Raw genomic sequence first — 227,273 nt, 5'->3', positions numbered from 1 at the left:
GTCCGCGAGCGTTTGTTGGTCACCGTCATCGGTGTCGTCCTTAAAGAATGAGGCGTGCCGCCGCGGCACCGACGGAGCCAGGCAGGCTGAGGACAATGCCCGACATCATGATCTGGGTCCACGACGTGTCGTCCAGGCGTCCGAACGTCCACAACACATAAAGGCTGATGGCGAAGGCCACCACATAGCCGGGCAGAGTGAAGCGGAGAAGGGCATGCCAGCTCGGCGTGTGCTCGTGCAGCTGATGGGTGCCGCGGAACGAGACGGCGTAGACGAAGCCGTACATCACGGCGATCGATGCGGCCACCGCTGCCAGCCCGTGCCAGGCGGTCATCTTGTAGGAGATCAGGATGATCTCTTCCGTCGGCGCGACGTTGAGGCTGAGAAACAACGCGCCGATGCCCATCAGAAACAGTTCACCGGCATAACCGGTGCTGATCTCCTCGGCGGCATCCTCGTCGGCGTCGTCGTCGTCCTTCTCGGACTGGCCGAACTGGCTGCGGCCGAGTAGTGCGCCGATGCTCGCCGGCACCGACTGCATGGCGATCATCCCGGCCCACTCGCGCGGCGGCATGTCGGCCGTCAGGACGCCCAGCAGCATCAGCACCAGGGCACTGGTCAGGATCGCCAGGGCATAGGCGGTGATCGCATCGCGCACCGCTTCGCGCCAGGTGAATGTGGGCTCGAAACCGATGCGGTGGGCAAGCGCGATCAGCAGCGGAATGTTGACGAGCATCAGCAGAAGCAGCCGGCCCCGCTCCATGTAGAAGCCGAGGAACCAGAGCTCCATCGTCATCAGCATCGGCAGGCCGAAGATCAAAGCCCCGCCGGAGCCCCGCAAAAGCCCGACAAGGAAACGCCGTTGCTCGTCCTGCGCCTCGGCGGCCTTGGCGTCAGCCGTCATGATGTACGCACGGCGCGGGCTCCACCGCGTAGTGCCGATTGCCTCGCGTCACCAGATAGACCTCCCTCTCCGGATGCGCCTCGATCTCGAAGCCCGAGGAGCGCAACATTGCTTCCATCGCCGACGTGTTCGGAATGAACCAGTTCGTCGGGTCGGAGGCATAGCGCTCTTCGACGAAGAAGAGTTTAGGATAATCGGGCTGATCGAAAAGAGCCCATTCGGAAAAATCGTGATTTTCCTGCAGGTGCGGGATCCGCTCGTCGCCCCGCTGCAGGCACTGGAACAGCATCTGCTCGCCGACCGCATGTTCCCAGAGAAGATCGAGCGCGAGAAGCGGATGGCGCAGGTGGTAGAGCACGCCCATGAAGATGACGAGGTCGAAGCGCTCCTGGAGCTGCGGCACGTCGTAGACCGACATCTGCCGGAACTCGATGTCGTAGCCCGCCTGTTCCGCGGCAAACCGTGCCTGTGCCAGATACCGTGCATCGGTATCCAGCCCCACCACGCGCCCGGCATTGCGGCGCTTCATCTCGATCGAGTAGAAGCCTCCATTGCAGCCGACGTCGAGAACGCTGCGCCCCTCGAGATCCTCCGGCAGCACATGCTGAAAACCCTTCCACTTGAAGCCGGGGTAGTCGCCGAGGAAATGGTCCGGCGCCGTCTGGACGCCGCCGATCTCCATGTTGTGAAACCATGGACCCAGTTCTGCGATCCGCCGGCGCAGTTCGGCCGGCGGAGTTCTTGCGGCATCCATTATCAGACCCCCAGGCTCAAATCGGAGGTGAGCGGTTTACGCGTCTTGGCCGGGGTAAACCGCACGCCCTGTCGGTTGCTCGGCATGACCGAAATAAAGTGGTCGATTGTCTGCCGGAGACCTTCAGCCAGCGGCACCTTCGGTTCCCAGCCGAGAAGCTCCTTGGCCCGGTCGATATCGGGCCGCCGACGCTGCGGATCGTCCATCGGCAGCGGATGGTGAACGATGCGCGACTGAGTGGGAACCATCGCCAGTACCATGTCGGCCAGTTCGTTGATGGTGAATTCGCCGGGATTGCCGATGTTGACGGGCTGGCCCGGATTGGGATCGACCTCCATCAGCTTGATGAGACCGGCAACCAGATCGCTGACGAAGCAGAAGGAGCGAGTCTGCTCGCCCGTGCCGTAGATCGTCAGCGGTTCGCCCTTCAGCGCCTGGACGATCAGGTTGGAGACGATGCGGCCGTCGTCGGGTGCCATCCGCGGGCCGTAGGTGTTGAAGATCCGCACCACGCGGGCGTCCACCCGTCCGGAACGCAGCATGTCGAAGCACAGTGCTTCGGCGGCTCGCTTGCCCTCGTCGTAGCAGGCGCGCGGGCCCGTGCAGTTGACGTTGCCGCGATAGTCCTCGCGCTGCGGATGCTCCTCCGGGTCGCCATAGACTTCGCTGGTCGAAGCCTGCAGGAAGGACGCGCCATGGCTTTCGGCAATCGCCAGAAGGTTGCCGGTACCGACAACGCAGGTCATCATCGTGTGTACCGGATCGGCCTGATACTGCGGCGGAGAAGCGGCGCAGGCAAGATTGTAGATCTCGTCCACATGCTCATCGATCGAGGTCAGGGCGCAGATGTCCTTCTCGATCATCCGGAAGCTGGGATGATTTTCCAGCGGACGGATGTTGTCCTCCGACCCCGTGAGGTAGGAATCGACGCAAATCACCCGATGGCCTCTCGCCAAGAGTGCATCGCAGAGATGCGAGCCGACAAAGCCGGCCCCTCCGGCAACCAGGACGGTTTTCGTCATTCCGCGAGTGGTACGTTGCAGCATTCCCATTTCCTCTCTGTTCATGCCGAAATCTTGTGGCGCGGCGCAGCGCCCATGTCCTGCCGGCGAAGCGGCAGGTCGCGAAGGTCGCGGATCAGTTCGGCCGCACGGGCACGGCCGGTGTGACCTTCCAGAACCCGCAGGCGTGCAGCCTCGGCCAGCGCCTGGCGCTCCTCGTCGCTCGTCTGTTCGAGCGCAGCGACGACCTCCTCCGTCGTCCTGGCGATGACGATCGCCGCGCCGTCCGGCAACAGGTCCGTGAGGCCTTCCCAGGCGTCGCTGATGATCGGCGATGCGCAGGCGCCCGCCTCGAACAGCCGCACGCTCGGCGACCAGCCGGCGGCGATCATGTCGGCGCGGGTAACGTTCAGCGTAAAGCGCTGGCGGCTGTAGAAGGAGGCGTGCTCGGACGGCGGCAGGTGGTCGATGCGATCGACATTGTCTGGCCAGTCGATGTCCGCGGGATATTGCGGGCCGGCGACGACGAACCGGCGACCCTTCAAGCGTCTTGCCGGCTCGATCAGCATTTTCTCCAGCACCGGCTGCCGGTCGGGGCTGTAGGTGCCGAGATAGCCGAGGTCCCACTCGATGGGTTCGCCGGTCGGCTGATAGCGGTCGGCATCGACCGAGCAGTAGAGCGGCAGCGCTTTCGGCACGCCGTAGTGGCTCTCCAGATGGCGCAGGATCGGCCCGCCGGTGAACGAGAAATAGGCGTCAAGCTCCGGGATCTGCCGGCGGGCGATGTATTCCTCGTCGCCCCGCTGCAGCTTGGCCAAAGTGACAGGCGTATCGATGTCGTAGAAGCACAGGCGCTGCGGACCGAGCGCGATCAGCGCATCGATCAGCGTCACACCGGCCGGCACGTAGGATCCGACGATGACGGCGTCCGCAAGCCGGATGCGCTCGCCATAGGTCGACAGCATGTCATCAATGTCGGAATAGTAGGCGAACTCGCAGAAGTCGGGATCGGGAAGATCGCGGTGGCTGGCATACCAAGGTACGTCGCGTTCGAGGAACAGCACCCGGTGCCCCTCGCCCGCCGCGTGGAGGCCGCGCAGCAGGGAGCGGAAGGTCGTCGAGTGGCCGTTGCCCCAGGACGACGACAGCGACAGGCCGAGGATGACGATATCGAGCGGCTTCGTCATTCGGCGGCCTCCCGGCGTTCGGCGAACCGCTTGAAGATGCGGTCGGCATCTTCGGCACGATGGGCGTAGGTATGGGCCGAGAGTACGCGATCAAGCGCGCGTCGGCCGATGGCTTCGGCGCGTTCACGGGTGAGGCCTGCCATGATCTCGACCACCTCCTGGCCGTCGCGCGCAACAAGGATCTCCTCGTCGGGCTTGAGGAAAAGCTCGATGCCTTCCCAGTAGTCGGTGATCAGGCAGGCGCCGGCACCGGCCGCCTCGAAGACCCGTGTGGCGGGCGAGAATCCGTTTTGCGCCATGCTTTCGCGCGAGATGTTGAGGACCGCCTTCGGCGTCACGTTGAAGGCGTTGTGGTCGCGGGTCGGCACATGGCCGATGGCGCGGATATTGCCGGCCATGGGCTTGCCCTCCCAGCCGGAACCGCCCAGCAGGAAGCGCTGGCCCGGCACCTGGGCCGCCGGCTCCAGGAAGAAATGCTCGACGCGGGCCTCGCGGTCGGGCAGCCGGTTGCCGAGGAAGCCGAGATCGGCGGCAAAACCCGGGTTCGCCGGGACCGGATGATGGGTTTCCGGATCGAGGGCATTGTAGATCGGCGCACAATCGCGGGCGCCGAGCGAGCGGTAGGCGGCCACCACCGGATCACCGCCTCCATAGGTCAGAACCGTGTCCAGCTGGCCGAGCGCCTGGCGTAGTGGATGGTCGGGATGGGCGCGCAGTTCGGCAAGCGTCGCTGGCGCATCGACGTCCCAGAAGATCTTCATCGCTTCCGGCCGCGCGTGGCGCAGCACTTCGGCGAGCAGCAGGTCGTCCTCGAAGCCGACGCCACTTGCCTTCACTACGATATCGGCCTGCGCCGCCTCCACGGCCACCCGCTTCAGGGCTTCGACGGTGCCGTCATAGACCACCACGCGTGCCCATTCCGGCGGATCGATGTCGCGGTTCTTCTGCCGGTCGTAGACATCCGGTTCATAGAAGGTGATGTCGTAGCCCTTGGCGGCAAGCGCCCGCAAGAGGCCGCGATAGTAGGTGGCGGCACCGTTCCAATAGGCGGAAACAAGGCTCGAGCCATAGAAAGCGATCTTCATTCTGCTGCCTCCGGAAGGGCGAGTGCATCTTTGACGGATTTGGTGCCGTCACGGCTGAGGATGCCGAGGAGCTCGTCGACGCGGTGCCGGCAGGTGTGGCGCATGGTGACGGTCTCGAGGCCGGCACTGACGAGTTCCTGGGCCTGCGCCGGATCGTTGAGGAGATCGCGCATCGCCTTCTTCATCTCGGTACCGTTACGAACCATGACAAAGTCGCGGTCCGGGCGGAACAGATGCTCGCAGTCGTCCCAGGGTGCGGAAATGAGCGGGATGCCGCAGGCGAGCGCCTCGAAGACGCGGATCGTCGGGATGCCCGGCAGGTTCTCCACATACGGGCGGCGGGGAATGTGCACTGTCAGCTTGTGCCGGGCGAAGGCCTTTGGCGCCTCGGCATTGGCGATCCAGCCGCCATAGGCGATCCCGGCCTTCTTCAACGACGTCAGCGCGTGCTCGGGGTAGCGGACGCCCCGCACCGTGGCGGACAGCTTGAGTTCCTCGACCGGCCGAACCAGGAATTCGGCGATCTCGGCAGACCGCTCGTCGTCGCCCCAGTTGCCGATCCAGATGAGATCGCGCTGTTTTTCGACGTGGATCATCGGTCGGAACAGCGTGTCGTCGGCGGCCTCGTGCCAGGTGTGGACTTGCTTGCCCCAGCCGCTGTCGAGATAGCGCTGCCGCAGCGTCTCGCCAAAGGCCAGCACGATGTCGTAGTCCTGCAGCTGAAGGCCGGCGATATCGCCTTCGGCCGACACTGCGCGGTGATGGGTGTCGTGAAACACCAACGTGAAGCTGCCGCCGTCGCGACGCTCCTTGCCGATCCGCTCCACGAGCGCCGGATCCGTCCATTCGTGCACAATGACTACATCGGCCGCATTGACGGCGGCCTCATGGTCGAAGTCGCTATTATAAATGCTGGTCTCAAGATCGGGGAACGTCTCATGGAAGGCATTGACGGCGGCCTCCCCGCCTTCGGCGATCAGGTTCTCGCGACTCCAGGCGCCCTCCGGCTCAAGGGCCGTGGCGGAATGGCCGCGCCGGATCAGGTCACGCATGACGCCGCGCAGGAAATGCGCGTTGCCATGGTTCCAGTCAGAAATAAGCGAATGGGTATAGAACAGGAACTTCATGATTACTCCGCAGCGGCGGGGACAAGAGACGGCGAAAGCAGGCTCGCGTAGATCCGGCTGGTCTGTTCGGCCTGCACCTCGGGGGTGAAACGACGGGAGATTCCGCGGGCGCGGCGAGAAAGATTGGCCCGCAGGACCGGCCGCTCTGCCAGGCGATTGATGGCATCGGCGAAGGCTTGTGGATCGCTTGCTTCGGCAAACAGGGCGGCGCCGTCCCACAGTTCGCGGTAGGTCGGAATGTCGGCAAGAATCAGTGCTGCGCCGAGCCTTGCAGCCTCCAGAGGCGCGAGACCGAAAGGCTCGTAGACGGACGGCGAAACGAAGATCGCCGCACGCCGCATCAGGTCCATCGTCGCCGCGTGCCCGAGTTCGCCCCGGTGATCGACATTGGCGAGCGTGACGCTCTGACCATTCGGCCCGGTGGTCGGTCCCGCCATCACCACGGGCCAGTTCGTCGAGGCCGCCGCCTGGTCGAGGACAAGGCCGTTCTTGCCGTCGTCCCACCAGCGACCGGCGGCCAGTGCGAACGGTTCGCGGTTCGGTGATGAGGCGAGAACGGCAACCCGGCTCGCGTTGTGGACGACCGTCAGATGCGGCATCGGCCCGTAGCAGGCCTCCAGCATGTCGGCATGCGCCCGGCTGGGGGCGATGACCCGATCTGCGCGCCGAAGGCCCTGCGCGTTGAGATGTTTCTGCCAGGCCCAATCGTCCGGCACATCCTGCCGGCGGACGCCGGCAAACCAGGTGACGACACAGGAATGCGAAACCGCGACCACCGGCACATCCACCCGGAGGTTCGCCGCCTGTGTCGGCAGATTGAGATGAACGAGGTCCACGCCGTGGCGCGAGACGAGATCGCTCAAAAGGTCCGGGATGCCGGCCAGATCCTGCGGGTCCGACACCATCCAGTCGAGCGGCGCGTCCAGCCAGACGAGATCGCCGATTGCTTCGGCCTCGCAGCGCTTGTCGGCACTCGGCTGTGGCCCGAAACCGGCAAACACAACCTCCGAGCCCTGCGCAGAAAGTCCGGCGGCAAGGTCCATCGCGTAACGCCAGACGCCGCCGACGGCGTCCAGGGTCATGAGGATCTTGCGTGGCTGGCCCTGCTGCATCATGCGGTCACCCTCACACGCTCGTCGGCGATCCGGCTGCCGCCGAAACGGTGTTCCTGCAGCCAGTCGGCAAGCTGCCGGAGACCGGTTTTCCACCGGGTCGACGCCTGCCAGCCAAGCTCGTTTTCCAGCCGCCGCGTATCGGCAACGAAGAAGAACTGGTCGCCGGCGCGCCAATCGCCGAACGCGGTCTGCAACGGCTCGCCAACCAGCTTTTCGATCTCGCGCAGCACCAGCAGGATGCTGACCGAGTTCTGCGGTCCGCCGCCGAGGTTGAAGACGCGGCCCTTGACCGTATCGATGGCGCCATGAACCGCCCGGTAGGCGGCGATCGCATCGTTGACATAGAGGATGTCACGCACCTGCTTGCCGTTGCCGTAGATCGAGACCGGTTCGCCCGACAGCGCCTTGATGAGGAAATGCGCCACCCAGCCCTGGTCCTCGGTGCCGAACTGGCGTGGCCCGTAGATGCAGCTCATCCGCAGGACGGCGGTCGGGATGCCGAAGGATTTGGCGTAATCGAGCATGTACTGGTCGGCGACGCCCTTCGAGCATCCGTAGGGCGTGCAGAAGTCGAGCGGGCGGCGTTCGTCGATGCCGAAATCCCGGATGGCGCGGTCGGCCGGCACGTAGCGGTCGTCCATCTCGACCATCTCGATGTCTTCGAGTGCCCCATAGACCTTGTTGGTGCTGGCGAAGATCACCGGTGCCTTCTTGCCTGCCTTGCGGACGGCTTCCAGCACGTTGACGGTTCCGCGCGCATTGGCTTCGAAGTCGTCGATCGGCGAGACCAGGCTGGTGGTCACGGCCGTCTGCGCCGCCAGGTGAAAGACTGCCTTGGCATCCTGGAAGGCGGCCTCGATGCCGCGCAGGTCGCGCACGTCGGCCAGCACCGGATGCACCCGGCCGCCATGTCTTTCGGTCAGCCAGGCGAGGTTCTGGTCGACGCCCGGGCGGCCGAGATTATCGAGAACGATGACGTCCTCCCCTTCTGCCAGGAAGCTGTCGGCAAGATTGCTGCCGATGAAGCCGCTGCCGCCGGTGATGATCACGGGCGCGGCGCCGGTGGCCAGATGCGGCGTTGCAAGCCGCGTCACGTCCATCAGCCGATCGATGCCGCCTTCGCTCAGCAGCCGGGCCAGCAGTTTCGGCTGGTTCTCGTGGGTAACCGCACCGAGATGGTAGTGGCGCGGGTCGAACCACAGGCCTTCCTGCACCGCGACATCCGGCGGCACATCCGCGTAGGAGTACCAGTACATGCGGTCGGCGGGCACCTGCAGCGCCCGCGTGAACCGGCGCGCCTGCTCCATCTCGTCGTTGCGCCAGGTTGAGTAGCCAGTCTCAGTGATCCAGATCTCGGCCTGCGGATTGTGACGGTCGAGGATCGAGCGCATCTCGCCGAGATGCATGTCCCAGCCGCCCCAGCTGCCCTCCTCGCTATCCCAGGTCCCGGGGAACCCGTGGAAGCCCACGGCGTCGACGACGTTCAGCACACCGCGCTCGCCCATCAGGTTCAGCCACATCGGATCGAAGGGGCACGGGCCACCGAGAACCGGCTTCCAGCCGCGCTCCCGGGCCCAGTGGGCGGCACCGCCAACCATCTCGCAGAACAGCTGGAAATCGGCGTCTTCGCGCCAGTCCCAGTCGAGCAGGTTGTTCGGCTCGTTCCACAGCTCGATGTGGCGGAAATGCTTGCCGTAGCGGGTCAGCACGTGGTCGACGAAATCGGCGTAATCCTTCAGCACCTTCGGCGCGCCGTTCGAGCGCCCGGTGCGGGACATCGACGGCGGCGTGTAGTGGATGCAGGGCATCAGGTCGATCTGGCTGCCGACCTTCGGGATCATCCAGTCGAACCATTCCTGGCCACCCGGCGCAAGGTATTCAGCCCATGACAAATGGGTGCGCAGATAGCTGGCGCCGCTGCCGATGATGCCGGGAAGCAGGTTTTCCGTTCGTTCGTATTCGCCCGGGCGGAACCACTCGGCAAAGCCGAAATGCCGCCCGCTTGCGGGGGATCCGGCTGCCGTCATGATACCAGGCCCCGCTGCTCGAGCTGGCGCTTCATCTCGGCACCGCGATCGATGGCACCCGCCTCGCGCACCCATTCGGCCAGCTCGCCCAGCGAGTTTTCGAGGCGATGGGTGGGCTCGAAGCCCAGCAATTCGCGCGCCTTGGAGATGTCCGAGAAGCAGTTGCGGATATCGCCGGAACGGGCCTTGTGCATGATGTCGGGACCAAGTTCGGGCGCGCCCATGGCTTCCGCCAGCATCGACGCCACCTCGGCCACCGAATAGGACTGGCCGCTGCCGACATTGATGACGTGGCCGCTGGCATGCGGCTTTTCGAGCGCCAGCCGGAAGGCCCGGGCGACGTCACGCACATGGACGAAATCGCGGCGCTGCTTGCCGTCCTCGAAGATCATCGGCGGCTGGCCGTTGGCGATCCGCGCGGCGAAGTTGGCGAGGACGCCGGTGTAGGGGTTGGAAAGCGCCTGGCCCGGGCCGAACACGTTGAAGAGCCGCAGCGCCACGGCATCGACGCCGTAGGCTTCGCCGTAGATCAGCACGGCGCGCTCCTGGAAGTACTTGGTCAGCGCATAGATGGAGGCCAGGTCGACGGGCTTTTCCTCATCAGTCGGCGCCGGGGTCAGCATCTCTCCGGCCGGACCCTGCGGCTCCCACTCGCCGGCCTTGATGCGGGCGCTGCGGCGGCGCACCTGGCCGAAGCGGCGGCCATCGTCGCTCACATACAATCCCTCGCCGTAGACGCTCATCGAGGAGGCGACGACGATCCGCTTGATCGGCAGGCCGATCATCGATTCCAGCAGCACGGCGGTGCCCAGGTCGTTGCCGCCGACGTAGCGGGCGATCTCGTACATCGACTGGCCGACGCCGACTTCGGCCGCCAGATGCAGGACAGAGTCGACTCCGTCGAGCGCCTGCTTTACCTTGGCCATGTCACAGACATCGCCTTGGATGAACTCGACGCCATCCGGAACGCTGACGCCCGTATCGCCGTGCACCTGGTCGATCAGGGCATCCAAGATACGCACCTGATAGCCGTTCGCGAGGAGTTCTTCCGTGACATAGCGGCCGATGAAGCCGCAACCGCCTGTGATAAGGACCTTCTTGGACACCGGGTTTCACCTGTTTTTCTTGGAGGTTGAAGATGATCAATCAGCGGACGAACAAGCGAACAATCCGAAATGTTCCCGGCGGAAATTTTCCTTGCCTGCGAAGGCGCTAGCGGATCCGCCTCGGCAATGTCATCTTGAATGACATCATCAATGTCATCCTTCAGGAACTTCATCTGCTTCCGCCTGTTAACGCTCCCGTGAACCTGCGCGGCGGCGCAGGCGGACGAACAGAAGGGATCGGGATGGACACTCTTTCGCAAACGACGGCCGCAATGAGCGCTGCGGTCATCACCGGCGCCGGAGAGATGGAGGTGCGCCAGGTGGCGCTGCCGGAGCCGAAGCAAGGCGAGGTGCGCATACGGCTGGAAGGTTGCGGCGTCTGCGCCTCGAACCTGACGCCCTGGTCGGGGCCAGACTGGATGGAGTTTCCGACCGAGCCGGGCGGCCTTGGCCACGAAGGCTGGGGCGAGATCGACGCCATCGGCGAAGGCGTGACGGACCTTGCGGTCGGCGATCGGGTGGCCGCCCTCACCTATCACGCCTATGCCACCCACGACATCGCCACGGCCGACAGCGTCGTAAAGCTGCCTCCCGAAATGGCCGGAAAGCCATTCCCCGGCGAGCCGCTCGGCTGCGCCATGAACATCTTCCGCCGTGCCGAGATCAAGGCCGGCCAGACGGTCGCCATCATCGGCATCGGCTTCCTCGGCGCGCTCCTGACGCAGCTGGCAACCAGGGCCGGCGCCCGCGTCATCGCCATTTCCCGCCGGTCGTTTTCGCTCGACGTGGCGCGCCGCATGGGGGCCGCCGAGACGATCGAAATGCGCGATCATTGGGAGATCATCGAGAAGGTCCGGCACCTCACCGACGGCCAGTTCTGCGAACGCGTCATCGAGGCGGTGGGCAAGCAATGGCCGCTGGATCTCGCCGGCGAACTGACCCGCGAACGCGGCCGCCTGATTATTGCCGGCTATCACCAGGACGGCCCGCGACAGGTCAACATGCAGATGTGGAACTGGCGCGGCCTCGACGTGATCAACGCCCATGAGCGGGACCCGAAGGTCTATATCGACGGCATCCGCGAGGCCGTGGAGGCGGTCGCCAGCGGGCGGCTCGACCCCTCGCCGCTCTATACCCACACCTATCCGCTTTCCGGGCTTGACGAGGCGCTGAACGCGACCCGAGACCGGCCGGAAGGCTTCCTGAAAGCCATGGTGATGTTGCGATGAACCAGATGATCAAGCAGGACGACCTCTCCTCCATCACCCGGCCCGTGCGGCTGGGTTTTCTCGGCATCGGCTGGATCGGCAGGCATCGCATGCAGGCGGTGCTGGACACGGGCCTGGCGCAGGCGGCCGTCATCTCCGATCCGTCGCCCGAGATGCTGGAGGCGGGCCTGCAGGTAGCGCCCGGAGCGAAGACGGTATCGTCGCTGGAGGACATGCTCGCCGAGGATATCGACGGCGTGGTGATCGCAACCCCCAGCGCCCAGCATGCCGAGCAGTCGATCCGGGTCCTGGAAAGCGGCAAGGCGGTGTTCTGCCAGAAGCCGCTCGGCCGGACCGCTGCCGAAGTGCAGGCCGTGGTCGATGCGGCCCGCGCCGCCGACAGGCTGCTGGGCGTCGATCTTTCCTACAGGTTCACCGAGGGCATGCAGCAGATCCGCACGCTGATCCAGAGCGGCCAGCTGGGCACGGTCTTCGCTGCCGATCTGGTCTTCCACAACGCCTATGGGCCGGACAAGCCGTGGTTCTACGACAAGGCGCTGTCAGGTGGCGGATGCGTCATCGACCTTGGCGTTCATCTGGTGGACGCGGCGCTCTGGGCGCTCGGCTTTCCGGCGGTCACAGGCATCGAAAGCCGGCTGATGAGCGGCGGCACGCCGATTTCCGGCGACAGCGACAAGATCGAGGACTATGCGATCGCAACGCTCGATCTGGAGAGCGGCGCAAGCGTCCGGCTCGCCTGTTCCTGGCGGTTGCCGGCTGGCCAGGACGCCGTGATCGGCGCCGACTTCTTCGGCACCTCCGGCGGCGCCAAGTTCCAGAACGTCGGCGGCTCCTTCTACGATTTCCAGGCGGAGCACCTGCGCGGCACGTCCCGGGAGGTGCTGTCGGTGCCACCGGAACAATGGGGCGGCCGTGCCGCGGCCGACTGGGCAAGGCGGCTGGCCGGTGGCGCCCGCTTTGACACTGAGTGCGACCGGATGGTCGACGTCGCCGACGTGCTGGACCGGATCTACGGGCGACACCGGGACTGAGACGCGAGCAAGCCGCGCCTCGGCCGTCAGGGGGACAGATGTCATCCTGCGACACCGCCTGGAACCGGACCGATCGGCGACGGTTCGGGTGATGCAACGAGATCGCTTCGCCCATGCAGACACCCTCTTCGTCACCAGATTCGCCAACCTATCGCCGCTCTGAAAAGGGCGGCGATGCCATGAGCCGCACGCTGGAGCGCAACATCGACGCGCTGGTCGATCGGACAAGGCGCGATACTGTCGAGGTTGGGCTGCAGGAGCGGCTGGCCGACGGGATCACGAGGTTTGCCGGCAGCATGCTGTTCGTCTATCTGCACCTCGCCGTGTTCGGCGGGTGGATCCTGATCAACACCGGCATCCTGCCCCTGATCCGGCCGTTCGACCCCTCGCTTGTGGTTCTGGCGATGGCGGCATCCGTCGAGGCGATCTTCCTGTCGACCTTCGTGCTCATCAGCCAGAACCGCATGTCGGCGGCCGACGACAAGCGCGCAGACCTCAACCTGCAAATCTCCCTGCTGCACGAGCACGAAACCACGCGGCTGATCGCGCTGGTTTCGGAGCTGGCCCGGCAGCTCAATGTTCAGACCGAGATCGATACCGAAATCGACGAGCTGAAGCGGGACGTTAGGCCGGAAAAGGTGATGGACAAGATCGAGCGCGAGAAGAAGAGCAAGCTCTAACAACCGTCCGTTCCCGGCCTGATGTTCGCGGCTGTTGAACCAAACGAGCCGATCCGCGTTATGGGTCCTCATTCGATGGACTTAAGGGGTTTTCCGTGGATATCATTCGCATTCTGTTCGCCATCATCCTGCCGCCGGTCGGCGTTTTCCTGCAGGTCGGCCTTGGCCTGCACTTCTGGCTGAACATTCTCCTGACGATCTGCGGATACGTTCCGGGCATCATCCACGCGCTCTGGGTGATCCTGAAGAAGTAACGGCCGCATTTCGACCGCTGAAAGGCTCGTGCCGGGCTTGGCCCGGCGCGCATCCTCGTCTAGTCAGCTGCAGACAAGCCCGCCCGGGCGAGAAGCAGCTGAAAGTGCACAATGTTCTCCTCCCTGCCGATATCCGATCTGATCCTGCTCGTCGTCGCACTTGCCGGTGCCGGGGCCGTGACGGGCGTACTTGCCGGCCTCTTCGGCGTCGGCGGCGGAACGGTCATCGTGCCGGTCCTCTACGAGCTTTTCCGTATCCTTGAGGTGCCCGAGGACCTGCGGATGCCGCTCTGCGTCGGCACCTCCCTCGCCATCATTATCCCGACATCGTTTCGCTCTTTCATGGCGCATCGCAAGCGGGGCGCGGTAGATACCGGCGTGCTGAAGCTGTGGGCTCTCCCGATCATCATCGGCGTGCTCTGCGGCAGCGTCATTGCCCGCTACGCACCGCCCGAAGTTTTCAAGATCGTCTTCATCCTGGTCGCCGGTTTCTCCGCCATCCGGCTGATCTTCTCGCGCGAAAGCTGGCGGCTGGGCACAGAACTGCCGGGCAAGCCGGCGCTCAGGATCTACGGCGTCGTGATCGGCGTCCTGTCGAGCCTGATGGGGATCGGCGGCGGACAGTTGTCGACCCTCATGCTGACCTTCTACGGGCGACCGATCCACCAGGCCGTGGCGACATCCGCCGGTGTCGGTCTGCTCGTGTCGATCCCCGGGGCGCTCGGCTACATCTATGCCGGCTGGGGACGTGCTGCGGAAAACCCGGATATCGTCGCCCTGCAATTCCCGCTGGCGGTCGGCTTCGTGTCGCTGATCGGTGCGGCGCTTTTCATCCCGACAAGCGTTCTGTGCGCCTCGTTCGGTGCCAATCTCGCGCACCGGCTGTCACGCCGCAAGCTGGAGCTTGCGCTCGGCCTGTTCCTGCTGCTGATCTGCCTGCGGTTCCTGGTCTCACTCTAGCTGCCGCTGGCCAAGCGGCCGCAGATCAACCCAAGTTGATTTTCCTCGACGATCTGCGCGCTACATAGCTCTTGTCACTGCAGGAGGAAGACGCGTGCGCCTGATCCAGATACTCCCCCTCGTCGCCCTTGCGGCGCTGGTCATGCCGGTCCATGCCCAGGATCGCGGACCGCAGGCTGCCGAGGAAAGGCCCGTTCCGGAGGCCGGCCCGGAGGGTATTCTCGGCTTGTTGCCGGCCAATGCGGTCAGCGAGCACGTGCTGCAGAGTGGGGAAGGCCCCCTCCCCTATACGGCAACCGCCGGAACGCTGGAACTGCGCGGCCAGGACGGCAAAGTCACCGCAAAAATCTTCTACACTGCATACAGGGCAAAGGATCGCGCCGCAGACCGGCCGATCACCTTCGCCTTCAACGGCGGTCCGGGTGCCGCCTCCGCCTATCTTCACCTCGGTCTCGTCGGGCCAAAGATCCTGCCGTTCGAGGGTGCCAACAGCGATGGCTCGCAGCCAGCGCTGAAGGACAATCCGCAGAGCTGGCTTGCCTTCACCGATCTGGTGCTGATCGATCCGGTCGGCACGGGCTGGAGCCGCGGCGTCAACGAGGAGGCCGCTGGACGCTTCTATGGCGTTCAGCAGGATGCCGAAAGCATGGCAAAGACCATCGCCCTCTACGTCCAGGAGAACGGCTTGATCGCCGCGCCGAAATACCTGCTCGGCGAGAGCTATGGCGGCTTCCGGGCGGCGAAAGTGGCCGTGGCGCTGAAGAACAGCCAGAACATGATCGCCTCCGGCATCATCATGGTGTCGCCGCTGCTCGAAGGCCGGTTCATCTTCGGCGCAGACGACGATCCACTATCCGCTGCCCTGCAACTGCCCTCGCTTGCGGCTGCGCATCTGGAGCGGCAGGGTCGTTTTGCGCCGCAGGCGATGGCCGATATCGAACGCTATGCCATATCCGAGTATCTGCCGAAGCTTGCGCTCCCACCAGCGCCCGGCAGCGAGGCAGACGCCTTCTTCGGCCGCATAGCCGACCTGACCGGCCTGTCACAGGAACGCGTCGCCCGCACCCGCGGCTTCGTCGGAGGCGCCTACGCCAAGGAAGCGGGCGGGCCTGGCAACATCCTCAGCCCCTACGATGCCGGACACGCGCTTCCCGACGCCTATCCGGAGGCGGCCTATGGCCAGAACGACGATCCGGTGCTCGAAGGTTTTACCCGCGCATACGGATCTGCCTTCGCGTCCTATGCAAGCAGCGAGTTGGGTTTCCGGACGCAGATGACCTATTCGCTGCTCAACGAAGACGTCAACCGGCGGTGGGAGTGGAACGGTGGCCGCGGAGCCGGAACACGGGCAACCGCCAGCGTTTCCAATGACTTGCGGGATCTTCTCTCGGTCATCCCGTCGTTCCGGCTGATGGTGGCGCACGGCTACAGCGACATCCTGACGCCCTACGGCATGAGCCGCTACGTGCTTGACCACCTTCCACCGGCGCTCTCGAAGGACCGGACCACGCTGAAGGTCTATCGCGGCGGCCACATGTTCTACACGCGCGACGCGGAGCGGGCGGCGATGTATGGCGACGCCAAGGCTTTCTACCAATCGTCGCCGCGCGATTGACGGGCGGCAGGGCAAAGTCCCTGCCCTGTCAACTTCTCCATCAGACCCGCTCGAGAACGATCGAGATCCCCTGCCCGACGCCGATGCACATGGTTGACAGCGCGTAGCGGCCACCCGTTTCCTGCAGTTCCAGGGCGGCCGTGCCGGTGATGCGTGCACCCGACATGCCGAGCGGATGACCCAGCGCGATGGCGCCGCCGTTGCGGTTGACACGCTGGTCGTCGTCGTCAATTCCGAGATCACGCAGCGTCGCGAGGCCCTGGCTGGCAAACGCTTCATTCAGCTCGATCACGTCCATCTGCTGTTGCGTGAGGCCGAGCCGGGCCAGCAGCTTCTTCGACGCCGGAGCCGGACCGATCCCCATGATGCGCGGCGCGACCCCGGCGGTGGCACCACCGAGAACCCGGGCGATCGGGGTGATGCCATACTTTCTGGCGGCCGCTTCCGAGGCGATGATCAGAGCCGCCGCGCCATCATTGACGCCAGAGGCATTGCCGGCGGTGACGGTGCCGCCATCTTTCTTGAACGGCGTGCCAAGCCTTGCCAGCGCCTCCAGCGTCGTGGCGCGCGGGTGCTCATCCTTCTCGACCAGCAGCGGGTCGCCCTTGCGCTGCGGGATCGTCACCGGCGTGATTTCCCTGGCCAGCCGTCCGTTTTCCTGTGCAGCCGCCGCCTTGTTCTGGCTGCGCATGGCAAACGCGTCCTGGTCGGCGCGACTGACCGAGAATTCCTCTGCGACGTTCTCGCCGGTCTCCGGCATCGAATCGATCCCGTACTGCTTTTTCATCAGCGGATTGACGAAACGCCATCCGATCGTCGTGTCGTAGATCTCGGCGTTGCGCGAAAACGCGGTATCGGCTTTCGGCATGACGAAGGGAGCGCGGCTCATGCTCTCGACACCACCGGCAATCATCAGCTCCGCCTCGCCGGCCTTGATGGTGCGGGCCGCAGCCAGCACGGCATCCATGCCCGAGCCGCAGAGCCGGTTGATGGTGGTACCGGTGACGGCGACCGGCAGCCCAGCGAGCAGCAGCGACATGCGCGCCACGTTGCGGTTATCCTCGCCAGCCTGGTTGGCGCAGCCGTAGATCACGTCATCGACGGCTTCCCAATCGACGCCGACGTTGCGTTTCATCAACGCGGCGAGCGGGATGGCTCCGAGATCGTCGGTGCGGACCGAGGAGAGTGAGCCACCGAACCGGCCGATCGGGGTGCGGATGTAGTCGCAGATATAGGCATCAGTCATTGTTACTTCCTCAGAGTGCCGGGACGACGAGGTCGGCGACGCGCCCTTCGATATGCAGCGGCGCACCCGTCATAGCCTGAAGCTCATCCACCGTCAGCGCCGCTGGCTTTTCCCGCAGCACGAATCGCCCTTCCTTGATATCGACGACGGCGTGGCTCGTATAGACGCGGGTCACGCAGCCGACGCCAGTCAGCGGGAAGTTGCAGGCATCCACGAGCTTCGGCTTGCCGTCTTTGGTGACGTGCTCCGTGATGACGAACACCTGTTTTGCGCCGTGCACCAGATCCATGGCGCCGCCGACAGCCGGCACACCCTTGGCGCCGACACGCCAGTTGGCGAGATCGCCGTTCTGCGCCACCTGGTAGGCGCCAAGGATAGCGACATCCAGATGGCCTCCCCGTACCATCGCGAAACTGTCTGCGTGGTGGAAAAAGGCGGCGCCCGGCTTCAGCGTCACGGCCTTCTTGCCTGCATTGATCAGGTCCCAGTCCTCTTCGCCCTCCGGCGGCGCCTCGCCGAAATTGAGGATGCCGTTCTCAGTGTGAAAGATCGCCGCGCGCCCGGGCGGCTGGAAGCGCGCGACAAGCTCCGGAAAGCCGATGCCGAGATTGACGTAGGCGCCATCGGCGACGTCCTGTGCGGCGCGCCAGGCAATTTGGGCATTGGAAAGCCTGTTATCGTCGCGCGCGTTCGGCGGGCTCTGTTGTGCGGTCATGGGTAAACGGCTCCTGCGCGTACCAGTTCTTCCTCCTGCTGCGGCGCCGGCACCTCCACCAGCCTGTCGACAAAGATCCCGGGCGTCACCACATGTTCCGGATCAATCGCGCCCGCCTGTACAATCTCGGAGACCTGCACAATGGTCGTCGCCGCCGCCATGCACATCAGCGGGTTGAAGTTGCGCGCCGCCTTGTTGTAAATGAGATTGCCCTGCGGGTCGCCGTGCAGGGCTTTCACCAGCGCGAAATCTGCCTTCAGCCAGCGTTCCTGGACATAATGCCGGCCCTCGAATTCGGCTACTGGCTTGCCAGTCGCGAGCTCGGTGCCGTATCCGGTCGGCGTGTAGAATGCCGGAATACCGGCGCCACCTGCCCGGATACGCTCCGCGAGCGTCCCTTGCGGCACAAGCTCGAGCTCGATGTTTCCCGCCAGATACTGTTCGGTGAAGGCACGCGGGTCGGAGGAGCGCGGGAACGAGCAGATCATCTTGGCGATCGTGCCGGCATCAATCATTGCGGCGATGCCGATGCGGCCGTTGCCGGCGTTGTTGTTGATGACCGTCAGGCCTTTCAGACGCCTGTCGATCAATGCGTGAATGAGTTCGATGGGCGCTCCAGAGCCGCCAAATCCACCGATCATGACGGTGGCGCCATCGCGGATGCCTTCGACCGCTTCGGAGAGGGTGCCTACCGTCTTGTTCATGATGCCGCCCCTCCCGCTGGTCTGTGGGCAGTAAACTCGGCGAGTTGCCAGCCGTCAACTCCTCAGGATCGGCTCTCCAGCATCAGCGTGAGGGAGAGGGATGCGTTGACAGATGTCAACGCAGCAGTGGGCTCAGCATCCAATGGCATTGACTCCGGTTGACAGCTGTCAACGCCGCTAGGAATCAGCTGTGCTCTTGCCCGCGTATCGAGCCGGGACGATCCCCCTCGGAAGCGGCATGCGACGAACGCAGTTGAAAGATCCGCCAAAACATCCCAGCATCCCACTTCACCCCGCCGACAGTCTGGATCCCGATTCGATGTCTGAACCTACCATTGCCGCCGCCGCCAAAGCTCTTGTCCGCGGCGATGTCACCTCCCGTGAAATGGCGTCCGACGCTATGGAACGCAGCGCCGACCCGGCGGGCGAGGGGAGCCGCGCCTTCGTCCGGCGCAACGACACCCGCGCAATCGCGATGGCCGAGGCCTCCGATCTCCTTCGTAGCACCGGCCGCCGACGCTCCGTCCTGGAAGGCCTGCCGATCTCAGTCAAGGATCTGTTCGACATCGCAGGCGAAACGACTTCCGCCGGCAGCACAGCGCTCGCCAGACAGCCTGCGGCCAACGCCGATGCTCCTGTCGTCAGGCGACTGCTCGCGGCCGGTGCGGTTATCGTTGGCACCACCAACATGAGCGAGTTCGCCTTTTCAGGGATCGGCCTCAACCCGCATCATGGGACGCCGCGCAATCCATTCGATCGCGATACCGGGCGCGTCCCCGGCGGCTCGTCGTCCGGGGCTGCCGTCTCTGTTTCGGATGGAATGGCAGTCGCCGCCATCGGCACAGATACCGGCGGCTCGATCCGCATTCCTGCAGCACTGTGCGGACTGACCGGCTTCAAGCCGACCGCCCGTCGCGTCTCGGCCGAAGGCGTGGTGCCGCTGTCGACCTCGCTCGATTCGATCGGACCCATTGCTCGCAGCGTCGCCTGCTGTGCCGCCATCGATGCCATCATCGCCGATGACGCGCCGCTCCCGCCATTCGAGCAACCGCTCGCCGGCCTGCGCCTGGCGGTCCCGCAAACCGTTGTGCTTGCCGACATGGATCGCGCCGTGTCGGCGGCGTTCGATCGGGCGCTCAGCCTGCTTTCGTCGGCCGGTGCGGCGATCACTGACATCGAGTTGCCCGAGCTCTCCGAGGTGGCGACGATCTATGCACGGGGCGGGCTCGTTGCGGCCGAAGCGTACCACTGGCATCGACAGCTGATCGCCCACGTTGGTGAGCAGTATGACCCGCGCGTGCGCGTGCGCATCCTCCGAGGGAGGGAGGTGACGGCTGCCGACTACATCGAGACGCTTGCGGTGAGGCGCCTGTGGCAGGCGCGGGTGGAGGCCAAGATTGCCGGCTACGACGCCCTGATCATGCCGACGGTGCCAATCATCGCCCCGACGATTGCCGCACTGGAGGGGGATGACGACGCGTTCTTTGCCGCAAACGGCCTGGTGCTGCGCAACCCGACGATGATCAACTTCCTCGACGGCTGCGCCCTATCGGTTCCTTGCCACGCGCCGGGGGAACCACCCGCCGGACTGATGATCGCCGGCGCGCAGATGCAGGACCGTAAGATCCTCTCCGTCGGCCTGGCCATAGAGGCAGCATTGGCGTCGATCACTGCCGCTGGCTGAACGTCATGCAGGCGAGGGACGATCAGGGAAGGGCAGGGGACTGCTCCTCGCTTCACCGCCACCTAGCTTCAAGAGGGGAGGGACCCGCCGATTTGGACACCGGCGGATCGTCATGTCTTTACCGAAGATGACAGATGCCAATGCCGGCATGGCAGCATCGTGCTCAACACTCCGAGACAAAATCTGGTGAAACTTCCATCCTGGTGAACCCACACAGGATCCGGCTGTGGCATGGTACAACAGCTTCGGCAGCCTGGACTGTCGACCTCACCCGGTAACATTATCGGACGTGTTTAGCCGCCGACGACATGTGCGCTTGCAATCTATCTGTCGCGCCAAACCGCACGCGCCGGTCTTCACAGTTCCGCGAGGACGATCTCGCTGAACACCCGGTCGCGGCCGCCGGTCTTCGCCAGATACAGCATCTGATCTGCGGCGTTCAGCTGGTTGTCGAGGGTCTCGTTGCGGTAGAGGCTGGCAAGGCCGATCGACGCGGTCACCTGGAGCGGCCGCCCGTTGGCGGCGAAAGCCTGCCCACGCAGGTCCTCCAGCAGGCAGTTGCACAGTTCCTGCGCGTCCTCCATGCTCATCCCGGGCAGGAAAAGCGCGAACTCCTCGCCCCCCAGGCGAGCGGCGACCAGCTTGTACTGCTGGGCGGCGCGCAGCAGCATCTCGGCCACCTGGCGCAGCACGCTGTCTCCGGTCTCGTGGCCGAAATTGTCGTTGATGCGTTTGAAGTGGTCGATGTCGAGAATGGCGATCGCGCCGGCAATTTCCGAAACGCTGAAGATCCGCAGATGCTTCTCCGCCCGCTCAAAGAAGGCCCGACGGTTATAGAGGGATGTGAGCGGGTCACGCTCGGCCAGATGGCGCAGCCGCTTCAGCTGCACCAGCGTCTCGACATTGTTATTGACGCGGCACTGCAGTTCTTCCGGGACGAAGGGGCGGTAGAGGAAGTCGCTGGCGCCCGCCTTGAGGAACTGCGCCGACAGGCCGCGATCCGTCGAGGCCGACACGCCGATGATCCGGATACGGTCCGAGCCGTGCAGCGCACGGATCCGCTTGGTCAGTTCGTAGCCGTCCATGTCGGGCATGTAGTAGTCGGTGATGACGAGCTCGATCGACGGCTCGTCGATCAGGCACTGTAGGGCCTGCTGGCCGGTGACCGCCTCGTAGATGCGAAAGTTCTGCCGCTGCAGGAAGCCGACCAGATCCGTGCGCGCGGCATTGGCGTCGTCGACGACAAGCACCGAGATCATCTGGTTGGCGATGACCTTGGCGACCGCAGCGATGGCCGCGTCGAGCGTCGCGTGATTGTCCTTGATGATGTAGTCGACCAGCCGGTACTTGGCGTAATTGCTCTGCAGGTCATTGATGACGCTGCCGGAAAACAGGATCGTCGGCACGTCGCGATCCGTCAGCAGTTCAAGGATCTCGCCGTCTGCGGCATCCGGCAGGTTGTGGCCGGTGAGCGCAAGCGTGAACTGACCATTGTCGAGTGCCCGCTCAGCTTCGGCGAAGCTGGTGCACAGGTGAACCGTCGCATTGGTTTCCGCTTCGATACGTCGCTTGAGAAGCAGCGACAGCGCCACCGAGTCTTCGATCAGCAGAACATCGGCAGAGGGCGCGATGGCCGCGTTTGAAGCTTCGGCAATGCGGAATTTGTTCACCCAAGGCTCCTGAAAGGCCAGTTTCCGCGGCCTCTGAGGTCGCCGCGCCCGTTGCCGAGACAGATATCAGGAGAGCGTAAATAAACTCATGACTTACGCCGAAACTTTTGAATCAGCGGCAAGCAGCAGGCAGTAAATCAGGGTTCTCCCGGGACGTGTGGCCGCCGGAAAAGCTCGCTCCTCCTTGACGCGAATATGCAACCGGCAGGATCAACCGAAGAGGCGTTCAGGCTTCCGCAAGTTCGACTTGAATTAGCGCATCCAAATATTCGCCTGGAGCAACCGAGGCGATAACATCCTCGGCCAGCGCTTCACCGGGTGAACCAAGTACGCCGGCACGATGCGAGACCGGCTCCAGACAGAGGTAGGTCGGCATCCGGTGCACGGCGAGATGCGGCAGGGTCGGACATGCGCCAATCGTTACCACCGCTCCGCCGTCCAGCGTCAGGCTCGCGGATGACCAGTCGCGCAGATGGATCGTATATCCGGCATGATCGGGCAGGGGCCCTGGCTGTCGGCGCTCGGCTGGCTCCCCGGTCGGCAGGTTCAACGGATCGAGCGGATAGGACAACGCGGCATCGGTCGTCGCCGTCTGTCGCAGTCCGGAAGCGAAATAGGGATGCCAGCCGAGCCCGCCCGGCATGGGAAGCGCACCGATATTGACGAGACGCAGCCCAATGGTCAGCGAGCCCTCACGGACATGAAACTCCTGCTCCGCCCGGAAGTCGAACGGCCAGTCGGCATCCGCGCTGTAGTCGAGCCGCATCGACAGCCGGTCGCGGGCGTGGTCAATCACCTGCCACGGTCGCCGATGGGCAGGGCCGTGCATGACGTCGGGGGAAAGCGCCGGGTGCGGCGCAAGCTGCAATACTCGCCCCTCGTGATGCACCAGCCCGCCGCGGATCCGGTTGTGAAACGGAAACAGCGGATAGGCGCCGGCTTTCGGCCAATCGTAAGGATCGAAAGACCCATCAGCCATCGGCACCAGGATCTCGCCGAAGTCGCGGTGGACGAGCCGGCTCATCCGCCCGCCGGCATCGGGACGGAACGAAGCGCTCATCGCTCCCGCACCTATCGTGATGTCAGGCAAACGCATAGGACCCGTCGGGCCGCTTGGGAACCCGGCGCTGCCAGTGAATGTAGCCATCCTCGGACATCGCCTTCTCGTCCATCTCGACGCCCCAGCCCGGGCGATCCGGCCGAAGTTCCAGGTAGCCGTCCTTCGGCAGGTAGGGATCGGCGACGTAGCGCGCCTCGTCCTCGCGGCTCTCCACCTGCGTGCCGCCATAGACATAGACCGGTCCCTTCGGCAGCCGGTATTCGAGGATCTTGAAGCTCTGAGTGGCGGCGGCGAAATGCACGTTGACGGCGGTCGCCAGCGGGCCCATCGGGTTGTGCGGCGCGATCGGCACGAAGAAGGCCTCGGCTATGGTGGCGATCTTGCGCATCTCGGTGATGCCGCCGACGACGCAGATGTCCGGCTGGATCAAATCGGCGCCCTTCACCTGCAAGAGGCGCAGGAATTCAAAGCGGCTGTAGAGGGATTCGCCGGTCGCCAGCGTGCAATTCAGTCCCTGCTTCAGGTCGCCCCAGGCTTCGATGTTTTCCGGCCTCAGCGGCTCCTCGAAGAACAGCGGATCGTAAGGTGCCAGCGCATTGCCCAGCTGGCGCGCTGCCGCCGGCTCGAAGATCTTCGCATGCGCGTCGAAAGCGATGTCGTAATCGGCGCGAATGGTTTCTCGCAGCGACCGGAAATATTCGGCCGATGCGCGCACGACTTCGCCCCAGCGATTGGCGTGCAGGTCGATCCGCCAGGGGCTGAGCTTGAAGGCGGTAAAGCCCCAGCCCTCGTTCAGCCGGTCGAACTCGTCGCGCGCCGCCGGCGCGTCCGGGGCGGTATAGACACCGGCATAGACCTTGATGCGGTCGCGCACGGCGCCGCCGAGCAGCTTGTAGACCGGCACGTTCAGCGCCTTGGCCGCCAGATCCCACAGGCAGTGGTCGATCGCCGAAATGGCCGAGAGACCCATCGCGCCAGGCGGGAAGCGGCTCTGCTGGATCAGCAGGTTGACGAGATATTCGACCCGCGTCGGATCCTGGCCGGAAATGAAGCCGTAGAGGTAGTCGAGCAGCGGCGGGAGCGCGAGGTCGGGCCCGTGATTGTAGCACTCGCCCCAGCCGGTCAGTCCGTCATCGGTGTCCAGTGCGACGATGACACGCGGACGGTCCTTGTCGCGCGTCACGAAGACGCGCATGCGATCGATCTTCATGGTCGAAATGTCCTCAGTGGCTCATCATGGTGGTGACGTGTGGGGAGGGGTGCACCGGCTCGACGTAGCGGAACCGGCGTGAACGGTCGCGGTCGCGCGGATCCGGCCGCGGGATCGCCGACAGCAGCGCCTGGGTATAGGGGTGGTCGGGCGCGTTGCAGACCTTTTCCGCATCGCCGACCTCGACCAGCTTGCCGCGATACATGACGCCGACACGGTCGCACATGTAGCGGATGACACCGATATCATGGCTGATGAAGATGTAGGCAAGCCCGAGCTCGTCCTGCAGCCGCATCAGCAGGTCGAGCACCTGAAAACGCACCGAGACGTCGAGCGCCGATGTCGCCTCGTCGGCGACAATGATCCGCGGCTTCAGCGTGATGGCCCGGGCGATGCCGATGCGCTGACGCTGGCCGCCGGAAAACGCATGCGGATAGCGTTCGCGGCCGCGCGGGTCGAGACCGACCTGCTCCATCAGGTGGCAGACGCGCTCGTCGAGCTGCTTGCCACGCGCGACGCCGTTCACCAGCAGCGGTTCGCCGATCACCTGGGCGACCGTCATGCGCGGGTTGAGAGAGCCGAACGGATCCTGGAAGACCATGCGCAGCTCGCGCCGCGCCGCCTTCAGCGCCGAGCCCTCCAGCCGTGCCAGGTCGACCACCGTGCCATCGGCTTTGCGATAAAGCATCTCGCCGCCGGTCAGATCGTAGAGCCGCATGATGGCGCGGCCCATGGTGGTCTTGCCGGACCCGCTTTCGCCGACAATGCCGAGCGTTTCGCCCGGCAGCAGCGAGATCGAGACATCATCGACGGCTTTGAGCGTGCCGAAATGCTGCGACAGGTTTCGCACCTCGAGGATTGGCTTTGCGGCAAGGTCCAGCGGCGGGCGGGCCAGCCGGATCTCGGCCTTCTGCTCCAGCTTCAGCACAGAGCCGATCAGCATCTTCGTATAGGGATCCTGCGGCGCATGAAAAATCTGCTCGACAGGGCCGTATTCCTTGGCAACGCCGTGATGCATGACCAGCACGTCGTCGGCGATCTGTGCCACCACGCCCATGTCGTGGGTGATGAACAGAACCGCCATGCCGAAGGATGTCTGCAGCCGCTTGATGAGGTCGAGGATTTCCGCCTGCGTCGTCACGTCGAGCGCCGTTGTCGGTTCGTCGGCGATCAAGAGCTGCGGCTTGCAGGCGAGCGCCATGGCGATCATCGCCCGCTGGCGCATGCCACCGGAATACTGGAAGGCATAGCGGTCGATCGCCTCTTCCGGCTTCGGGATCTCCACCTGCCGCAAGAGGCTGATGGCTTCCGCGCGCGCCTGCGCCTTCGTCATCTTCATGTGCAGCCGGAGCACTTCGGTGATCTGGTCGCCGACCGTGTGCACCGGCGACAGCGACGACATCGGCTCCTGGAAGATCATCGCGATGTCGCGCCCGCGGATGTCGCGGATCGCCTTGGAGCGAGGATGCAGCTTCGCGAGATCCACCGACTTGCCATCGGCGGTGCTGAGGACGATCGAGCCGGAGGCGATCTCGCCGGGGCTATCGACGATCTGCAGGATCGAGCGGGCTGTGACGGACTTGCCGGACCCGCTTTCACCGACGACGCAGAGCGTCTTGCCGGTCTCGATGGAGAAGGACAAATCGTTGACGGCGCGGAAGACGCCGGTGCGCAGCTGGAATTCCGTCACCAGGTTGCGGACATCGAGCAGCGGCTTGCGGGGTGTCATGGGAACGATTTCAGACATCATCCGCCCTCACTTGTTGTAGGGATCGGCCGCATCGCGCAGGCCGTCGCCGAGAAGGTTGAGCGCCATGACGGCGACGACGACGGCGGCACCCGGCATGAACAGCCAGGGAGCCGTCGCAATCGAGCGGATGTTCTGAGCCTCGCGCAGCAGCACGCCCCAGGAGATGGTCGGCGGCTGTAGTCCAAGCCCGAGGAAGGACAGTGAGGTTTCGGCCAGGATCATCGCCGGCACGGCAAGCGTCACCGAAGCGATGATGTGGCTGGAAAAGCTCGGCAGCATGTGGCGGAAGATGATGCGCCCTTCCGACACCCCGTCTAGCCGGGCGGCGGCGACGAATTCTTCGGTGCGCAGCGACAGGAAGCGGCCGCGCACGACGCGGGCAAGCTGCGCCCAGCCGGTCAGCGACAGGATGATGGTGATCATCATGTACTGGAGTGCGGCCGGCCAGCCCTGCGGAAGGGCGGCGGCCATCGCCAGCCAGATCGGGATCGTCGGCAGCGACAGGACGAAATCGATGACCCGCTGCATGATGAAATCGATGCGCCCGCCGTAATAGCCGGAGATGCCGCCGAGGATGACGCCGAGCAGCAGGGAGATGAATACGCCGACGAGGCCGATCGACAGCGAAATCTGCGCGCCCTGGACGACGCGGCTGTAGACGTCGCGGCCAAGGCGATCGGCGCCAAACAGGAAGAGCGGCTTGGTCGGATCCGTCGAGGCGATCAGGTGGATATTGGTGTCGAACAGGCCGAGCACCGAATACTGGTAGCCGCGGCCGAACAGCTGGATCGGGATCGGCTTCGACGTATCCTCGGCGAAGATCGCAGCAAGCGTTTCCGGATCGCGGGTCAGCTTCATCGCATAGTAGTGGAGGCCCAGCGAAAATCCGTTGGACGTGTCGAAGAGATGCACCCGCTGCGGCGGGTAGAAGGTCGCCCGGGCGTTCTGCAGCACCGGATCGTTGATGGCGAAGAAGCCCGGAACCAGCGCCACGACATACATGGCGATGGTCACGAAGAGGGCGATCATCGCCAGCCGGTGGCGCTTGAATGCCCACCAGATCAGCTGCCACTGCGAGGCGACGGCGGCACGGTCCGGCTGCACGTTGACGGCGGCTATATAGACCATGATGCCCTCCTATTCGAGCCGGATGCGCGGATCGACCAGCGCCAGCAGAATGTCGCTGATCAGGGATCCGACGAGGGTGAGGGCGCAGATCAGAAGCACGAATGCGCCGGCCAGGTACATGTCCTGCGCCATCAGCGACTGGAGAAGCAGGGGCGCTGCAGTCGGCAGGTTGAGGACGATGGCGACCACCACCGAGCCGGAGATCAGGTTGGGCAGCAGCCAGGCAATGGTCGAGATGAACGGGTTGAGGGCGATCCGCATCGGGTATTTCGTCAGAAGCTTGAACTCTGACAGACCTTTGGCACGCGCCGTGGTGACGTAAGGCTTCGGCAGTTCGTCCAGCATGTTGGCGCGCATGACGCGGATGAGGCTGGCGGTCGACGAGACGGCAAGGATGATCACCGGCAGCCAGATGTGGGCCATCAGGTCCACCATCTTGCCGATGCTCCAGGAGGCTGTCTCATATTCCGGCGAGAACAGCCCGCCGACGTCCTGGCCGAATTCGACGGCGGCAATGTACATCAGCACCAGCGCCAGCAGGAACGAGGGAACCGAGAGGCCGAAGAAACTGAAGGCGGTGAAGGCGTAGTCGCCGATCGAGTATTTACGGACTGCCGAAAACACGCCGATCGGCAAGGCGATCGCCCAGGTGGCGAGCAGGCTGGCGATGGCGAGCACCAGCGTCAGCGCCATGCGCTCCCAGATGAGCCCGGAGACCGGTTGCTGCCATTCAAAGGAAATTCCGAAATCGCCGCGGGTGATAATGCCCCAGATCCACTTCACGTACTGGACGGCGAGCGGATCGCCGAGCCCGAACCGCTCGCGCAGCTGTGCGGCCGTGTTCTGGTCGATGATCTCGTTGGAGGCGGCCAGTGTTGCGATGTAGGTGGTGACGTAATCGCCCGGCGGCAGCTGGATCAGCACGAAGGCGAGAAAGCTGACGGCGAAGAGGGACGGGATCATCCACAGCAGGCGTTTGATCAGGAATTTCAGCATGAGAAGGCACTCTGAGACAAGGGCCGGGATGGAGCGCCGTCGCAGAGCGCCTGCGAGAGTGGATCCCATTTCCGGCATTGACGAGGCGCCGCGGTGTGTGGCGGCGCCGGCTCTTCAGGGCGGCTTCTGCCCGGACAGTGTGTCCGGGCAGTTTGTGCCGAGTCAGCTTGTAAAGGTGAACTGCTGCGGCAGGGCAGGGCCGGGGTTCGGCCAGGACCAGCTGTCCGGTTCCTTCTCCGGCACGTTGCGGAGATTGTTGCGGATGATGCCGAAACCGCCGACGGCCAAGCAAACGCCGATGGTCTCGAATTCTTCCGCGGTGATGTCGAACAGCTGCTTCATGAAGGCGCCACGCTTTTCTAGGTCGGCCGTCGAGCGCGCCTCGTCGAACAACTTGAAGCGCTGCTTCTGGCTTTCCGGCGGTTCTTCACCCTTGGCGCCGTTGGATGTGTACCAGAGCGTCCACGGAATGGCGTAGCGCGAGCCCTGCGGATGAAAAGCAAAGAAATCGCGCGGATCGAGCATCGGATCGAGGCCGCCCGGACCGGGCCAGACGGCCGCGTCATGGGCGTTATCATCGCCGCGCGTATAATAGAGGGCGCGCTCGATGGTGTTGACCTTGATGTCGACGCCGATCGCCGCCCAGTGCGACTTCACCAGTTCCAGCGTATCGACAAGATCCGGATAGAGCGTCGGAATGACGTCGATGGAGAAGAACACCGGCTGCCCGTCCGGCCGCAGGCGAATGCCGTTCGAGCCCTTCTTGTCGAGGCCGATCTTGTCGAGCATGCTGTTTGCCTGCTCGGGATTGAACTCGGTGAACTGCCGGCCAAGCTTCTCGTTGTACCAGGGATGGGTCGGTCGGGGACCGGCCTGGTACGGCTCGCTCTGGCCGAAATAGACGATGTCGATGATTTCCTGTCGGTTCATGCCGAGCGAAAGAGCCTGGCGGAACGACTTGTCGGCGAACATCTTGCGGATCGCCGGGTCCTTGTGGGTGATGTTGAGGTAGATCTGGCACTGCTGGGCGGCAGAGGGAACCAGCGACAGCAGCCGGTAGTCGCCCTTCTTCATGTTCTGCGACAGCGTCGGCTTGTTGGCGAGAACGCTGATATGGCGCTCCTGGATGTCGATCTTGCCGGAAATGACATTGAGCATCAGCGATTCGACATCCTGGCTGATACCGAAGTTCAACTCGTCGATGTAGGGCAGCTGGTTGCCTTCGGTGTCCACCTGCCAGAAGAACGGGTTGCGCTCCATCACCACGCGGGTCGCGCCGCCGGAATAGGGTTCCTTGACCACCCACGGGTCGAGCACCGGCTTTTCGGCGTTCGACCAGCGCGAGGGGATTTCGATGTCGCCACACTTGGCCCGGAAGAGTTCCGTCCAGCTTGATACGCCGGCCGCCTTCACCTCGGCGTCGAGACCGGCATTGTATTTCGGCAGGAACTTCATGCAGTAGTGCTTGGCAAACAGCGTCGGGTGCTGGCCGAGCGGCGTCGCCAGGTTTTCCAGATAGAGCGCATTGGCCGCGGCGAAGGTGAACTTCACCGTGCTGTCATCGATTTTCTCGACGACCACCGGCTTGCCGGCGACGGCCAACTGGGCGGGCGTTGCGCTGTACAGTTCGGTATTCTTGACGACGTCTTCGATGGCGAAGACCACGTCGTCTGCGGTGAACGGATGACCATCGGACCAGCGGATGCCTGGGATCAGGTGAAAAGTGAACTGCGTTGCGTCGTCGGAGACCTCCCAGCGTTCGGCAAGATTGGGCAGCACCTCGGTGAAATCCATGTTCCAGCGCACGAGGCCCTGGTTGCCGACCAGCCGCAGGATGCCGTTGTGGTCGGACGAACCGCGCAGACCCCGCCGCAGCGTCCCGCCATAGGTGCCAACCTTTTCAAGCGGCGTCACCACCATCGGCTTCGGCGGCAGACGCTCGGCGAGCGGCGGAAGCTTCCCGTCCTTGACCAGCGCCGCCAGCTGCGGCGCCTCCTTGCCGCCGGCCGCTCTCGCCCCATGCGGCGCAAGCGACATTGCCGCTGCAGCCCCCATGCCGGCGAGAACCGTACGACGGCTTACACCCGATTGCTTGTTCCCATCCTGCATCAGACATCTCCTCCCAAAGATCGATGGCACCGGCCGGGCTTTCGCCCGCTGCTCTCCCAAGCAGATGCCGCAACCGGCCCCTCCAAAGGCCAGCTGAGGAACCATAGGATGCTTTTCAGATCATGACAAGTATTGACAGATTTTTACAGCAACACTAATTCTGAGCGCAGCGGCGCCTGGGAGAGGACGGTCCCGACGGCAGGATCATTCGGGTCGCGCGCTATGGGAGGCCGTGATGAACAAGGGTCGACAATGAACAAGCCTGAGCTGATCGCGTCTCAGCGTAACGAGACACGCCTCAGCGACATTATCTACGAGAAGATCGTCGGGATGATTGCCGACGGCCGCTTTGCCGTCAACGAGCGGCTGCCGTCGGAAATCCATCTTGCCAGCATGCTCGGCGCCTCGCGCCCGGTCGTGCGTGAGGCGCTGGAGCGGTTGCGCACCGACCAGCTGATCGTCTCGCGCAAGGGCTCCGGATCCTATGTCCGCCAGCGGCCCGATGTATCGGTGCTGAGCGACGTTCCTGTCGGGTCGCTTGCCGATGTCCAGCGGTTCTTCGAGTTCCGCGCCGGGCTGGAGGCGGAGGCGGCGCAACTGGCGGCGCGCAACTGGCAGCCGCAGGACCGGACGCGCATCGAGGCTATGTTCGAGGCGCTGGAACAGTGTCTGCAGCGCAACGACCTCGGGACCGACGAGGATCTGGCGCTGCATGATGCGGTGGCACTTGCTACCGGCAACCAGTTCCACACATTGGCGCGCGAATGGTTCAAGCCGCATATCGCCATCGGCATGGCGGTGACGCGCAGCCTCAGCCTGAAGCGCACCGCCGCCCATGTTCGCGCCGTGCAGGACGAGCATGCGGCGATCGTCTCGGCGATCTTCGCGCGCGACGAGGCAGGCGCCCATGCGGCAATGAAGGCACATGTGCTGAACGCCAGGGCACGGATGTTCCAGGGTATCTGAGCGTTGACAGAAGCTGACGGCAGAGGGTGCCTTGACCGCGCCGAACAAGCCGTCACAGGGAGGAGATCGCATGCCAGCGCCACGCATTGTTCATCCGAAGGCACGCCATGTCATCGATACGCCGCTCAAGGTCGGTGAATCGCCGACCTGGGACGATCGCACCGGCGATCTGTGGTTCGTCGATATCCTGGCGCCGGCAGCGTTTTGCCTGCATGCCGACGGCCGCTTGTCGCGCTTCGACATGCCGGCGCTCATCGGCTGCCTTGCCCTGTGCGAGAGCGGGCGGATCGCCGTTGCTCTGCAAACCGGCGTCCATCTTCTCGATCCGAAGACCGGCACGCTCGAATTCCTCTGCGATCCGGATGGCGGACGTCCGGACAGTCGCCTCAACGACGGCAAGGTCGGCCCCGATGGACATTTCTGGGTCGGCACACGCGACGAGGCCGTGCCGCAGACCGGCAATGCAAGGCTCTACCGGGTCGCACCGGATGGCTCGTTCAGCCAGATCCTCGACGGCCTCAAGACGTCGAACGGTCTCGCCTGGAGCTCCGACGGAAAGACGATGTTCCATTCCGACAGCAGCGGCCAGTTCCTCCAGTCCTTCCCCTTCGTGCCCGAGAGCGGCGCGCTCGGCCCGCCGCGCCGGCTAACCGATTTCACCAATCTCGAGGGACGCCCGGACGGCGGCGCCACCGACATGGACGGCTTCTACTGGAGCGCCGGCGTGCTGGACGGCAAGCTCAACCGCCTGTCGCCGGAGGGCGAGATCGTCGAGGTCTACCAGATGCCCGTGTCCGGCCCCACCATGCCCTGCTTCGGCGGCCCCGAACTGAAGACACTCTACCTCTCGACCCTGTCGCGCACCGTCGACGGCGTCGAGGAGCACGGCAGCATTCTCGCCTTCGATGTCGACGTGCCGGGCGTGCCCGTGACGCGCTTCGCCATCTGACGCTATCCGGCAGCAAAGGGATCAACACCATGACCATGCAGTTTATTCGCACTGCGCTGAAGGGCGTCTCGGGCGTTCCGGTGACCGCTTATGGCCGGGACGGCGAGGTCGATACCGCCATGACGTCAAAGGTGTATGCGAAGGTCGCCGATGCCGGGATCCACAACATCGTGGCGGCCGGCAACACCGGGGAGTTCTATGCACTGACCCCGGACGAGATCCTGAAGGTCTACGAGGCAGCCGTGTCGGGCGTCGATGGACGGTCGCCGGTGACTGCGGCGATCGGGCGGTCGCAGCGCGAGGCCGTGGCGATGGCGAAGCAGGCGCAGTCGATGGGGGCATCCGCTGTGATGTCGCATCAGCCGGTCGATCCGTTTGCCGCCCCGCAGGCGCAGATCGATTATTTCCGCAATCTGGCGGATGCGACGCCGCTGCCGCTCGTCGCCTATGCCCGGGCTGACGGCTTTTCGGTCGAAGACATGGTGCGGCTTGCCGATCATCCCAACATCGCCGGCATCAAGTTCGCGACCACCGACCTGATGCTGTTGTCGAGGGCTATCCAGGCGGCTGATCCGGACGGCGCGATCTTCGTCTGCGGGCTTGCCGAAAGCTGGGCGCCGGCATTTGCCGCGGCCGGCGCGCGAGGGTTCACCTCGGGTCTCGTCAACGTTGCGCCGCAGTTTTCGCGCGCAGTGCTCTCGGCGCTCGATGCCGGCGATTTCGACGCGGCCCGCGCCATCGTCGCACGCATCGAGCCGTTCGAACGGATGCGCACCAAGTTCCGCAACGGCGCCAACGTCACCGTCGTCAAGGAAGCTGTGACGATGTGCGGTCTCGACGTTGGGCCGGTGCGCGTTCCGGGCCTGCCGCGGCTGGACGAGGCGGACCGGATGGCGCTGAAGACGCTTCTCGGCGAGTGGCAGGTTCTTCCCGAAACCGGAGAGCGACCGCGCGCCGTTGCAAACGCGGTCTGAAACTATTCCGTTTTTCTGCTGCCGCTCCGCGGATCTGCGGGCTAGTGTCGCCCGCATCAGACGAGGTGACCGCAGCAGATGACAGACCAGCCAGCCCAACGCGCCAGCGCATGCGGCATTTCCATCGGCCGCTTCAAGACCGGTCCGTTGAACGCCATCACCGACGTTGCGGGCGTGAAAGTTGGTCATGTCACGTGCGTCGAAGGCGAGCGCATCCGCACCGGCGTCACCGCGGTCCTGCCGCATGGCGGCAACCTGTTCCAGGACAAGGTGCCGGCCGGACTATCGATCTTCAACGGCTTCGGCAAGTTCGCCGGTGCGACGCAGATCGAGGAACTTGGCGAGATCGAGACGCCGATCCTGCTCACCAACACGCTCGCCGTCGGCCGGGCCATCGAGGCCATCAACCGCTACACGCTGGACCAGCCCGGGAACGAGCGTGTCGTCTCACTGAACGCCGTGGTCGGCGAAACCAATGATTCCCGGCTGAACGACATCCGCCAGCCACGCCCGAGCATAGACGAGATGCGTCAGGCGATCGAGGTCGCAACATCCGGCCCGGTCGGCGAAGGTGCGGTCGGAGCCGGAACCGGGACCGTCGCATTCGGTCTGAAGGGCGGCATCGGCACGTCTTCCCGCATCGTGCCGGTTGCTGCGCACAGCTTCACGCTCGGCGTGCTTGTGCAGTCGAACTACGGCGGCCGGCTGACGGTTGCCGGACGACATGTCGAGGACTTGGCGGAGCACGACCGCGACGGCTCCATCGTCATCATCCTGGCAACCGACGCGCCGCTCTGCCCGCGCAATCTGAAGCGGCTTGCCAGCCGCGCATTCGGCGGGCTCGCCCGCACCGGTGCCGCCCTCAGCAACGGGTCCGGCGACTATGCGCTGGCCTTTTCGACGTCCGAAGAGGTTCGCCGCACGCAGGAGCGCCGCAAGGCCGTCATGACAATCCCGTCGCTATCGAACGACATCGTCTCGCCGCTGTTCGAGGCCGCCATCGAGGCGACAGAAGAGGCGATCCTCAACTCGCTGACGATGGCCGAAGACACCCGCGGCTTCAACGCCGCGACCGGCAAGTCGAGCCTGGTGAAGGCCCTGCGCCTATCGCCGGGCGCCCATAACTGATCCCACATCCAGGAGCATTCATGTCCAGCCCGACCCTCCGCACAGTCTACCTGAACGGCGCCTTTCTGCCGGAGAACGAGGCGCGTCTGTCGATCTTCGACCGCGGCTTCCTGTTCGGTGACGGCATCTACGAAGTCACCGCCGTGCTTGAAGGCAGGCTGATCGACAGTGCCCTTCACATGGCGCGGCTGGAGCGCAGCGTCGGCGAGATCGGCGGCTTCCTGCCCGTGTCGACGGACGAGATCGTCGCCATCGAAAAGCAGTTGATCGAACGCAACGGGCTGACCGAAGGAGTCGTCTACCTGCAATACACCCGCGGCGCCGAGGACCGGAATTTCCTGTTCTCCGAGGATCTCCAGCCGACGCTGCTGATGTTCACCCAGGCCAGAACTCTTGAGCATGTGGCGGCGGTCGAAAAAGGTCTGAAGGTCAAGATCGTCCCCGACCAGCGCTGGGAAAGGCGCGACATCAAGTCCGTCTGCCTTCTGCCCCAGGTGCTCGCCAAGCGTACGGCCAAGGCGGAAGGGTTCGACGAAGCGTGGATGGTCGAGGACGGCTTCATCACCGAGGGCGCCTCGTCGACAGCTTATATCGTCACGGGCGATGGCCGCATCGTCACGCGGGGACCGTCGAACGCGACGCTGCCAGGCTGCACCCGGCTTGCCGTCCTGCAACTGGCCAAGGAGGCAGGCATGATCCTCGAAGAGCGGCCGTTCTCGGTGGAAGAAGCCCGCACCGCTGTCGAGGCCTGCCTGACCAGCGCTTCCAACTTCGTGGTGCCGATCACCAATATCGACGGACAGCCGGTCGGCGATGGGAAGCCGGGGCCGATCGTCCGCCGGCTGCGGGCGCTGTACATGGACAACGCCCGCAAGACGGCGATCTGAACCGACCGGGTACCCGCCCGTCGCTGCGATCAGAACGCCTGGTAGGCCGAAATGATCGCCACCACCTGGTCGGCGTTCAATGCGTCGATCTGCGGCGAGGTGAAGGCCAGCAACTGATCGCTGCTCAGCGACAGGAGGTCGGAGGTCGACAGGCCGGTGAGCGCTGCGGTGTTGATCGCAGCGATGTCGGCCGCCGAGAAGGTCCCGAGTTCCTGCGTGCTGAGGGCCGCGATCTGAGCAGAACTCAGGGCTGCGACCTGCGCCGGCGTCAGCGCCTCGGCCTGGGCGGTGGACAGGGCGCCGATCTGCGCGGTCGTCAGCCCGACGATCGCTTTGGTGCTGATTGCGGCAATCTGCGCCGTCTCCAGTGTTGAGATCTTGGCGGTGCCGAGAGCCGCCAGTTGCAGCGCGTTGAACACCCCGACCTGGCTGGTGGTCATCGCAGAAAGCTGCGTCGAACTCATCGCCGTCAGCTGGAAGTAGCTCAGCTTGGTTACCTGGTCAGGCGTCAATGCCGCCACCTGCTCGCCTGAAAGCTGGCTGATCGTCGTGCTCGCCAGCCCTGCCACGGCGGCGGCGCTGATCGCGGCGATGTCGGCCGAAGTCAACGCTTCCAGCACCTGCGTGCCAAGTGCGGCAATCTGACTGGCAGACAGTGCGCCGATCTGACTGGTGGCAAGGCCATCGAACTGCGACTGGGAGAGCGCGCTGATCTGGTCCGAGGTCAATGCGGCAATGGATTTCGCCGACAGCGCTCCGACCTGCTCGGGCGACAGGCTGCCAAGCCCGGCTGGGCCAAGTCCCGCCGCCTGCACCGGATTGAACGCAGAGATCTGCGACGGACTCATGGCACCGATCTGCGCTGCGGAAAGCTGGCCGATCTGGCTGCCGGACAGTCCGCCGATCTGCGCTGCGGTCAGCGCTGCGATGCGCTCGGCGCTCAGAGTACCAAGTGCGTCGCTGGCCAGCCCCGAAATGGCGGCTGCGGAAAGTGCGGCGATATCGGCGGTCGAGAAGGTGGCGATGGCGTCACTCGACAGGGCTGAGACCTGGGCTGACGTCAGTGCCGCAAGCTGCCCGGTCGACAGGTTGTCGAACTGGAGCGTCGAGAGTGCCGAAAGCTGCGTCGAGGAGAGCGCCGCAACCGCCTTCACGCCAAGCGCGCCGATCTGGTCGCCGCTGAGGCCGGTAAGCTGGCTGGTCTCAAGGCCCGAGATCTGCGTTGCGCCAAGCGCCCGGATCTGCGCCGTCGACAGGCTGGCGATCTGCAACGAGGTCAGGCTGGCGATGTGGCTGGACTGCAGCCCGGCAAGCTGACCCGAGGTCAGCGCCGCGATCTGGTCCGTGCCGATGCCGGCAAGCGTACTTGTCGGCAGGCCCGCGATCGCATTCGCGCCGATGGCGGCCACGTCCTCGGCGGAAAACGCTGAAAGGTTCTGGTTGCTGAAGGCGGCAATCTGCGTCGAACTCAGCGCGGCGACCTGGGACGGCGTGAGCGCTTCCGCCTGTTCCAGAGTGAGCGCGGCGATGTGGGCGGTCGTCAGCCCGGCCGCAGCCTTTGAGGTCAGCAGCGCGATCTGGTCCGGCGACAGGCCCGCAAGGCTCGCCGTCGCAACGGCACCGACCTGCGCCGCCGACAGCGCACGCAGCTGGGCGGAGGTCAGCGACAGGAGCTGCGAGGGGTTCAGCGCGGCGATCTGCGATGACTTCATCGAAGCGACCTGCGCCGTGGTGAGGGCTGCGAACTGGTCCTGGCTGAGCGCCGCAATGCCATCGCTCGAAAGGCCGGCGATGGCGGCCGCCGTGATAGCCGCAATGTCGCCCGTCGAGAAGGTTGCCAGCGCATCGGTTGGAAGGGCGGCAATTTGGGTGGCGGTGAGACCCGCGACCTGCGAGGCGAGGAAGGCTTCCGCCTGGTCGGCATTGAACGCGGCAAGCTGCGTCGTCGTCAGGCCGGAGATGGCCCGGGTGTTGAGCGCGGCGATCTGGTCAACCGACAGGGCAGCAATTGCAGCCGTGCCGAGCGCCGCCAGCTGGGTTGCCGTCAGGGCCTTCACCTGAGCGGTCGTCAGCGCACCGATCTGCCCGACGCCAAGCGCGCCGATCTGGTCCGTCTTCAGCACCGCAAGTTGGCCCGCCGTCAGTGCCGAAAGCTGTTCGAGACCGAGCGCCGCAAGCGTCGTCGACGAAAGCCCGCCCAGCGCCCGGGTATTGATGGCCGCGATTTCCGCTGTCGTGAACGTCTCCAGCCCGTCCGAGGTCAGCGAGGCCATCTGCGCGGCGGTGAGCGTGGCGATCTGGGTGCTGGACAGTGCCTCGATCTGGTCGAGCGTCAGGATAGCCATCTGCATCGTGCTGAGGCCGGGAATGGCCTTGGCGGTGAATGCGGCGAACTGGTCCGCATTCAAGGCGGCGACGCTGTCGGTCGACAGGGCTGCAAGCTGCGACGACGCCAGCGCGCGGATCTGGCCGGTGCTGAAGGTTTCGATCTGCGACGGGGCAAGCGCTGCCATCTGGCTGGTCTTCAACGCGGCGATCTGCGCCGTCGTCAGTGCCGACACCTGCTCGAGCGTCAGCGCCGCCAGCGTCTCTGTCGGCAGGCCGGCGATCGCCTTGGCAGCGATGGCGGCAACATCTGCGGTCGAGAAGGTCTCAAGGGCAGCCGGGGTGAGCGCGGAAAGCTGCTTGGAGGTCAGTGCAGCCACCTGCGCGGCGGTCAGCGCCTCTGCCTGGTTTGTGGACAGCGAGGCAAGCTGCAGAGAGGTGAGGCCGAGTATGGCCTTGGCACTGAGGGCGGCCACCTGATCGGTCGAGAGCGCTGCGATCTGCTCGGTGGTGATCGCTGCCAGCTGCGCGGAGGCGAGGCCCTTCAGCTGCGCCGTCGTCAACGCGCCGATCTGGCTGCTGCCGAACGAGCCGAGCTGGCTGCTGCTGAGCGCACCGATCTGGGCGGAGGTGAGAGCTGCAAGCTGGCCGCTCGACAGCAGCGCGATGGTGAGGTTCGCCAGCCCACCGATCGCCCGTGCGGAAATAGCGGCGATATCGGCGGTCGAGAAGGTGGCGATGCCGTCGGCGGAAAACAGCGCCAGCTGTTTCGGCGACAGGGCTGCCACCTGCCACGCCGTCAGCGCTTCGGCCTGCTGCGTCGACAGGGCAGCGATCTGGCCTGAGGTCAGCGAGGGAACCGCCTTGGCATTGATCGCGGCAATCTGGCTCGTCGACAGGCCGGCGAGATTGTCGCTGCTCAGCGCCGCAAGCTGCAGGCCGGTCAGCGTGCGGATCTGCGACGGGTTCAGCACCTCCACCTGGTCCGACGTCAGAGACTTGACCTGCTGGGCGCTCATCGATGCCACCTGCAGGGTCGTCAGGGCAGCGATCTGGTCGGTCTCCAGGCCGGAGATCAGCGTCGAAGAAAGGGCACTGATCGCCTTGGCGCTGATTGCCGCGATATCGGCGGTCGAGAAGGTGGCGAGATCCGCGGCGTCCAAGGCTGCGATCTGCTTGGCGCTCAGCCTCGAGATCTGTGCGGGCGTCAGCGCCTCGGCCTGATCGCTGCTGAGGGCGCCGATCTGTGCCGTGGAAAAGGCCGCAACCTGCGCGGCACCAAAGCTGGCGATCCGGTCGGTACCGAGCGCCGCCAGCTGGTCGAGCGACAGGCCCGGGAGCGACTTCACCGCGATCGAAGCGATCTGCGCGGTGTTGAGCGCGGCGATGTCCTCGCTCTCCAGCGCAGCGATCTGCTTCGACGAAAGAGCGTTCACCTGGGCCGCCGACAGCTGCGAGACGTCGCTCGAGGTCCAGGAGGCGATGGAGGCGGTCGACAGCGCCTTGATCTGGTAGATGCTGAGATTGGGAACGATGGAGGTCATTGGCAGCGGCCCTCGGAGCAAATGGATTGGCGGCACTACGCGAGCGCCGGCAGCCGACTGCCAGAGTGATCCGCCTGCTTCGGATCGAAAAACTCTGTCGCTCGTCCGATGTCGCCCGGCCGCCGAGTGCCGGTTTCCCTGGCTGCTGCATGCGGATGAGATCCGTTACACCGCATGGCTTGCCCGAGCCTGTGGTGGCTGGCGGGCGCCTTGGCCGCTGGATCAGGCGACCTGCAGTAGCTCCCAGATCCGCCTGACGATCGCCCGGCCGTTGTCGCGTGACCGGTAGAGGCGGATCTCCACCGCGATGTCCCATTCGGGACCGCCCGCCCGCACCAGCACGCCCGCGGCAAGCTCGTCCTTCACCAGGCTTTCCGGCACCCAGGCGAGACCGCAGCCGGCCATCGCCATCGCCTTCAGCCCGACAGACATGCTGCCGACATGCACGCAGGTGTTGGGCGGCAGGCGGTCCGCAAGCGCGCCGGCGATGAGCTGGCCGAAGAACGAGCTCTTCTGGTAGCTGGCATGCAGGAAGCTCGGCTCGATCGGGTGACGCGCCGCGCCCCGTTCATCCGGAGCACTGACCGGCACGATATTTTCACGACCGAGCGTCAGGTGCTCGAACTCCGGCCCGAGCAGCATCGGCACATGCGCGTGCTGGTAGGTGAGGAGGAAATCGGAATGGCCGTCGACCAGCGAGTTGAGGTTCTCCTCCATGCTGCCGGAATCCGGCCGCAGGTGCGAGACGAGCGGTCCGACAGCCGCTCCCAATGTCTGTATCCAGCCCGGAAAGAAGGTGATGGACAGCGTGTGCAGCGCCGTCAGCGTCACCCGCTGCACCTCGGCGCCGTCCTCCGGCCGGAGATTGCGGCGCGCCTGATAGAGTGATCGCAGCGTCTGCTCGGCGACCGGAACGAACCGCTCGCCGGCCTCCGTCAGCCGCGACGGATAAGTGGCGCGATCGATCAGGCTCGTGCCGACCCAGGCCTCCAGCTGGCGGATGCGGCGGCTGAATGCCGATTGCGTCACATGCCGTTCGTCGGCGGCCCTGGAGAAGTTCAAGGTCCCGGCCAGTGCCAGAAAGTCCTCCAGCCATTTGACTTCCACGATGCTCTCCGTTTCCAGGCCACAAGTTGGGCGGTGCCGGTCAGACCGGCATCAGTGCCGACGGGTATATTCCATCATCCGGGCCCGGCCGAGCACCAGTTCCAGCCGATCGTCCGCAAGCATGTGGATACAGACGCGCTTGGTCCATGGCCCGTCCTTCAAGGTGAACAGGAAACGGCCGTTTCCGAGCGCGGCAAGCGGCATGCCATGGCGCACCGGGCCGATCCCCATCGTCAGCACATCCGCCGCAATCTCCAACCGCGCACCTTCGGGAGAAATCCACTCGCCGGACAGGGTCTCCGGCACATCCACAGTCCGGACCGGCACGAAACGCCGTGCCGCGTGACCGACCTCGCCGACGATCTCATCGCCGTCCATCCGCAGCCGCAAGGGAGAGGAGGCGGAGCGGGAGGAGACCCAGCCGTCGCCGTCGTCATAAATCGTTTCGTCGGCATCGAGATAGGTGACCGTGCTGCCGGCGACCTTGATCCACCAGGGGCCCTCCTGCGTGACATAGAGCCCGTCGATCAGGGCCGTCGAAACGCGGGGCAACGGCAGGCCGCGCAGCGCCGCCATGGCCTGCAACGCGATCCCGTAGCCGTTGGTATCCTCGCGGTTCGAGACGACGACGAAGCCGGCGTTCGTGTCCGGATCGAGAAGGAAATAGGTCTTGTAGCCAGGGTGCGACCCGCCGTGGCCGATGAAGTCCTGGCCGTCGAGCACGGACCGGCGCAAGCCGAGGCCATAGCCGCTCGGCCGGCCGTCGGCGAGGAGGCGCGGTGAAGCCAGCCGCTGCAGGATGTCGCCGAACGGTCCTGTGTCGGCCATCAGCATGCGCAGCCAGGCGACGAGGCTTTCGCCGCTGCCGGTCATGCTGCCGGATGCCGACAGGTGCAGGCCGGCAGACGACAGCTGCCAGCGCTCATCGCCGCGCCAGTAGCCGGGGACAAGGCCGGCGACCGGATCGTGCCAGACATCCGGCGCGTCGAACTCGGCGCCCGCCCGGCGTCCGGCTGCCTGGATGAAAGACTTGAACGACATGCCCTTTCGCGCGAGCGCCGCCTCCACCAGCCGATAGCCGGTATTCGAATAGGAGATCTCCGTGCCTGCCTCGTAGTTGAGGCGTGTCTGGCGGAAGATGAAGTTCAGCAGCTCCGTCGAGCGGGTCTCGGTATAGACAGAAAGCCCCAGCAGGGTCACGCATTCGCGTGTATCGGGCAAGCCGCCGCTCATGTCGAGTGCCTGCCCGACGGACACCGCGGCAAGCGGCGCCTGCAGTTCCGGCAGATGATCGCCGAGCCTGTCGTCGAGCCCGATCAGTTCGGGCTGGGACAGCACCATGGCGCAGAAGGCGTGCTTGGTCACCGAGGCGTACCGCACGACACTCCGGGCGCTGAACGGCACCAGCGTCGCAAGGCTTTCCATTCCGCCACAGGCGGAAAACCGGATGCCGTCGAGATCGAAGCCTATGACCGCGCCGCCCGGCGCATCCGGCCCCCAGCCATCGGTGAAGGTTTTGGCCGCGGCAGCGGCGGCGTCCCAGTCCAGTGACATCGTCATTCCTCGCTCGAAGCATCGGCTCTCGGGCGAGCCACTGACGTCCACCGTCTACCAGCGCTCGCCGCCTGCGACCAATTCCATTTTGCACGAACGCCATGCGCAGTTTGCATTTGCCGGGCGGTGCGACCATACCTACCAGTGCATCCACCCTCAGACACAAGCTCCCCGGAATATCGCGATGTCATCCAGTCCTGCCACCATCCCCGTCTTCGACGGCCACAACGACGTCCTGCTGCGCATGCGCCGCGCCGGTCAGGCCGATCCGGTGCAGGGCTTCCTCGACGGCGAGGCAACGGGTCACATCGATCTGCCGCGGTCGCGTGCCGGTCACCTGGCCGGCGGCCTTTGCGCCATATTCGTCCCGCCGCCGAGCATGCGTCCGGATGCCAACGGCGATTTCCTCGCCCCGGCCCAGGCCGACGCCCTGAACGAGACAATGGCCATGACGCGCCTGCTGTTCGAGCTCGAAGCCCGCTCGCAGGGTGCCGTCACCGTCTGCCGCAGCGCTGCGGCCATCCGTGCGGCGATGAACGCGGGATCGTTTGCCGCCGTCTTCCACATCGAGGGTCTGGAGATGGTCGGTGCCGACCTCGACGCGCTCTACCTCCTGCACCAGGCGGGTCTGCGGACGTTGGGACCGGTCTGGAGCCGTCCGAACATCTTCGCCTACGGCGTTCCGTTCCGCTTCGGATCGACGCCGGATATCGGGCCGGGCCTGACGGAAGCGGGCAGGGCCCTCGTGCGGGCCTGCAACGACCTGAAGATCATGATCGATCTTTCGCACATGAACGAGCAGGGTTTCTGGGACATCGCCCGGCTGTCGCAGGCACCGCTCGTCGCCTCGCATTCGAACGTCCACTCCCTCTGCCCGCATAGCCGCAATCTCACAGATCGACAGCTCGATGCCATTCGCGACAGCGGCGGTCTCGTTGGCATCAATTTCGGCGTGCTGTTCCTCCGCGACGATGGGGCCCGCAACGGCGATACGCCGCTGTCGAAGATCGTCGACCATGTCGCCTACGTCGCAGATCGCATCGGTATCCAGCACGTGGCACTGGGATCCGATTTCGACGGCACGACAGTGCCCAAGGAACTCGGTGATGCCGCCGGCCTGCCACGGCTGATCGAGGCCCTGCGTCAGCGCGGCTTCGACGACGCGGCGCTGGCAGCCATCGGCCACGGTAACTGGCTCGACGTGCTGGAGCTCACCTGGGGCGACTGAGCCTAATCCACCTCTTCTCTGTTCAACAAGTCGCGCTTCTCGCAGGGCCGGCACGTAAGCGCTTGCGCACTTAACGTGCGTTGAAGCCACATCAGCGTGCCTGAGCGGCATCGCTCTAAAACAAGAGTCTGTTTGTCATGTTAAATATGTTGACAAAAGGAATCATGTTTTTTATTCGGTAGAAATAAGGCACCGGCGTCTCGGCGGCCTCACCCACCACATCAACGCTCTCTGTGCGCGGCAGCTTCGCCGTGTCCGTGCGCGTGCTCAACATGAAAGATCAGCGATGCTGCCCCGCCTTTCTCGTCTCCTGCTCGCTTGCACCAGCGTCGCGTCCCTGGGCCTCCCCATGACCGCCGTTGCGCAACAGGCGTCCCCGTCGGATGCGACGGTCCTGTCGCGCGTCACCATCAAGGGTGACCGGTCGAGCGTCCCGCAAGGCGGTGCCACAGACAGCCCGCTGACCAGTGAGGTAACCCGGGAGACGATCGAGGCCCGGCAGATCACCAGCGTCCAGGATCTCGGGCGTGTCGCCGAGCCAGGCGTCAACTTCAACCGCGCCAACGATTCGGTCAACATCCGCGGTCTCGAAGGCAGCCGCGTGCTGACCACCGTCGACGGCATACCCTTGCCGTTCCTCAGCGACCCGACCCGCCAGGCGACCGGCGGCGTCGATACCGTCAACTTCAGCGCCCTGTCGGCGGTGGACGTCATGAAGGGTGCCGATTCCAGCCGCGCCGGTGCCGGCGCGCTGGGTGGCGTTCTCGCCTACCGGACGCTGGAGCCCGAGGATCTGATCGGCGAGGGCAAGCAGTGGGGCGGCCTCGTCAAGACGATCTACGACAGCTCGGAGCGCAGCTGGCAGGGCGCGGCAGCGGTCGCCCGCAAGGTCGACGGCACCTCGGTTCTGTTCCAGGGCAGCTACAAGAAGGGCCATGAGCTTGAGACCAATGGCAGCATCGGCGGCTACAGCACGACCCGCACCGAAGCCAACCCGTCGGATTTCAACGAGCACAATCTGCTCTTCAAGCTGCGACAGGAGCTGGCTGGCGGTCACACCATCGGCGTCACGCTGGAGCGATACCGCAAGGATCGCGATATTGATAACCGCATCAACCAGGCGGTGACCGGCAACTATCGGCCGGGCAATTATCAGTCGCAGAAGGAGAGCGATCGCGACCGCGCTTCGCTCGACTACAAGTTCGAAAGCGAGAGCGATACGAGCTTCATCGACAACCTCTGGACCTCGCTCTACGTCCAGAAGATCGGCACTCTCGACGGTTATACAGGGTTCCGTTCGACGTCGATCGTCGGCCCGATCGGCCGCGACAACACCTCCGACGAGCGCGACATCGGCCTGATCGGCGCGGCGCAGAAGAACGTCTCCATCGGCGGCAACAACCACCTGCTGACCTTCGGCTGGGACCTCGCGACGATCACCAGCGATCAGTATTCGGCAGGCTACGACGCGTGCCCGCGCAAGCCGGCCAGCGGCATCTATACGGGCGCCGCAACGGCCTGCAACAACCTGCACACCAACCAGGCCGATACGCCGAAGGTCGATGGCAATCGCATCGGCCTCTATCTCGACGACGCGATCGAACTCGGCCAGTCCGGCTTCACGCTGACGCCCGGCCTGCGCTTCGACTGGGTTCGTTACGAGCCGCAGATGACCGATGGATTTGCCCGCAACGCATCGCGGCCGTCGCTTCCCGCCTCGTTCGAAGACACAGCCGTTTCGCCCAAGCTACGTCTGACCTACGATGCCGCACCGGATATCCAGCTCTTCGGCCAGTGGGCCATGGGCTTCCGCGCACCAACCGCCGGCGAACTCTACAGCCGCTTCGGTGCGAGCGGCACCTATCTGCGCCTCGGCAATCCGGATCTGGAATCAGAAACCAGCAACGGCTTCGAGATCGGCGCCAACCTCGGCGACGAAAGCTTCGGCGGCAGCATCAACCTGTTCTACAACCGCTATGAAAACTTCATCGACTCGCGCAGCCTGACGGCCGGCGAGGCCGCTGCCATGGGCTACAACCTCAACGACTACCGCCAGGGCGGCGTTCAGCAGTTCCGCAACATCTCCAAGGCCGAGATCTACGGTGTCGAGGTCTCCGGCCACCGCGCCTTCGACAACGGCCTGCGCGTCGGCCTCGGACTTTCCGCGCTGAGCGGCAAGGATCTCGACAACGATACCTTCCTGCGCTCCGTCGCGCCGGCCAAGGCCGTCGTCAGCTTCGGCTACGATACGGAAATCTGGGGCGTCGGCGTCGACCTCATCGGCGTCTCGGCGTCGCGCCACGACGACGGCAAGGCCGGCACCTACTTCCGCACGCCGGGCTATGGTCTCGTCGACCTGACCGCATGGTGGGAGCCGGAGCAGGTCAAGGGCCTGCGCATCAATGCCGGCATCTACAATGTCTTCGACAAGACCTATTACGATTACAGCTCGGTGCGCTCGAACGCTGCGACCCAGGCCCGCGAGTTCTATTCGGAGCCGGGCCGCTCGTTCAAGGTGTCGCTGACCCAGCGGTTCTGAAGAAAACGATCCCACCGAAAAAGGGCATCCCTCGCAAGAGGGGTGCCCTTTTTGCATGCGTCGATGGGTCTGATCGTCCGGCCGCTACGGGCAGCGAAATTCCTCTCCGCCGGCAGGCATGGACCAGCCGCCGTCAGGCTCGGGAACCGAAGCCGTCACTATGATGGATCAGGATGAGATCAGCCGATGTGGCGGTCGCGCGATTGCGGCAGCACGAACGGCATATGGCCGACGGGCGTGCGGCCGACTGCGCCGGAGATCTTGTAAACCTGCATGACCATCGCGTCGTTCAGGCTTTCCGCGCAGCTCCCCTGCGCCACGACGCGGCCCTTTTCCAGCACCACGATCCGGTCGGCGAACTCGGCGACCAGGTTCAGGTCATGCAGGATCGCCAGCACGATGCCGCCTTGGCGCGCAAAGGTCTTGGCGATCTCCAGAACGGCAATCTGATGGCTGAGGTCGAGGCTGGAGGTCGGCTCGTCGAGCAGCAGGCCCATCGGCATGCCGTTCTTCACCGGCTGCGGAACCTGCGCCAACGCCCGGGCGAACTGCACGCGCTGCTGTTCGCCGCCGGACAGTGTCGGGAAGGGCCGGCGTTCAAAGCCCGTCAGCCCGACGCGGGCCAGCGCCATTCGTGCGGAGGTACTCGGATCGGCAGCACCCTGGGCGACCGCCCCCATGCGCACGACCTCCAGCACGGTGAACGGGAAGGCTAACTCGCTTGCCTGGGGCAGAACCGCGCGCTTGGCGGACAGCGCCCTGGCGTCCTGCAGCCTGACGTCGACGTCATGATAGGTGACCGATCCCCTGGAGGGCGAAAGCTCGCCAGACAGGACCTTCATCAGCGTCGACTTACCCGCACCGTTCGGACCGATGACCGCCGTCATGGCACCCGGCTGCAGGGTCACCGAGACGTCATCGAGCAATCGCTGGCCACGGCGTTCGACCGTGACGGAATGAGCTTTGAACATCATGCATCTCCTGAGCGCATGCCATTGCGTCCGACGATCAGCAGCAGGAAGACCGGCGCGCCGAACAGCGCCGTGACGATGCCGAGCGGCAGTTCCGCCGGAGCGACGATAGTGCGGGCGACGCTGTCGGCCAGCAGCAGCAGAACCGCGCCGCCGATGGCGGAAGCCGGCAGAAGAAAGCGGTGCGACGGCCCGATGATCAGCCGCAGCAGATGCGGCACGACGATGCCGACGAAGCCGATCGAACCGGCAACGGCGACCGTCGCGCCGCAAGCGGCGGCAACCGCCAGGATGACGAGGCGCTTCAGGCGCTGCACCGGGACGCCCATGTGGAAGGCCGCCGCGTCGCCCAGCACCAGCGCGTCAAGGCCGCGGGCGACGACCGGGATGACGGCCGATACCAGCACCACGAACGGCAGGATGGAGAGGACGCGGGAAAAGGTCGCGCCGCTCAGCGAGCCGAGGCTCCAGAAGGTGATGTCGCGCAGCTGACGATCGTCGGCGACGAAGATCAGCAGACCCATGATCGCGGCGCTGATCGCGCCGACCGCGATGCCGGAGAGGATCAGCGTGCTGGTCTGGGTCTGGCCGGAATGCGTGGCGATCCGGTAGAGCAGCAGCGTGTTGATGAGCCCCCCGGCGAACGCCATCACCGGCAGGAAATGGCTCCCGAGAAAAGCGGAGAGCGAGGCAAGCGGCCCCGATCCCAGCACGATGCCGATGACGGCGAACAGCGCTGCGCCCGAGGTGACGCCGACGACGCCGGGATCGGCGAGCGGATTGCGGAACAGCCCCTGCATCATGGCGCCGGAAACGGCAAGGCCGGCACCCACCAGCACTGCGAGTGCCGTGCGCGGCAGCCGCACCGCCTCCAGGACGACCCGTTCCTGCAGCGTCAATTCCGCCGAGCGACCGGTGACGTAGAGCCACAGATGGCTGAGATCGACGCCGGTCGGACCCTGCGCCAGCGATACGAAGCACGAGACACCGAGAAGCAGGAGCAGGCCCGTCAGGCAGAGTACGCCGAGGCGGGACCGGTCCCCATCCGGCTCGCTCGAACGGATTGCGGCGATCAGGCTGCGGCGCATCTCTAGTTGCTCTGCGGATAGAGCTGCGATGTCAGCATTCCGACGGCTTTCGGCGTGCGCGGGCCAAAGCCGGTCAGCAGCAGGCCGTCCATCTGCAGCAGGGCGCGATTGTCGGCGGCGGGCGTCGACAGGAAGGCCGGCAGGCTGAAGACCTGGTCGGGCGTCAGGTGGTGGTTGCCCGACTGCATGACCAGCACGTAATCCGGCCTTGCGGCGATCACCGCCTCGTCGGTCAGCGGCTTGTAGCCGGTGATCTGGTCGGCGGCGTTGATGCCGCCGGCCATCTCGATCATCGCTGCGGCCTCAGTTCCCTTGCCGCCGGCCATGATCCGGCCATTGGCGACAGAGAGGATGAACAGCACCCGCTTGCGCGGCTGCGGGATTTTTGCAGTCTCGGCGAGCGCAGCGTCGAGCTCGGCCTTGGTTTTCTGCGCCAGCACCTCCGCCTTGTCACCAAGACCGACGGCTGCGCCCACGTCGCGGATCTTGTCGGGGATCGTCTCGCTCAAGGGCAGCGCCTTGATGGTTGCGGTGGCAATGCCGCTGGCGCGCAGGACGGTCAGCGCATCCGGCGGCCCAGCACCGTCCTGCAGCAGGATCAGGTCCGGGTTCTGGCCGATGATGCCCTCCGGGGACAGCGCCCGCAGGTAGCCGATATCCGGCTTTTCCTTTGTCCCCTGCGGATAGGTGCTGGTTGAATCGACGGCGACGATCCGGTCCTGGGCACCAAGATCATAAAGGATCTCGGTGACGGCGCTGCCGATCGACACGATGCGGCGAGCGGCTGGGTTGGCGGGTTCGGCAGCCAGCGCAGAGCCGGCCGCCATCGCCGCGAGAACGCCGAATACCGGAAGGCCAAGCCTCCTGAAACGCCTGTGCTTGGCCATGACTGCTACCCCGTTCCCCTCGACGCCACGCCTTGATCCGGGGCGCGGCGCTAAAACCTGACTGTGATTATCAAGTCTTAGGACTTTCCTTCCGGGAGGGCAATATATATCATGAGCGGATCACACCAGTTTTGATGGGGGTCACAGAATGTACATTGCAATGAACCGCTTCCGGGTTGTGCCGGGCCACGAGGAACGCTTCGAGGAGATCTGGCGCAGCCGCGAACGGCACCTGTCGAGCATGCCGGGCTACCTGGAATTTCGCATGCTGAAGGGCGCCAAGCACGACGACCACACGCTCTACGCATCGCATACGATCTGGGAGAGCGTCGAGCATTTCACCGCCTGGACGAAGTCGGAGCAGTTCCGTGCCGCCCATGCCCGCGCCGGCGAAAATCGCGGCAGCGTGCAGTATCTCTCTGGCCCACACTTCGAAGGCTTCGAGGTCATCATCCACGAAGGCCGCGACGGGAAAGAGGAACAGGCTGCATGACGAAGTCTGTCAGTCCCAAGCTGCAGGCCAATGACGACAGGCGGCAGCGAGCACTCGCGGCGCTGGCGGAAAAGCCGGATGGCGTCGTTGAAGCGATCGCCACCAAGGCCGAGGTCACGCCTGCCGAGATCCTCGCTATACTACCTGCGGGAGCCGCGGTGTCCGTTGGCGCCGATGCCTTCGAGACGATCTGGACCGAGGTCTCCGGCTGGGGCGACGTGCTGTTCATCGTCCATACCGGCGATATCGTGCTGGAAGTGACCGGCAGCCTGCCTCAGGGCAGCGAAGGCCATGGCTGGTTCAACATCCACGGCGACAGCCCCATTGGCGGACATGTCCGCAAGGATCGCTGCGCCGGCATCACCTTCGTCGACCGGATGTTCCACGGCCGCCGGTCGTGCTCGATCTGGTTCATGAACGCCGATGGTGCCGCGATGTTCAAGATCTTCGTCCGGCGCGACGAGGCCCGCGAACTGCTGGCCGAGCAGCTCGGCAGCTTCGAGGCTCTGGCCCACCGCTACGCCGCGGTCTGACGCACACCTGATCGAAGGGCTGCCGGTGCGACGCGCCGGCCGCCTTTTTCTGTCCGGCTCCGCCTTCAGGAGGCAGCGGTCCCGGTTTCGTCACGCGTGCGCCAGTACCGGCGAGGGGCCACTCCATAGATGCGCTTGAACGCATGCCCGAAGGCGCTTTCCGACGAATATCCAACCCTGGCGGCAACCGCTGCGACCGTCGATCCATGGCGAAGATCGTTGCGCGCCAGCCGCATGCGCCAGCGCAGCAGATAATCCAGCGGTGCGGTGCCGACCAATGACTTGAACCGCCTGGAAAATGACGCTCGCGACATCGCCACGGATCCCGCCAGACCGTCGAGCGTCCACGGATAGGCGGCATCGCCATGCATGGACCGGATAGCCTTGCCGATCCGCGGATCGCCCAGCGCGCTGATCCAGCCAAAATCCTCGCCGCTGTCCTGATCGAGCGCCGCCCGCAGAACCTGGATGAGAAGCACGTCGGCCAACCTGTCGGTGAGCACGCCGGCGCCGATCCGCGTGCTCCTGATTTCAAGGTCAAGAATGTCGAGCGTCGCGCGCACGACGGCAGCCGATGCGTTGCCGGACGGGATCAGCAGAAAGCGGGGCAGTGATCCCAGCAGCAGTTCGGCGCCGGAGATCTCGAACCCGAAGGTACCAGCGATCAGCACCGTGTCATCGCCGCGATGATGCGCGACATCCGACAGCGCCCAATCGAACGCCGCGATCCCGTCTTCGGGCGCGATCTGGTCGTCATTCGCCAGCACGTAGCTCGGCGCGTTGGCCAGCAGGAAGCAGTCACCGGATGCGAGCTGCCGGCGATCGCCATCGCCGAAATCGATCCAGCAACTGCCACGCAAGACGGCGCCGAACTTGAATGCCGGCTTCGCCGGGAACCGGTAGGCCCACGGGCCGCTGGCCTCGAAACGTGTGCAGCGCGCACTGCGGATGTTGAGCAGCGAGAAGACTTCCGACAAGGGATCCATGACATCTATCCGATCGCGACGATTTCTGAGTGCTTACAGCATAGATCGGATCAACTAGCGATGCGAGACTCCTTGCGAACAACAGGAGAAGATCATGATTGGTATCGAAGGCAAGGTCATCGCCATCACCGGCGCGAGCAGCGGTATCGGCGAGGCGACAGCGCTGAAGCTGGCAGGGCAGGGCGCCATTCTGGTTCTCGGCGCTCGGCGTGAGGATCGGTTGGCAGCACTCGCGCAGGCGATCGCGTCGAAGGGCGCAACGGCATCCTACCGCGTCACCGATGTCAGGCGCCGCGAACATGTCGAGGCGCTTGTCACGCATGCGGTCGACACATACGGCAAGCTGGACGTTCTGGTAAGCAATGCCGGCATCGCGCCAATTTCGCCACTCGACGATCTGCGGGTCGAGGACTGGGAGGCGATGATCGACGTCAACGTCAAGAGCGTCCTTTACGGCATTGCCGCGGCTCTGCCGGTCTTCCGCCGCCAGGGTTTCGGTCACTTCGTCAACACGATCTCGACCGCCGGGCTGAAGATCGTGCCGACCATGGCCGTCTATGCGGGATCGAAGAACGCCGTGAGAACGATCACCGAAGGGCTTCGCCAGGAAGCCGGCGCGTCGCTGCGGGTGACCGGCATCTCGCCGGGCTTCGTCGATACGGACCTGGCATCCTCGATGACCGATCCCGCGATGCGCGCACAAGGGGAAGCCGGCATGAAGTCGATGGGAATGCCGGCGTCGGCCGTCGCCGATGCGATAGCGTTCGCCATCTCCCAGCCGCCGAATGTCGATGTCGGTGAGATCGTCCTGCGCCCGACGGCGCAGGGATAAAGAAGCTTGCGCAGCGCCCCGTCATGTCCTCGGTCTGCAGGTCGCCGACACACGACAAGGCCGCGATCCACTCATAGATCATGCGTAGATCCCTGGGACGGTCTTTCATGTGCCTGCGACGGAAGATCGTCTAGCGGGCCAACTGCGTGCCGTTCGGCGCTGCGCGAAGCCGGAACAGCCTCCAAAGCCGGAAACCAAGCCCATCCGATGGCATGGGACTGTGCAAAGCGTGTGGTTCTTCCCGCGCCTTTGCAGGTTCGGTCAAAGTCCTCACCCGATCCAGAAATGCCTTGGCGTCGAAGCGCTTCGTCCGGCGTCCGGTCGAGGTCCTGCCTGGATCCGGATGAAAGAAGATCTCCAGGTTGACGACCGGCAGCGGCTGGATGCCGCGCACGGTGTCGATGTCGGGACGGGTGGTGACGACGACACGATACTCCGTTTCGGCGAGAGCCTTCTGAAGCTCGGGCACGGTGCACGCGACGCAAGCAAGATAACCGGCCTCGTTCAGGCGCGTGGCAATCAGAGCTGCTGCGGCGTCTGGCAGGAAGACCAGAATGCGCTGTCCGGGATGGTGATCCATGGCAATATCCTTCACTGATCGGTGCCATGATACGCAGACGCCGCCGGCCCGTGTGTTTGGATAGGTTTAGTTTTGTTGCGGAAAAGACGGCTGATCGCCATGCATTCCGGGGATGGGACGTGCGGGCAGGCAGCGCCTGTGGGTGACTGCGGGCGCTCCTGCCGTCAGCCGTCGCGGCGGGATCAGGCCGTTGCCCGGCTCGCCCCGCTGTGCAGCGGAGACATCGTCAGCATGGAAGCGGCTTCCTCCGTCGGCAGATCGATGTGGACGATAAGGCCGTGCGGCACGGCGTTCAGCAGCCTGGTCTTGCCGCCGTGAGCCCGGACAATGTCGTCGACGATGGAAAGCCCCAGGCCGAAGCCGGTTCGATCGGCGGACGTTCGGGCATTGTCGGCCTTGAAGAACGGCTCGAGCACCCGCGTCCGCAGGTCGGCGGGCAGGCCGGGACCGTCATCCTGGACGCTGATGCGCACCGTGCTTCCCTCAACCACGGAGAGGGTCACCGTGATCCGCTGCGCGAACTTGGTGCTGTTTTCGACGAGATTGGTCACCGCACGGGCCAGCCAGCGAGGCTTGCAGCGATAGGCAAACCGCTCGGGGCCCAGGTATTCGACATTGTAGCCCATGTCGGTAAAGTCGGCGCAGACCGTTTCCAGCAGGCTCGGCAGGTCGGCGTTCAGCAGCTTTTCGGCGCCCATCTCCTTGCTGAGGTAGATCAGCGTGTCATCGATCATGTCGCTGAGAATGGCGATATCGGCGAGGAACGATGCCTTGAGGTCCGGCTGGTTGGATCGTTCGGCGCGCAATCTCAGGCGCGTCAGGGGTGTGCGAAGATCGTGGCTGATGGCCCGCAGCATACGGGTTCGATCCTCGATCATGCCCCGGACGCGGCTGCGCATGTCGTTGAGCGATTTCGCCAGCGTCTGGACCTCGGCCGCTCCGCTTTCTTCGAACGGACGGTCGGGTCCCTCGTCGGGCTTGAGGGTCTCGGCAGCCTCGGCGAATTTCAGAAGCGGGGCGGTGATCATCGATGCAGCGCAGAGCGACAGGAAAAGCACCGGCACGATCACCACGACAACCTTGATCATGAGGTTGATCTGCTTGTTGGTGATCCAGGTGTCGGGCGGAGCAGGCGCCGGCCGGAACGCCAGGGCGCGGCCGTCGCCGGTCGCCACCACCAGCACGTCATTCAGCTTTCCGCTCGATGTCTCGGCCCGAAAACTCGTGAGGATGGCTTCCGGCATGTTCTTTCTCACAAGCTGCCGCGGGTCCCGGCTCGCGACCTCCACCCCGGGATCGGGTGTCAGTTCGGCGGGCGAAACCTCTTCCACCTGAAGCCCGGTCTTCGAAACGATCGCAAGCAGCGCTGCCAGACGTTCGGGCGTATCGGCGGCACGCACCTGCTCGGTCACCATCTCTATCTTGACCGCCGTGCCGCGCGCATAGGACAGGCGCTCGGGTTCGTACAGCGTCATCGGCTCCGTCAGGATCGTCAGGATCGCCACGATCAAGACCGGCACCATTACCGATGCCGCAATCTGCCACCGGATCGATCCGGCTCTCATCCGCTTCAGCATCATCAACGGATCTCCACCCTTGGCGTGAACAGGTAGCCACCGAGCCGAACCGTCTTGATGAACGTCGGCTCGCGGATGTTGGGCTCGATCTTCTGGCGAACGCGGCTGACATGAACATCGATGCTGCGCTCGACCGGTCCCGCGAGACCAGCATGCGTCAGCCCCAGCAACTGCTCGCGCGTCATGACCCGACCGGGATTGCGGCAGAAGGCCAGCAGCACGTCGAACTCCGCCGTCGTCATCGACACATGCACGCCGTCCGGGCTGATCAGTTGACGCGGGACGGGATCGATCAACCATCCCGCAAATTCCATCGGGCCACGGGGTGCGCGCTGATCGGCGCTGTAGGAAGCCCGGCGCAGCAGCCCCTTGATCCGCGCCATCAATTCGCGGGGGTTGAACGGCTTGGTGATGTAGTCGTCGGCGCCGAGTTCGATCCCGACGATCCGGTCGACGTCGTCCTTCAAGGCGGTCAGCATGATGATCGGCGTGACGGAGACAGCCCTCAGGCGCCGGCAGATATTGAACCCGTCTTCCCCGGGCAGCATGGCGTCCAGGACGATCAGGTCGAATGACTGTTTCCGCATCACGGCGTCCATGTCGGCTGCTGATCCGACCGCGACGGCGCTGAAGTTGCTGTCGCGCAGCATCTCGACGACCATCGAGGCGATCTCCTGATCATCCTCGACCAGCAGGATGCGCGAACCGGTTTCCGGGGCGACGAGATGCAGATGAGCGCTCATGGTGTGCCTTATGGTCAGGGCGACTGACGAACATACTCACGAAACAGGCGGGCGAGGTCACGGGGATATTTGTTTTTAAATATTAAGCCGGAACCGATCCGCAGCACGCGAGCCGGGCTGGATCAACCACCGACCCGCACGACGACCGCTCATCAAGGACACTACCCCCCTCTCTTAGCATCAGCATCACGGAACCCGAAGCGGCCTCACACTGTGGGACTGCGGGTGAGAGACTGTGGGCTGAGAGACGGCGGGCGATCGACGCTCGTCATGCGGCGTAACGGTTGCGCAACATAACTTCATCAGCCGCCTTTCTTTTGTCCGGCTTTCGACATCGCGTCGTTGGAAAACCAACCTACATGAGGGTCTGCAACAGGAACAACACGATGACCGAGACCGACCTGACGATCACCGAGATCCTGAGAGACCCCATGATCCGGCTCATGATGCGTGCCGACGGCGTCTCGCTGGAGGCCATGGAGACCTTGCTGGCCGATGCTGCCCTTCGGCAGCGAAGGTCGCTGCTGGCCGGCGGCGAGCGGCAGGAGGTTGCGCGCAACATTGCCGGCAAGTCACAATCCAGGATGTGCCGGCAACAGGTGGACGCGCTCACGCAGGCCTGCCTGTAATGGCTTGCGATCGCGGGTTTGCCGCCTGATGCGGCGATAGCCGCTCAACGAGCCGAGGCGCAGCTCGATCGTCTCCGGCGGGGGCCGGCATTCCTTCCGGCCTCCACCATCCATTTGGACCACGGTTGAGCTCTTCTCAGGGCGAAGGTGAGGGTGCCGCCTTCGCCAGCGCCTTGGCGACGAAGATGGTCGATCCCTGGCCCTTGTCCCAGTCGTTGGTGAAGATCAGCAGTTCGTCGGTGCCGGGCCGGATGACCATGGCTGTCGAACGCAGGTTGTGCCCCTCGTCGCGGCCGGGCAGCAGATACTGGCCGATTGGAAAGCCGAGCGGGTTCATCACCATGATCCGGCCCTGGCCGTACATCGCCACATAGACGTTGCCGTCGGCATCGATGCGCAGCGAATCCGGGCCGCCGCCAACGAAATTGTACACCAGTGACGACCCGAACGGCGCGATGGTGGTGGCGTTGGCCAGCGAGATGCGGTGCAGCCGGCCACCGGCCAGTTCCGTCACCCAGAGCGTCTTGCCGTCCGGGCTAAGGCTCACGCCGTTGGCGATCCGCAGGTTGGGCACCACCAGCACCGGCTTGCCGCCACTCGGGCCGATGTAATAGACGCCGCCGCTCGGTGTGCTCGATCCGCCCTTGAAGTCGGTGAAGTAGAAGCCTCCGTCCTTGTCGAAGACCAGGTCGTCGGGCAGGAAGCCGTCGTTTCGCGAGACCACGGTCTGGACGTCCGTTCCGTCAGGCGCCATCGTCACGACCGAACCCCGCGACCCGAAGTCGCCGAGTTCGGCCATGTAGATGCGGCCGCTTGGATGGACGGCGAGACCGGCCGGGCGAAGTTCGGCATCCGGCACGAAGCTCGACAGCTGCTTGTCGGGCGTCAGGCGAAAGACCGTTCCGCCGAAAACCTCGCAGAACAGCAGGTCGCCCTTCGCATCGAAGGTCGGGCATTCGAGCTGCAGGCCCTTGTCGGAGACCTTGAGATATTCACGCGCCTCGACCGAGGGCAGATCGGCTTCCGCCATCGGCAATGGTACGACGCTTCGCAGTGCCCTGGGAATATCCAGGGCAGGAAGCGTGGTTTTGTCATCGGCTGCGTGGGCTGCGGCACCGATCAGGATCAGTGCCGCTCCCAGAGCCGACATGCGTAGCAGTCGGTTCATCGCTCTCTCCTCCCATAGTCTCTCTGCCGAGCGGCTGGATCAGCCGATCAGCTTCAGGATCGCCGGAACGCTGAGGATCGCGGCGTAGTAGCCCATGAACTGGACACCGGTGTTCATGCCGAGCACGCGGTAGAGCAGGCCGCCGACGAGGCCGACCGTGACGATCACCAGCAGTGCCAGCAATCCGCCCTCCCAGAGGCCGATGACCAGGATGAGGCCCACGAAGGTCGCGATGATCGCTTCATGGCTGATGTATTTGGCGACGAAGGCTGCGGCGCTGCGGGCGTGGTTCATCGCGAATGGGTAGGCAATGGCTGCGGCGATGACGACGGAGATCAGTCCCCAGATGAGGAATTCCGACACCGACATCATCGTGTGCAGGTTGTTGACGACGCCGGTGCCGGCATCGACCGTGAAGCGCGGCGGCGCGTTGAACAGCGGTGCTGCCGGGCCGGCCGCAACCGGGCTCAGCGGCAGCCCGAAGGCGATCAGCGGGATCAGCGCTTCGGCGATGTAGGTGGATTCTGTCACGCCGTTGCGCACCGCAAGCACCGAGGTCAGGCGATGGTAGGCGTGCTTGATGCGCGCGCCAACGATCTCGCCGGCGATGACGGTGACGGCGACCGGGCTGAACACAAAGGTGGCGCTGGTCACGGCGGCGGCTGTCGCAGTCGTCACCACCTGGCTCCGGTCGAGCACCCGGAACGGGTTGGGGAAGTAGCCGCCCCAGCCCTTCACGTCTGGCGCAAGCGTCGTCTGCCGCAATTCGCTGCGGTTCATGCGCTTGCTCTCAAGTGGCGAGACGGCGGAAAACAGTTCCGCCACCAGAGGCCCGACGGCGATGCCGAGGAAGTAGCTGACGCCGAGCTTGATGTTGTGCGTAGCGGTGAAACCCTGCAGTGCGACAATCAGCAGCGTGAACGGGATCAGCGCCAGGACGGACGCCCAGCGGCCGGCCGAGAAATAGGCGATGATGAGCGCCGCACCGATGAACAGCCACGGCGCGGAGGCGGTGATGTAGGTCCCGAACGGTGCCAGGATGACGGCGAACAGCACAGCCAGCGGCACGGCGATGAACGCCGATATGACGGAACCAGCGAGCATCTTGCGCAGTGCCACGTGCGGCGCACCGAGATTGCGAAGCGCCGTCGCCTGCTGCAGAAGCGGCAGTGCCAGGGTGTCGCCGGGAATGCCCAGCAGCGCAGTCGGCACCGCATGCGTCATGTGCTTGGAAACCGCCGCGCACATCCAGAAGGTGAAGACGGCGACCGGCGGCGCACCGAGAAGAACGACGAGAAGGGTGACCGGGGCAATCGTGGTGGTTTCGTCCGTTCCCGAGATCAGGCCGATCGCCGAGAACAGGATCGCCCCCAGGAGACCGAGGGAAAGCGCCATGACGATTTCGTAAAGCATGCCGTCCATGGTCACTCCCCCTGCCTGACAGCACTGCTGCGGTCCTGATATGTCTTGAACAGATCGTAAAGCCCGACCTCACGCATCTCCTGCACCACGACCGGCGGAAGATCCTCCACCCGGCCGATCGGCCCGCCCTCCTGTTCGAGCTGCTCCAGGACGTCGGCCTGCCAGGCGGTCCCGGTCTGCGCCTGTTCGACGACGACGCGCTTCGGCGCAAATATCCGCGAGCATACGGCGCCGCTGATTACCGAGCCGAGGATGCCGGCAAGCATTGCCAGCGCCTTGCCGACGGCCGGCGTGGCAGCCATCGGCGCAATGGCGGCAAGCGTCGCGTAGTAAACCGCGACGCTCAGTATGGCGCCGATGATCATGGCCTTGGCGAGCTGTGGCCGAGACACGACGTCTCCCCAGATCTCGGCAAGCTGACCATGCGCGCCGGCGGCGCGCACAACATTATCGTCTGTCATTGAAAAAACCCTCCCCAAAAAAATCGGCCGGTTGGCCGGTCAAGAAAATGGCCAGCAAGTGGCGCGGCGCCGGGCAAATCTCCTCCTTCGCCCAGCCGCCGGTTTCAGCTTTATCTTCGCAACTCGGCTAGGATTTCTTCCGCGCGCGTGGAGCGGACGTCGTGATCGGCCGCCAGCCGGCGGGCCACCGCGTCGATCTCCGTTCCCACGGCACCGGCACCGATCGCAATGTTGCGGGCGTGCAGCGCCATGTGGCCGCGCTGGATACCTTCCGTGGCAAGCGCCCGGAGCGCCGCCATGTTCTGCGCCAGGCCGACGGCCACCGTCACCTCGGCCAGTTCGATGGCGGAGCCGACATTGAGGATCTGCAGCGCGGCCTGGGCTGCCGGATGGGTCTTGGTCGCACCGCCCACCAGCCCGAGCGCCATCGGCATCTCGATGGTGCCGACGAGCGTTCCCTTGGCGCTGATTTCCCACGTTGTCAGCGAGGTGTAACGACCCGAACGGGCGGCATAGGCATGCGCACCGGCTTCGATCGCCCGCCAGTCGTTGCCGGTGGCGACCACCACCGGATCGACGCCGTTCATGATGCCCTTGTTGTGGGTCGCTGCCCGATAGGGATCGACGGCGGCGAAATCGTAGGCATCGACGATGCCTTCCATCATCCGGCGACCGGAGAATTCCTTGGTGACGAGAGCGTCCTCGGTCAGCTCGATCCGAGCGCGTGCCAGCCGCAGATCCGCGAGGTTCGACAGGATTCGGAGCCGCACTTCGCCGCCGGTGATCCGCTCGACGATCGGTGCAATGGCTTCCGCCATGGTATTGACGGTGTTGGCGCCCATGGCGTCGCGAACGTCGACAAGCAGATGCAGCACGACCATCGGTCCGCGCGATGTCGACGGGAAGACATGGACCTCGATGTCGCGGCAGCCGCCGCCGAACTTCACGAGCACCGGATCCTTGGCATTGGCGGATGCAACGATCTCGTCACGCGCGGCAAGGATCGCCAGTCGCGCACCGTTCGGATCCGTCAGGCCGATGATCTGCACCTGCGCGCGCATGATCGGTGCCGTCGACGACGTCTGGAAGCCGCCGCAGCCGCGGACGATCCGCGCCATGTAGGAGGCAGCGGCAACGACCGACGGTTCCTCGACCGCCATCGGCACGAGATAGTCCCGGCCGTTGACCATGAAATTCGTCGCCACGCCAAGCGGAAGCTGGAAAGTGCCGATGACGTTCTCGATCATCCCGTTGGCGCGCTCGACGGACAGCGCGTCCGGTGCGGACAGAACGGCGCGTGCCCCGTCATCCATCATCGTCGCAGCCGCGACCTGATCCAGTCGCTCCGCGGGCGACAGGTTGCGCATGTTCTCGATGCGAGACGTGGCGGTCTTCTTTGTCAATGGCTCACTCCCAAACCAACTCAACTGGACTTGCGTCAGGTGCGAACTGTCCTAGAATATGCACAGGAAGCAAGGGACAGTTGGCCGGTTTGTTCCAGGCACTGTCCCAGCCGGAAGGTGGGACGATCGATGAAGGTGGTCGACAGTATCGTCGCTCATCTGAGCGGGCAGATTGCTTCCGGCCTCTACAAGGCCGGCCAGAGGCTGCCCTCGGTTCGCGGCGGCGCCGAGCAGTTCGGCGTGTCGAAGAACACCATGGCGGACGCCTATGACCGGCTGGTGGCGCGCGGTCTGGCGGTCGCGCGGCAGGGATCGGGCTATTACGTATCGGAGAACCGCCCGGCGCCGGTGTTCCGCAACCGGCCCGACGTTACCGAGGCCACCAGCATCATGTCGCTGCTGCGCGAACAGCTCGACCAGAACTACCAGACCCGCCCGGGAGACGGACGCCCTCCGGCAAGCTGGACGGAGGACGCCGACATGCGCCGCATCCTGCGCACCAGCCGCAACGCGACTGCCGAAGTGGATTTCGGCTATGGCAGTTCCTGGGGGCTCGGCGCGCTGCGCGAATGGCTGCGGACTTCGCTTGCCGAGCGCTCGATCACCACCGAGGCGGACGGGGTGATGCTGACCAGCGGCGTCAACCACGGCCTCGACCTGATCATCCGACACTTCCTCGAGCCCGGCGACACGGTGTTCGTCGACAGTCCCGGATACTACCCGCTCTATGCCAAGCTGCGGCTGGCGAAGGCGAACGTCGTCGGCATCCGCCGCAACGAGGATGGTCCCGATCTTGACGATCTGCGCCAGAGGCTGGCGGTCCAGCGGCCGAAACTGTTCTTCACCCAGAGCCAGGCGCACAACCCGACCGGCGGCACGCTGTCGCCGGCTCACGCGTTTGCCCTGCTGCAGATGGCGGAGGTGCACGATTTCCGCCTCGTCGAGGACGACATTTTTGCCGACCTTCTGTCTCCCACCCTGCCGCGGTTGGCTGCCTTCGGTCAGCAGCAGCGCGTTCTTTATGTTGGATCGTTCTCCAAGACCCTGTCGGCCAGCCTGCGCTGTGGCTATATCGCCGGAGCGCCGGAAACCATCCGCAGTCTCGTCGACCTGAAGATGATCACCATGGTCGCCACGTCGCTGCATGTGGAGCGGGTCGTGCTCGAGATGATCGAGAGCGGTCAGTACCTCAAGAACCTCAGGCGCCTGCGTGGCTGGATCGAGAATGGCGCCAAGGCCACCGCGCAGGCTCTCTCGGATGTCGGCCTGGAGGTGAAGCTGCCCAAGGTGCAGGGCTTCTACATCTGGGTCCCGCTGCCACCCAGCATCGACGAGACCGCCTTCTGCCGCCGCGCCGCCGAGAGCAACATCTTCATTGCCCCGGCAAGCGTCTTCTATGCCGACCGCGAGGTTCCGGTGCCGCCGGCAATGCGGGTGAACGTCGCCTATGGCGCGGATCCGCGCTTCTGCGCCTTCCTGGCCAAGGAAATCAAGACAGCATGAATTGGAGTTCCCATGGATGATATTCGCCTTGTAGAGGTCGGCCCGCGTGACGGACTGCAGAACGAGGCCCGGCCGCTCACCGTCGCCGATCGCGTCGAGATGATCGAGGGGCTGATCGGCGCGGGTCTGCGCACCATCGAGGCCGGCAGCTTCGTTTCGCCGAAATGGGTGCCGCAGATGGCCGGATCGGGCGAGGTGCTCGCCCTGCTCGGCCGGCGGGAGGGCATCAACCTGCCGATGCTCGTGCCCAATCTCAAAGGCTTCGAGGCAGCACGCGACGCGGGCGCCGAAGAGATCGCAATCTTCGCGTCGGCCTCCGAGACCTTCTCGCAGAAGAACATCAACTGCTCGATCGACGAAAGCTTCGAGCGCTTCGTGCCGGTTCTTGAAGGTGCGCGCGCGGCCGGCATGCGCGTGCGCGGCTATGTATCGTGCGTCCTCGGCTGCCCTTATGAGGGAGAGGTAGCGCTATCGTCGGTGGTCGATGTGGCGCGCCGCCTTCATGACATTGGCTGCTACGAAATCTCGCTGGGCGATACGATCGGCACCGGCACGCCAAGGGCCGCCGCCGCCATGGTGAAGGCCGTTGCCGCAGAGATCCCGATGTCCGCAGTCGCACTTCACGAGCACAACACCTACGGCCAGGCGCTCGCCAACATCCTCGCCTGTCTCGATGCCGGCGTCAGGGTGTTCGATTCCTCCGTCGGCGGGCTGGGCGGCTGCCCCTATGCCAAGGGTGCTACCGGTAATGTCGCGACCGAAGAACTGGTGTACATGCTCGAAGGCATGGGGATCCGCACCGGCGTTGATCTGCCAAAGCTTGCGCAGGTGGCAATCGACACTGCGGCGAAGCTTGGCCGCGATCCCGTGTCGCCGATCTCGAAGATCCTCGCCGCGAGGGCGTAGAATGCCACCGGTAACCTCGCCATCTGTAGGGGTCGGGGGGCGATCCTGCGTATACTCGGTAACACCTGTACTCCCCGGATCGCCTCACACTGCGTCATCCTCGGGCCTGTCCCGAGGATCCGCGACCGCAGAGCCTGAGCGATCTGCGTTGTCCATGGGAGCAAGACCCGCTGCCCTGAAAGCAGCGAACCGGCGGTAGATCCTCGGGGACAAGCCCGAGGATGATGGCATCAGAGCAAAGCTTGTCGTCACGTTGGCCGGGTGCGGCGGGCTTAACCAGAGCATAACGGCGGAGCGCGAGGCATGCCGGCGTCAGAGTACGGCTTGTCCGGTTTCGCTGTCATCGACGTCAGAACTGCCAGCCGGCCGGGACCCAGGCATAGCCGCCGTCGGTCTTCAGCATCCGGCCGAGCCCCGGGAAGGGATAGTGGAAGCCGAGCACCGGCAGCTGATCGGCAGACGCCCGATCGAAGATCCGGCGGCGGGAGGCGAGCGCCGTCTCCTTGTCGCGATCGGGGCCGGGACGCCAGGGATTGTCGATGTTGACGACCGGGTGATAGGCAAGATCCGCCGTCAGCAGCAGCTGATCATTGCCGGAATGGACGAGGAAGGTCGCCATGCCCGGCGTATGCCCGGATGCGACGACCGTCGTCAGGCCCGGGACGATTTCGGCGCCGGCCTCGTAGAGCTCGATATCGCTCCGCACCGGTTCAAGGCTGCTCTTGATGGCGTCACCGAAGCGTAGGCGGAACTCTTGCGGCACCGGCATGTAGGAAAGATCCGGATCATTGCTGACGAAGAACTCCCAGTCTGCCCTTGGCACGAAGACGGTGGCGCGCGGGAAAGCCCTGCCGCCGTCGGCGGTCCTCAGGTTGCCCACATGGTCAGGATGGGTGTGCGAGATGACAACGGCATCGATGTCTTCCGGACCAAGACCGATCGCCGCCAGGTTCTCAAAGATCCGGCCGGCATTCGGACCCATGGTGCCACCTGCACCGGCTTCGATCAGGATCCGCCGGCCGCCGGTCTCGATCAGCAGGGTATTGAGGTTGAGCGTCATGTGGTCGGCGGGCAGGAAGGCCCGTCGCAGCACCTCCTGAAGCTCCGCTTCCGGCGCGTCGCTCGCATAGACCCTGGGCGGTCCGCCGATTACGCCATCGCTCAGCACAGTTGCGCTGATCTCGCCGACCTTGAAGCGGTAGTGGCCGGCATTGCCGCTGACCGCGGACCTGGCCTGCGCGGTCGCGACACCTCTGCTGCCAGTGGCCACGAGGGCCGATGCTCCGGCGACCGCCGACAGCATGATGGCCCGTCTGTTGAGTGTGAAGGCGTTCATCGAGCTTCCCTTTATGTCTGCGGCGTTGCCCGCCACGCCTCAGCGCGACAAGTTCCGAGCGTCCGGATCAATGGTTTCCGAAGGCCGCTGTTGATCAGAAAGCCAGCATGACACGGCAGATTTGCGCTGATAAGCTAGGCAATACAGCTCAGCTTGATTAGGCGTGCTTCGCAATGAACCAACTTCGCCTGGATAGTTTCGATGTCTTCGCCGCTATTGTGCGCTGTGGCGGCTTTCGCGCCGCGGCTTTGGAGCGCGGCGTCTCGTCATCGGCACTCAGCCAGACGATCAATGCGCTGGAAGAAGCGCTCGGCATTCGCCTCCTCAACCGGACAACCCGCAGCGTCTCGGTGACGGAGGCCGGTCAGCGCCTGCTCGATCGCCTTGGGCCGGCGCTGAGCGACATCCGGCTTGCGATCACCGAGGTCGATGACCTCAGGGACAGCCCGTCGGGCACGCTGCGGATCAACGCGCCGGCGCCTGCGGTCGATCACCTCCTGTGCCCGCTGCTGTTCGACTTCATGGAACTCTATCCCGCGGTGAATATCGAGATCGTCAGCGATGCCGCGGTCGTCGATATCGTCGAGCTCGGCTTCGATGCCGGCGTGCGGTTCGGAAAGCAGCTGGCGCAGGACATGATCGCCGTGCCGCTGGGTCTGCCGCTTCGCTATGCGATCGTGGCCGCGCCTAGTTATCTGGAGCGGTATGGACGACCGCTGACGCCGCACGACCTTGTCCGGCACGACTGCATACGGCGGCGTTTTCCAGGCGGCAGGCTGGTGTCCTGGAAGTTCCGAAACAGTGACGAGGAGATGGATGTCAGCCCCACCGGACGCCTGACCCTCAGCTCAGCCCATAACGAGCTGCAGGCGGCGCTGGCGGGACGAGGGATCGCGCATGTGTTCGAGGATTATGCACGACCCCATCTCGCCGATGGCCGGCTGGTCGAGATCCTCTCCGACTGGAGCGCGACGCTGCCGGCTTGGTTCTTGTACTACCCGAGCCGCCGGCTTCCGGGCGCCGCCATGCGGACGTTCCTCAACTATTTGCACGCCTACCGCTGGCCACATGCACCCACCTCCTCTTAAGGGGGACGCTCACGAGCGCGCCGGGCGATTGACGCTTGTCGCCCACGTTGCCGGACGGGCGAAAGGACGTCTACGCTCCCGATTGTCTACCATCAGCCGCCGCCTCACATTCCGTCATCCTCGGGGCCTGTCCCGAGGATCCGCGACCGCAGATCCTTGTACGTCGTCCGTCGAGCAAGATCCGCCGCGCTGAACACGGCCAACCGGCAGTAGATCCTCGGGACAAGCCCGAGGATGATGGCGTCAGAGCGGACTTTGTCCCGAAGGTCGCTTCAACGGTCGCCGGCGCCGGTTTAGGCCGCAGCAGCAGGCCCTGCGGCCGCCCGTCAGGCGGCCGTCAGTCCCGGATGTCTTTGAGTGCTCTGCCAGTCGATGCGCCGCTCCAGCGCTTCGCCGTCTCCATCGAACAGGTGGCAATCGGCAGCGCGGATGCCGGTACGCACCGGCTCGTCCACCTGGATCGGTGCCGAGCCGGGCAGGAGCGCGCAGTAGGGTTCGCCGGTCGGCAGCGCCGCATAGGCCACCGTATTGACGCCCAACCGTTCGATCACCGACGGCGTCACCTCGAGGTTGAGGTCGCCCGAAGACAGCATCGTGTGTTCCGGGCGGATACCGAGTGTCAGCGTCTGGCCGACGAGTTCGGCGCGCGGCGCAACGGGGATCGTCACCCGCTCGCCGCGATAGCCGACGGTCATGCCGTCAGCGGTCGCCGCCTCGCAGACAACCGGCAGGAAATTCATCTTCGGATTGCCGATGAAGCCGGCGACGAACAGGTTCTGCGGCTTGTGGTAAAGCTCCAGCGGCGCGCCGACCTGGGCGATCCGGCCACCATCAAGCACGACGATCCGGTCCGCCATCGTCATCGCCTCGACCTGGTCGTGGGTGACGTAGATCATCGTTGCCTTGAGGTCGCGGTGAAGCTTGGTGAGCTCGATGCGCATGTCGGCGCGCAAGGCGGCGTCGAGGTTCGACAGCGGTTCGTCGAACAGGAAAATCTTCGGCTCGCGGACGATGGCGCGGCCGATCGCGACGCGCTGCCGCTGGCCGCCGGACAGCATGCCCGGCTTCTGCTGCAGGCGTTGTTCAAGCTGCAGGATCTTGGCGACCGCACCCACCTTGTCGCGGATCTTGTCCTCCGCCAGCCCCTCGACGCGCAGCGGAAAGGCGATGTTCTCGAACACCGACATGTGCGGGTAGAGCGCGTAGGACTGGAAGACCATGGCGATGCCACGTTCCACAGGCGGCCTGTCGTTGACGCGGACGCCATCGATGACGATATCGCCGTCGCTGGTCGAATCGAGCCCGGCGATCATCCGCAGAAGCGTTGACTTGCCGCAACCCGAGGGGCCGACGAAAACCACGAACTCGCCGTCGTTGACCTCGAGGCGGATGCGTTTCAGCACCTCGAAGTCACCGTAGAACTTCTGCACGTTGTTGAGGAAAAGCTGTCCCAAGATCTGTTCTCCGTTCGCCGGAACGAGCGGCCTTGCCAAGAGAGGGTGAAGGATCGCGGCGCCTTTTGCGCCGCGATCCGGAGATGGTGGCAGGCCTACTTGTACTGCTCGAGGTCGGCGGCAGCCTTCTTCAGCGCGGCCTCCGGTTCGGTCTTGCCGGTGACGACAGACTGGACCATCTCGATGGTGACGTTCTGGAAGCCCTTGTAGTCGGTGAACAGAGGTTCCGGGCCGCCATAGGTGATACCGTCGATGAGCGGCTTCCAGTAGGGGTCCTTCTTGACGAACTCGTCGACCTTTGCCGACGGCCGCATCGGCGTCAGGCCGGCACCACCCTGCATCTCGTACTCGCCCTGCGGACCCGGCGAGGTGATGAACTTGGCGAATTCGATCGCCTTCTCCTCGACGCCGGAGCCCTTGAACACGGCAAGGCTGTCGGTGATCAGCAGCGTGCCTTCACCCTTGGCCGAGGGGCCGAGCGGCAGCGGCGCGATGCCCCAGTTGATCTTGGTGGCGGCCAGACGCGTTGCCGCACCCGAGCCGGCCTGGATCATGCCGACCTTGCCGTCGAGGAAGATGGCGCGGATTTCGTTCTGCTCGTAGGCGGTCGCACCCTCGACGGAATAGGGCGTGATGTCCTTGTAGGCCTTCAGTGCTGCCAGAACTTCCGGGCTGTCGATGGTGATCTTGTCGCCGTCGATCACCTGGCCGTTGTTGGTGTACACCCAGTGCATGAACTGGTGCATGGTGTTGTCGAAGGTCTTGGCTGGCAGACCGTAACCGGCAATGCCGGTCTTTTCCTTGATCTGCTTGGCAAACGCGATCTCTTCGGCCCAGGTCTTCGGCGGGGTCTCAGGGTCAAGGCCGGCCTGCTTGAAGAGGTCCTTGTTCCAGTACAGCGCCTTGGTCGTGAAGGCTACCGGCACGCCCCACTGAGTGTCCTCGAAGGTCACCGTGTCGACGATGTGCGGGTAGTAGCTCTTCTTTTCCTCGTCGGTCATCGGGATCGGCACGATGAGGTCGTTCTGGGCGAACTCCTTCAGCGTCCGCGAGCCGACATAGGCCATGCTGACCGGCGTACCGGCGGCGGCAAGCGTCGTCGCCTTGTCCTGGCACTGCGCCCAGCCGACGACTTCCGGCGAAACCTTCCAGCCGGCGTTCTTGCCTTCCCATTCCTTGATGTACTTCTCGTGGATCGGGTCGAGCTTGTCGCCGCAATAGATCCACGAAATTTCCTTGTCGGCCGCGTGGGCGGCCATGGCGCTCAGCATGGTGGTGCCGACGAGCGCCGCTGCATAGATCCCAGTCTTGATCGAAAGTGTCACGTTCATGCTCCCGTTATTGTGGTTGTCTTATTGTTTCACCGCGCCGGCGGTCAGACCGCTGACGAGATAGCGTTGCAGGAAGAAGATCACGATCATCGCCGGCGTGATGCCGACGAAGCTCGCCGCCATCAGCTCGTTCCAGACCACTTCCTGGCGACCGAAATAGGCGTAGAGGCCCACCGGCAATGGCATGTATTCGGACTTGGCGTTGAAGGTCAGCGCGAAGATGAACTGCTGGGCGTAGGAGCCGATGAAGGTGGTGATGGCAACCACCGTGATACCCGGCATGGCGATCGGCAGGATCACCCGGCGCAGCGTGTAGAAGTGGCTGGCGCCATCCACATAGGCGGCCTCGTCGAGTTCGCGCGGGATGCGCATCATGTAGGTGCGCAACAGCCAGATGGCCGACGGGATGAGAAAGGCGACGCCCGGGACTATCATGGCGAAATAGGTGTTCAGCACGCCGAGCGTCCGCATCAGCCGGAACAGCGGAATGAGCAGAACGGCGCCAGAGAACATGTTGACCGCCAGGAAGGCGGCAAGCAGCGGACCGCGCCCCTTGAACTCGAAGCGGGCGAACGCATAGGCCGCCGGCACTACCATGATCAGCACGACGACGGTGACGATCGTCGAGATGAAGAAGGAATTGAAGATATAGCGGGCAAAGCCCGGGACGCTGATCCACATCGTCCGGTAGGCCTCGAACGAGCCGTTTTGCGGAATGAAGCGGTAGGGCGAGGAAAACAGCTGGCTGAGCGGCTTCAGCGACACCAGGAAACCCTCGACGAAGGGCGCCAGCACGAAGCACAGGAAGACGAAGATGCCGCAATAGATGCCGATGATCTCGTACCATTTGTAGCGGTTGATCATTTGGGGAGGCGTTTTCATCGCTTGTCTCCGGAAGAAAGCCTGCTGGTGACGCGGAAGTAGCAGAGGCAGAAGATCGACAGGAAAATGCAGATCAGCACGGCGCGGGCGGCACCTTCGCCGTATTTCTTCGATCCGATCGCCGTCCGGTAGGTATCGATGATCATCGTGGTGGTTTCACCATTGGGACCACCTTGCGTCAGAATCCAGATGATGTCGAAGGAATTGAAGGTGGCAATCAGCGACAGCATCGACATGGTGATCATCGACGGCACCAGCAGCGGAAGCGTGATGCGGCGGAAGCGGTAGAAGCGGCCGGCACCATCCGTCCAGGCGGCTTCATAGAGGTCCTGCGGCACGGCCTGCATGGCCGCCAGCATGTAGAGCGTCACCATCGGCACGCCGATCCAGACGTCGGTGATGATCGTCGCCCAGAAGGCGGTCGAACCCTGGGCGAGGAAGGCGATCGGGCTGTCCGACAGGCCGGAGCGCTGCAACAGGCCCGAGATCATGCCGAACTGGCCGTTGTACATCCATCCCCACATGAAGATGCCGATGGCCATCGGTACGATCCATGGCGGCATGGTCAGCACCCGGAACAGGGCACGGCCGGGCACGGCGGCGTTCAGCATCGAAGCGCCGAAGGTGCCGATGATCATCTTGATGGCCACCGAGAAGAACGTCCACACGAAGGTGCGGATGATCACCTCGGCGAAGGTGGCGTTGAAGATCTTTTCGTAGTTCACCCAGCCGACCCATTCGGTCGTCCGCTTCAGCGACGCGTCGGTGAACGACAGGATGAAGGTGTCGACCAGCGGATAGGCGACGATGGCGCAGACATAAAGGAGCGCCGGCGCCAGCAGCAACCAGGCAAAGATGATGGCGCTTCGTCTGGTGTGCATGGCGGCCCCCTTTAAGCCGTCTTCGCCTGGGAGGGAGCCGATGTGCCGTGCAGGCAGGCATCGTACTTTTCCCAGACCGGCCCGAGATCAACTACCTTGCGGGACTGACGTGCCTCGTCCATGGCCAGTGCCAGGATACCGGCCTCGATCGCGTCGAGTGCCGATACCGGCAGCGGAGCACCGGTGGTCACATGCGCCAGAACGTCTGCGGCCATCTGCTCGTCGGCGCCGTAGTGCTGGGAGCTTGCCGACGGCGCCTCATAGCGATTGCCGATCCGTTTGACGCTCGTATGGGCGTCATGGACGTCCAGGAAGCCGCGCACGAAATCGCCTTCGGCCATGCCCTTCGAACCCATCACGCAGAAGCGGCGGAACTCGTCCGGCACGTTGAGGTTGGTGTGGAAGGTCATCGACGCGCCGTTCTCGTATTCGACGATGGCAGTCTGGAAATCGATGATGTCGCCGTCGCTGTCGAACACCTTGTCGGCGCCCATCCAGCCACTCGGCTTGCGGTGGTAGACTTCCAGATCGTTGACGCCGGCGTTCTCCGGGGCATTTTCGGGGACGAAGCTCTTGCGTCCACCGAAGGAGGCGACAAAGCGCGGCCGTGCGCCGACGACGCCGTTGTAGAGGTCGAGGTCGTGGCAGCACTTTTCCAGCATGAAGCCGCCGGCATAATGGTTGTAGCGGCGCCAGTCGCGCATGAAGAAGGCGCCGTGATAGGGGGCGATATGCTCGGAGGCTTCGATCGACACGACGTCGCCCAGCAGGCCCTCGGCCTGCGCCTTGCGCAGATCCTTGTAGAGCGGCGAATAGCGAAGAACGAGCCCGACCAGCAGGCGATCGTGGCCATAGGTATTGAGAAGCGAGGCAAGCTCCAGGCTTTCCTCGATCGAAACGACAATCGGCTTCTCGGTAAACACGGTCAGCCCGGCCTGCAGGCCGATACGGATATGCTCGAGATGCAGATGATTGGGCGAGCCGATCATCAGCAGGTCGAAGGTTTCCGACGCAATCAGCGCTTCCGGCGTGGCATATTCGCGGCCGGGCGAGACGCCGACTTCCTGGAGGCGCGGCATGCCCGCGGGGGCCGGATCCACATAGCCGACGATCTCGAACGTGGGGTCGATTTCGCTCAAGACACGACCAAGATAGCCCAGTCGGAATCCGAGTCCGATGATAGCGACCTTCATAGCGGCCCGTTCCCTGTTTTCGTAATTATTTTTCTTAGCCTGTGGCAGATACGAGAACTCGTCAACTGGAAATCGTCATTTCATTTCGTTCGTGAAATTCGTTTTCATAGACGGTCGCAATTTCGCCGATCCGGCAGAAATCGCGGCGCGTCAGGCAGTTGGCGTGTCCGCTCTCCGACACCGATTAACGAACCATACCAAAAAAATGCCAATCGTCTACCGGTTGAGCGAGAAATTTGCAGAAGCGGGGACGTTTCCGCCGTTCCGGCCCGCTTGCTAGCTAATCTGACCTTACATTCAAAACCATTTGCAGACCTGGACACGTGTTGGTATGGTCGGCGGCATCAGAGGGGGCCAGCCACATGCACCGGCATCGGGAAATCCAGGCAGCGGCCTGCGCGACGGCACCCCATGCCCTGTCCGGCGGAGGCCGGTGATGGCGGTGGATGAAGTGCTGCCGCTGAAGCAGTTGCAGGCGGTGCGCGGCGGGCCGCTCTACGTCAAGCTCAAGAAGATGATCGAGGATGCCGTGGTTTCGGGGCGCCTGAAGCACGGCGATGCGTTGCCGGCGGAGCGCGACATTGCCGATGCCGCGGCCATTTCCCGCGTCACCGTGCGCAAGGCGATCGATGATCTCGTCGATCGGGGCCTGCTGGTGCGCCGGCGCGGGTCAGGCACGTTCGTCGTCAAGCCGGTGCCGCGCATGCAGCAGCCGCTGACACGGCTCACGTCGTTTTCGGAAGACATGCGCCGCCGTGGGATGTCGGCCGGTTCGCGCTGGCTCGACCGCGGCCTGTTTCACCCGACGCCGGAGGAAACCATGACGCTCGGGCTGTCGAGTGCCGCCCGGGTTGCGCGCCTCGTTCGCCTGCGTACAGCAAACGACATGCCGATCGCTCTGGAGCGGACAAGTCTGCCCGACGATATCCTGCCTGATCCCGAAGGTGTGGACAATTCGCTCTACCAGGCGCTGTCACAGCGCAGCATCAGGCCGGTCAGGGCAAACCAGCGGATCTCGGCCATGCTCCTCAATGACGAGGAGACGGAAATGCTCGGCGTCCCCACCGGCTCGGCGGCACTCTGCGTGCAGCGCATCGCCTATCTCGAGACCGGCCGGGTCATGGAAGTCTCGACCGCCCTTTACCGCAGCGACGCCTACGACCTCGTCGCAGAACTGACCATCGGCTCCTGATCACGAGCCGGCACTACGGAAGGCCTTTCAAAATGACATCCATCATGCGCCAGGAGATCGACCAGATCCCGCAGGTGGCAGCATCTCTGCTCTCCAATCAGGCGGCGCTCGACAGCGTCGGCAAGGCACTGCGCGAGCGCGATCCGGCCGTGGTGGTCACCATCGCCCGCGGCTCGTCCGATCACGCTGCGTATTTTCTGAAATACGCGATCGAACTCGAACTCGGCATTCCCGTCGCCTCGCTCGGACCTTCGCTCAGCTCGATCTATCAGGTGCCTCTGAAGCTCGAACGGGCGGCGGCCATAGCCGTCTCGCAATCCGGTGCCAGCCCGGACATCGTCTCGCTGGCCAAGAGCGCCCGCGACGGCGGCGCGCTCACCGTGGCGCTTGCAAACACTCTGCCGTCGCCGCTGACCGAGACAGCAAATTTCGCAGTCGACATCGGTGCGGGGCCGGAAATCGCCGTGGCGGCCACCAAATCCTTCGTCAACTCCATCGTCACCGGGCTCGCCATCCTCGCCGCCTGGAAGGGAGACGCGGCGCTGACGCGCGCCGTGCAGGACCTGCCGAACCAGCTTGGTCGGGCGCTCAGCCTCGACTGGAGCATGCTCGTGGAGCCGCTGTCGAGCGCCGACTCGCTCTACATGCTTGGCCGTGGCCCGACGCTCGCCATCGCCTCGGAAGCCGCGCTGAAGTGCAAGGAAACCTGCGAACTGCATGCGGAGGCGTATTCCTCGGCGGAGGTCCTGCATGGCCCGGTTTCGCTGGTTGCCGACAGTTTCCCGATCATCGCCTTCGCTGCCCGGGACAAGGCAGAGGCATCGATCGCCGAGACCGCGTCGAAGATGGCCGCGAAGAAGGCGTCCGTCTACCTGACCTCGTCCAAGGGTGACGGCCCGACGGCGCTGCCGTTTGTTGAAACCGGCCATCCGCTGACCGATGCGCTCTGCCTCATTATTCCCTATTACGGAATGGTTGAAGCGCTATCGCGCAGCCGGGGCTTCAACCCGGACAAGCCGGCAGCCCTGAAGAAGGTGACGGAAACCCAATGACGACCCGCTTTGCCGTCACCGGCGGCCGGATTTTCGACGGAACGCAGATCCTCGATGGCTCTGCGCTCCTGGTTCAAGACGGCAAGATCGAGAGCATCGTCGCGGAAGCGCTCGTTCCGGCTGACCTCGAAAGGGTAGACGCCAGGGGCAGCCTCGTCGTGCCGGGCTTTGTCGATCTGCAGGTCAATGGCGGCGGCGGCGTGCTGTTCAACAACCGGCCGACGCTTGAGGGTATCGCCACCATCTGCTCGGCGCATGCCCGCTTCGGGACGACGGCACTGATGGTGACGCTGATCACCGATACGCCGGAGGTCCGCGATACCGCGATTGCCGCGGGAGCGAAGGCGCATCGACAGGGAGTGCCGGGATATCTCGGGCTGCATCTGGAGGGGCCGCATCTTTCGCTTGCCCGAAAAGGCACCCATGATCCGGCGCTGATCCGGCCGATGGAGGCGACGGATCTCGCCGCCCTGCAATCTGGTTACGGCACCTTCGGCCACGCGCTGACAACCATTGCACCGGAAAGCGTGACCGTGGAGCAGGTCCGTGCTCTGCGTGAAGGCGGCTACGTCGTCAGCCTGGGACATACCGATTGCGGTGCCGCCACGGCATTCTCCTACCTCCACGCCGGCGCGACGATGGCAACGCACCTCTTCAACGCGATGAGCCAGATGGGCAATCGCGAGCCGGGCATGGTCGGCGCCATGCTGGCCGCGGGCCAGGCGTCCTGCGGCCTGATCGCCGACGGCTTTCATGTCGATCCGCTCGCGATGGGGGTGGCGCTGCGGGCCAAGGCCGGGCCGGGCCGGATCTTCCTGGTCACCGACGCCATGTCGACGATCGGCACCGATGATGACGGCTTCGAACTCAACGGTCGCCGCGTCTATCGGCGCGACGGACGGCTGACGCTTGCCGACGGTACGCTTGCCGGGGCCGATATCGACATGCTGTCCTGCGTCCGCTTCGTCCACCATCGCCTCGACCGGCCGTTGACGGAGGCCCTCAACATGGCGTCTCTTTACCCGGCCGAGGCTATCGGCGCGACAAGCAAGGGGCGGCTTGCCGAGGGCATGGACGCCGATTTTCTGCTGCTTTCACAGGATCTCGAGCTTCTGTCGACCTATATCGGCGGCGTCTGCGTCTACGGCAGACGCAACGACCAGGAGGTGGCGGCGCGGTGATTGTCTGTTTCGATATCGGCGGCACCGCCATCAAGGGTGCGTTTGCCTACAGCCCGGACGATATCCGTCCCGTGCCGCGCCAACCGACACCGACCACGGATTTCAATGCGTTCGTTGCGGTGATGCGCTCCGTGATCGAGGCTGCCGGCGAACGTCCGGATTGCGTCGCATTGTCGATCGCCGGGATCATCGATCCCGATACGCAGCGCGCCGTGGTCGCCAACGTACCGTGCATTCACGGAAGGCGGCTCCAGGACGATCTGCAGTCGGCGCTCGGCCTTCCGGTGCTGATCGCCAACGATGCTGACTGCTTCGTGCTGGCCGAAACCGGTGCCGGCGCGGGACGCGGCCATCGGGTCGTCTTCGGCGTCATCCTCGGCACGGGGATCGGCGGGGGCCTTGTCATCGATGGCCAGTTGATCAACCGCGACGGCGGCTTTGCCGGCGAATGGGGCCATGGCCCGGTTGCCGCCACGGAGGCGGGAAACCCACCCGTCCGGCTGCCGCGCTTCCAATGCGGCTGTGGTCTCCAAGGCTGTCTCGACGTGACCTGCAGCGCCCGCGGGATGGAGAACCTCCACACGCACCTGTCAGGCAAAAGCCTCAGCAGCGAAGAGATCATCTCCGCCTGGCAGACGGGTGATCCGGAGGCGGAACGAACCATCAACGTCTATGTCGACATTATCTCCGGTCCGCTGGCACTCGTCGCCAACATCACCGGCGCGACGATCATGCCGGTGGGCGGCGGGCTGTCTAATGTCTCAGCGCTGCTGACACACATCGACGAGGCGGTCCGGGCGCGAATACTGCGCAAATTCGATCGCCCGTTGGTGGTGCGCGCCGAATGCCAGATCGAGCCGGGGCTGATCGGCGCCGCAATCCTCGGCCTCGGGGCCGTCGCAGGCGGATTGACCCGAGCGGCTATTTGATCGCCAGGATCGCATAGCGATGCTGGGTGGCGCGTTCGAGCCCTTTGAGGAAGCCGAAGTGCTTCTTCTGCGCCCGGTGGATGGCGCGCATGTTCGTATCGATCGTCACGCTCGAGAAGCCGGCGCGGGTCAGCAGTTCGGCCACCGCCTCGGCTCTCGCGCCGCCGGAGAAATACACGCGCGAGAGAATACTGCGATGGGTTTCCATCTGTGCCGGCGCCGGTCCGTTCTGCACCTCGGTGGCGCCGAAGCCTAGCCGCCGAACCCGTTCAGCGATCCGATTGGCGATCCGGGACAGCATGCTCGGGTTGACGAAATCGCCATCGACGATCAGCAGACGGCCAGCGGGTTTGAGCAACCGGTGCCACTCTCGGAAGGCAGCTTCCGGATCGACCAGTGTCCAGACCAGATGACGGTTGGTGATCACGTCATAGGCGGCGTCCGGCTCCAGCGTGTTTTCCGCGTCCCCCATGAAGAACCGGATGGTGCGACCGCGGGCGCTCGCCTTGGCACGAGCCCGCTCGAGCATCGGCTCGGCCCAGTCGAGACCGGTGACTGAAAAACCCAGATCATCGAGCAGATGCGAGACGACACCGGTGCCGGAGGCGAGGTCCAGTGCCTTGCGTCCGTCGCCGTTTCCAAGGTGACGGCGGATCAGAGCGTGCCAGGCGGCGCGCTCCGGCTCCGAGAAGATCTCATGTCCCGGCTGGCTGTCGAAAGTCTCCGCCCGCAGCGACCAATACGCCTTGATCTCGTCTCTCAAGCTGTAGTTCGACTGCGTGGTGGCCGGCTGCATGTCTATATTCCACAAGGTTAAAATATAACTGGAACACTTCTAAAAGATATTTCTTGACTGAGAAAGTCATAAAAACCTAGATGCCACCATAAACATCCCATGGAGGCCGACGTGTTCAAATTTGCTGAGGTGGCCACCGCCGCCGTGCTTTCGCTTGCCCTTTTGTCGGGCATCGCAACTGCGGCCGAGAAGGTCAAGGTAAAGGATATCGCGGGTCGCGAGGTCGAGGTCAACGTTCCGGTGGAGCGGGTGATCCTCGGCGAGGGGCGGCAGATCTATTTCACGGCGGCACTGGACACCGAGGCGCCCTTCAAGCGTGTCGTCGGCTGGCGGGACGACTTCCGGAAGGCCGACCTCGACGGCTACAACATCTATCTGGCGAAGTACCCGGAGATGGGAAAGCTCCCGACCTTCGGCGGCATGAAGGACGGCACGTTCGATATCGAGCAGGCGGTGACGCTGAAGCCTGACGTCATCATCATGAACATCGACGCCAAATCGGCAACCGAAGAGAGCGGCTACATCGAAAAGCTGGGCAAGCTCGGCATTCCGCTTGTCTACGTCGATTTCCGCGAGAAGTCGCTGGAGAACACCGATCCGTCGATGCGACTGATCGGCAAGCTGTTCGGCAAGGAAAAGAAGGCCGAGGAGTTCGTCGAATTCCACGATGCGCAGATCGCCCGGGTGACGGATGTGATTGCCAAGGCGAAGGATCTCAAGAAGCCGGTGGTCTTCATGGAGCGCGCCGGCGGCTACAGCGATGATTGCTGCATGTCCTTCGGCTCTGAAAATTTTGGCAGGATGGTCGAACTTGCAGGCGGCGAGAACCTCGCCAAGGGCATCATTCCTGGCACCTTCGGCACCGTCAATCCGGAGCAGATCATCGCCTCGGATCCGGATCAGGTCATCGTTACGGGCGCCAACTGGGAGCTCTACGTCCCGGCCGGCAAGTGGGTTGGTGTCGGCCCCGGCGCCGACGAGGCGGTTGCCCGCCAGAAGCTCGCCGACCTGATGAAGCGGCCGGCCTTCACCGACATCAAGGCCGTCAAGCAGGGCAATGTGCACGCCATCTGGCACCAGTTCTACAACAACCCGTACCAGTTCGTCGCCATTCAGCAGATGGCCAAGTGGCTGCATCCGGACCTGTTCCAGGATCTCGACCCGGATGCGACGTTCCGCGAATTGCATACGCGCTTCCTGCCCGTCGACTACAAGCCCGGCTACTTCGTCTCGCTGAACGACAAGACGTAAAGCAAACATTGCATCCGGCGGGCGACCTCCCGCCGGATGCAAATCTCCTGAGAAAGGCTAGACCTGATGGCCATCGCCGTTCCCGACAGCACCATCACCGAGGGGCGCGGCCGCTACCGGGCGCTTGCGGCCCGCCGCATCGTCATCCTCTGCGGTCTTGCCATTGCGCTTGCCCTCAGCGTCGCGGTCGATATCGGTCTTGGACCTGCTCGCTACTCGCTGAAGGAAGTGCTTTCGGCGATCTTCACGCCGGACGCCGTCGCCAACCAGTTGCGCGTGGTGATCTGGGATATTCGCATGCCGGTGGCGTTGATGGCGGTGACGGTCGGCGCCTGCCTGTCGCTCGCCGGCGCGCAGATGCAGACCATCCTCGCCAATCCGCTTGCCAGCCCGTTCACACTCGGCATTTCGGCTGCTGCCGGCTTCGGTGCGGCGCTGGCGCTAGTCGGCGGCGTCGCCGTCTTTCCGGCGGCCGTCCAGTACATGGTGCCGATCAATGCATTCCTGATGGCCATGCTGGCGTCGCTGTTCATCTACGGCGTCTCGACGCTGCGCGGTGTCACGGTCGAGACCATCGTGCTCCTCGGCATCGCTCTCGTCTTCACCTTCAACGCGCTTCTGTCGCTGCTCGAATATCTGGCCTCGGAGCAGGCGCTGGCCGCCGTTGTGTTCTGGACCATGGGCAGCCTCACCAAGGCCACCTGGGCGAAAGTCGCCGTCACATTCCTAGTTCTCGTCGTCTGCGTTCCTCTGTTTGCACGGCGCGCCTGGGCGCTGACGGCCCTGCGGCTCGGTGACGACAAGGCCGCAAGCCTCGGCGTCAACGTTCGCGCCATCCGGCTTGAGACCATGATGCTGGTCAGCCTGCTTGCGGCGATCCCCGTCTCCTTCGTCGGGACGATCGGCTTCGTCGGCCTCGTCGGCCCACACATCGCCCGCATGGTTGTCGGCGAGGACCAGCGGTTCTTCCTGCCCGGCTCGGTGATCTGCGGCGCGCTGCTGCTGTCGGCGACCTCCGTCGTCTCGAAGATGCTGATCCCCGGGGCTATCCTGCCGATCGGCGTGATCACCGCGCTTGTCGGCGTTCCCTTCTTCTTCTCGCTCATCTTCACCAACCGGAGGCGCGCATGGTAGCGCTCAAGCTGCAGGACGTCGGCGCCCGCTACGGCAAGACGGAGGTCTTCGACGGCATCACGACGGACTGGCTGAAGGGCGGCGAACTGACGGCGCTGATCGGCCCGAATGCGGCCGGCAAATCGACCCTGTTCAAGCGCATCGCCGGGCTGCTCAAGGGTTCCGGCGTGGTGCAGGTGGAGGACGTCCGGGAAGGATTTCGACCGATCTGCTACATGCCGCAGGACACCGGTGCCAATGCCGTCCTCACGGTCTACGAGTCGATCCTGCTTTCGGCCAAGCAAGGCACCGGCTGGCGGGTCGCCGAACACGATCTGCGCGAAATCGACCGGCTTCTTTCCGCCCTGCACATATCCGACCTCGCTTTCCGCGACCTCGGCGCGCTGTCGGGCGGCCAGCGGCAGTTGGTAGCGATTGCCCAGGCCCTGGTCCGGCGGCCGGAAGTGCTGCTGATGGACGAGCCGACGTCGGCGCTCGATCTGTTTCGCCAGATCGAGGTGTTGCAGTTCATGAAGCGGCTCGCGGCACAGGACCGGATCGCCGTGCTGATCGCGCTGCACGACCTCAACCACGCGCTCCGCTACTGCTCGAACACCATGGTGATTGCTGGCGGAGAGTTGATCGCCAGTGGTCCGACACTCGAGGTGGTGACGCCGGAACTGTTGCGTTCCGTCTACCGCGTCGATGCGCGTATCGAATGCTGCACGCTGGGACGTCCGCTCGTCATCGTCGACGGAACCGCCTGAGCGCTCGTCACATCCCGGTTCGCCCGAGGTTGAACCGAGCCGCGTGCGCCACGCTTGTCTTGCCGAACTCCCCCGGGTCTTGCTAGGCAAGTCGAGGGGGTTGACGTGCGCAAGCGCCGGCCGACCGTCTTTCGTGCCATGACGCGACGTCAGACAGAGGAGGAGGAACCCATGTTCGACATCCAGCAGATCATCGGGGGCAAGACCGTCGGGGCGATATCCGGCAGGACGTTCGACCGTCTCGATCCGTTCACCGGTCAGGTTGCGACACGGGCGCCTGCGGCAGATGTCGAGGACGTGAAGGCAGCGGTGGCTGCGGCACAGGCAGCCTTCCGATCATGGTCACGCACCGGCCCGGGCGAGCGGCGCGCACTGCTGCTGAAGGCTGCAGACGTGATGGAGACCAAGGCCCAGAGGTTCAGCGAACTGATGATCGCCGAGACCGGCGGCACGGCACCCTGGGCCGTCTTCAACACCATGCTGGCCGCCGGCATGCTCCGGGAAGCGGCAAGCATGACCACCCAGATCCAGGGCGAAATCATTCCCTCCAACAAACCCGGCACGATCGCCATGGGGATGCGCCAGGCAGCCGGCGTCTGTGTCGGCATCGCACCGTGGAACGCACCGGTGATCCTCGGCACCCGCGCCGTCGCCATGGCCATCGCCTGCGGCAACACCGTCATCCTCAAGGCATCGTAGGCGTGCCCCGGCATGCATGTGCTGATCGGCGAGGTGCTGGTCGAGGCGGGGCTGCCGGATGGCGTGATCAACGTCATCACAAACGCCCCGCAGGACGCCGCGCGGATCGTCGAGGCGCTGATCGCCGCGCCGGAAGTGCGCCGCGTCAACTTCACCGGATCGACCAGGGTCGGCCGCATCATCGGCGAACTCTGCGGTCGCCACCTGAAGCCGGCGCTCCTGGAACTGGGCGGCAAGGCGCCGCTTCTGGTGCTGGAGGATGCCGATATCGATGCGGCGGTCAACGCGGCCGTCTTCGGCTGCTACATGAACATGGGCCAGATCTGCATGTCGACGGAGCGGCTGATCGTCCACGAGGCGGTCGCCGACGAGTTCGTCGAAAAGCTCGCGGCGCGCGCCGCATCGCTGCCGGCCGGCGATCCGCGCGGCCATGTGGTGCTGGGCTCGCTGGTCAATCCGGAGGCGGCCGTCAAGATGCGGGAGTTCATCGATGATGCGCTCGCCAAGGGCGCAACGCTTGCCGCCGGCGGGCAGATTGACGGCAGCGTCGTCTCGGCCACGCTGCTCGACAACGTCAAGGCGGGCATGCGGTCCTTCGACGAGGAAAGCTTCGGGCCGGTGAAGCCGGTCATCCGCGTCAAGGATGAGGAGGAAGCCATCCGCATCGCCAACGACAGCGACTACGGCCTGTCGGCATCCATCTACAGCCGCGACATCAAGCGGGCAATGGACATTGCCGCCCGTCTGGAGACGGGGATCTGCCACATCAATGGCCCGACGGTTGCCGACGAGGCTCAGATGCCGTTCGGCGGCGTGAAGAGCTCGGGCTATGGCCGGTTCGGCGGCAAGGCGGCGATTGCGGAATTTACCGACCTGCGCTGGATCACCATCGAGGATCCGCACCAACACTATCCGTTCTGACCGCCGCGATCCGCCTGGAACGCAACCGTAAAGGGCGAAACCTGCGGTTCTGCGCTTTTTCGCGCCGGGCGTACCGCATCCGTCCAAAGCGTGGCTTTCACGGCGCCAGATCCGTGCTACCTCCTATACACAAGGTCTGCGCAGCTCGGCTTTCCGGGACTGCCTGATGGCACGGCGACCTTCGGGACGCGTCGCGCTGCAGCCTGACAGGGAGGGGAAGAGGGATGAAGATCGGTTCTCCGAAAGAAGTCTACGCCGGTGAAGCGCGCGTCGCGATGACGCCGGATAGCGCCGTTCAACTGATGAAGCTGGGCTACGACTGCCTCATTCAGTCCGGCGCGGGCAAGGCGGCGGGTTTCTCCGACGAGGCGTTCCGGACCGCCGGCGTGTCGGTGGTCGAGACGGCAGCCGAACTCTTCCAGACCGCCGACGTGATCGCCAAAGTGCGCCCGCCCGAGCCTGCAGAGGTCGAGCGCCTGTCTCCCGGCAAGACGCTCATCTCCTTCTTCTATCCGGCCCAAAACGCCGAGCTTCTTGAGCAGGTGCGGGCGAGGGGCGCCAATGTCATCGCCATGGACATGGTGCCGCGCATCTCGCGGGCCCAGAAGATGGATGCGCTGTCGTCGATGGCCAACATCGCCGGCTACCGGGCCGTCATCGAAGCCGGCAGCAATTTCGGCCGCTTCTTCACCGGGCAGGTCACGGCAGCCGGCAAGGTGCCGCCGGCAAAGGTGCTGGTGATCGGCGCCGGCGTCGCAGGTCTTGCGGCAATCGGAACCGCCACCTCGCTCGGTGCGATCACCTACGCCTTCGACGTTCGCCCGGAAGTCGCCGAACAGATCGAGAGCATGGGCGCGCAATTCGTCTACCTCGACTTCGAGGCGAGCCAGGACGGCGCGGCAGCCGGCGGCTATGCGGCTCCGTCGTCGCCGGAATTCCGCGAGAAGCAGCTGGCAAAATTCCGCGAACTGGCGCCCGAGATCGACATCGTCATCACTACGGCGCTGATCCCCGGCCGCGACGCGCCGAAACTCTGGCTCGCAGACATGGTCGCCGCCATGAAGCCCGGCTCCGTCGTTGTCGATCTTGCCGCCGAACGCGGCGGCAACTGCGACCTCACCGTACCGGACCAGAAGATCGTCTCGGAGAACGGCGTGACCATCGTCGGTTATACGGATTATCCCAGCCGCATGGCCGCCCAGGCCTCGACCCTCTATGCCACCAACATCCGTCACATGATGACGGATCTGACGCCGGCCAAGGACGGGCAGGTGGTGCACAACATGGAAGATGACGTCATTCGTGGCGCCACCGTCATTTTTGATGGGGAGATCACCTATCCCCCGCCACCGCCAAAGATCCAGGCGATCGCGGCGCAGAAGCCGAGGGAAAAGCTGAAGGAGCCGACGCCGGAAGAAAAACGTGCCAGCGAGACCGCAGCGTTCAAGGCGCAGACGAAGAACCAGGTCATGCTTCTCGCCATCGGCACCATCCTGCTGCTGCTGGTTGGCACAGTGGCTCCGGCAAGCTTCATGAGCCACTTCGTGGTATTCGTGCTTGCCTGCTTCATCGGCTTCCAGGTGATCTGGAATGTCAGCCATTCGCTGCACACGCCGCTGATGGCGGTCACCAATGCGGTATCCGGCATCGTCATCCTCGGCGCTCTCCTGCAGGTCGGATCCGGCAACTGGCTGGTCGTCGTGCTTGCCTCGCTTTCGGTGCTGATCGCCACGATCAACATTGTCGGCGGTTTCCTCGTCACACGGCGCATGCTCGCCATGTTCCAGAAGTCGTGAGCGGGGAGGGAAGAAAACAATGACACTCGGTATCGTATCAGCGGCCTATGTCGCCGCAGCCGTCCTCTTCATCCTGTCTCTCGGCGGCCTGTCTGGACAGGAAAGCGCCAAGCGGGCCGTCTGGTACGGCATCACCGGCATGGCGCTGGCGGTGATCGCCACCGTCTTCGGGCCGGATGTCGGCAACTGGTTCATCGTCGTCCTGATGATCGCCGGCGGCTCAGTCCTTGGCTATTACGTTGCATCGCGCGTCCAGATGACGGAAATGCCGCAGCTTGTTGCGGCACTGCATTCCTTCGTCGGCCTTGCCGCCGTGTTCATCGGCTTCAATGCCCATATCGAAGCCTGGCGGATTGCAGGCATGGACGAGACAGCCCGGTCGATGCTCTCCGGCTTTGCCGCGATCCTCGCGCACAAGAGCCCGGTCGAACTGTCGATCATGCGCGTCGAGGTCTTCCTCGGCGTGTTCATCGGCGCCGTCACCTTCACCGGATCCGTCGTCGCCTTCGGCAAGCTGGCCGGCAAGGTCGACGGCAAGGCCAAAAAACTGCCCGGCGGCCATCTGCTCAACGCCGGTGCGGCCGCGCTCAGCATCATCCTTCTGGTCGCCTATGCCAACGGCGCCGGCGCCTGGGCGCTGATCCTGATGACGCTTGCCGCCTTCTTCATCGGCTATCACCTGATCATGGGCATCGGCGGGGCGGACATGCCGGTCGTCGTCTCGATGCTGAACAGCTATTCCGGCTGGGCGGCCGCCGCCATCGGCTTCACGCTGGGCAACGACCTCCTGATCGTCACCGGTGCGCTGGTCGGCTCGTCCGGCGCGATCCTCTCCTACATCATGTGCAGGGCGATGAACCGATCCTTCGTCTCGGTCATCCTCGGTGGCTTCGGCGGCACGGCGGGGCCGGCCATGGCAATCGAGGGCGAGCAGATCGCCATTGACGCAGAGGGCGTAGCGACCGCGCTCAACGAGGCAAACAGCGTCATCATCGTTCCGGGCTACGGCATGGCGGTGGCGCAGGCACAGCAGGCCGTGTCGGAACTGACGCGCAAGCTGCGCGCGGCCGGAAAGACGGTGCGTTTCGCCATCCACCCGGTCGCCGGCCGGCTGCCGGGCCACATGAACGTGCTGCTCGCCGAAGCCAAGGTGCCCTACGACATCGTCATGGAAATGGACGAGATCAACGACGACTTTCCGCAGACTGACGTGGTCATCGTCATCGGCTCCAACGACATCGTCAACCCGGCGGCAGAGGAAGACCCGAATTCGCCGATCGCTGGCATGCCGGTGCTGCAGGTCTGGAAGGCAAAGCAGGTCTTCGTCTCCAAGCGCGGCCAGGGAACAGGCTATTCCGGCATTGAGAACCCGCTGTTTTACAAGGAGAACACCCGGATGTTCTACGGTGATGCCAAGAAGTCGGTGAGCGAGCTTCTGCCGCTGATCCGGTAGCGGTAGCGGTGACGCACCGCACCGGCGGTGTCACTCCTCGTTCGGGATGTTCAGGAGCTCGCCGCATGCCTTGCAGTGGACGGCATCCGCATCGTGCCGCCGCAGACCGCATGTCGGACAGCTGAAGGCAACCTTGTACGGCCGGAAGATCGCCTGTGCGAGCCGCACGAACAGCGAGATGCCGATGATCATCGTCACGACGGAGGTGAGCTTTCCAAGCGTTCCGGGAAGGACGATGTCGCCGAAACCGGTTGTGGTCACCGTCGCGACCGTGAAGTAGAGCGCATCGACGAAACCTTCACCGGCATCCCGGCCGTAGAAGAAGCTCGTGTAGACGAAGCCCGTCACCATGAAAAGAAAGACGACGACGTTGATGCAGGCACGCACCACGTCCCGGTAGACCAGCCAGCCTGCCCAGCGCAGCCCCTCGCGCACCAGCGGGCTGTTGCCGACCGCCCAGACCCGCATTGCCCGCAGGAAGGCAAAGTTGAACAGCGCGTCGGGAAACAGCAAGGTGACCAGGATGATCAGGTCGATCCACGTCATGATCCGCTTGAAGAAGGCGCCAAGCGACGTGGACGTCACCGCCCGCCCGGAAAGCTCGATGCCGATCCAGGCCGCGATCGCGTAGTCTATGAGCAGGTAGCTCGGCGTATCCCTGAGGTATGGACCGAGAATGAAGAAGGCGAGGATCAGCAGGTCGATGCAGGCGAACAGGGCCTGCAACCGAAGCGCCCAGGGCTCGCGCCCTTCCTCCAGCCGCCGCAGGCGCGCCTGCATGCCGGGAAAATAGCCGCCGCGTCTGGCCGCTGTCGCTTTTATCTGATGCATGCGGTGAAGCTAGCCGCTCCAGGCGCGCCGTCAAGTCGCAACGCAAATGCGGGTGCGTTAGGGCAGTCAGGCGGCTGACCCGCACCGATGGCCGCCGGCCCCGACCAACGGCGATTGGATTGCGGATCAGCGAAGGCCACCGATCAGCAGTGGCCGGCACGCAGCGTTGACAGTTGAATGACCCCATCCTTCGACAGGATGCCGGAGAGCTCCGACTGCACGTCGCTCACCAGAGCCTGACGCGCCGCTTCGATATGAGATGCCGCCGACGATGCACCCAGCGATTCTGCGATACCCATGGCATAGCCAATCATGTTGATCAGCGCGAAATACTCCTCGCGCCGTTCGTTGCACTCCAAATCAATTTCAGAACGGTTCATGCCTTACCCCTTCCACAAACGTGAGGGTAAAGTGACACAGGTTATCGTTGCATGCGCGTTGCAAAGCCGTTGCACACGCAGCGCGTGACGCCATTGCGCGGAGCTAACTGGTTAATTCGACGGAAGAACCGGGTAGAGCCGACGCCATAGGGGCGTCGCATGAAACGTCCACTCTCGCTTGGATTGTACGGCGCCGTCGATATGGACGAGTTTGTCCAGTAGCAGACATGCGTCGCTCCGCTTCTGGTCGACGAATGCATCGCTGACGATTGCCCTCAACCAGGTGCCGTCGAAACCGGCTACCGAAGCCATGCTCTTCCATGTGCGGTTCTTGTAGAAGAGCGATCGGCCGGCTTCAGCAAGCCTTGCGGCCTGAGATGGATCAAGAATGTCCAGCCGCACAGCATTTTCGAGGGTGGCGTCGAGATTGACGATCGGAACGGTGAGCGACGGGTAACCGAGCTCCGCCGGCCCGTGAAGCAGGGCAACATCGGCGTCGTCAACCCGCGCGCCAGACGCATAGTCGTCAAAAATCCGGCCGATGCCGAGCATGCCGAAGGCTTCGCACTCCGCCGCTCTCAGAGCTCCCATGCTGGCAGCGCCGAGCACCGGCACCCCCTGCGACAGCGCGAACAGGAGTTCCTTGTGCCAGACCGGCGCGACCATCTCGAAGAAGCCGTCGATCAGGCCGATAGCCAGTGCGCCATCTTCCAGTGCCCGCATAACGTCCCCCTGCCGCGCGGGAGGTCGGATGTCGACCCAGCCACCGGCAACGGCTGCAGCATCCGGCAGACTCGGACCAACGAAGACCACCTTCATGCGAGAGCCCGCGACAGTGCCCGCGCTCCGAACAGGACCCGGCGGTCACCGTCCGGATTTTCAAGCTGCGGTGCGATAACCTTCACGACCGCCGCCGGCAGCCAATCCGGCGCGAGATCGACGGCGTAGAGCTTGCCAACTCCCTTCGACGTCAACTGGCTGGTGATCACGCCGACGGCTTCCGCCGCCGTGGCGGCATGGAGAAACGGCAATTCGCAGAGGTCAATCTGCCGTGGCGCCTCGAAGGCGGCCAGGGTTTCCGGCGCGACGACCTTCTCGAACATCTGCGGCAGCAGGTCGTCCCGCGCGCCGGCGATGAAGGTCATGCGCGACTGGATGGCTTCCGTCACCGCGCGACCGGCGGCGCCCGTCGGCGAAAGCGAACAGCCGCAACCGAGTGTCACCTCGACATGCCGCGTGGCGGCGTTTGCCGACCCTGCCGCCGGTCCGAGCACGGCCGCGACGCAGGGAATGCCAAGATCGGTGGTGATATCGAACAGCGCGATGTCCAATTCCGCAGCCTTTGTCTTCGCAAGCAACGCCCGCAGATCGTCATCGGCAAGCGTCTCGTGGTCGATCCGCCGCGCGTAACGCTGGTGGAGCGGCAGGATCTGCCACAGGGTCAACGCATCGCGTTCCACGCGCTCCAGCACTGCGTGAAGCACAGCTTCCTCGCGCGTATTGCCGGAGGCGAGCCCGTCCGATGACCGCCAGAACCGGGGATCATCTTCGGTCCGATCGAGATGGACGGCGTCGAAAGGCAGCCAGATCGGTTGGTCGTCGAGGAGATGCTGTGCCCGAACCCACTGCAGCACCTCGTCGGGTGCGAGCGGCTTTTTGCCAGCGGCCACCAGGCCATCCAGTCTATCGGCACGCATGCCCTTCGCCTCGAGACCTGCTACGCTGTCGGTGATGAGCGAGCACGCGGGCTGGGTGGCGACCGATCGCTCGACAGCCTCCATGGCAGCCGAGGTGCGGGCAGCGTCATCCTCAAGACCCTTTCCCTGCGCGATCACGATCGCCCGGGCGTTCGGCGCAAAGGCGCACCAGACAGGGATGCCGATGCGATCGAGATCCGTCTGCCGCGACAGGCGGGTGATGCCGAGCCTCAAAAGGAACGGCGATACCCGATCGAAAGTCTCGCCGGCAGAGCAGATGCGGTGGGAGGGATTTGCCACGAAAGGATCACTGCGTGATTGGGAGTTGCTGCATGGCGCCCCGACAGGCCATCACAGCAAGAAGATGCATCGGCCGAGGGTCGAGTGCATCAGCGCGCTTGGACCGTCGGAACTTTCTCAGAAGCCTCTATAGGTCGACGGCGCTCGAACCGAGCCGACTAGAGCCATCAAATGCCCTACCACCGGCGATGACTAAGGTACCAATCACTCTTCCGCTGGGGCCGCAGGGCGACATGCAAGCCACGACAGAGTCTGCACAATAAGAGGCACCGGCTCCTGCAGGCGGCAGAAGAACCGGGAGCTGACTGATCTGTGCCGCCAAGCAGCCGAACGATCACGCAGCGCGTAACCGCTCAGCAACCGCTTGATTGCCGCGAGCCGGAAAGCCGGTCGCGCCCGACGGTATCAGCCTTCGAGGAAGCCGGAGGCGATCTCCGAGGCCGACGAGACTGCGACGGCGAAATCGACATCCTTCATCACGGTTCCGCCCGCCTGACGCACGGATTCAACCGCTGCCAGGTTGCCGGAAAGACCGCCTTCCAGCGGCGTCACGCTGCCCCTTGCGAGGTCTGCAAGCCAGAGGCCGTCTTCGCCCGGGATGCCGATGAGTACAACTTGTGCCATTGCCATTCCTCCTTAAAATCCGGCCTTCGTCAGGCCTTCGCGATAGATTTCACGCTGCCAGTCTTCCTTGAGCGGGATCACCTGGAGCCAACGCTCGTAATCGAATCCCGGATTGTCTTTAAGGACCCTCTGCCGACAGCGGCGGGCCTTAGAAGTCTCACCGAGCATGCCCCAGCATGCGGCTGCAAGCCGGTCAGCCGGGCGGGAATCGCGCATCCGGCTGATATATTCGATCGAGTCGCTGTAGGCGCCGAGAAAGAAGCTGGCGCCCGCGGCCGACCATAGATAGGTATCCGGCGAAAGCGGGTTGAGATCAATAGCGGCCTTCACCTTATTCAAGCCCTCGGCCGCTTTTCCGGCATGCACCAGGCTGTCGGAATAGCTTAGCAGAACATCCGCATAATGCGGGCTCATGGTTTCCGCCTGTTCGAGGGCGTGGAGGCTGTCGTCGATCCGGCCGCGATACAGCTGGCTGACGCCAAGCTCCTTGTAGGCCCCCGCCAACCGCCCATCGCGCTCGATCGCGGTATTGGCCAGCTTTTCGGCCTGCAGCAGCAATTCGTCATCGCCGCGCGCGGTCAGGATCCATTCAAGGCTGAGCGTTCGGGAAATCCCGACCAACGCCATGCCGAAATCCTGCTCGTGATCGAGCGCCTCGCGAAAATGCCGCCGCGCCTTGCGCACGGCCGGCAAAGTGAGGTCCGACAGGCTCTGCAAGCCGCGCAGATAGGCGAAATAGGCTTCGGGCGCCTGGTGGAACTGGTCGGCAAACGGAGCGCGGCTGTTCATCAGGTCGATCAGCGAGGTCTTGATGGCGCCGGCGATCTCGGCCCGCTGATCGGCGATCAGCCGCGGGTCCATCTGGAAGCGTTTTGCCCAGACGATCTCGTCGGTCGGCATGAAGATCAACTGGACGAACAGCCATTCGCCGGACCTCTGCGTATCGAGCGCGTAGATGACCCGATGACGTTCCAGAAGGCTCGCCTTGTCCTTCGAGGCGCGGATGCGCTCCGACGTATAGGGCGCCACAACCGACACCGCCCGGCTGGAGCACAGGTCGATGGTCAAATCCTCGATCAGCGCATTTGCGACCGAGCCAGCGCGCTGGGCACCCTGCAGCGTTTCCGGCGGAAGAAGCGCGACGCGCGGCGGCGATCCGCCGAGCAGTTCCGACTGCTCGACGATGATCGAAGAGGTCGGCTGCAGCGGGATCGCCTGCTTGGCCGTTGCCGGTACGGAGGCCGCCGGCATTGTTTCGGCGGGCGAGGCGGAAAGATGACGGCGCACCTCTTCGTCACCCGGATCCCATTCAAGAAGGACGATGGCGGCGCGATGCACCTGCGCCCGGGCGCCAGCCGCATCGGGGGAGGCGGCAAAGGCCAGGAAGCGCTCGCGCAGCAGCGAGACGTGTCGGGCACGAACGTGACGAACCCATTGGTCGATCGGCGTCGCGCTCTTACCCTCGCTCGGGAGGAATTGCGTAACGACGGCGCGGCAGGAGGCTTCCAGCTGCTGAACCGGCGTGCCGACGGCCTCGACGTCGAGGTCGCAGGCAAGCGCCGTCCGGTCGACGGTGATCGTCGATCCGTCGGTGGTGATCAGAGGATGGGGAGAATGAGCGCTCGCCTGGACAAGCCGACGGACCGTCGACCGGAGATTGGTCGCCGCCGACTCACGATTGCCGGGCCACAACAGATGCGCGAGGTCCCGACGCTGGATCGGCTGGCCTGTCTCGTAGAGATAGGCCAGCATGATCAACGCCATCAGCGGCGCACGGATCTGGCCGCCGCTGTTGTCGGTAAGTTGGCAATTCCCCAGCGTGGTGAGGGTGAAGGCCATCTGGTGTCAGTGCGCAGCGTGCACCGCGTCCTTGGTCTGGCGACCAGTGGCGGCTTCAGCAGCCAGCGACTGGACGAGACCGAGGATGCTCTGGCGGACGCGCTTGTCTTCGATTGCGGAAAAGGCGGTTGCCAGGGCAACGCATTCGCGCGAGCCGAGAAATTCGCTTGCCGCATCACCGAGCAGTTCCGGGTTGGCGCTCATGGCGCCCGGGCCACCTTCGAAGAAGAACGGGATCGGAACGTTCAGCACCTCGGCAATGTGCTGCAGGCGGCTGGCGCCGACGCGATTGGCGCCCTTTTCGTACTTCTGCACCTGCTGAAAGGTGATGCCCAGGCCCTCGCCCAGCTTTTCCTGACTCATGCCGAGCATGGTCCGACGCAGTCGGATCCGGGATCCGACGTGGACGTCGATGGCATTGGGGGATTTCTTCAAGTTCTTCGCTCCGGCTGAATCGTTGTCTAAAACATCATTGCGGAAAAATTAGCGGCCCGCAACTGAGTTGCGTGCATATACGAGCATGTAACCGAATTAGCAAGATAGAGTTGCATATTCGACACCTTATATTAGCGGCGCCCTCGCGAACCCACGACGCGAGCACCCGAGCCGAACCGGCGCCCTTTGCCCCACGTTCATTTTGTCCTAGGATGAAGATCAAACGAAAGGGACCGCCTATATGCATCTCTCCAGTCGTCAAACCGACATCATGGGGATCGCCAAGCAGCAGGGGCGGGTCCTTGTCGACGAACTGGCGGCGCGTTTCGCAGTTTCCCCACAGACGATCCGCAAGGACCTGAACGACCTCTGCGACGGCCGTGCACTGATCCGCATGCATGGCGGTGCGCTGTTTCCCAGTGGCAACGAGAATGTCCGCTACGAAGCGCGCCGGTCGATGGCGGCCGCCGAGAAGCAGGCGATCGGGAGGGCGGCCGCCTCGATCATCCCCGACCAGTCCTCGCTGTTCATCAACATCGGCACGACCACGGAAGCTGTGGGCGATGCTCTCGTCGATCATCGGGAGCTGATGGTGATCACCAACAACATCAATGTTGCCAATCGCTTGCGGGTCTTCCCATTGATCGAGGTGGTGATTGCCGGGGGCGTCGTGCGCGGCTCGGATGGCGGGATCGTCGGAGAGGCCGCGGTTGATTTCATCCGCCAGTTCAAGGTCGATTTCGCGGTCATCGGCGTCTCCGCCATCGATGAGGACGGCGCTCTCCTGGACTTCGATTTTCGCGAGGTGAAGGTGGCGCAGGCGATCATCGAGAACGCCCGCCACGTCATCCTGGTCTCGGATGCCTCGAAGTTCGACCGCACTGCACCGGTGCGGATCGGCCATATTTCCCAGGTGCACACGTTTATCACCGATCGCTGCACCTCGGAAAATGTCAGGGGCGTCTGCGCCGCGCAGGATATTCGGCTGATCGAGACCAACAGCCGGCCGGAATAACCCACACATCGATGCTTTCGTTTGACGCTCGACACGGGTTCACTTAGGATCTTTTCGGTTTCATTTGAAGTCGTTTGAAGCGGCAAGGGATTGGTTCATGGTGGACGCGCCTGTCTTTGATATCTTCGTGGTCGGCGGCGGCATCAACGGCTGCGGTATCGCCCGCGATGCTGCGGGCCGCGGCTACAGTGTCGCGCTGGCGGAAATGAACGACTTCGCCTCAGGCACCTCGTCGGGTGCTACCAAGCTGATCCATGGCGGGCTTCGCTACCTCGAACACTATGAGTTCCGCCTCGTCCGCGAGGCGCTGATGGAACGCGAAGTGCTCTGGGCGATGGCGCCGCATGTCATCTGGCCGCTGCGTTTCGTGCTGCCTTACCAGAAGGGTGGTATCCGCCCGGCCTGGATGATCCGCCTCGGGCTCTTCCTCTACGATCATCTCGGCGGCCGCAAGCTGCTCCCGGCAACGAAAACGATCGATCTGAAGCGCGACGAGGCCGGCAAATCGCTGAAGCCGATCTTCGGACGCGCGTTCGAGTATTCCGACGGCTGGGTGGACGACGCCCGCATCGTCGTCCTCAACGCCCGCGATGCGGCCATGCGTGGCGCGACCATCTACAACCGGACAAAGGTAGTTTCGGCCCACCGCCAGGAAGGGCACTGGTCGATCAGCATCCAGAACACCGAGACTGGCGACACGCGGACGGTGCAGGCGCGGATGCTCGTCAACGCTGCCGGCCCCTGGGTGGATCAGGTGCTGTCCGGCGTGGTCGGCCGCAACAATGCGCACAACGTCCGTCTGGTGCAGGGCTCGCACATCATCGTCCGCAAGAAGTTCGACCACGCGCGGGCCTACTTCTTCCAGAACCCGGACAACCGGATCTTCTTCGCCATCCCCTACGAAGGCGCTTTCACGCTGATCGGCACCACGGACCGCGACTACACCGGCGATCCGAAGGATGTGAGGATCAGCGGCCCGGAGATCGAGTACCTCTGCAACGCCGCCAGCGAGTATTTCGCGCAACCCGTCCGCCCCGACGATATCGTCTGGAGCTACTCAGCCGTCCGGCCGCTCTTCGACGACGGCGCCTCGAAGGCGCAGGAAGCCACCCGTGACTACGTATTGAAGCTGGAAGCGCCCGATGGCGAGGCAGCGATCCTCAACGTCTTCGGCGGCAAGCTCACCACCTATCGCCGGCTGGCCGAACACGCACTGGAGAAGATCGGCGAAGCGATCGGTACCAAGGGCTCATCCTGGACCGCCGGCAGCCGGCTCCCCGGCGGCAACTTCGCCGTCAATGGCTATGAAGATCAGGTCAAGCGGTTGCGGTCGCTCTATCCGTTCATCGAGAAGCGGCATGCCGAGCGGCTCGTTCGCTGCTACGGCACCGACGCTGCAACCCTTGTGAGCACAGCCGCCAGCACTGCAGACCTTGGGCGCCACTTCGGCGGATCGCTCTACGAGGCGGAAGTTAGCTGGCTGGTCGAGAAGGAATGGGCGCGAACCGCCGAGGACATTCTGTGGCGCCGCACCAAACAGGGTCTGTTCCTGACGACAGATGAGGCGGCCGGCCTCGACGCGTACATGGCGCGGGTCCGCCAGACGGCCTGATCTCCACCCATGAGCTGTCGGATCGGCAGCTCCAACCACCTTCTGAGCTTACCGTTCCACGGCCCTCAACGGCTCGCGGACGCAAGCGTATCGCTGCGCCGTCGGCGGGCCTTACGCGAGGCTTTCGTCACCTCCTCGGCATGGCCTGCTCAAGGGCTTGAACGATGCCGCCAAGGCCTCGCGTTAACCTTTCGTTAACCAAATCAGCAGTACCCATCATCAACGATTTGTTTACGTAGATGACCAAAGTGCTAACAGACGCTCGCTCGATCCGGATCAAGGGACGCTCATTCCTCGCTGTGGTGCTGTCACCGGACCTGCCGCTCAATGACTGGCTGGCACGGCTCGACGACCTCGCCGCACGTTCTGCCGGCTTTTTCCTCAACAGGCCGGTGGTTCTGGACGTCACGGATCTGCCGATCGACCGGGCTCAGCTGAAGGAATTCCTCGGCGAACTGACGGCGCGCAACGTCAGCATCATGGGCATCGAGGGCGCTCGGCCGTCGATGATCGCGGCCGGCATGCCGCCGGTCCTGAAGGGCGGACGACCGGCCGGCGACGTGGAAGTTACCGCGACCGAGCCTACCCTTGAGGCGACCGCCGAGAAGCCGAAGACGGGCGACGAGGATGCGCCGACGGCTGCTCCCGTGACGCTCGAAAGCCGGCCGGTGCTGCAGTCCCTGGTCATCCGCGAACCCGTAAGGTCCGGGCAATCGATCATCTTTACGGAAGGTGACGTCACCGTCATCGGCTCCGTCGCATCCGGCGCGGAAGTGATCGCCGGCGGCTCGGTTCATATCTACGGAGCCCTGCGTGGCCGCGCCATGGCAGGCTCGGTTGGCAATGCTTCAGCGCGCATCTTCTGCCGCAAGCTGGAAGCGGAGCTGATCGCGATCGACGGAATATACAAGGTGGCCGAGGATCTGCCGGCCGATCTGCTGGGCAAGCCCGTGCAGCTCTGGCTCGATGGCGATTCGATCATGGTCGAGAAACTCAATTGAGCGACCAAGCTCAAGCACAGGAGAGAAAGATGGGGAAGGTAATCGTCGTCACGTCGGGCAAGGGCGGGGTTGGCAAGACGACCTCGACGGCAGCGCTCGGTGCAGCGCTGGCGCAGCGCGGCGAAAAGGTCGTCGTCGTCGATTTTGACGTCGGTCTGCGCAATCTGGACCTCGTCATGGGTGCGGAACGCCGGGTCGTCTACGATCTGGTCAACGTCATTCAGGGCGACGCCAAGCTGCCCCAGGCACTGATCCGCGACAAGCGGCTGGAGACGCTGTTCCTGCTGCCAGCCTCACAGACCCGCGACAAGGACAACCTGACGCCCGAAGGCGTCGAATGGGTGATCGCCGAGTTGAAGCGCTACTTCGACTGGGTCATCTGCGACAGCCCGGCCGGCATCGAGCGCGGTGCGACGCTTGCCATGCGGCATGCGGACGTTGCCGTCGTCGTCACCAATCCGGAAGTTTCTTCGGTTCGTGACTCCGACCGGATCATCGGACTGTTGGATTCCAAGACGCTGAAGGCCGAACGCGGCGAGCGGATGGAAAAGCACCTGCTGCTGACCCGCTACGACGCGGCACGCGCCCAGCGCGGCGACATGCTGAAGGTCGAGGACGTGCTCGAGATCCTGTCGATCCCGCTGCTCGGCATCATTCCGGAAAGCATGGACGTGCTGCGCGCCTCCAACCTCGGTGCGCCGGTCACGCTCGCCGACGCGAAGTGCGCTCCGTCGATGGCCTATTTCGAAGCTGCACGTCGCCTGGCAGGCGAGACCGTTCCGGTTTCCATGCCCGAGGACAAGCGCGGTATTTTCGGCAAAATCTTTGCTCGGAGGGCCGCATGAACATCTTCCGGCTTTTCAACAAGCAGCGCTCGGCGCCTTTGGCACGCGAACGCCTTCAGGTCCTGCTCGCCCACGAGCGTGCAGCAACCAGCTGCGATCTCGTCTCTATCCTGCGCGAGGAAATCCTGGCGGTCATCGCCAAGCATGTCGAGGTCGATGCGGACCGGGTGAAGGTCAAGATGGATCGCGACGAGCACGTCTCGATCCTCGAGATCGACGTCGAGATCCCGCTCAACGCCACCATGCAGGCAGCCTGACTGCAAATGCTAGTAAGAACGGGGAGCTGAAAAGCTTCCCGTTCTTCGGGTTTCGTGGAAACCGGTCAGGATGCGTGGGTCAAGAGGGTCGCGCGGATCTTCTGGAGCGCCTGATCGCCATCCGAGCCGTAGGGGATCATTCCCTTGAGACGCCCGTCGGCACCGATCAGCAGCAGCGACGTCGTGTGGCTCATGTGGTAATCGCTGTCGTCGCCGAAGCTGCGCGACGAATGAATCATCCAGCCGTCCGTCACCTTCTTCATTTCCGCGGGATCGCCGGTGACGCCGGTAATCCGGTCGGTAATCGCCGTCACATAGGCATGCATCACCTGCGGCGTATCGCGCTGCGGATCGATGCTGAAGAAGTACGCCTTCAGTTTCTCGCCATCCGGCCCGAGCCTGTTCAGCCAGTCCGTCACTTCGAAGAGTGTCGTCGGGCAGACCTCCGGGCAGTGGGTATAGCCGAAGTAGACGATCGACGGCGCACCCTTGAACAATCCTTCATCGACCGGCGCACCGCGATCGTCGACAAGCGAGAAGCTGGCCTGAAAAGGGCCGTTGCGCGCCCGCGCACTGTCGGCGGAAACCCAGAACATCACGCCGACCAGAACCGCGAAGAACACGCCGGCACATCCCATCGCCAGAAGCGTCAGAGGATTGCGGTTCATTCCATATACTCCGGTTGGTCAGCGTCGCCGTCGGCGAGACAGGTAGCATATCGTCAGGGGGCGGCAATGCGGCAGTTTGACAGGGGCGCTCCACGTTGCACCTGCCACGAGCGTCAAGCCCTTGCCTCGCACGCGCTAAGCACCGCTTCGTCCAGCCGAAACTTTAAGGATCAACAAATCGTTCCCCGCGCCTTTCTAATCAGGCACTCGTTGCCTATCTTCCGCTTAAGCCTTGTCGGTGACAATGGCTTCAGCGGGAGACTGAAGAGGCGGGGTAAGGGCGATTTTCAAGAAGTATGCATGGCCGGTGGTGGGCCTGATTGCCGTCGCGGTGTCCGCCTGGTTTCTGTATCGTGAGCTGCGCGGGGTCTCGCTGGATCAACTCGGCGACAGCTTCTCCGCCATTTCCCTGCATCGGTGGCTGCTGGCAGGCGTCGGCGCCCTCGTCGCCTATATCGCACTGGCCGGATATGATGCCCTGGCGCTCAGGCACCTTCGTCGCAAGATCAGCTTCCTGTTCATCACCCTCACCTCGTTCACCACCTATGCTATTTCGCACAATCTCGGCGCCTCGGTCTTGTCCGGTTCGCTGATCCGCTACCGCGCCTATTCCTCGAAGGGCATGTCGGCGATCGAGATCGGCCAGCTCGTGGCCTTCTGCTCCTTCACCTTCGCGCTCGGCACGATCCTGCTGAGCGGCATCAGCCTGACCTTCGATCCGGCGCTTGCCGGACGCTTCATCGACAGCCTGTCGCCGGAGATGGCACGCGCCATCGGCATCCTGCTGCTGCTTGCGGTGGGTGCCTATGTCTACGGAAGCTGGCGAGGTCTGCGGCCACTGGTTCTCGGCCCGATCAAGATCTTCTATCCCAACCTCCGCACAGTCTTGCTGCAACTGGTCATCGGCCCGCTGGAACTGCTGGGCGCTGCCGCGATCATCTACTTCGCGCTGCCGGAGGCGGCCAATCCCGGCTTTTTCACCGTGCTGGGGATTTTCCTGATGTCATTTTCGGCAGCGCTCGCGTCGACCGCGCCAGGTGGACTGGGCGTTCTGGAGCTGCTGTTCGTCAAGGGGCTGCCGGAGATAGACCCGTCGGATGTCCTTGCCGCCCTGATCGTCTTCCGGCTCCTTTATCTGCTCATCCCGCTCGCATTGTCGCTGGTCGTCGTGCTGGTCTTCGAGCGAAACCTTCTGCGCCGCCAAAGCTGACTTCAGGGACGTCGGCTGGCAGAACGCATCCGCACGTTCATCAGTTTGACAGAAGACGAGGTCAGTTTCGGCGCTGCGTGGTGTTCAGATCGGCATTCCGCTGTGATTTGATGGCACGGCAAACGGAGATGAGACATGCATTGCAAATTGATCGGGGTGCCCCTGCAGGACGGCGCGTCACAGCTGGGTTGTGAAATGGGCCCGAGCGCGCTGCGGACCGCGGGGCTGGCGCCCGCTTTGCGGGACCTTGGCCATCAGGTCACCGATCTCGGCAACCTATCGCCAACGCCATCCGATGCCTCGCCGCACGCCAACCCGACGCTGCGCAATCTGCCCGTCGTCAGCGGCTGGATCCGTGAGATTGCCGATACTGCCTACCGGGAAAGCGCCGAGGGCATGCCCATCTTCCTTGGCGGCGACCACGCGCTGTCCGCCGGCAGTGTCTCGGGCATTGCCCGCCGGGCCGCCGAGGCCGGGAAGCCACTCTTCGTCCTGTGGCTCGACGCGCATACCGATTTCCACACGCTGGAGACCACGACCAGCGGCAACCTGCACGGCGTGCCGGTCGCCTATTTCACTGGCCGGCCCGGTTTCGACGCACATTTCCCGGCCCTCGATACGCCAGTCGATCCCGCCAATGTCTGCATGATCGGCATTCGCAGCGTCGATCCGGCCGAACGCGCGGCACTCAACGAGACCGACGTCGTCGTCCACGACATGCGGGCAATCGACGAATATGGCGTTGCGGTTCTGCTGGGTGCCTTCCTGAAACAGGTGGAGGCGGCCGATGGGCTGCTGCATGTCAGCCTCGACGTCGATTTCCTCGACCCATCCGTCGGACCGGCCGTTGGTACCACCGTTCCGGGCGGCGCGACGTTCCGCGAGGCACATCTGGTGATGGAGATGCTGCACGACAGCGGACTCGTCTCCAGCCTCGATCTGGTCGAGCTCAATCCCTTCCTCGACGAGCGCGGTCGCACGGCAACCATGCTGGTCGACCTGACCGCGAGCCTGATGGGCCGCAAGGTCATGGACCGCCCGACCCGCCGCTACTGATCCATGCGGATCAGTAGGAGGTGCCCTTACCGGTCTTCGGAACCTCGCCGCGTGCCCGCGCCTCGCGGATCGCCCGATAGTCGTTCAACGCGGCGCGGGCGGCGTCGCGCAGCAGCGCCACGTCGTATGGACCCGCGATGAACCGGTAGCCGCGGTCGAGCAGATCGTTGACGCCGGCACCCGCATTGGGAACCGTTCCCATCACCTTGCCTGCCTTGAGGATCGCCTCTTCAGCCTGACGCGTCAGGGCCTGCACGTCCGGATGGTCCGTCTGGCCGATCAGCCCGATGGAGGCGGCCAGGTCGTTGATGCCGATGAAGATGATGTCCGCCCCCTCGATTGCCGAGATCGCCGCCGCGTTCCGGACGGCTGTTTCCGATTCGAGCTGGATTGCGATGAGCATGTTGCCGTTGGCCTTTGCCACGTAATCCGGTTCCATGCCGAAGGTGGAGGCGCGCACGACGGACGCCGCGTAGCCGCGGAAACCCTGCGGCGGGTACAGGCAGGCCTTCACGGCCGCCTCCGCTGCCTCCGGTGTGTCGACCGATGGGATCATCACCGACTGGACGCCGGCGTCGATCACCCGCTTCAACAGCACATGATCGTTCCACGGCACCCGCACCATGGCCGGCGTCGGCGTCCCCTCGATCGCCCGCAGGATGTCGACGATGTCTCGCGTGTCACCAATGCCGTGCTCGTGGTCGGCCAGCACAAAGTCGAAGCCGACATGTCCGAGGATCTCGCCGTTCGTGGCAGAGCCACCCGCCACCCAGCAGCCATAGGCGGCCTCTCCGGACAACAGCTGGCTCTTCAGGCGATTGGGGGTGAACATGCTGGACGTCCTTTCTGGAGATCATGAAGAGGCGGGATGAACAAATACCGCGGCGGCGAAACGCTGCTCACTTGCCAAAGCCGAGTGTGCAATGCACCGCCGAGCCCCATCCGGCCAGCAGTTCGCCCCGCTCGGTTTCATCCATGGATGGCGCGAATTGCCGCTCGCGCTGCCACTCGGCGGCAAAACCCTGCTGGTCCGGCCAGAGACCGGCCCCGTGGCCCGCAAGCCAGGCAGCACCCAGTGCGGTGACCTCCGTCGATGAGGAACGATCGACGGCGACGCCGAGAATGTCCGCCAGCCGCTGCATGGTCCAGTCGTTGGCCGCCATGCCGCCATCGACCCGCAGCAAGGTGTCCGCCTGACCCGGCCAGTCCTTGCGCATTGCGCCGAGCAGATCGTGGGTCTGGAAGCAGACGGATTCGAGCGCTGCCCGGGCGAACTCCGCCGGGCCTGTATTGCGGGTGATGCCGAACATTGCGCCGCGCGCTTCGGCGTCCCACCACGGAGCACCCATCCCGGTAAAGGCCGGAACGAGATAGACCCGCTGGCCGGGATCGGCCTTGGCGGCAAGCTCTGACGTTTCGGAGGCCTTGCCGATCATCTTCAAGCCGTCGCGCAGCCATTGCACCGCAGCCCCGGCAATGAAGATCGAGCCTTCCAGCGCATAATGAATCTCGCCGTCCAACCTGTAGGCAATGGTCGTCAGCAGCCTGTTCTGCGAGGCGACGCGATCGGCGCCGGTGTTGAGCAGCGCAAAGCAGCCCGTACCGTAGGTGGATTTCATCATTCCCGGCGTAAAGCAGGCTTGTCCGATGACAGCCGCCTGCTGGTCGCCGGCGACGCCGCGGATGGCAATAGCACCGCCGAACAGGTCCGGCTCCGTCTCGCCGAATGCGTCGATGTTGGAGAGGATCTCCGGCAGCATCGAGCGCGGCACACCAAACAGCTTCAGCAGGTCGTCGTCCCAGTCGGCGCTGCCGATATTGCACAGCATGGTGCGCGACGCGTTGGTGACGTCGATGACGTGACGCCGGCCGCCGGTCAGCTTGTAGACCAGCCAGCTGTCGACCGTGCCGAAAGCGAGATGGCCGGCCTCTGCCGCCTCGCGGGCGCCAGGAACATTGTCGAGAAGCCAGGCAATTTTGGTCGCCGAGAAATAAGGATCAATCAGGAGGCCGCTGCGCTCGGCGACAAGTTCCGCGTTTCCGTCGCTGCGCAGGCGAGCGCAATGCTCGGCGGTGCGCCGGTCCTGCCAGACGATCGCCTTGTGGATCGCCTTGCCGGTTCGTCTGTCCCAGACGAGGGCGGTCTCGCGCTGATTGGTGATGCCGATAGCGGCTATCTGGTCGGCCGAAACGCCTGCCGCCTGCATTGCAGCGCGAGCCGTCTCGACCGTCGTCGTCCAGAGATCCTCTGGCTCGTGCTCAACCCAGCCCGATCGCGGAAAATGCTGGGTAAATTCCTGCTGTCCGGCGCCGCAGTTCCGATAGCTGCGATCGAGAACGATCGAGCGCGTGGAGGTCGTGCCCTGGTCGATGGCGAGAATGAAGTCCTTCATGCGGCGTATCCGTCTCCCTAACGGCTTGCGATCATGTCTTTGCGGCTAGGAGCAAAGCCGCAGCGCCGCCGGCAACGACAACACGGCGACAGCTGGACGCATCGGATGATTGCGCTCTCTCCCATTCACCGCTCCCGACGATGCGCTGGTGTGGTAGCACATCCGGGGCCAGAGCAAAGAGCCTGCACACGGCCTCTCGCGTGTAAATGTCATGGCTCTTACGACCGGCCCTCATCCCTTGATGCCGCCGCGGGTCAGGCCGGACACGACGCGCTCCTGGAAGATCACAATGAGGATGGCGACCGGCACGATGCCGACGACGAGGGCTGCCGAGATCACCGGCCAGGGAAAGGCGAACTCCCCCTGATAGAGCTGGATGCCGACAGGAAGCGTACGCAAAGCCGGGTTCGAGTTGAACGAAAGCGCCAGCAGGAACTCGTCCCAGGCGTTGACGAAGGCGAGGATACCGGCGGTGAAGACGCCGGGCGCCGACAGCGGGACGACGATCTTGAACAGCGCACCAAGCCGGGTGCATCCGTCGATCATCGCGGCATTCTCCAGATCGCGCGGAATGCCCTCGAAGAACGAGATCAGCATCAGCGTGCAGATCGGCAGCGACAAGACCGTGTAGGGCAGCACCAGCGCGATCCAGGTGTTCAGGAGGTTCAGCGCCCGCATGATCTCGAACAGCGGCACCAGCAGCGTCACCAGCGGAAAGGTGGAGACCGCGATGATCAGCGACAGGATCAGGCCGCGATATTTGAGGTCGAGGCGCGCCAGCGCATAGGCGGCAAGGACCGAGACCAGCAGTGTCAGGCATGTCGACAGCAGGGCGACCATGAAGCTGTTGAACAGGAAGAGGTGCAGCGGCTGGTCGGAAAACGCCTGCATGTAGTTGGCAAGCGTCGCGGCATGCGGCGCCCAAGTGATCGGCTTTACAGTCAGCTCGGCCTCCGTCTTCAGCGAGGTGAAGAGGATCCACAGTGCCGGGAACAGGCCGTTGACCATAAGGATCGCCGCGGCAATGAAGCGCAGCGGTCGCCCCGACAGCCAGGAGCCTGAAGGTGCGCCGCTCACGTGGCCCACTCCCTGGCGCGAAGGATGCGCAGGTAGATCGCGGTCACCCCCATCGAAAGCACGAACATGACCACGGCAAGCGCCGCGCCATATCCGAGGTCGAGGAACGACACCGTGTTCTGGTGGATGTACATGGCAAGCGTCGCAGTCGATGTGCCGGGGCCGCCGCCGGTCATCATGTAGGGGATGTCGAAGGTCTGCAGCGCGGTGATCGTGCGAAAGATCAGCGCCACGACGATGGCCGGCTTCAGCAGCGGCAGGGTGATCTCGACGAACTGCCGGATGCGGCCGGCACCATCGACATCTGCCGCCTCGTAGAGCGAGCGCGGAATGGTTTGCAGGCCGGCCAGGATGATCAGCGCCATGAACGACGACGTCTTCCAGATAATCGTCAGGCAGATGGCGGCGAAGGCGAGGTTCGGCGAGTTGAACCAGATGACGCCCTCGATTCCGAAGCGCGCCAGGACGTCGTTGACCACCCCGTATTCCGAATGGAAGAACCAGGCGAAGATGAGCCCGGCAAACGAGAGCGGCAGCGCCCAGGGGATCAGCAGCGACAGGCGCACCGGCCAGCGCCTGCGAAACCGCAGGTTGGCGAGAATGGCAAGACCCATTCCGACGACCAGCGCACCCGGAACCGTGATCAGGGTGATCAGCACGGTGTTCCAGGTGGTCTCCCAGAACACCGGATCCTCGAGCATCAGACGGTAATTTTCGATGCCGACAAACTCGCCCGGGAGGCCAGAGGTCAGCGACAGGTTGAAGAGACTGGTGTAGAACAACCGCAGCACCGGATAGACGATGATCGCCGACAAGAGGATCGCGGCCGGCGCCAGCAGCAGCCCGGCAAGAAGCCGGTCGCTCGGGTCCAGCATCCGCGTCCAGACCGCCGGTTGCGCGCCGCTGCCGTCGGTGTCGTTAAGGCTTGGCGTCTTCAGGGTTGAGGCTCCCGCGCTTCTGTCATCAATCAGGCGATTCCCGGCAGGCGAGGCGTCTACCGCAGCACGCGCTTGAGGCGAGCCTCGATCTGCGCCGCACCATCCTCCGGCGTCATCACCCCGGCCAGCACGGCATTGACGGTCGTGCGGATCGTTTCGCTGACCTCGTTGTAGCGCGGCGTGACCGGACGCGGCTTGGCGGTTTCGACCACCTGCAGCGCGTCTGCGAACCACGGGGCCGCCTTCAGCACATCGGCATCCTTGTAGAGGTCGCCGTAGGTTGGCAGCAGCGAGCCGTTGATCGCCATGTACTTGGACGAGTCCTTGCCCGACAGGTATTCGACGAGCTTCTTTGCCTCGTCCTGATGCGTCGAATAGGCCGAAACGCCCCATTCCCAGCCGCCGAGGCAGGTCGACTGCTCGCCGCCGGTCATGGCCGGCAGCCTCGCCACGCCAACCTTGCCGGCGACCGCCGAGTCCTTGCCCTGCGACTGCGCCCAGGCATAGGACCAGTTGACGGCGAAGATCGCATCGCCCGCCTGGAATTCCTTGCGCGTATCGTCCGTGGCAACTTCCGCGATGTTCTTCTTCGACATGCCCTCGTCGACGAAGCTCTTCCACAGAGCCAGAGACTTTTCCGCGGCGTCGCGGTCAAAATTCAGCCTTCCATTGTCGACCAGCGTCTTTCCCTGGCTCCAGTAGGGCAGGAGGAAGGTGCACACCGCGCCTTCGATCGCCTTGCCCTGGAAGGACAGTCCCTGCAGGTCCGGGTTCTTTTCGGCGCCGTTGATCGTCTTCACGGCCGCCTTCAACTCGTCCCAGGTCTTCGGCGGCTGGATGCCGTGCTTTTCAAGCAGATCCTTGCGATAGTAGAGGAACATCGCGTCGGCGAAAGCCGGCAGCGCCACGACCTTCCCATCGACCGTATTGGCTTCCGAATAGGCTGGCAGGTAGGCCGACATGTCCTTGCCGTCGAACGGGCTTGTCCAGCCTGCCGCTGCGAACTGCGCCGGGCGGATGACGTCGAGGATCAGCACGTCGAGGGCGGTGTCCTTCGCCGTCATGACGGTGTTGAGATACTGGACCTGCGCTTCAGAGGTGTTGCCGCCGGTTTCGATCGTTACCTTGGTGCCGGGATTGGCAGCCTCGTACTGGTCGAGAACCTTGCGCCAGACGTCCGGCTGATGCTGGCTCGAGACGAATACCTTGAGCTCCGTGTCGGCATGGGCGAGAGGCGCTCCTCCCAGGAGGGCGGCAGACAGCATGGCACCCGCTGCAAATGTCGTCTTCATCTTTACTCTCCCAGTCATTGCTGAAGCGGGCTTCGATAAAGTCCCGCGGGCGAACATCACGCCAGGACCCGACCGGTCCCGGCATCGAATAGATGGAGCTTCGACGGATCGAGGCCAATGCGCATCCGCGTCCCGACCTCGGGTCGCATGTCGGGGGCCATGCGTGCCGTGAGCGGCTCGCCGCCCAGCGACACATGCACAAGCGTATCCGAGCCGAGCGGCTCGACGACCTCGACCGTGACCGTCAGCGCCAGAGAGGGCGCGGCCGCGCCGACGAAGTGCTCCGGGCGAATGCCGACGATCACGTTCTGTCCGTCGCGTATTGCCGCGCGGTCGGTGTGGATGCCGGCAAGCGGCAGGCGGTCACCGTTGGTGAGCATGATCGATCCGGTGTCGATTGTCGCCTTGATGAAGTTCATCGCTGGCGCGCCGACGAAGCCGCCGACGAAAATGCTGCGAGGGTGATTGTAGACCTCGTCCGGCGTCCCGACCTGCTCGATGTCGCCGTCCCGCAGGATAACGATGCGGTCTGCGAGCGTCATCGCCTCAACCTGATCGTGGGTGACGTAGAGAATGGTGGTGCCGATCTGCTGGTGCAGGCGCTTGATTTCTGTGCGCACCTGGCCGCGCAGCTTGGCGTCGAGGTTGGACAGCGGCTCGTCGAACAGGAAGACCTGCGGACGGCGGACGATAGCCCGGCCCATCGCCACGCGCTGGCGCTGGCCGCCCGACAATTGCCCCGGACGCCGGTCAAGGAGATGGCCGATGCCGAGCATCTCGGCGGCATCGCCGACGCGTCCATCCGCTTCCTTCGCCGGCACGCCGCGGACCTTCAGGCTGAAGCCCATGTTCTCGCGCACCGTCTTGTGGGGATAGAGCGCATAGTCTTGGAAGACCATGGCGATGTCGCGGTGGCGCGGCGCGAGCCGGTTGACTACCCGATCGCCGATCCGGATCTCGCCGCCGCTGATCGGCTCAAGCCCCGCCACCATGCGCAAGGTGGTCGACTTGCCGCAGCCCGACGGGCCGACGATCACCACGAACTCGCCGTCGTCGATATCGAGATCGATGCCGTTGACGATACGGTTGGACCCGTAGCTCTTTTCAAGCTTGCGAAGGCTGACAGAAGCCACTCATTCCTCCCGAACGCGAAGACGCTCCACCGGCGCCCTTGCCTGGCGGCGGATCATAGCGACAGGATTTAAAACTGACAGGCCAAAAAGCCAGCCGTCTTGAGCACCCCTGTGGAAGCAATTATCCGTGTGCGGCTAATTTCTCTTCAGCCCTCACGGTCTAGACCTGCCGAAGCTCGATCATCACCGCCGCGCCGTTGCCGCTGACGGAGAGGATGGTGCTTTCGGCGGGGATCATCGCGCAGTCAAGGGTATCGAGGTCGAAGCGGCCGGCCTCGGTCTCCAGGACCACAGGCCCGACACGGCAGAACAGCAGGCAGAGCGCTTCTACGCGCCGCCCGACGTAAGGCAGAGGAAGTCGTTCGACATGATGTTCGAAGCGACCGCGGCGGGTCATCACGTTGAGGTCAGTGATCGGGCCATCAATCAGCCTGGCATCGGTCGCAGCATCCGCCGGGAAGCCATGGGGCAGGGCCGCCGCATCGAGAACCACCGCGGGATGCTCCTCGACAGACAGTTCCACGCCATGGCCCGACAGCACGACCAGCGTCCGGTCGACGCCGTCGAATGTCGAGAACGGCCCGTCGGTTGCGACGGTCGCCATGCTGACGCGCCAGTCGAAATCATCGACCGAGGCACCGGCGGGAAAGACGCCGAGCTCCACCGTCTCTCCGCCGCCGTTCTTCCAGGGCATGCGCCTGTGGTCTGCAGCTTTCAGGATCCTCATTGTCAGTTTCCCAGAATGCCGGGCAGGCGAAGACCCTTTTCCGTGGCGCAATCCAACGCGAGCTCGTAGCCGGCATCGGCATGGCGCATGACGCCGGTTGCCGGATCATTCCACAGCACCCGTTCCAGGCGGCGGGCGGCATCGTCCGTGCCGTCGGCGCAGATGACCATGCCTGAATGCTGGGAAAAGCCCATGCCGACGCCGCCGCCGTGATGCAGCGACACCCAGGTGGCGCCCGATGCGCAGTTGAGCAGTGCGTTCAGGAGCGGCCAGTCGGACACCGCATCCGAGCCGTCTTTCATGGCCTCCGTCTCGCGGTTCGGCGAGGCGACGGAGCCTGAGTCCAGATGATCGCGGCCGATGACGACCGGCGCTTTCAGCTCGCCCGAGCGCACCATCTCGTTGAAGGCGAGGCCGAGCTTGTGGCGGTCGCCGAGGCCGACCCAGCAGATGCGCGCCGGCAGACCCTGGAAGGCGATGCGCTCGCGCGCCATGTCCAGCCAGTTGTGCAGATGGGTGTTGTCCGGCAGCAGTTCCTTCACCTTGGCGTCGGTCTTGTAGATGTCCTCCGGATCGCCCGACAGCGCCGCCCATCGGAACGGGCCGATGCCGCGGCAGAACAGCGGGCGGATATAGGCCGGCACAAAGCCCGGGAAGGCGAATGCGTTTTCGAGGCCCTCTTCCTTGGCCACCTGGCGGATGTTGTTGCCGTAGTCGAGCGTCGGCACGCCCGCGTCCCAGAACGCCACCATCGCCTCGACATGGCTCCGCATCGAGGCACGGGCTGCCACTTCGACGCTCTTCGGATCGCTTTCCCGCTTGGCCTTGGCCTCCTCGACGGTCCAGCCGAGCGGCAGGTAGCCGTTGCGCGGATCATGCGCCGAGGTCTGATCGGTGACGATATCGGGGCGCGGGCCGCCGGCCTGCATGCGGCGGACGAGCTCCGGGAAAACTTCGGCGGCATTGCCAATGAGGCCGACGGATTTGGCCTCGCCGGCCTTCGTCCACTGGTCGATCAGCCCCAGAGCCTCGTCCAGCGTGTGGGCCTTGGCGTCGACGTAACGGGTGCGCAGGCGGAAGTCGACACGCGTCTCGTCGCATTCGACGGCCAGGCAGCAGGCGCCGGCCATGACGGCGGCAAGCGGCTGCGCGCCGCCCATGCCGCCCAGCCCGCCGGTCAGGATCCACTTGCCCTTGAGGCTGCCGCCATAATGCTGCCGACCGGCCTCGACGAACGTCTCGTAGGTCCCCTGAACAATGCCTTGCGTGCCGATATAGATCCACGAGCCGGCGGTCATCTGGCCGTACATGGCCAAGCCCTTCTTATCCAGTTCGTTGAAATGATCCCAGGTCGCCCAGTGCGGCACGAGGTTGGAATTGGCGATCAGCACGCGCGGGGCATCCTTGTGCGTGCGGAACACGCCGACCGGCTTTCCCGACTGGACCAGCAGCGTCTCTTCCTCGGTCAGCGTCTTCAGCGTCTCGACAATGCGATCGAAGTCGTCCCAGGTGCGCGCCGCGCGGCCGATACCGCCATAGACCACCAGCTCGTGCGGATTTTCCGCGACATCCGGATCGAGATTGTTCATCAGCATGCGCAGCGGCGCCTCGGTCATCCAGCTCCTGGCGGAAAGTTCGGTGCCGGTCGCGGCACGCACGTCGCGAATGTTGTGGCGTGGATTATCGGTCATGCTTGTTCCCCTTGTTCGTCAATGTCGCGGCGATCGTCTCGATGCGTTCGAGGATCTCTTTCAGGTGCACGCGCAAGCGCTCGGCCTTGTCGACGTCGTATGCGAAGGGCGGCTGCTCGGTCGCCAGATGCGAGATCTGCGACAGTTCCATCTGGATCGCGTGGACGCCGGTTGCCGGCTGTCCGTAGTGGCGCGTCGTCCAGCCGCCCTTGAAGCGGCCGTTGACGATGGACGTATAGCCTTGAGCGGACGCGGCGATATCGGCAACCGCCGTCTCGATCCGCGCGTCGCAGGTGCGGCCCATGTCCGTGCCGATGTTGAAATCCGGCAGCCGATCTTCGAACAGGAAGGGGATCCGCGAGCGGATCGAATGGCAATCGTAGAGAACCGCGATGCCGTGGATCGCTTTCACCCGCTCGATCTCGGTCGCCAGCGCCGTATGGTAAGGGGCGTGAAATGTCTGCAGGCGGTCGGCGATATCGGTCTCGGTCGGCGCCTCGCCTTCGCGCCAGATCGACAGGCCGTCGAAATCGGTTTCGGGCACGAGGCCGGTGGTGTTCTGGCCGGGATAGAGGCTCGCGCCGGACGGATCCCGGTTGGCGTCGATCACATAGCGATGGAAGGTGGCACGCACCGTCGTCGCCTCTGGCAGGAGACCGCCATAGAGGTCATGAATGTGCCAGTCGGTATCGGCAAGCAGCCGGCCGTTGTCGTTCAGGCGTTCCCAGATGTCCGTCGGCACTTCGGTGCCCGTATGCGGGAAGGCGAGGATAACGGGCGAGGTACCTCTGCTGATTTCGAAATTATTCACCTCAGCCCTCCAGCCCGGGCAATATGTCGTCCGAGACACTGCCGACGAGTGACCCGTCCGCCACCAGGCGTGCGGCTGCCGCAAGGTCCGGCGCCATGAACCGGTCTTCCTCCAGCGTCGGCACCACGGCGCGCAGCGCTGCCATCGCCTTCTGCAGTTCGGGGCTGGTCGTCAGGGGCTCGCGGAACTCCACGCCCTGGGCGGCCGTCATCGCCTCGATGCCGATGATCCCGAACAGGTTCTCGGTCATCTGCAGCAGTCGCCGCGCGCCGTGGCAGGCCATCGACACATGGTCCTCCTGGTTCGCCGAGGTCGGCGTCGAATCCACCGAAGCGGGATGCGCCATCTGCTTGTTCTCGCTCATCAGCGCCGCCGACGTGACTTCGGCGATCATCAGCCCGGAGTTGAGACCCGGCTTCCTGGCGAGAAACGCCGGCAAGCCGTAGGAAAGGGCGGGATCGACGAGCAGCGCCACGCGACGCTGGGCGATCGCACCGATCTCGCAGATGGCGATGGCGATCTGGTCGGCGGCGAAAGCCACCGGTTCGGCGTGAAAATTGCCACCCGACACAACGCTGCCGTCGGACAGCACCAGCGGGTTGTCGGTGACTGCGTTGGCCTCGATCTCGAGTGTCCGCGCCGTCATCCGCAGCAGGTCGAGGCAGGCACCATCCACCTGCGGCTGGCAACGGATGCAATAGGGGTCCTGCACCCGCTCGTCGCCCTGCAGGTGGCTCTCGCGGATGACCGATCCCTCCAGCAGCCGGCGCAGCGATGCCGCCGTATCGATTTGTCCCTTGTGGCCACGCAGCGTGTGGATGTCGGCGGTGAACGGGGCGGACGATCCCATGGCCGCATCGGTGGAAAGCGCTCCGGTGATCAGCGCCGCCTGTGCGGCACGATGGGCGCGAAACAGTCCCGCCAGCGCCAGCGCCGTCGAGGCCTGCGTGCCGTTGATCAGCGCCAGGCCTTCCTTGGCGGCGAGCACGACGGGCTCAAGCCCGGCCCGCTGCAGCGCCACGAGGCCCGGCAATTTCTCGCCGCCGAAGAAGGCTTCCGCCTCGCCCATCATCACCGCCGCCATGTGGGCGAGCGGGGCAAGATCGCCGGAGGCGCCGACCGATCCCTTTTCCGGGATGAGCGGCGTCACGCCATTCTCGAGCATGCCCTCGATCAGCCGGACCAGCTGCAGCCGGACGCCGGAGGCGCCACGACCGAGCGAGATCAGCTTCAGCGCCATGATCAACCGGACGATGTTGTCAGGCATCGGTGCCCCAACGCCGCAGCAGTGCGAGAGGATCAGGTTGCGCTGGAGCGTTGCCGTGTCGGCGCTGTCGATCTTGATCGAGGCAAGCTTTCCAAAGCCCGTATTGATGCCGTAGACCGGCTCATTGCCGGCAGCGATCGCGGCAATCCGGCCGGCTGCGCGCTCGATGCCTGCGTCGAAGCCGCGGTCGAGGACTGCCGCCTCACCATTCCAGTAGATGCGCGCCAGGTCGGCAAGCGTGACGCTCCCCGGATGAAGGGTGATGGTCATGCTGTGGCTCCCGGTGAGGTGGTGTGGCCTTCGAACACCCGCTGGTGAAGCGGGTTGAAGCCGATGCGATAGACAAGTTCTGCGGGTCGTTCGATGTTCCAGATCGCGAAGTCGGCCGACTTGCCGACCTCCAGCGTGCCGGTCTGGGCCTGGAGGCCGAGGGCCCGCGCCGCCTCGCACGTCACCCCGGCCAGGCACTCGTCGACCGTCAGGCCGAACAGCGTGGCGCCCATGTTCATCGTCAAAAGCAGCGAGGTGAGCGGCGACGTGCCGGGATTGCTGTCGGTGGCGAGTGCGATGCCGGTGCCGGCCGCGCGAAGGGCGGCGATCGGCGGCAGCTGCTTTTCACGCAGGGTGTAGAAGGCGCCGGGCAGCAGGACGGCGACCGTTCCTGCCTCTGCCATCACCCCTGCATCCTCCGCAGACAGATATTCGAGATGATCGGCCGACAGTGCGTCATAAGCGGCGGCAAGCCGCGCTCCGCCCAGATCCGACAGCTGTTCGGCATGCAGCTTCACCGGCAGCCCGAGTGCCTTGGCGGCATCGAAGACGCGGGCGATGTCTTCCGGCGAGAAGGCGATGCCCTCGCAGAAGCCATCGACGGCATCGACCAGCCCTTGCGCATGCGCCGCCTCAAGGCCGGGCAGCACGACATTGGTGATGTAGTCGGCGTTGCGTCCCTTGTAGGCCGGCGGCGTGGCATGCGCTGCAAGCCAGCTCGTGACGATGCGCACGGGGCGGATATCGCCGAGCCGGCGGGCGGCGCGCAGCATATTCAACTCGCCCTCTATCGTCAGCGCATAGCCCGACTTGATCTCGACCGTGGAGACGCCTTCGGCAATGAGCGTGTCTAGCCGCGGCAGTGCCTGCTCGACCAGTTGGTCGACCGACAGAGCATTGGTGGCGGTGACCGAGGAAACGATACCGCCGCCGGCACGGGCGATTTCCTCATAGGTGGCGCCTGCAAGCCGCATCTCGAATTCCAGCGCGCGGTTGCCGCCATAGACGAGATGCGTGTGGCAGTCGACGAGGGCAGGGGTGATCCAGCGGCCGCCGCAATCGGTGACGGGCACGCCGGCGCGATCCGCTGCGGCAAGATCCGCCGCTTGCCCGACGAAAGCGATGCGGCCGTCGCGTACCAGGATGGCGCCATGGTCGATCAGGCCTAGACCTGGGCCTTGACCGGCAAGTGTTGCGATGCGCGCATTGACCCAGAGGCCCGAGCCTCTCACCGGTCCGACGTTAACGGCTGAAATTTGATCCTCAGACATCGTTCTTCCGCCTTCTCTTGTGGCAAAACATGTATATACATTAAGGAAACGAGGCAAGACAAAATTGCGGTCAGAAAGCGAAAGGTCAGCACCATGCAGGTGATCCACGCGGCAACAGCGCTGCTGCCGGAAGGCTGGCGCAGCGACGTGCGACTGACGATCGAGCGCGGCAGCATCCAGGCCATCGCAACCGGCGTCCCGGCTCAAGGTGGCGACGAGCGGCACGCCGTCCTGGTTCCGGCGATGCCGAACCTGCACAGCCATGCTTTCCAGCGGGCGATGGCCGGCCTGGCGGAAACCAGGGGTTCGGGCGACGACAGCTTCTGGAGCTGGCGGGTGCTGATGTACCGCTTTGCGCTGTCCATGACGCCGGATCAGGTGGAGGCGGTGGCCGCGCAGCTGTACATGGAAATGCTTGAGGCTGGGTTCGGACGGGTCGGCGAGTTTCACTACCTGCATCACGACAGCGACGGCGGCTTCTATGCCAACCCGGCAGAGATGGCCGAACGCATTGCTGCAGCCAGCAGCGAAACCGGCATCGGCCTGACGCTGCTGCCGGTCTTCTATGCCCATTCCGGCTTCGGCGGTACCGAGCCCAGCGACGGGCAGCGCCGGTTCATCCATGATCCGGACGCCTTCGCGCGGCTGATGGAGGCCTGCCGCGGCATCGTCTCGCGTCTGCCGGGGGGAGAGCTCGGTATCGCTCCGCACAGCCTGCGCGCCGTGACGCAGGCGGAGCTGGCGACGATCCTTCCGCTGGCGGGCAACGGTCCGATCCACATCCACGTGGCCGAGCAGGTGAAGGAAGTGGAGGATTGCCTCGCCCATACCGGTCTGCGGCCGGTCGAATGGCTGCTCGACCATGCGCCTGTCGATGATCGTTGGTGCCTCATCCATGCCACGCAGATGGCGCCCGGCGAGACGCAGCGGATGGCGGCAACCGGCGCAGTGGCCGGTCTCTGCCCGATCACCGAGGCCAATCTCGGCGACGGCATCTTCAACGGTGCGCCATACCTTGCCGCGGGTGGCCGCTTCGGCATCGGCTCTGATTCGAACGTGCTGATCTCGGTGCCGCAGGAGCTGCGGCAACTTGAGTATTCGCAGCGTCTCTCGATGAAGGCCCGCAACGTCATGGCCGAAGCGGGCGGGTCAACCGGCCGGATGCTGTTCGACGGCGCGTTGGCGGGCGGCGCAGCAGCCTTGCAGGCTTCGGCTGGCCTGGCGCCGGGCGCAAGTGCCGACCTCGTCTCGCTCGATCTCGCAGACGCCGGCTACCTGAAGGATGACCAGATCCTCGACCACTGGATCTTTTCCACCGGGATCTCGGTCGATTGCGTCTGGGTGTCCGGCGTCCGGCAGGTGGAAAAGGGTCGTCACCAGCGCCGCGAGGCGATCAGCCAACGGTTCCGCAAGACCATGCAGGAGCTGTTGTCACAATGAACGCGCAGCGCCCGGCGGGTACCGAGAAAGAGCAGACGCTGCACAGCCGCATTCTCGGCGATCTGGAGCGACAGATCCTCTCCGGCGCCTGGCCGCCCGGTCACCGCCTGCCGTTCGAGGTGGATCTCGCCGCACAATATGGCTGCTCACGGATGACGGCGAACAAGGTGCTGACGCAGCTGGCGCGCACCGGCCTGATCGAACGTCGCAAAAAGTCGGGAAGCTTCGTCGCCCAGCCGGTGGCGCAGGCGGCGGTGCTTGAAATCCACGACATCGAGGCAGAGGTGCGGTCGCTGAACCTGCCTTACACCTTCGCCGTCGAAAAGCGCGTCCGCCGCACGGCGAATGCGGCAGACCGCCTGCATCTGGACCTGACGGAAGGAGCCGCACTGGTGGCGATCACCTGCCTGCACAGCGCCGGCAGCCGACCATTCTGTCTCGAAGAGCGGCTGATCAACCTGGAAACCGTACCGGAGGCAGCGACGGAGGAGTTTTCACAGATGGCGCCGGGCGCCTGGCTGATCAGCCGGGTGCCCTGGAACGCGGCCGAGCACCGCATCCAGGCCATTTCGGCCTCGGCGGCCATTGCCGCTGCACTCGATATCCCGCGCCATGCCGCATGCCTTGTCGTCGAGCGGCGCACGTGGGGCGCCAGCGGGCCGGTCACCTTTGTCCGGTTGACCTATCCCGGCGACCGTCATTCCCTCGTTGCGCGCTTTCATCCGGGCGGCGAAGCCTAGCTGAGCCTCCGCTTCCTGCAGTCGGCCGGCGCCGCTGACGCAATGTTTCTTAATGCGATGAAACACCGCCAGCGCGGCCGATAATTATGGTCAATTCCGGATCATCCAGAGGTGAAATGCCTTTGGATCTAATGGAAGGCCGCCTACATGTCCCGGATACCCTCCCCCCTCCCGTTGCAGCTGTGCCCGATCGCCGGCGCCTTGGTGGCTTGGCTCGCGCTTGGCCCGCTGGCGGTGTCGGCGCAGGAGCAGATGCCGGTGACGGTCGTCGTCGCCCGGCAGGAAGCGGTGACAGAACGCATTCCGGTCGTCGGCTCGCTCGCGGCCAGAGAAGAAATCGAGGTGCATCCTCTCATCCAGCAGAGAGCCATCGAGCAGATCCTGGTCGAGACCGGTCAGCATGTGGAGAAGGGCGAGCCGCTTGCGGTGCTCGATACGACCGACGCCCGCATGCTCCTCGACAAGAACTCGGTCAGCATCCTGCGCGCGAAGGCTGCCGTTTCGGTCGAGGCGAGCCGGCTGGATGTCGCGATGGTAACCGAGGCGGAAGCGCGCAAGACACTGCAGCGCAGTCGTGCGCTGGAAGCCAAGGGTGTCGTCTCTCAACAATTGCTGGATGAACACGAGAACGCCCACGCGCGCGCTGTCGCCCAACTCGGACTTGCGCGGCAGTCGCTGCAGCTTTCGGAAGCCGACGCCGAAATCATCGCTCGCGAGCGCAAGGAAATCGAACTGACGATCGAGCGCAGCACGGTGAAGGCGCCAGATGCCGGACTGGTGCTGCGGCGAACCGCCCGCATCGGCGCCATGACCGCGACGTCATCGACGCCGCTGTTCGTCATCGCCAGGGATGCCGTCATCGAGTTTGTCGCGCAGGTGACGGAAACCAGCTTTGTCCGGCTGCGCGAGGGCATGCGTGCCGAGATCGCCCTGCCGGGTTTTGAGCACCCGCTTGGGGGAACGGTCAGGCTGAACGCCGCACAGCTCGATCCGGCGACACGCAGCGGCGAAGTCCGGATCGAACTGGATGAGATGGCCGGACTTTGGCCCGGGATCTTTGCCCGCGGCAGTATTCTGGCAACGGCCAGGCGCAACATCCTGCTGCCGGGCACCGCCGTAAAGACCGGCAGCGGTGCAAGCAGCGTCTTCGTCGTCACCGACGGGACGGTCGATCTCCGGCGTGTGGTTGTCGGGGTGCGGCAGGACGGCCTCGTGGAGATCATCGAGGGCGTCACAGACGGTGAGATGATTGTCCTCAAGTCGGGCAGCTTCCTAAAGGCCGACGAGAAGGTTCAGCCGGTCATCGTCAGTCTAGACAGGCCATCGCCAAACCGTCTGGCTGGATCCTTCCCGGCACAGGGTGCGGAGGCTGCGCGATGAACACCAACATCTCTGCCTGGGCGATCCGCAACCCTCTGCCGTCGATCCTGCTGTTCGTCATCCTGACGGTCGTCGGCCTCTACAGCTTCGGCAAGCTGCCGATCACCTACTTCCCCACCATCGTCACCCCGGCGGTCAAGGTCACAGTCGAGCAATCCGGCGCCACGCCGATCGAGCTTGAGACCGAGGTGACGCGGCTGATTGAGAATGCCATCGCCTCGCTTCCGGCCATCGATGAGCTGTCCTCGACGATCGGCGAGGGCCGGTCGGTAACCACGGTGGAATTCACGCTCGGGCTTGTGTCTCCCGACCGGGCGATGGACGACGTGCGCGACGCGGTTGCCCGCATCCGCGGCGACCTGCCGGGCACGATCGACGAACCGGTCATCGAGCGCATCGAGGAAGAGGCACAATCGGTCGTCACCTATGCCGTTTCCAGCGCCGACATGTCGATGCCCGAGCTGTCCTGGTTCGTCGACGACGTCGTGACGCGCGACCTGCAGGGCCTTTCCGGGGTCGGGCGGGTGGAGCGCATCGGTGGCGCCGACCGGGAGATCCGTGTCGAACTGGATGCCGACCGTCTGCAGGCGCTGTCGCTGACGGTCAACGGCGTCAACGAAAAGATCATGCAGGCGCAGATGGACCGCTCCGGCGGACGAAGCGACATGGAAGGCGGCGAGCAGGTGCTGACGACCGCCGCCGCCGCAAGAACCGTCGCGGAATTGGCCGACCAGCGCCTGGCGATCGCCGGAGAGAATTCCATCCGTCTGGCAGATGTGGCGGCCGTCCTTGATACGGCGGCCGAACCGCGTTCTTTCGCCACCCTCGACGGATCCGATATGGTCGGCTTTGCCGTCTATCGCTCGCAAGGCGCAAGCGAGGTTGCCGTCGCCAAGGCCGTAGCCGAAACAGTCGAGACCCTCAAGGCGAGCCATCCGGACCTGCGGTTCGGCCTCGTGGACGACAATGTCTCCTATACGGCAGGCAATTACCGCTCGGCGATGGATACCCTGCTGGAGGGCGCAGCCCTGTCGATCGTCGTCGTCTTCCTGTTCCTGCGGGACTGGCGTGCGACGCTGGTCGCCGCGGTGGCACTGCCGCTGTCGATCATTCCGACATTCTTCGCGCTCGACCTTCTCGGCTTCTCGCTCAACATCCTCAGTCTGCTCGCCATCACGCTGGTGACCGGCATCCTCGTCGATGATGCGATCGTCGAAATCGAGAACGTCGTGCGCCATCGCAACATGGGAAAGTCGGCCTACCGCGCCGCCCTCGACGCGTCCGACGAAATTGGCCTTGCGGTCATCGCAATCTCGGCGACGATCATCGCGGTTTTCGCGCCGGTCGGGCTGATGAGCGGCGTCGTCGGCCTCTACTTTCGCGAATTCGGCCTGACGGTTGCCGTTGCGGTGTTCTTCTCGCTGCTGGTCGCCCGGCTGATCACGCCGATCATGGCGGCCTACATCATGACCGGGAGCCCGCCGACCGGAGAACGGAAGGGACGGCTGTCGTCGGCCTATGAGACGCTGCTGCGCTTGAGCCTGCGCTGGAAGTGGATGACCGTCGGCTCCGCCTTCATCCTTTTCGCACTGGCACTGGTCTCGCTGATGTCGGTCCCGACCACATTCCTGCCGGCCGAAGATACCGGACGCCTGATGCTTACCGTCGAACTGCCGCCCGGCGCGACGCTTAACGACAACCGAACCGTGACGGATAGGATCGCCGCCGAGGTCGGGCAGATCAGGGAAGTCGAGGGCGTCCTCGTTCGCGCCGGATCCAGCATGAGCGGCCAGCAGGACGTGCGCTACGCCGTCGTCTCCGTCGATCTGGTGCACAAATCCAAGCGCGACCGTTCATCCTTCGCCGTCGAGGCTGAGATCGAAAAGTCGCTCGCGGTGATACCCGACGTCCGGCTGAGGTACCTCAACAACCGCGGCGGCCGCGACCTGTCCTTCGCCATCCTCGGGAGCGACGGGATAGCCGTCCAGAGCGCTGCCGATGCCATTCTACGCGAGATGGCTGAGGACCGGAGCTTCCTCAGCCCGGCCAGCGACAATGTCGCGATGCGGCCGGAACTGCGGATGACCGTACTTTCGGACAAGGCGGAAACGCTCGGCGTCTCCGCCGCAACCATCGCCAGCACCATGCGCATCTCGACCATCGGCGACGTCGACAGCCGGCTGGCGAACTTCATCGAGGGGTCGCGCCAGATCCCCATTCGCGTCGTGCTCGACAGTGATGCACGCGGCCGGCTTCCCATCTTCCAGACGCTGAGCGTTCCTGCCGCCAACGGAAGCCAGGTGCCTCTCGCGGCAGTCGCGGAGATCAGCTTCGACGAGACAGTGGCGGCAATCGACCGTTTCGACCGCCAGCGCCGCATTGAGATCGGCGCCGACATGGCCGAGGGTCTGACTTCGGGCCAGGGCCTCGAGCGGCTGATGCAGCTGCCCAGCGTCGAGAACCTGCCCGCCGGCGTGCGCGTCCAGGCCACCGGCGATTCCGACACGGAAGGCGATGTGTTCGAAAGCTTCGCGGTGGCCATGGGCGCCGGCATCATGCTCGTCCTCATCGTCCTGATCCTGCTGTTCAAGAGCGTCCTGTCGCCCTGGACCATTCTTGCATCCCTGCCGCTGTCCATCGGCGGCGTTGCCGCAGCGCTTCTCGTCAGCGGCAATTCAATTTCGCTGCCCGTGGTCATCGGCATCCTGATGCTGATGGGCATCGTGACCAAGAACGCCATCATGCTCGTCGATTTCGCCATCGAGCGGGAAGCGCACGGACTGCCGCGGATCGAAGCCATCGTCGAGGCATGTCTGGAGCGGATCCGCCCGATCGTCATGACGACGCTAGCGATGGTCGGCGGCATGCTGCCCTCCGCCTTCGGCGTCGGCGATGGCGGTGAATTCCGGGCTCCAATGGCCATCGCGGTAATCGGCGGACTGCTGCTTTCCACCGTGCTGTCGCTGATCGTCATCCCCTCGCTGCACCTCATCCAGTCAGGTTTCGGCGATCGCCTGAACCGTCTCTTCCGGCCGTCCCTCCAGTCGGCCGAAGCGGGTCTCCGCGATCGCTGAATACGGCGCGCCGTGCCGCCCCACATGGCGCCTGCCGACGAGGCCGATCAGCCACTCTGGTCGGCCTCGTCTCGTTTCGCATGAACTGCGCGTCATCGGTTGCCGGTCCGAGACCGGCCGGATAGACTCTCCGCGCAGCCGCAACAATTCTTCATAAACCGAAACATTGACCGTCTGGGCGCCGTGCGATGTGCTGGAGCCAGGACCAACACGGACGGCGAGGCAACCGGTGCAAGCAAATACCGCGAACGCAAAGATCCTGATCGTCGAGGACGACCCGGAGATCGGCAAGCTGCTGGCGCTTGCCGTGCAGGAAAACGGAATGGTTGCCACCGTGGCCGAGGACGGGCAGGTGATGAACGCCCTGCTGCGCAGCAACGACTATGATCTGATCGTCCTGGATGTGATGCTGCCCGGCGAAGACGGCCTCAGCATCTGCCGCCGGATCCGCTCGGAGAAGACGACGCCGATCATTCTGCTGACGGCGCTCGGCGAGGAAATCGACCGTATCGTCGGGCTAGAGGTCGGGGCCGACGATTACGTCACCAAGCCGTTCAGTCCGCGCGAAGTGGTGGCGCGCATTCGCTCCCTCCTGCGGCGGGCGTCCTACGGGCTGGTGAACAGCACGGCCCAGCGCAAGCTGCGCTTTGAAGGCTGGCAGATCGATCCCTTGCGACGACAGTTGCACGACCCCAGCAATGCGAGAGTTGCCCTGACGACCACCGAATTCGACCTGCTGCTGGCCTTCTGCCGCAATCCGGGGCGCGTCATCACCCGCGAGGAGCTTCTGTCGCTGACCCATACGGGACTTGCAGGGCCGATCGAGCGCAGCGTCGATGTGCATATCAGCCGGCTGCGCCAGAAGATCGAGGCCGATCCGAAGATCCCGGTCCTGCTGCAGACCGTCCGGCTCGGCGGCTACATGTTCACCGCATCCGTCGATCAGGGCTAGGCCCGGCCGGCTTTCATCAAGCAGCCAACAGAAGAAGCCGGGACATGCCCGGCTTCTTCTGTTGGTGCGGCTGGCGTCCGGTCTAGAACTTGTAGCCGACGAACAGCGACGTGGAGGGCTGCAGCTCGTCCTTGACGATCGGGCTGTCGGCGGCATCGCCGGTCAGCACGGCAAGGCTTGCCTCGCCGCGAACCAGCCAGTGTTCGCTCAGCATGTAGGTGGCGGATGCGGAGACCTCGACCTGCTTCAGACCGGCTTCGGCCTTGTATGCGGCAAGACCGGAATTCGCCGACTGGATTGCATCGACGCCAAAATAGGCCTGCATGTGTTTGTCGTTGGCGACGACGCCTTCAATGCCGGCGCCGAGGATCAGCTTCTCGGTGACCGGGACGTTGAATTCGGCGCCGAACGTGCCGATCAGGCTTTCGCTGCCTTCAATGGTCTGGTCGACCGTCGCATACAGTTCGAGGCCCTGCCAGGTGTAGGAGGCCTTGGCGCCGACGGTTGCGGCAAAATCGATATCTCCCAAGCCTCTCAGGCGGTCGTCATCGTCCTGGTCTCGACCAGTCTCGTAGCCGACTCGGCCCGCAAGCGCGAAACCATCACGTTGATAGGCCGTGACGGTGACGCCGCCCGGATCGATCTCGAGCCAATCGCCATAAGTGAAGACGACGACCGGCAAGGGGCTGACCTCGAACTTGTCGCTGCCTTCGTATTTTGGCGAATAGCTTCCGCCCGCGCCGACGATCAGGCTCCAGTTGCGGACAGGCGGCTCGGCATTGAACCGCTCCTGATCAAATGGCGGCTCCGGCGATTGATCGGCAAGGCCGGTATCGGCGGCATTGGCGATCGATGCCGAGGCGGCAAGTATGAGCGTGACGCCCACGACGCCTGACAGGGCGCTTGAGTGTAGTCGCCGGTGGGTCCGTTGAAGTAAAGACATAGGTGCTCCAGTTATTTGACACGGACGTCGCCGGCGCTCGCCGCGGACCGTGTGTGCAACACATCCGTCGTCTCACGAACGGCTGCTGCACGGCGTGTTTTTGCGTTACGAAATGTTGCGGGTGCTCTGCAGACGACGGTATCAGGGCGCTTCGGCGACCTACAGACGTTGCAAGCCAGCCTTCTTGGACAGACACAAAACTTAATGTCCGGATCGCGCGACGGGCACTATCCTGCGCCACCCCGGCTCTGCCACAACAATGTCATCCGTCGTCATCCGGTGCGCCGCACCCTGGGAGGTCTCTTGCGATTTCGCCTGCCGCTGTCGGGTTCGACCATTTACGGGCAGATCACGGTCATCATCGTCGTCTGCATGATCATCGTCATCATCGGCGGCTCGACGCTCGAGCGCTGGGTCCGCGACGATTACAACGTGCCCGACCTGGAGGTGCTGTCGGAAAAGATGGCGGCGATCGGCTCCCTGGTTGCCGTTGCCACACCGGCGGAGCGACAGGAGATCATCGAGATCGCCGGGCGCGGTGGATGGCGCCTGTCGCTGCAGCCGCTCTCGGTTGCCGACCGCTTCACCACCTCGTCGACGGACCAACCGTTCATCCAGGCCGCCACCGACTGGTTCTTTCCGCCCGATGACGGGTCGACGCCCTATGGAGGCTGGAGAACCTTTCTCGATGACAAGCGGGTGATCTCGGTAAAGGTCGATGATGCGACCCTTCTTCTCCTCGAACAGGTGCCGACCAGCCTCCTGAGCAGCGATGCCCTGAGTTTCGGCTCCAACTATCTCGTCGCCATGGTGACACTGATCCTGCTCTTCTTCATCTTCGCCGTCTGGGCGATCACACGTCCACTGCGGCGGATCGCGGTGGCGGCGATGAAAGCCGATATATCGCTCGGACCGGCACCCTTCGAAGAGCGCGGCAGCGTCGAGATCGTCGCACTCGCGCGCGCCCTGAATGCCATGCAGCGCCGCATCTCGATCATGATCGAAGGCAGAACCCGTATGCTGCGCGGCATCAGCCACGATCTTCGCACGCCGCTGACGCGGTTACGGCTGCGCACCGAGCGTCTGCAAGATGAGGAGACGCGCGATGCCCTGCTCGGCGATATCCTGCGCATTGACCATCTCTTGAAGGAGAGCCTCGGCTACCTGCGTGACAATCACCAGCGTGAGCCCTCCCAGCGTGCCGACCTGGCTTCGCTCCTGCAGACCATCTCCGACGAGTTTGCCGATATGGGGCATGACGTCACCTACGACGGCCCGCCGAGACTGATCGCCGAGTTCAGGCCGCTCGCCATCACCCGGGCGGTGACGAACCTTTGCGAGAACGGCATCAAGTTTGCGACACGGGTCGAAATCGGGCTGAAGACGATCGACGCCGAGGCGATCATCGAGGTAGCGGACGATGGCCCCGGCATTACCGAGCAGTATCGCGAGCGGGTGATGGAGCCGTTCTTCAAGATCGATGCCGCCCGCGGCGGGTCCGACACCGGTTTCGGTCTCGGCCTGTCGATCGTGACAGAAATCGTCGAGGCTCATCATGGCCGCTTCGAACTGCTTGATCGGATGCCCCACGGACTGATCGCGACGATCCGGCTTCCGCTGGGAAGGCAGTAAGCGACGGAGCGATTGTCGTAGAAATTGAAGGCTTCAGAGTATTGAATGCAGATTCGCTCACGAAATCTTTCGAGCACCTTCTAAAATTCACTAAAAGTTGAACATTGTGATCGATGTTCTCCCCGACTAGGGCACTTTGGCTGGGGGACATAATGACGGCCGGTACGACAATTAGACGACCTCTCTGGGTTACCATCACGGCATGCGGCTTTGCGGCAGTGCTGTTCACCGGCGCACTGATCGGCGGAAGCGCCTGGGTCCGCCAGAACGCGGCGACCCAGGATACGCTGGATCGCGAAGCGAAGGGCGACAGGGCGCTCATCGAAACCGATATGCTCGCCCAGAAGAAGGCCGCTTCGGCACTCGCCATGGCGCTGGCCGGCGAGCCGGATATCGCCGATCTCCTGGCACGCGGCGCGCGTGACGAGATCATCGCCCGCTACGCTACCTCGATGCCGGGCATCGTCGCCGAAGGCAACATTCAGCTGATCACCTTCGTCAACGCCAAGGGCGAAGCCGTCGCCCGCGTTCATACGCCGGACAAGTTCGGCGACGACATGAAGGGACGTCGCAAGACGATCGTCTCGGCGCTTGCCAGCGGCAAGCTGGTCGCCGGCACCGAACCTGGCCGAAACGCCGTCAGCATGTTCGCATCCGCGCCGGTCATCCGTAACAACACCGTGGTCGGCGTTGTCGATACCGGCACGAGCCTGACCAACGACTATTTCAAGCCGCTTGCAGCCCGGATGGGCGGCGAGATCGGTGTCCATGTGATGGTCGACGGCAAGTTCCAGAAGCAGACTGCAACGTCGGACCAGACCTTCCTGTCGGAAGCCCGACTGGTGGAAGCTCTCGACGGCAAGCCGGTCCGCGAGCAGGTGACGAGCGGCGATCGCAGCTTCCTCGTCGAAGCAACACCGATCACCAATTTCTCGGGCGAGAAGATCGGCGTTCTGGAGATTGCCTCGGATGTGACGTCTGTCGTCAACGATGCCGCTTCGACGATGTGGACCACCGTGATCGGCACGATCGTCGTGTCGCTGGTATCGCTGCTCGGCTTCCTCTTCTTCGCCCACCGTCTGGGCGGCGCAATCTCGCGCCTCACCGGTACGATGTCCAAGCTCGCCTCGGGTGATCTCGATGCCAGCGTGGAAGGCGAAGGTCGTCACGACGAGATCGGCGCAATGGCGAAGGCCGTGCGGATCTTCAAGGACAACGCGCTGAAGACCAACGAACTGGAACGCCAGGCGGAAGAACAGCGCAACCTCACCGAGGACCAGCGCCGCCGCAACGCCGAGGACGAGCGCCTGCGCGCCGATGCCATGGCCGAAGCGACGACCGGACTTGCGACGGGCCTCAAGCATCTTTCGGCCGGCGACCTGACCTTCCAGCTCGACCGTCCGTTCGCCGAGCATTTCGAGAGCCTGCGCGTCGACTTCAACACTGCCGTCGAGCAGCTCCGCGGCACGCTGACCTCGGTTGCCCAGGCCACCAGCTCGATCGATGGCGGCTCGCGCGAGATCAGCCAGAGCGCCGACGACCTGTCGAAGCGGACCGAACAGCAGGCAGCCTCTCTGGAAGAGACGGCCGCTGCCCTGGACCAGATCACTACCAATGTCTCCAACTCGTCCAAGCGTGCCGAAGAGGCTCGCTCGGTTGCCATCCAGGCCAACGAAAGTGCCCGTCATTCCGGCGCGGTGGTTTCCAATGCCGTACAGGCCATGGGCCGCATCGAACAGTCGTCGGGGCAGATCGCCAACATCATCGGCGTCATCGACGAGATCGCCTTCCAGACCAACCTCCTGGCGCTGAATGCAGGCGTCGAGGCGGCACGAGCCGGTGAGGCCGGCAAGGGCTTTGCCGTCGTCGCTCAGGAAGTTCGCGAACTGGCACAGCGCTCGGCGCAGGCTGCCAAGGAGATCAAGGACCTGATCGGCAAGTCCTCCGTCGAAGTCGGCACCGGCGTCAAGCTGGTCAGCGATACCGGCGAGGCGCTGAAGACGATCGAGAACTACATCGTCACGATCAACCAGCACATGGATGCGATTGCCACCTCGTCCCGCGAGCAGTCGGTCGGGTTGTCCGAGGTCAACACGGCCGTCAACCAGATGGACCAGGTGACCCAGCAGAATGCCGCGATGGTGGAAGAGGCCAATGCCGCCGGTGCGACGCTGGCCACGGAGGCCGGCCGACTGCGCGAACTGATCGGCCAGTTCCAGCTCGGCAATCGCGCAGCGGTGCAGAGCGCTCCGGCACAGGCGGCAAGCCTGCGCAAAGCAGCTTCGATGATGTCTGCCTCGCAGCATTCGGCGCCGTCTGCGTCGCCGGCTCGCGGCATGGTCGGCAAGCTCGCCCAAGCCTTCTCGGGCCGCGGCTCGGCGGCAGCAGCGCCGGCGGCCTCCGCCGACAACTGGGAAGAGTTCTGATCGCGTCGGACACGGCATCGTCCAGACACAGAAGAAGGCGGGGCTGCCAGACAGCCCCGCCTTCTTCTTGTTGCGTTCTTCGGTGCGCTTCAGCCGTTCATCGCACCCACTGCATCCCGTCGATCTGGATATCCTGCCCGGTCATGAAATTAGGCTCGGCGGTCGCGAGGAAGGTGACGACGCTTGCAACGTCCTGCGGCGTCCCCACCCGTTTCATCGAAATGCCGGCGGCCAGCTGCGCTTCGCGGGCATCGATCATCGCATTGGACCGTTCCGTCTTGATGACGCCGGGGCAGACGGCATTGACGACGATCTCCGGCGCCAGCTCCTTGGCGAGCGCCCGGGTCATGCCGAGAATGCCGGCCTTCGCCGCCGTATACGAGAACTTGCTGACGGCGCTGGTGACGCCGCCGGTGTGGGCGTTCATCGACGACATGTTGATGATCCGCCCGCCGCCGTTTCGGCGCATCACCGGCACGACAGGCTGGATGTAGTTGAAGGCGCCCTTGAGGTTGATGTCGACGGTAGCGTCGAATTCTTCCTCCGAGATCTCCAGGATCCCCTTCGGCATCGGCCGCCCTGCGTTGTTGAACAGCACGTCGATCCGCCCCCATTGGGCATCGACCTCACCGACGATTTCGGCGGCGCGATTGTGCTCCCGCACATCGGCGACGAAGGTCAGCGCCTCGCGACCGAGATCGTGGATCTCGCCGGCGGTGCGGGTGAGATCATCCTCGATCAGGTCGACCAACACGATATCGAAGCCACGGCTTGCCAGATCCAGCGCGCAGGCGCGACCGATGCCGCGGCCACCACCGGTGACCAGCGCCACCTTGCGGGTCGTCTCAGCCATCGGCATTCTCCTTGGCAAAGCGGGCGATGTCGGCATGCGTGCCGAACCAGACGCCTTCGTGCCCCTGGATGTGGCGGATTAGATCCTCAAGGATGAAGATGCGCGAGCGATATCCTGTGACATGCGGGTGCATGGTCAGCAGGAACAGCCCGCCTTCCTGATAGGCGCGGTCAAATTCGCGCTTGAAGATGTCGAGCACCGCCGGTGGCGGGGTGTAGGGGCGGTGGGCGGTGAAGCGGTTCATGTTGAAATACACCGCATCGTCGCGGATCCACTCGACCGGCAGCTCGACCATCCCCGTCGGCTGGCCATTCTCGACCAGTTCGTACGGATCATCGTCGGCCATCAGGGACGAGTCGTAGAGGAGGCCGAGCTCGCGCTCGATCTCCAGCGTCACGGCGGAAAAATCCCAGGACGGTGTGCGCATGCCAACCGGGCGGACGCCGGTGATCTTCTCCAGCGTGTCGGCGGCGCGCAGATGCAGCTCGCGCTCGTTCTGCGGCGGCACCTTGGTGTTGACCTCGTGGATCCAGCCATGCAGGCCGATCTCGTGACCTTCGGCGATGACACGCTTCTGTTCGTCGGGGTAGAGGAGGGCAGCCACAGCCGGCACGAAGAATGTCGCCGGAACCCCGGCCTTCTGCAGCGTCTCAAGAATGCGCGGCATGCCCCTGCGGCTTCCGTACTGACCCCAGGACAGCCGGCCGATGGACTCGCCGCCGTCCCGCAGTTCGTTGGTCTCGTGGTCGCTGTCGAAGGAAAGTGCGACGGCGCAGCGCGCACCGTCCTTCCAGGCTTTCGGCTTCAACGAGCGCCCGGCCCGCACCTTGTCGACCTTGCCGCGCCAGGTGGCCTCGTCCCATTCCCAGGGTTCCATCTGTGGTTCTCCCATTGTTATTCGGCGGCCTGAGGCAGCACCGGTACTGCCGCCAGCAGGCGTTTCGTGTAGTCGTGCTGCGGGTTCGCATAGATCGCGCCGGCATCGCCTTCCTCGACGATCAGGCCCTGATACATGATGGCGACGCGGTCGCAGAGATGACGGACAACCGAGAGATCGTGGCTGATGAACACCAGCGACAGATCGAGTTCCGATCGCAGGCGGATCAGCAGATTGATGATCTGCGCCTGGATGGACACATCGAGCGAGGCGACCGGCTCGTCGCAGACGACGACATCCGGCTGCATGGCGAGTGCCCGCGCAATGGCGATGCGCTGACGCTGGCCCCCGGAGAACTGATGCGGGAACCGATTGGCAAAGGTCGGATCAAGCCCGACCGCCGCCAGCCACTGCTGCACGTAACCCTGTGCATCGGCGCGGCTGACGAGCCGGTGGGCGAGGGGACCTTCGGCAACGATGTCGCCGATCCGCATGCGGCCGTTCAGCGAGGCGAACGGGTCCTGGAAGATCGTCTGGATGCGGGTGGTGATCTTCGAGGGGCTGCGTCCGCGGCTCATCACCGGCTGGCCATTGAGCCTGATCGTGCCCGAGGTCGGCACGGTGATGCCGGCGGCCATCCGGCCGAGCGTCGATTTTCCGGAGCCGGATTCGCCGACCAGCCCCAGCACTTCGCCGCGCTTGACGGTGAGCGACACGCCGCCGACGGCCTGGACGAAACTCGGCGGCTGCGACAGGCCGGACTTGATCGCCAGGTTCCGGAACAGCCCTGCCGGCTTCTCGAAGCGCTTCACGACATTGTCGATGACCAGATACGGGCTGCCGAGCGGCGGCAGGTTGGCGGTCGCGGACTTGCGTGGCGGCGGTGCCGCGTCAGCGATGCCGCTGCCGCGCAGCAGCAGTTCGCCGGGCTTGGCGCGCGACGGCAGGGCGTCGAGCAACGCCCGCGTATACTCGTGCTGGGGCTTCGTCAGGACGCCGAGCGCCGGGCCGATTTCGACGATGTTGCCGGATTTCATCACCGCGACCCGGTCGGCAATCGACGAGACGATCGCCAGATCGTGGCTGATCCAGATCAGCGCCGTACCGAGTTCGGAAACCAGCTCCTTCATCTCGACCAGGATTTCCGCCTGGATGGACACGTCGAGTGCCGTGGTCGGTTCATCGCAGATGATCAGCTTTGGCCGATGCAGGAGGGCGATGGCGATCGCCACGCGCTGCCGCATGCCGCCCGAAAACTGGTGCGGGAAGAAATCGACCTTGCGTTCCGGATCGCTGATTCGGACCTGCGCCAACGCCTTGATCGCCCGTGCCCGCGCATCGGTGGCGCTGATGCGTCCGTGTGCTTCGAGTGCCAGCCTGATCTGCGTGCCGATGCTGAGCACCGGGTTCAGCGTCATCATCGGATCCTGGAAGACCATCGAAATGGTCTTGCCACGGATGGCGCGCAGCTCGCGGCTCGGCAGGCCGACCAGCTCGCGGCCTTCGAGCTTGATCGAGCCCTCGACGATGCGGCCCGGCTCGTCGATCAGGCCAATGATCGAAAATCCGGTGATCGATTTGCCGGAACCGGATTCGCCAACCAGGCCCAGGACTTCGCCAGGGGCGATGGAGAAGGAGACGCCATCGACGGCCTTCACTTCGCCGCGGCCGCTCGGGAACCAGGTCTTGAGGTTGGTGACTTCCAGCAGCGGCGTCGTCTGTTGTGTAGTGAGAGTATCTGTCATCGGCGGAGCCTCGGGTTGAGCTGGTCGCGGATCTGGTCGCCGACGAGGTTGAGCGAGACGATGAAGAGGATCAGCGCCACGCCCGGATAGATCGAGATCCAGTAGCGGCCCGACAGGAGATACTGGAAGCCGTTGGCGATCAGCATGCCGAGCGAGGGTTCGGTCGGCGGCAAGCCGACGCCGAGGAAGGAGAGGGTGGCTTCCAGCGAGATCGCGCTTGCCACCTGCACCGTCGCGACGACGATCAACGGCGGCAGCGAGTTTGGCAGGATATGCTTCAGCACGACGCGCCAGGGTGATAGCGGGATCGACAGCGCTGCCTCGACGTAGTCCTTCTGCCGCTCGGCCGCCGCAGCGCCATGGGCAGTGCGGACAAAATACGCGTACTGGGCAAAGATCAGCGCGAGGATCAGCTGGTAGCGGCCCTGGCCCAGCATCGCCGCGATGACGAAAGCAAGCAGGATTGCCGGAAACGACAGCTGCAGGTCGACGATCCGCATGACGAGGCTTTCGAAGCGGCCGCCGATATAGGCTGCAGCGCATCCGACCACGGCTCCGACGACGAAGGCAACGCCGCCGGCAATCACGCCCATCTGCAGCGAAATGCGCAGGCCGTAGATGATCGCCGACAGCAGGTCGCGCCCCTGAGAATCCGTTCCGAGCCAATGCGTGTAGCCGGCGGTGCCGACATAGCCCGGAGGCCGCCGGGCATCCCGCAGCACCAGATTGGCAAGATCATAGGGGTCCTGGGGCGTCACCAGCGGTGCGATCAGCGCGATCAGCACGATGATGAAGACGACGGCGGCAGCACCAGTCGCCACCTTGTTGCGGCGGAATTCGCCGAGGAAACGGGAGAGCGGAGTGTCGCGCATCAGGCACGCCCCTTTCTCAAACGCGGGTCGAGGATCGCATAGGTGAGATCGACCACGAGGTTGATGACGATGAACAGGAGGGCGACGAGCATCAGGTAGGCGACCATGACAGGACGGTCGAGCGAGGTGATGCTGTCGATGATCAGTTTGCCAAGTCCGGGCCAGGAGAAGATCGTCTCGGTGACGACGGCAAACGCCAGCGTCGAGCCGAGTTCCAGGCCAAACACCGTCACCAGCGGGATCGAGATGAGCCGCAGCACGTGCCGCCTCAGCACCGTGAACTCGGACAAGCCGGCGGCTCGGGCGAATTTCACGGTGTCGCTCAACATCAGTTCGCGGGTGCCGGCGCGTGCCAGCCGGATCATCAGCGAGAACTTGAAGAGCGCCAGGTTGAGCGCCGGAAGAACCATGTGCGCAAGCCCGTCACCGGTGAGGAAGCTGAAGTCGACGCCGAACAGGCTGACGGTCTCGCCGCGTCCGCCGGCCGGCATGCAGCCGCACTGCACGGCAAACACCATGATCAGCATCAGGCCGAACCAGAAGGTCGGCACCGAAAAGCCGAGGATCGACAAGGCCATCACCGCCCGCGAAATCGGGCTGTTCGGCCGGTAGCCGGCATACATGCCGATCGGGATGCCGACGAGGCTGGCAAACAGCACGGCGGCAAGCGTCAGTTCCAGCGTCGCCGGCAGGCGCGACAGGATCAGCTCGCTGACCGGCATGTTGTAGACGAAGGAGCGGCCGAACTCGCCGTGCAGGATGCGCCCGACAAAGGTCAGGTATTGCTGCCACAGCGGCTGGTCCAGGCCGTACTGCGCGATCACTGCAGCGCGGATGTCCTGCGTCGCATCAGGCGAGATCAGCACGTCGATGGGATTGCCCACGGCATAGACGCCGCAGAAGACGAGCGCCGACATCGCGATGACCACGATCACCGCCTGCCAGAGCCTTTGCAGAATGAATCCAAACATTCGTTCCCAGTTCTCCCGCCGTTTGCGGGCTTTGCCCGTCTTGCGCGGGCTTGGAAATGTATCGCAGTTGCTAGCGGGTCAGTGCCAGTCGCTCTCCAGGAGGCCACGCGTTTCCGACACGGCAACCTCCCAGATCGTCATCATGTCCTCGTCGGGGCGCTGGTAGAGACCATGGTAGTTGCCGTCGCCAAGCAGCGTGCGCTTCTGGTCGGCACCGACGCGGGCGAGGGCTGCAAAGTCGATCTTCGGCTTCGAAACCGTCGGCTGGCGCTCGTCGCTGGTGCGTGTCCACGGAAAGTTTTCCATCCACGAGGCGTGCGAGGCGGCCGGATCGATCTCCTGCACCTTGGCCAGTGTCTGCGGCGCCCGCCACCAGTCATGGAACTTCACGGAGGCGTCCGGGTGGGCGTTCAGCCACTCTGAGATCACCACGGTCGCCGGCATGTTGCCGCCATGACCGTTGACCACAAGGATGCGGCGGAAGCCCGAGCGGTAGATGCTGTCGAGCAGGTCGCGGATGACGCCGATATAGGTGGCGACCGACAGCGTCAGCGTTCCGGGGAAGGTGGCGAACGACGAGGCGAGGCCATAGGCAAGAACCGGGAAGACCGGGATGCCGAGCGGTTCGGCAGCATCCACCGAGACCTTTTCAGCGAGGATCATGTCGGTCGCGAGGCTCAGATAGGCGTGCTGCTCGACACTGCCGATCGGCAGGATGCAGCGATCGTCCTGTGCTGCCCGCTCTTCCACCTGAAACCAGTTCATGTCGGCGATCTTCAATCTGCTCTCCTCATTCTCGATGCCTTGCCCGCTCCCCGCGAGGCGAAACCTTTCGCATCGCACAAGATTTGTGCTTCCGGCAGCAGTGCGCTCACCGATGCAAAGTTCCATACGGGACTAAAAAAAGAAATTGACAGCCATTTATCCGCACGTCAAGTTCCATACGGTACTAGCTTTTGGATAACAGGCGAGGATGTGAAGACATTGAAACGGTCACGCGGTCCATCACTGGAGACGCTGTTGCAGGAAGGCGGCAAGTCCGCTGCCGGCCATCACGGCGTCGAGGATCTCGTGTCGGTCAAGCTCTGGCAGAACCCCTGCTGGCTGTCCTTTCGCATCAACTTTCTGGCGCTGCAGTTCAATGAGCCGATCTATCGGCACATCGAGAAGGAACACGGCCTGCCGCGGCCGGAATTCGTCGTTCTGTATTCGCTCGGCCTTGCCGACGGGCTGACGGCGAGCGCCATCTGCAGTTCCTCGGGCTTTCCCAAGAACACGATCAGCCGGGCGATCCAGAAGCTGATCGACAAGAACATCATCCGCCGCGAAGTCGACCAGGCGGATCTGAGAAGTTTCGTCCTCTACATCACCGAAGAGGGCAAACGCATCGTCGACCAGGCCATGCAGCCGATGGTGGAGCGCGAGAACCTGATGGTCTCGTCGCTGACGCCGGCCGAACAGCTGATGCTGTCGGAACTGCTGGCCAAGGTCGTCGTGGATTCACCAAGCTGGCCATCAATGACAACAATAGAGGAGAACGAAGAATGACGATTTCCAGGACCTTCCGGACGACGCTGCTCGCCGCCGCACTGCTGGGTGGCGTATCGACCGCCGCACTTGCCGCTGATCTGACCGTTGGCGTGCGCGCCGGCCCGCTGTCGATCGACCCCGACTTCACCGCCGCCGGCACCCATGCCGAAGCGATGAAGCACATCTACGATTCGCTGATCAAGTCGGGCAACAACCTTGAGCTCGAGCCGGGTCTTGCCACCAGCTGGACGGCTGTCGACGACACGACCTGGGAGTTCAAGCTGCGCTCGGGCGTCAAATTCCACGATGGCTCCGACTTCACCGCCGAAGACGTGAAATTCTCGATCGAGCGCATTCCGCGCGTCACCGGCCCGAACCCCACGACCATCTATGTGCGCCGCGTCAAGGGCGTCGAGATCGTCGATCCGCTGACCATCCGCGTCAAGACCGACGGCCCCGCACCGACGCTGCCGAACGACTTCATTCGCCTGTTCATCGTCTCGCATGTTGCAGCCAAGGATTACTCCGACAGCGCCGAGAAGGCAGCCGAAGGCTTCAACTCCGGCAAGGCGGCGATCGGCACCGGCCCTTACAAGTTCGTCTCCTGGACCCCCAAGGAACAGCTGGTGATGCAGAGCTTCGACGGCTACTGGGGCGGCAAGGAGCCGTGGGACAAGGTGACCCGCAAGGAGATCCCCAATGATGCGGCCCGCGTTGCGCAGCTGAAGGCCGGCCAGGTCGACCTGATCGCCCGCATTCCGGCCTCCGACGTGCCGACGTTGGAAACCGACAGCAAGCTGACCGTGGTTCGCCAGGACAGCGTCTACCTGTTCAACATGGCCTTCGACTTCCGCGAAAAGTCGCCGCAGGTCAGCGCCAAGGACGGCTCGCCGCTGCCGAAGAACCCCTTCCTCGACCCGCGCGTGCGTGAAGCCTTCGATCTGGCCATCGACCGCGAAACGATCACCGAGATCGCTATGGAAGGCATGGGCGCCGTTCAGTCGCAGCTCGTGACGCCGAACATCTTCGGCTACAACCCGGATGTGAAGCCGACCAAGTCGGATCCCGCCAAGGCCAAGCAGCTGCTCGCCGAAGCAGGTTACCCGAACGGCTTCAAGGTGGCCTTCTCGTTCACCAACGACCGCCTGCCGGGCGACAAGGATGCCGGCACCACGATCGCCCAAATGCTGACCGCGATCGGCATCCAGGTCGAAGCAAACGCACAGCCGGGCGCCGTCTACTTCCCGGCCAACACGCGCGGCGACTACTCGCTGACCATGTCCGGCTGGGGCACGCTGACGGGTGAGGCGAACTACACGCTGTCGTCGCTGGTTCACACCAACGATCCGGCCACCAAGCTCGGTGCCTTCAACGTCCGCGGTTACTCCAACAAGGCGATGGACAAGCTGATCGAGGCTGCCGCCGTCGAGATGGATGCCGCCAAGCGCGAGCAGCTTCTGAAGGATGCCAACGCTCTGGTGGCAACCGATCGCCCCAACCTGACGATCGCCTCGATCGTCTCGGCCTGGGGCATGAAGAAGACGATCACCATCGTGCCGCGCTCTGACGAAGACACGCTGGCCATGAACATCCGGGCTGCGAAATAACCTCCCCCAACCGGAGGTCACTGGCCGGGCATTGCGCCCGGCCTTTTTTATGAAGGCGAATGGGAGGATCCAATGACGAAAACGGCACTCGCAATTCACGGTGGCTGCGGCGTGATGGCCAAGCTCGATCTTAGCGAAGCCGAATGGGCGGCCGCACGGGTCGACCTGCTTCGGGCACTGAAAGCCGGCTGGGCGATCCTCAGCAATGGCGGTAGCGCACTCGATGCGGTCCAGGCGTGCGTCGTCGTGATGGAGGACAGCCCGCATTTCAATGCCGGATATGGCGCGGCACTCAACGCCAATGGCGAGCACGAACTGGACGCCTCGATCATGGATGGCGCGACGCTGGAAGCTGGGGCCGTGACGCTGGTGCGGCGGATCCGCAATCCGGTGAAGGCGGCGCGCCGGGTGATGGAAAAGGGCGATGCGGTGCTTATGGGCGGCACGTCAGCCGATGATTTCGCCAAGGCTGAGGGTCTCGATGTCGTCGAGCCCGAGTATTTCACCACGGAGCGGCGCGTAAAGGCGCTGGCATCGATGAAGGCGCATGCGGCGGCGGGCACGGCAGCAAAAGCCAGCGAGTCCGAAAAGCATGGAACGGTCGGCGCGGTGGCGCTCGATGCGGCGGGACATCTGGCGGCGGCCACCTCGACGGGCGGCTATAACAACAAGCCGGCCGGCCGTATCGGCGACACGCCGATCGTCGGCGCCGGAACCTACGCACGCGACGGGCTCTGTGCCGTCTCCGGCACCGGCAAGGGCGAATTCTTCATCCGCTATGCTGTCGGCCACGAGATTGCCAGCCGCATCGGCTACCTGGGCGAAAGCGTGCAGCAGGCCGCCGACAAGGTCATCATGGAGGACCTGAAGCCGCATGCGATCGGCGCCGGTCTCGTCGCCGTCGGGGCCGATGGCTCGATCGCCGCGCCCTACAACACCGATGGCATGTTCCGCGGCTGGGTGACGCCGGAGGGAGAGTTCTTTGTCGGAACGCATGGCGATGTCCATGCCTGCGATCCGTCTTCCGCGCCCTGAGCGTGACCTGATCGGGCGGCAGGAGCGATCCTGCCGTCCTGCAATACAGACCTTAGTGGTTACGCCACGGCGCCGATGTCCGTCTCCGGCGGACCTGCCGCCGGGCGCGTGGCGCGATAGACCTCGTCGAGCGTCATCATGTTCGACAGGTCGACCGCCATCGGAGCGGCATGCCCGAAGGCGCCGCGCATCAGGCAAGTACTTGCGGCCGCCTCAGCCGCGCGGCTAAGAATGTCGTCCGGGTGCTGATCGTTCAGCAGCCCCACCAGCACGTTGGCGATGAACGTATCTCCGGCTCCCAATGTATCGACTGCCTCGACCGGCTGGGCGGATGCCTCGAACAATCCCTGATCGCCGAGCAGAAGTGCACCCTCCATGCCCCGCGTCACGAGGCTCCAGCGAGCGCCGTCCGCCCGCGCCCGTTCGGCGAGCGCCACGGCCTCTGCACGCGAAAGGCCACCGCCGGAAAATGCCAGCAGAAAGCAGTGCGGCGCCACCCGGGCGATGCGGTCGGGATCATGGACCGTCGCCAGATCGTAGGACACCTTCACCGCCCGGCTGAAGCGCGGCAACCAGGCGTCGACATGGCTCGAGCGACCGGTATGGACCGCGTCGAACTGCGACAACTGCGCAAGATCGCCTCCCGAAGGCGCGATGATCGAGGGGCCGAGATTGGCGCCGACGAAGACGCGCTCGCCCTCCTGCGTCTCGATCACGCAGTAGGCGGTCTGGCCGGGCTCCATCCGCAGCATCGACACGTCAACGCCTTCCTCGACCAGCGCCGATCGGATCAGGCGGCCCGCATCGTCGTCGCAGACGGCACCGGCATAGGCGGTCTCGGCTCCGGCACGGCGGGCAAAGACGGCGTGATTGACGCAGTTACCGCCGGGGAACATGAGATCCTGGTCACGATAGCAATCCACGACATTATCGCCGAAGGCGAGGATTCTGACGGTTGAAGACATTCGAAGTTTCCTGAGCAGGCAATGAGAACGTTCTCATTTAATAGGCTGCTTCTGGAAAGGCAACAGGCTGCGGATCGAGGCAAGAGCCGGCACGTGCCAAGGATGCGGTTGATGGTGGCGGTTGATGGGCGAGGAGCGCTAGCAAGCGCGCAGCAGACGGACCTGTCGAGAGGTCAGTGGGCTGCGACCTTGAGTGGAGCGACCGAGCCTCGCTCGATCAGTTCCGCAGGCATCAGCACCGTGCGCGCCGGGTACTCTTCGCCGCGGATCCGCTCGAGCAGCATGCGCGCGGCGGCCTCGCCCATTGCCAGGCGCGGCTGTGACACGGTGGTGATGCCTGGCCTCAGAAAGCTCATCCAGTCGAGATCGTCGAAGCAGATCAGCGACAGGTCCGACGGTATCGACAGCTTCAGCCCGGCAATCGCGCGCATGGCGCCCTCCGACATCGTGCCGTCGGTGGTGAACAGCGCGGTGGGCCGATCCGGCTCCGTCAGCAGGGGCGGCACGACCGCCTGTGCGGCGAGCGCCGAATAGCTACCGGCCCGCAGGGTCAGGCGGGGATCGATCGGCAGGCCGGCGATCCGATGGGCGCGGATATAGCCGAGGAGGCGCTGCCAGCTGGGATAGAGCGTCTCGCTTTCCACCGGTTCGCCGGCGATGGCGCGTTTGAGGAAGGCGTCGAGACCGCCGCTCTCTTCATCCACAAGTTCGGCGACGATGCCGATCCGCCGGTGGCCGGCGGCGATCAGATGACGCACCGCATGTTCCGCCGCGGCGATGTTGTCGGTTGCCACTCGATCGACCATCAGTCCGGCGACAGCGCGATCGATCAGCACCAGCGGCACGCCCATCGCCTGAAGATTGAAGAGATGCCGTGCCTTGCGCGTATCACTTGGCGTAACGATCAGCCCGTCGACCTGCTTCTGCGCCAGGAGCTCGACAGACAGCACTTCCTTGGACTGGGCTTCGTCGCTGTTGGTGATCAGAAGCCCGAAGCCGTTGGCTTCAGCGACGTTGGAGATGCCGCGCAGCACCGAGGCGTAGAAAGGGTTCTGGATGTCGCCTGCAACCACCCCGATCGTACGCGTCTTGCCGGTGATCAGGCTGCGGGCCAGCGCGTTCGGTCGATATCCGAGCCCTTGCGCTGCCTTCAGCACCTGCTCCTTCTTCGCCTCGCTGGTATATCCGTATCCACCCAGCACGCGTCCCGCCGTCGCCGTCGAAACGCCCGCCGCCCGCGCGACATCTGCGATTGTCGCCTTGCCCTTCGGAGTCAATGGATGATCCTTCTCACATACGTCTGTGTGGAAAAGAGAATATTTCATGCGCGCGACGCTCGTATCTGAGCGATAGAACAATCGTTTAAGGAGATCGGCGGTCGATTTCAACGGAATAACGCGGCAAAGCTTGCCTACAGGGTGCTTGACGGACGCCGCATCTCGATGTCACATATGTGAGAACGTTCTCGCTACGAATTCAGTTAAAAGGGAACTCGAGAACGCTGTGCGGCCGGCAGGCCTTGTTCAAATAGGAGGATTCCATGATCAAATCGATTCTGACGGGTTGCATTCTGACGCTGGTGATGGGCATGCCGGCAATGGCCGATGTCATCCCGGCCCTGCACGATGCGCTGCCGCAGGAATACAAGGACAAGGGCATCAAGGCTGCCGTCTTCAACGATTGGGCGCCGGACGAATTCGTCGATGCCGATGGCCAGCTGAAGGGCTGGAGCGTCGACATCGCCAAGGAAATGGAGAGCCGGCTCGGCGTGCCGTTCCATTTCGAAGGCACCAGCTTCGACGCCATCATCCCAGGCATCCAGGCCAAGCGCTTCGACGCCGGCTTCTCGTCTTTCGGCACGACGGCGGAACGCCTGAAGGCGATCGATTTCGTCGCGCAGCGCAAGATCGGCACGTCGTTTGCCTATCCGCAGGACAGCAAGCTCGACATCAAGGTTTCTTCCGACGTCTGCGGCCTGACGGTCGCCGTGTTGAACGGTTCCTGGGACCTCGGGCTCCTGGAGAAACTGAACGCCGAAGAGTGCAAGGAAAAGCCCGTCGTCATGCAGACGCATGGTACGCAGGCGCAGGCGGAACTTGCGGTGCGCTCGCGGCGTGCCGATGCGACCGTCGCTGGTTCGGTGAAGCTTGCCTACATGGCCAAGCAGACCAAGGACCTCAAGGTTTCCGAGCTTGTGCTGTCGCCGGTCAACAGCTGCATCGGCCTGCGCAAGGGCGATCCGCTCGGCCCGATCATGCGTGATGCCATCCAGTCGATGATCGACGATGGGACCTACGAGAAGATCATGGCCAAGTGGGGCATCGCCGATTCCGGCATGCTCACCAAGGCACTCGTGATCACCGAGGAAAACCCGGACCTGTAAGATCGTCGCCCGCCCCGGGACCGCTCGGGGCGGGATTTTCGCGGTACTAGCTAGGAAGACCAGATGTCGCAACCTCCCTCTCAACGTCCCTCGATTCACGATGTGAAAGCGATTGCCATACCGAAGATCGGTCACTGGGTCGGCGGAGTGGCGCTTGCGGTCTTCGTGGTGATCTTCCTGCAGGTGCTAGTGATCAACAAGAACATGCAGTGGGAAGTGGTCGGGCAGTACATGTTCAACCGGTCGATCCTGTCCGGGCTCGGCACCACGCTGCTTTTGACATTCCTCGCCATGGTGCTCGGCCTGCTGATCGGCGTCATCCTCGCCGTCATGCGGCTGTCCGGCAGCAAGGTCTTCCAGGCCGCCAGCTGGGGCTGGATCTGGTTCTTCCGGGGCGTGCCGCCGCTCGTCCAGATGGTCTTCTGGTACAATCTGGCGCTTCTCCTGCCGGAAATTTCGATCGGCGTGCCGTTCGACGGTCCGAAGCTGATTTCCTGGCAGACCAATGACCTGATCACACCGTTCAGCGCCGCCATCATGGGCCTGGCGTTCACCGAGAGCGCCTATGCCGCGGAAATGATCCGCGCCGGCATCCAGGCCGTCAGCGGCGGCCAGACCGAAGCGGCCGCAACGCTCGGCATGACCCGCTGGCAGCTGATGCGCCGGATCGTGCTGCCGCAGGCGCTCCGGATCGTCATCCCGCCGATCGGCAACGATACGATCTCGATGCTCAAGTTCACCTCGCTGGTCTCTGTCCTGGCCCTCCCGGATCTCCTCTATTCGGCGCAGCTGGTCTATGCACGCACCTATCAGACCGTGCCGCTGCTGCTTGTCGCGACCATCTGGTACCTCGTCCTGACGACCATCCTGACGATCGTCGAACATGCCGTCGAACATCGGCTTAAATCCGAACACCACTCAAGCACCGGGAAATCGGGTGGGTTTTCCTTCTTCCGCCTGTTCGGCCGCCAGCAGGAGGCATTGTGATGAACGACCAGATGACGGCGGCGCCTCTGCTGAAGGTCGAGCGACTGCGCAAGAGCTTCGGCACCCACGAAGTCCTCCAGGGCATCGATCTTGCGGTCAACCGCGGCGACGTGACCTGCATCGTCGGCCCCTCCGGTTCAGGCAAGAGCACCCTGCTGCGCTGCCTCAACTATCTCGAAAAGCCGACCGGCGGCGCGATCTTCCTGCACGGCGAGCCGGTCGGCGTGAAGTGGAAGGGCGCCAAGCTTTATGAGATGAGCTTCAACGAACTGGCGCGCCAGCGTCAGCGAATGGGCATGGTCTTCCAGGGTTTTCATCTCTTCCCGCACAAGACGGTGCTGGAGAACGTCATCGAAGCGCCGATGCTGGTGAAGGGCGAACCGCGGGCCAAGGCCACCGACAAGGCCATGCTGCTCCTGGAGCGGGTCGGCATGAAGGAACGCGCTCATTACTATCCGGCACAGCTTTCCGGCGGGCAGCAGCAGCGCGCCGCAATTGCCCGTTCGCTGGCCATGGAGCCCGACGTCATGCTGTTCGACGAGCCCACCTCCGCGCTCGATCCGGAACTGGTAGGCGAGGTTCTGGCCGCAATGAGGCAGCTTGCCGACGACGGCATGACCATGGTCGTGGTGACCCACGAAATGGGCTTTGCCAGGGACGTGGCGGATCACCTTATCTTCATGGATGGCGGCGTGATCGTCGAGCAGGGGAAGCCGGCGGACGTGCTGACGAACCCGCAGCAGGATCGCACCCGCTCCTTCCTCGCCCGCGTGCTTGCGGAGGCTTAAGCCTCGTCCTGGCCGAAGCCTGTTGGGCATCGGCCAGGATGCAGCCAAGGAACCACTTGAAGCGGGCGACCGGTTCGCCGGTCCGCTCGACCTGCATGCGCAGCAACGTTCTGCACGATCTCTTCCACCCGTCCGCAAACTATTGCAGAACCTCAACGCCGAAGCGTTCCTTCGAGCGGAAGTGGTTGTTGAGAGATCCCTTCGGCAAGCTGGCTTGGGACGCAACTTCAGGGAGCCGGTCGCTGTATAGCCGCGGGTGGAAGATCTCAGCCGTCGTTTCGATCAGCCTTGCCCGTTGGGACGCGACAAAGCCTGGTCGCTTAGCTGATCCGCGTCGCCAGGGCCGAGGCGGTGAACAGGTCAAGGTGAGCGCCGCCATTGTTCTTGAAGACCGTGATCTGCTGGTCGGAGGTGCGCCCCTCGGCCTTCCCCTGGACGAGGTCGAACAGGTCCGCACGGACGGCATCCCAAGTGATTGCGCCGGAGGCCACCGCCTGTGAAAGATCGCCGCCACTCTGCATGTTGTTGCGGCAGTCGACGAAGATCGTGCCCCGCGCCAGGGCTTCGTCGTCGGCTTCGCGCAGCGTCGGCATGTAGGCACCGACGAGATCGAGATGGGCGCCGGGACGCAGCAGGACGCCCTTGATCAGCGCGGAGTCCGACATGGTTACGCACGAGACCACATCAGCCTTTGCAACCGAGCGATCGAGATCGTCGCTCACCGTGATCTCCAGTCCCTTGTCACGCAACTGGGCGGCAACCGCCTCGGCGCGTGACGCGGTGCGGTTCCAGATCGTCACCCGGCGCAGCGATGGCCGGGCGGCCAGATGCGCCTGTGCAAAATACGGCGCCAGCGCCCCGGCGCCGACGATCAGCAGATCCTCGACATCGTGGCGGGCGAGGATAGAGGCGCCGAGAGCCGAATCGGCAGCTGTCTTGCGCGCCGTCATGGCAGCGCCGTCTGCGGTGAGGACAGGCGCGCCGGTCTTGCCATCAAACAGGGCCACCAGCCCCTGCACGGCCGGCTGCGGCGGTTGCAGGGAAGCGTTCTGGGGAAATACGCCGACCATCTTGACGACGATCGGACCGCCGGGCGCCCAACCGGGCAAGGTGACGAACTGGCCCTCGCTGCCGCCCGGATCCGACTGGACGACGACATTGGAGGCCGGCATCGCGCCCAGATGCGCCTGGCGCAACGCCTCGATCAGAAACTCCCATGCAAGCGCATCATGAACGGCGGCGGCGTCGAAAACATGCATGTCGGATCTTTCAGGTCTTGATTGTGTAGGTGACGAGGTGGCTTGGGGTGACCAGCTGCGACAGGGCGAGCGGCTGTCCCTCGCTGTCGGTGACGATCTTCTCGATCCGGTAGACCGGCTGCGTTGCCGTGACCGGAAGGACGTTGCGCTCGGCCGGCGAAGCGAAGCCGACATCGATTTGCCGCTCCGCATGGGCGGGCACGATGCCGGCGAGATTGCGCAGCGCGGCGAAAAACGAGCCGCCCGCCGCCACCGTGTCGACGACCTCGGGAAACCGTGCCGCATCGAACCACAGGCTTTCTAGCGTCATCGGCATGCCGTTGTCTTCCAGCAGCCGGTCGAAGCGGATCAGCGACGCCGCCCGCAGCCGATCGCGGACAACCGGCGCCTCGGGATGGTCGTCGCGCGACAGGATGCGATGGCCGGCCTTGCGACCAAGACCGTCCATCGTTTCGGAAAAACCCGACAGCGAGACCAGCGTCTGGCGAACCTTGTTCGGCATGACCAGCGTTCCGCGACCCTGCTGGCGCTGGAGGCGACCTTCGGCGCACAGGTCGCCAATGGCGCGCCGGAGCGTGACCCGGCTGACCCCGTAGAGCGACATCAGCTCCGGCTCGGCGGGCAGGAACCCGCCTTTCGAAAACTGGCCGGACTGGATGCCGGCGAGGATCGAATGCCGAACCTGTTCATAGAGCGGCAAGAGCTGTGCTTGATCTTCCATCCGCTCCAATCCAGGGCTCGATCAGTAGGCGATCTTCTTCATGTAACGCCGGCCCTCAAGCATTTCGTGCTGGCGCAGATCGGCGATCTTATAGGCGAAACGCCACAGCGTGTCGAAGAAGATCAACGGCACGACATTGCCGCGGAACTGCGGATCGATGCCTGAGAGATCGAGCTTCTCGGCATCGAGAGCCAGGATCTTTTCCGCCGAGCCGAAGCGGTGCAGGAACTCGTCGGCACGCTGTTCGAGCGGCCGGGTGCTGTCGACGCCCTTCAACAGAATGAAGGCGCGATCCTTGTCGAGAACCTCGAAGGGGCCATGGAAGAACTCGTTGGCGTGGATCGCCTGGCTGTTGATCCACTGCATCTCCATCAGCACGCAGATGGAGAATGAGTAGGCCGCACCGTAGCTCGCGCCGCTGGCGACCGTGTAGATCACGTCTTCCTTGGCAAAGCGCGGCGCGTAATCCGCAAACATCGGCGCGAACGTTTCATGCGCGCGGTCGATGGCCGGCTGCAGTGCCTTCAGGCTGTCGATCAGCGTCTGCGTCAGGTCGTCGCCGCCGGTCAGCGCCACCAGGCCCATGACGATCTGGTAGATCCGCGAATAATTGCTGTCCTTCGCATCGATCGGCACGCCGGTCGTGTAGGGGGCTGCAAAGCCGACCACGTGATCGACGGCCTTGCCGAGCGGCGAGGCGGGCTCAAGCGTCAGACCGATGGTCGCCGCACCCTTCGAGCGGGCGAATTCGGCAGCCGCCGTCGTTTCCTTGGTGGTGCCGGTCATCGAGCAGAGGATCACCAGCGAGTTCTTGTCCAGCGATCGCGGCGCACGGGCAACGAATTCTGCGCCGTTGAAGACGTCCGAGGACAACGGCGAATGCTGGTCGAGCAGGAACTTTGCCGGATGCATGATCGACAGCGAGCCGCCGCAGGCGACGAAGAAGACATGGGTGATGGACTTCGCGTCGAGAGCGGAAAGCGCCGCGACAACGCCGGCGTCGAAATCAGAGGGGAGAGACATGGCAGGACCTTTCGATAAGACGTCCTAATACGTATTGCCAGATGCCACTCTGCGTCAAGTGCCCTTGACAGCCCAGCCACAATTTTGCGAACGTTCTCACATAGAGCGGCGAAAGCTTCAATTGAAGCCGCAGCGCGGGGGACGTGAACGTGACTGAGCCCTACGACACTCTCGTCATCGGCGGCGGCATCATCGGCGCCGCAGCCGGTCAGCACCTGACCGCCGCCGGCTACCGCACGCTGCTGGCGGAACGAGACGATTACGGCTCCGGCACATCGTCCAAGACATCGAGGCTGCAGCACTGCGGACTCGGCTACCTGTCCGCTGCCAGCGGCTCCATCGCATCCTTCCTTGCGCATCCGCGCAACGCCATCGAGTGCTTCGACCTGATGCGCCGGTCCATGCGGGGCAGGGCGGAATTCGTTCAGGAGGCGCCCGAACGGGTAAGACCGGTCACCTTCATCGTGCCGCTGACGCAGGAAAATGCCATTCCACCGTGGAAGGCGCGTCTGGCGTTCCGGTTGATGGCGGCCAGCGACGGCGGCCGCGTGCCGCTCGATCTCTGCCTTCTTTCGGCGCAGGAGGCCAAGGCTCATCCGGCGCTCGCGGGCATGGCGGGACTGGCCGAAATCCGGGGCGCCATGACCTTCACCGAGTACCAGTATCACTGGCCGGAACGCATCGTGGTCGATACCGTGATGAAGGCGCGCGCCATCGGCATGGAGGCGCTCAACCACACGCCGGTGACTGCCATCGCGCGGGAAGGGGAGTATTGGCGCGTCGAGCTGAGGTCGGCAGACGGGACCCGCACCGTCCTGACCCGCGCCATCGTCAACTGCGCCGGCGTCTGGGTCGATGAACTGACAGCGCTCACCGGATCTTCGCATTTGCGTCGCAGCACAGGCGAAAAGGGCACCAACATTGTCGTTCGGCTGCCCTCCAACCTCCGCGGCATCGGGTTCGAGACGGTCACCGCAGCCGGCGCACCCTTCTACCTGATCCCTTGGGGCGACCTGCATTATGTCGGCCCGTGGGATTGCCCAGCCGACGGCAGCCCTGAAGGTTTCCGCGCAACCGAAGCCGAGATCTCAGCTATCCTCGATCAGCTGTCGCGGCTGTTTCCCGAGATCCGCCTTGATCGCCAGGACGTCCTTTATTCCTGGGCAGGTGTGCGACCGCGCAGCCTGTCAAAGGACGGCCGCGGTTCTTCGTCATCGGTGAGGGAGCACGACCTGACATCCGAGGGCTTGCCGAACTTCTTTACCTTCACCGGCGGATTGCTGATGACCCACCGCGAGGCCGGGCGCCGGCTGACGGCGGCCGTCGCGCGTCGACTGAAGCCATCGGGCCCGTTGCGCGTATTCAGTCCGGCGTCACCGGCTCCCGAGCCCGTTGATCGCGTCACGCCCGCCACAGTCGCCCACGCGGTGCTCAACGAGCAGGCCCGGACGCTCGGCGACATCCTGCGCCGCCGCCTGTCGGTCGGCTGGGAGGCGGATCTCGGCCTGTCACATGCAGACACCGCGGCGCGCCTTGCCGCACCCCACCTGCACTGGACAGCCGAGGAAACCGAGCGACAGATCACCGACTTCATCAACCAGACGGAAGTCGAATTCGGCCTCTTGAAATCAGTCAGCAGGTGAGGGCGGCGCCACATATGATATGAGAACGTTACCAGAATTTTGAGCGCTAGTCGTTGAAATCACCTTACAGCGCGCCCGAGTCGGACGCTGCTTATCAGCCTGGGAGGACTGGACATGGCATTGGACGAACGCAGCATCGCGGTGATGAACTTCCACTACGTCCGACACACGTTCGACAGGTTTCTTGCGGATGTCTGCGACGCTGGCGTATCCCGCATCGAACTCTGGGCCGCCGCGCCGCACTTCTATATCGGTGACAGGACGCTCGCCGAGGCGCGCCAGCTTGGACAGACGGTGCGCGGCATGGGCCTCGACATCGTTGCCTTCACGCCCGAGCAGTGCATTTACCCCATCAACATCTCGGCGAAAGAGCCGGCCCTTCGCGATCGTTCGCTGCGCTACTTCATCGAATCCATGGAATTTGCAGTCGAGTGCGGTGCGCCGGCGATGCTGGTCACCGCCGGCGGCGGCTACCGCGACGAGCCGGCCGCCGACGCACTGACGCGCTGCGTTGATTCCATGGGCATGTTGTGCGATCGCGCCCAAAAGCTCGGCGTCGACCTCTGGATGGAATCTCTTCCGGATTCTTTTGCCAACATCATCCGCTCGGCCAAGGAAATCCGCGCTCTGATGGACACGCTGGCGAGCCCCGCACTGCACGCGGTGTACGATGTCGCCGGAGCGATTATGACCCAGGAGCAGCCCGAGGACTACTTTACCCATCTCGCCGGGCGGATCGCCCATGTTCACTTCACCGATTCCGATGCGGGCGGCAGCCATCTCGCCTGGGGCGACGGGATCATCGATCTCGACAAGCTCATCGCCTACCTGCGCAGCCAGAACTACGACGGTTCGCTGACGATCGAGTTGACCAACTGGAAATACAATATCGATCCGACGCCGCCGCTCAGGCAATGCGTCAGCGCAATGCGAACCGCACTCGGACCGGGCTAGCCTATGCGCTGATGGCTCGGGCACGGCCAGACGATCGATCATCCGACGGGGGGCGGGACATGGACCAGGCACAGTTACCGAGTAAACCTGCATCGACGAAGGAACGATCCGGCGATCTTCCAACGTCTTCCGAGGAGGTCTGGGTGGATCGAGAGAAAAAGCTGGACCCGCTCCTGACGACACTGCGGATCGGCAAGCTTACCCTGCGCAACCGGATCATGAGCACTAGCCACGAGACCGGGCTCGACGAAGGCGGCCATCCGATGGAGGCCTATCAGCGGTACCACGAAGAGAAGGCCAAGGGCGGCCTGGCGCTGACGATGTTCGGCGGCTCAAGCCGGGTATCCGCCGATTCGAGCTGGGGCGGAACCCAGCTCGACATCAGCAGCGACGCGGTCATTCCGGTGTTTGAGGCGTTCTCCGAGCGGATCCACCGGCACGGCGCAGCACTCATGTGTCAGATCTCGCATGTCGGTCGCCGTGCCAACGCGACCGTCGGCAACTGGCTGCCGGCACTTGGCCCGTCGCACGGGCGCGAGGACTACAATCGCGATTTTTCGCACGAGATAGACAGGCACGACATCAACCGCATCGTCCGCGAGTTCGGCCAGGCCGCGCGGCGGGCGAGGGAGGGTGGGCTGGACGGTATCGAGACGATGACCGGCGGCCACCTCATCGGGCAGTTCCTGTCGCCGATGGTCAATCGCCGCACGGACGAATTCGGCGGCTCGCTCGACAATCGGATGCGGTTTCTGCGCATGGTCCATGAGGAAATTCGCAGCCAGGTCGGCGCCGATTATATCGTCGGCATCCGCTATACGATCGACGAGGACCATGCCGAAGGCCTCAGTTTCGCCGAATCGGTCGAAGTTGCGAACATCCTCGAGCGGGACGGACTTGTCGATTTCTTCAACTGCATCTTCGGGCGGTTCGACACCCGCCTGAACCTGCTTCGCTACAACATCCCCGACATGGTGTCCGCCTCGGCGCCCTGGCTGAGCCAGGTCGGTTCGTTCAAGGCAGAAACCGGCCTGCCAATCTTCCACGCCGCCAAGATTGCCGACGTCGCAACCGCCCGCTTCGCCATCGATGCCGGGCTTGTCGACATGGTCGGCATGACCCGGGCGCACATGGCCGATCCGCAGATCGTCAACAAGCTGCGTTCCGGCAGAGCCGATGAAATCCGCCCTTGCGTCGGCGCCTCACATTGCCTGTACCGCCCGGTGAACTGCATTCACAACCCGGCAACCGGCCGAGAGACCTGGTTGCCGCAGACGATCGAACGCTCGCCGCATGCCGGTCGCAGGGCCGTGGTTGTGGGTGGCGGGCCCGCCGGACTGGAGGCCGCCCGGGTACTGGCCGAACGCGGCCATCACGTCGTGCTGTTCGAAGCAACCGACCGCCTCGGCGGACAGCTGGTGCTGGCGGCGAAGGCGGATCTTCGGCGCGACCTGATCGGCATCGTCGACTGGCGAGCGGCCGAACTGGAGCGGCTTCATGTCGACATTCGCCTCAATGCCTACGTGGATGCCGAAGAGGTCCTGGCCGAGACGCCGGACCTGGTGATCATCGCAACCGGCGGCGTTCCGGATTTCGGACCGGTGTCAGGCAACGAGCTGTGTCTCAGCGTCTGGGATGTTCTGGCGAGCCCTCCGCAGGCGAAAGCAGATGTTCTGATCTACGACGCGACCGGCCGTCATCCTGCACCGTCGGCCGCGGCACTGTTGGCGGCCGCCGGCCACGCCGTGACGTTTGTTGCCCGCGATCCGTCGCTCGCACCGGAAATGGAACATCATTCGAGCATCACCTATCGAAAGGCGATGGCCGAGCGCGACGTCCAGGTCATCCTTGAGCATGAGTTGGTATCAGTCGCCCTGATCGGCGACCGCCGCCAGGTGGTGTTGCGCCACCTGCTGACCGGCCGGGAGACGCGTTCCACCCATGACCAGGTGGTCGTCGAGCATGGGACGGTGCCGGTCACCGATCTGTTCGACGAACTGCGTTCATACTCGATCAACGACGGGGTGACGGACATCGATACGCTTATCGGCAGCGCACCGCTACGTCAGCCACCGGGGGCTGGTTTCGAACTGCACCGCATCGGCGACGCGATCAGCAGCCGCTCGGTGCACGCGGCGATGCTGGATGCGCTGCGGCTGGGCCTGCAGTTTTAGGCGGGCGGGAGGCAAGGATGTGGGGATGGGCTGGCGTTTGAACAGACCGGAAGACCAGGTATTCGGGGCCATCAGTTAAGTTCCATAACATACGTTATCGGATCAGTTCGTGTAGGGGCTATTTAGTAATGCGACGGTTGGGCCAGTTAGAGATGCGACAGTCTCGCCTCTCGACGTTCTGGTCAATGCCAACGTTGGGAGCAAGGATGACGACCTTCAGCCTGGTCCAGACCAGCGGTCGGAGTCGTCATGTCCTGTTTGATCACCATGTCGCAGAAAGAATTGCATCGCCTCGAAGTCATTCAGAAGATTCGTGACGAGCGCCTGAGCGTCGTCCAGGCTGCCGAACTGCTCGACCTCAGTCGAAGCCAGGTTCACAGGCTGCTGCAGGCCTATGACCAGGATGGTCCAGCCGGTCTTGTTTCCAGGAAGCGATCGCGGCCGAGCAACCGGCGCCATAGCGAGGAGTTTCGCAATGCGGTGCTGGATCTGATTCGCGAACGCTATCTGGATTTCGGTCCGACGCTGGCGCGTGAGAAGCTGATCGAGCTGCACCGGATCTTTGTTGCCAAGGAGACGCTGCGACAATGGATGACCGAGGCTGGTATCTGGGTTTCACGCAGAGAACGCAAGAAACGGGTTTTCCAGCCACGCGGCCGACGCGATTGCTTTGGCGAACTGGTGCAGATCGATGGCTCGCATCACTGGTGGTTCGAGAACCGTGGGCCCAAATGCGCCCTGCTCGTCTATATCGATGACGCGACCGGCAAGCTGCTGCATCTACGTTTTGCCGGTTCGGAGAACACATTCGACTATCTGCACGCGACCAAGGCCTATCTGCAGCAATGGGGCAAACCGCTGGCCTTCTACAGCGACAAGCACGGCGTCTTTCGTTCGACCCATGCGTCGGAGAAGGACCGGACGAGCGGCCTGACACAATTCGGCCGGGCGCTTTATGAGCTGAACATCGACATCATCTGTGCCAACACCCCGCAGGCCAAGGGCCGGGTGGAACGTGCCAACCAGACATTGCAGGATCGGTTGGTCAAGGAGATGCGGCTTCGCGGCATTGACACGATTGAGGAAGCCAACGCCTATGCACCTAAGTTCATTACGGATTTCAATGCGCGTTTCGGCAAACAGCCGCGCAATCCGAAGGACATGCACCGGCCGTTGGCCGATCACGAGAACCTTGATGGCGCCATGTGCCGCAAGGAAGTTCGCACGCTGTCGCAGGCTTTGACGCTGCGCTACGACAAGGTGCTGTTCATTCTCGATCCGACCGACGTTTCCAGACCCTTGGCCGGCCAAAAGGTGATTGTTTGCGACTATCCGGACGGTCGCCTCGAGATTATGCACGAGAGTTTTGCCCTACCCTACAGAACCTTTGACAAGCTGCGGTCGGTCCATCGGCCGGAAGTCGTCGAGAACAAGCGTCTGGACGACATGCTGTCGATCGTCGCCGAGATGCAGGCTGGACGAGAACAGCAACGGAGCAAGAGCGGCCCATCCCCGACGGGCCAGAAAGATCATATGTTTGGCATTCGGGACGGCAGCATTGGAAACGGTTACCAGAAGCGCGGCCGCAAGCCCGGCCGTCGGGCGGACTTCATGAACGATTCGGAAGTCATCACTAAAAGGAAGAAGGCATTGGCGCGCATGGAGGCCGCAGAACGACGTTAGCCAGCCTCAAAGCTAAAGCCGAAGAGGTGCGCCCCACCCGCCCCGATCTGATCTCGCAAGCGGGTCTGCCGCTCAGATCGGGGCTGACCGGCAGCGCCAGTGTCGCGTTTCTAACTGGCTGGCGAGCACGCGCCTCTAACTAGCTTTGACAACTGTGTTGGGAGAGATGGGCTCAAGGATGACGTGCGACTGTCCCTAAGTTCAGCGCCCACCGGTGCCTCAATGTTCCACCTCCCTTGAGTGGGAAGCAGAACGCGCCGGGTAAGTGACTCTCACAGGCGGGCGGACGGCGTGACGCTGGTAAACGCACTGGATGCTGCGGGAAACGCTGGATGCGCTCCTCTTCATCCTTTCGTCTCCCACCAGCCGTCACCACAAACTGCGTCATCCTCGGGCCTGTCCCGAGGATCCACGACATCAGACACTGGCCAGTGCCCAGTCGTTCATGGGAGAAATCTCCGCGCGGTCGATGACAGAGCGAAGCGGCGGCAGATCCCCGGGACAAGCCCGAGGATGACGGCGGCAGATGAGGAAGCCTAGTAGTCCAGAGGATGACGACGAGAAACAGCGGCTGCCGAGCAGATAGGCCGGCTCGCTGTTAGGGTCTATGCGTACCGGCAGTATCAGATCCTGATGGCGCTGGTTGCCACTTCGACCCGGCAGATCACCCTGTCGAAGCCTGCCAGATCACAGGCGACGTCCATCGTCCGCATGTAGTCAAGATCGGAGCCCACTGTTCCCTCGATGATGATGCTCGAGCCGGCGGCATAGACGATCAGGTCGCGACCGGAAAAATCCGGCAGGTTGCGCAGGTCCGCTTCGATGAATGCGCGGACCGATGATGTGTCGCTGAAATACTCGAGGCTGGAGGAGTTCTGGGTGTGCAGGCTGCTGAGGAACATAGCGCGACTCCGTGTCTGGACATGAATGTCAGATGAACAAACGGTTGTCTGACGTTTAGGTTCCAAATGAGGCTCAAACGTGTTGCTCCTCGGAAAGCGCTAAAGATCATGGTCTTGGGCGACACAGTTGAAGCATTGAAGTCAATTGCCCAGCCGGTCCAATCCTGCCCTGCAGCGGAATAAAATCCTGTTACTGCAGCCCGTCGAGCCAATATCCTCTAGCAGCGGGTCTGCAGGAGAGCGGCGATGTAGCCGTAGCAGAAGGCGAAGGCCACCTGCTGCTGGTTCTCGCCCGACAGCGTCGGCGCGTGGTCCGGCATCACCATGTATTGGTAGCCGGTGTCGCGCAGCGCATCGATGACGGCCGGCATGTCGATATCGCCATCCTCGGGAAAGCTCTCGCGGAACGAATAGCGCTTGCCGGCGATGTTTCGGAAATGGATGTTCATGATCTTGCCGCGCTCGCCGAACCACCGAGTGATCGCCGGCACCTGCGAGACGTCCTCGACCATTTCGCCGAGCGTGCCGATGCAGAAATTCAGGCCGTGCACCGGGCTCTCGTGCATCTGTACGAAACGCTTCATCCCCTCGACCGTACCGAGCACCCGGGTCACGCCCATGTAGCCAGGCGGTGTCGCCGGATCGTGCGGATGGCAAGCCAGCCGCACATTGACCGACTGCGCCACCGGCACGACGCGCGCCAGGAAATAATCCACCCGCTCCCAGATGGTGTCTTCGTCGAGCGCGCCAATGCCGGCCGGCGCCGGCTCATGAGGGTCGGCAAGTTCGAGGCGAAAGGCCTCTGCTTGGTAGCTGCCCCGGCCCGGCTCCATCGCCGTGCGCGGGATGCCGATATAGTTGAAGTTGTAGCGGACGGCCGGAATGCCGGCAGCGGCACAGTTCTCGATGAGGCGGCAGATGCCGTCGATCTGCCGGTCGCGGTCCGGTCCTGCCAGCATGATGTCCCTGCACGGCACGTCGCGGTCCACCCGGATCGACGGCATCGGCAGTTGCGTCATATCGAGCACCAGGCCAAAGCTCTCGATCTTCTCCCGGAAGGCTTCGAGCGTTGGCCGGTCCCAGCCCTGCCAGTCGCCGTCGGGCGTTGCCGAGACGTGGCTGACGCCGAGCTGTTTCATCACCCGGTAATCATCATCGTGGCGTGCCGGAAGTTGTGTTCCCAGATACATGCATTCCTCCCCGAAAGGGCATTGCCCGCGTCACTCCCAGGTTTGCAGGAAACCGGGCCTCCCGTAACGGAGCAAGCCAACCGGTTGATCATAGCCGCGCCGGATCCGATTTTGTAAGCGGAAAAGCACACGGCCTGACCGCCGAAGCATCGAATGGGCTTCCGGCGGCAGACAACCTAGTCGACGCGCAGCCCCGCCTGTTTCAGGAGCGGCATGACGCGATCGCAGAAGAACGGCAGCTCATAGGTATAGTTGACGAAGGACATGGCGATGCCGGAATAGCCCTGCTGCGAGATCGCGATCATCTCCTCGACGATCTTCTCCGGCGTCCCGATGAGCGGATAGCCTCCCGCGCCACCGGCGAACCGCTTGCGATAACGGTCATAGCTGTCCTTGTCGTGCGACTGGGAGAACTCCTTCTTGCCGGCCATGTGCGCGTCTACCGCCTCGTGATCGGCCATGGTGACGGCGTAGCGTTCATAATAGTCCTCCGCCTCCTGCTGGGTCTCGCGGCAGACGACGTGGCAGACGGTATAGGCGCCGACATCCCGGTCCACCGCCCCTGCCCGTCCACGGATGTCCTCGACATGCTTGCCGGCCTCGGCGATCTCGGTGAAGGTGGTGAAGAGATAATCGCAGTTCTTCGCCGCAAAGTCCCGGCCCGGTCCGCCGAAGGCAGCATTCATGGTCACCGGACGCGGCGACTGCAGGCTGGCGGGCCGGCTCACCACATCCTTCAGCGTGTAATAGGCGCCGTCATAGTCGAACGGCGCTTGCGAGGCATAGGCCCGCTCGACCACTTCCAGCCATTCGGCGGCCTGGTCATAGCCCTTTTCGACGAGCGGCACGCCGAACATGCCGAATTCCTTCGGATTCCAGCCGCAGACGATGTTGAGGCCGGCGCGGCCGCCGCTGATGTGGTCGACGGTTGCCAGTGCCTTTGCCGCATAGAGCGGGTGGATGAGCGGCACGTGCACGGTCATGAACAGCGCGATCCGCTCGGTGACGGAGGCCAGACCGGCCGCCCAGGTAAAGGTCTCGAAGGACCATTCCCGCACCCGGTTCTTGCCGCCAAAACCCTTCCAGCGGGCGATCGGCAGCAGGAAGTCCAGGCCGCCGCGGTCGGCGATCTGCGCGGCGTTGAGATTGTCCTGCCAGCGCGCCTGCCAGCGCTCCGGAACATCGGTGATAGCAAGACCACCATCGGCATTGGGAGAGAAGATCCCGAGCTTCAGCGGGCTCGGCCCTTTCAGCGGATGCGGCTTTATCATGATACTGCTCTCCTCTTGTTCTTTCTGCGCGACTGACGTTGCGTCTTGAAGTCTTCCAGCTGGCGTCGCCGGACGGCAAGAAATGCCTCTTCGGCGGCGAACATGAACAGCGTCATGCGCTCCTCGACCAGCAGCGGATCGCGCGCCAGGAAGGCTTCATGGATGCGGGAAAGGCCGGTGATATAGTGCTTGACGGTTTCGGCGTCGGCGAACGTATCGAGCCGCACCGACTGGAAATAGTTCATGAAGCGGGCGACCGTGGCCGCCATGTGCGGGTTGCGGACCGCCTTCAGCCAGGCGTTGCGGAAGTCGACATTGGCGCCTAGCAGGACCGGAATATCACCCTGCTGCAGCGCATCGTGGATCCGGGTCATGGCATCGCTGAGTTCGGTCTCCACCTCGGGCGTCATGTCGCGGGCAGCACTGGCAGCAGCCCGGGGCTCCAGCTGACGGCGCACCTCGAAGAGGCCGCCGATGTCCTCCACCGACAGTTCCCTCACGGCAAAGCCGCGCGTCGTGCCGATGAGATAGCCTTCCGCCACCAGCCGCAGCAAAGCCTCGCGCGCCGGCATCCGGGAGGTCCCGTAGCGAGCCGCGATACCCGTGTCGACCAGCCTGTCCGACGCCGACACCTGGCTCCGCTGCAGCTTCAGCCGCAGATCGGCATAGATCGTTTCGACCAGATTATCGGACGGGGTTTGCATGATGTTCTCCGACAGAAACAGTATACGGATTTGAGCCTATATCAAGCCGTTCCGAATCAGACGACGCTACAGCGTCATAATCCGTATACCGATTTATCAACTTGCTCCGCCAGGAATTTCAGGCTTAAAGTAAGTGATGTGACGATTTCCCGTCTCGCTTTCCGAGGCCCTGATGAGCAGTTTCCGCAGCACGTGTCTTGCCGATGATCGGCTCGTCGGTACATTCGTCGCGATCCCGCATCCCGTCGCCGTGGAGGTGGTGGCCGCTGCCGGGCCCGACTTCATCTGCATCGATGCCGAGCATTCCCAGATCGGCCGCGAACTCATCGAAAACCTGATCCGCGCCGCCGATGTGCACCACGTGCCGACAATGGTGCGGGTTCCGGGCCATACGCCGGAATCGATCGCCGGCGTCCTGGATGCCGGAGCGGCCGGTGTTCTGGTGCCACGGGTCTCGACCGCTGCGCAGGCGCAAGCCGCCGTTGCCGCCACACGATATCCGCCGCTCGGCGAGCGAGGCGTCGGCCCGGGCCGGGCCGCGGGTTACGGCTACCGGATCCCGGATTATCTGAAGAGCGCCAACGACAGCCTCGTTCTCGCGGTGCAGATCGAAACGGCCGAGGGTCTCCGGAACGTCGAAGACATCGTTGCGGTCGACGGCATCGACGTGATCTTCATCGGACCCGGCGACCTGTCGGTGTCGATCAACGCCATGGGTCCGGACGGCGCCGGCCGGCTGGACGCGGCGATCCTGACGATTACCGAAGCCGCGGCCAAGGCCGGCAAGACCGTCGGCATCTTCCGTCCCACGCCCGACGACGTCGGCAAATGGTCGAAGGCCGGCATCAGCTTCTACCTGCTGGCCAGCGACACCATGTTTCTCGGCGCCAGCCTCGCGGCTGGCGTCAAAGCCGCCCGCAACGCCTGAGCGTGTCGAAGGAGATATCATGAAGGCGATCCAGTACAACGAGCACGGCCCGGCCGAGGTAATGAGGTACGTCGATCTGCCCGATCCGGTTGCCGGTCCGGGCCAGATCCTCGTCCGGCTGGAGGCGGCAAGCGTCACGCCCTTCGACTGGAAACTGCGCGCCGGACACCTGCGTAACCATTTCACCCTGCCGATGCCGAGCGTACCCGGCCGCGATGGCGGCGGAACGGTGGTCTCTGTCGGTGAGGCAACAGGCGAATTTTCCATCGGCGACCGCGTGGCGATCATGGCCGGTGCCCTGGCACAGGGCGGCTACGCCGAGATGATCGCCGTCGACGAAAACCATGCGGTGAAGATCCCGGAGCGGCTGTCGACCACCGAGGCCGTTGCCCTGACCAATGCAGGCCTCAGCACCTGGATCGCGGTTAACACCGCCGAAGTCAAATCCGGAGACAAGGTTCTGGTGCATTCCGGTGCCGGGGCCGTCGGCGGGCTGCTGATCCAGCTCTGCCACCACCTCGGCGCAAAGGTCAGCACCACCTGCCGTTCGCACAATCGCGACTACGTGCTTGGCCTGGGTGCTGATCGCGCCATCGCCTACGACGAAGAGGACTTTTCCGAAATCCTGCAGGACCAGGATATCGTCTTCGACCTGATGGGTGGGGCCGTCCACGACAAGTCCTACCGCGTCCTGAAAAAAGGTGGCCATCTGGTGTGGCTGGTTGCCGATCAGATCGTCGACCGGGGAGAGGAATTCGACGTCCGGGTGACGCGCGCCGTGGTGACCGATGACCGCTCGGCGCTCCAGTCGATGATGGATCTCGCCGCGGCCGGCCTGCTGAAGCCGCAGGTCGCCCGAACAATGCCGCTGTCGCAAGCGGCGGAAGCCCATCGCCTGCTGGAACAGGGCGCCATATCGCGCGGCCGCATCGTATTGACGATGTGAAGAGGCCTGCGTCGTCGGACGTTCGTCCCGCGACCAGCCCTCAGCTTTTTGAGGGAAGAAGCGGCGCCCCTCGCCCGTTGGCGACGAAGTTGCGGAAATCCATGACGGCATCGTCGCTGGCGAGCGAGCAGAACGGCCCGCGGCTCACCTCGATGCCGTTGAGCTTCTGCAGGCGAACATCCATCTCGGCGCTTTTCAACGTCACCGCCGCCGTGTTGACCACCGGCGCATGCAAGACCTTGAAGCCGAATTCACCGCCCACCAGCAGGCCCGGCAGCACGCCGGCTGGCACGACCACGTCGGCGCCATCGCGTACCAGGGGTTCGGCGCAGGCGGTGAAAGCCGCCAGCATGCGCTGTCGCGCCTCGTCGTCGCCGGCAAAGGCGGCACTGAAGTCGGCGGGCGTGCAGTTCATGCCGACCACGTGGCGGACGCGGCTGCCCAGCCCGTAAAGGTCGGCCTGCTCGTAATGCCAGACCTGAAACACATCATCCAGCGTCACGAGCGCCAGCCGCCGGCCAAGACGTGCGGCATAGTGCATGCACACCTCTCCTGCACCGATCACCGGTATCGTCAGCGCCGATTTGAGCTCATAGAGACCCGGATCCTGGAAGTGTCCGATGACCACGGCATCATAGCCGCGGCTGGCGGCCTCCAGCCCGTTGTCGATGGCGATCGCCGCACAGCGGAACTCGGCCAGGCGACCGAAATGCCGGTCCGGCGGGCTGATGCCGAAGACATCGACGGTCGTGCCCGGTTCGGCGATGCCATTCAGGTAGTCCGACAGCCGCTTCATATAGGCGGCGCTGGCGGTGGCATCGATGAAGCTTTGCCAGAAGATGCGCATCGTCCTCGTCTCGCTTTCGTCGTTGAACCGATATTGCTCTCGTCAAAACGTGAATTTAAGGCTTTACTCGCAGCATGGAAAGCAACCGGAGAGCCGCATGACATCGTCGAACGCGCCCGAAACCCAGTCGATCGACGCCGGGATGGAACTGTCTGAGGCGGCGCTGACGGAGTTCGAATGGTCGCTCTGGCGGATCTCGGCGGCCTTCCTGCGCTGGCAGGCGGAATGCTCGAGCGAACTTGCCGGCGCCGGGCTCAGCGGCCTGGATACGGCCGTCCTGCACACGATCCGCTACCGTAACAAGGCCAAGGGACTGGGCGAGATCTCCCGTCTGCTCGGACGCGACGATACCGCCAATATCCAGTATGCGATCAAGAAGTTGCAGACGCTGCAGCTGATCGAACGGGTCAAGGGTCGCTCGCGCAAGGACACGCTCTACACGCCGACCCGCAAGGGCAGCAAGCTGACCCAGGACTACCGGGCGCTGCGCCGGCACCTGCTCGTTTCGCTGATCCAGAAGATGGACCATGCGGAGAAAGGGCTGGGCGACGCCACCGAGATGCTGGAACTGCTGACCAGCTTCTACGATACCGCCGCGCGGCGCGTGGCAAGCGGATCTCATCCTGTCGAGCGCTCCTGAACGAGCGCGAGAACACGCAGCGGGCTGCCCGAGCCGTGGTGGATCTTGAGCGGTGCCGAAACGATCACGGCGCCGGTCGCCGGCAGACGATCGAGGTTCGTCAGGCACTGCAGACCGTAACGTCCGGCTCCGTGCAGATAATGGTGCGCCGGATAGGGCGGCGAGAAATGGCCGGCCTGGCCGGCATCGGTGCCGATGGTTTCCGTGCCAAAGCCGATGATGCCGCGCTCCTCGACCAGGAAGCGCATCACGGCGACATCCGGCCCCGGCGTATGCGCACCGTCGTCGCGCAAGCCGGCATAGTCTGCGCCAGATTTCCTCGACCAGTCGGTGCGCATCAGAACCCAGGAGCGCTCCGGGATGCGGCCATGCTGGTCCTCCCAGGCCCTCACGTCGTCGACGCCGAGCAGGAAGTCGGCGTTCTCGTTCGCCTGGGCCGAGCAATCGATGACGCAGGCCGGCGCAATCATGTCTGCCGGCGGCAGCGTGTCGACCGTGTTGAGCGGTAGGTCCCGGCCGGTATACCAGTGGATCGGCGCGTCGAAATGCGTGCCGGTATGTTCGCCGAACGAGAGATTGTTCCAGTACCAGGCCGGTCCGCTGGCGTCGTAACGGGAAATCTGCTCCATGCGGAACGGCGCCGACTGCCCGAGCTCCGGCGGCATGACGATCACCGGAAAATCCGCAGACAGCGTCTGGGTGAGATCCACAATGCGGATCCGACCCGTTGCCAGAGCCCCGGCGAACGCTCCGAGAATGTCGTCGGTCATTGCCCCGCCTCCCGCTCGACGGCTTTCGGATTGTCGAATAGCCGCGCCTCGATATCCTTGGCGACATCGCCGACATAGATGTCTTCCAGGCCTCGCTTCAATCCATCGACCACCGCGTCGGCCAGCGTCTTCGGCGCAACCTTGGGGGCCGGCAGTGTCTGGTACCACTCGGTATCGAGCGGCCCGGCGAAGGCATTGATGACCCGCACACCGCCCTGTCGAAGCTCGCCGCGCAGCCACTGTGACAGCGACAGGCAGGCCGCATGCGCCGCCGACTGGATGCCGAACTGCGGCGCGCTGCTCAGTGCATGGACTGACAACAAATTGACCCAGGCCACCGCGCCTGTCGCCCCATCGGCCCCGCGGGCTCGCATGATCGGCCCGAAAGCCTGCGCAAGACGCATCATGCCCATCACCGTCTGATCGAGCGTCTCGCGTGCGGTGCCCGCAGCCGCCGCATCGAACAGATGCGCCGGCCGCACATGGTCGGCGGTGTTGACGAGGATCTCGACCTTGGCGCCAATATCCATCGCCAGATCCTGCACCGCACGCTCGCTGGTCAGGTCCAATTCCACCAGTTCGACGCCTTCGATCGCTTCAAGCGCCGTCTTCGTAGCGAAAGGCTTCCATCGATCTGCGATGCCGACGAAGACCTTGGCGGCACCGGCCTTGCTGAGAGAAGCGGCGAGCGGCAAGGCCATCGGGCTCCGGCCATCGGTGATCAGCACCCGCCGATGTTTTGGATCGGCAGTCAGCTCCCGCCATTGGCGATCGTCTTCCATATGCGGCATCTCCGACAGGGGTTTGGCGAACAACACGGCCTGACCGGCACGATCCAGCTGCAGCGACAGCAGAAGTTCGCTGCCCGGTCCGCCGCAATCGCCATGCATGTGGACGACTGCGACGGGGCCGCATTGAAGCTTCACGAGGCCGGTGCGCCATGGCATGTGCTCGCGAAAATAAGGATCGCTGGTCACCTCGATGCGGGTTTCCGACAGCAGCACACCGCTTGGCTGCGCATCACGGAAGGCAAGGTCGGCGGACAGGCAGTGCGGGCAGGCGTCGCGCGGCGGGTAGGTGTAGCGGCCGCATTCGTCGCAGCACTGGATCATGAACCGCCCGCTGGCGGCTGCAAGTGTCAGTCCATGGGCCTTGCGGCTGCGTGCGGATGGCGGAAGCAGAGGCTGCTGCGTGCGCTCCAGAGGGTTCTTGCGGCGGGGTTTGGCGAGCGGTTCGGCCATCATGCCCTCGCCAGGATTGCTGCCGAAGACGCCAGTCCCCGGTCGTAGTTGATCATGCCGAAGCCGGACACCAGTCCGAGGGCGGCATCCTTCACCTGCGTGCCGTCGGCAGTGCCCAGCAACTGGCGCATCGCTTCGGTAATACCCAGATGACCGCCCGCCGCACCGGCCTGGCCGACGGATAGCTGGCCGCCGGATGTATTGTGCGGAAAGGAGCCGTCCACCGTAAACGTGTGTTGGCGGACGAAATCCGGCCCCTCGCCCTTGGCGCAGAAGCCGAGATCTTCGAACTGCATCATCGAGATCACCGCATAATCGTCGTAGGTCTGGACGAAATCCATGTCGTCCGGCCGGACATCCGCCATGCCGTACAACTCATCGCGATCAATCAGCCAGCCGCCGCGCTCCTGCACCGGATCCTCGGCGAATGCGTTGTGGCGCTCGATCGCCGACAGCAGACGGACGAAGGCAAGGCCGAGCGACCGCGCGGTCTCCTCGCGCATTACCAGAAAGCCTTCAGCGCCGGCGCAGGGCATGACGCAGTCGAACAGGTGGAAGGGTTCGGCGATCGGCCGCGCCGAGAGGTACTGTTCGAGCGTCAGCGGCTTCTTCATCAGCGCGTGCGGATTTTTCAGCGCATTGTCCCGCTGCGCCACGCAAATCCTCCCGAAATCCTCGCGCGTCGCGCCATAGCGGTCCATGTAATGGTGGGCAATCAGCGCGAAGCTGGCGTTCGGGCCGCCCGCCCCATAGGGGTAAGAGGCATCCTGGGCGAAGCGGGAGAAACTGGCGAGCGTCTTGCGGAACGTATCCACCTGGTTGGTGTCGGCCGCAACGCAGGCGACGATGTCGGCATCACCGGCCTGCACGGCGCGCGCCGCCCGGCGGATCGCAACGATGCCGGCGGCACCGCCAAGTGCCACGTGATCGATCCAGCGCGGCGAGAGGCCAAAATGCTGGGTGAGCGCGATCGCCGAGTCCGGTCCCATTGTGAAGCTTGCGGTGGAGAAGCCGTCGAATTCCCGATGGCTGATACCGGCGCCGTCCGCCAGCCCCCGAAGCGCTCTGCCCATCCACCAGTGCGCGGTCTCGATGGAATAGCGCTGGTACGGAACCGTCACCGGAACCGCCAGCACCACCCCGTCATAGCTCTGCCGCGCACGGTGTCCCGACATCAGGCAACCGTCAGCTTGACGTCGATATTGCCGCGCGTCGCATTCGAATAGGGGCAGCGCTCATGCGCGCCGGCAACGATCTCTTCGGCGACGGCGCGGTCCAGGCCGGGAAGCGATGCGACAAGCTCGACGGTCAGCGCATAACCCACGGGGACCGGGCCGATGCCGACCTTGGCGGTAATCGTCACATCGTCGGGAAGAGCGATCTTGCCCGTGCGCGCCACGAGCTTCACGGCACCGAGGAAGCAGGCGGCATAGCCGGCGGCAAAGAGCTGTTCGGGATTGGTCCCCTCACCGCCCGGTCCGCCAAGCCCCTTCGGCACCGAGAGGTCGACGGAAAAGCCGCCATCGGCGCTTTCGGCCCTGCCTTCGCGCCCGCCACGGGCCGTTACCGCTGTCTCGTACAGGATCTTCTCGGGTGTCATGATCGCCTCGATGTTGGTGTTGCCGTCTGGTTTGAATGGTCTATCAGCCTGCCTTGCGGATGGAGGCCTTGAGCCTGCGCAGATCGATAGCCGTGCCCTCTTCGATCGCCCGGGCCGCCATGGCCTTGATCTCGCCGCGCTGGAGTTTCTGGGTCGAACTCAGCGGCAAGCGGTCGATGAAAACGATGTAGCCCGGAAGCTTATGGTAGGCGATGTGGCTGCCGGCGGCCTCGACAATGCGCGCCGCCGTCGCCTCTTCATCCTCCGGCGAGATCGGCCGGTCGGCGACGATGAAGGCAAACACCTCCTCGCCGCGCAAGTCGTCGGCCACCGGCGTCACCGCCGATGCCATCACGCCGGGATCCTTTGCCAGCGCCGCCTCGACCTCCAGCACGGCGATGTTTTCGCCGCTGCGCCGCACGATGCTCTTCTTGCGGTCGAAGAAGTACAGCAGCCCCTTCTCGTCGGCGTAGACGACGTCGCCGGTATGGAACCAGCCGCCCTCCCAGGCCTCTTCCGTGGCTGCCTCATCCTTCAGATAGCCGCTGAAAAACCCGTGCCGGGGATCTTCCCCCGCCGCCCGGACGAGCAGTTCGCCGGGCTTTCCCAGCTCGACGTCGGTGCCGGTATCGTCGGCGATGCGGAACTGCATGCCGGCGCGCGGGCGTCCGATGCAGCGCAGGCCTGGCGCATAATCGTCGGCCGCCGTCGTCGTCACCGCCCGGCCGCCGGTTTCGGTCATCGCCCAGGCCTCGACGATCGGAATGCCGTAGCGCTCCTCGAACTCGATCTTGTGGCGTGCATCCACGCCGGGGCCGAGCGCAAACTTCACCCGGTGGGAGCGCTCCGCTTCGGTGACGGGAAGCTGCAGGAGGATTGCCGGGATGACGCCAAGGCAATGGATGATGGTCGCCTGCGAATCCGCGATCGATGCCCACCACGTGCTTGAGTGGAAGCGATCGAGCGGCACGATGGCGCCGCCCTTCATGATCATGCCGACGGCCGTGCAGCCGAGCGCATTCATATGGAACATCGGAAGCGGCGTCAGCGCCACTTCGCAGCCCTCGCCCATCTCGGCAATGCCGCCCTGGCTCGTGTACCATTCGGCGATCGTGACGAAATAGATGTTCGACAGGATGCAGCCCTTCGGCTTGCCGGTGCTGCCGGAGGTAAACAGAAGCGCGCACTCGGCATCCGGTCCGCCCGGGCGAGGATCGTGTTTGGTCGCCGATGGCGGGATCGCATCGCCGGCGGCAATGACCGCCACCGCGCCCGGCTTGATGTCCCGCATCTCGTCCAGTCGCTCGGCGATGACGACCATCAGCGGCGCCTCCGACATGTCGAGCTGGAACAGCAACTCGTCGCGCCGCAGATCCGGATTGATCGGCACGATCGAGGCCCCCACGGCATTGAGGGCAAGCCAGTAGTCGAAGAATTCCGGCCGGTTTTCCAGCAGCAGGGCGACCCGCGATCCGAGACCGAAACCGGCATCGGCAAACTCCTGGCTCAGACGCTCGACCCTTTGGAACACCTCACCGTAGGAATACCGGAATCCGCCCGGCGCATAACCGAGATGGGCACTTTCCGGGGCGAGCAAAAAGGTGGCCTGCGGGCGGAGAGCAGACTGATGCTGGAAAAGCAGGTAGGGGGAGTGCATGTCGTCTGTTCCTAAATCCGTTCCACCAGGCCCTTGATCAGGAACATCTCGGCTTCATGGATGGTGCCGAACTGAACCCATTCCGCGTCCGTCTGCGTCGCGAGCCGCCAGGTGATCAACGACACCACGCATGTGTCGGGAGGCATGCGCAGCAACGCGCCGGGAATGACCCTCGACATGTTGCGGAACTGCATGGCGTCTGGCGTGGCGCCCACCTCGTAATCCACCTGGAACCGCGCTTGGTCGACATTCAGCCGAACGAAGGTGTGTTTGCCGGTGAAGACCGACGTGCCGCGGAACAGTCCGGGCTCGACCTCAATCCGGTCGGCACTGCCCCAGGCCCACTCGCCCTGCTTCAACCCGTCCGCCATCAGCGTAAACGCGACCTCGGCCGGGCGCTCCACCAGGATGCTGCTGGAATGACAATGCGGATCGATCATGACGCACCTCCTGCAGCCGGACCGGCGGCGATTTCCCTAAAGGCGTTTTAAGCGTAAAATAATTTGTAAGAACGTCAACGCCTATTTGCGGTTCAAGGCAAGCAACGTCCCACCGAAGATTGTCGCGACTAATTTTTTTCAACCGACTTTAGGTCAGAAGCCTTGTTTTCCGGCATTTGGATGCGAACGAAGCAGCGTCGCATCGATTTTTGTAAGGACGAAATTTTAGGCTTGAAGTAATCGATACCTCGTTTTACGATCCCTCCAATTGTTGAGGGGACGCCGCACAGAACGGCGCAAAACGATACGATCAGAAGCCCCTGGCAGGAATGCAGGCCCGCGTTTTCAAGAACCGCCGCAGGTCCATCGGCTCCATGAGATGATGGACGAACCAGAGGGATCGTCATGACTTTTGAACTCGACCGCAGAAATCTTCTGCAGATGCTCGGGCTTGCCGCCGTCGGCGGCTCCGTCCTGTCGCAGGCCAGCTTCGCCTTTGCCGAGGGACCTGACAGCGTCACCATCGGCTGGCCCAGTGACGTGCCGTCATGGGATCCGAACGTCCGCTTCGTTCCGGACGCCCAGCCGCTCTTCAAGATGGTCTTCGACCAGCCGCTCGATCAGTCACCCGACCTGAAGCTCGTCGGCAACTTGATCACGAAATGGGAACTGAAGCCGGACGGCCTGTCGATGCCGTTCGAGATCCGCAGCGACGTGAAGTTCCACAATGGCGATCCGATGACGATCGAGGACTTCAAGTACACTTTCGTCGACCGCATCAAGTCGGGCATCAAGCTCGACATCGCCAACTCCTGGCGCACCCTAACCGACATCGAGATCGTCTCGCCGACCTCCGGCATCATGAAGTTCTCCGCCCCGACGCCGACTGCGCCGCAGTGGCTCGCCTTCCTCGGCAGCTATCTGGTACCGAAGAAGTACCTGGAGAGCGTCGGCCCGGAAGAATTCGCCAAGAAGCCGATCGGCACCGGACCCTACAAGCTCGTCGACTACCAGATGAACTCGCGCATCGTGCTGGAACGCAACGACGATTATTTCGGCCCCAAGCCGAAGATCAAGCGCGTCACGATCGACATCATCAAGGATCCGTCGGCGCGCACCGCCGCCATCCAGTCCGGCCAGGTCGACATCACAGTCAACATCCCGGTGCGCGAGGCTGAGCGCCTCGGCAAGACCGATGGCCTGACCGCCGAGATCAACCCGTTCACCCGCCTCATCCTCCTGCAGATGCGCAACGACATGGGCTTTGCCGACAAGGCCGTCCGTCTCGCCGCCCACCATGCCATCGACAAGGCGGCGCTCTCCAAGGCGTTCTACGGTGGTGCCGCAGTGCCGCTCTCTATCCCCGCCACGCCCGGCACTCCCGGCTATATCGACGACTACAAGTTCGCCTATGACCCGGAACTGTCGAAGAAGCTGTTGGCCGATGCCGGCTTCACCAAGGACAAGCCCGCGACATTCAAGCTGGCGGCCACCAACGGCCAGTTCCCGAGCGATTTCGACATGGCCCGGGCGCTCGTCCAGATGTGGCAGAAGGTCGGCCTGAAGGTCGAGCTGGAGCAGATCGAGTATTCGAAATATTTCGAGCTGAACCGCGGCGGCAAGCTGCCGGAAGCCACCCTCTACAGCTTCGACAACGCCACCGGCGATCCGGAAATCTTCTCCGGCTACCTGATGAACCCGAAGATGCCGTTCGGCGCCTGGAAGGGGCAGGAGATCGGCGACAAGATCCTCAAGCTGTTCGTCGAGCCGGTCTACGAAACCCGTATCGCCGGATACAAGGCTCTTGCCCAGGAGATCGTTGAGACGGGGGCCAACATCCCGCTGCTGCAGAGCGTCCAGACGCTCGTGCGCAAGAAGAACCTGTCCTACGTCAAGTATGGCAATGCCTGGGTTCTCGGCAGCACGATGTCCTGGTCCTGATACCGGGCTGAACCGGATGCAATGCTGGGTCCGGCACGCTGTCGGACCCGATCCCCTGAAGTTCTTGAATGAGGCATGCGCATGATCGCGACCATTGCCAAGCTATTGGTGAAGCGCGTCCTCACCGCGATCCCCATCCTGCTCGTCGTTTCCGCCCTTCTCTTCTGCATTTTGCGGATCCTGCCCGTCGATCCCGCGGCCATGTCGCTGCCGCCCAATGCCACGACGCAGGAAGTCGAGGCGATGCGCAGCGAGATGGGCCTCGACCGGCCGTTGTACGAGCAGTACAGCATCTGGCTGGGCAAGCTGCTGCAAGGTGATATCGGTCGCTCCATCCACTTTCGCCAGGACGTCACCGCGCTGATCGGCTCGACCCTGCCCGCGACGATCGAGCTAGCGGTAATCGCCATGGTGGTCGCGACCGTCTTCGGCCTCGCCGGCGGCCTTTTCCTCTTCTACGTGCGCGGCACGAGGGCAGAGGCGGTGATGGACTTCGTCTCCATCCTGCTCTTGTCGCTGCCGGAATTCCTCTGGAGCCTCTTCCTGCTGCTGATCTTCGGGGTGTTTTTCGAGATCCTGCCGTTTACCGGGCGCCTCAGCCCGGGTTTCGAACGCCCCATGGTCACCGGCTTCCTGCTGTTCGACAGCCTGATCACCGGCAATATCGCGACCTTCTTCAACGCGCTGGAACACATGATCCTGCCATGCCTGGCGCTGGGCATCGCGCTTTCGCCGTCGCTGATGCGGGTGCTGCGCTCCAGCCTGCTCGACGCCTACCAGGACGACTACATCCACCAGGCGCGGCTGCGCGGTCTCTCGGAGAAGCGCATCCTCATCCGTCACGGTCTGAAGAACGCCATCCTGCCGACGCTCAGCCTCATGGGCGTGCAATTCGGTTTCCTGTTCGGCGGCACGCTGCTGGTCGAGATCATCTATTCCTACCCGGGCATGGGCAACCTGATGGTCGACGCCATCCGCAACGCCGACCTGCCGATCATCCAGGGCGCCGGATTGACCTACTGTATCGCCGTCCTGATCATCAGCATCATCGTCGACAGCCTCTACCTGGTCCTCAACCCCAAACTGAGGATGCGCTGACATGCGACCGCTTCCGCTCTGGCTGAAATCCGGCCGTGTCCAGACAGGCCTCGTCATCATCTTCATTCTCGGCGTGCTGGCAATCTTCGCGCCCTACATTGCACCCAACGACCCGAACGAGCAGAACCTGCTGGCTATTCTGTCGCCGCCGTTCTGGGCCGACGCCGCCGATCCGATGTTCCCGCTCGGCACCGACAGTCTCGGCCGCTGCGTGCTGTCGCGCCTCATCTTCGGCGCCCGCGTAGCGCTGACCGTCGCCTTCACCGCCTCGATCGGTGCCATGCTGATCGGCGCCTTCTTCGCCCACATCGCCGGCTATTTCGGTGGCTGGGTCGATTGGCTGATCGGCCGCATCGTCGAGATCTGGCTCTCCTTTCCGCCGGTCATCCTGTCGCTGATCCTGATGGTGGGTCTCGGCACCGGCCTGCGCAACGTCGTGCTCGCGATCATCCTCGTCGACTGGACACGCTTCTGCCGCGTGCTGCGAAGCGAGGTCATCGTCCTGCGCCGCCGGGACTACGTATCGGCGGCACAACTCGTCGGCTTCTCCCACTGGCGCACGATCACTCGCGAGATCCTGCCCGGCACGCTGCCACTGCTGATTACCCTGATGAGCCTGGAGATGGGCGTCGCGGTCATCGTCGAGGCTATCCTCTCCTTCGTCGGCATGAGCGTCAGCTCCGAGACGCCGGCATGGGGCCAGATGATCGCCGATGCCCGGCAGAACATCTACGACGCGCCGTTCAACCTCATCGCGCCGATCCTGGCGATCTTCTTCGCCGTGTTCGGCTTCAACATATTGGGGGATGGCCTGCGCCGGACGCTGGACACGCGCCTCACCCAGACGGAGCGCAGCTGATGACTGGTCCCATCCTTCAGGCCCAAGGCCTGTGCGTCGAATCTGTCGGGGCCAAGGAAAGTTTCCCGGTCCTCACCGACCTGAACTTCTCGCTGCAGCCGGGAAAGATCCTCGGTCTCGTCGGCGAATCGGGTGCTGGCAAATCGATGATCGGCCGGACGATCTCGCAGTATCTGCCGAATGGCTTTGCCGTCACCAAGGGCACGCTGAAGTTCGATGGCGAGGATCTCGTCGGCATGGCGGCGGAGCGCCGGCGCAATCTGCTTGGCCGCGACATCGCCTTCATTCCCCAGGAGCCGCTTTCGGGCCTCAACCCGGTGCTGAGCGTCGGCCAGCAGATGAAGGAGCATCTGCTTCGCATCGGTCTGGCGCCCGGTGAGAACTGGCGCGAGCGGGCGCTTAAGGAATTCGAGGCGGTGCACCTGCCGCATGGCGCAGCGCTGCTGGAACGTTACCCGCACCAGCTGTCCGGCGGCATGTGCCAGCGCATCCTGATTGCCATGGCATTTGCCAGCCGGCCACGGCTGTTGATCGCCGACGAGCCGACGACGGCGCTCGACGTGACGATCCAGGCGCGCATCGTCAAGCTGATTGCCGAGATGCAGAAGCGCGACGGCACCGCGGTGATCTTCATCACCCATGACCTGCGGCTCGCCTCGCAGATCAGCGACGAGATTATGGTGCTCTACGCGGGCCGTCCGGCGGAACTCGGACCGGCTAAACAGCTGTTTTCGGCGCCGGCGCATCCCTACACGCGCTGTCTGCAGCTCGCCAATCCGACGATCACCGGCCCGAGGCGCGGCCTCTATATCCTGCCGGAGCGCATGCCCGGTCTGCGGGTGCTGAAGGAATTGAAGGGCTGTCGCTTCGCTTCCCGCTGCCCGAACGTGATCGACGCCTGCACGCGCACCGAGCCGCCGTTCATGGCGATCGGTCCCGATCACATTGCCGCCTGCATCCGCACGGAGGCGACGCCGGAGATTGTTGCGCCGCCCGCCGTGCCCGCTCGCGACCAGACGACTGCCAAGACACATTTGTCGGCCGAGAAGCTGGCCAAGGCCTACACCACAAGCTGGAGCCCGTTTGCCAAGCGCGGCACCTTCAAGGCGGTCAACAGCGTCCACCTGACCCTTGCGGAAGGCGAGTTCGTCGGCATCGTCGGTGAAAGCGGCAGTGGCAAGAGCTCGCTTGCCCGCCTGGTCGTCGGGCTCGACAAGCCGACTGACGGTCGAATCGAGCTTGCCGGCCGCGACGTAACCGCCAATGGTGCATCCGACCGGGCCTACCGTCGCCAGTATATCCAGATGGTCTTCCAGGATCCGCAGTCGGCGCTCAATCCGAGGCGTCGCATCGGCAGCATCGTTACGCAGGCGAATGAGGCGACTGGGCTGCACAACAGCAGTCGCGAACGAATGGATCGAGCCGCCGAACTGTTGAAGGAGATCGGCCTGCCGCCGGATGCCGCGCTGCGTTACCCCTCGCAGCTTTCCGGCGGCCAGAAGCAGCGCGTCAACATTGCGCGTGCCCTCTGCACCCTGCCGAAGATCCTCGTCGCGGACGAGATCGTGTCCGGCCTCGACGTGTCGGTCCAGGCGCAGCTTCTCGACCTGCTGCTGAAGCTGCGTGATGAGCACGGCTTCTCGATGCTGTTCATCAGCCACGACCTGTCGGTCGTGCGTTATCTCTGCGACCGGGTGCTGGTGATGTATCGCGGCGAGGTGGTGGAGAGCGGCCGCACCGAGGCGGTCTTTGCCAATCCGCAGCATCCCTATACCCGCAGCCTGCTGGCAGCGGTGCCGCCGGATGACGTCAGTCTGGAATGGTCACCGGTCCTGGCGGAGGCAGGCTATCAGGTCGAGTAACGCCGATAGCCTGCACCAACTCCGTCAGGGGCGGATGATCTTCGTCGCCATCGGATAGTGCGAATTGCCGCCCTCAAAGGGCGGGAAATGGTTGAAATCCTCCCGCATGGCGACTCGCGCGGGGGATTGAAGCGCCGCCGTCAGCGCCGCCTGGCTGTCGAACATCACGCGGTTTCGCTGCATGTGGTTGACGCGCTGCCAGGGCAGGAAGCCTGTCCAGTCCACCCGCGACAGGATCTCGATACTGCGGATGCCCGGAAAGGTTCGCATCACCTGCGGATGGTGCGTGACATAGTAGTGCGTCCAGACGTTCAGGTCTTCGGCCGGGCCGGCATAGTGGACGACGTAGGAACAGGGATTGCCGTTGCGGGTGATGTCCAGCTTTCCGTCGTCGACCGGGAAGTGCCGGACATACATCGCCTGTTGTGTGGCTTTGGCGCCGCGAATGCTGGCAAGGACGCCAGCGGCCGCAAGCTGGTGCAGATGGCCAGCGGGTGCCAGCGCCTCCTCCAGCTCTGACAGTTCCTCGAAATAGAGCTGCATGCCGAAAATCGGCGCCTCCTCGTCCGGATTATACAGATCCTGCGTCGTCTCCGGCGTGAAGAGGTTCGCCGCAGTCAGCCCCGGCGTCAGCTTGATGATCTCGGACACCGTTTCGACGTCCGGCTTGCTGACGGCGAGCTGGCTGCCATCGGTGTTTTCGAAGAAGGCAAGATAGGCAAAACGCATGGACGAGCTCCCGCTTTTCGATCAGATCGGAGGATTGCGCTTGCGCCCTCTCCGCCCGGAACAAGATCGTACTATCGAACCGCCGAACGGGAAAAACAAGTTGAAACCTCAACTATTTTCCGTCTGCCGTGGATCGCGTGTTTCATGATTGAAGCTTAAATCTTTTTGCTTGAAGCGCCTCCGATTTTGCCTCACGATCCCCAAGGATGACGCGTCGACGGCGGTGCAGGGAACACCGCATGAGGACGGCTTCGGAGCGAGCCGCCTCGGCGCACGACGATCGTCAACGAGCAGGAAAATCGAAGTCAGAACCGGCGAGACGACAAGGCCGGACAAGAAACAAAGGGAACAGAACCGATGACCACCACCGTCTTCCGCCGCACCTTCATCGGCCTTGCGGCAGCTACCGCCTTCTCGATCGCAGGGGCCTCTATCGCGTCCGCGGCAGCGCTCGTCGTCGGCGCCTATCCGAGCAACCCGCCGTTCGAATACAAGAACTCCAGCGGTTCCTTCGAAGGTTTCGAGGTGGACGTCGTCACCGAAGTCGCCAAGCGCCTCGGCATGACGGTAGAGATTTCCGACCTGGGCTTCCAGGCGCTCTTCGCCGCCACCGCCTCCAAGCGCATTGACGTGGCGATCTCGTCGATCACCATCACCAAGGAGCGCCTCGGCAGCCAGTCCTTCACCCAGGCCTATTACGATGCCGACATGGGCATTGCCAGCCGCAAGGAAGCCAAGCTCTCGGCGCCTGAAGACCTGAAGGGCAAGGTCGTCGGCGTCCTAGCCGGCTCCACCGGCGACAAATGGGCCAAGGACAACAAGGAAAAATACGGCATCAGCGACATCAAGAGCTACAACGCTCAGCAGGACATGCTGATGGACCTTTCCGCCGGCCGCAGCGATGCAGCCGTCAGCGACGTGCCGGGCATGCAGTACGCGTTCCTCAAGATGAAGGATCTCGTCGTCAAGGTGCCGATCAAGACCGGCGAGCAGTACGGGCTGATGATGACCAAGGACCATCCGCTCCTCCTCAAGGCCAACGACGCGCTGACCGAGATGAAGAAGGACGGCTCGCTTGCGGCAATCCACAAGAAGTGGTTCGGCAGCGATCCGGCTTCCAATTCGGCCTCTGCCGTCGAACAGCCGATGCCCAAGCCCTGAGCCTGTTCCTGAGTTGCCAAGACATTGTGGTGCCGGTCGGCAACGGTCGGCACCACTACGAGATGACGTGCCGCGCCGGAGACCGGTTGTAGGGCGCTGCAAGCAGCAATTCTCCATGCCCACCCGATCGCGGACCAATGCCGCAGGCGGACGGCATGCCTCAGGGGCCGATGGCAATGACCCTCTTCGACACATTCTTCAATATCGGGGTCCTCGGCGATGCCTTCCCGGCACTACTTCGCGGCCTGATCAATACCTTTATTCTCGGCATCGCCGGCATCGGGTTTGGCATTCCGCTGGGGCTGGTCATCGGGCTGTTGCGCCTCTACGGGCCGAAGCCTGTGCGCTACGTCAGCGTCTTCTACATCGACATCCTTCGGGCAAGCCCGATGCTGGTCGTGCTGATGGTCATGTATTTCGCCCTGCCCTTCGTCGGCATCCGTCTTTCGTCCTGGACCTGCGCGATCCTCGCCTTCACCATCGTCATGGCAGCCTACATGGCAGAAGTCTTCCGTTCTGGTATCGAGGGTATCCCGAAGGGCCAGTTCGAGGCAGCCGCGGCACTCGGCCTGCCGTTCGTCGTCACCTTGCGCAAAGTCATCCTGCCCCAGGCGATCCGCGTCGTCATTCCGCCGGCGACCAACAACTGCGTGTCGATGTTCAAGGACACGTCGCTTGCCTCGACCGTAGCGCTGGCAGAACTGATGAAGGAGGGACTGGATGCGCAGGCGCTTTATGCCAACCCGACGCCGCTGATCGGCGCGGCGCTGATCTACATCGCCTTCCTCTGGCCGATGGTACGGCTGGTCGGCCTGCTCGAGAAGAAGTTCAGCAAGGAGAAGACGCGCTGAAGCTTCTTCCCTCGGAGCGGTTTCCCTTTCATTGTTAATCGGCTTGAGCACCGCGCCCTTTCCCCGTGACCCGAGCCGCTTCAAAACATATTCCTGCGCATATACCCGCTGATATTGAGCTTGGGATGGCCTTGAAACCGAGGCCTATCGAATGGAATTCTGAGGACCGCAATTCAACTGACTTCGGCGCGATCCCCGCAGGTCTCGCGTCCACCAAACGATCGCAGAAAGAGCTTTGTTAGCGCCCTCTCCATTGCTTGCATCCTCATATTTTCTGCAATACGCTCCTTCATCGGCACGCGACATCCGGAGAGGAAACCGGGTCTCGCCGGCAACGATACCGGTCATCAAAGGGGAACTTACACATGTCTTCCGCAACGCTCGCCACGCTCGCTTCCGCGCTCGTTTCAGGATCGGTCAAGGTCGTCGACCTGACCGCTCCACTCGGACCCGAGACGCCGGTCCTTTACCTGCCGCCGCAGTTCGGCAAGAACACGCCGAAGGTCACCGTCCACACGATTTCCGAGTACAACGAAGATGGCCCATTCTGGGCTTGGAACTGGCTGGAGCTCGGCGAACACACCGGCACTCACTTCGATGCGCCCTGTCACTGGATCACCGGCAAGGACAAACCGAACAATACGACCGACACCATCCCGCCGCAGAACTTCGTCGCACCGGTCAACGTCATCGACCGCTCGAAAGAAGCCGCAGAAAACCCGGATTACCTGCTCACCGTCGACAGCATCAAGGAGTGGGAAGCGGAGAACGGCGAGATCGAGGCGGGCAGCTGGGTGCTGATGCGGTCCGACTGGTACAAGCGCAACGGCTCGAGCGACACCTTCCTCAACGCCGATGAAAACGGTCCGCACTCGCCCGGCCCGACTGCCGAGGCCATCCAGTACCTGCTGTCGAAGGGCATCATCGGCTGGGGTCAGGAAACGATCGGCACGGATGCCGGTTCGGCCGGCGGCATGAACCCGCCCTTCCCCGCCCACAACCTGATGCACGGCGCCGGCAAATACGGCCTTGCATCGCTGTCGAACCTCGACCAACTGCCGGCAAAGGGTGCCGTTTTGATCGCCGCGCCGCTGAAGATCGTCAAGGGGACTGGGTCGCCGGTGCGCGCCCTGGCAATGATTGCCGGCTGATCCTTCGAGGGCCGGACCTCACCGGTTCCGGCCCTCCGCTTTCGGGAGGACGGCGGCATGGCGGATTTCGACTACATCATCGTCGGCAGCGGCATCAATGCGCTGGTGGCTGCCGCCTTGCTCGGCAAGAAGGGCAAGCGGGTTCTCGTTCTTGAACGCAGCGAGGAAGCCGGCGGCTGCCTGCGCAGCGCCGAAGTCACCGCGCCGGGCTTCGTTCACGACGTGATGGCAACGACGATGGTGCTGTTCCTCACCTCGCCTGCCTACGGCGCTCTCGCCAAGGATCTCGAAGCTCGCGGGCTTGAATTTGCGCATGCCGACCTGCCGACGGGCGTGCTGCGACCTGACGGATCGTCCGTCATCCTCTCCAAGGACCGCCAGCGCAACATTGCGACGTTCGAGGCGCGCGCCGCCGGAGACGGACACGCATTCGACCGCGAGATGAACCTGCTCGGGGCCGATGCGGCATTCCTGTTCTCGCTGCTCGGCGGCGCGCTGTGGTCCGGCACCACCTTCAACACCATCGCCAGACAGGGCTGGAGCAAGGGGCTGCGGAAACTCGCAGCCTGGTTCGGCAGTGCGCTGACCCCGGCGCGCGGCTATCTCGAAACCACCTATTCCTCCGAGGCGACGCGGGCGTTCTGGGCGCCGTGGGTACTGCATTGCGGCCTGGCACCGGAAAGCGCCTACTCGGCCGAGATGCTGAAAGTCGTCGGCTTTGCCATCGAGCTTGCCGGCTGCCCGATCGTCAAGGGCGGCGCCGGCAATCTGGTCAAGGCCTTCGAACGGCTGATCACCGATCAGGGCGGCGACATCCGCACCGGCACAGACGTCGCGGGCATTCTGGCCGGCCCGCGCAACAGGGCTGCGGGCGTAAGGCTCACGACCGGCGAAACGATTGCTGCTGCGGCCGGCGTCGTCTGTTCGATGACGCCGCACCAGCTCTACGGCCGACTTCTCGCGGACTGGCCGCAGCCGATGCCGGCCGACGTCCGCGACGGCGTCAAGCGGTACCGCTACGGCAAAGGCAACATGCAGATCCATTATGCGCTGTCTGCGCCGCCGCGCTGGAAGGGTGATCCCGACCTCGCCAAGGTCGCGCTGCTACATCTGACGCCCGGGCTCGACGGGGTGTCGCGTGCCTCGAACGAATGCGAGCGCGGCCTGCTTCCGGCGGAGCCCACCGTCTGTGTCGGACAGCCGGCCAGCCTCGATCCAAGCCGTGCACCGGACGGCCAGTCGATCCTCTGGCTGCAGCTGCCCGAAGCGCCGCGCTTCATCAAGGGCGATGCCTTGGGCGAAATCGCAGCGCCTGCGGACGGACGCTGGACCGGGGAGATACGCGAACGCTACGCGGATCGGATCGAGGCGATGCTTGCCCGTCACATCGAGAACTTCGACGCGATCAAGCTGGCGCGGCGCGCCTACTCTCCCCTGGACCTCGAGGCGATGAACATGAACCTCGTGGGCGGCGACCCGTATGGCGGCTTCTGCGGCATCGACCAGTTTTTCCTGTGGCGGCCCTTCAAATCCTCTGTTAACCACCGGACGCACGTGGAAGGCCTGTATCACATCGGCGCCTCCACCCATCCGGGACCGGGACTGGCCGGTGGTTCCGGCTTCCTGCTCGCGTCGTCTCTGCGCTGACCGAGCGCCAACTTGATGAGGTTTCATGGCAGAGCGGTTTTCAGGCGTCGTGCTGAGGCGGTCGGAACAAGACGATCAGCCTGATCGTCCGACGATCGGCGAGATCGGCCTGAACCATTTCGCCCCCTATCTGATGAACCGGATCGTCGCCCGCTGGAACGCGACGATGGCCGAGGAGCTCCGCGAGTACGAGCTGTCGACGGCAAAGATGCGCACGCTGGCGGTGCTCAGCGTCTCGGCGTCGCTGACCATCAACGAGCTTTCGGTATTTGCAGTCATCGAACAGTCGACGATGAGCCGGACGCTGGAGTCACTCGAGGATCAGGGCTACATCCGTCGCACACCGCGTGCGGAAGACATGCGCATCCGCGACGTGACGATCACGGAGAACGGCCGCACCGCGTTCGCCAGCTTCTGGCCGACCATGTATGATTCCATGCTGCAGATGTTCGACGGCATCGACGAGGACGAGTACCGGGCCTTCACCGCGACACTGCACAAGATCCTCGTCAATATTCGCAAGCACGAACTCTAGCTGACGGGCTGTCCGGGAGGCCGCACGGGTGCGACCTTGCGAGCGGCAGCTAGCCCTGCTTCTTGTTCGGGATGAGTGAGGTCGCCAGGGCGGCAATGGCAGCGACGAAGGCAAACACATAGAAATTCCATTCCGGGGCGACGTTGAGGCTGGCGATATAGCCGCCGATCAACGGACCGCAGAGCGCTCCGATCCGCGAGAAGCTGAGCGCCCAGCCTGTTCCGGCGGCGCGCACGGACGGCTGAAGATACGCAGCCAGATAGCCGGTGAGGATCAGCGAGGCGGAGACAGTGCCGAAGCCGGCCAGGGCGACCACCGCATAGTTGAGCCAGATGGACCCCTTGAAGGCGAGCATCGCGATGCCGATCGCGCCGAGCAGATAGGACAGCGTTACCGTCCGCTTGACGCCAAACCGATCCGCCCACTGCCCAAGCACGATGCCGCCGATGGCCGAGGTGAAACTGAAGACGGCGAGGAACAGCAGGCTGTCACCCAGATCGTAGCCGCTCTTGCGCATGATCTGCGGCAGCCACTGCGCCAGTCCGTAGACCAGCAGCAATCCCATGAACAGCGCTGTCCAGAAGCAGGCCGTGGCGTAGGCGTTGCGGGCCGAGAAGATCTCGCCAAGCACGGTCCGCCACCCGACGCGCGTCTTCTGCTGACCCGACGGCGCGGGAACATCGACACCGAGCCGCGACGCCAGCCGCTGGGCGGCGTCCTGGCGACGTCGGGCAACGAGGAAGTCGAGCGATTCCGGCAGCAGAAGCGCCATGATCGGAACGATCAGAACCGGTAGCGCACCGATCAGCATGACGGGCCGCCAGCCGTAATCAGGCAGCAGCCAGCGTCCGACCAATGCGGCAGCGAACAGTCCCAGCGAGTAGCCGGAATACATCAGCCCGTAATTGAAGTTCTTCTTGGCGCTCGGCGAATATTCGATGGTGAGTGCAGCGGCCAGCGGAATGATGCCGCCCAGGCCAAGGCCAGAGACGAAGCGGGTGATGCCGAAGACCATCGGGGTCGGCGACCAGGCCGTCACTGCGGTGCACAGCGAAAACAGCGACAGGCAGATGAGGAACATTGGCTTGCGGCCATAGATCTCGCTCAACGTGCCGATGACGATACCGCCGACGAGCATGCCGAACACCGTGTAGCTGCCCATGGCGCCAAGCTGCATGGGCGACAGGTTCCACGCATTGTCGGTGGCGAGCGCCGGCAGGATCGCTCCGAGTACACCGACATCATAGCCTTCGGCAAAGATTGCCACCCAGCATAGGAGGACGACCATCAGGCTCTTCGGGTGAGAGATCTCACGTGTCGGAGAGACGACCGACGATGCCGCCGCCGGATTCGATGCATAGGTCATTGCCGCTGTTCCCTCATTATCGATACAGGCTGCGCCCGACGCGCAAGGCTGGCAGCCCTGCGCACGTACTCCTCAGAGCGTCGCCACCGTCTTCAACGCGCCGTCGAGCGCGATGCCGCTTTCGTCGAGCAGCGCCGCCTGCCGGAGCCGCTTCATCCAGGCGCCACCGTCCTCGCGTTCGCTTAGCGCCGGAACCGCCGACATCACGCGGTCGAACTTGGAAAGGCCGCGGGCATGGGTGTCGGAATAGCCTTTCACCAGGCGGCGATTGTTGATCACCTCGACGGCAAGGTCGTAGTTGCGTGGCAGGAGCGCGGCGGCGGCAACGAGCCAGGCTTCGCGGTGCTCGCCCTCGCGCATGTGCCGCAGGGTCCCGCGACGAAACCGCCGAAGCCCCGCCATTGCGTAGAGCCCAACGAACCAGAACAGCGTTGCCGTCTGCACCCGGCGGCCCTTGTTGATGCGGCGGTCCAGCCAGGCGAACACTTTCGGCCGCTTCTCGACCCAGAGCCCGAGCCTCTTCGGCATGGTGCCGCAAACCTCATCCATGCGCGGATGCATGTACTCGGTCATGTAGAGGAGCTGGTCCGCCTTGACCCCGACCTCCTTGGCGACACGGTTGAAGCGGCTGCCGCGCGTCTTTAAGTCCGCGACCCGGATCACGTCGTCATAAGCCATCGCCACGGCCACGTATTTCGCCGCCTGCACGGTGAAGGCATAGTCCTTCTCCGCCCCGCCTTCGGCTCGGTCAAGCGCATGGAGCTTGCCGACACGGTCGAGATACTCGCTCGCATAGGCCGGATCCTGGAAATCGGTGAGCTTCTTCACGCCGGCTAACAGCAGCGGCCAGGCGACCTCCGGAAACTCGGCACGCATGCGGTGAACGAGCCTGTCGAGCGCCGGGTGGCCTGCCGTTTCCGGCATGGTGTCGAAGCGTTTGATCGGCGTTGCACTGACCTCGTCGCGCGGCTTGGCCTTTGCCCGGTCGTAGGAGGCGTTGAAGGCCTTGAGACTTGGCTCGACGCCCTTGCCGCCGCCGCGAATGGTCGCCTCGAAGGCTTCCTTCGGGAACGGCAGGACGTCGGCTGCGGCCAAAGCACCGAACATCGAGGCCGAGATCACGCTGCCGTTCTTCGCTGCCAGCGTATCCATGTCGAAGGCGATGGTGCGCTTGGCCGCAAAATCCGTCGCTCCGACGACGACCGTCGGATCGCCGATGCCGTCGCCCGGCTTTTCCTTCTCGCCGACGGCGAACGAACGGTGGGTCGAGGCGATCAGAACCGTCTTGTCCGGCGTTACCAGCCCGCGCAGGACCGAGCGACCGGCCTCCATCAGTTCGGACGCCAGCACCACGTCGACATCACCCGGCGTCGGCATCAGCGAAAAGATCGGCGACACCCCGCCCCGCGCCGGAAGCATCTCGATATAGTAGATGGTCGCACCGGTGCGCTGGGCAACGCCCGGCACCGACGTCGACTGCGCCATCCAGCCCTGAGCTTCCGCAAGGCCGACGATCCAGTCGGCGAGCACGCCGCCGCCCTGGCCGCCCATCGCCATGATGGCGAGCGCCAGCGGCTTGTCGGATACCAGCAGGGTCTTCGGGTTGACCGTCTCGTTCATGATCAAGCCTCCGCGAACGCAACGCGGCCGCTGGCGCGGCGCGCCTGCAGCCAGCCGATCACCGAAGCCCGCATCCTGGACAGGAACTTGTCCCAGCCGGTCGGGTTCATGATGACGTCGGCGCGGTAGAAGGACGGACAGAGGACGGCGGCTTCGGAGACTTCGCCGCAATTGCCGCAGCCGACGCAGGAATTGTCGATCGCCGCGACCGGATCGTCCTTCAGCGGATCGTCCGTGTGCTTGACCGAAAGCGAAGGACAGCCGGACAGGCGGATGCAGGCGTGATCGCCGGTGCAGACATCTTCGTCGACGCCGAAACGCTCCTTAACCATGCGCTTGCCATCCTTCACCGCCTTGGCAAATTGCGGCTTCACCCGGCGCTGCTTGTTGAGCATGCATTCCGACGAGGCGACAATGATCTTCGGCCCCTTCTCGGTGGTTGTCAGCGCTTCCTTCAGCGTGTCGCGCATCTTGGCGACGTCGTAGGTGCGGTCGATCTGACGCACCCATGTGGCGCCGATCCCCTTCACCGCGTTGACGATCGAGTTGTTCGTCTTGCGGTTCGGATTGTCGGCGCGCGACGACAGGATGTCCTGACCGCCGGTGGCTGCCGAATAGAAATTGTCGACAACGAGGATGACGCCGTCCTGCTTGTTGAACACCGCATTGCCGACCGAGGTGGCAAGGCCGTTGTGCCAGAAGCCGCCATCGCCCATGACGGCGATCGAGCGCTTGTCGGCCTCGACGTTGAAGGCCGAGGCCGACGCCGGACCGAGGCCGTAGCCCATCGTCGTGCCGCCGATGTTGAAGGGCGGCAGGATGGAAAACAGGTGACAGCCGATGTCGGCGGAGACGTGGTGCTCGCCGAGCTCCTTCTCGACCAGTTTCATCGCCGCAAAGATCGGTCGCTCGGGACAGCCGGTGCAGAAGCCGGCGGGCCTGGCGGGCACCACTTCGGCAAGCGCCTTGATGCGCGGGTCGTTGAGCACCGGCGTCGCATCCGGTACCGGCGGCTGGTTGCCGAGCAGCAGGCGGTCATACATCTCGATGAAGGTCTTCAGGCCCTTCATCATGATCGGCGCCGTGTATTCACCACCGAGCGGCAGGATGTCCTTGCCGTGCAGGCGGGTCTGGATGTCGCGGCGGCGCATCATCGTGTGCAACGACTGCTCGATGTATTCGGGCGCCCCCTCCTCGATCATGATCACCGCCTGCTTGCCGAGACAGAAGTCGATGACCTCGTCGTCGATCATCGGATAGGCGACGTTCATCACGTAGATCGGGATCAGCGAATTGCCGTAGACATCGGCAAGGCCCAGTTGCTGCAAGCCGCGCATGACGCCGTTATAGAGCCCGCCCAGCGTGATGATGCCGATCTCGCCTTCCGTCGGGCCGAAGAACTCGTTGAGCTTGCGCTCCTTGACGAAGTTGACGGCGGCCGGCCAGCGGCGCTCCAGCTTGTCCTTGTCCTGGGCGAAATTCGCCGGCGGCAGGACGATGCGGTTGACGTCGCGCACCGGGTTTTCCAGCGCCTGGCGCAGCGTAAAGTCCGGACGCTTGTTGTCCTTGGCGACGAACTGGCCATGCACGTGGCACGCACGGATGCGCACCTCCAGCATGACCGGCGTGTTGGAGGCTTCCGAGAGCTGGAAGCCGTCCTCGACGGCCTGCACCATCGACGGCAGGTTGGGACGCGGATCGAGCAGCCACATCTGCGATTTCATGGCGAAGGCGTGGCTGCGCTCCTGCATGATCGACGATCCCTCGCCGAAATCCTCGCCGAGGATGATCAGCGCACCGCCGTTGACGCCGCCGGAGGAGAGGTTGGACAGCGCGTCGGAGGCGACGTTGGTGCCGGCCGTCGACTTCCAGGTCACCGCACCCCGCACGGGATACATTACGGAAGCCGACAGCATGGCAGCAGCCGCCGCTTCCGAAGCCGAGGTTTCAAAGTGGACGCCGAGATCCTCCATGATCTCCTTGGCATCGGCCAGCACGTCCATCAGGTGCGAGATCGGCGATCCCTGGTAGCCGCCAACATAGGACACGCCCGACTGGAGCAGTGCCTTGGTGATGGCGAGGATGCCCTCACCCCGGAAGATTTCGCCTTCGCCGAGCTTAAGATCCTCGACTTCGCGTGCAAAAGATCGCTCGGCCATGGCAGTTCCCCTTTGCCTTATCGGCTTGTCGCCATATCATTTGCAAAAGCATATTTTCGGCGCGGCGCGTTTGTCAATTCAGTATTGCAGATTTGTGCAAGGCAGGTACTCAACGAAGTACCGCTGCCGACAGAATGATCATTCGGAGGATGTTAAATATGCATATGCATATTATAGGTGCTCGTTACGCGGAAAACTTTGTTGCGGCGCCGTCGCCCGACTCGCTGTCGCTGCTTCACCTCGAAGGATCTCGCCTGCTTCGCTCCGATGCCGCCGCATGATCGACGCGAAAGGGATGGCTAGCATGATGACCGCAACTTTGTCGGTGGCAGTGTTTAAAGCCTCATTTGCCAACAATCCGCTTGACGACCATCGAAAACGGTATCTATTTTAAACTTAAAATAATCGTGTAGCGCGAGGAGGAATTGGATATGCGGATCGTCTGTATCGGTGGTGGCCCGGCCGGTCTCTACTTCGCGCTGCTGATGAAGAAGCTCCATCCCGAGCACGACATCCGCGTCATCGAGCGCAACCGGCCTTACGACACCTTCGGCTGGGGCGTCGTCTTCTCCGACGCCACAATGGTCTCGATGAAGGCCTGGGACGCGGAAAGCGCTGCCGAAATCGAGGACGCCTTCAATCACTGGGACGACATCGAGCTGCTGTTCAAGGGCACTCGCCAGCGCACCTCCGGCCATGGTTTCGTCGGCATCGGCCGCAAGAAGCTGCTCAACATCTTGCAGCGCCGCTGCGAGGCGCTCGGCGTCGAACTGGTCTTCGAAACCGATGCGGCAGGCGACCAGGACTATCCGGATGCGGATCTTGTCATCGCCTCGGACGGCGTCAATTCCCGTATCCGCCAGCAATATGCCGAGATTTTCCAGCCGGACATGCTGATCCGCCCCAACCGCTACATCTGGCTCGGTACCAACAAGCTTTTCGACGCCTTCACCTTCGATTTCCGCCGCACCGAGCACGGCTGGTTCCAGGCGCATATCTATAAGTTCGACGAGAACACCTCGACCTTCATCATCGAGACGACCGAAGAGGCCTATCAGGCGCATAAGCTCGGCGAGATGGACCAGCAGGGGTCGATCGACTTCTGCCAGGATCTGTTCTCCGAGGTGCTTGAAGGCGCACCGCTGATGACCAATGCGCGGCATACGCGCGGCTCCTCCTGGCTCAATTTCCAGCGGCTGATCTGCGACAAGTGGAGCCATTTCAACGGCAACAGCCACGTTGTGCTGATGGGCGATGCTGCCCATACCGCGCATTTCGCCATCGGCTCCGGCACCAAGCTTGCCATCGACGATGCGATCGAGCTTGCCAACCAGTTCAACAAGGCAGGTCACGGCAAGGATGGCATCCCGGCCGTTCTGCAAACCTACGAAGAGATCCGTCGCGTCGACGTGGCGCGCATCCAGAATGCCGCCCGCAACGCCATGGAGTGGTTCGAAGTGGTCGGCCAGCGCTATGCCGATACGCTGCCGCCGGAACAGTTCATGTATTCGATGCTGACCCGCTCGCAGCGCATCAGCCACGAGAACCTGCGCCTGCGCGACAAGACCTGGTTGGAAGGCTACGAGCGCTGGTTCGCTTCATATAACGGCATCGACGTTTCCGGCAACGGCCGCACGCTGCCGCCGATGTTCACGCCCTACACGGTGCGCGGTGTAACGCTGCCGAACCGCATCGTGATGTCGCCGATGGCGATGTATTCGGCCAAGGACGGGCTGCTCGACGACTTCCATCTCGTGCATCTGGGAAGCCGTGCGCTCGGCGGTGCAGGGCTGGTCTTCGCGGAAATGACCTGCACCTCGCCGGACGCCCGCATCACTCCCGGCTGCCTCGGACTGTGGAACGAAGAGCAGGCGGCAGGCTGGAAACGCTTCGTCACCTTCGTTCACGCCAACAGCAGCGCCAAGGTCGGCATCCAGCTCGGCCATGCCGGCCGCAAGGGTTCGACGAAGGTCGCCTGGGAAGGCATGGACCAGCCGGTCGCCGAGGGTGGCTGGCCGCTGATCTCGGCGTCTGCCCTGCCCTACCTGAAGACCAGCCAGGTGCCGAAGGCGATGGACCGCGCCGACATGGACCGCGTCAAGGCGGACCACGTGCGCTCGGCGATCTTTGCCGCCGAGGCCGGCGCCGACTGGCTGGAGCTGCACTGCGCCCACGGCTACCTGCTGTCGAGCTTCCTGTCGCCGCTCACCAACATCCGCACCGACGAATATGGCGGCAGCCACGAAAACCGCGCCCGCTATCCGCTGGAGATCTTCAAGGCGATCCGCGAAGTCTGGCCTGCTGAGAAGCCGATCTCCGTGCGCCTCTCCTGCAACGACTGGTTCGAAGGCGGAAACACGCCTGAAGACGCGATGATCTATGCACGGATGTTCAAGGAAGCCGGCGCCGACGTCATCGACTGCTCGTCGGGCCAGGTCTGGAAGGAAGAAAAGCCGATCTATGGCCGCCTCTTTCAGACGCCGTTCTCCGACAAGATCCGCAACGAGGTGGGCATTGCGACGATCGCCGTCGGCGCCATCTCCGAGGCCGACCACGCCAATTCGATCATCGCCGCCGGCCGTGCCGACCTTTGCGCCGTGGCGCGTCCGCATCTTGCCGATCCGGCGTGGGTGCTGCACGAGGCGGCCAGGATCGGCCTGACGAACGTGCCGTGGCCGAAGCAGTACTATTCCGGCAAGTCGCAGTACGAGACCAATCTTGCCCGCGCGGCAGCAGCCGTTCCTGCACCCGCCGCGGCAAAGTGAGGGGGTACCGATGACCTTGACCACCAGCAGGCTTGCCAACCGCCACGCGCTGGTGACCGGCGCAGGCTCAGGCATCGGCGCGGCGATCGCGACGGCGCTGGTCGAGGCCGGTGCACGGGTGACGCTCGCCGGCCGGCGGGCGGAACCCTTGGAACAGCTCGCCGCAGCGCTCGGTGCAGACAAGGCATTTGTCGCCGCCGGCTTCGACGTGACCGATCCCGAGGCGATCGGTGCAGGTCTGGTAGCGGCCCGCAGCGCCTTTGGTGCCATCGACATTCTCGTCAACAATGCCGGCGAAGGTCCGAGTGCTGCTTTCGAGAAGACATCGCTCGACATGTGGAACCGTGTCCTGTCAGTCGATCTCACTGGCGTCTTCCTGGTCACCCAGGCCGTGCTGCCGGACCTGAAGGCATTCGGCACCGGCGCCCGCATCATCAATGTCGCCTCAACGGCAGGTCTCACCGGCTACGCCTATGTGTCTGCCTATGTGGCTGCCAAGCATGGTGTCGTCGGCCTGACCCGGTCGCTGGCGCTCGAGCTTGCGAAGACCGGCATCACCGTCAACGCCGTCTGCCCCGGCTTTACCGACACGCCACTGATTGCCCGCTCGGTCGATGTGATCGTCGAGAAGACCGGCCGGTCGCGCGACGAGGCGCTGAAGGAGTTCACCAAGCACAATCCGCAGGGACGACTTGTGGCTCCGCAGGAAGTCGCGGACGCTGTGCTGTGGCTGGCATCGCCGGGATCAGCGTCGATCAACGGGCAAGCCATCGCCGTTGCCGGCGGGGAAATTTGAGCCAAGGATCAACAGAGCGAGCGGGAGAGACCGATGGAACTGGAAAAGGGCATTACCGCAAACGGCAGTGGACTGAATAATGTCACCTGGAACATCCTGGGCCAGGTCTATTACCCGAAGGCCGTCTGCGACGACACCTTCGCCTTCGAGACCAATAGCGAGCCGGGCCAGTACGTGCCGGTGCACATCCATCCGAACCAGGACGAGTTTATTCTGGTGCAGGAAGGCGAACTCGACCTGAAGCTGGACGGCGAGTGGCAGAAGGCGAAGGCAGGCGATCTGGTTCGCATGCCGCGCGGTGTTCCGCACGGCTATTTCAACAAGTCGGACAAACCCTGCCGGGCACTGTTCTGGGTGGCGCCGGCCGGCAGGCTTGAGCAGCTTTTCATCGGGCTGGACCGCATGACCGATGTCGAGGCAATCGTGAAGCTTTCGGCCGAACACGACGTGGAATTCCTACCGCCTTCGGCCAACGACTGAAGATGAGCAGATAACGACCGGCCGCCCACGCGGTGGCCGGCAGACCATGGGAGAGGACCGGGCATGAGTGACGTGATGAAAGAGATGAAGCGGAGCTTCCGCGATTTCCAGCCGAAGCACTTCCTCTGGGAGGTCAGCGAAAACGGCCGCGTCGCGACGATCCGGCTGAACCGTCCGGAACGCAAGAATCCGCTGACCTTCGACAGCTATGCCGAGCTGCGCGACCTGTTCCGCGATCTTGCCTATGCCTCCGATATCCGCGCCGTGGTGCTGACCGGCGCCGGCGGCAATTTCTCCTCCGGCGGCGATGTGTTCGAGATCATCGAGCCTTTGACCCGCATGGCGATGCCCGACCTTTTGGCCTTCACCCGCATGACCGGCGATTTGGTCAAGGCGATGAAGAAATGCCCGCAGCCGATCATCGCCGCCGTCGACGGCATCTGCGCCGGTGCCGGCGCGATCCTCGCGATGGCGTCCGACATGCGGCTAGCGACGCCTGAGGCCAAGACTGCCTTCCTGTTCACCCGGGTCGGCCTTGCCGGTGCCGACATGGGCGCCTGCGGGATCCTGCCGCGCATCATCGGTCAGGGCCGCGCCGCCGAACTTCTCTTCACAGGCCGGTCGATGTCTGCCGACGAAGGCTCGGCCTGGGGTTTCTACAACGCGGTCCACTCTGCCGAAGCCATCGAGGCCGAGGCAGAAAAGCTCGCCCATTCGCTGGCCGACGGCCCGTGGTTTGCCCACACGATGACCAAGACCATGCTGAACCAGGAGTGGGCGATGGGTCTCGACGAGATGATCGAATCGGAAGCCCAGGCGCAGGCCGTCTGCATGGCGACGCAGGATTTCCGTCGCGCATTCGAAGCCTTCGCCGAAAAGCGCAAGCCGGTCTTCGAGGGCAACTGATGAACGCGCCCACCACCACGCTGAAGGGACCCGGCCGCGATTTCCTCGACTGGCCATTCTTCGACCCTAGCCACGCGGTACTCGCCGAGAAGCTCGACGGTTTTGCCGCCTCGGGTGCGCTTGCCGGCATAGATCATGCGGATACCGACAACGCCTGCCGGGCGCTGGTGAAATCGCTCGGCCAGGCCGGACTGCTGGATGCGGCGACCGGGTCGGGCGGCACGAAGCCGATCGACAGCCGCGCCGCCTGCCTGACCCGCGAGACGCTTGCCTGGCATGACGGGCTCGCCGACTTCGCCTTCGCCATGCAGGGGCTCGGTACTGGCGCGATCGGGCTCTCCGGTTCGGACGAGCTTCGCCGCAGCGTTCTGCCCAAGGCCCAATCGGGCGACTGGATCGCAGCCTTTGCGCTGTCGGAAAAGGATGCCGGTTCAGATGTCGCGGCCATGGCCTGCGCCGCGCGCCGTGACGGCGACCACTTTGTCCTCGATGGCGAGAAGACCTGGATCTCCAACGGCGGTATCGCCGACGTCTACACCGTCTTTGCCCGCACCGGCGAGGCACCCGGCACGCGCGGTATTTCCGCCTTCGTTGTGTTTGCCGACGATCCCGGGTTCTCGATCGCCGAGCGCATCGACGTGATCGCGCCGCATCCGCTGGCGACCATCCGCTTCGACAACTGCCGCATTCCGGCGTCGCGGCTGCTCGGCTCTCCGGGCGAAGGCTTCAAGATCGCCATGCGCACGCTCGACATTTTTCGCGCTTCGGTGGCTGCAGCAGCGCTGGGCTTTGCCAAGCGGGCGCTCGACGAGGCAGTTGCGCACGCCAAGACGCGAAACATGTTCGGCAACCATCTCTCCGACCTGCAGCTCACCCAGGCCGCTTTCGGCGACATGGCAGCCCAGATCGATGCCGCAGCCCTGCTGACCTACCGCGCCGCCTGGCGGCGCGACGTGCAGGGCCTGCCGACCACCAAGGAGGCTGCCATGGCCAAGATGGTAGCGACCGAGAATGCGCAGGCCGTCATCGATCGCGCGGTGCAGATTTTTGGCGGACGCGGTGTGAAGGTCGGCGAGACGACCGAGAGCCTCTACCGCGAGATCCGCGCACTGCGCATCTACGAGGGGGCGACCGAGGTGCAGAAGCTGATCATCGCCCGCGAACTGTTGAAGGCGTGAGGCGAACATGGCTTACCAGACGACACGACGCCTGAATTTCGGAGACTGCGATCCTTCGGGCATCGCCTATTTCCCCTCCTACCTGAACATCCTGGTCGGCGTGTACGAGGAGTTCTTCGAGACCCTCGGCTTCCCTTGGCCGCAGCTCGTCACTGAGCGCAAGCTTGGCCTGCCGACGGTGACGCTGGATCTCGCCTTCAAGAGCCCCGGTTTCCACGGCGACCAGATGCAGTTCACGCTGAAGGTCATGCGCATCGGCAACAGCTCCGCCGATCTCGCACACGAAGTTCGGGCGGGCGACCGGCTGCTCTGGACGGCCAAACAACGGCTGGTACTGACCAGCCATGAAACCCACAAGGCCCAGGCGTGGCCTGACGACATGCGCGCGGCGCTCACACAGCATTTGGAGAATGATGATGCAAACGATCCTGCAGCCTGAAGGCTGGGCAAAACCGATCGGCTACGCAAACGGCGTCGCTGCCAGCGGCCGCCAGATCTTCGTCGGCGGCCAGATCGGCTGGAACGGCCAGTGCCAGTTCGAGACTGATGACTTCGTCGGCCAGGTGCGCCAGACGCTGGCAAACATCGTCGCCGTGCTGGCCGAAGCCGGTGCCGGCCCGCAGCACATCACCACGATGACCTGGTACTTCACCGACAAGGCCGAATATCTCGGCAATCTGAAAGGGATCGGCCAGGCCTACCGAGAGGTCATCGGCAAGCATTTCCCGGCGATGGCGGCGGTACAGGTGGTGGCGCTGATCGAGGACCGGGCAAAAATCGAAATCCAGGCCACGGCCGTCATTCCGGAATGAACGCATGAGCGAGCCAAGGGCATTCTCCGCAACCGTTTCAGCCATCGTCCAGGACGGCACTCTGGTCGTCACGATCGACAATCCGCCTGTCAACGCGACGTCAGCGGACGTCCGCAGCGGGCTGCAACAGGCGCTGGCGCATGCCGAGCAAAATGCCGATGTAACGGCTGTCGTGCTGACCAGCGCCGGCCGCACCTTCATCGGTGGCGCCGACATCAAGGAATTCGGCAAGCCCGCCGTAGAGCCGACCCTGCCCGCCGTCATCGAGATGATAGAAGCCCTGTCGAAGCCTGTGGTTGCCGCCCTGAATGGCGCGGCCCTTGGTGGCGGGCTGGAAGTGGCGCTTGCCTGCCATCATCGCATCGCCTCCCCCACGGCGCAGGTCGGCCTGCCCGAGGTGAAGCTCGGCATCGTGCCAGGCGCAGGCGGTACGCAGCGCCTGCCACGGCTGATCGGCATTCCGGCGGCACTCGACCTGATCGCTTCGGGCCGCCTGGTGAAAGCCGGCGAGGCACTGGCGCTTGGCGTGATCGATGCGGTGGCCGAGGGTGATCTCGTCGACGCGGCGATCGCCGCCGCCTCCGGCCTCGTGGGCAGGCCGTTGCGGCGGACGGGCCCTCTCACCGTTGCGGCTGCGGATCCTGCCGAAATCGAGAAGACGGCGGCCAAGATCCTCGCCAAGGCGCGCGGACAAAAGGCGCCGGCGGAAGCGGTGCGCCTTGTCACTTCTGCCTCGCGGCCGCTGCAGGACGGACTGGCGGATGAGCGCTCGACCTTTCTCGCATTGCGCGACAGCGACGAGGCCAAGGCGCTGCGGCATGTGTTTTTCGCCGAGCGCGAGGCTTCCAAGGTCGACGGCCTGGACGGCGTGAAGCCTCGGCCGGTCACGACGATCGGCATTTGCGGGCTCGGCCTGATGGGCAGCGGCATTGCCGTTGCAGCACTCGGGGCCGGCTATTCCGTCATCGGCCTCGACCAGACGGAAGATGCCGCCGACAAGGGTCGCGAACGGATCCTCGGGCTGCTGCAGCGTAATCTTGCCACAGGCCGGCTCGACCAGGCCGGATTCGACGCCCAGGCCTCGCGGCTCTCGGTTACCGCTTCGGATGCCGACCTCGAACCGTGCGATCTGGTGATCGAGGCAGTGTTCGACGATCTTGCCGTGAAGACCAATCTCTTCCGCCGGCTCGACGCCGTCATCCGTCCGGACGCGATCCTCGCCACCAATACCAGCTACCTGAACCCGGACGAGATCGCCGCCGCCACCGCCCACCCGGAACGGGTTCTCGGCCTGCATTTCTTCTCGCCGGCGCATGTAATGCGCCTGCTCGAGGTGGTGCGGTGCGCGGCAACCGCGCCTGACGTGCTGGCGACCGGTCTTGCCGTTGCGAAGGCGCTGCGCAAGCTGGCGGTCGTCACCGGCGTCACCGAAGGCTTCATCGGCAACCGCATCTTTTCCGCCTACCGCCGGGAGGCCGAATTCCTGCTGGAGGACGGTGCCCTGCCGCACGAGATCGACGCCGCGCTGGAAGACTACGGCTTCCCGATGGGTCTGTTTGCCGTCTACGACATGGCGGGTCTCGAAATCGCCTGGGCGCGTCGCAAGCGCCAGGCAGCCACGCGCGATCCGTCCGAGCGCTACGTCGAGATCGCCGACAGGCTCTGCGAGGCCGGTCGGCTCGGCCAGAAATCCGGCCGGGGCTGGTACGCCTATCCCGACGGCAAACGCACCGTAGACCCGCAAGTGACAGCGATCATAGAAGCCTGCCGGGCCGAGAAGGGCATTGCGCCGCGCAGCTTTTCGGTTGCCGAAATTGAGCAAAGGCTGCTCAAGGCGATGGCCGACGAAGGAAGCGCCCTTCTGGCCGAAGGCATTGCCGCGCGGCCCGGCGACATCGACCTGGTGATGATCAACGGCTACGGCTTCCCGGCCCACAAGGGCGGTCCGATGTTCGCGAAGGGCTGATGGTCGGCATCAGAACGTCGGATTGCTCAGCAGCGCGCAATCGCTGCTGAGGCTTGCTGCTGCCTGCGTCGTCGCGGCGATGTACTCCGCCTCGCGCTTGTCGATTTCCTGCAAGGCGACAACGAGGCAAATGACGCCTATGCAACGCCCCTCGCGGTTGCGCACCGGTGCGGTGACGCAGGCGACATACGGGTCGACTATCGCACGGGTTATCCAGTACCCCTGGCGCCGCGCCTCGCCGATCTCCTGATGCAGCAGTTCCGGCGACAGCACCATGCCGGTCGGGGTGGTAAAGTCAGCAGCAGGGATCGACCGCTCCAGTTCGGCAATGCTGTAACCTTCGAGCAGGAAGCGCGCCGCAGCGGTTGCCGGCAGGGGGAAGCGTGACCCCTCGACCGCCGATCGATATCCGTGGCCACGTCCCGATCGCGAGATCAGGATCAACTGCGTCCAGTCCTGCAACACGTCGAGTTCGCTCACCTCTCCCGTTGCGAGTGCCAGTTCCGTCACCACCTCTCTTGCCCGGCGCGCCAAGGGTGCACTGCGTTCGTAGACCTGGCCAAGCAAGCCGCAAAGCCTGCCCGGTACGATCAGCCCTTCCGGCTCCATCTGGTCTAGGAACCCGCGCGCCATCAGCGCGTCGATGATGCTGTAGACTGTCGAGCGCGGGGCGCCGAGTTTCGCGGCTATCGCATTGCGCGTTACCGGCTGCTGCTGGGCTGCAATCAGGTCGAGCACGTCCAGCAACCGGTCAGTCCCCCGCGCCCTCATATGCATTTGCAACTATCTCCGTTGACAATCAAAAAACTTTGAACCTAAACTATTCTTATAAGGATCATGTGTCCACTGTAGCGGACATGGAAGAATCCAGAACACAATAAGGGAACAGATCATGCAGCCATCAGCGAAGAATACGCATTCCCGCGTCCGCCGACTTGGCGCCATCCTGGTGGTGTCGACACTTCTGCCCGCATCCGGTGCCTGGGCCGCCGACCTGAAGCTCGCCTACAGTTCGGCCGCGACTTCCATGGATCCCCACTTTCACAATGCCAGCCAGAACATCGCCGTGGCGCGCAACATGTTCGAGACGCTGACTCAGATGGATGCAGACAGCCGCATCATCCCAGGCCTTGCGGAAGGCTGGACCAAGGTCGACGACCTGACCTGGGAGTTCAAGCTGCGGGCCGCGAAGTTCCAGGACGGCAGCGACCTGACCGCGGAAGACGTTGCCTGGTCGCTTCAGCGGCCGAACAAGATCGAGAACAGCCCCTCCAGCTTCGCCATCTATACGCGCGCCATCGCCAAGACCGAAATCGTTGACGCCCGCACGATCCGCCTGGTTACGGCGACCCCCTATCCGCTGCTGCCGGCCGACCTCACCTCGATCTTCATCGTCAGCAAGAAGGCGAGCGAGGGCATCACCAGCGACAAGTTCGCCACCCCCGAGCACATGGTCGGCACGGGTCCCTACAAGTTCGAAAGCTACACGCCCGACGACCGCGTCGTGATGGACCGCTTCGACGATTACTGGGGCGGCAAGCCCGCCTGGAACAATGTCACCATCCGCTTCATGCCGAACGACGGGAGCCGCATGACGGCGCTTCTTTCTGGGGACGTCAACGCCATCGAGAACGTGCCGACGCCCGATATCGAGAAGGTCAAGGCCAATCCCGATCTCGTCTACGCGGCCAAGAAGACCCACCGGATGATCTTCCTGTTCCTCGACGGCGGCCGCGACAAATCCCCCGGCGTCACGGCATCCGACGGATCGCCGATTGCCAAGAACCCGCTGACCGACGTTCGCGTCCGCCGCGCGATCAACATGGCGATCGACCGCAAGGCGATCAACGACCGTCTGATGATGGGCCTCGCCTACCCGACGAACAACATGGCGACCGACCAGATGATGGGCTTCGATCCCGCCCTGGAGACGGTGCCGTTCGACCAGGCTGGCGCCAAGAAGCTGCTGTCGGAAGCCGGCTATCCGGATGGTTTTCGGCTCGTTCTCGGCACGCCGAACAACCGCCTCCTGAACGACGAGCGCGTGGCCCAGGCGATCGCCCAGATGCTGACCCGCATCGGCATTCGCACCGATGTTGACGCCGTGCCGTTCTCGGCCATCAACACCAAAGGCAATCGCGGCGATTTCTCCGCCGTCATGATGGGCTGGGGCGTGCAGACGGCGGAAGCCTCTTCCGGCATCCGCATGATGGTCGCCTGCCCTGACAAGGCGCGCGGCTGGGGCGTGGTGAACTGGAGCAATTACTGCAATCCGGCACTCACTGACCAGCTCGTGGCGCTGACCGCCGAGATGGACGATACCAAGCGCAACGACATGCTGAAGGCGGCCGTCCATACGGTCATCGACGACATGGCGATCGTGCCTCTCTACTTCCAGGGCATGACCTGGGCGGCGCGCAAGGGCATCGCCATCATCCCGCGCATGGATGAACGCACCTCGGCCTTCACCTTCGAGCCGGCACCGTAAGCCGCAGAAGCGCGCGGGCCGGACACGATCCGGCTCGCCACCTTCAGATCCGCCATCCGGTGCTCTCATACACTCGGCGGCACCTATCGGAGAACGGCAAGAATGATCGCCTATCTCATACGCCGGCTGGGGCAGTCCGTCCTCGTACTGTTCACCATGGCCGTGCTGGTCTTCCTCGCAGTCTTCGCGCTTGGCAGCCCGGTAGACATGCTGGCAAGCCCCGACGCCGACCAGGCTGAGCGCGCCGCACTCGCCGCCCGGTTCGGCCTCGACCAGCCGCTGCCCGTGCAGTTCACCACCTTCATCGGCAACGCGCTGCAAGGCGATCTCGGCGCCTCCTTCGTCTACGGCAAGTCTGCCTTGGCGGTCATTGGAGAGCGGCTGCCCGCGACAATCGAACTGGCGCTCCTCGCGCTCTGTTTCTCCGTCGCCATCGGCGTGCCCCTCGGCATCCTTGCCGGCCTGAAACCTAAGTCGATTGCCGGGCGGGCGATCATGTCGACCTCGATCTTCGGCTTCTCGCTGCCGAATTTCTGGATCGGACTGATGCTGATCCTGCTGTTTTCCGTCTACCTCGGATGGCTCCCCGCCGGCGGCCGAGGCCCGACGACGACGGTGCTCGGCATGCAGCTGTCGATTTTCTCCGTGGAAGGCTGGCGGCACCTCATCCTGCCCGCCTTGACGCTGGCACTCTACAAGTCGTCGCTGGTCGTCAGGCTCTGCGAGGCCGGCACCCGGGAGATCGTCACCCAGGACTACATCCGCTTTGCCCGCGCCAAGGGCCTCAGCAGCTTCCGCATCATCCGGCTGCACCTGTTGAAGAACATGATGATCCCGGTCGTCACCATTCTCGGCATGGAGTTCGGCGCGATGATCGCCTTCACCGTCGTCATCGAGACCGTATTCGCCTATCCCGGCATGGGCAAGCTGCTGATCGAATCGATCAACCGTCTCGATCGTCCTGTCGTCGTTGCCTACCTGATGGTCACCACGGTGATCTTCGTCGTCATCAACTTCATCGTCGACCTGCTCTATGTCGCGCTCGATCCGCGCGTCCGGCTCGGCGGAGCAAGCGAGTAGGCCATGAGCGAGATCATCACCCCCGTCCCCGCGCTGTCGACCCCGCCCGTGAAGAACGAGAGACTGCTGGTCCGCCAGGCGAAGGACCTCGTCGCGAGCCCCGAAGCCGTCGTCGGCCTCGCCGTCCTTCTGGTGCTGGCATTTCTCGCGCTGTTTGCGCCGCTGATCGCGCCGCAGAACCCGTACGATCTGATGCAGCTCGACATCATGGACAACATGCTGCCGCCGGGCACGATGCTCGGCAGCGGTATCACCGCTTGGCTCGGCACCGACGACCAGGGCCGCGACATGCTGTCGGCGATCATGTATGGCATGCGCGTCTCGCTCGGCGTCGGCATCGCCTCGGTGGCAATCGCCAGCGTCATCGGCGCCCTCATCGGCGTGCTGTCTGCCTATATCGGCGGCCGCTTCGATGCGCTCGTCATGCGCATCGTCGACCTGCAGCTGTCGTTCCCGTCGATCCTCATCGCCCTTGTTCTCCTCACCGTCTTCGGGCGCGGCCTCGACAAGGTCATCCTGTCGCTCGTCTTCGTCCAGTGGGCCTACTATGCCCGCACGGTGCGGGGCTCGGCGCTGGTGGAGAAGAACAAGGACTACATCGCCGCAGCACGCTGTCTGGAGATCTCCCAGTGGCGGATCCTCGTGCGGCACATGCTGCCCAACTGCATTCCGCCACTCATCGTCGTGTCCACGGTTCAGGTGGCGCACGCGATCACACTGGAATCGACACTCTCTTTCCTCGGCGTCGGCGTCCCGGTCACCCAGCCATCGCTCGGCATGCTGATCGCCACCGGCTACGACTTCCTGCTGTCGGGAAACTACTGGGTCTCCACCTATCCAGGCGTCGCGCTGGTGCTGATCGTCGTTGCCATCAACCTGGTCGGCGACCGGCTGCGCGCCATCCTCAATCCGAGGTTCGTCCAATGATGGCGCTGCAGAAAACTGCGACACGGCCGGCGCTCTCGGTCGAAAATCTCAGCGTCACCTTCGGAACCCGCAAGGGCCGGGTGACCGCCGTCGACGATGTGAGCTTCCACGTCGATCCCGGCGAGGTGCTCGGCGTGGTCGGCGAATCCGGATCGGGCAAGTCGGTGACGGGCCTTGCCGTGATGGGCCTGATCGACGCTCCGGGGACGGTGTCTGCCGGACGCGTGATGCTGGAGGGCGAGCCTATCTCCGGCCTCACCGACGGCGCCATGCGGGGCCTGCGCGGCAAGCGCATGGCGATGATCTTTCAGGATCCGATCTCGACGCTGAACCCTGTGCTGCGCATCGACACCCAGATCATCGAGGCGATCACCGCGCATGAGCGGGTCTCGGCGTCTGCTGCCCGCGCCCGCGCCGTCGAGGCGCTCCGCGCCGTCGGCATCCCTTCGCCGGAATCGCGGCTGGAAGCCTATCCGCACCAGTTCTCCGGCGGCATGCGCCAGCGCGTCGCCATCGCCATCGCGCTCCTGCATCGGCCGGCCGTGCTGATTGCCGACGAACCGACGACGGCGCTCGACGTGACGATCCAGGCGCAGATCCTTGGCGAAGTCCAGAAGCTTGCCGCCGAGAGCGGCACGGCGCTCGTGTGGATCACCCATGATCTCTCGGTGGTGGCCGGCCTCGCAGATCGCATCGCCGTCATGTATGCCGGGCGCATCGTCGAGAGCGGAACCGTCGCCGAGGTGCTGACCACGCCGCGCCACCACTACACGGCCGGCCTGATCGCCTCCGTTCCAAGCCGCAACCGGCGCGGCCAACCTCTGGCGCAGATCCCCGGCTCGGCGCCAAGCCTTGCCAACATGCCGCCGGGATGCACCTTCCACCCGCGCTGCGCTGCCCGCACGGAGATCTGTTCCACCACCCGACCGCCGCTCATCGACGGTCCCTCCGGCCGCTTCGCCCGATGCCACCATCCGCGACAGGAGGCCTGAGCCATGCAACCGATCCTCAAACTCGATGCCGTGTCGCGCCAGTTCCGCAGCGCGCCGGACTTTGCCCAGCGCATTGCGGACCTGCTGACGCGCAAGAATTCCGAGCAGATTGTGCGCGCCGTCGACGACATCGATCTCGACGTCATGCCCGGCGAAATCGTCGGCATCGTCGGCGAATCCGGCTGCGGCAAGTCGACTCTCGCGCGCATCGTCTCCGGCATCCTGCCGCCGTCGAACGGACGCGTCCTTCTTGAAGGGCGGGACATGGCAACCATGAAGGAGGCCGACCGTCGCAAGGCGAGCCTTTCCGTGCAGATGGTGTTCCAGGATGCCACCGCCTCGCTCAATCCGCGCAAGCGGGTCGTCGAGACGATTGGCGAGGCTGCCGTGGTGCACGGGATCGTCAGCTCGGGAGAGGCAGTCGCCTATGTCAGCGACCTGATGGCGCGTGTCGGGCTCGATCCTGCCAGCCGCAACCTCTATCCGCATCAGTTTTCCGGTGGCCAGCGTGCGCGCATCGGCATCGCCCGGGCTCTCGCCGTCAAGCCGCGTATTCTCGTCTGCGACGAATCCACTGCAGCACTCGACGTCTCGATCCAGGCGCAGATCCTCAACCTGTTCGTCCAGCTGAAGCGCGATCTGGATCTGACCTACATCTTCGTCAGTCATGATCTCGGCATGATCGAGAATTTCTGCGATCGCATCGCCGTCATGTATCTCGGCCGCATCGTCGAGATGGCGGAGACGGAGGCACTGTTTGCCAGCCCGCAGCATCCCTATACGCGGGCGCTGCTGAAGGAGATCCCGACGCTCGAGCCGAAGAAGCGCGCCTTCACGGCCATCAAGGGCGAGATGCCCTCGCCGCTCAATCCGCCGAGCGGTTGCCACTTCCATCCGCGCTGCGTGATGGCGCAGGCTATCTGTTCGAGCGACAGTCCCGCCCTGCGCGAGATCGCGCCATTGCGCCTGGCAGCCTGTCATTTTGCCGGCGACGTCGAAACCCGGGTCCTGTCCGATGTCATCTGAACGCAGACCGAAGCATTCGAGGGGTCAAGCATGCCGATAAATACCGACGTCACCCGGCATCTCGCCGATCTCGTCGCCTTCCCGACGGTGAGCGCGGTATCCAACCTCGCCATCCTCGATCATCTGGAAAAGGTCGTCGCCCCCTTCGGCGCTCGGGTCAGGCGGTTTGCCAATGCCGAAGGCGACAAGGCAAACCTGTTCGTCTCCGTCGGCCCCGAGACCCCGGGCGGGATCGTCTTCAGCGGTCACACGGATGTCGTGCCGACAGCCGGGCAGGCATGGGGCGGCGATCCTTGGACGCTTCGCCAGACGGGTTCGCGCGTCGTCGGACGTGGCGCCACCGACATGAAGGGCTTTCTTGCCTGCTGCCTGACCGCCCTGCCCACTATCGCCGCGCGTCCGCTGAAGCGGCCGGTGCATCTGGCGTTTTCCTACGATGAAGAGGTCGGCTGCACCGGCGTCGGCGACATGGCCGAATGGGTCGGAACGAGCGGACTTCAACCGCGCATGGCGATCATCGGCGAGGCGACCAGCATGGAACTTGTCTCGGCCCACAAGGGTGGGTTGATCGGCTGGGCAAGGGTCCGCGGCAAGCCGGGCCACTCGTCGCAACCGGATCGCTACGTCAACGCCGTCATGGCGGCGGCCGAGCTGATTGCCGAGATCAACCGGATCCGCGTCGACATGCGCAGCGGCCCGCAGTTCGAGGGCCTCGACCCGCCCTATTCGACGATCCAGGTGAACCAGATCAAGGGCGGCCTGCACGGCAACATCGTCGCGGAAACCTGCGACTTCTTCTGGGAGATGCGCGTCATTCCGGGCGAAAACGATCTCGCCGTGCTCGATCGCATCAGGAGCTACGCGGCAAATGTCCTGGAGCCTGCGATGAAGGCCGTCGATCCGGCCTGCGGCATCAGCATCGAGGTGCAGGCGCGCATTCCGGGCCTCAAGCCCGAGACCGACGGGCTGACCCGCGAGGTGCTCGGCCTTCTCGACCGTCAGGCACTCCGCTACGTGTCCTACGGGACCGAAGCCGGCATCTTCCAGCTCGCCGGAACGCCGTCCTTCGTCGTCGGCCCGGGCGATATTGCCGACGCGCATCAGCCGGACGAGGGCATCGAGATTGCCGAGCTGGAACGTTGTGTTGCCTTTCTCGATCGGCTCGGCGAGAGCTGCTGCCATGACTGATCCGCAATTCAGAGGCACGGGGACCAGAGGATGACCGAGACCGCATCGACCCGCGACGACGCCATCGCCAAGGCCGTCGGACAGCTTGAGGACGGATCGTTGGAGGCGGTGATGCGTCGACGCGTTGCCATCCCCTCGGCGAGCCGCCTGCCGGAGCGCAAGACGGACCTTGTCCGCTATCTGACGGAAGAGATGCAGCCGCATTTCGAGCGGATGGGGTTTGCCACGCGTCTGCTGCATGACGACAACGCTCCCGGGCCCTTCCTGCTTGCCGAGCGGATCGAGGACCCGGCCTTCCTCACTATCCTGCAATACGGACATGGCGACGTGGTGGCCGGTCTCGACGGAAAGTGGTCGGAGGGACTTTCGCCCTTCGAGATGACCGAGCGGGACGGAAGCTGGTATGGCCGCGGTACGGCCGACAACAAGGGCCAGCATTCGATCAACATGGCAGCGATCGAGGCGGTGCTTTCCGTGCGCGGTTCGCTCGGCTTCAACCTGAAATACCTGATCGAGATGGGCGAAGAGTCCGGCTCGCCGGGCCTCGACACGGTCTGTGAGGCCAATCGCGAACTGCTCAAGGCCGATGTGCTGATCGCCTCCGACGGGCCGCGGCTGGCTCTCAACCAGCCAACGATCTTTCTCGGCGCGCGCGGCGGCCTCTCCTTCCACATGGAGGTGAACGCGCGCGAGGATTTCCAGCATTCCGGCAACTGGGGCGGGCTGCTGGCCAATCCCGGCATCGAGCTTTGCCACGCGATTACCGCCCTCATCAGCCGGACCGGCCAGATCAAGGTACCGGAGATGACGCCGGGCACCATTCCCGACAACGTCCGCGCCGCGCTTGCAAAATGCCACATCGAACCGGCGCCCGGCGATTCGCCGATCGAAGCGTGGTGGGGCGAGCCGGGCCTCACGGCTGAGGAGAAAGTGTTCGGCTGGTCCTCCTTCGAGGTGATGGAAATGGAATGCGGCAACCTCGCGCAGCCGCTCTATGCCATCCCGCCGCGCGCCCGGGCCCGCATGCAGCTGCGCTTTCCCGTCAATGTCGATTATGCGGCTGTCGTGCCGGCTGTCCGGCGTGTGCTGAAGGAGGCAGGCTTCGACCGCGTGATCGTGAGCGATCCCTCCGACGCGATCTTTCCGGCAAGCCGGCTTGATCCCGATCACCCCTGGGTAAAGCGCGTCGCCGCATCCATCGAGAAGACCACGGGAAGCGCGCCGGCCATCCTGCCCAATCTCGGCGGTTCGCTGCCCAACAACATCTTTTCGGATCAGCTCGGACTGCCGACCGTGTGGATCCCGCATTCCTATCCGGGCTGCCTGCAGCATGCCGCCAACGAGCATCTGCCGGTCGGCATCGTCCGAGAGGGCCTCGCGATCATGGCAGCCCTCTATCACGACCTCGGACAGGCCGACGCCTGACCGCACATTGCCAATAACACGGTGCCCCATCAGGTGCCGCATCACTATGGGAGAGAAACATGTCGTCCATCGACAGCCGCATCGTCGCAAAACACCAGGCACTGACCGCATTCAGTGGCATCCGCGACCAGATCAAGGACCTGCACACCGAAAACATCGCGGCCATGGCGGTGCGGGCAGCCAAGCTCGAGGACGTGATCGCCCTCTGGTACGGCGAAGGAGACATGGTCACCCCCGGCTTCATCCGTGAGGCGGCGAAGAAGTCGCTGGACGACGGCGAAACCTTCTACGTGCCCGACATGCGCGGCACCAGCCGGTTGCAGACGGCGATCAGCGATTACCAATCGCGGCTTCACAGCAGGACGATCGACGTAACCCGCTCGACAGTTGCGCCGGGTGGCATGCAGGCGCTCTACGTGGCGCTGGCACTGATTGCCGAAGTCGGCACGAACGTCGTCTATGTCGCGCCGCAATGGCCCAACATCAACAACGCCATCCACCTGCTGGGTGCCGAGGCGCGCCCCGTCTCGCTCGTTTTCGATGGTGACTGGAAGCTCGATCTCGACCGGCTGTTTGCCGCCTGCGATGCGCGCACCCGGGCGATCTTCCTCTCGACGCCGGCCAATCCGACGGGATGGACGGCGAGCGCCGAAGAAATGGCAGCGCTGTTGGAATTCAGCCGCCAGACCGGCATCTGGATCATTTCCGACGAAGTCTACGGTCGCATGTACTTCCACGGCGACGTGGCCCCATCGATGCTGGCGATCTCCGACGAGGAGGATCGCGTGCTGACCATCAACAGCTTCTCCAAGGCCTGGGCAATGACCGGCTGGCGGGTCGGCTGGCTGACGCATCCGAAGAGCGTCGGCGCCCAGATCGCCGCGATGACCCAGTATATCAACAGCGGCACGGCAGCTGTGATCCAGGCGGGTGCCGTGGCAGCGCTCGAACAGGGCGAGCCGCTGGTCGCCGACATCCGCCAGCGCGTCGAAGCGGGCATGGACATCGTTTACGAGGGCCTGTCGAAGGTCAATTCGATCGTCCTGCCGACCAAGCCGAAGGGAGGCATGTATGCCTTCTTTGGCATGCGCGACGTGCCGGATGCGCGCGAGGCCTGCTCGATGATCCTCGAAAAGGCCCGCGTCGGCCTGGCCCCCGGTCACCTGTTCGGATCCTCGTCAATGGGCTTCATCCGGCTCTGCGTGTTCCGCGACAAGGCGCGGCTCGCGACAGCTGTCGAGCGGATGGTCGAAGCCTTGCGCTGACGCGCCGATGTCCGGCCGCAGCGACCTTGCGGCCGGACCTCATGCATGCTGGACTGCCGTCAGCAGACGCCGGCACCTTTCAAACGCTGGATGAAGAAAGCCTGGGCAGACACCGATGAGCAATGATTTCCTGGAGAGCCTGAAGGCCGAACTTGGCGCCGATGTGTTCGTCGGCGACGACATCCCCGTCCGTTTTCACAACGACTGGTCGGGCATGACGCCTGTCGTGCCGCTGGCTCTGGTGCGACCGCGAACGACGGCGCAGGTCTCGGCGACGCTTCGCCTCTGCAACCAGTTCATGGTGCCGGTCACGCCGCAGGGCGGGCTGACGGGCCTGGCCGGCGGCGGAAGGCCTATCGACGGCGGCGTTGCCTTGTCGCTCGACCGGATGAATGCGATCGAGGAAGTCGACCCGGTGATGGCGACTATGACGGTGCAGGCTGGTGTTCCGCTCGGTGTGGCGCAGCAGGCGGCGGAGCAGGCAGGGCTGTTCCTCGGGCTCGATCTCGGCGCCCGCGATAGCTGCGTCATCGGCGGCAATCTCTCCACAAATGCCGGCGGCAACCGCGTCATCCGCTTCGGCATGGCGCGCGAGCATGTGCTGGGGCTGGAAGTCGTGCTGCCGGACGGCACCGTCGTCACCTCGCTCAACAAGATGCTGAAGAACAATGCCGGGTATGACCTGAAGCAGCTGTTCGTCGGATCGGAGGGCACGCTCGGTGTAATCACCCGTGCCGTCCTGCGGCTACAGGCAAAGCCGGCCGACCTCGCCAGCGCCTTCTGCGGTTGTCCAGACTTTCCCTCGATGCTCGAGCTTTTGAAAAGCTCCCGCCAGCGCATGGGGTCGGCGCTCACCTCCTTCGAGGTCATGTGGCCAAGCTTCTACGACTTCATGACCGGCGGGCTGCCGGACCTGCGCCGGGCGCTTGCCGAGGCGCACGGCATCTATGTGCTGATCGAGACCGGCGGCCGCGATGCCGCGGAGAACCGCGTACTTCTGGAGCAGGTGCTCTCCGATGCGCTGGAAGCAGGCTGGGTTTCTGACGCGGTCCTTCCTAATTCCGAGCGCGAGGCGCGAGATCTCTGGGCGGTGCGCGAAAGCGTTTCGGAGTATGGGAAGCTGATGGGGCCGATGACCGCCTTCGACGTCGGCGTTCCGACGAGCGACGCCGGTGATCTGGTGGCTGAAATCGAAGCGGCCGTCTCGCAACGCTGGCCCGATGCTATCGGGCTCAGCTACGGCCATATCGGCGACAGCAACCTGCACTTCGTCTGCAATATTCCCTCAGCCCGCGCGCAACAGCCGAACAAGGAAATCACCGAGCTCGTCTTTGGCCTGGTGGCCGAAAAAGGCGGCACGATCTCCGCCGAGCACGGCATCGGGCTCCTCAAGAAGCCCTACCTCAAGCTCTCCCGGAGCCCGGAGGAACTGGCGCTGATGGCGACCATCAAGCGGGCGCTCGACCCGAACAATATCCTCAATACCGGCAAGGTGCTGTCGCTCTGATGGCATCCTGCCGCCGATCCCGCAGCGGTGATGACGGCGAAACCGCCTTCGCTACGCCGCAGAAATGGGCCACTGCGCGTCGCGCCGACCGACGCACCTGACGGAGCTGCCGATGTCCCCGATCCCTCCCCGCGATTTCCTCAAGAGCCTGTTCTTCGAGGCCGTCAACGCGGCCGATCCGCTGACCTGCATCATTGCGCATCTGCCCGAGAAGCCGAAGGGCCGGACAGTGGTGATCGGCGCGGGCAAGGGCGCGGCGCAGATGGCACGGGCGCTGGAAAGCGTCTGGGATGGTCCGCTCGAAGGCGTGGTCGTAACGCGTTACGGCTACGGCTGCGAAACGCGCAACATCGAGATCATCGAGGCGGCCCATCCGGTGCCGGATGCGGCCGGTCTGGCTGCCGGCCGACGGCTGATGCAGGCGATCGGCGAACTTGGCGAAGATGATCTGGTGATCGCGCTGATCTGCGGCGGCGGGTCGGCACTTCTCCCCTCGCCGCCACCCGGGCTGACGCTCGAGGACGAGATCGCGCTCAACGAGATGCTGCTGGCCTCCGGCGCGCCGATCTCGGCGATGAATGTCGTGCGCAAGCATCTGTCGACGATCAAGGGCGGCCGGCTCGCGGCGATGACCAGAGCCATGGTGGCGAGCCTCATCGTCTCGGATATCCCCGGCGACAATCCCGCGCATGTCGCGTCCGGTCCGACGGTCGCCGACGGTTCGACGCGGCACGACGCGCTGGACATCGTGCGCCAATACGGCCTGAAACTGCCGCAAGCGGCAACTGATCACCTCAACTCGCCGGCCGCCGACGCGCCGCGCCCCGACGATCCGGTGTTTGCCCGCCACACGCATCACATCATTGCCTCGGCCGGTGTTTCGCTGGAAGCGGCCGCGAGACTGGCGCGTGCGAATGGTATCGAGGCGGCGATCCTGTCGGACTCGATGGAGGGAGAAGCGCGCGACGTGGCCTCAGTTCACGCCGCTATCGCCCGCGAAATCGGAACCCGCGACAGGCCGTTTGCCAAGCCGGTGGTGTTGCTGTCCGGCGGCGAGACGACCGTGACGATAAAAGCCAAGGGCGGCAGAGGCGGGCGCAACGGTGAGTTCGCGCTGGCGGCTGCCATCGCGCTCGACGGCCACGCGGTGCACCTGCTGGCGGCCGACACGGACGGTATCGACGGATCTGAGGACAATGCCGGAGCGTTCGCCGATGGTGCAAGCGTCAGACGTCTGCGTGCTGCGGGCCTGGATCCGCGACGCCTGCTCGACGGCAATGACAGCTATACGGGATTTGCGGCGATCGGCGATCTCTTCGAGACCGGACCGACCGGCACCAACGTCAACGACTTCAGGGCCATCCTGATCACCCGGTGATCTCGACGAGGGCGTGCGTCAGTCTTTCGGCGCTTCGGAAGACGGCGCCCGTCGCAGCCAGTTTCGCAAGTACAGGCCGGCTGCGGCGATCAGGAACAGCCCGGCGGCAAGTGCCATCAGCAGATGCAGGTGTAGCCGCAGCCTGCCGAACAGCGCTTCCACGGCATTGCCGAAAAGGTAGCCGATGGTGGTGATGGCGATCCCCCAGACAATCGCGGCGATGGCATTCAGCACCAGGAAGCGCATTGCCGGGATCTTCGACAGGCCGATCGCCAGCGGACTTGCGGTGCGCATGCCGTAGATGAAGCGGAAGGCCAGGATGAAGCCGGTGGGATGCCGTTCGAGGAGATCGAGGATCCTGGCGGTAATCGGGGCCGATCGCACCCTGCGGACCAGCGAGAATTCCCGGGCATAGCGGCCGGCGAGAAAGAAGAACTGATCGGCAATGAACGAGCCGAGACAGGCAGCCAGCGCCACCTGCCAATAGGACAGCAGCTGACGGTGAGCGAATACGCCTCCGAGGAAAACTGCCGTCTCGCCCTCGACAGCGGCACCGACGAAGACGGCCAGCGCTCCGTATTCCCTGATCAGATGTTCGAGCATGAGCCTCCGGGAGGGTAGAGCGCGCGCGGTTTGCGCTGCCGACACTTGCAGCCATTTGCGCTGCTGCCGCAAGTTCTCAACCTCACGTCCGCTATTCCCTTTCGACAAATAATTTATTCTTCATCGCAAGCACAATGGGAATTGATAATTCCTTCCATCTTTGCCAGTGTGGGCAGCAAGAGGTCCCGGAATTCAACGGGACCCGGGGAGCACGAGAATACGCGCAATGGCGGATCATCACCGACACGACAAGGTTCCAGCGCGTCTGTTCGTCTTCGACGTCGGCGGCGTGTTCATCGGCCTTGCGCCGGAGCGGCGCCGCGCGATCCTGTCATCCGCCGTCAGCCGTCCTTCGTCGACAAATGCCGGTGAAGCTCTCGGCGCACTCGATCGAGCCTTCCGTCTCGGCCTCACCGACGAGAAAACCTATGTCGAGGAGGCATCGGCCCTGCATGGCGTGACACCTGCCGAACTGCGTCGTGCCGAAACCGAGTTTCTCCTGCAGGGCGATCCGGCAATGATCGCACTCGTCAGACGGCTGCGTGGCGAGCATCGGGTGGTCGCCTTCTCCAACACCAACGCCCTGCACTGGCAGCACGTTACCGAACGGCTGCTGGAGCCCGACCTGTTCCACCACGCCCATGTGTCGCACCTGACGGGACTGCAGAAGCCGGACCTCGACAGCTACGAGGCGCTCGCTGAACAGGAAGCCGTCGATCCGCAGCACATCGTCTTCATCGACGATTCGCTGGACAACGTGAACGCCGCCCAGTCGGCGGGCTGGGGGCTCTGCATCCATCACGTGACACCGCAGCAGACGATCGACGCCATCGACGCGGTACTTCACCGATAGAGCCATGAGGAGCGCCGGCGCAAGCATCCGGCGACACATCGACAGACGACAGGAGAAGCAAGCGTGGCCCGACTGACACTCAGCGGCATCAAGAAGCGGTTCAAGACGACCGATGTCCTGCACGGCATCGACCTTGAAATGCACGACCGCGAATTGATCGTCTTCGTCGGTCCGTCTGGCTGCGGGAAATCGACTCTTCTGCGGCTGATCGCTGGGCTCGATCCGATCACCGACGGCGAGTTCCTGCTCGATGGCCGACGGATGAACGAGGTCGCCCCGTCCAAGCGCGGCATCGCCATGGTCTTCCAGTCCTACGCGCTCTATCCGCACATGGACGTATACGAGAACATGGCATTCGGCGCCCGGCTGATGGGCCTGCCCAAGGGCGAGGTCGAGACGCGTATCGCCGAAGCCTCCCGCATGCTGCAGCTCGACCCGCTGCTGAAGCGCAAGCCGCGCGAGCTTTCCGGTGGCCAGCGGCAGCGTGTCGCCATCGGTCGGGCGCTGGTGCGCAAGCCGAAGGTGCTGCTGCTCGACGAGCCGCTCTCCAATCTCGACGCGGCCCTGCGTTCCGACGTCCGGCTGGAGATCGCCCGCCTGCACCGCGAGATCGGCGGGACGACGGTCTACGTGACCCATGATCAGGTGGAAGCGATGACGCTGGCCGATCGGATCGTGGTGATGAACAAGGGTCGCATCGAACAATTCGGCACGCCCCGCGAGCTGTACGAGACGCCGGCCAACACCTTCGTCGCCACCTTCATCGGTTCGCCGCGCATGGCGCTCCTTTCGGTCGAGCGCCAGGGCGAGGTGCTCGTTGCCCCCGGTATCGGGACGCTGCGGCCGACGCTCCTGCCGAAGAGCGACGACAGCAGCCTGCTGATCGGCATGCGGCCGGACGGGATCGCAATCCTTCCTGTCGATGCGGCCGAAGGCCTTGCCGCAAAGGTGGTCTACACCGAATATCTCGGCGACAACGCCTTCGTCTACGTGCGCATCGGCAACGAGCCGCCGATCGCCGTGCGTGCGACGCCGGATGTCGACCTTGCCCCCGATACGCCCGTGAAGCTCGGGCTGCTGCCCGGCAAGGCCCACTATTTCAGCCAGAAGACGGCGCAGCGCCTGCCCGTCTGACCACGCCAACTATCCGCAGAGATACAACGCGAAAAGAGAGAGGAACACATGAAACACTACATTCTGGGAGCCACCCTCGCCGTCTCGGCCCTGATGTCCGCCACGGCGACCTTTGCCGCAGACCTCACCTTCTGGACCTGGCGCCAGGAGGACAAGGCGCAGTACGAGAAGTTCTTCAAGGATTTCGAGGCCGAGAACCCGGGCACGACGATCAGGTTCGAGGCCTTCGAGGCGACGAGCTACAACACGGTCCTGTCGACGGCGCTGGCCGGCGGCAAGGGTCCCGACCTGATGATGACCCGCACCTATGGCGGCATCGAGAGCCTTGCCGGTGCCGGTTACCTGATGCCGCTCGACAAGACAAAGATCCCGGCACTTGCGGGCTTCTCGGAACCGGCGCTCGCCTCGGAGACGATGCGCTCCGACAAGACGCTCTACGCCGTGCCGGCTGCCAGCCAGACCATGCTGGTGATCTACAACACCGAGATCTTCGAGAAGAACAACATCGCCGAGCCCAAATCCTGGGACGAGTTCCTCAAGGCCTGCGAAACGCTGAAGGCGGCCGGCATCATGCCATTTGCCAACGGCACCGCGACCGGCTGGCAGAACGAGACGATCGTTTCGGCGCTCACCTCGTCGATCATGGGCAAGGGCTTCTATGACGACCTGATGGCCGGCAAGACCGACTTCAACGATCCGCGTTACGTCGAGGCGATCTCGCGGCTGAAGGAAATCTCCGCCTATTTCCCGGAAGGCTTCGTCGGCCTCGACTACGCGTCTGCCCAGCAGCTGTTCACCTCCGGCATGGCGGGCATGTTTGCCGGCGGCTCCTTCGAGCTGTCGAACTTCGCCAAGCAGAACCCGGACCTGAAGATGGGCGTCTTCCCGGCGCCCGGCCTGAAGGCCGAGGATGAGAAGCTCGTCGGTCTGTTCTTCGACTCTGGCTTCGCCGCCAACGCCAAGAGCAAGGACAACGAGGCGGCGCTGAAATTCCTCAACTACGTGGCGGGGAAGAAATTCGCCCAGGCCTTCGCCAACGAGTTGAACAACGTTTCGGCCGTGCCGGGCGTGACCTTCGACAGCCCGGTGCTGGCAGAGGTTGCCGAGCTCAACAAGAACTCGATCTCCTACATGACGCTCGTCAACTTCCGCTACGGCGAACCGACTGGATCGAACCTCATCCAGGCCGGTGTCAGCAAGCTGTTCAACGGTCAGATGACACCCGCCGAAGTGGGCAAGTCGATGACCGATGGGCTCGCTGCCTGGTACGCGCCGTTCAAGAAGAAGTAAGTGCCACAAGCCGCCGGGAGATCCTTCCTTCCGGCGGCCCTCGACCTCCTGAAAATCGCACAGGACGAAGCATGCTATCCACCCAGTTCACCGGACGGCGTTTGTGGATCACGGCCCTCATCGTGCCGCCGATGGCCTTCATGTGCCTGTTTCTCGTCTACCCGATCCTGTCGGCCTTCGCCTATGCCTTCTTCGAGTGGCGCGGGCTGGTGCGCGGCGATTTCATCTGGTTTGAAAATTTCCGCAGGGTGCTCTTCGAGTTCCCGTTCTCCGAACGGACGATGAATGCCTTCGTCCACAACATCTACGTTTTCTTCGCCCTGATGATCCTGCAGAACGGCGTCGGCTTCGCGCTCGCCTACTGCCTCTGGCGCGATCTTCCCGGCGCCCGCTTCCACCGGATCGCGGTGTTCCTGCCGGTCGTCCTGTCGACGGTCATCGTCGGCCTCCTGTGGAAGCTGTTCCTGCATCCGCTGTTCGGAGTGGTGAACATCTCACTGCGCTCGGTCGGCCTCGGCTTTCTCGCGCAACCCTGGCTCGGCCAGGATTCGACCGCGCTGACCGCCATCGTCGTTGCCAATGCCTGGCACATGGTCGGCTTCCCGACGCTCGTCTTCCTGGCCGGCATGCAGCGGATCCCCGGCGAGATCCTCGATGCCGTTCGCATGGAAACCACCAGCGAATGGCTGATCATCCGCAAGATCATCTGGCCGCTGGTTGCGCCCAGCGCCACCGTCGTCTTCACGCTGCTGTTCGTCGGCGCCTTCAACTGGTTCGAGATGCCCTACATCATGGGCGGCATCGATGGTGCCCCGCATGGCGCGACCGACGTGCTCGGCCTCTATTTCTACCGCACCGCCTTCGGCAGCATGTCGGCATCGGCCGAGAATTTCGGCCCCGGCAGCGCGCTCGCCGTGCTGATCTTCATGTTCATCGCCGTCGTCTCGAGTTTCCTGACGCTTTATCTGCGCAAGCGGGAGATCCAGCTGTGAGCCGCCCCGCACGCGACACCTTCGACCGCGGCCTCCTGGCGACGCTTGGCCGCGATGGGCTGATCCAGATCATCCTCATCGCCAACAGCGTGATCATGCTGGGGCCGATCGTGATCATGATCTTCTCGGCGTTCAAGACTAACGCGCAGATCTTCCAGACGCCGTTTGCGGTTCCCGATGTCACCCATGTCGGCAGCCTCCTGCGGGTGTGGACCGAAACCAACTTCCTGCGTTACCTCGCCAATTCCTTCATCGTCACCAGCACGTCGATCGTCCTCATCCTGACGCTCGGGACGATGGCCGCCTACGCGATCGCGCGATATGATTTCCGCGGGTCGAGCCTGGTGCTGCTGTTCTTCCTCGCTGGCCTGACCCTGCCGCTGAAGCTTGCCATCATCCCGCTGTTCATCCAGATGCGCGATTTCGGCCTTCTCGATTCACGGCTTTCGCTGATCTGCATCTATGTGGCGACGGGGCTTCCGACCACCGTCTTCATCATGACCGGCTTCATCCGCAGCCTGCCCAACGAGCTGGAGGATGCCGCCCGGATGGACGGGGCGAGCGAGGCGCGGATCATGTGGTCGATCATGCTGCCGCTGGTGCGCCCGGCGATGGTCATCTCGGCGATCCAGAACATCGTGCCGATCTGGAACGACTTCTTCTTTCCGCTGATCTTCATCCAGAACGACGACCTGAAAACCCTGCCGCAGGGCCTCACGACCTTCATGGGCGAATATGGCACCGACTGGGGCGTGCTGTTTTCCGGCCTCACCCTCTCGGCGCTGCCTGTCATCATTCTCTACATAACCCTGTCGCGGCAGTTCATCAGCGGCATGACGGCGGGAGCGGTCAAATGACCGGTCGCTCAGGCCTTCAGCACGGAGACAGCCGCTTCGCTGGCATGGATGTAGTCGTTGGCATCGGCCTGGTGCTGGACCAGCATCAGGAACAAGAGGTCGGTGAGGATCAGCTGCGCGTCGCGCGAGGTGATGGCAGACGAACGCACCCGCTCCTCGTCGGCAATCGTGTAGAGATGCAGGTGGGCGATGCCTGTCAACGGGTTCGGCTGCAGGCCGGTCAGCGACAGCACCGACGCGCCTCGTTTGGCGGCGAGCTCCGCCACCCGCAGCGTTTCCAGGCTCGCGCCCGAATAGGAGATGGCAAACAGTGCGTCGCCTTCACCCAGCGTCGCGGCATTGGCAATCTGCACATGGCTGTCGCTGTCGATCAGCACCATCCGTCCGAGCTTCTGCAACTTGTAGGAAAAATCGCGCGCTACAAGCGAGGAGGCGCCGACGCCGGCCAGGTGGATGCGGCGCGCTTCGGCGAGCATCTTCACCGCACGCGCGACGCTGTCTTCGCCGTTCACCTGCATCGTCTCCTGCATCGAATGCAGCTTGCTCGCCACCAGCTTCTGCTGGATCGTCATGTAATCGTCGCTGGCATCGATCGAGCCGTGGATCATGCCGGACGGCACCTGCCATTCCTGCGCCTTGGCCCGGGTGACGGCGAGCTTCAGCTGCTGGTAGCCGCCATAACCGATCTTCTGGGCGAACTTGACGACGCTCGACTGGCTACGGCCGGTCGCCGAGGCAAGTTCGGCCGACGACAGCGCCACCATGCGATCCGGATTGTCGAGGATGAACCGGCCGATCGTCTGCTCCGCCTGCGTCAGGCTGTCCAGCTTGGCGCGAATGATGTTGAGGACGGACATGGCAGCATTCCTCTCGGCGGGACGGATAGGCGACGGGCATCGACAGGCGCGGAATTTTCCATTCGCCGTTCCGAAATCATCCGGAATTATACCAACCGCATCGACAGCCTGACCAGCCCCTCTCGGTCACGTCTGCAGAATTTCCCCGGAAAGACTTGAGATGGATCAACTGCGCATCATCGGCGGGCAGCCGCTTAGCGGCGCCGTCTCCATCGCCGGCGCCAAGAATGCGGGTCTTCCGCAGATTGCTGCCGCGCTCCTCTCAACCGCTCCGCTCGAACTGACGAACCTGCCCAAGGTGTCGGACGTCGCCAACATGCTGCGCGTCGCCGGTATCTACGGCGCCGAGGTGACGCAGGACGCGCGCGCGGTGCGCATCGACGCCTCGGCCATCGAACCGCGCGAGGTGGACTACGAGACGGTGCGCAAGATGCGTGCGACAATGCTGGTGCTCGCTCCGCTTCTGGTGCGCTTCGGCAAGGCGCGCGTCTCGCTTCCGGGTGGCTGCGCGATCGGCGCTCGCCCGGTCGACATGCACCTGAAGGCGCTCTCAGCACTCGGTGCTACGGTATCGGTGGAAGGCGGCTACATCGTCGCCGACGCTGCCGCCGGCCTTACCGGCGGGCGCATCGTCCTGCCCGGTCCCTCCGTCGGCGCCACCGAGACGGCGCTGATGGCGGCAACGGGCGCGCGTGGCGAAACCGAGATCGTCAACGCCGCGCGCGAGCCGGAAGTGGTCGACCTCGCCCACTGCCTCATCGCCATGGGAGCCGAGATCGAAGGCGCCGGCACGCATCGGATCCTCGTGCGTGGGCCGACGCAGTGGCGTGCGGCGAGCCACCACGGCATTCCCGACCGGATCGAGGCCGGCACCTATGCCGCAGCCGTCGCGGTGGCCGGCGGACAGATCGAACTCGTTAATGCCCGGCTGGAGCATATGGCGGCGGCCTGCCAGACCCTTGAGGCGATGGGGATCACGCTGTGGCCGAGCGATCGAGGCGTCGTGGTCAGCGGCACGGACCGGCGCAAGCCCGCCGAGATCGCCACCGAACCTTATCCCGGCTTTCCGACAGACCTGCAGGCGCAGTTCATGGCCATCGCGTGCCTGGCATCCGGCACGACGATCATCCGCGAGACGATCTTCGAGAACCGCTTCATGCATGTGCCGGAACTACGCCGGCTGGGCGCCGATATCACGCTCAGCGGCTCGACGGCCATCGTTAGGGGCGGTGCACCGCTGAAGGGCGCGCAGGTGATGGCGACCGATCTTCGCGCCTCCGTCTCGCTGGTGCTGGCAGGGCTGGCGGCCGAGGGAGAGACCATTGTCAACCGCGTCTATCATCTGGATCGCGGCTACGAACACCTGGACCGCAAGCTTGCCCAGTGCGGCGCGCAGATCGAGCGGATCTCGCAATGACCGTTCCATCGCAGCAGCCGGTGCTTTTCCTCGGCGTCGATGGCGGCGGTACCGGATGCCGGGCGCGCATCGTCGACATCGACGGCAATGTCGTCGGCGAAGGCTTGTCCGGTCCGGCAACCACGCGCCTCGGCGTCGCGGAGGCCTGGGCGTCACTGATGCGCGCCTGGGGAGCGGCCGCCGAAGAGGCGGGGCTTGATCCCGCCCACGCTCCAACCGTGCATGCCGGCATCGGCATCGCCGGCGTCAGCCGCGCAGGTTCGCTTGCCGAACTGAAGGCGCTCGCGCATCCATTCGCCAGCACCAGCTTCATCTCGGACGGCGCCTGCGCCTGCCTTGGTGCCCATTCCGGCCGCGACGGCGCGATCGTCATTGCAGGCACAGGCTCGATCGGGCTCGCCTTCATCGGCGGTAAGGAGTTGCGCGCAGGCGGCTATGGCTTTCCGATCTCCGACGAGGGCAGCGGCGCGGATCTCGGCCTCAAAGCCATTCAGCTGGCGCTGCGCGCGCATGACGGAAGGCGCGACAAGACAGCGCTGCTGGCCGAGGTGATGAACCGCTTCGACAACTCGCCGGGCGAAGTGGTCGGCTGGATGGACCGGGCAACTGCCACGGACTATGCGACCCTAGCGCCGATGGTCCTGCGGCATGCCGACCAGGGCGATGCGGCGGCACGGTTCATCGTGCAGATGGCGGCCGAACAGATCGACGCGCTGGTGCGGCGGATGGTGGAGCTCGGTGCACAGCTGGTGACGTTGCTCGGGGGTCTGTCGGGCCCGATCGAGCCCTGGCTTTCGCCGGATGTCCGGCGGCGATTGAAACCGGCGGATGGCGATGCTGTTTCCGGGTCGATCATCCTTGCCCGACGCGCGGCCGGAATGGCCGCATGACCGACCGGACGACAGGCCGCGCCATACCTCATCAGGAATAATATATTCCCGATCCAGATTGACAATCGGAATATTCAATCCTACGAATTTGACAACGAAAGAGTGATCATCCATGTCCCACGAGCGTCTTTTGTCCGAGCTCGACCTGTTGGTTTCGGAAGCCCGCAACCCGAAATCGATGGACATTGATCTCCTCGAAACCGGCGAGATCCTGCGCGTGATGAACGACGAGGACCGGCTGGTTCCGCTGGCCGTGGAGAAGGTCATTCCGCAGATCACCCTCGCCGTAGACGAGATCGTCCGCGCGTTCCGGCAGGGTGGCCGGCTGATCTACAGCGGCGCCGGAACCAGCGCCCGGCTCGGCGTTCTCGACGCATCGGAATGCCCGCCGACCTTCAGCGTGCCGGACGACATGGTCATCGGCCTGATCGCCGGTGGCCCCCGGGCACTGCTCAAGGCCGTGGAGGGTGCCGAGGACGACGCCGGCGAAGGCGCGCAGAACCTCCGCGACATAGGGCTGACGCCCAAGGACGTCGTCGTCGGCATCGCCGTCAGCGGCCGCACGCCGTATGTGCTCGGCGCCCTCGACTATGCAAAATCCATCGGCGCGACCACAGTCGGACTGTCGTGCAATCCGGATTCGGCACTGGCGACGATCGCCGATATCGCCATTTCTCCGGTCGTCGGCCCAGAAGTCGTCACCGGCTCGACGCGGCTAAAATCCGGCACCGCCCAGAAGCTCGTGCTCAACATGCTGACGACGGCCAGCATGATCCGCATCGGCAAGACCTACGAGAACCTGATGGTCGACCTCGCGATCAGCAATCAGAAGCTTCACGCACGGGCGATCCGCATGATCGTCCAGGCGACCGGTTGTGCCGCCGACGTCGCCGAACAGGCGCTCGACGACAGCGGCCGCAACGTCAAGCTGGCGATCCTGATGGTGGTAACGGGCTTGCCGGCAGGATTGGCGGAGACCGCACTGGAAAAGGCGGACGGATTCTTGCGCAAGGCGATTGCCGATGCCGGCAGAGATCTGGCACACCGTGCAGTCTAAATCGATCAACGATAAAAGAGGGAGAATGACATGACCAAGACACTGCGACACTCACTGATGTCCTGCGCCACGGCGGCAATCGCCCTTGGCTTTTCCGTGGCACTGCCCGTGCAGGCCGGCGCCGCGACGCTGAAGATGGCCTGGTCGCAGGATGCGACAGGGCTTGATCCGCACAAGCAGACGGCCTTCTCGTCGATCCGGCTTCTCGAACTCGTCTACGAGCCGCTGATCCGGCTCGACGCCAACCTGCAGCCGATCCCGGCGATCGCCGCCTCGTGGACCTTCGCCGACGACGCAAAGAGCCTGACCTTCAAGCTCGACCCGAAGGCGAAATTCCACAACGGCGCGACGGTCACCGCCAAGGACGTGAAGGCCTCGTTCGAGCGCATTCTCGACCAGGCGACGGCCGCCGCCGCCCGTGCCAACTACCTGTCGATCGCCAGCATCGACACGCCCGACGATCAGACCGTCGTCTTCAACCTGTCGCAGCCGGACGTGCCGCTCTTGACGGCGATGAGCAGCATCAACGCCGCCATCGTTCCGGCCTCGGAAATCGCGGCTGGCAAGGTCGGCACGCAGGCCGTCGGTTCCGGTCCGTTCAAGCTCGCCAAGTGGGAGCCGAACGTGCGCGAGACGCTGACCGCCAATGCCGAGTGGGCCGGCGGCAAGACCGGCGTCGAGGGCATCGACATCACAGTGCTGCCGGACGAGAACGCCATCCTCGCCGCGCTGCGTGCCAAGAAGGTCGATTTCGCGCTGATCAATGATCCGCTGGTCGCGACGCTGGTGCCGAGCGTGCCGACGCTGAAGCTCAACAAGGTGCAGGTGCTCGCCTACCACGTGCTGCAGCTCAACCCGTCGCGCAAGCCGATGACCGAGCTTGCCGTGCGCCAGGCGATCTCCTGCGCCGTCGACCGCAAGGACATCCTCGACACGGCCCTGCTGGGCGAAGGCGAGGTCACCGGCCCGCTGACCATGCCGACCTACCGCTCCAAGCCGGAAGACCTGTTCTGCTACAAGCAGGATCTCGAGAAGGCGAAGAAGCTGATGGCGGATGCGGGCTATGCGGATGGCTTCTCGGCAACCGTGATTGCCGCGACCGGCGAGCCGCCGACCGCCGCCTCCGAGGCGCAGGTGCTGCAGTCGCAGCTGAAGGAGATCGGCATCAACCTCGACATCCGGCTGATGGAATTGAACGTCTTTGTCGACACCTGGCTGAAGGGCGACTTCGACATGGCCGTGGCGCTGAACGGCGGCCGTGCCGACCCGTACTCGATGTACAACCGCTACTTCACCAAGACCGGCAACCTGCAGAAGGTCGCCAACTACATCGACGACACGCTGGACGACCTGATGCAGAAGGGCCGCGTCGAAACCGATGTTGCCAAGCGCAAGGAAATCTTCTCCGCCTTCGACAAGCACCTGGCGGAAAAGGCCCCGTGGATCTGGCTCTACACCGGCTTCAGCTACACCGCACAGCAGCAGAACGTCGACGGCTTCGTCTCCTCGCCGGACGGCTCGCTGTTCGGTCTGGCGAAGACGACCCTGAAGCCGTAATGCTAAAGGGGCGGATCGCGACATGAACTACCTGACCAGACGGCTGATCACCTTTCCGATCGTCATGCTCGGAGTCTCCATCCTGGTCTTCGTCGCCATCCGCCTCATCCCCGGCGACAGCATCACCGCCATGCTCGGCACGGAGGCAGGCCTGCTGACGCCAGAGCAGAAGCAGGCGCTCGCCGCCTATTTCGGCATCGACCAGAGCTGGCTCACCCAGTACTGGCGGTGGATCTCCGGCCTCGTGCGCGGCGATTTCGGCGTCTCCGTCACCTATGGCAAGCCGGTGCTGGAGGTGATCCTCGGCCGCTTTCCGCTGACGCTGGAACTGGCGGTGCTGGCGATGATCATCGCGATTGCCGTCGGCCTGCCGGCCGGCGTCTTTGCCGCCACCCGCAGCGAGAAGCGATCCGATCTCGTCGTGCGCGTGCTGGCGATGATCGGCCAGTCGACACCCAGCTTCGTCGTCGGTCTCGTCGTCATCTACATTCTCTCGGCCGGCTTCGGCATCCTGCCGAGCATGGGCGAATTCGTGCCGCTCACTGTCGACCCTGTGGCTAACCTCACCCAGATGATCCTACCGGCGGCAGTGCTCGGGCTTGCCTTCACCGCCTCGGTCACCCGCATCTCGCGCTCGGCCATGCTCGACGTGCTGGGAGACGACTACGTGCGCACTGCCCGCGCCAAGGGCGCACCCGCCCGCGATGTCATCTGGCGCCACGCGCTTCCCAACGCGCTGATCCCGGTCGTGACGCTGAGCGGCGTCGAATGCGGCTATCTGCTGGGCGGCGCAGTGCTGGTTGAGCAGATCTTTGCGCTTCCCGGCCTCGGCCGTATGACGCTCGACGCCATCCTGCAGCGCGACTATGCGCTGGTGCAGGGCAGCGTGCTGTTCGTCGCCTTGAATTTCATGATCGTCAACCTGCTGGTCGATCTCGTCTACGTGGCGCTTGATCCGCGCATTCGCCTCGGGGGCCGCTCATGACATCGATCATCCGCAGCCTCGCCCGCCACCCGAGCGGGCGCATCGGCGGTTTCATCGTGCTGGCCTATCTGCTGGTGGCGCTCGCCGCCGCCTGTGGCCTCACACCTTATGATCCGCTGATGCAGTTCCGCGTCGAGCGGCTGCAGGGTCCGAGCCTCACGCACTGGATGGGCACCGACATGTTCGGCCGCGACGTGGCGAGCCGGCTGATGATCGGCATCAGCCAGTCCTTTCTCGTCGCCTTCTCGTCGGTCGGTATCGCAGCAACACTTGGCACCGTCCTCGGGCTGACAGCCGCCTGGTTCGGCCATCTCTGGGACGGGCTGGTCATGCGCTGCATGGACGTGCTCCTCGCCTTCCCGGCCATTCTGCTGGCGCTGCTGATCGTCGTCGTCGCCGGCACCGGCACGTTCTCCAGCATCGTCGCTATCGCCATCGTCTACACGCCGATCTTCACCCGCGTCGTGCGCGGCCCGGCGCTGTCGATCAAGTCGCGCGATTTCGTCGACGCGGCGCGCACCTTCGGCAGCAGCCGCACCTATATCCTGACACGTCACCTGATGCTGAACCTCGTCGCGCCGCTCACCGTGCAGGTGACGCTGGCGCTCGCCTGGTCGCTGCTGACAGAAGCCGGCCTCAGTTTCCTCGGTCTCGGCACCCAGCCTCCCGCCTCGTCGCTCGGGCTGATGCTGGCCGACAGCAGCAACCTGATGGAAATGGCGCCGTGGCTGCTCGCCTTCCCGGGGCTTGCGATCATGCTCGGCATCCTCGGCTTCAACCTCTTGGGCGACGCGCTGCGCGATGTCCTCGATCCCAAGGCGCGGAGGGCATTCGCATGACCCGCCTTCTCGATGTCTCCGGCCTGAAAGTCGGTTTCGGCCGCGGCGCGCAGATGAAACCCGTCGTCCACGGCATCGACTTCACGCTCGACGCCGGCGAGACGCTCGCCATCGTCGGCGAAAGCGGCTCCGGCAAGTCGGTGACCGCGCTGTCGATCAACCGCCTGGTAGACTATGGCGGCGGCCACATTCTTCAGGGAAAACTCGATTTCAGCTGCGCCGACGGCAACATCGTCGATCTGGCGCATGCTCCCGAACGGCAGCTCGAAAAGATCCGGGGTGCCGAGATCGGCATGATCTTCCAGGAGCCGATGACCTCGCTCAATCCGGTCCTGCCGATCGGCCGGCAGATCGAGGAGGCCTTCCGCCTGCATCGCGGCGTGTCCGGCCAGCAGGCGAAGACGGCGGCGCTCGAGGCGCTTGACCGGGTGCGCATACCCGACGCCAAACGCCGGCTCAGCTATTTCCCGCACCAGCTGTCCGGCGGCATGTTGCAGCGGGTGATGATCGCCATGGCGCTCGCCTGCAGCCCGCGCCTGCTGATCGCCGACGAACCGACGACGGCGCTCGACGTCAGCGTCCAGGCGCAGATCATGGCGCTGCTCGCCGAGCTGAAGCGCGAGACCGGCATGGGCATGATCTTCATCACCCACGACATGGGCCTCGTCGCCGGCATCGCAGACCGCGTGATGGTCATGCAGTCCGGCCGCGCCGTCGAACACGGACGGCTTGACGACGTGCTCGACCGGCCGCAGCACGCCTACACGCAGCATTTGCTCTCCGCCGTGCCGCACTTCACTGCCGGACGGCATGCGCGCAGCGACTACACGCGGCCGTCGGACACCGCAGTCCCTCCGGCGCTCTCCGTCGAGGGCCTGACCGTCCGTTTCCCGGTGACCGGCGGCCTGCTGCGTCGCCAGACCGGCGCGGTACATGCCGTCGAGGACGTTACATTCGAGGTGATGCCCGGCGAAACGCTGGCCGTGGTCGGCGAGAGCGGCTCGGGCAAGTCGACGACGGCGCGCGCGATCCTCGGCCTCGTCGCGCCGACGCGCGGGACGTTCGAGACCGTTGCGAGCGGCGAAGATCATGGTCGCCGCCCGGTGCAGATGGTGTTCCAGAACCCTTACGCCTCTCTCAACCCGCGGCTTTCGGTCGAAAGCCTGCTCGGCGAGCCGGTGATCGCCTCGGGCGGGCGGATCGACGCGCCGATGAAGACCCGGATGGCCCAGCTTCTGGAGCGGGTCGGGCTGCCCTCCGACAGCCTGGGGCGCTATGCCCACGAGTTTTCCGGCGGCCAGCGGCAGCGGCTCTGCATTGCACGGGCACTGATGGTCAATCCTTCGGTGCTGGTGCTCGACGAAGCGGTATCGGCGCTCGATGTCAGCGTGCAGGCAAAGGTGCTCGACCTGCTCGTCGACCTGCAGAAGGAGATGAAGCTCGCCTACCTGTTCGTTTCGCACGACATGGCGGTGGTGGAGCGGATCGCCCATCGGATCGCGGTCCTCTATGCAGGGCGGATCGTCGAGATCGGCGATGCGGGCGCGATCCTTGCCAATCCGCAGCATGCCTACACGAAGCGGCTGATTGCCGCCGTGCCGACCATGGAGCGAAGGCGCGAGCATTTTTCGCTCGATACAAGCTCGGTGCCGAGCCTGCTGCGGCCGATCGGTTACGAGCCGCCCGCACTGGACTGGCGCGAGCATGGCATCGATCACCGGTCGCGGGTCGAGGCCTGAGATTGACGACGACGGGAGAAGCCTGTGACGGATGAGACTGACATTGCCGGAGATCCAGCCTTCGTGGACGGTTTCGAAGCGGCATTCGCACCCCTGAAGCATTGGGTAGATAGCCTGCGCATCCCCGGCGGCGTGCTCGGCATGGTCGATCTTGCCGGCAACCGGATGACGCGTGCCACGGGCCTTGCCCAGCGCGCGGGCGGCGCCTGGGACGGCGGCGAACGTCCGATGACGGTCTCCACCTGGTTCGACCTAGCCTCGCTCTCCAAGGTGATCTTCACCACGCCGCGCATTCTGGCGCTGGCTGAACAGGGCATCATCGACCTCGATGCGCCGGTCACCAGCATCATTCCGGACCTGCGCCAGTATGCGCCGAACGGCTGGGAGCGGGCCGTCACCTTCCGCCAGTGCCTCGGTCACCAGACGCCCTTCCCCGCCGTCGAGCCCATCTACACCTATGATGGGGATCCGCAGCGGCTGCGCGCGTTTGTCCTTCAGCGCGAATGGCGCGCCGGACCGCCGGTCTATTCCGACATCAACTACATCCTGCTCGGCATCGCGCTGGAGCGGATCGAGGGTCGGTTGATCCGCGAGATGGATCCCGGCGCCGGCTTTGCCTTTTCCACCGATCCGCAGCAAACGGCAGCGACGGAATTCTGCACCTGGCGCGGACGCCTTCTGTCGGGCGAAGTGCATGACGAGAACTGCGCGGCGCTGCAGGGATCCGGTCATGCCGGCCTCTTCGGCACGGCAACATCCGTGCTCGACTTTGCCCATCGCCTGCTGCGGGGCAATGCCTCCGGCGACCACAAGGTCGCGTGGATGCGCCAGCCGCTTTCGCCAAAGCGCACGCATGGCTGGGAGCGACCCTATGACGGATGGTCGGGCGGCAGTCTTTGCAACGCCTCGGTGATCGGCCATACAGGCTTTACCGGAACCGGCCTCTGGATCGACTTCGAGCGCGGCCGGGCCTGGACGCTGCTCACCAACCGCGTTCATCCGAGCCGGCATTTCGACAGCGGCATCGTGGCGCTTCGCGCCGCCGTCGGCGATGCCGTCAACAGTCACTGAGGGATCACACAGATGCAGCCAATCTGGGCCGTCGGCCTGATGACCGGAACCGTTCTCGACGGCAATATCGACGTGGCGCTCCTGAAAACGGATGGCGAGCGGATCGAAGAGTTCGGCGCCTACACGCTGGCGCCCTATCCGCGCGAGATCCGAGACCTTCTGGAAGAGACGCTGACGCAGGCCCGCGCCTGGAACTTCGAGGGGCCGGAGCCGGAGATCTTCAGCACCGCCGAAGAACAGCTGACGCGCGCGCAGTCTGAGGCCGTGCGGGCGCTGGTGCAGGAGGCCGGACTGTCGCTCGCTGACATCGGCGTCGTCGGTTTTCATGGCCAGACGGTGCTGCACAGGGCACCTGAGCCGGGCCGCAAGGGTGCCACCCGCCAGCTCGGCGATGGCGCGCTGATGAGCACCATCCTTGGGGTCAAGGTGGCCTATGATTTCCGCAGCGCCGATGTCGCGGCCGGCGGCCAGGGCGCGCCGCTCGCCGCCGCCTATCACGCGGCTCTGCTGTCGGGCGTGGCGCAGGACGGCGACACCGCGATCCTCAATCTCGGCGGCGTCGCCAATATCACCTGGACCGACGGCCGCAGCGAACTGGTGGCCTTCGATACCGGCCCGGCCAATGCGCCGATCAACGACTTCGTAAAGCGGCACGGCCTTGGCGACATGGACCGCGACGGCAGGCTTGCCGCCAGGGGAACGGTGGACGAGGCAAGGCTCGCCAAGCTGCTCGAGCATGCCTATCTCACCAAGGCCTATCCGAAATCGCTCGACCGCTTCGATTTCACCGCCGACATGGCCGGCGATCTCGGACCGGAAGATGGTGCCGCGACGCTGACGGCGTTTACTGCATCGGCTGTCGGCAAGGCGCTTGACCTGCTGCCGCAGCGGCCGAAAAAGCTGATGGTAAGCGGCGGCGGACGTCACAATCCGACGCTGATGGACATGTTGCGGAAGCGCGCCGGCGTCGAAGCGGTGTCGGCCGATACCATCGGCTGGCGCGGCGATGCGGTGGAGGCCGAGTGCTTCGCGTTCCTCGCGGTGCGTGTACTGCGTGGCCTGCCGATCAGTTTCCCCTCGACAACCGGGGCGCCGGAACCGCTGAAGGGCGGGCGCCTGGCCGGCTGACGAAAGAGGCCGAGCGCGACGTCGAGCAGTGGGGCCCTGCCTTGTCGGGTGAGCCTCCGCTCGCTATACCGCCTTGACTGGCCTGCCTGACGCCTTCCCGGCGCCGGCCATGCGCCACCCGGAACCACATGACAGCTGACAGGATCTCCTCCATGGCGCAAATGCAGACTTCTTCCCCCGCGCCGCAGCGCCTCGTGCTGATGGGTGTCGCCGGCTCCGGCAAGTCGACGGTTGGCGAGGCGCTGGCCAAGCGCATCGGCGCCACCTATTTCGACGGTGACGACCTGCATCCGCGTGCCAATATCGAGAAGATGAGCCATGGGGAGCCGCTGACTGACGAGGACCGCTGGCCGTGGCTGACGCTGGTCGGCGAAGCGTTGGCGGAGGGTGATGGTACCAAGATCGTCGGCTGCTCGGCGCTGAAGCGCATCTACCGCGACCACATCCGCAACAAGGCGAAGGTGCCGGTGATCTTCGTGCATCTGGCCGGATCGCGGGAAGTGATCTCCGGTCGAATGGGAGCCCGCACCGGGCACTTCATGCCGACGACGCTGCTCGACAGCCAGTTCGCCGCGCTTGAACCACCGGCCGCCGACGAGATGTCGGTGACGGTCGATATCGACCAGCCGCTGGAGGGCGTTGTCGACGTGATCGTCGAGCAGCTGTCCCGGCTTGCCGCGTAACCGTTCCTGAACTCAGGCGGCTTGCGGGAAAAAGATCGCCCGCGCCGGATCGAACCCGTAGTGGCGGCGGTAATCGACCGCGTCGCTCGCCAGCTGGGTGAGGCTGTCGAGGATGAAGTCTAACTTTTCCGCGCAAAGCAGCACAGACAGGTTGAGCCGGGTGAAGCCGGGCTTCTCCATCTCGTCGCCGGCAAGGATCGCTGCCCGCATGCGATCTGATTCCGCCTCGTCTATGCCGAGAAGCCGATGAACGTAGGGGCCGGCGCAGGCACAGCCGCCGCGCGCCTGGATACCGAACCGGTCGGACAGCATGCGTGTCACCAGCTGCTGATGGACATGACCGCCCTCGCCGTCGCGAATGCGAAAGGAGAAGATAGGCAACCGCTGCGCCGTCAGCGAGCCGAGCAGTTCGATGCGCGGATGATGCCGCCACGTCTCGATCGCCCGTTCCGCCAGTTCCGCGTTCCGTTCAGCCATCCGCGTCTTGCCGATCGCATCCTTGACCAGGAAGGCGAGCGCTGCGCGGATATCGCCGACGACATTGGGGGTGCCCGCCTCTTCGCGTGCTTCCAGGCTGCCGGAATAGTCATGGCCGCTCGCCGAGACGAAACGCACCGTGCCGCCGCCGCTCCAGGTCGGCTTATCGCGAATGACGGCATCGCGCCGGACGATCAGCACGCCCGAGGCGCCAGGCCCGCCAAGGAACTTGTGCGGTGAGACGACGATGGCGTCGATCTCCGTACCCGGCTGCGGCCTCATGGAGATCGGCAGGTACGGACCGCCGCCCGCGTAGTCCCAGACGATCGTCGCGCCGGCACTTTTTACACAAGCCGTCACCGCGGCGACGTCGGCGATGATGCCGGTCACGTTTGAGGCCGCGGAGAAGGAGCAGATCACCCGATCAAAGCCGGCGGATCCTTGCAGTACTGCCTCGAGTTCACCAAGGTCGGGCCCACCATCAGCGGCCTCACCGAGCTCGACGATATCGGCTCCGGCTTCACGCCAGGGCAGGATGTTGGAGTGATGCTCGTAGGGCCCGATGATGACGCGGGTGCCGGGCCGGTCCGCACCCAGCAGCGCGACCAGCCGGTTGATGCCAGCCGTCGCTCCGGACCCGGCAAAGATGACGGCGTGGCGGTCGTCGGCGCCACAGCAGGCAGCGATCGTGGCGCGTGCCTCGCGCCGTAGCCGGGTCATCATGCTTCCGCAATAAGAGGCTTCCGTGTGGCTGTTGGCATAGAAGGGCAGCACCTGCCGCAGGACGAAGGTCTCGACCTGCATCAGCGCCCGCCCGGAGGCGACATAATCGGCATAGACGAGCGGCTTTGGCCCGAACGGCCCGTCGACCACGGCATCCGAACCGATCAGTCCCTCGGCCAGCAGATCGAGGATCTGCGGGCTTTCGAACTCGGCGCGGAACCGTTGAAGAAGGTCAGACGTCTGTCCCGTTGCAGCGCTTGCCATCGATTCGTCCCCTCATGTCATCGCTGATGAAGGATAGACGTTGCATCGCGGTGCTTTCATTGCCTATTTTATCCGAAATGGAGCGGTGAGTGTGTCGTATGATCGATCAGGAGCAGAAATTCGATGCGATCGATAGGCGGATTCTGACGTTCCTGCAGCGCGACGGATCGCTGTCGCAGCGCGAGCTTGCTGAAAAGGTCGGACTTTCGCAGAACGCCTGCTGGCGTCGGCTGCAGCGGCTGCAGGAAAGCGGGATCCTCAAGGGCTCGCAGGCGGCGGTGGATCTGCCCGCTCTCGGGCTCGACCTGACGGTCTTCGTGATGATCCGCACCCGTCACCATTCGAAGGAATGGGCTGAGGGTTTTCGCCGCCATGTCGAAAAGCTGCCCGAGGTGGTCGATTTCTATCGGATCGGCGGCGATTGGGACTATCTGCTGAAAGTCGTGACGCGCGGCATGCGCGGCTATGACGCCTTCTACCAGAAGCTCATCACCGACTTCGATTTCTCCACTGTCACCGGCTTCTTCTCGATGGAGGCCATGATGCAGAACCGCCCGACCGACCTGACGCGGCTATGACCTGACGCAATACCGCCATGCGGGAATGTCGCTTGATGCCGGCTCATCGGGCTGTCACCTATTGTGCACCGCACAATGACAAAGGTGGACCGCGATGACGGAACAACAGGACGAGCCCAAGGGCGATCTGACGCTGCGTACGCTGGCAATGCCGGCCGACGCCAACCCGTCGGGCGACATCTTCGGCGGCTGGGTGATGGCACAGATGGATCTGGCTGCCGGCATCGCCTCCTCGGAGCGCGCCAGGGGCCGCACCGTGACTGCAGCGATGCGCGAGATGATCTTCCGCCAGCCGATCAAGGTCGGCGATACGCTGTGCATCTACACGACCGTCACCGGCGTCGGCCGGACTTCCATGACGCTTTCGGTCGAATGCTGGGTCCGCCGACAATTTTCGGAAACCCGGCAGAAGGTAACGGAGGCGAGCTTCGTCATGGTGGCGTTGGACGAGAGCGGCACGCCGCGTCCTGTCGACGGCTGAGCCGCTGCGGGCAAGACCTCCATTTGTTGACCGCCAGTCCATCACCGACATGTGAAAGCAACCCTCCCTCGCACCATCGTGCCTCGGAAAACCTGTGTTACAGTCTCCGTTCACGAACGCTTGTGAAGGGAATGCCATGCTTGCCACCCTCGCGATGCTGATGAACCTGACCGCCGTTCCTGCAGCAGCGACTGCCGCAGGCGAGGTCGACGTGGAGCTTGTCCTGGCGGTCGATACCTCCCGCTCCATGGATTACGAGGAGATGCGCGTTCAGCGCGAGGGCTATATCGGCGCGTTGCAGCACCAGGACTTCATCAATGCGGTCCGCAACGGGCTGACCGGCCGGATCGCCATTACCTACTTCGAGTGGGCCGGCGAGGTCGATGGAAGCTCCGTCATCGACTGGCAGGTCATCGAAACGGCCGACGACGCCAAGGCCTTCGCCGACAAGCTGGCGGCACGTTCCATCGTCACCCAGCGGCGCACCTCGATCTCGGCGGCGATCGGCTTCGGCGCCCGCACGATCAGCGAAAACAGCTATGACGGGATGCGCCGGGTCATCGACGTTTCCGGCGATGGTCCGAACAACATTGGCGATCCTGTCGAGCCGGCACGCGACAAGGCGCTGGAGGCCGGCATCATCATCAACGGGCTGGCGCTGATGCTGCGGCCTTCCGGCACGTCCAGCGGGCTCGACAACTATTACGGAGACTGCGTCATCGGTGGTCTAGGCTCGTTCGTCCTGCCCGTGCACAACATCGAGGATTTCGCCGTCGCCATCCGCCGCAAGCTGGTGCTTGAGGTCAGCGGGCTGACACCCGACGTCAAAGTCCAGCGCATCGCCGCCAGCCCCAAGGCCGACTGCCTGATGGGCGAGATGCAGTGGCAGCAGTTCCTCGATCGCTAGCGGTCTAGCGCAGCAACCCCTGCCCGCCGTCGATGAAGACCGGCGTGCCGGATACGTGACGGGCGCGCTCAGAGGCGAGGAAGAGGATGAGATCCGCCACATCCTGGCTCTTGCCGGGCTTCCCGTCGTTGACCGGTATCTCACCGTCCGGCCACTCGACCGGCACCTCTGTCTCCTCGCGATTACGCATGCTGGTATTGTCGTTGATCGCCGTGTCGATTTCGCCGGGGCAGACGGCGTTGACGCGGATGTGGTGCTTGCCCAGTTCCAGCGCCAGTTGCTGCGCCATGGCGACCTGCGCCGCCTTGGTGGCGGAATAGGCGGTGGCGCCGGGAGAGGTGAAGGTGCGGTTGCCGTTGATCGACGATACGATGACGATGGCGCCGCCCTGCTTCTTCAGATGCGACACAGTGGTGTGCAGCGTCAGGTAGGTGCCGCGCAGGTTCACCGAAATGGTCTTGTCGAACTCTTCCGGCTTCAGATCGTCGATCGGTGCCCAGACGCCGTTGATGCCGGCATTGGCGACCACGATGTCGAGCCTGCCATACCGCTCCACCAGAGCCTCCACCGCCTTACGCATCTCCCCCTCGTCCGAGACGTCCGCGGTGATGGCCATGGCTTCTCCGCCAGCTTCCGTGATTTCGCCGACCGCCTTGTCGATCTCGTCGGCGGTATGGCTGAGGAGGCCGACCTTGGCTCCTGCCTTGGCGAGCGCCACCGCAGTCGCCTTGCCGATTCCGGATCCCGCACCGGTGACCAATGCCACTTTCGACGAAAATTCCATTGCGCTCTTCTCCTCGTCATCGATGGTGCGGTGCAAACCGCAGAGGCAAGTAATAGTTCCGGCGCAGCCGCTGGCTCCTGGGCCAAGCGGCGCTACCGGGTGTCACGGCTGCTCTGCGGTCAGTAGGCGCAGAGCCTCCCCGTATTTATGCGTTTCGCTGCCGATCCGCCGCGCCTGGTCGAGATTGTCGAGCAGATCGGCCCGCTTGACCGGACGCGCCAGCGGGTTGGCGATCGCCCTTCGGCAAAATGCAAGATACTCCTCGCCCGGGCGCTTGCTCATGGCGTCCACCGCCTGAACCACGGCGTCGTCGAAGCCGGCCGCACGCAACCGCTCCAGCGGCCATTCCGGGCATTTCTCGACCACGTCGTGCAGCCAGGCGACTGTCTGCTCCGTCTCGGTGCGCACACCGGCTGCGACGCGCGCGACATGATCGATCAGCGGCTCACCGGTCTTTGCCGTCTGCCCCTGATGGGCGGCCGATGCGATGGCCTGCGCCTGAAGCAGTTGCACGCCGACCGTCGATCCGGCACTCATCCGGTCCGATCCTCGACGAACTGATCCTTGCCCGGCAGCGGCTCCAGCCACCCTTCGCGCCGCTTGGTCCACAGCTCGTAGGTCGGCTCAAGGTCCGTCGGCGCCATGTCGAGACTGCCGACACGGACCTCGACGGTTTCCTCCTCGACATTGAAGAGGCGCGACCCGCAATCCGGGCAGAAACCTCGACCATTGAAGTGCTTCACGTCGCCGGTGTGGGAAAATGCATGGCGGGGCCAGACGGCAAAGGTGACGAAGGCAGAGCCGCTTTCCTTGCGGCAGTCGGCACAGTGACAGACACCGACGCGCAATGGCGCATCGTTGACGGTGTAGCGGACCGCTCCGCAGAGGCAGCCTCCCGACCGAATAATCATGCTTCTTCCTCCCTTGTCTGACCGACGTCGTAATGACCTAGGGCACGATCGGCAGCCGGCCAGAATGCCGCGAGTGGATCATACGGCTATCGCCAGGAGGCAGCATCCTTCGGCAGCCGCCCCTCGGGATCCGTCACCGTAAGGCTGAGGCCGTCGCCATCGTTCCAGCGCCACAGCGCCACGCAGGTGCCGCCGGGCGACATGAACGACTGATAAATCAGGCCGTCGAAGCCGTCTGCTACCAACCGCTCCTGGATGCGATGGGTTTCCGGCCGCCTTCCTGCCGCCATCTCGGCCCGCCACTCGCAGGCATGAATTTCCGATGCTGATCCCAGCGCTGCCAGCACCTGCGGATCGGACAGATCGATGATCCGGGCACCCTTCAATGTCATCTGCACGATCAGCGCCGGATGCTGAACAAAGCCCTGATTGTACTCGGCCCACGCGGTCGATAACTCCCGCGCCGCATAGAGTGCCGGTTGCCCGATCGGATTCCAACGTCCACCGAACCGGGCCGCACCCTCACCGGACAGCGGCACGTACGCCCAGCGCGGAACATAGGCGCGCCAGAGGACGATGTCAGGCATAGACGCCCGACCGTACCGCTTCGAGATAACGAAGAACCTCGTCCGCCCGGCCCTCGCGAACGAGGTCATAGGCCGTCATGCCGGACCAGCCGGGGATGGGCTGGTGCTTGAACCACACCGCCGCCCGGCTTTCGTCACCCGCCATCTCAACGACCACGGACAGGATGCGGACAACCGGGCTCAGCGCCTGATCGACTTTGCGCGCACTTGCCGTCCCGGCCAGCGTGTTGCGAGCGACACCGATCATCTGCGCTAGCTCGGTCTGCGTCAGGCCAAGCAGATCCGCCACGCGCCGCGGCGAGAGAAACGGAGACTGCGGGTCGCCAAATGAAATGGCGCCGCCTTCCAGGATGTGGGCAGTCATTGAGCGTCTCCTGACCGGTTTCTCATAGGATGGCGACCAATCTATGCCCTGAGCAGGATCGAGACAAGCCAGTGGATGGTGTCCCGTAGGGAAAAGGGGATCCGCACGTGGTGCGGATCCCTCGTTCAGGTGCTGCGGTTCCGGCGTCAGGCGGGGTGTGTGCCGCCCTTACTGCCGCTGTCGTGTGTGTGGTTGCGATCGTGCTCGCCGCCGCCGCCGGAGACCTTGGACCGCGTGCGTTCATCGCTGTCGGCCGGCGGCTTCTTCACTTCGAGCGGCGCCTTGGCGTTTTCGTGCGATGCGCCGGGACCGCCCTGGCGAATGGTGTTGGGATGTTTGCTGGACGTGCTCATGCGCGCCTCCTATCGATCCTGCTGGTAGCCCTGGTTGGTGGTGTTGACCTTGGAGTTTCCCTGCTGGCCCTGCTTGTCGAAGTTCTTCGAGCCCGGGTCGGCTGTACGCTCGGCAGCAGTCGATGGCGTGGCGGCGTCTCCGGTTCCCTTCGGGCTGCGATTGTCCTCTGGGACGGGGGGAAGTCGACTGTTCATGCTCTGCCTCCTTGCTGTCACGTGAACATGCGGACCCAACCGTGGGGGTGGGGTGATGTTCCCGCAAACGGCCCTATCTGAAGCAGACGAACAGTGATGCCATCAGCAGACCGGTTGCCAGGAAGAGAAACGATGTCCGAACTCCAGCCCAAAAATTCCGTCTCAAGCATCGATCGCAAGTGGTGGCACCGGTCGACGGTCTACCAGATCTACCCGCGCAGCTTTGCCGACAGCAACGGCGACGGCATCGGCGACATTCCAGGCATCATCGAGAGGCTGGACTATCTGCAAACGCTCGGGATCGACGTCATCTGGCTGTCGCCGATCTTCGCCTCGCCGATGGACGACAACGGCTACGACATCTCCGATTACCAGGACATCGCGCCGGAGTTCGGAACGCTCGCCGATTTCGACCGGCTGCTGGCGGAGGCCAGGACGAGGGGCATTGGCATCATGCTCGATCTCGTCGTCAATCATACCTCCGATGCGCATCCGTGGTTCGTCGAGGCCCGCAAGTCGCGCGATAACCCGTTCCACGATTTCTACGTCTGGCGGGATCCGGGATCGAACGGCGAGCCGCCGAACGACCTGCAGTCCTCGTTTGGCGGACCGGCCTGGGAATTCGATCCTCATCTGGGCCGCTACTACCTGCACATCTTCTCGCGGCGGCAGCCGGACCTCAACTGGGAGAACCCGGCCGTGCGGGCCGAGATCTACAAGATGATGAACTGGTGGCTGGACCGCGGGATTGCCGGCTTCCGGATGGATGTCATCGACCTCATCGGCAAGCAGGTGGATCTCGGCATCACCAGCGACGGCGCCCATCTGCACGATTATCTGCAGGAGATGCACCGCGAGACCTTCGGCGCTCGCGAGGTGCTGACCGTCGGCGAGACCTGGAGCGTCAGCCCCAGCTCCGCCCTCCTCTATTCCGGCCGTGATCGCGGCGAGCTGTCGATGGTCTTCCAGTTCGAGCACGTGACGCAGAGATGGGATCCCGTCTACGGCAAATGGCGTTCGAAGCCTTTCGATCTGCCAGCCCTCAAGGCCGTCTTCTCAAAATGGCAGCATGCGCTGGCGGACGATGGCTGGAACTCGCTGTTCTGGGGCAATCACGATCTGCCGCGCGCCCTCTCCCGCTACGGCGACGAGAAAGGCTATCCGGTCCAGTCGGCCAAGACGCTGGCGACCGTCCTGCACCTGATGAAGGGCACTCCCTACATCTACCAGGGCGAGGAAATCGGCATGACCAACGTGTCCTTCGAAAGCATCGACCAGTACAAGGACATCGAAACCCTCAACATGTACAGGCTGCACCAACAGGCAGGCCTGTCGCCGGACGACTTCATCCGCGGCGCAAACGAAAATGGCCGCGACAACGCCCGCACCCCGATGCAATGGAGCGCCGACCCGTATGGAGGGTTCACCACGGGCACGCCCTGGATCGAAGCCAATCCCAACTTTGCCAGCATCAATGCTGCCGCAAGCCTGGCCGACAAGTCCTCCGTCTTCCATCACTATCGGAAGCTCGCCGGGCTGCGCAAACAGCACGACGTGATCGTTTACGGCCGGTTCCAGCTGTTTCTCGACCAGCATCCGGATGTGTTTGTCTACACCCGCACGCTCGGCGGGCAAACGCTGCTGGTGGTGGCAAGCTTTTCCGCCCGGCCGCTGTCGCTGGAACTGCCGGACGAGCTGGCAACCACCGGCCGCAGCCTGATCTTCAACTACGAGCCGGTGGAGAGGGTCGGAGCGACCCTGCAGCTGCAGCCTTACGAATCCTTCGCCATCCTGCGCGATTGAGGGCACGGGCGTCTTGCTCGCCCTGTGCCAGGATCCAGACGCCTGAGGCTCAGTCGCCGTAGCGCGTCAGGGCGTCTGCGAACACATCGGGATCAACATTGCCGCCCGAGCAGACGGCGATGACGGTATCGGCAGTGATCTCGTCCTTGCGGAACAAGGCTGCGGCCAGCGCAACCGCGCCACCCGGCTCGACGACGATCCGCAACCGGTTGAAGGCAAGCACCATCGCCCGCAGCGCCTCTTCATCGGTGACCACGAGACCGGGACCGCACAGACGCGAAGTGATGGGAAAGGTGATGTTGCCAGGCTGCGGGGTGACGATCGCGTCGCAGACGGATCCGCCCATCGCCTCGTTGCGCTCGATCCGTCCACTCTTTAGCGAGCGTGCGGTATCGTCGAAGCCGGCCGGCTCCACCGGCCGCGCCGTCAGCCCGGGCGCCCGTGCTTCGAGCGCCAGCGCAATGCCGGAGGTCAGTCCGCCACCGCCGCAGCAGACCAGCACGTCGGCCGACGAGATGTCTTCCTCGCGCGCCTGCTCGGCAATTTCCAGCCCCACCGTCCCCTGCCCGGCGATCACCAGCGGCTCGTCGAATGGCCGGATCAGCGACAGGCGGCGTTCTTCGGCAAGACGCGCCCCCAACAGATCGCGGTCCTCGGTCAGCCGGTCATAGAGCACTACTTCGGCGCCATAGGCGCGGGTGTTCTCGATCTTCGAGCGCGGTGCATCGGACGGCATGACGATGACTGCGGCGATGCCATGCATGCGCGCCGCAAGCGCCACGCCCTGCGCGTGGTTGCCGGAGGAAACGGCCAGAACGCCGCGGCTTCTGGTCTCTGGGTCGAGCGCCGAGACGGCCGACCATGCGCCGCGGAACTTGAAAGAACCGGTGCGCTGCAGGCACTCGGGTTTGACGAACACCCGGCGGCCGGCGATCTCGTCGAGGAAAGGCGAGGATAGAAGCGGCGTGTAGAGGGCGCGACGACCGATGCGCAGGCGCGCCGCTTCGATCATGTCTATGTCGGTCATGTGGAAGATCCCCGAAAATTGCAGCTGAAAGAGCCTCAAGCCTAGGGCCTGTCGCGTCCGGCAGCAATGGCGAGGAGCCGTTCACCCCCGGCAAATCGGCAGGGATAGATCGGCGAGACGGGGCCGAAAAAGGCCACCGTCTCGCCTGCCGCATCTCCCGGAGAAGGGGGATGATCACGTTCAGGGGGACCTGAGATATGGGGTTGGTGGCAGAGATATGTCGGTGGTCCGGAAAGGCAACCGGCCGCTGCGGCCGCTTCCCAAATTTTCTTTGACCGTCAGGCGGCCGGTGCGCCAAACACCGACCAGCCGGTACGGTTGGCAAGCATTTCCAGCGCAAGCGAGCCGATAAGGGAGTTGCCGTTGTCGTTCAGACCCGGGGACCAGACTGCGACCGAGGCACGGCCCGGCGCCACGGCCAGAATGCCGCCGCCGACACCGCTCTTTCCAGGAAGACCGACATGATAGGCGAAGTCGCCCGAGCCGTCATAGTGGCCGCAAGTCAGCATCAACGCGTTGATACGGCGTGCCCGCTGGCTGGAAACGACGGTGTGTCCCGTCAGCGGGTTCTTGCCGTTAGCGGCCAGAAACAGGCCCGACCGGGCCAGCTGCGTGCAGGTCATTGCCAGCGCACACTGATGGAAATAGACGCCCAGCACATGCTCGACGGGGTGCTCCAGCCTGCCGAAGGACTTCATGAAGTTCGCCAGCGCGAAATTGCGAAAACCGGTCGCCGTTTCAGACCGCGCCACCTCGGGGTCGATGGTGATCGAGGGATCGTCGGCAAGGTACTGGACGAAGCGGACGATCTCGGCGATCGCCTCCTTCGGCGTATGCCCCGCCAGCACCAGGTCGCTGACGGCGATCGCGCCGGCGTTGATGAACGGATTTCTCGGTTTGCCGCTCTCGTGCTCCAGCTGGACGATGGAGTTGAAGGCCGAGCCGGATGGCTCGCGCCCGACGCGGTTCCAGGTGGTTTCGCCGTGCTTGCCGAGCGCCAGCGTCAACGTGAACACCTTGGACACGCTCTGGATCGAAAACGGCTCGTCGCAATCGCCGGCTTTGTAGATCCTGCCATCGAGATCGATGATCGCCATGCCGAACTTGCGCGGATCCACATGGGCGAGCTGCGGAATATAGTCGGCGACCTTGCCCTCACCAAGGCGCGGCTGGAGCGCGAGATAGATGTCGTCGATGATCTCCTGGAGGTCCATGCCGGGCGTCACTCTTC

General features: G+C 64.2%; 204 protein-coding genes and 1 pseudogene (2 of these 205 cut by a window edge). 104 read left to right on the top strand and 101 right to left on the bottom strand.

Features of this window, described 5'->3' with window-relative positions; translation table 11 throughout:
* The 10 genes in view from AAIH46_RS16435 to AAIH46_RS16390 are tightly spaced (at most 17 nt apart) and all read right to left on the bottom strand, a layout consistent with a single transcriptional unit that may run on beyond the window.
* Positions 1 to 29, bottom strand: partial view of a TIGR02588 family protein gene (locus AAIH46_RS16435; RefSeq protein WP_430307052.1) — the beginning only. Its footprint begins 388 nt before the window's first position; 29 of the gene's 417 nt are visible here — the first part of the coding sequence; the start codon lies at positions 27 to 29; the stop codon falls past the left edge of the window.
* Between the two features lie 11 nt (positions 30 to 40).
* On the bottom strand, positions 41 to 904 hold the full coding sequence (locus AAIH46_RS16430) for a TIGR02587 family membrane protein (RefSeq protein ID WP_430307051.1): 864 nt from the start codon (positions 902 to 904) through the stop codon (positions 41 to 43).
* Positions 894 to 1,658 carry a TIGR04290 family methyltransferase gene (locus AAIH46_RS16425; RefSeq protein ID WP_430307050.1) on the bottom strand — a complete coding sequence of 255 codons (765 nt, stop codon included), beginning with the start codon at positions 1,656 to 1,658 and terminating at the stop codon, positions 894 to 896. Before AAIH46_RS16425 ends, AAIH46_RS16430 begins: the two co-directional genes overlap by 11 nt.
* 2 nt (positions 1,659 to 1,660) lie before the next feature.
* Entirely contained in the window at positions 1,661 to 2,704 is a 1,044-nt protein-coding gene (locus tag AAIH46_RS16420) for a UDP-glucuronic acid decarboxylase family protein (RefSeq protein ID WP_430307049.1), read from the bottom strand.
* A 17-nt stretch (positions 2,705 to 2,721) separates the two neighbouring features.
* Positions 2,722 to 3,846 (bottom strand): CgeB family protein, encoded by a 1,125-nt coding sequence (locus AAIH46_RS16415; RefSeq protein ID WP_430307047.1) that lies wholly within the window; start codon positions 3,844 to 3,846, stop codon positions 2,722 to 2,724.
* Entirely contained in the window at positions 3,843 to 4,931 is a 1,089-nt protein-coding gene (locus tag AAIH46_RS16410) for a CgeB family protein (RefSeq protein WP_430307046.1), read from the bottom strand. The genes AAIH46_RS16415 and AAIH46_RS16410 overlap by 4 nt, the downstream gene beginning before the upstream one ends.
* A complete protein-coding gene (locus tag AAIH46_RS16405) occupies positions 4,928 to 6,058 on the bottom strand; it encodes a CgeB family protein (protein WP_430307045.1) in 1,131 nt (376 codons plus the stop codon). Before AAIH46_RS16405 ends, AAIH46_RS16410 begins: the two co-directional genes overlap by 4 nt.
* A gap of 2 nt (positions 6,059 to 6,060) precedes the next feature.
* On the bottom strand, positions 6,061 to 7,170 hold the full coding sequence (locus AAIH46_RS16400; protein WP_430307342.1) for a glycosyltransferase family 4 protein: 1,110 nt from the start codon (positions 7,168 to 7,170) through the stop codon (positions 6,061 to 6,063).
* The gene (locus AAIH46_RS16395; RefSeq protein WP_430307044.1) at positions 7,170 to 9,200 is read right to left on the bottom strand and encodes an NAD-dependent epimerase/dehydratase family protein; all 2,031 of its coding nucleotides are present in this window, start codon (positions 9,198 to 9,200) and stop codon (positions 7,170 to 7,172) included. The genes AAIH46_RS16400 and AAIH46_RS16395 overlap by 1 nt, the downstream gene beginning before the upstream one ends.
* A complete protein-coding gene (locus tag AAIH46_RS16390; RefSeq protein ID WP_430307043.1) occupies positions 9,197 to 10,306 on the bottom strand; it encodes an NAD-dependent epimerase/dehydratase family protein in 1,110 nt (369 codons plus the stop codon). Before AAIH46_RS16390 ends, AAIH46_RS16395 begins: the two co-directional genes overlap by 4 nt.
* A 242-nt stretch (positions 10,307 to 10,548) precedes the next feature.
* Here AAIH46_RS16390 and AAIH46_RS16385 point away from each other — a divergent pair, with 242 nt between their 5' ends.
* The 6 genes from AAIH46_RS16385 (at position 10,549) to AAIH46_RS16360 (ending at position 16,075) form a co-directional block, all read left to right on the top strand.
* Complete coding sequence (locus tag AAIH46_RS16385) at positions 10,549 to 11,535, top strand: MDR/zinc-dependent alcohol dehydrogenase-like family protein (protein ID WP_430307042.1); 987 nt, start codon at positions 10,549 to 10,551, stop codon at positions 11,533 to 11,535.
* Positions 11,532 to 12,566: a Gfo/Idh/MocA family protein gene (locus AAIH46_RS16380; RefSeq protein WP_430307041.1), complete on the top strand. Its 1,035-nt coding sequence runs from the start codon at positions 11,532 to 11,534 to the stop codon at positions 12,564 to 12,566. The genes AAIH46_RS16385 and AAIH46_RS16380 overlap by 4 nt, the downstream gene beginning before the upstream one ends.
* 179 nt (positions 12,567 to 12,745) lie before the next feature.
* Positions 12,746 to 13,246 (top strand): DUF1003 domain-containing protein, encoded by a 501-nt coding sequence (locus AAIH46_RS16375; RefSeq protein ID WP_430307040.1) that lies wholly within the window; start codon positions 12,746 to 12,748, stop codon positions 13,244 to 13,246.
* Positions 13,247 to 13,341: 95 nt separating this feature from the next.
* Positions 13,342 to 13,500: a YqaE/Pmp3 family membrane protein gene (locus tag AAIH46_RS16370; protein ID WP_430307039.1), complete on the top strand. Its 159-nt coding sequence runs from the start codon at positions 13,342 to 13,344 to the stop codon at positions 13,498 to 13,500.
* 111 nt (positions 13,501 to 13,611) lie between these two features.
* The gene (locus AAIH46_RS16365; protein WP_430307038.1) at positions 13,612 to 14,460 is read left to right on the top strand and encodes a sulfite exporter TauE/SafE family protein; all 849 of its coding nucleotides are present in this window, start codon (positions 13,612 to 13,614) and stop codon (positions 14,458 to 14,460) included.
* 94 nt (positions 14,461 to 14,554) lie between these two features.
* Positions 14,555 to 16,075: a S10 family peptidase gene (locus AAIH46_RS16360; RefSeq protein ID WP_430307037.1), complete on the top strand. Its 1,521-nt coding sequence runs from the start codon at positions 14,555 to 14,557 to the stop codon at positions 16,073 to 16,075.
* 40 nt (positions 16,076 to 16,115) lie between these two features.
* Here the strand turns inward: AAIH46_RS16360 and pcaF are convergent, their stop codons facing one another.
* From pcaF to AAIH46_RS16345, 3 genes are read right to left on the bottom strand one after another with little or no spacing between them, the layout of a single operon-like run.
* A complete protein-coding gene (gene pcaF / locus AAIH46_RS16355; protein ID WP_430307036.1) occupies positions 16,116 to 17,321 on the bottom strand; it encodes a 3-oxoadipyl-CoA thiolase in 1,206 nt (401 codons plus the stop codon).
* A 10-nt stretch (positions 17,322 to 17,331) separates the two neighbouring features.
* Complete coding sequence (locus tag AAIH46_RS16350) at positions 17,332 to 18,036, bottom strand: CoA transferase subunit B (protein ID WP_430307035.1); 705 nt, start codon at positions 18,034 to 18,036, stop codon at positions 17,332 to 17,334.
* Complete coding sequence (locus AAIH46_RS16345; RefSeq protein ID WP_430307034.1) at positions 18,033 to 18,740, bottom strand: 3-oxoacid CoA-transferase subunit A; 708 nt, start codon at positions 18,738 to 18,740, stop codon at positions 18,033 to 18,035. The genes AAIH46_RS16350 and AAIH46_RS16345 overlap by 4 nt, the downstream gene beginning before the upstream one ends.
* A gap of 319 nt (positions 18,741 to 19,059) precedes the next feature.
* Between AAIH46_RS16345 and AAIH46_RS16340 the strand changes: the two genes are divergently transcribed.
* Entirely contained in the window at positions 19,060 to 20,424 is a 1,365-nt protein-coding gene (locus tag AAIH46_RS16340) for an amidase (protein WP_430307033.1), read from the top strand.
* 356 nt (positions 20,425 to 20,780) lie between these two features.
* Here the strand turns inward: AAIH46_RS16340 and AAIH46_RS16335 are convergent, their stop codons facing one another.
* The 7 genes from AAIH46_RS16335 to AAIH46_RS16305 all read right to left on the bottom strand — a co-directional run bounded on the left by AAIH46_RS16335 (position 20,781) and on the right by AAIH46_RS16305 (position 30,347).
* Positions 20,781 to 22,094: a GGDEF domain-containing response regulator gene (locus AAIH46_RS16335; protein ID WP_430307032.1), complete on the bottom strand. Its 1,314-nt coding sequence runs from the start codon at positions 22,092 to 22,094 to the stop codon at positions 20,781 to 20,783.
* Positions 22,095 to 22,320: 226 nt separating this feature from the next.
* On the bottom strand, positions 22,321 to 23,190 hold the full coding sequence (locus AAIH46_RS16330) for an aldose 1-epimerase (protein WP_430307031.1): 870 nt from the start codon (positions 23,188 to 23,190) through the stop codon (positions 22,321 to 22,323).
* A complete protein-coding gene (locus AAIH46_RS16325) occupies positions 23,177 to 24,364 on the bottom strand; it encodes a galactarate dehydratase (protein WP_430307030.1) in 1,188 nt (395 codons plus the stop codon). The genes AAIH46_RS16330 and AAIH46_RS16325 overlap by 14 nt, the downstream gene beginning before the upstream one ends.
* A 13-nt stretch (positions 24,365 to 24,377) precedes the next feature.
* The gene (locus AAIH46_RS16320; protein ID WP_430307029.1) at positions 24,378 to 26,111 is read right to left on the bottom strand and encodes an ABC transporter ATP-binding protein; all 1,734 of its coding nucleotides are present in this window, start codon (positions 26,109 to 26,111) and stop codon (positions 24,378 to 24,380) included.
* A 9-nt stretch (positions 26,112 to 26,120) separates the two neighbouring features.
* Complete coding sequence (locus AAIH46_RS16315) at positions 26,121 to 27,242, bottom strand: ABC transporter permease (protein WP_430307028.1); 1,122 nt, start codon at positions 27,240 to 27,242, stop codon at positions 26,121 to 26,123.
* Between the two features lie 9 nt (positions 27,243 to 27,251).
* A complete protein-coding gene (locus AAIH46_RS16310) occupies positions 27,252 to 28,238 on the bottom strand; it encodes an ABC transporter permease (protein ID WP_430307027.1) in 987 nt (328 codons plus the stop codon).
* A 162-nt stretch (positions 28,239 to 28,400) separates the two neighbouring features.
* On the bottom strand, positions 28,401 to 30,347 hold the full coding sequence (locus AAIH46_RS16305; RefSeq protein WP_430307026.1) for an ABC transporter substrate-binding protein: 1,947 nt from the start codon (positions 30,345 to 30,347) through the stop codon (positions 28,401 to 28,403).
* A gap of 252 nt (positions 30,348 to 30,599) precedes the next feature.
* Here AAIH46_RS16305 and AAIH46_RS16300 point away from each other — a divergent pair, with 252 nt between their 5' ends.
* The 5 genes from AAIH46_RS16300 to AAIH46_RS16280 all read left to right on the top strand — a co-directional run bounded on the left by AAIH46_RS16300 (position 30,600) and on the right by AAIH46_RS16280 (position 35,251).
* Positions 30,600 to 31,313, top strand: a complete 714-nt coding sequence (locus AAIH46_RS16300) for a FadR/GntR family transcriptional regulator (protein ID WP_430307025.1) — start codon at positions 30,600 to 30,602, stop codon at positions 31,311 to 31,313.
* Between the two features lie 70 nt (positions 31,314 to 31,383).
* Complete coding sequence (locus tag AAIH46_RS16295) at positions 31,384 to 32,262, top strand: SMP-30/gluconolactonase/LRE family protein (RefSeq protein WP_430307024.1); 879 nt, start codon at positions 31,384 to 31,386, stop codon at positions 32,260 to 32,262.
* A 29-nt stretch (positions 32,263 to 32,291) separates the two neighbouring features.
* Positions 32,292 to 33,236 (top strand): dihydrodipicolinate synthase family protein, encoded by a 945-nt coding sequence (locus AAIH46_RS16290; RefSeq protein ID WP_430307023.1) that lies wholly within the window; start codon positions 32,292 to 32,294, stop codon positions 33,234 to 33,236.
* Between the two features lie 78 nt (positions 33,237 to 33,314).
* Positions 33,315 to 34,364, top strand: coding sequence for a P1 family peptidase (locus AAIH46_RS16285; protein WP_430307022.1), 1,050 nt, complete (start codon positions 33,315 to 33,317; stop codon positions 34,362 to 34,364).
* Positions 34,365 to 34,384: 20 nt separating this feature from the next.
* Positions 34,385 to 35,251, top strand: a complete 867-nt coding sequence (locus tag AAIH46_RS16280) for a D-amino-acid transaminase (RefSeq protein WP_430307021.1) — start codon at positions 34,385 to 34,387, stop codon at positions 35,249 to 35,251.
* Positions 35,252 to 35,280: 29 nt separating this feature from the next.
* Here AAIH46_RS16280 and AAIH46_RS16275 read toward each other — a convergent pair whose 3' ends face one another.
* The 3 genes from AAIH46_RS16275 to AAIH46_RS16265 all read right to left on the bottom strand — a co-directional run bounded on the left by AAIH46_RS16275 (position 35,281) and on the right by AAIH46_RS16265 (position 41,787).
* Entirely contained in the window at positions 35,281 to 39,120 is a 3,840-nt protein-coding gene (locus AAIH46_RS16275) for a beta strand repeat-containing protein (RefSeq protein WP_430307020.1), read from the bottom strand.
* Positions 39,121 to 39,342: 222 nt separating this feature from the next.
* The gene (locus AAIH46_RS16270; RefSeq protein WP_430307019.1) at positions 39,343 to 40,227 is read right to left on the bottom strand and encodes a LysR substrate-binding domain-containing protein; all 885 of its coding nucleotides are present in this window, start codon (positions 40,225 to 40,227) and stop codon (positions 39,343 to 39,345) included.
* Between the two features lie 51 nt (positions 40,228 to 40,278).
* Positions 40,279 to 41,787 (bottom strand): serine hydrolase domain-containing protein, encoded by a 1,509-nt coding sequence (locus AAIH46_RS16265; RefSeq protein ID WP_430307018.1) that lies wholly within the window; start codon positions 41,785 to 41,787, stop codon positions 40,279 to 40,281.
* A 178-nt stretch (positions 41,788 to 41,965) separates the two neighbouring features.
* Between AAIH46_RS16265 and AAIH46_RS16260 the strand changes: the two genes are divergently transcribed.
* Both AAIH46_RS16260 and AAIH46_RS16255 read left to right on the top strand, forming a co-directional pair.
* Entirely contained in the window at positions 41,966 to 43,009 is a 1,044-nt protein-coding gene (locus AAIH46_RS16260; protein ID WP_430307016.1) for a dipeptidase, read from the top strand.
* Between the two features lie 349 nt (positions 43,010 to 43,358).
* Positions 43,359 to 45,548 (top strand): TonB-dependent hemoglobin/transferrin/lactoferrin family receptor, encoded by a 2,190-nt coding sequence (locus AAIH46_RS16255; protein WP_430307015.1) that lies wholly within the window; start codon positions 43,359 to 43,361, stop codon positions 45,546 to 45,548.
* Positions 45,549 to 45,727: 179 nt separating this feature from the next.
* Here the strand turns inward: AAIH46_RS16255 and AAIH46_RS16250 are convergent, their stop codons facing one another.
* Genes AAIH46_RS16250 through AAIH46_RS16240 form a run of 3 tightly spaced genes read right to left on the bottom strand, consistent with a single transcriptional unit; the run spans position 45,728 to position 48,494 of the window.
* A complete protein-coding gene (locus AAIH46_RS16250) occupies positions 45,728 to 46,522 on the bottom strand; it encodes a heme ABC transporter ATP-binding protein (RefSeq protein ID WP_430307014.1) in 795 nt (264 codons plus the stop codon).
* Positions 46,519 to 47,607 (bottom strand): FecCD family ABC transporter permease, encoded by a 1,089-nt coding sequence (locus AAIH46_RS16245; protein ID WP_430307013.1) that lies wholly within the window; start codon positions 47,605 to 47,607, stop codon positions 46,519 to 46,521. Before AAIH46_RS16245 ends, AAIH46_RS16250 begins: the two co-directional genes overlap by 4 nt.
* A gap of 2 nt (positions 47,608 to 47,609) precedes the next feature.
* Positions 47,610 to 48,494, bottom strand: coding sequence for a heme/hemin ABC transporter substrate-binding protein (locus AAIH46_RS16240; protein WP_430307012.1), 885 nt, complete (start codon positions 48,492 to 48,494; stop codon positions 47,610 to 47,612).
* A 148-nt stretch (positions 48,495 to 48,642) separates the two neighbouring features.
* On the opposite strand from AAIH46_RS16240, the gene AAIH46_RS16235 reads away from it, so the two are divergent.
* Together AAIH46_RS16235 and hutX are read left to right on the top strand one after the other, a co-directional pair.
* A complete protein-coding gene (locus AAIH46_RS16235) occupies positions 48,643 to 48,987 on the top strand; it encodes an antibiotic biosynthesis monooxygenase family protein (protein ID WP_430307011.1) in 345 nt (114 codons plus the stop codon).
* Entirely contained in the window at positions 48,984 to 49,520 is a 537-nt protein-coding gene (hutX, locus tag AAIH46_RS16230) for a heme utilization cystosolic carrier protein HutX (RefSeq protein ID WP_430307010.1), read from the top strand. Before AAIH46_RS16235 ends, hutX begins: the two co-directional genes overlap by 4 nt.
* A 65-nt stretch (positions 49,521 to 49,585) precedes the next feature.
* Here hutX and AAIH46_RS16225 read toward each other — a convergent pair whose 3' ends face one another.
* Positions 49,586 to 50,506, bottom strand: a complete 921-nt coding sequence (locus tag AAIH46_RS16225) for an AraC family transcriptional regulator (protein ID WP_430307009.1) — start codon at positions 50,504 to 50,506, stop codon at positions 49,586 to 49,588.
* A gap of 94 nt (positions 50,507 to 50,600) precedes the next feature.
* On the opposite strand from AAIH46_RS16225, the gene AAIH46_RS16220 reads away from it, so the two are divergent.
* Positions 50,601 to 51,338 carry an SDR family oxidoreductase gene (locus tag AAIH46_RS16220; protein WP_430307008.1) on the top strand — a complete coding sequence of 246 codons (738 nt, stop codon included), beginning with the start codon at positions 50,601 to 50,603 and terminating at the stop codon, positions 51,336 to 51,338.
* Positions 51,339 to 51,468: 130 nt separating this feature from the next.
* On the opposite strand, the gene AAIH46_RS16215 is transcribed toward AAIH46_RS16220, so the two are convergent.
* The 3 genes from AAIH46_RS16215 to AAIH46_RS16205 form a co-directional block, all read right to left on the bottom strand.
* The gene (locus AAIH46_RS16215) at positions 51,469 to 51,933 is read right to left on the bottom strand and encodes a hypothetical protein (RefSeq protein WP_430307007.1); all 465 of its coding nucleotides are present in this window, start codon (positions 51,931 to 51,933) and stop codon (positions 51,469 to 51,471) included.
* A gap of 167 nt (positions 51,934 to 52,100) precedes the next feature.
* Entirely contained in the window at positions 52,101 to 53,498 is a 1,398-nt protein-coding gene (locus AAIH46_RS16210; RefSeq protein ID WP_430307006.1) for an ATP-binding protein, read from the bottom strand.
* The gene (locus tag AAIH46_RS16205; protein ID WP_430307005.1) at positions 53,498 to 54,238 is read right to left on the bottom strand and encodes a response regulator; all 741 of its coding nucleotides are present in this window, start codon (positions 54,236 to 54,238) and stop codon (positions 53,498 to 53,500) included. Before AAIH46_RS16205 ends, AAIH46_RS16210 begins: the two co-directional genes overlap by 1 nt.
* Before the next feature lie 386 nt (positions 54,239 to 54,624).
* Between AAIH46_RS16205 and AAIH46_RS16200 the strand changes: the two genes are divergently transcribed.
* A complete protein-coding gene (locus tag AAIH46_RS16200; RefSeq protein ID WP_430307004.1) occupies positions 54,625 to 54,867 on the top strand; it encodes a hypothetical protein in 243 nt (80 codons plus the stop codon).
* Between the two features lie 136 nt (positions 54,868 to 55,003).
* Here the strand turns inward: AAIH46_RS16200 and AAIH46_RS16195 are convergent, their stop codons facing one another.
* The 4 genes from AAIH46_RS16195 to AAIH46_RS16180 form a co-directional block, all read right to left on the bottom strand.
* Positions 55,004 to 56,035, bottom strand: coding sequence for an SMP-30/gluconolactonase/LRE family protein (locus AAIH46_RS16195; RefSeq protein WP_430307003.1), 1,032 nt, complete (start codon positions 56,033 to 56,035; stop codon positions 55,004 to 55,006).
* A gap of 39 nt (positions 56,036 to 56,074) precedes the next feature.
* Positions 56,075 to 57,457 carry a tripartite tricarboxylate transporter permease gene (locus AAIH46_RS16190; protein WP_430307002.1) on the bottom strand — a complete coding sequence of 461 codons (1,383 nt, stop codon included), beginning with the start codon at positions 57,455 to 57,457 and terminating at the stop codon, positions 56,075 to 56,077.
* A 2-nt stretch (positions 57,458 to 57,459) separates the two neighbouring features.
* Positions 57,460 to 57,918 carry a hypothetical protein gene (locus tag AAIH46_RS16185; protein WP_430307001.1) on the bottom strand — a complete coding sequence of 153 codons (459 nt, stop codon included), beginning with the start codon at positions 57,916 to 57,918 and terminating at the stop codon, positions 57,460 to 57,462.
* Positions 57,919 to 58,028: 110 nt separating this feature from the next.
* Positions 58,029 to 59,321, bottom strand: a complete 1,293-nt coding sequence (locus AAIH46_RS16180; RefSeq protein ID WP_430307000.1) for a hydroxymethylglutaryl-CoA reductase, degradative — start codon at positions 59,319 to 59,321, stop codon at positions 58,029 to 58,031.
* A gap of 129 nt (positions 59,322 to 59,450) precedes the next feature.
* Between AAIH46_RS16180 and AAIH46_RS16175 the strand changes: the two genes are divergently transcribed.
* Together AAIH46_RS16175 and AAIH46_RS16170 are read left to right on the top strand one after the other, a co-directional pair.
* Positions 59,451 to 60,824 carry a PLP-dependent aminotransferase family protein gene (locus AAIH46_RS16175; protein ID WP_430306999.1) on the top strand — a complete coding sequence of 458 codons (1,374 nt, stop codon included), beginning with the start codon at positions 59,451 to 59,453 and terminating at the stop codon, positions 60,822 to 60,824.
* Positions 60,825 to 60,836: 12 nt separating this feature from the next.
* The gene (locus AAIH46_RS16170; protein ID WP_430306998.1) at positions 60,837 to 61,730 is read left to right on the top strand and encodes a hydroxymethylglutaryl-CoA lyase; all 894 of its coding nucleotides are present in this window, start codon (positions 60,837 to 60,839) and stop codon (positions 61,728 to 61,730) included.
* A 349-nt stretch (positions 61,731 to 62,079) separates the two neighbouring features.
* Here AAIH46_RS16170 and AAIH46_RS16165 read toward each other — a convergent pair whose 3' ends face one another.
* Positions 62,080 to 63,066, bottom strand: coding sequence for an MBL fold metallo-hydrolase (locus tag AAIH46_RS16165; protein WP_430306997.1), 987 nt, complete (start codon positions 63,064 to 63,066; stop codon positions 62,080 to 62,082).
* Between the two features lie 173 nt (positions 63,067 to 63,239).
* Between AAIH46_RS16165 and AAIH46_RS16160 the strand changes: the two genes are divergently transcribed.
* On the top strand, positions 63,240 to 64,154 hold the full coding sequence (locus tag AAIH46_RS16160; protein ID WP_430306996.1) for a LysR family transcriptional regulator: 915 nt from the start codon (positions 63,240 to 63,242) through the stop codon (positions 64,152 to 64,154).
* A gap of 326 nt (positions 64,155 to 64,480) precedes the next feature.
* Here AAIH46_RS16160 and AAIH46_RS16155 read toward each other — a convergent pair whose 3' ends face one another.
* The 5 genes from AAIH46_RS16155 to AAIH46_RS16135 all read right to left on the bottom strand — a co-directional run bounded on the left by AAIH46_RS16155 (position 64,481) and on the right by AAIH46_RS16135 (position 69,895).
* The gene (locus tag AAIH46_RS16155; RefSeq protein WP_430306995.1) at positions 64,481 to 65,608 is read right to left on the bottom strand and encodes an ABC transporter ATP-binding protein; all 1,128 of its coding nucleotides are present in this window, start codon (positions 65,606 to 65,608) and stop codon (positions 64,481 to 64,483) included.
* A gap of 95 nt (positions 65,609 to 65,703) precedes the next feature.
* On the bottom strand, positions 65,704 to 66,939 hold the full coding sequence (locus tag AAIH46_RS16150) for an ABC transporter substrate-binding protein (RefSeq protein ID WP_430306994.1): 1,236 nt from the start codon (positions 66,937 to 66,939) through the stop codon (positions 65,704 to 65,706).
* 21 nt (positions 66,940 to 66,960) lie between these two features.
* Positions 66,961 to 67,821, bottom strand: a complete 861-nt coding sequence (locus AAIH46_RS16145; RefSeq protein WP_430306993.1) for a carbohydrate ABC transporter permease — start codon at positions 67,819 to 67,821, stop codon at positions 66,961 to 66,963.
* Positions 67,818 to 68,702: a carbohydrate ABC transporter permease gene (locus AAIH46_RS16140; RefSeq protein ID WP_430306992.1), complete on the bottom strand. Its 885-nt coding sequence runs from the start codon at positions 68,700 to 68,702 to the stop codon at positions 67,818 to 67,820. The genes AAIH46_RS16145 and AAIH46_RS16140 overlap by 4 nt, the downstream gene beginning before the upstream one ends.
* Before the next feature lie 11 nt (positions 68,703 to 68,713).
* Positions 68,714 to 69,895 carry a Gfo/Idh/MocA family protein gene (locus AAIH46_RS16135; RefSeq protein ID WP_430306991.1) on the bottom strand — a complete coding sequence of 394 codons (1,182 nt, stop codon included), beginning with the start codon at positions 69,893 to 69,895 and terminating at the stop codon, positions 68,714 to 68,716.
* Between the two features lie 436 nt (positions 69,896 to 70,331).
* Here AAIH46_RS16135 and AAIH46_RS16130 point away from each other — a divergent pair, with 436 nt between their 5' ends.
* Genes AAIH46_RS16130 through AAIH46_RS16115 form a run of 4 tightly spaced genes read left to right on the top strand, consistent with a single transcriptional unit; the run spans position 70,332 to position 74,249 of the window.
* A complete protein-coding gene (locus tag AAIH46_RS16130; protein ID WP_430306990.1) occupies positions 70,332 to 71,087 on the top strand; it encodes a GntR family transcriptional regulator in 756 nt (251 codons plus the stop codon).
* A gap of 32 nt (positions 71,088 to 71,119) precedes the next feature.
* Entirely contained in the window at positions 71,120 to 72,139 is a 1,020-nt protein-coding gene (locus tag AAIH46_RS16125; protein ID WP_430306989.1) for an SIS domain-containing protein, read from the top strand.
* Positions 72,136 to 73,320, top strand: coding sequence for an N-acetylglucosamine-6-phosphate deacetylase (gene nagA, locus AAIH46_RS16120; protein WP_430306988.1), 1,185 nt, complete (start codon positions 72,136 to 72,138; stop codon positions 73,318 to 73,320). The genes AAIH46_RS16125 and nagA overlap by 4 nt, the downstream gene beginning before the upstream one ends.
* The gene (locus tag AAIH46_RS16115) at positions 73,317 to 74,249 is read left to right on the top strand and encodes an ROK family protein (protein ID WP_430306987.1); all 933 of its coding nucleotides are present in this window, start codon (positions 73,317 to 73,319) and stop codon (positions 74,247 to 74,249) included. Before nagA ends, AAIH46_RS16115 begins: the two co-directional genes overlap by 4 nt.
* Here the strand turns inward: AAIH46_RS16115 and AAIH46_RS16110 are convergent.
* Positions 74,242 to 75,045 carry a class I SAM-dependent methyltransferase gene (locus AAIH46_RS16110; RefSeq protein WP_430306986.1) on the bottom strand — a complete coding sequence of 268 codons (804 nt, stop codon included), beginning with the start codon at positions 75,043 to 75,045 and terminating at the stop codon, positions 74,242 to 74,244. The genes AAIH46_RS16115 and AAIH46_RS16110 overlap by 8 nt on opposite strands.
* 144 nt (positions 75,046 to 75,189) lie before the next feature.
* On the opposite strand from AAIH46_RS16110, the gene AAIH46_RS16105 reads away from it, so the two are divergent.
* The 6 genes and pseudogenes from AAIH46_RS16105 to AAIH46_RS16080 all read left to right on the top strand — a co-directional run bounded on the left by AAIH46_RS16105 (position 75,190) and on the right by AAIH46_RS16080 (position 83,045).
* Positions 75,190 to 76,296: an ABC transporter substrate-binding protein gene (locus tag AAIH46_RS16105; RefSeq protein WP_430307341.1), complete on the top strand. Its 1,107-nt coding sequence runs from the start codon at positions 75,190 to 75,192 to the stop codon at positions 76,294 to 76,296.
* Between the two features lie 66 nt (positions 76,297 to 76,362).
* Complete coding sequence (locus AAIH46_RS16100) at positions 76,363 to 77,430, top strand: FecCD family ABC transporter permease (protein ID WP_430306985.1); 1,068 nt, start codon at positions 76,363 to 76,365, stop codon at positions 77,428 to 77,430.
* Complete coding sequence (locus AAIH46_RS16095) at positions 77,424 to 78,176, top strand: ABC transporter ATP-binding protein (protein WP_430306984.1); 753 nt, start codon at positions 77,424 to 77,426, stop codon at positions 78,174 to 78,176. The genes AAIH46_RS16100 and AAIH46_RS16095 overlap by 7 nt, the downstream gene beginning before the upstream one ends.
* 171 nt (positions 78,177 to 78,347) lie before the next feature.
* Positions 78,348 to 79,796, top strand: a pseudogene (locus AAIH46_RS16090) (aldehyde dehydrogenase).
* Between the two features lie 224 nt (positions 79,797 to 80,020).
* On the top strand, positions 80,021 to 81,592 hold the full coding sequence (locus tag AAIH46_RS16085) for a Re/Si-specific NAD(P)(+) transhydrogenase subunit alpha (protein ID WP_430306983.1): 1,572 nt from the start codon (positions 80,021 to 80,023) through the stop codon (positions 81,590 to 81,592).
* Between the two features lie 19 nt (positions 81,593 to 81,611).
* Complete coding sequence (locus AAIH46_RS16080) at positions 81,612 to 83,045, top strand: NAD(P)(+) transhydrogenase (Re/Si-specific) subunit beta (RefSeq protein WP_430306982.1); 1,434 nt, start codon at positions 81,612 to 81,614, stop codon at positions 83,043 to 83,045.
* A 30-nt stretch (positions 83,046 to 83,075) separates the two neighbouring features.
* On the opposite strand, the gene AAIH46_RS16075 is transcribed toward AAIH46_RS16080, so the two are convergent.
* From AAIH46_RS16075 to AAIH46_RS16045, 7 genes are all read right to left on the bottom strand, one after another.
* Positions 83,076 to 83,825 (bottom strand): potassium channel family protein, encoded by a 750-nt coding sequence (locus tag AAIH46_RS16075; RefSeq protein WP_430307340.1) that lies wholly within the window; start codon positions 83,823 to 83,825, stop codon positions 83,076 to 83,078.
* Positions 83,826 to 84,019: 194 nt separating this feature from the next.
* Positions 84,020 to 84,256, bottom strand: a complete 237-nt coding sequence (locus tag AAIH46_RS16070) for a hypothetical protein (RefSeq protein ID WP_430306981.1) — start codon at positions 84,254 to 84,256, stop codon at positions 84,020 to 84,022.
* Positions 84,257 to 84,367: 111 nt separating this feature from the next.
* Positions 84,368 to 85,075, bottom strand: a complete 708-nt coding sequence (locus tag AAIH46_RS16065) for a TfuA-like protein (RefSeq protein WP_430306980.1) — start codon at positions 85,073 to 85,075, stop codon at positions 84,368 to 84,370.
* On the bottom strand, positions 85,072 to 86,253 hold the full coding sequence (locus AAIH46_RS16060; protein ID WP_430306979.1) for a YcaO-like family protein: 1,182 nt from the start codon (positions 86,251 to 86,253) through the stop codon (positions 85,072 to 85,074). The genes AAIH46_RS16065 and AAIH46_RS16060 overlap by 4 nt, the downstream gene beginning before the upstream one ends.
* Positions 86,254 to 86,658: 405 nt before the next feature.
* A complete protein-coding gene (locus AAIH46_RS16055) occupies positions 86,659 to 86,877 on the bottom strand; it encodes a hypothetical protein (RefSeq protein ID WP_430306978.1) in 219 nt (72 codons plus the stop codon).
* Between the two features lie 12 nt (positions 86,878 to 86,889).
* The gene (locus tag AAIH46_RS16050) at positions 86,890 to 88,716 is read right to left on the bottom strand and encodes a hypothetical protein (protein ID WP_430306977.1); all 1,827 of its coding nucleotides are present in this window, start codon (positions 88,714 to 88,716) and stop codon (positions 86,890 to 86,892) included.
* Between the two features lie 6 nt (positions 88,717 to 88,722).
* Positions 88,723 to 89,151, bottom strand: coding sequence for a helix-turn-helix domain-containing protein (locus AAIH46_RS16045; RefSeq protein ID WP_430306976.1), 429 nt, complete (start codon positions 89,149 to 89,151; stop codon positions 88,723 to 88,725).
* A gap of 241 nt (positions 89,152 to 89,392) precedes the next feature.
* On the opposite strand from AAIH46_RS16045, the gene AAIH46_RS16040 reads away from it, so the two are divergent.
* From AAIH46_RS16040 to minE, 5 genes are all read left to right on the top strand, one after another.
* The gene (locus AAIH46_RS16040; RefSeq protein WP_430306975.1) at positions 89,393 to 90,166 is read left to right on the top strand and encodes a DeoR/GlpR family DNA-binding transcription regulator; all 774 of its coding nucleotides are present in this window, start codon (positions 89,393 to 89,395) and stop codon (positions 90,164 to 90,166) included.
* Positions 90,167 to 90,263: 97 nt separating this feature from the next.
* Positions 90,264 to 91,778, top strand: a complete 1,515-nt coding sequence (gene glpD, locus AAIH46_RS16035; RefSeq protein WP_430306974.1) for a glycerol-3-phosphate dehydrogenase — start codon at positions 90,264 to 90,266, stop codon at positions 91,776 to 91,778.
* Positions 91,779 to 92,017: 239 nt separating this feature from the next.
* On the top strand, positions 92,018 to 92,779 hold the full coding sequence (minC, locus tag AAIH46_RS16030; protein WP_430306973.1) for a septum site-determining protein MinC: 762 nt from the start codon (positions 92,018 to 92,020) through the stop codon (positions 92,777 to 92,779).
* A gap of 29 nt (positions 92,780 to 92,808) precedes the next feature.
* Positions 92,809 to 93,624, top strand: coding sequence for a septum site-determining protein MinD (gene minD, locus AAIH46_RS16025; RefSeq protein WP_430306972.1), 816 nt, complete (start codon positions 92,809 to 92,811; stop codon positions 93,622 to 93,624).
* Positions 93,621 to 93,881: a cell division topological specificity factor MinE gene (gene minE, locus AAIH46_RS16020; RefSeq protein WP_430306971.1), complete on the top strand. Its 261-nt coding sequence runs from the start codon at positions 93,621 to 93,623 to the stop codon at positions 93,879 to 93,881. Before minD ends, minE begins: the two co-directional genes overlap by 4 nt.
* A 65-nt stretch (positions 93,882 to 93,946) precedes the next feature.
* Here the strand turns inward: minE and AAIH46_RS16015 are convergent, their stop codons facing one another.
* The gene (locus tag AAIH46_RS16015; RefSeq protein WP_430306970.1) at positions 93,947 to 94,549 is read right to left on the bottom strand and encodes an SCO family protein; all 603 of its coding nucleotides are present in this window, start codon (positions 94,547 to 94,549) and stop codon (positions 93,947 to 93,949) included.
* A 283-nt stretch (positions 94,550 to 94,832) separates the two neighbouring features.
* Between AAIH46_RS16015 and AAIH46_RS16010 the strand changes: the two genes are divergently transcribed.
* Both AAIH46_RS16010 and rocF read left to right on the top strand, forming a co-directional pair.
* Positions 94,833 to 95,759: a lysylphosphatidylglycerol synthase transmembrane domain-containing protein gene (locus AAIH46_RS16010; protein WP_430307339.1), complete on the top strand. Its 927-nt coding sequence runs from the start codon at positions 94,833 to 94,835 to the stop codon at positions 95,757 to 95,759.
* Between the two features lie 135 nt (positions 95,760 to 95,894).
* On the top strand, positions 95,895 to 96,815 hold the full coding sequence (gene rocF, locus AAIH46_RS16005; RefSeq protein WP_430306969.1) for an arginase: 921 nt from the start codon (positions 95,895 to 95,897) through the stop codon (positions 96,813 to 96,815).
* A gap of 10 nt (positions 96,816 to 96,825) precedes the next feature.
* Here the strand turns inward: rocF and AAIH46_RS16000 are convergent, their stop codons facing one another.
* The 11 genes from AAIH46_RS16000 to hutI form a co-directional block, all read right to left on the bottom strand.
* On the bottom strand, positions 96,826 to 97,647 hold the full coding sequence (locus AAIH46_RS16000; RefSeq protein ID WP_430306968.1) for an HpcH/HpaI aldolase family protein: 822 nt from the start codon (positions 97,645 to 97,647) through the stop codon (positions 96,826 to 96,828).
* A gap of 67 nt (positions 97,648 to 97,714) precedes the next feature.
* Positions 97,715 to 99,208, bottom strand: a complete 1,494-nt coding sequence (glpK, locus tag AAIH46_RS15995) for a glycerol kinase GlpK (protein ID WP_430306967.1) — start codon at positions 99,206 to 99,208, stop codon at positions 97,715 to 97,717.
* 231 nt (positions 99,209 to 99,439) lie between these two features.
* Positions 99,440 to 100,294: a carbohydrate ABC transporter permease gene (locus tag AAIH46_RS15990; RefSeq protein ID WP_430306966.1), complete on the bottom strand. Its 855-nt coding sequence runs from the start codon at positions 100,292 to 100,294 to the stop codon at positions 99,440 to 99,442.
* Complete coding sequence (locus AAIH46_RS15985; RefSeq protein ID WP_430306965.1) at positions 100,282 to 101,160, bottom strand: carbohydrate ABC transporter permease; 879 nt, start codon at positions 101,158 to 101,160, stop codon at positions 100,282 to 100,284. Before AAIH46_RS15985 ends, AAIH46_RS15990 begins: the two co-directional genes overlap by 13 nt.
* Before the next feature lie 119 nt (positions 101,161 to 101,279).
* A complete protein-coding gene (locus AAIH46_RS15980) occupies positions 101,280 to 102,515 on the bottom strand; it encodes an extracellular solute-binding protein (RefSeq protein WP_430306964.1) in 1,236 nt (411 codons plus the stop codon).
* Positions 102,516 to 102,571: 56 nt separating this feature from the next.
* Positions 102,572 to 103,648, bottom strand: coding sequence for an ABC transporter ATP-binding protein (locus tag AAIH46_RS15975; RefSeq protein WP_430306963.1), 1,077 nt, complete (start codon positions 103,646 to 103,648; stop codon positions 102,572 to 102,574).
* A gap of 160 nt (positions 103,649 to 103,808) precedes the next feature.
* A complete protein-coding gene (locus AAIH46_RS15970; RefSeq protein ID WP_430306962.1) occupies positions 103,809 to 104,375 on the bottom strand; it encodes a HutD/Ves family protein in 567 nt (188 codons plus the stop codon).
* Positions 104,376 to 104,377: 2 nt separating this feature from the next.
* Positions 104,378 to 106,066 carry a urocanate hydratase gene (gene hutU, locus AAIH46_RS15965; protein ID WP_430306961.1) on the bottom strand — a complete coding sequence of 563 codons (1,689 nt, stop codon included), beginning with the start codon at positions 106,064 to 106,066 and terminating at the stop codon, positions 104,378 to 104,380.
* Entirely contained in the window at positions 106,056 to 106,877 is an 822-nt protein-coding gene (hutG, locus tag AAIH46_RS15960) for an N-formylglutamate deformylase (RefSeq protein ID WP_430306960.1), read from the bottom strand. The genes hutU and hutG overlap by 11 nt, the downstream gene beginning before the upstream one ends.
* A gap of 1 nt (position 106,878) precedes the next feature.
* Positions 106,879 to 108,414 (bottom strand): histidine ammonia-lyase, encoded by a 1,536-nt coding sequence (gene hutH / locus AAIH46_RS15955; protein WP_430306959.1) that lies wholly within the window; start codon positions 108,412 to 108,414, stop codon positions 106,879 to 106,881.
* Positions 108,411 to 109,685: an imidazolonepropionase gene (hutI, locus tag AAIH46_RS15950; RefSeq protein ID WP_430306958.1), complete on the bottom strand. Its 1,275-nt coding sequence runs from the start codon at positions 109,683 to 109,685 to the stop codon at positions 108,411 to 108,413. Before hutI ends, hutH begins: the two co-directional genes overlap by 4 nt.
* A gap of 93 nt (positions 109,686 to 109,778) precedes the next feature.
* On the opposite strand from hutI, the gene AAIH46_RS15945 reads away from it, so the two are divergent.
* The 5 genes from AAIH46_RS15945 (at position 109,779) to AAIH46_RS15925 (ending at position 117,271) form a co-directional block, all read left to right on the top strand.
* A complete protein-coding gene (locus AAIH46_RS15945; RefSeq protein WP_430306957.1) occupies positions 109,779 to 111,125 on the top strand; it encodes a formimidoylglutamate deiminase in 1,347 nt (448 codons plus the stop codon).
* Positions 111,122 to 111,865: a histidine utilization repressor gene (gene hutC / locus AAIH46_RS15940; protein WP_430306956.1), complete on the top strand. Its 744-nt coding sequence runs from the start codon at positions 111,122 to 111,124 to the stop codon at positions 111,863 to 111,865. The genes AAIH46_RS15945 and hutC overlap by 4 nt, the downstream gene beginning before the upstream one ends.
* A 147-nt stretch (positions 111,866 to 112,012) precedes the next feature.
* On the top strand, positions 112,013 to 113,245 hold the full coding sequence (locus AAIH46_RS15935; RefSeq protein ID WP_430306955.1) for an efflux RND transporter periplasmic adaptor subunit: 1,233 nt from the start codon (positions 112,013 to 112,015) through the stop codon (positions 113,243 to 113,245).
* A complete protein-coding gene (locus AAIH46_RS15930) occupies positions 113,242 to 116,319 on the top strand; it encodes an efflux RND transporter permease subunit (RefSeq protein WP_430306954.1) in 3,078 nt (1,025 codons plus the stop codon). Before AAIH46_RS15935 ends, AAIH46_RS15930 begins: the two co-directional genes overlap by 4 nt.
* A 229-nt stretch (positions 116,320 to 116,548) precedes the next feature.
* Positions 116,549 to 117,271 (top strand): response regulator transcription factor, encoded by a 723-nt coding sequence (locus AAIH46_RS15925; protein ID WP_430306953.1) that lies wholly within the window; start codon positions 116,549 to 116,551, stop codon positions 117,269 to 117,271.
* 82 nt (positions 117,272 to 117,353) lie between these two features.
* Here AAIH46_RS15925 and AAIH46_RS15920 read toward each other — a convergent pair whose 3' ends face one another.
* Positions 117,354 to 118,214 (bottom strand): MipA/OmpV family protein, encoded by an 861-nt coding sequence (locus AAIH46_RS15920; protein WP_430306952.1) that lies wholly within the window; start codon positions 118,212 to 118,214, stop codon positions 117,354 to 117,356.
* A 204-nt stretch (positions 118,215 to 118,418) separates the two neighbouring features.
* Between AAIH46_RS15920 and AAIH46_RS15915 the strand changes: the two genes are divergently transcribed.
* Both AAIH46_RS15915 and AAIH46_RS15910 read left to right on the top strand, forming a co-directional pair.
* Positions 118,419 to 119,846, top strand: a complete 1,428-nt coding sequence (locus AAIH46_RS15915) for an ATP-binding protein (RefSeq protein ID WP_430306951.1) — start codon at positions 118,419 to 118,421, stop codon at positions 119,844 to 119,846.
* Positions 119,847 to 119,998: 152 nt separating this feature from the next.
* A complete protein-coding gene (locus tag AAIH46_RS15910; protein WP_430306950.1) occupies positions 119,999 to 122,272 on the top strand; it encodes a methyl-accepting chemotaxis protein in 2,274 nt (757 codons plus the stop codon).
* 97 nt (positions 122,273 to 122,369) lie between these two features.
* Here AAIH46_RS15910 and AAIH46_RS15905 read toward each other — a convergent pair whose 3' ends face one another.
* The 6 genes from AAIH46_RS15905 to AAIH46_RS15880 all read right to left on the bottom strand — a co-directional run bounded on the left by AAIH46_RS15905 (position 122,370) and on the right by AAIH46_RS15880 (position 128,370).
* The gene (locus AAIH46_RS15905) at positions 122,370 to 123,125 is read right to left on the bottom strand and encodes an SDR family NAD(P)-dependent oxidoreductase (RefSeq protein WP_430306949.1); all 756 of its coding nucleotides are present in this window, start codon (positions 123,123 to 123,125) and stop codon (positions 122,370 to 122,372) included.
* Positions 123,118 to 124,002: a polysaccharide deacetylase family protein gene (locus AAIH46_RS15900; RefSeq protein WP_430306948.1), complete on the bottom strand. Its 885-nt coding sequence runs from the start codon at positions 124,000 to 124,002 to the stop codon at positions 123,118 to 123,120. Before AAIH46_RS15900 ends, AAIH46_RS15905 begins: the two co-directional genes overlap by 8 nt.
* Before the next feature lie 17 nt (positions 124,003 to 124,019).
* Positions 124,020 to 125,747, bottom strand: coding sequence for a dipeptide ABC transporter ATP-binding protein (locus tag AAIH46_RS15895; RefSeq protein WP_430306947.1), 1,728 nt, complete (start codon positions 125,745 to 125,747; stop codon positions 124,020 to 124,022).
* Positions 125,744 to 126,619, bottom strand: a complete 876-nt coding sequence (locus tag AAIH46_RS15890; RefSeq protein ID WP_430306946.1) for an ABC transporter permease — start codon at positions 126,617 to 126,619, stop codon at positions 125,744 to 125,746. The genes AAIH46_RS15895 and AAIH46_RS15890 overlap by 4 nt, the downstream gene beginning before the upstream one ends.
* Positions 126,619 to 127,590 (bottom strand): ABC transporter permease, encoded by a 972-nt coding sequence (locus tag AAIH46_RS15885; protein ID WP_430306945.1) that lies wholly within the window; start codon positions 127,588 to 127,590, stop codon positions 126,619 to 126,621. Before AAIH46_RS15885 ends, AAIH46_RS15890 begins: the two co-directional genes overlap by 1 nt.
* Before the next feature lie 78 nt (positions 127,591 to 127,668).
* On the bottom strand, positions 127,669 to 128,370 hold the full coding sequence (locus AAIH46_RS15880) for a creatininase family protein (RefSeq protein WP_430306944.1): 702 nt from the start codon (positions 128,368 to 128,370) through the stop codon (positions 127,669 to 127,671).
* A 195-nt stretch (positions 128,371 to 128,565) separates the two neighbouring features.
* Between AAIH46_RS15880 and AAIH46_RS15875 the strand changes: the two genes are divergently transcribed.
* The 3 genes from AAIH46_RS15875 (at position 128,566) to AAIH46_RS15865 (ending at position 131,762) form a co-directional block, all read left to right on the top strand.
* The gene (locus tag AAIH46_RS15875) at positions 128,566 to 129,138 is read left to right on the top strand and encodes a MarR family winged helix-turn-helix transcriptional regulator (RefSeq protein ID WP_430306943.1); all 573 of its coding nucleotides are present in this window, start codon (positions 128,566 to 128,568) and stop codon (positions 129,136 to 129,138) included.
* The gene (locus AAIH46_RS15870) at positions 129,135 to 130,727 is read left to right on the top strand and encodes an ABC transporter substrate-binding protein (protein ID WP_430306942.1); all 1,593 of its coding nucleotides are present in this window, start codon (positions 129,135 to 129,137) and stop codon (positions 130,725 to 130,727) included. Before AAIH46_RS15875 ends, AAIH46_RS15870 begins: the two co-directional genes overlap by 4 nt.
* 72 nt (positions 130,728 to 130,799) lie before the next feature.
* Entirely contained in the window at positions 130,800 to 131,762 is a 963-nt protein-coding gene (locus AAIH46_RS15865) for an isoaspartyl peptidase/L-asparaginase family protein (protein WP_430306941.1), read from the top strand.
* Positions 131,763 to 131,821: 59 nt separating this feature from the next.
* Here AAIH46_RS15865 and AAIH46_RS15860 read toward each other — a convergent pair whose 3' ends face one another.
* Together AAIH46_RS15860 and AAIH46_RS15855 are read right to left on the bottom strand one after the other, a co-directional pair.
* Positions 131,822 to 132,727 (bottom strand): PfkB family carbohydrate kinase, encoded by a 906-nt coding sequence (locus tag AAIH46_RS15860; RefSeq protein ID WP_430306940.1) that lies wholly within the window; start codon positions 132,725 to 132,727, stop codon positions 131,822 to 131,824.
* A gap of 173 nt (positions 132,728 to 132,900) precedes the next feature.
* Positions 132,901 to 134,052 carry a LacI family DNA-binding transcriptional regulator gene (locus tag AAIH46_RS15855; protein WP_430306939.1) on the bottom strand — a complete coding sequence of 384 codons (1,152 nt, stop codon included), beginning with the start codon at positions 134,050 to 134,052 and terminating at the stop codon, positions 132,901 to 132,903.
* 215 nt (positions 134,053 to 134,267) lie between these two features.
* On the opposite strand from AAIH46_RS15855, the gene AAIH46_RS15850 reads away from it, so the two are divergent.
* The 3 genes from AAIH46_RS15850 to AAIH46_RS15840 all read left to right on the top strand — a co-directional run bounded on the left by AAIH46_RS15850 (position 134,268) and on the right by AAIH46_RS15840 (position 136,885).
* Positions 134,268 to 135,110: an ABC transporter substrate-binding protein gene (locus AAIH46_RS15850; RefSeq protein ID WP_430306938.1), complete on the top strand. Its 843-nt coding sequence runs from the start codon at positions 134,268 to 134,270 to the stop codon at positions 135,108 to 135,110.
* A gap of 63 nt (positions 135,111 to 135,173) precedes the next feature.
* Positions 135,174 to 136,097 (top strand): amino acid ABC transporter permease, encoded by a 924-nt coding sequence (locus AAIH46_RS15845; RefSeq protein WP_430306937.1) that lies wholly within the window; start codon positions 135,174 to 135,176, stop codon positions 136,095 to 136,097.
* Positions 136,097 to 136,885 carry an amino acid ABC transporter ATP-binding protein gene (locus AAIH46_RS15840; RefSeq protein WP_430306936.1) on the top strand — a complete coding sequence of 263 codons (789 nt, stop codon included), beginning with the start codon at positions 136,097 to 136,099 and terminating at the stop codon, positions 136,883 to 136,885. The genes AAIH46_RS15845 and AAIH46_RS15840 overlap by 1 nt, the downstream gene beginning before the upstream one ends.
* Before the next feature lie 320 nt (positions 136,886 to 137,205).
* Here AAIH46_RS15840 and AAIH46_RS15835 read toward each other — a convergent pair whose 3' ends face one another.
* The 3 genes from AAIH46_RS15835 to AAIH46_RS15825 are packed head-to-tail and all read right to left on the bottom strand — an operon-like array spanning position 137,206 to position 139,888.
* Positions 137,206 to 138,144 (bottom strand): ornithine cyclodeaminase, encoded by a 939-nt coding sequence (locus tag AAIH46_RS15835; protein ID WP_430306935.1) that lies wholly within the window; start codon positions 138,142 to 138,144, stop codon positions 137,206 to 137,208.
* A gap of 10 nt (positions 138,145 to 138,154) precedes the next feature.
* The gene (locus AAIH46_RS15830; protein ID WP_430306934.1) at positions 138,155 to 138,865 is read right to left on the bottom strand and encodes a GntR family transcriptional regulator; all 711 of its coding nucleotides are present in this window, start codon (positions 138,863 to 138,865) and stop codon (positions 138,155 to 138,157) included.
* A 21-nt stretch (positions 138,866 to 138,886) separates the two neighbouring features.
* Positions 138,887 to 139,888 (bottom strand): SIS domain-containing protein, encoded by a 1,002-nt coding sequence (locus tag AAIH46_RS15825; protein ID WP_430306933.1) that lies wholly within the window; start codon positions 139,886 to 139,888, stop codon positions 138,887 to 138,889.
* A gap of 149 nt (positions 139,889 to 140,037) precedes the next feature.
* On the opposite strand from AAIH46_RS15825, the gene AAIH46_RS15820 reads away from it, so the two are divergent.
* The 4 genes from AAIH46_RS15820 to AAIH46_RS15805 all read left to right on the top strand — a co-directional run bounded on the left by AAIH46_RS15820 (position 140,038) and on the right by AAIH46_RS15805 (position 146,342).
* The gene (locus tag AAIH46_RS15820; RefSeq protein WP_430306932.1) at positions 140,038 to 141,531 is read left to right on the top strand and encodes an FAD-dependent oxidoreductase; all 1,494 of its coding nucleotides are present in this window, start codon (positions 140,038 to 140,040) and stop codon (positions 141,529 to 141,531) included.
* A 114-nt stretch (positions 141,532 to 141,645) separates the two neighbouring features.
* The gene (locus AAIH46_RS15815) at positions 141,646 to 142,485 is read left to right on the top strand and encodes a sugar phosphate isomerase/epimerase family protein (protein WP_430306931.1); all 840 of its coding nucleotides are present in this window, start codon (positions 141,646 to 141,648) and stop codon (positions 142,483 to 142,485) included.
* A gap of 143 nt (positions 142,486 to 142,628) precedes the next feature.
* The gene (locus tag AAIH46_RS15810) at positions 142,629 to 144,659 is read left to right on the top strand and encodes an FAD-dependent oxidoreductase (RefSeq protein WP_430306930.1); all 2,031 of its coding nucleotides are present in this window, start codon (positions 142,629 to 142,631) and stop codon (positions 144,657 to 144,659) included.
* 249 nt (positions 144,660 to 144,908) lie between these two features.
* Positions 144,909 to 146,342 (top strand): ISNCY family transposase, encoded by a 1,434-nt coding sequence (locus AAIH46_RS15805; RefSeq protein WP_430306929.1) that lies wholly within the window; start codon positions 144,909 to 144,911, stop codon positions 146,340 to 146,342.
* A gap of 623 nt (positions 146,343 to 146,965) precedes the next feature.
* On the opposite strand, the gene AAIH46_RS15800 is transcribed toward AAIH46_RS15805, so the two are convergent.
* The 4 genes from AAIH46_RS15800 to AAIH46_RS15785 all read right to left on the bottom strand — a co-directional run bounded on the left by AAIH46_RS15800 (position 146,966) and on the right by AAIH46_RS15785 (position 150,409).
* Entirely contained in the window at positions 146,966 to 147,244 is a 279-nt protein-coding gene (locus AAIH46_RS15800) for a hypothetical protein (protein WP_430306928.1), read from the bottom strand.
* A gap of 218 nt (positions 147,245 to 147,462) precedes the next feature.
* A complete protein-coding gene (locus AAIH46_RS15795) occupies positions 147,463 to 148,434 on the bottom strand; it encodes a mannonate dehydratase (RefSeq protein ID WP_430306927.1) in 972 nt (323 codons plus the stop codon).
* 176 nt (positions 148,435 to 148,610) lie between these two features.
* Positions 148,611 to 149,705: an LLM class flavin-dependent oxidoreductase gene (locus AAIH46_RS15790; protein WP_430306926.1), complete on the bottom strand. Its 1,095-nt coding sequence runs from the start codon at positions 149,703 to 149,705 to the stop codon at positions 148,611 to 148,613.
* Positions 149,702 to 150,409, bottom strand: a complete 708-nt coding sequence (locus AAIH46_RS15785; protein WP_430306924.1) for a GntR family transcriptional regulator — start codon at positions 150,407 to 150,409, stop codon at positions 149,702 to 149,704. Before AAIH46_RS15785 ends, AAIH46_RS15790 begins: the two co-directional genes overlap by 4 nt.
* A gap of 172 nt (positions 150,410 to 150,581) precedes the next feature.
* Here AAIH46_RS15785 and AAIH46_RS15780 point away from each other — a divergent pair, with 172 nt between their 5' ends.
* Both AAIH46_RS15780 and AAIH46_RS15775 read left to right on the top strand, forming a co-directional pair.
* Complete coding sequence (locus AAIH46_RS15780; protein WP_430306923.1) at positions 150,582 to 151,337, top strand: HpcH/HpaI aldolase family protein; 756 nt, start codon at positions 150,582 to 150,584, stop codon at positions 151,335 to 151,337.
* A gap of 19 nt (positions 151,338 to 151,356) precedes the next feature.
* Positions 151,357 to 152,283, top strand: a complete 927-nt coding sequence (locus AAIH46_RS15775) for an NADP-dependent oxidoreductase (protein WP_430306922.1) — start codon at positions 151,357 to 151,359, stop codon at positions 152,281 to 152,283.
* Positions 152,284 to 152,323: 40 nt separating this feature from the next.
* Here the strand turns inward: AAIH46_RS15775 and AAIH46_RS15770 are convergent, their stop codons facing one another.
* Positions 152,324 to 153,130 carry an aspartate/glutamate racemase family protein gene (locus AAIH46_RS15770; protein ID WP_430306921.1) on the bottom strand — a complete coding sequence of 269 codons (807 nt, stop codon included), beginning with the start codon at positions 153,128 to 153,130 and terminating at the stop codon, positions 152,324 to 152,326.
* A 97-nt stretch (positions 153,131 to 153,227) separates the two neighbouring features.
* On the opposite strand from AAIH46_RS15770, the gene AAIH46_RS15765 reads away from it, so the two are divergent.
* Positions 153,228 to 153,770, top strand: coding sequence for a winged helix DNA-binding protein (locus AAIH46_RS15765; RefSeq protein WP_430306920.1), 543 nt, complete (start codon positions 153,228 to 153,230; stop codon positions 153,768 to 153,770).
* Here the strand turns inward: AAIH46_RS15765 and AAIH46_RS15760 are convergent.
* From AAIH46_RS15760 to AAIH46_RS15735, 6 genes are read right to left on the bottom strand one after another with little or no spacing between them, the layout of a single operon-like run.
* The gene (locus AAIH46_RS15760; RefSeq protein WP_430306919.1) at positions 153,749 to 154,540 is read right to left on the bottom strand and encodes a cyclase family protein; all 792 of its coding nucleotides are present in this window, start codon (positions 154,538 to 154,540) and stop codon (positions 153,749 to 153,751) included. The two genes, AAIH46_RS15765 and AAIH46_RS15760, sit on opposite strands and share 22 nt — an antisense overlap.
* Positions 154,537 to 155,784, bottom strand: a complete 1,248-nt coding sequence (locus AAIH46_RS15755; RefSeq protein WP_430306918.1) for an SDR family NAD(P)-dependent oxidoreductase — start codon at positions 155,782 to 155,784, stop codon at positions 154,537 to 154,539. Before AAIH46_RS15755 ends, AAIH46_RS15760 begins: the two co-directional genes overlap by 4 nt.
* Complete coding sequence (locus tag AAIH46_RS15750; RefSeq protein ID WP_430306917.1) at positions 155,781 to 156,956, bottom strand: thiolase family protein; 1,176 nt, start codon at positions 156,954 to 156,956, stop codon at positions 155,781 to 155,783. Before AAIH46_RS15750 ends, AAIH46_RS15755 begins: the two co-directional genes overlap by 4 nt.
* Entirely contained in the window at positions 156,956 to 157,381 is a 426-nt protein-coding gene (locus AAIH46_RS15745) for an organic hydroperoxide resistance protein (protein ID WP_430306916.1), read from the bottom strand. The genes AAIH46_RS15750 and AAIH46_RS15745 overlap by 1 nt, the downstream gene beginning before the upstream one ends.
* A 43-nt stretch (positions 157,382 to 157,424) precedes the next feature.
* Positions 157,425 to 159,038, bottom strand: coding sequence for an AMP-binding protein (locus AAIH46_RS15740; protein ID WP_430306915.1), 1,614 nt, complete (start codon positions 159,036 to 159,038; stop codon positions 157,425 to 157,427).
* Positions 159,039 to 159,049: 11 nt separating this feature from the next.
* Positions 159,050 to 159,478, bottom strand: a complete 429-nt coding sequence (locus AAIH46_RS15735; RefSeq protein WP_430306914.1) for a hypothetical protein — start codon at positions 159,476 to 159,478, stop codon at positions 159,050 to 159,052.
* A 405-nt stretch (positions 159,479 to 159,883) separates the two neighbouring features.
* On the opposite strand from AAIH46_RS15735, the gene AAIH46_RS15730 reads away from it, so the two are divergent.
* The 4 genes from AAIH46_RS15730 to AAIH46_RS15715 all read left to right on the top strand — a co-directional run bounded on the left by AAIH46_RS15730 (position 159,884) and on the right by AAIH46_RS15715 (position 165,238).
* Positions 159,884 to 161,419, top strand: a complete 1,536-nt coding sequence (locus tag AAIH46_RS15730) for an ABC transporter substrate-binding protein (protein ID WP_430306913.1) — start codon at positions 159,884 to 159,886, stop codon at positions 161,417 to 161,419.
* Positions 161,420 to 161,500: 81 nt separating this feature from the next.
* On the top strand, positions 161,501 to 162,517 hold the full coding sequence (locus AAIH46_RS15725) for an ABC transporter permease (protein WP_430306912.1): 1,017 nt from the start codon (positions 161,501 to 161,503) through the stop codon (positions 162,515 to 162,517).
* 1 nt (position 162,518) lies between these two features.
* Positions 162,519 to 163,376, top strand: a complete 858-nt coding sequence (locus AAIH46_RS15720) for an ABC transporter permease (RefSeq protein ID WP_430306910.1) — start codon at positions 162,519 to 162,521, stop codon at positions 163,374 to 163,376.
* Positions 163,376 to 165,238 (top strand): dipeptide ABC transporter ATP-binding protein, encoded by a 1,863-nt coding sequence (locus tag AAIH46_RS15715; protein WP_430306909.1) that lies wholly within the window; start codon positions 163,376 to 163,378, stop codon positions 165,236 to 165,238. The genes AAIH46_RS15720 and AAIH46_RS15715 overlap by 1 nt, the downstream gene beginning before the upstream one ends.
* A gap of 24 nt (positions 165,239 to 165,262) precedes the next feature.
* Here AAIH46_RS15715 and AAIH46_RS15710 read toward each other — a convergent pair whose 3' ends face one another.
* A complete protein-coding gene (locus AAIH46_RS15710; RefSeq protein ID WP_430306908.1) occupies positions 165,263 to 165,967 on the bottom strand; it encodes a hypothetical protein in 705 nt (234 codons plus the stop codon).
* Between the two features lie 357 nt (positions 165,968 to 166,324).
* Between AAIH46_RS15710 and AAIH46_RS15705 the strand changes: the two genes are divergently transcribed.
* From AAIH46_RS15705 to AAIH46_RS15685, 5 genes are all read left to right on the top strand, one after another.
* On the top strand, positions 166,325 to 167,128 hold the full coding sequence (locus tag AAIH46_RS15705) for an ABC transporter substrate-binding protein (protein ID WP_430306907.1): 804 nt from the start codon (positions 166,325 to 166,327) through the stop codon (positions 167,126 to 167,128).
* A gap of 176 nt (positions 167,129 to 167,304) precedes the next feature.
* Positions 167,305 to 167,979, top strand: coding sequence for an amino acid ABC transporter permease (locus tag AAIH46_RS15700; protein ID WP_430306906.1), 675 nt, complete (start codon positions 167,305 to 167,307; stop codon positions 167,977 to 167,979).
* Between the two features lie 365 nt (positions 167,980 to 168,344).
* Entirely contained in the window at positions 168,345 to 169,130 is a 786-nt protein-coding gene (locus AAIH46_RS15695; RefSeq protein WP_430306905.1) for a cyclase family protein, read from the top strand.
* Between the two features lie 57 nt (positions 169,131 to 169,187).
* The gene (locus tag AAIH46_RS15690; protein WP_430306904.1) at positions 169,188 to 170,777 is read left to right on the top strand and encodes a phytoene desaturase family protein; all 1,590 of its coding nucleotides are present in this window, start codon (positions 169,188 to 169,190) and stop codon (positions 170,775 to 170,777) included.
* 25 nt (positions 170,778 to 170,802) lie between these two features.
* Positions 170,803 to 171,312 carry a MarR family winged helix-turn-helix transcriptional regulator gene (locus AAIH46_RS15685; RefSeq protein WP_430306903.1) on the top strand — a complete coding sequence of 170 codons (510 nt, stop codon included), beginning with the start codon at positions 170,803 to 170,805 and terminating at the stop codon, positions 171,310 to 171,312.
* 49 nt (positions 171,313 to 171,361) lie between these two features.
* Here AAIH46_RS15685 and AAIH46_RS15680 read toward each other — a convergent pair whose 3' ends face one another.
* From AAIH46_RS15680 to AAIH46_RS15670, 3 genes are all read right to left on the bottom strand, one after another.
* Positions 171,362 to 172,678 (bottom strand): MFS transporter, encoded by a 1,317-nt coding sequence (locus AAIH46_RS15680; RefSeq protein ID WP_430306902.1) that lies wholly within the window; start codon positions 172,676 to 172,678, stop codon positions 171,362 to 171,364.
* A 72-nt stretch (positions 172,679 to 172,750) separates the two neighbouring features.
* Positions 172,751 to 174,298 carry an indolepyruvate oxidoreductase subunit beta family protein gene (locus AAIH46_RS15675; RefSeq protein WP_430306901.1) on the bottom strand — a complete coding sequence of 516 codons (1,548 nt, stop codon included), beginning with the start codon at positions 174,296 to 174,298 and terminating at the stop codon, positions 172,751 to 172,753.
* 2 nt (positions 174,299 to 174,300) lie between these two features.
* The gene (locus tag AAIH46_RS15670; RefSeq protein WP_430306899.1) at positions 174,301 to 176,457 is read right to left on the bottom strand and encodes a thiamine pyrophosphate-dependent enzyme; all 2,157 of its coding nucleotides are present in this window, start codon (positions 176,455 to 176,457) and stop codon (positions 174,301 to 174,303) included.
* A gap of 431 nt (positions 176,458 to 176,888) precedes the next feature.
* On the opposite strand from AAIH46_RS15670, the gene AAIH46_RS15665 reads away from it, so the two are divergent.
* The 8 genes from AAIH46_RS15665 to AAIH46_RS15630 all read left to right on the top strand — a co-directional run bounded on the left by AAIH46_RS15665 (position 176,889) and on the right by AAIH46_RS15630 (position 185,360).
* Complete coding sequence (locus tag AAIH46_RS15665) at positions 176,889 to 179,222, top strand: bifunctional salicylyl-CoA 5-hydroxylase/oxidoreductase (RefSeq protein WP_430306898.1); 2,334 nt, start codon at positions 176,889 to 176,891, stop codon at positions 179,220 to 179,222.
* Positions 179,223 to 179,232: 10 nt separating this feature from the next.
* Positions 179,233 to 180,018, top strand: coding sequence for an SDR family NAD(P)-dependent oxidoreductase (locus AAIH46_RS15660; protein ID WP_430306897.1), 786 nt, complete (start codon positions 179,233 to 179,235; stop codon positions 180,016 to 180,018).
* Between the two features lie 33 nt (positions 180,019 to 180,051).
* A complete protein-coding gene (locus AAIH46_RS15655) occupies positions 180,052 to 180,498 on the top strand; it encodes a cupin domain-containing protein (protein ID WP_430306896.1) in 447 nt (148 codons plus the stop codon).
* A 63-nt stretch (positions 180,499 to 180,561) separates the two neighbouring features.
* A complete protein-coding gene (locus tag AAIH46_RS15650) occupies positions 180,562 to 181,404 on the top strand; it encodes an enoyl-CoA hydratase family protein (protein WP_430306895.1) in 843 nt (280 codons plus the stop codon).
* Entirely contained in the window at positions 181,404 to 182,582 is a 1,179-nt protein-coding gene (locus AAIH46_RS15645; protein ID WP_430306894.1) for an acyl-CoA dehydrogenase family protein, read from the top strand. The genes AAIH46_RS15650 and AAIH46_RS15645 overlap by 1 nt, the downstream gene beginning before the upstream one ends.
* A gap of 7 nt (positions 182,583 to 182,589) precedes the next feature.
* Positions 182,590 to 183,021 carry an acyl-CoA thioesterase gene (locus AAIH46_RS15640; protein WP_430306893.1) on the top strand — a complete coding sequence of 144 codons (432 nt, stop codon included), beginning with the start codon at positions 182,590 to 182,592 and terminating at the stop codon, positions 183,019 to 183,021.
* Positions 182,999 to 183,394: a RidA family protein gene (locus AAIH46_RS15635; protein ID WP_430306892.1), complete on the top strand. Its 396-nt coding sequence runs from the start codon at positions 182,999 to 183,001 to the stop codon at positions 183,392 to 183,394. Before AAIH46_RS15640 ends, AAIH46_RS15635 begins: the two co-directional genes overlap by 23 nt.
* Positions 183,395 to 183,398: 4 nt before the next feature.
* Positions 183,399 to 185,360: a 3-hydroxyacyl-CoA dehydrogenase NAD-binding domain-containing protein gene (locus AAIH46_RS15630; protein ID WP_430306890.1), complete on the top strand. Its 1,962-nt coding sequence runs from the start codon at positions 183,399 to 183,401 to the stop codon at positions 185,358 to 185,360.
* Between the two features lie 9 nt (positions 185,361 to 185,369).
* On the opposite strand, the gene AAIH46_RS15625 is transcribed toward AAIH46_RS15630, so the two are convergent.
* Entirely contained in the window at positions 185,370 to 186,137 is a 768-nt protein-coding gene (locus AAIH46_RS15625) for an IclR family transcriptional regulator (protein WP_430306888.1), read from the bottom strand.
* 115 nt (positions 186,138 to 186,252) lie between these two features.
* Here AAIH46_RS15625 and AAIH46_RS15620 point away from each other — a divergent pair, with 115 nt between their 5' ends.
* The 10 genes from AAIH46_RS15620 (at position 186,253) to AAIH46_RS15575 (ending at position 198,636) form a co-directional block, all read left to right on the top strand.
* A complete protein-coding gene (locus AAIH46_RS15620) occupies positions 186,253 to 187,848 on the top strand; it encodes an ABC transporter substrate-binding protein (RefSeq protein WP_430306887.1) in 1,596 nt (531 codons plus the stop codon).
* A 102-nt stretch (positions 187,849 to 187,950) separates the two neighbouring features.
* Entirely contained in the window at positions 187,951 to 188,928 is a 978-nt protein-coding gene (locus AAIH46_RS15615; RefSeq protein ID WP_430306886.1) for an ABC transporter permease, read from the top strand.
* 3 nt (positions 188,929 to 188,931) lie between these two features.
* Positions 188,932 to 189,855: an ABC transporter permease gene (locus tag AAIH46_RS15610; RefSeq protein WP_430306885.1), complete on the top strand. Its 924-nt coding sequence runs from the start codon at positions 188,932 to 188,934 to the stop codon at positions 189,853 to 189,855.
* Positions 189,852 to 190,847, top strand: coding sequence for an ABC transporter ATP-binding protein (locus tag AAIH46_RS15605; protein WP_430306883.1), 996 nt, complete (start codon positions 189,852 to 189,854; stop codon positions 190,845 to 190,847). The genes AAIH46_RS15610 and AAIH46_RS15605 overlap by 4 nt, the downstream gene beginning before the upstream one ends.
* A gap of 3 nt (positions 190,848 to 190,850) precedes the next feature.
* Positions 190,851 to 191,873, top strand: a complete 1,023-nt coding sequence (locus AAIH46_RS15600) for an ABC transporter ATP-binding protein (protein ID WP_430306882.1) — start codon at positions 190,851 to 190,853, stop codon at positions 191,871 to 191,873.
* Positions 191,874 to 191,903: 30 nt separating this feature from the next.
* Entirely contained in the window at positions 191,904 to 193,061 is a 1,158-nt protein-coding gene (gene argE, locus AAIH46_RS15595; protein WP_430306881.1) for an acetylornithine deacetylase, read from the top strand.
* Positions 193,062 to 193,091: 30 nt separating this feature from the next.
* A complete protein-coding gene (locus AAIH46_RS15590; protein ID WP_430306880.1) occupies positions 193,092 to 194,486 on the top strand; it encodes a M20 family metallopeptidase in 1,395 nt (464 codons plus the stop codon).
* Positions 194,487 to 194,545: 59 nt separating this feature from the next.
* Positions 194,546 to 195,751: a pyridoxal phosphate-dependent aminotransferase gene (locus AAIH46_RS15585; protein WP_430306879.1), complete on the top strand. Its 1,206-nt coding sequence runs from the start codon at positions 194,546 to 194,548 to the stop codon at positions 195,749 to 195,751.
* 115 nt (positions 195,752 to 195,866) lie between these two features.
* The gene (locus AAIH46_RS15580) at positions 195,867 to 197,258 is read left to right on the top strand and encodes an FAD-binding oxidoreductase (RefSeq protein ID WP_430306878.1); all 1,392 of its coding nucleotides are present in this window, start codon (positions 195,867 to 195,869) and stop codon (positions 197,256 to 197,258) included.
* Positions 197,259 to 197,370: 112 nt separating this feature from the next.
* Positions 197,371 to 198,636, top strand: a complete 1,266-nt coding sequence (locus AAIH46_RS15575) for a glycerate kinase type-2 family protein (protein WP_430306877.1) — start codon at positions 197,371 to 197,373, stop codon at positions 198,634 to 198,636.
* A gap of 18 nt (positions 198,637 to 198,654) precedes the next feature.
* On the opposite strand, the gene AAIH46_RS15570 is transcribed toward AAIH46_RS15575, so the two are convergent.
* Positions 198,655 to 199,239: a DedA family protein gene (locus tag AAIH46_RS15570; protein WP_430306876.1), complete on the bottom strand. Its 585-nt coding sequence runs from the start codon at positions 199,237 to 199,239 to the stop codon at positions 198,655 to 198,657.
* A 226-nt stretch (positions 199,240 to 199,465) separates the two neighbouring features.
* On the opposite strand from AAIH46_RS15570, the gene AAIH46_RS15565 reads away from it, so the two are divergent.
* From AAIH46_RS15565 to AAIH46_RS15545, 5 genes are all read left to right on the top strand, one after another.
* A complete protein-coding gene (locus tag AAIH46_RS15565; RefSeq protein ID WP_430306875.1) occupies positions 199,466 to 200,092 on the top strand; it encodes an HAD-IA family hydrolase in 627 nt (208 codons plus the stop codon).
* Positions 200,093 to 200,155: 63 nt separating this feature from the next.
* Positions 200,156 to 201,226, top strand: coding sequence for an ABC transporter ATP-binding protein (locus AAIH46_RS15560; protein WP_430306874.1), 1,071 nt, complete (start codon positions 200,156 to 200,158; stop codon positions 201,224 to 201,226).
* 48 nt (positions 201,227 to 201,274) lie between these two features.
* Complete coding sequence (locus tag AAIH46_RS15555) at positions 201,275 to 202,516, top strand: extracellular solute-binding protein (RefSeq protein ID WP_430306873.1); 1,242 nt, start codon at positions 201,275 to 201,277, stop codon at positions 202,514 to 202,516.
* Positions 202,517 to 202,587: 71 nt separating this feature from the next.
* Complete coding sequence (locus AAIH46_RS15550) at positions 202,588 to 203,508, top strand: carbohydrate ABC transporter permease (protein ID WP_430306872.1); 921 nt, start codon at positions 202,588 to 202,590, stop codon at positions 203,506 to 203,508.
* Positions 203,505 to 204,365 carry a carbohydrate ABC transporter permease gene (locus tag AAIH46_RS15545; RefSeq protein ID WP_430306871.1) on the top strand — a complete coding sequence of 287 codons (861 nt, stop codon included), beginning with the start codon at positions 203,505 to 203,507 and terminating at the stop codon, positions 204,363 to 204,365. Before AAIH46_RS15550 ends, AAIH46_RS15545 begins: the two co-directional genes overlap by 4 nt.
* An 8-nt stretch (positions 204,366 to 204,373) precedes the next feature.
* Here AAIH46_RS15545 and AAIH46_RS15540 read toward each other — a convergent pair whose 3' ends face one another.
* On the bottom strand, positions 204,374 to 205,222 hold the full coding sequence (locus AAIH46_RS15540) for a MurR/RpiR family transcriptional regulator (RefSeq protein WP_430306870.1): 849 nt from the start codon (positions 205,220 to 205,222) through the stop codon (positions 204,374 to 204,376).
* 160 nt (positions 205,223 to 205,382) lie between these two features.
* Here AAIH46_RS15540 and murA point away from each other — a divergent pair, with 160 nt between their 5' ends.
* The 10 genes from murA to AAIH46_RS15490 all read left to right on the top strand — a co-directional run bounded on the left by murA (position 205,383) and on the right by AAIH46_RS15490 (position 216,588).
* Positions 205,383 to 206,639, top strand: coding sequence for a UDP-N-acetylglucosamine 1-carboxyvinyltransferase (gene murA / locus AAIH46_RS15535; protein ID WP_430306869.1), 1,257 nt, complete (start codon positions 205,383 to 205,385; stop codon positions 206,637 to 206,639).
* Entirely contained in the window at positions 206,636 to 207,529 is an 894-nt protein-coding gene (locus tag AAIH46_RS15530) for a BadF/BadG/BcrA/BcrD ATPase family protein (RefSeq protein ID WP_430306868.1), read from the top strand. Before murA ends, AAIH46_RS15530 begins: the two co-directional genes overlap by 4 nt.
* Positions 207,530 to 207,641: 112 nt before the next feature.
* Positions 207,642 to 208,586 carry an N-acetylmuramic acid 6-phosphate etherase gene (murQ, locus tag AAIH46_RS15525; protein WP_430306867.1) on the top strand — a complete coding sequence of 315 codons (945 nt, stop codon included), beginning with the start codon at positions 207,642 to 207,644 and terminating at the stop codon, positions 208,584 to 208,586.
* Positions 208,587 to 208,643: 57 nt separating this feature from the next.
* Positions 208,644 to 210,143 carry an ABC transporter substrate-binding protein gene (locus tag AAIH46_RS15520; RefSeq protein WP_430307338.1) on the top strand — a complete coding sequence of 500 codons (1,500 nt, stop codon included), beginning with the start codon at positions 208,644 to 208,646 and terminating at the stop codon, positions 210,141 to 210,143.
* Positions 210,144 to 210,165: 22 nt separating this feature from the next.
* Complete coding sequence (locus tag AAIH46_RS15515; RefSeq protein ID WP_430306866.1) at positions 210,166 to 211,128, top strand: ABC transporter permease; 963 nt, start codon at positions 210,166 to 210,168, stop codon at positions 211,126 to 211,128.
* Positions 211,125 to 211,967, top strand: coding sequence for an ABC transporter permease (locus AAIH46_RS15510; protein ID WP_430306865.1), 843 nt, complete (start codon positions 211,125 to 211,127; stop codon positions 211,965 to 211,967). The genes AAIH46_RS15515 and AAIH46_RS15510 overlap by 4 nt, the downstream gene beginning before the upstream one ends.
* Positions 211,964 to 213,706, top strand: a complete 1,743-nt coding sequence (locus AAIH46_RS15505; protein ID WP_430306863.1) for an ABC transporter ATP-binding protein — start codon at positions 211,964 to 211,966, stop codon at positions 213,704 to 213,706. The genes AAIH46_RS15510 and AAIH46_RS15505 overlap by 4 nt, the downstream gene beginning before the upstream one ends.
* Positions 213,707 to 213,730: 24 nt before the next feature.
* A complete protein-coding gene (locus AAIH46_RS15500) occupies positions 213,731 to 214,777 on the top strand; it encodes a serine hydrolase domain-containing protein (RefSeq protein WP_430306861.1) in 1,047 nt (348 codons plus the stop codon).
* Between the two features lie 12 nt (positions 214,778 to 214,789).
* On the top strand, positions 214,790 to 215,905 hold the full coding sequence (locus tag AAIH46_RS15495; protein WP_430306859.1) for an anhydro-N-acetylmuramic acid kinase: 1,116 nt from the start codon (positions 214,790 to 214,792) through the stop codon (positions 215,903 to 215,905).
* Between the two features lie 152 nt (positions 215,906 to 216,057).
* Positions 216,058 to 216,588 (top strand): gluconokinase, encoded by a 531-nt coding sequence (locus AAIH46_RS15490; protein WP_430306858.1) that lies wholly within the window; start codon positions 216,058 to 216,060, stop codon positions 216,586 to 216,588.
* Positions 216,589 to 216,600: 12 nt separating this feature from the next.
* On the opposite strand, the gene AAIH46_RS15485 is transcribed toward AAIH46_RS15490, so the two are convergent.
* Complete coding sequence (locus AAIH46_RS15485; protein ID WP_430306857.1) at positions 216,601 to 218,052, bottom strand: aminotransferase class V-fold PLP-dependent enzyme; 1,452 nt, start codon at positions 218,050 to 218,052, stop codon at positions 216,601 to 216,603.
* 98 nt (positions 218,053 to 218,150) lie between these two features.
* On the opposite strand from AAIH46_RS15485, the gene AAIH46_RS15480 reads away from it, so the two are divergent.
* The 3 genes from AAIH46_RS15480 to AAIH46_RS15470 all read left to right on the top strand — a co-directional run bounded on the left by AAIH46_RS15480 (position 218,151) and on the right by AAIH46_RS15470 (position 220,018).
* On the top strand, positions 218,151 to 218,630 hold the full coding sequence (locus AAIH46_RS15480; RefSeq protein WP_430307337.1) for an Lrp/AsnC family transcriptional regulator: 480 nt from the start codon (positions 218,151 to 218,153) through the stop codon (positions 218,628 to 218,630).
* 94 nt (positions 218,631 to 218,724) lie between these two features.
* A complete protein-coding gene (locus tag AAIH46_RS15475) occupies positions 218,725 to 219,111 on the top strand; it encodes an acyl-CoA thioesterase (protein ID WP_430306856.1) in 387 nt (128 codons plus the stop codon).
* 136 nt (positions 219,112 to 219,247) lie between these two features.
* Positions 219,248 to 220,018 carry a DUF1194 domain-containing protein gene (locus AAIH46_RS15470; protein ID WP_430306855.1) on the top strand — a complete coding sequence of 257 codons (771 nt, stop codon included), beginning with the start codon at positions 219,248 to 219,250 and terminating at the stop codon, positions 220,016 to 220,018.
* Between the two features lie 4 nt (positions 220,019 to 220,022).
* On the opposite strand, the gene AAIH46_RS15465 is transcribed toward AAIH46_RS15470, so the two are convergent.
* The 7 genes from AAIH46_RS15465 to AAIH46_RS15435 all read right to left on the bottom strand — a co-directional run bounded on the left by AAIH46_RS15465 (position 220,023) and on the right by AAIH46_RS15435 (position 223,212).
* Positions 220,023 to 220,802, bottom strand: a complete 780-nt coding sequence (locus AAIH46_RS15465; protein ID WP_430306854.1) for an SDR family oxidoreductase — start codon at positions 220,800 to 220,802, stop codon at positions 220,023 to 220,025.
* A gap of 102 nt (positions 220,803 to 220,904) precedes the next feature.
* Entirely contained in the window at positions 220,905 to 221,339 is a 435-nt protein-coding gene (locus AAIH46_RS15460) for an HD domain-containing protein (RefSeq protein WP_430306853.1), read from the bottom strand.
* The gene (locus AAIH46_RS15455) at positions 221,336 to 221,713 is read right to left on the bottom strand and encodes a GFA family protein (RefSeq protein ID WP_430306852.1); all 378 of its coding nucleotides are present in this window, start codon (positions 221,711 to 221,713) and stop codon (positions 221,336 to 221,338) included. Before AAIH46_RS15455 ends, AAIH46_RS15460 begins: the two co-directional genes overlap by 4 nt.
* An 86-nt stretch (positions 221,714 to 221,799) precedes the next feature.
* Entirely contained in the window at positions 221,800 to 222,300 is a 501-nt protein-coding gene (locus tag AAIH46_RS15450) for an RES family NAD+ phosphorylase (protein ID WP_430306851.1), read from the bottom strand.
* A complete protein-coding gene (locus tag AAIH46_RS15445) occupies positions 222,293 to 222,664 on the bottom strand; it encodes an antitoxin Xre/MbcA/ParS toxin-binding domain-containing protein (protein WP_430306850.1) in 372 nt (123 codons plus the stop codon). The genes AAIH46_RS15450 and AAIH46_RS15445 overlap by 8 nt, the downstream gene beginning before the upstream one ends.
* A gap of 146 nt (positions 222,665 to 222,810) precedes the next feature.
* Positions 222,811 to 223,017, bottom strand: coding sequence for a hypothetical protein (locus tag AAIH46_RS15440; protein ID WP_430306849.1), 207 nt, complete (start codon positions 223,015 to 223,017; stop codon positions 222,811 to 222,813).
* A gap of 9 nt (positions 223,018 to 223,026) precedes the next feature.
* Positions 223,027 to 223,212 (bottom strand): hypothetical protein, encoded by a 186-nt coding sequence (locus AAIH46_RS15435; protein WP_430306848.1) that lies wholly within the window; start codon positions 223,210 to 223,212, stop codon positions 223,027 to 223,029.
* 132 nt (positions 223,213 to 223,344) lie between these two features.
* Between AAIH46_RS15435 and AAIH46_RS15430 the strand changes: the two genes are divergently transcribed.
* On the top strand, positions 223,345 to 225,015 hold the full coding sequence (locus tag AAIH46_RS15430) for a glycoside hydrolase family 13 protein (protein WP_430306847.1): 1,671 nt from the start codon (positions 223,345 to 223,347) through the stop codon (positions 225,013 to 225,015).
* Between the two features lie 49 nt (positions 225,016 to 225,064).
* Here the strand turns inward: AAIH46_RS15430 and AAIH46_RS15425 are convergent, their stop codons facing one another.
* The 3 genes from AAIH46_RS15425 to AAIH46_RS15415 form a co-directional block, all read right to left on the bottom strand.
* A complete protein-coding gene (locus AAIH46_RS15425; protein WP_430306846.1) occupies positions 225,065 to 226,042 on the bottom strand; it encodes a threonine ammonia-lyase in 978 nt (325 codons plus the stop codon).
* Between the two features lie 278 nt (positions 226,043 to 226,320).
* A complete protein-coding gene (locus AAIH46_RS15420) occupies positions 226,321 to 227,256 on the bottom strand; it encodes a glutaminase (protein WP_430306845.1) in 936 nt (311 codons plus the stop codon).
* Between the two features lie 8 nt (positions 227,257 to 227,264).
* Positions 227,265 to 227,273: the 3' portion of a MarR family winged helix-turn-helix transcriptional regulator gene (locus tag AAIH46_RS15415; RefSeq protein WP_430306844.1), read on the bottom strand. 507 nt of this gene lie beyond the right edge of the window; only the last 9 of its 516 coding nucleotides appear in the window; the start codon falls outside the window, past its right edge; its stop codon occupies positions 227,265 to 227,267.

Source organism: Rhizobium sp. 0TCS1.26, assembly GCF_050455525.1.
In the GTDB taxonomy this organism is placed as follows: Bacteria; Pseudomonadota; Alphaproteobacteria; order Rhizobiales; family Rhizobiaceae; genus Neorhizobium.
This window is presented reverse-complemented; position numbering and strand designations above follow the sequence as displayed.

Bases quoted from the DNA above. Each gene is read 5' to 3' on its own strand.
- AAIH46_RS15840 (WP_430306936.1), top strand. From the start codon at position 136,097: ATGAACGACCAGATGACGGCGGCGCCTCTGCTGAAGGTCGAGCGACTG.
- AAIH46_RS16080 (WP_430306982.1), top strand. From the start codon at position 81,612: ATGACACTCGGTATCGTATCAGCGGCCTATGTCGCCGCAGCCGTCCTC.
- nagA (WP_430306988.1), top strand. From the start codon at position 72,136: ATGACGACCCGCTTTGCCGTCACCGGCGGCCGGATTTTCGACGGAACG.
- AAIH46_RS15450 (WP_430306851.1), bottom strand. From the start codon at position 222,300: ATGCCTGACATCGTCCTCTGGCGCGCCTATGTTCCGCGCTGGGCGTAC.
- AAIH46_RS15800 (WP_430306928.1), bottom strand. From the start codon at position 147,244: ATGTTCCTCAGCAGCCTGCACACCCAGAACTCCTCCAGCCTCGAGTAT.
- AAIH46_RS15685 (WP_430306903.1), top strand. From the start codon at position 170,803: ATGGCAGAGCGGTTTTCAGGCGTCGTGCTGAGGCGGTCGGAACAAGAC.
- AAIH46_RS15825 (WP_430306933.1), bottom strand. From the start codon at position 139,888: ATGTCTCTCCCCTCTGATTTCGACGCCGGCGTTGTCGCGGCGCTTTCC.
- hutH (WP_430306959.1), bottom strand. From the start codon at position 108,414: ATGACCATCACCCTTCATCCGGGGAGCGTCACGCTTGCCGACCTGGCG.
- AAIH46_RS15570 (WP_430306876.1), bottom strand. From the start codon at position 199,239: ATGCTCGAACATCTGATCAGGGAATACGGAGCGCTGGCCGTCTTCGTC.
- AAIH46_RS16340 (WP_430307033.1), top strand. From the start codon at position 19,060: ATGTCTGAACCTACCATTGCCGCCGCCGCCAAAGCTCTTGTCCGCGGC.
- AAIH46_RS16260 (WP_430307016.1), top strand. From the start codon at position 41,966: ATGTCATCCAGTCCTGCCACCATCCCCGTCTTCGACGGCCACAACGAC.
- AAIH46_RS15740 (WP_430306915.1), bottom strand. From the start codon at position 159,038: ATGCACTCCCCCTACCTGCTTTTCCAGCATCAGTCTGCTCTCCGCCCG.
- AAIH46_RS15520 (WP_430307338.1), top strand. From the start codon at position 208,644: ATGTCCTGCGCCACGGCGGCAATCGCCCTTGGCTTTTCCGTGGCACTG.
- AAIH46_RS15980 (WP_430306964.1), bottom strand. From the start codon at position 102,515: ATGAAGACGACATTTGCAGCGGGTGCCATGCTGTCTGCCGCCCTCCTG.
- AAIH46_RS15575 (WP_430306877.1), top strand. From the start codon at position 197,371: ATGTCCCCGATCCCTCCCCGCGATTTCCTCAAGAGCCTGTTCTTCGAG.
- AAIH46_RS15705 (WP_430306907.1), top strand. From the start codon at position 166,325: ATGACCACCACCGTCTTCCGCCGCACCTTCATCGGCCTTGCGGCAGCT.
- AAIH46_RS15765 (WP_430306920.1), top strand. From the start codon at position 153,228: ATGACATCGTCGAACGCGCCCGAAACCCAGTCGATCGACGCCGGGATG.
- AAIH46_RS16350 (WP_430307035.1), bottom strand. From the start codon at position 18,036: ATGACCGCACAACAGAGCCCGCCGAACGCGCGCGACGATAACAGGCTT.
- AAIH46_RS15445 (WP_430306850.1), bottom strand. From the start codon at position 222,664: ATGACTGCCCACATCCTGGAAGGCGGCGCCATTTCATTTGGCGACCCG.
- AAIH46_RS16240 (WP_430307012.1), bottom strand. From the start codon at position 48,494: ATGGCCAAGCACAGGCGTTTCAGGAGGCTTGGCCTTCCGGTATTCGGC.
- AAIH46_RS16420 (WP_430307049.1), bottom strand. From the start codon at position 2,704: ATGCTGCAACGTACCACTCGCGGAATGACGAAAACCGTCCTGGTTGCC.
- hutU (WP_430306961.1), bottom strand. From the start codon at position 106,066: ATGACCGATAATCCACGCCACAACATTCGCGACGTGCGTGCCGCGACC.
- AAIH46_RS15475 (WP_430306856.1), top strand. From the start codon at position 218,725: ATGACGGAACAACAGGACGAGCCCAAGGGCGATCTGACGCTGCGTACG.
- AAIH46_RS15455 (WP_430306852.1), bottom strand. From the start codon at position 221,713: ATGATTATTCGGTCGGGAGGCTGCCTCTGCGGAGCGGTCCGCTACACC.
- AAIH46_RS15760 (WP_430306919.1), bottom strand. From the start codon at position 154,540: ATGACCGACGACATTCTCGGAGCGTTCGCCGGGGCTCTGGCAACGGGT.
- hutC (WP_430306956.1), top strand. From the start codon at position 111,122: ATGAACGCGCAGCGCCCGGCGGGTACCGAGAAAGAGCAGACGCTGCAC.
- AAIH46_RS16150 (WP_430306994.1), bottom strand. From the start codon at position 66,939: ATGAACGTGACACTTTCGATCAAGACTGGGATCTATGCAGCGGCGCTC.
- AAIH46_RS15590 (WP_430306880.1), top strand. From the start codon at position 193,092: ATGACCGAGACCGCATCGACCCGCGACGACGCCATCGCCAAGGCCGTC.
- AAIH46_RS16015 (WP_430306970.1), bottom strand. From the start codon at position 94,549: ATGAACCGCAATCCTCTGACGCTTCTGGCGATGGGATGTGCCGGCGTG.
- AAIH46_RS15720 (WP_430306910.1), top strand. From the start codon at position 162,519: ATGCGACCGCTTCCGCTCTGGCTGAAATCCGGCCGTGTCCAGACAGGC.
- AAIH46_RS15780 (WP_430306923.1), top strand. From the start codon at position 150,582: ATGAGCAGTTTCCGCAGCACGTGTCTTGCCGATGATCGGCTCGTCGGT.
- AAIH46_RS15930 (WP_430306954.1), top strand. From the start codon at position 113,242: ATGAACACCAACATCTCTGCCTGGGCGATCCGCAACCCTCTGCCGTCG.
- AAIH46_RS16245 (WP_430307013.1), bottom strand. From the start codon at position 47,607: ATGCGCCGCAGCCTGATCGCCGCAATCCGTTCGAGCGAGCCGGATGGG.
- AAIH46_RS15935 (WP_430306955.1), top strand. From the start codon at position 112,013: ATGTCCCGGATACCCTCCCCCCTCCCGTTGCAGCTGTGCCCGATCGCC.
- AAIH46_RS15470 (WP_430306855.1), top strand. From the start codon at position 219,248: ATGCTTGCCACCCTCGCGATGCTGATGAACCTGACCGCCGTTCCTGCA.
- AAIH46_RS16195 (WP_430307003.1), bottom strand. From the start codon at position 56,035: ATGAACCGACTGCTACGCATGTCGGCTCTGGGAGCGGCACTGATCCTG.
- AAIH46_RS16375 (WP_430307040.1), top strand. From the start codon at position 12,746: ATGAGCCGCACGCTGGAGCGCAACATCGACGCGCTGGTCGATCGGACA.
- AAIH46_RS16285 (WP_430307022.1), top strand. From the start codon at position 33,315: ATGACAGACCAGCCAGCCCAACGCGCCAGCGCATGCGGCATTTCCATC.
- AAIH46_RS16400 (WP_430307342.1), bottom strand. From the start codon at position 7,170: ATGCAGCAGGGCCAGCCACGCAAGATCCTCATGACCCTGGACGCCGTC.
- AAIH46_RS15905 (WP_430306949.1), bottom strand. From the start codon at position 123,125: ATGGCTGAGACGACCCGCAAGGTGGCGCTGGTCACCGGTGGTGGCCGC.
- AAIH46_RS16145 (WP_430306993.1), bottom strand. From the start codon at position 67,821: ATGAAAACGCCTCCCCAAATGATCAACCGCTACAAATGGTACGAGATC.
- AAIH46_RS16160 (WP_430306996.1), top strand. From the start codon at position 63,240: ATGAACCAACTTCGCCTGGATAGTTTCGATGTCTTCGCCGCTATTGTG.
- AAIH46_RS15725 (WP_430306912.1), top strand. From the start codon at position 161,501: ATGATCGCGACCATTGCCAAGCTATTGGTGAAGCGCGTCCTCACCGCG.
- murA (WP_430306869.1), top strand. From the start codon at position 205,383: ATGGATCAACTGCGCATCATCGGCGGGCAGCCGCTTAGCGGCGCCGTC.
- AAIH46_RS15895 (WP_430306947.1), bottom strand. From the start codon at position 125,747: ATGACAGATACTCTCACTACACAACAGACGACGCCGCTGCTGGAAGTC.
- AAIH46_RS16380 (WP_430307041.1), top strand. From the start codon at position 11,532: ATGAACCAGATGATCAAGCAGGACGACCTCTCCTCCATCACCCGGCCC.
- AAIH46_RS16085 (WP_430306983.1), top strand. From the start codon at position 80,021: ATGAAGATCGGTTCTCCGAAAGAAGTCTACGCCGGTGAAGCGCGCGTC.
- AAIH46_RS15690 (WP_430306904.1), top strand. From the start codon at position 169,188: ATGGCGGATTTCGACTACATCATCGTCGGCAGCGGCATCAATGCGCTG.
- AAIH46_RS15700 (WP_430306906.1), top strand. From the start codon at position 167,305: ATGACCCTCTTCGACACATTCTTCAATATCGGGGTCCTCGGCGATGCC.
- AAIH46_RS16100 (WP_430306985.1), top strand. From the start codon at position 76,363: ATGGCCATCGCCGTTCCCGACAGCACCATCACCGAGGGGCGCGGCCGC.
- AAIH46_RS15600 (WP_430306882.1), top strand. From the start codon at position 190,851: ATGCAACCGATCCTCAAACTCGATGCCGTGTCGCGCCAGTTCCGCAGC.
- AAIH46_RS15540 (WP_430306870.1), bottom strand. From the start codon at position 205,222: ATGTCCGTCCTCAACATCATTCGCGCCAAGCTGGACAGCCTGACGCAG.
- AAIH46_RS15645 (WP_430306894.1), top strand. From the start codon at position 181,404: ATGAACGCGCCCACCACCACGCTGAAGGGACCCGGCCGCGATTTCCTC.
- hutI (WP_430306958.1), bottom strand. From the start codon at position 109,685: ATGTCTGAGGATCAAATTTCAGCCGTTAACGTCGGACCGGTGAGAGGC.
- AAIH46_RS15435 (WP_430306848.1), bottom strand. From the start codon at position 223,212: ATGAACAGTCGACTTCCCCCCGTCCCAGAGGACAATCGCAGCCCGAAG.
- hutX (WP_430307010.1), top strand. From the start codon at position 48,984: ATGACGAAGTCTGTCAGTCCCAAGCTGCAGGCCAATGACGACAGGCGG.
- AAIH46_RS15845 (WP_430306937.1), top strand. From the start codon at position 135,174: ATGTCGCAACCTCCCTCTCAACGTCCCTCGATTCACGATGTGAAAGCG.
- AAIH46_RS16220 (WP_430307008.1), top strand. From the start codon at position 50,601: ATGATTGGTATCGAAGGCAAGGTCATCGCCATCACCGGCGCGAGCAGC.
- AAIH46_RS16320 (WP_430307029.1), bottom strand. From the start codon at position 26,111: ATGTCTGAAATCGTTCCCATGACACCCCGCAAGCCGCTGCTCGATGTC.
- AAIH46_RS16225 (WP_430307009.1), bottom strand. From the start codon at position 50,506: ATGGATCCCTTGTCGGAAGTCTTCTCGCTGCTCAACATCCGCAGTGCG.
- AAIH46_RS16280 (WP_430307021.1), top strand. From the start codon at position 34,385: ATGTCCAGCCCGACCCTCCGCACAGTCTACCTGAACGGCGCCTTTCTG.
- AAIH46_RS15735 (WP_430306914.1), bottom strand. From the start codon at position 159,478: ATGATCGATCCGCATTGTCATTCCAGCAGCATCCTGGTGGAGCGCCCG.
- murQ (WP_430306867.1), top strand. From the start codon at position 207,642: ATGTCCCACGAGCGTCTTTTGTCCGAGCTCGACCTGTTGGTTTCGGAA.
- AAIH46_RS16425 (WP_430307050.1), bottom strand. From the start codon at position 1,658: ATGGATGCCGCAAGAACTCCGCCGGCCGAACTGCGCCGGCGGATCGCA.
- AAIH46_RS16170 (WP_430306998.1), top strand. From the start codon at position 60,837: ATGGATGATATTCGCCTTGTAGAGGTCGGCCCGCGTGACGGACTGCAG.
- AAIH46_RS16055 (WP_430306978.1), bottom strand. From the start codon at position 86,877: ATGGCACAAGTTGTACTCATCGGCATCCCGGGCGAAGACGGCCTCTGG.
- AAIH46_RS15770 (WP_430306921.1), bottom strand. From the start codon at position 153,130: ATGCGCATCTTCTGGCAAAGCTTCATCGATGCCACCGCCAGCGCCGCC.
- AAIH46_RS15630 (WP_430306890.1), top strand. From the start codon at position 183,399: ATGAGCGAGCCAAGGGCATTCTCCGCAACCGTTTCAGCCATCGTCCAG.
- AAIH46_RS15460 (WP_430306853.1), bottom strand. From the start codon at position 221,339: ATGAGTGCCGGATCGACGGTCGGCGTGCAACTGCTTCAGGCGCAGGCC.
- AAIH46_RS16395 (WP_430307044.1), bottom strand. From the start codon at position 9,200: ATGACGGCAGCCGGATCCCCCGCAAGCGGGCGGCATTTCGGCTTTGCC.
- AAIH46_RS16070 (WP_430306981.1), bottom strand. From the start codon at position 84,256: ATGAACCGTTCTGAAATTGATTTGGAGTGCAACGAACGGCGCGAGGAG.
- AAIH46_RS15985 (WP_430306965.1), bottom strand. From the start codon at position 101,160: ATGCTGGACCCGAGCGACCGGCTTCTTGCCGGGCTGCTGCTGGCGCCG.
- AAIH46_RS16190 (WP_430307002.1), bottom strand. From the start codon at position 57,457: ATGGACGGCATGCTTTACGAAATCGTCATGGCGCTTTCCCTCGGTCTC.
- AAIH46_RS15615 (WP_430306886.1), top strand. From the start codon at position 187,951: ATGATCGCCTATCTCATACGCCGGCTGGGGCAGTCCGTCCTCGTACTG.
- glpD (WP_430306974.1), top strand. From the start codon at position 90,264: ATGGTGGACGCGCCTGTCTTTGATATCTTCGTGGTCGGCGGCGGCATC.
- AAIH46_RS16130 (WP_430306990.1), top strand. From the start codon at position 70,332: ATGGCGGTGGATGAAGTGCTGCCGCTGAAGCAGTTGCAGGCGGTGCGC.
- AAIH46_RS15790 (WP_430306926.1), bottom strand. From the start codon at position 149,705: ATGATAAAGCCGCATCCGCTGAAAGGGCCGAGCCCGCTGAAGCTCGGG.
- AAIH46_RS16305 (WP_430307026.1), bottom strand. From the start codon at position 30,347: ATGCAGGATGGGAACAAGCAATCGGGTGTAAGCCGTCGTACGGTTCTC.
- AAIH46_RS15910 (WP_430306950.1), top strand. From the start codon at position 119,999: ATGACGGCCGGTACGACAATTAGACGACCTCTCTGGGTTACCATCACG.
- AAIH46_RS16135 (WP_430306991.1), bottom strand. From the start codon at position 69,895: ATGAAGGTCGCTATCATCGGACTCGGATTCCGACTGGGCTATCTTGGT.
- AAIH46_RS16265 (WP_430307018.1), bottom strand. From the start codon at position 41,787: ATGACGATGTCACTGGACTGGGACGCCGCCGCTGCCGCGGCCAAAACC.
- AAIH46_RS15835 (WP_430306935.1), bottom strand. From the start codon at position 138,144: ATGCATGTTTTCGACGCCGCCGCCGTTCATGATGCGCTTGCATGGGAG.
- AAIH46_RS15620 (WP_430306887.1), top strand. From the start codon at position 186,253: ATGCAGCCATCAGCGAAGAATACGCATTCCCGCGTCCGCCGACTTGGC.
- AAIH46_RS16110 (WP_430306986.1), bottom strand. From the start codon at position 75,045: ATGCAGCCGGCCACCACGCAGTCGAACTACAGCTTGAGAGACGAGATC.
- AAIH46_RS16185 (WP_430307001.1), bottom strand. From the start codon at position 57,918: ATGACAGACGATAATGTTGTGCGCGCCGCCGGCGCGCATGGTCAGCTT.
- AAIH46_RS15580 (WP_430306878.1), top strand. From the start codon at position 195,867: ATGAGCAATGATTTCCTGGAGAGCCTGAAGGCCGAACTTGGCGCCGAT.
- AAIH46_RS15715 (WP_430306909.1), top strand. From the start codon at position 163,376: ATGACTGGTCCCATCCTTCAGGCCCAAGGCCTGTGCGTCGAATCTGTC.
- AAIH46_RS16210 (WP_430307006.1), bottom strand. From the start codon at position 53,498: ATGATGCTGAAGCGGATGAGAGCCGGATCGATCCGGTGGCAGATTGCG.
- AAIH46_RS15680 (WP_430306902.1), bottom strand. From the start codon at position 172,678: ATGACCTATGCATCGAATCCGGCGGCGGCATCGTCGGTCGTCTCTCCG.
- AAIH46_RS15505 (WP_430306863.1), top strand. From the start codon at position 211,964: ATGACCCGCCTTCTCGATGTCTCCGGCCTGAAAGTCGGTTTCGGCCGC.
- AAIH46_RS16325 (WP_430307030.1), bottom strand. From the start codon at position 24,364: ATGAAGATCGATCGCATGCGCGTCTTCGTGACGCGCGACAAGGACCGT.
- AAIH46_RS15515 (WP_430306866.1), top strand. From the start codon at position 210,166: ATGAACTACCTGACCAGACGGCTGATCACCTTTCCGATCGTCATGCTC.
- AAIH46_RS16065 (WP_430306980.1), bottom strand. From the start codon at position 85,075: ATGAAGGTGGTCTTCGTTGGTCCGAGTCTGCCGGATGCTGCAGCCGTT.
- AAIH46_RS15775 (WP_430306922.1), top strand. From the start codon at position 151,357: ATGAAGGCGATCCAGTACAACGAGCACGGCCCGGCCGAGGTAATGAGG.
- argE (WP_430306881.1), top strand. From the start codon at position 191,904: ATGCCGATAAATACCGACGTCACCCGGCATCTCGCCGATCTCGTCGCC.
- AAIH46_RS15870 (WP_430306942.1), top strand. From the start codon at position 129,135: ATGACGATTTCCAGGACCTTCCGGACGACGCTGCTCGCCGCCGCACTG.
- AAIH46_RS15970 (WP_430306962.1), bottom strand. From the start codon at position 104,375: ATGAGGATCCTGAAAGCTGCAGACCACAGGCGCATGCCCTGGAAGAAC.
- AAIH46_RS16345 (WP_430307034.1), bottom strand. From the start codon at position 18,740: ATGAACAAGACGGTAGGCACCCTCTCCGAAGCGGTCGAAGGCATCCGC.
- AAIH46_RS15465 (WP_430306854.1), bottom strand. From the start codon at position 220,802: ATGGAATTTTCGTCGAAAGTGGCATTGGTCACCGGTGCGGGATCCGGA.
- AAIH46_RS16315 (WP_430307028.1), bottom strand. From the start codon at position 27,242: ATGGTCTATATAGCCGCCGTCAACGTGCAGCCGGACCGTGCCGCCGTC.
- AAIH46_RS15490 (WP_430306858.1), top strand. From the start codon at position 216,058: ATGGCGCAAATGCAGACTTCTTCCCCCGCGCCGCAGCGCCTCGTGCTG.
- AAIH46_RS16295 (WP_430307024.1), top strand. From the start codon at position 31,384: ATGCCAGCGCCACGCATTGTTCATCCGAAGGCACGCCATGTCATCGAT.
- pcaF (WP_430307036.1), bottom strand. From the start codon at position 17,321: ATGACTGATGCCTATATCTGCGACTACATCCGCACCCCGATCGGCCGG.
- AAIH46_RS16290 (WP_430307023.1), top strand. From the start codon at position 32,292: ATGACCATGCAGTTTATTCGCACTGCGCTGAAGGGCGTCTCGGGCGTT.
- AAIH46_RS15495 (WP_430306859.1), top strand. From the start codon at position 214,790: ATGCAGCCAATCTGGGCCGTCGGCCTGATGACCGGAACCGTTCTCGAC.
- minD (WP_430306972.1), top strand. From the start codon at position 92,809: ATGGGGAAGGTAATCGTCGTCACGTCGGGCAAGGGCGGGGTTGGCAAG.
- AAIH46_RS16330 (WP_430307031.1), bottom strand. From the start codon at position 23,190: ATGCGTTTGCCTGACATCACGATAGGTGCGGGAGCGATGAGCGCTTCG.
- AAIH46_RS16040 (WP_430306975.1), top strand. From the start codon at position 89,393: ATGCATCTCTCCAGTCGTCAAACCGACATCATGGGGATCGCCAAGCAG.
- AAIH46_RS15785 (WP_430306924.1), bottom strand. From the start codon at position 150,409: ATGCAAACCCCGTCCGATAATCTGGTCGAAACGATCTATGCCGATCTG.
- AAIH46_RS15420 (WP_430306845.1), bottom strand. From the start codon at position 227,256: ATGGACCTCCAGGAGATCATCGACGACATCTATCTCGCGCTCCAGCCG.
- AAIH46_RS16430 (WP_430307051.1), bottom strand. From the start codon at position 904: ATGACGGCTGACGCCAAGGCCGCCGAGGCGCAGGACGAGCAACGGCGT.
- AAIH46_RS15710 (WP_430306908.1), bottom strand. From the start codon at position 165,967: ATGCGTTTTGCCTATCTTGCCTTCTTCGAAAACACCGATGGCAGCCAG.
- AAIH46_RS16255 (WP_430307015.1), top strand. From the start codon at position 43,359: ATGACCGCCGTTGCGCAACAGGCGTCCCCGTCGGATGCGACGGTCCTG.
- AAIH46_RS15640 (WP_430306893.1), top strand. From the start codon at position 182,590: ATGGCTTACCAGACGACACGACGCCTGAATTTCGGAGACTGCGATCCT.
- AAIH46_RS16140 (WP_430306992.1), bottom strand. From the start codon at position 68,702: ATGCACACCAGACGAAGCGCCATCATCTTTGCCTGGTTGCTGCTGGCG.
- AAIH46_RS15860 (WP_430306940.1), bottom strand. From the start codon at position 132,727: ATGTCTTCAACCGTCAGAATCCTCGCCTTCGGCGATAATGTCGTGGAT.
- AAIH46_RS15890 (WP_430306946.1), bottom strand. From the start codon at position 126,619: ATGCGCGACACTCCGCTCTCCCGTTTCCTCGGCGAATTCCGCCGCAAC.
- AAIH46_RS15660 (WP_430306897.1), top strand. From the start codon at position 179,233: ATGACCTTGACCACCAGCAGGCTTGCCAACCGCCACGCGCTGGTGACC.
- AAIH46_RS15865 (WP_430306941.1), top strand. From the start codon at position 130,800: ATGACGAAAACGGCACTCGCAATTCACGGTGGCTGCGGCGTGATGGCC.
- AAIH46_RS15510 (WP_430306865.1), top strand. From the start codon at position 211,125: ATGACATCGATCATCCGCAGCCTCGCCCGCCACCCGAGCGGGCGCATC.
- AAIH46_RS16310 (WP_430307027.1), bottom strand. From the start codon at position 28,238: ATGCTGAAATTCCTGATCAAACGCCTGCTGTGGATGATCCCGTCCCTC.
- AAIH46_RS16125 (WP_430306989.1), top strand. From the start codon at position 71,120: ATGACATCCATCATGCGCCAGGAGATCGACCAGATCCCGCAGGTGGCA.
- AAIH46_RS16095 (WP_430306984.1), top strand. From the start codon at position 77,424: ATGGTAGCGCTCAAGCTGCAGGACGTCGGCGCCCGCTACGGCAAGACG.
- AAIH46_RS16275 (WP_430307020.1), bottom strand. From the start codon at position 39,120: ATGACCTCCATCGTTCCCAATCTCAGCATCTACCAGATCAAGGCGCTG.
- AAIH46_RS16175 (WP_430306999.1), top strand. From the start codon at position 59,451: ATGAAGGTGGTCGACAGTATCGTCGCTCATCTGAGCGGGCAGATTGCT.
- AAIH46_RS15480 (WP_430307337.1), top strand. From the start codon at position 218,151: ATGATCGATCAGGAGCAGAAATTCGATGCGATCGATAGGCGGATTCTG.
- AAIH46_RS15805 (WP_430306929.1), top strand. From the start codon at position 144,909: ATGTCCTGTTTGATCACCATGTCGCAGAAAGAATTGCATCGCCTCGAA.
- AAIH46_RS15885 (WP_430306945.1), bottom strand. From the start codon at position 127,590: ATGTTTGGATTCATTCTGCAAAGGCTCTGGCAGGCGGTGATCGTGGTC.
- AAIH46_RS16415 (WP_430307047.1), bottom strand. From the start codon at position 3,846: ATGACGAAGCCGCTCGATATCGTCATCCTCGGCCTGTCGCTGTCGTCG.
- AAIH46_RS16235 (WP_430307011.1), top strand. From the start codon at position 48,643: ATGTACATTGCAATGAACCGCTTCCGGGTTGTGCCGGGCCACGAGGAA.
- AAIH46_RS15750 (WP_430306917.1), bottom strand. From the start codon at position 156,956: ATGTCGGGACACCGTGCGCGGCAGAGCTATGACGGGGTGGTGCTGGCG.
- AAIH46_RS15900 (WP_430306948.1), bottom strand. From the start codon at position 124,002: ATGGAACCCTGGGAATGGGACGAGGCCACCTGGCGCGGCAAGGTCGAC.
- AAIH46_RS16250 (WP_430307014.1), bottom strand. From the start codon at position 46,522: ATGATGTTCAAAGCTCATTCCGTCACGGTCGAACGCCGTGGCCAGCGA.
- AAIH46_RS15430 (WP_430306847.1), top strand. From the start codon at position 223,345: ATGTCCGAACTCCAGCCCAAAAATTCCGTCTCAAGCATCGATCGCAAG.
- AAIH46_RS16000 (WP_430306968.1), bottom strand. From the start codon at position 97,647: ATGTTCACCCCCAATCGCCTGAAGAGCCAGCTGTTGTCCGGAGAGGCC.
- AAIH46_RS15610 (WP_430306885.1), top strand. From the start codon at position 188,932: ATGAGCGAGATCATCACCCCCGTCCCCGCGCTGTCGACCCCGCCCGTG.
- AAIH46_RS15565 (WP_430306875.1), top strand. From the start codon at position 199,466: ATGGCGGATCATCACCGACACGACAAGGTTCCAGCGCGTCTGTTCGTC.
- AAIH46_RS15530 (WP_430306868.1), top strand. From the start codon at position 206,636: ATGACCGTTCCATCGCAGCAGCCGGTGCTTTTCCTCGGCGTCGATGGC.
- AAIH46_RS15670 (WP_430306899.1), bottom strand. From the start codon at position 176,457: ATGGCCGAGCGATCTTTTGCACGCGAAGTCGAGGATCTTAAGCTCGGC.
- AAIH46_RS16075 (WP_430307340.1), bottom strand. From the start codon at position 83,825: ATGCAGGCGCGCCTGCGGCGGCTGGAGGAAGGGCGCGAGCCCTGGGCG.
- AAIH46_RS15605 (WP_430306883.1), top strand. From the start codon at position 189,852: ATGATGGCGCTGCAGAAAACTGCGACACGGCCGGCGCTCTCGGTCGAA.
- AAIH46_RS16410 (WP_430307046.1), bottom strand. From the start codon at position 4,931: ATGAAGATCGCTTTCTATGGCTCGAGCCTTGTTTCCGCCTATTGGAAC.
- AAIH46_RS15815 (WP_430306931.1), top strand. From the start codon at position 141,646: ATGGCATTGGACGAACGCAGCATCGCGGTGATGAACTTCCACTACGTC.
- AAIH46_RS15585 (WP_430306879.1), top strand. From the start codon at position 194,546: ATGTCGTCCATCGACAGCCGCATCGTCGCAAAACACCAGGCACTGACC.
- AAIH46_RS15635 (WP_430306892.1), top strand. From the start codon at position 182,999: ATGCAAACGATCCTGCAGCCTGAAGGCTGGGCAAAACCGATCGGCTAC.
- AAIH46_RS15550 (WP_430306872.1), top strand. From the start codon at position 202,588: ATGCTATCCACCCAGTTCACCGGACGGCGTTTGTGGATCACGGCCCTC.
- AAIH46_RS15855 (WP_430306939.1), bottom strand. From the start codon at position 134,052: ATGAAATATTCTCTTTTCCACACAGACGTATGTGAGAAGGATCATCCA.
- AAIH46_RS15655 (WP_430306896.1), top strand. From the start codon at position 180,052: ATGGAACTGGAAAAGGGCATTACCGCAAACGGCAGTGGACTGAATAAT.
- AAIH46_RS15850 (WP_430306938.1), top strand. From the start codon at position 134,268: ATGATCAAATCGATTCTGACGGGTTGCATTCTGACGCTGGTGATGGGC.
- AAIH46_RS15425 (WP_430306846.1), bottom strand. From the start codon at position 226,042: ATGACCGACATAGACATGATCGAAGCGGCGCGCCTGCGCATCGGTCGT.
- minC (WP_430306973.1), top strand. From the start codon at position 92,018: ATGACCAAAGTGCTAACAGACGCTCGCTCGATCCGGATCAAGGGACGC.
- minE (WP_430306971.1), top strand. From the start codon at position 93,621: ATGAACATCTTCCGGCTTTTCAACAAGCAGCGCTCGGCGCCTTTGGCA.
- AAIH46_RS15625 (WP_430306888.1), bottom strand. From the start codon at position 186,137: ATGCATATGAGGGCGCGGGGGACTGACCGGTTGCTGGACGTGCTCGAC.
- AAIH46_RS16050 (WP_430306977.1), bottom strand. From the start codon at position 88,716: ATGGCCTTCACCCTCACCACGCTGGGGAATTGCCAACTTACCGACAAC.
- AAIH46_RS16165 (WP_430306997.1), bottom strand. From the start codon at position 63,066: ATGAACGCCTTCACACTCAACAGACGGGCCATCATGCTGTCGGCGGTC.
- AAIH46_RS15795 (WP_430306927.1), bottom strand. From the start codon at position 148,434: ATGTATCTGGGAACACAACTTCCGGCACGCCACGATGATGATTACCGG.
- AAIH46_RS16300 (WP_430307025.1), top strand. From the start codon at position 30,600: ATGAACAAGCCTGAGCTGATCGCGTCTCAGCGTAACGAGACACGCCTC.
- AAIH46_RS15915 (WP_430306951.1), top strand. From the start codon at position 118,419: ATGTCCGGATCGCGCGACGGGCACTATCCTGCGCCACCCCGGCTCTGC.
- AAIH46_RS16385 (WP_430307042.1), top strand. From the start codon at position 10,549: ATGGACACTCTTTCGCAAACGACGGCCGCAATGAGCGCTGCGGTCATC.
- AAIH46_RS16205 (WP_430307005.1), bottom strand. From the start codon at position 54,238: ATGAGCGCTCATCTGCATCTCGTCGCCCCGGAAACCGGTTCGCGCATC.
- AAIH46_RS15745 (WP_430306916.1), bottom strand. From the start codon at position 157,381: ATGACACCCGAGAAGATCCTGTACGAGACAGCGGTAACGGCCCGTGGC.
- AAIH46_RS15555 (WP_430306873.1), top strand. From the start codon at position 201,275: ATGAAACACTACATTCTGGGAGCCACCCTCGCCGTCTCGGCCCTGATG.
- AAIH46_RS15695 (WP_430306905.1), top strand. From the start codon at position 168,345: ATGTCTTCCGCAACGCTCGCCACGCTCGCTTCCGCGCTCGTTTCAGGA.
- AAIH46_RS15730 (WP_430306913.1), top strand. From the start codon at position 159,884: ATGACTTTTGAACTCGACCGCAGAAATCTTCTGCAGATGCTCGGGCTT.
- AAIH46_RS16365 (WP_430307038.1), top strand. From the start codon at position 13,612: ATGTTCTCCTCCCTGCCGATATCCGATCTGATCCTGCTCGTCGTCGCA.
- AAIH46_RS15675 (WP_430306901.1), bottom strand. From the start codon at position 174,298: ATGAACGAGACGGTCAACCCGAAGACCCTGCTGGTATCCGACAAGCCG.
- AAIH46_RS15440 (WP_430306849.1), bottom strand. From the start codon at position 223,017: ATGAGCACGTCCAGCAAACATCCCAACACCATTCGCCAGGGCGGTCCC.
- AAIH46_RS15755 (WP_430306918.1), bottom strand. From the start codon at position 155,784: ATGATGGCCGAACCGCTCGCCAAACCCCGCCGCAAGAACCCTCTGGAG.
- AAIH46_RS15945 (WP_430306957.1), top strand. From the start codon at position 109,779: ATGCAGGTGATCCACGCGGCAACAGCGCTGCTGCCGGAAGGCTGGCGC.
- AAIH46_RS15665 (WP_430306898.1), top strand. From the start codon at position 176,889: ATGCGGATCGTCTGTATCGGTGGTGGCCCGGCCGGTCTCTACTTCGCG.
- rocF (WP_430306969.1), top strand. From the start codon at position 95,895: ATGCATTGCAAATTGATCGGGGTGCCCCTGCAGGACGGCGCGTCACAG.
- AAIH46_RS15485 (WP_430306857.1), bottom strand. From the start codon at position 218,052: ATGGCAAGCGCTGCAACGGGACAGACGTCTGACCTTCTTCAACGGTTC.
- AAIH46_RS15650 (WP_430306895.1), top strand. From the start codon at position 180,562: ATGAGTGACGTGATGAAAGAGATGAAGCGGAGCTTCCGCGATTTCCAG.
- AAIH46_RS16405 (WP_430307045.1), bottom strand. From the start codon at position 6,058: ATGAAGTTCCTGTTCTATACCCATTCGCTTATTTCTGACTGGAACCAT.
- glpK (WP_430306967.1), bottom strand. From the start codon at position 99,208: ATGAAGGACTTCATTCTCGCCATCGACCAGGGCACGACCTCCACGCGC.
- AAIH46_RS16200 (WP_430307004.1), top strand. From the start codon at position 54,625: ATGACCGAGACCGACCTGACGATCACCGAGATCCTGAGAGACCCCATG.
- AAIH46_RS15830 (WP_430306934.1), bottom strand. From the start codon at position 138,865: ATGGAAGATCAAGCACAGCTCTTGCCGCTCTATGAACAGGTTCGGCAT.
- AAIH46_RS15920 (WP_430306952.1), bottom strand. From the start codon at position 118,214: ATGTCTTTACTTCAACGGACCCACCGGCGACTACACTCAAGCGCCCTG.